This window comes from Nocardioides cremeus (assembly GCF_030518195.1).
Classification (GTDB): Bacteria; Actinomycetota; Actinomycetes; order Propionibacteriales; family Nocardioidaceae; genus Nocardioides; species Nocardioides cremeus.
This window is the reverse complement of sequence record NZ_JAULSC010000004.1, coordinates 57008-276707: the sequence shown is the minus strand read 5'-3', so window position 1 is coordinate 276707 and position 219700 is coordinate 57008. Positions and strand designations below refer to the sequence as shown.

207 protein-coding genes, 6 tRNA genes and 1 other RNA gene (1 of these 214 only partly in view) are annotated in these 219700 nt (G+C 73.0%); 133 read left to right on the top strand and 81 right to left on the bottom strand.

Annotated elements, in window-relative coordinates; genetic code table 11:
- Window positions 1-118 precede the first annotated feature (118 nt).
- The 4 genes from QWJ41_RS07020 to QWJ41_RS07005 form a co-directional block, all read right to left on the bottom strand.
- Window positions 119-1150: a hypothetical protein gene (locus tag QWJ41_RS07020; protein WP_302706782.1), complete on the bottom strand. Its 1032-nt coding sequence runs from the start codon at window positions 1148-1150 to the stop codon at window positions 119-121.
- Window positions 1147-2391 (bottom strand): hypothetical protein, encoded by a 1245-nt coding sequence (locus tag QWJ41_RS07015; RefSeq protein ID WP_302706780.1) that lies wholly within the window; start codon window positions 2389-2391, stop codon window positions 1147-1149. The genes QWJ41_RS07020 and QWJ41_RS07015 overlap by 4 nt, the downstream gene beginning before the upstream one ends.
- A gap of 143 nt (window positions 2392-2534) precedes the next feature.
- Window positions 2535-3251, bottom strand: coding sequence for a hypothetical protein (locus QWJ41_RS07010; RefSeq protein WP_302706778.1), 717 nt, complete (start codon window positions 3249-3251; stop codon window positions 2535-2537).
- A gap of 253 nt (window positions 3252-3504) precedes the next feature.
- Window positions 3505-3873 carry a hypothetical protein gene (locus QWJ41_RS07005; protein ID WP_302706776.1) on the bottom strand — a complete coding sequence of 123 codons (369 nt, stop codon included), beginning with the start codon at window positions 3871-3873 and terminating at the stop codon, window positions 3505-3507.
- Window positions 3874-4635: 762 nt separating this feature from the next.
- On the opposite strand from QWJ41_RS07005, the gene QWJ41_RS07000 reads away from it, so the two are divergent.
- Both QWJ41_RS07000 and QWJ41_RS06995 read left to right on the top strand, forming a co-directional pair.
- On the top strand, window positions 4636-5754 hold the full coding sequence (locus tag QWJ41_RS07000; RefSeq protein ID WP_302706774.1) for a hypothetical protein: 1119 nt from the start codon (window positions 4636-4638) through the stop codon (window positions 5752-5754).
- Between the two features lie 29 nt (window positions 5755-5783).
- Window positions 5784-6788, top strand: coding sequence for a hypothetical protein (locus QWJ41_RS06995; protein ID WP_302706773.1), 1005 nt, complete (start codon window positions 5784-5786; stop codon window positions 6786-6788).
- Between the two features lie 217 nt (window positions 6789-7005).
- On the opposite strand, the gene QWJ41_RS06990 is transcribed toward QWJ41_RS06995, so the two are convergent.
- Window positions 7006-7872, bottom strand: a complete 867-nt coding sequence (locus tag QWJ41_RS06990) for an Fpg/Nei family DNA glycosylase (RefSeq protein ID WP_302706771.1) — start codon at window positions 7870-7872, stop codon at window positions 7006-7008.
- A gap of 94 nt (window positions 7873-7966) precedes the next feature.
- Here QWJ41_RS06990 and QWJ41_RS06985 point away from each other — a divergent pair, with 94 nt between their 5' ends.
- The 4 genes from QWJ41_RS06985 to QWJ41_RS06970 all read left to right on the top strand — a co-directional run bounded on the left by QWJ41_RS06985 (window position 7967) and on the right by QWJ41_RS06970 (window position 11565).
- The gene (locus QWJ41_RS06985) at window positions 7967-9172 is read left to right on the top strand and encodes an ATP-binding protein (RefSeq protein WP_302706770.1); all 1206 of its coding nucleotides are present in this window, start codon (window positions 7967-7969) and stop codon (window positions 9170-9172) included.
- A 282-nt stretch (window positions 9173-9454) separates the two neighbouring features.
- Window positions 9455-9739: a hypothetical protein gene (locus QWJ41_RS06980; RefSeq protein WP_302706769.1), complete on the top strand. Its 285-nt coding sequence runs from the start codon at window positions 9455-9457 to the stop codon at window positions 9737-9739.
- Window positions 9740-9781: 42 nt separating this feature from the next.
- Complete coding sequence (locus QWJ41_RS06975) at window positions 9782-10573, top strand: glycerophosphodiester phosphodiesterase (RefSeq protein WP_302706767.1); 792 nt, start codon at window positions 9782-9784, stop codon at window positions 10571-10573.
- 29 nt (window positions 10574-10602) lie between these two features.
- Window positions 10603-11565 carry a DUF5926 family protein gene (locus QWJ41_RS06970; RefSeq protein WP_302706766.1) on the top strand — a complete coding sequence of 321 codons (963 nt, stop codon included), beginning with the start codon at window positions 10603-10605 and terminating at the stop codon, window positions 11563-11565.
- 4 nt (window positions 11566-11569) lie between these two features.
- Here the strand turns inward: QWJ41_RS06970 and QWJ41_RS06965 are convergent, their stop codons facing one another.
- The 6 genes from QWJ41_RS06965 to larB all read right to left on the bottom strand — a co-directional run bounded on the left by QWJ41_RS06965 (window position 11570) and on the right by larB (window position 17162).
- Window positions 11570-12715: an adenylate/guanylate cyclase domain-containing protein gene (locus QWJ41_RS06965; RefSeq protein ID WP_302706765.1), complete on the bottom strand. Its 1146-nt coding sequence runs from the start codon at window positions 12713-12715 to the stop codon at window positions 11570-11572.
- Between the two features lie 4 nt (window positions 12716-12719).
- Entirely contained in the window at window positions 12720-13109 is a 390-nt protein-coding gene (locus QWJ41_RS06960) for a cyclic nucleotide-binding domain-containing protein (protein ID WP_302706764.1), read from the bottom strand.
- A gap of 191 nt (window positions 13110-13300) precedes the next feature.
- Window positions 13301-14542: an arginine deiminase gene (locus QWJ41_RS06955; RefSeq protein ID WP_302706763.1), complete on the bottom strand. Its 1242-nt coding sequence runs from the start codon at window positions 14540-14542 to the stop codon at window positions 13301-13303.
- A gap of 34 nt (window positions 14543-14576) precedes the next feature.
- Complete coding sequence (locus tag QWJ41_RS06950; protein WP_302706762.1) at window positions 14577-15197, bottom strand: TMEM165/GDT1 family protein; 621 nt, start codon at window positions 15195-15197, stop codon at window positions 14577-14579.
- A 55-nt stretch (window positions 15198-15252) separates the two neighbouring features.
- A complete protein-coding gene (gene larC / locus QWJ41_RS06945) occupies window positions 15253-16449 on the bottom strand; it encodes a nickel pincer cofactor biosynthesis protein LarC (protein ID WP_302706761.1) in 1197 nt (398 codons plus the stop codon).
- Window positions 16446-17162 carry a nickel pincer cofactor biosynthesis protein LarB gene (gene larB, locus QWJ41_RS06940; RefSeq protein WP_302706760.1) on the bottom strand — a complete coding sequence of 239 codons (717 nt, stop codon included), beginning with the start codon at window positions 17160-17162 and terminating at the stop codon, window positions 16446-16448. Before larB ends, larC begins: the two co-directional genes overlap by 4 nt.
- A 135-nt stretch (window positions 17163-17297) precedes the next feature.
- Here larB and QWJ41_RS06935 point away from each other — a divergent pair, with 135 nt between their 5' ends.
- On the top strand, window positions 17298-17639 hold the full coding sequence (locus QWJ41_RS06935; protein WP_302706759.1) for a hypothetical protein: 342 nt from the start codon (window positions 17298-17300) through the stop codon (window positions 17637-17639).
- 18 nt (window positions 17640-17657) lie between these two features.
- Here the strand turns inward: QWJ41_RS06935 and QWJ41_RS06930 are convergent, their stop codons facing one another.
- The gene (locus QWJ41_RS06930) at window positions 17658-18500 is read right to left on the bottom strand and encodes a prephenate dehydratase (protein ID WP_302706758.1); all 843 of its coding nucleotides are present in this window, start codon (window positions 18498-18500) and stop codon (window positions 17658-17660) included.
- Window positions 18501-18523: 23 nt separating this feature from the next.
- On the opposite strand from QWJ41_RS06930, the gene QWJ41_RS06925 reads away from it, so the two are divergent.
- On the top strand, window positions 18524-18919 hold the full coding sequence (locus tag QWJ41_RS06925; protein WP_302706757.1) for a DUF4446 family protein: 396 nt from the start codon (window positions 18524-18526) through the stop codon (window positions 18917-18919).
- A 117-nt stretch (window positions 18920-19036) separates the two neighbouring features.
- Here QWJ41_RS06925 and QWJ41_RS06920 read toward each other — a convergent pair whose 3' ends face one another.
- Window positions 19037-20611, bottom strand: coding sequence for a bifunctional phosphatase PAP2/diacylglycerol kinase family protein (locus QWJ41_RS06920; protein ID WP_302706756.1), 1575 nt, complete (start codon window positions 20609-20611; stop codon window positions 19037-19039).
- Window positions 20612-20686: 75 nt separating this feature from the next.
- Here QWJ41_RS06920 and serS point away from each other — a divergent pair, with 75 nt between their 5' ends.
- The 5 genes from serS to QWJ41_RS06895 are packed head-to-tail and all read left to right on the top strand — an operon-like array spanning window position 20687 to window position 24795.
- A complete protein-coding gene (serS, locus tag QWJ41_RS06915; RefSeq protein WP_302706755.1) occupies window positions 20687-21976 on the top strand; it encodes a serine--tRNA ligase in 1290 nt (429 codons plus the stop codon).
- Between the two features lie 17 nt (window positions 21977-21993).
- Window positions 21994-22797, top strand: coding sequence for an HAD family hydrolase (locus tag QWJ41_RS06910; RefSeq protein ID WP_302706792.1), 804 nt, complete (start codon window positions 21994-21996; stop codon window positions 22795-22797).
- A complete protein-coding gene (locus tag QWJ41_RS06905) occupies window positions 22785-23312 on the top strand; it encodes a GNAT family N-acetyltransferase (RefSeq protein WP_302706754.1) in 528 nt (175 codons plus the stop codon). The genes QWJ41_RS06910 and QWJ41_RS06905 overlap by 13 nt, the downstream gene beginning before the upstream one ends.
- A complete protein-coding gene (locus QWJ41_RS06900) occupies window positions 23309-24115 on the top strand; it encodes an HAD family hydrolase (RefSeq protein WP_302706753.1) in 807 nt (268 codons plus the stop codon). Before QWJ41_RS06905 ends, QWJ41_RS06900 begins: the two co-directional genes overlap by 4 nt.
- A gap of 17 nt (window positions 24116-24132) precedes the next feature.
- Window positions 24133-24795: a hypothetical protein gene (locus QWJ41_RS06895; protein ID WP_302706752.1), complete on the top strand. Its 663-nt coding sequence runs from the start codon at window positions 24133-24135 to the stop codon at window positions 24793-24795.
- A 191-nt stretch (window positions 24796-24986) separates the two neighbouring features.
- Here QWJ41_RS06895 and QWJ41_RS06890 read toward each other — a convergent pair whose 3' ends face one another.
- The 4 genes from QWJ41_RS06890 to mobA form a co-directional block, all read right to left on the bottom strand.
- Window positions 24987-25649: a bacterial proteasome activator family protein gene (locus QWJ41_RS06890; protein ID WP_302706751.1), complete on the bottom strand. Its 663-nt coding sequence runs from the start codon at window positions 25647-25649 to the stop codon at window positions 24987-24989.
- A gap of 40 nt (window positions 25650-25689) precedes the next feature.
- Window positions 25690-26664, bottom strand: a complete 975-nt coding sequence (locus QWJ41_RS06885) for an NAD(P)H-quinone oxidoreductase (RefSeq protein WP_302706750.1) — start codon at window positions 26662-26664, stop codon at window positions 25690-25692.
- Between the two features lie 22 nt (window positions 26665-26686).
- Window positions 26687-27109, bottom strand: coding sequence for a DUF6457 domain-containing protein (locus QWJ41_RS06880; protein WP_302706749.1), 423 nt, complete (start codon window positions 27107-27109; stop codon window positions 26687-26689).
- Between the two features lie 218 nt (window positions 27110-27327).
- The gene (gene mobA / locus QWJ41_RS06875) at window positions 27328-27930 is read right to left on the bottom strand and encodes a molybdenum cofactor guanylyltransferase (RefSeq protein ID WP_302706748.1); all 603 of its coding nucleotides are present in this window, start codon (window positions 27928-27930) and stop codon (window positions 27328-27330) included.
- 44 nt (window positions 27931-27974) lie between these two features.
- Between mobA and QWJ41_RS06870 the strand changes: the two genes are divergently transcribed.
- The 3 genes from QWJ41_RS06870 to QWJ41_RS06860 all read left to right on the top strand — a co-directional run bounded on the left by QWJ41_RS06870 (window position 27975) and on the right by QWJ41_RS06860 (window position 30084).
- Window positions 27975-28739 (top strand): carbon-nitrogen hydrolase family protein, encoded by a 765-nt coding sequence (locus QWJ41_RS06870; RefSeq protein WP_302706747.1) that lies wholly within the window; start codon window positions 27975-27977, stop codon window positions 28737-28739.
- 11 nt (window positions 28740-28750) lie between these two features.
- Window positions 28751-29776, top strand: coding sequence for a hypothetical protein (locus QWJ41_RS06865; protein WP_302706746.1), 1026 nt, complete (start codon window positions 28751-28753; stop codon window positions 29774-29776).
- Between the two features lie 77 nt (window positions 29777-29853).
- Window positions 29854-30084 carry a biotin/lipoyl-binding carrier protein gene (locus tag QWJ41_RS06860; RefSeq protein ID WP_302706745.1) on the top strand — a complete coding sequence of 77 codons (231 nt, stop codon included), beginning with the start codon at window positions 29854-29856 and terminating at the stop codon, window positions 30082-30084.
- 25 nt (window positions 30085-30109) lie between these two features.
- Here the strand turns inward: QWJ41_RS06860 and QWJ41_RS06855 are convergent.
- Window positions 30110-30197: transfer RNA gene (locus tag QWJ41_RS06855), tRNA-Ser, on the bottom strand.
- A 98-nt stretch (window positions 30198-30295) separates the two neighbouring features.
- Between QWJ41_RS06855 and QWJ41_RS06850 the strand changes: the two genes are divergently transcribed.
- The 3 genes from QWJ41_RS06850 to QWJ41_RS06840 all read left to right on the top strand — a co-directional run bounded on the left by QWJ41_RS06850 (window position 30296) and on the right by QWJ41_RS06840 (window position 31286).
- Window positions 30296-30769, top strand: coding sequence for a hypothetical protein (locus tag QWJ41_RS06850; RefSeq protein ID WP_302706744.1), 474 nt, complete (start codon window positions 30296-30298; stop codon window positions 30767-30769).
- Between the two features lie 85 nt (window positions 30770-30854).
- Window positions 30855-30948: transfer RNA gene (locus QWJ41_RS06845), tRNA-Ser, on the top strand.
- Window positions 30949-31151: 203 nt separating this feature from the next.
- Complete coding sequence (locus QWJ41_RS06840; protein ID WP_302706743.1) at window positions 31152-31286, top strand: hypothetical protein; 135 nt, start codon at window positions 31152-31154, stop codon at window positions 31284-31286.
- Between the two features lie 129 nt (window positions 31287-31415).
- On the opposite strand, the gene QWJ41_RS06835 is transcribed toward QWJ41_RS06840, so the two are convergent.
- Together QWJ41_RS06835 and QWJ41_RS06830 are read right to left on the bottom strand one after the other, a co-directional pair.
- Entirely contained in the window at window positions 31416-32453 is a 1038-nt protein-coding gene (locus tag QWJ41_RS06835) for a phospholipase D-like domain-containing protein (RefSeq protein WP_302706742.1), read from the bottom strand.
- A 174-nt stretch (window positions 32454-32627) separates the two neighbouring features.
- Window positions 32628-34445: a phosphoenolpyruvate carboxykinase (GTP) gene (locus tag QWJ41_RS06830; RefSeq protein ID WP_302706741.1), complete on the bottom strand. Its 1818-nt coding sequence runs from the start codon at window positions 34443-34445 to the stop codon at window positions 32628-32630.
- Between the two features lie 284 nt (window positions 34446-34729).
- On the opposite strand from QWJ41_RS06830, the gene QWJ41_RS06825 reads away from it, so the two are divergent.
- From QWJ41_RS06825 to QWJ41_RS06795, 7 genes are all read left to right on the top strand, one after another.
- The gene (locus QWJ41_RS06825; RefSeq protein ID WP_302706740.1) at window positions 34730-35986 is read left to right on the top strand and encodes a cation:proton antiporter domain-containing protein; all 1257 of its coding nucleotides are present in this window, start codon (window positions 34730-34732) and stop codon (window positions 35984-35986) included.
- Window positions 35987-36065: 79 nt separating this feature from the next.
- A tRNA-Arg gene (locus QWJ41_RS06820) sits at window positions 36066-36138 on the top strand.
- 363 nt (window positions 36139-36501) lie between these two features.
- Complete coding sequence (locus QWJ41_RS06815) at window positions 36502-37002, top strand: hypothetical protein (protein ID WP_302706739.1); 501 nt, start codon at window positions 36502-36504, stop codon at window positions 37000-37002.
- A 259-nt stretch (window positions 37003-37261) separates the two neighbouring features.
- A complete protein-coding gene (locus QWJ41_RS06810; RefSeq protein WP_302706738.1) occupies window positions 37262-38350 on the top strand; it encodes an enoyl-CoA hydratase/isomerase family protein in 1089 nt (362 codons plus the stop codon).
- 58 nt (window positions 38351-38408) lie between these two features.
- A complete protein-coding gene (locus QWJ41_RS06805) occupies window positions 38409-39503 on the top strand; it encodes a CoA transferase (protein WP_302706736.1) in 1095 nt (364 codons plus the stop codon).
- Window positions 39500-40789, top strand: coding sequence for an amidohydrolase family protein (locus QWJ41_RS06800; protein ID WP_302706735.1), 1290 nt, complete (start codon window positions 39500-39502; stop codon window positions 40787-40789). Before QWJ41_RS06805 ends, QWJ41_RS06800 begins: the two co-directional genes overlap by 4 nt.
- A gap of 260 nt (window positions 40790-41049) precedes the next feature.
- Entirely contained in the window at window positions 41050-41508 is a 459-nt protein-coding gene (locus tag QWJ41_RS06795; RefSeq protein ID WP_336623279.1) for a nitroreductase/quinone reductase family protein, read from the top strand.
- On the opposite strand, the gene QWJ41_RS06790 is transcribed toward QWJ41_RS06795, so the two are convergent.
- The gene (locus tag QWJ41_RS06790; RefSeq protein ID WP_302706734.1) at window positions 41499-42353 is read right to left on the bottom strand and encodes an acyl-CoA thioesterase; all 855 of its coding nucleotides are present in this window, start codon (window positions 42351-42353) and stop codon (window positions 41499-41501) included. The genes QWJ41_RS06795 and QWJ41_RS06790 overlap by 10 nt on opposite strands.
- Before the next feature lie 75 nt (window positions 42354-42428).
- On the opposite strand from QWJ41_RS06790, the gene QWJ41_RS06785 reads away from it, so the two are divergent.
- From QWJ41_RS06785 to QWJ41_RS06770, 4 genes are all read left to right on the top strand, one after another.
- Window positions 42429-43208, top strand: coding sequence for an enoyl-CoA hydratase/isomerase family protein (locus tag QWJ41_RS06785; protein ID WP_302706732.1), 780 nt, complete (start codon window positions 42429-42431; stop codon window positions 43206-43208).
- Between the two features lie 273 nt (window positions 43209-43481).
- On the top strand, window positions 43482-44693 hold the full coding sequence (locus QWJ41_RS06780; RefSeq protein WP_302706730.1) for an ABC transporter substrate-binding protein: 1212 nt from the start codon (window positions 43482-43484) through the stop codon (window positions 44691-44693).
- Window positions 44694-44855: 162 nt separating this feature from the next.
- A complete protein-coding gene (locus tag QWJ41_RS06775) occupies window positions 44856-45554 on the top strand; it encodes an ABC transporter ATP-binding protein (protein WP_302706729.1) in 699 nt (232 codons plus the stop codon).
- On the top strand, window positions 45551-48247 hold the full coding sequence (locus QWJ41_RS06770; protein ID WP_302706728.1) for a branched-chain amino acid ABC transporter permease/ATP-binding protein: 2697 nt from the start codon (window positions 45551-45553) through the stop codon (window positions 48245-48247). The genes QWJ41_RS06775 and QWJ41_RS06770 overlap by 4 nt, the downstream gene beginning before the upstream one ends.
- A gap of 42 nt (window positions 48248-48289) precedes the next feature.
- On the opposite strand, the gene QWJ41_RS06765 is transcribed toward QWJ41_RS06770, so the two are convergent.
- The 5 genes from QWJ41_RS06765 to QWJ41_RS06745 form a co-directional block, all read right to left on the bottom strand.
- Window positions 48290-48907, bottom strand: a complete 618-nt coding sequence (locus QWJ41_RS06765) for a PaaI family thioesterase (protein WP_302706726.1) — start codon at window positions 48905-48907, stop codon at window positions 48290-48292.
- Window positions 48904-50073 (bottom strand): thiolase family protein, encoded by a 1170-nt coding sequence (locus QWJ41_RS06760; protein WP_302706724.1) that lies wholly within the window; start codon window positions 50071-50073, stop codon window positions 48904-48906. The genes QWJ41_RS06765 and QWJ41_RS06760 overlap by 4 nt, the downstream gene beginning before the upstream one ends.
- Window positions 50074-50168: 95 nt before the next feature.
- The gene (locus tag QWJ41_RS06755) at window positions 50169-50612 is read right to left on the bottom strand and encodes a nuclear transport factor 2 family protein (RefSeq protein WP_302706722.1); all 444 of its coding nucleotides are present in this window, start codon (window positions 50610-50612) and stop codon (window positions 50169-50171) included.
- Window positions 50609-51508, bottom strand: a complete 900-nt coding sequence (locus tag QWJ41_RS06750) for a TIGR03619 family F420-dependent LLM class oxidoreductase (protein WP_302706721.1) — start codon at window positions 51506-51508, stop codon at window positions 50609-50611. The genes QWJ41_RS06755 and QWJ41_RS06750 overlap by 4 nt, the downstream gene beginning before the upstream one ends.
- 73 nt (window positions 51509-51581) lie before the next feature.
- Window positions 51582-52757, bottom strand: a complete 1176-nt coding sequence (locus QWJ41_RS06745; protein ID WP_300402108.1) for an amidohydrolase family protein — start codon at window positions 52755-52757, stop codon at window positions 51582-51584.
- A gap of 123 nt (window positions 52758-52880) precedes the next feature.
- Between QWJ41_RS06745 and QWJ41_RS06740 the strand changes: the two genes are divergently transcribed.
- From QWJ41_RS06740 to QWJ41_RS06690, 11 genes are all read left to right on the top strand, one after another.
- On the top strand, window positions 52881-53165 hold the full coding sequence (locus QWJ41_RS06740) for a hypothetical protein (RefSeq protein WP_302706719.1): 285 nt from the start codon (window positions 52881-52883) through the stop codon (window positions 53163-53165).
- 5 nt (window positions 53166-53170) lie between these two features.
- The gene (locus tag QWJ41_RS06735) at window positions 53171-54298 is read left to right on the top strand and encodes an acyl-CoA dehydrogenase family protein (RefSeq protein ID WP_302706718.1); all 1128 of its coding nucleotides are present in this window, start codon (window positions 53171-53173) and stop codon (window positions 54296-54298) included.
- Window positions 54295-55239, top strand: a complete 945-nt coding sequence (locus tag QWJ41_RS06730) for an acyl-CoA dehydrogenase family protein (RefSeq protein WP_302706717.1) — start codon at window positions 54295-54297, stop codon at window positions 55237-55239. Before QWJ41_RS06735 ends, QWJ41_RS06730 begins: the two co-directional genes overlap by 4 nt.
- A complete protein-coding gene (locus QWJ41_RS06725; protein ID WP_302706715.1) occupies window positions 55236-55532 on the top strand; it encodes a hypothetical protein in 297 nt (98 codons plus the stop codon). The genes QWJ41_RS06730 and QWJ41_RS06725 overlap by 4 nt, the downstream gene beginning before the upstream one ends.
- A gap of 230 nt (window positions 55533-55762) precedes the next feature.
- Window positions 55763-56992 carry a CaiB/BaiF CoA transferase family protein gene (locus tag QWJ41_RS06720; RefSeq protein ID WP_302706713.1) on the top strand — a complete coding sequence of 410 codons (1230 nt, stop codon included), beginning with the start codon at window positions 55763-55765 and terminating at the stop codon, window positions 56990-56992.
- Window positions 56989-57930 (top strand): VOC family protein, encoded by a 942-nt coding sequence (locus QWJ41_RS06715; protein ID WP_302706712.1) that lies wholly within the window; start codon window positions 56989-56991, stop codon window positions 57928-57930. Before QWJ41_RS06720 ends, QWJ41_RS06715 begins: the two co-directional genes overlap by 4 nt.
- Window positions 57927-59051, top strand: coding sequence for an acyl-CoA dehydrogenase family protein (locus QWJ41_RS06710; protein WP_302706711.1), 1125 nt, complete (start codon window positions 57927-57929; stop codon window positions 59049-59051). The genes QWJ41_RS06715 and QWJ41_RS06710 overlap by 4 nt, the downstream gene beginning before the upstream one ends.
- Window positions 59051-59497: a Zn-ribbon domain-containing OB-fold protein gene (locus QWJ41_RS06705; protein ID WP_302706709.1), complete on the top strand. Its 447-nt coding sequence runs from the start codon at window positions 59051-59053 to the stop codon at window positions 59495-59497. Before QWJ41_RS06710 ends, QWJ41_RS06705 begins: the two co-directional genes overlap by 1 nt.
- Complete coding sequence (locus QWJ41_RS06700; RefSeq protein ID WP_302706708.1) at window positions 59497-60645, top strand: thiolase family protein; 1149 nt, start codon at window positions 59497-59499, stop codon at window positions 60643-60645. Before QWJ41_RS06705 ends, QWJ41_RS06700 begins: the two co-directional genes overlap by 1 nt.
- Window positions 60646-60652: 7 nt before the next feature.
- A complete protein-coding gene (locus QWJ41_RS06695; protein WP_302706706.1) occupies window positions 60653-61789 on the top strand; it encodes an acyl-CoA dehydrogenase family protein in 1137 nt (378 codons plus the stop codon).
- A 10-nt stretch (window positions 61790-61799) separates the two neighbouring features.
- Window positions 61800-62942, top strand: coding sequence for an acetyl-CoA hydrolase/transferase C-terminal domain-containing protein (locus QWJ41_RS06690; RefSeq protein ID WP_302706705.1), 1143 nt, complete (start codon window positions 61800-61802; stop codon window positions 62940-62942).
- A 6-nt stretch (window positions 62943-62948) separates the two neighbouring features.
- On the opposite strand, the gene QWJ41_RS06685 is transcribed toward QWJ41_RS06690, so the two are convergent.
- Genes QWJ41_RS06685 through QWJ41_RS06665 form a run of 5 tightly spaced genes read right to left on the bottom strand, consistent with a single transcriptional unit; the run spans window position 62949 to window position 68390 of the window.
- Window positions 62949-64082 (bottom strand): acyl-CoA dehydrogenase family protein, encoded by a 1134-nt coding sequence (locus tag QWJ41_RS06685; protein ID WP_302706704.1) that lies wholly within the window; start codon window positions 64080-64082, stop codon window positions 62949-62951.
- A 2-nt stretch (window positions 64083-64084) separates the two neighbouring features.
- Window positions 64085-65401 (bottom strand): acyl-CoA dehydrogenase family protein, encoded by a 1317-nt coding sequence (locus tag QWJ41_RS06680; RefSeq protein ID WP_302706703.1) that lies wholly within the window; start codon window positions 65399-65401, stop codon window positions 64085-64087.
- An 18-nt stretch (window positions 65402-65419) separates the two neighbouring features.
- Window positions 65420-66358, bottom strand: coding sequence for an acyl-CoA dehydrogenase family protein (locus QWJ41_RS06675; protein WP_302706702.1), 939 nt, complete (start codon window positions 66356-66358; stop codon window positions 65420-65422).
- Complete coding sequence (locus QWJ41_RS06670) at window positions 66355-67569, bottom strand: acyl-CoA dehydrogenase family protein (protein WP_302706701.1); 1215 nt, start codon at window positions 67567-67569, stop codon at window positions 66355-66357. The genes QWJ41_RS06675 and QWJ41_RS06670 overlap by 4 nt, the downstream gene beginning before the upstream one ends.
- The gene (locus tag QWJ41_RS06665) at window positions 67566-68390 is read right to left on the bottom strand and encodes an enoyl-CoA hydratase/isomerase family protein (RefSeq protein WP_302706700.1); all 825 of its coding nucleotides are present in this window, start codon (window positions 68388-68390) and stop codon (window positions 67566-67568) included. Before QWJ41_RS06665 ends, QWJ41_RS06670 begins: the two co-directional genes overlap by 4 nt.
- Window positions 68391-68500: 110 nt before the next feature.
- Here QWJ41_RS06665 and QWJ41_RS06660 point away from each other — a divergent pair, with 110 nt between their 5' ends.
- The 8 genes from QWJ41_RS06660 to QWJ41_RS06625 are packed head-to-tail and all read left to right on the top strand — an operon-like array spanning window position 68501 to window position 76391.
- Window positions 68501-69466 (top strand): SDR family NAD(P)-dependent oxidoreductase, encoded by a 966-nt coding sequence (locus tag QWJ41_RS06660; protein WP_302706698.1) that lies wholly within the window; start codon window positions 68501-68503, stop codon window positions 69464-69466.
- Complete coding sequence (locus QWJ41_RS06655) at window positions 69463-70665, top strand: Zn-ribbon domain-containing OB-fold protein (RefSeq protein WP_302706697.1); 1203 nt, start codon at window positions 69463-69465, stop codon at window positions 70663-70665. Before QWJ41_RS06660 ends, QWJ41_RS06655 begins: the two co-directional genes overlap by 4 nt.
- Window positions 70665-71825 carry a thiolase family protein gene (locus tag QWJ41_RS06650; protein ID WP_302706695.1) on the top strand — a complete coding sequence of 387 codons (1161 nt, stop codon included), beginning with the start codon at window positions 70665-70667 and terminating at the stop codon, window positions 71823-71825. The genes QWJ41_RS06655 and QWJ41_RS06650 overlap by 1 nt, the downstream gene beginning before the upstream one ends.
- Window positions 71825-72301, top strand: coding sequence for a Zn-ribbon domain-containing OB-fold protein (locus QWJ41_RS06645; protein ID WP_302706694.1), 477 nt, complete (start codon window positions 71825-71827; stop codon window positions 72299-72301). Before QWJ41_RS06650 ends, QWJ41_RS06645 begins: the two co-directional genes overlap by 1 nt.
- The gene (locus QWJ41_RS06640; RefSeq protein ID WP_302706692.1) at window positions 72298-73497 is read left to right on the top strand and encodes a thiolase family protein; all 1200 of its coding nucleotides are present in this window, start codon (window positions 72298-72300) and stop codon (window positions 73495-73497) included. The genes QWJ41_RS06645 and QWJ41_RS06640 overlap by 4 nt, the downstream gene beginning before the upstream one ends.
- Window positions 73490-74005, top strand: coding sequence for a MaoC family dehydratase (locus tag QWJ41_RS06635; RefSeq protein ID WP_302706690.1), 516 nt, complete (start codon window positions 73490-73492; stop codon window positions 74003-74005). The genes QWJ41_RS06640 and QWJ41_RS06635 overlap by 8 nt, the downstream gene beginning before the upstream one ends.
- Window positions 74002-75621: a class I adenylate-forming enzyme family protein gene (locus tag QWJ41_RS06630; protein WP_302706688.1), complete on the top strand. Its 1620-nt coding sequence runs from the start codon at window positions 74002-74004 to the stop codon at window positions 75619-75621. The genes QWJ41_RS06635 and QWJ41_RS06630 overlap by 4 nt, the downstream gene beginning before the upstream one ends.
- Window positions 75618-76391 carry an SDR family NAD(P)-dependent oxidoreductase gene (locus QWJ41_RS06625; RefSeq protein WP_302706686.1) on the top strand — a complete coding sequence of 258 codons (774 nt, stop codon included), beginning with the start codon at window positions 75618-75620 and terminating at the stop codon, window positions 76389-76391. The genes QWJ41_RS06630 and QWJ41_RS06625 overlap by 4 nt, the downstream gene beginning before the upstream one ends.
- Before the next feature lie 21 nt (window positions 76392-76412).
- On the opposite strand, the gene QWJ41_RS06620 is transcribed toward QWJ41_RS06625, so the two are convergent.
- Complete coding sequence (locus tag QWJ41_RS06620) at window positions 76413-77105, bottom strand: TetR/AcrR family transcriptional regulator (RefSeq protein WP_302706684.1); 693 nt, start codon at window positions 77103-77105, stop codon at window positions 76413-76415.
- A gap of 224 nt (window positions 77106-77329) precedes the next feature.
- Here QWJ41_RS06620 and QWJ41_RS06615 point away from each other — a divergent pair, with 224 nt between their 5' ends.
- From QWJ41_RS06615 to QWJ41_RS06580, 8 genes are all read left to right on the top strand, one after another.
- A complete protein-coding gene (locus QWJ41_RS06615; protein ID WP_300402157.1) occupies window positions 77330-78544 on the top strand; it encodes an amidohydrolase family protein in 1215 nt (404 codons plus the stop codon).
- The gene (locus QWJ41_RS06610) at window positions 78544-79698 is read left to right on the top strand and encodes an acyl-CoA dehydrogenase family protein (protein ID WP_302706682.1); all 1155 of its coding nucleotides are present in this window, start codon (window positions 78544-78546) and stop codon (window positions 79696-79698) included. Before QWJ41_RS06615 ends, QWJ41_RS06610 begins: the two co-directional genes overlap by 1 nt.
- The gene (locus QWJ41_RS06605; protein ID WP_300402161.1) at window positions 79698-80468 is read left to right on the top strand and encodes a crotonase/enoyl-CoA hydratase family protein; all 771 of its coding nucleotides are present in this window, start codon (window positions 79698-79700) and stop codon (window positions 80466-80468) included. Before QWJ41_RS06610 ends, QWJ41_RS06605 begins: the two co-directional genes overlap by 1 nt.
- Window positions 80469-80502: 34 nt before the next feature.
- Complete coding sequence (locus QWJ41_RS06600) at window positions 80503-80808, top strand: hypothetical protein (RefSeq protein WP_300402163.1); 306 nt, start codon at window positions 80503-80505, stop codon at window positions 80806-80808.
- Between the two features lie 15 nt (window positions 80809-80823).
- Window positions 80824-82284: a class I adenylate-forming enzyme family protein gene (locus QWJ41_RS06595; protein WP_302706679.1), complete on the top strand. Its 1461-nt coding sequence runs from the start codon at window positions 80824-80826 to the stop codon at window positions 82282-82284.
- Between the two features lie 37 nt (window positions 82285-82321).
- Window positions 82322-82978: an SDR family oxidoreductase gene (locus QWJ41_RS06590; protein WP_302706678.1), complete on the top strand. Its 657-nt coding sequence runs from the start codon at window positions 82322-82324 to the stop codon at window positions 82976-82978.
- Window positions 82979-83085: 107 nt separating this feature from the next.
- A complete protein-coding gene (locus tag QWJ41_RS06585) occupies window positions 83086-83238 on the top strand; it encodes a Rossmann-fold NAD(P)-binding domain-containing protein (RefSeq protein ID WP_302706677.1) in 153 nt (50 codons plus the stop codon).
- Between the two features lie 633 nt (window positions 83239-83871).
- Window positions 83872-85049 (top strand): IS3 family transposase gene (locus QWJ41_RS06580; protein ID WP_302706675.1). Its coding sequence is split into 2 segments (ribosomal slippage): window positions 83872-84156 and window positions 84159-85049, totalling 1176 coding nucleotides; the frame shifts between segments, so codons are not numbered across the junction.
- 220 nt (window positions 85050-85269) lie between these two features.
- Here the strand turns inward: QWJ41_RS06580 and QWJ41_RS06575 are convergent.
- The 3 genes from QWJ41_RS06575 to QWJ41_RS06565 are packed head-to-tail and all read right to left on the bottom strand — an operon-like array spanning window position 85270 to window position 87208.
- A complete protein-coding gene (locus QWJ41_RS06575) occupies window positions 85270-86040 on the bottom strand; it encodes a 2-keto-4-pentenoate hydratase (RefSeq protein WP_302706673.1) in 771 nt (256 codons plus the stop codon).
- Complete coding sequence (locus QWJ41_RS06570; RefSeq protein ID WP_302706672.1) at window positions 86037-86675, bottom strand: alpha/beta hydrolase; 639 nt, start codon at window positions 86673-86675, stop codon at window positions 86037-86039. Before QWJ41_RS06570 ends, QWJ41_RS06575 begins: the two co-directional genes overlap by 4 nt.
- 23 nt (window positions 86676-86698) lie before the next feature.
- Window positions 86699-87208: a VOC family protein gene (locus QWJ41_RS06565; RefSeq protein ID WP_302706670.1), complete on the bottom strand. Its 510-nt coding sequence runs from the start codon at window positions 87206-87208 to the stop codon at window positions 86699-86701.
- Window positions 87209-87290: 82 nt separating this feature from the next.
- Here QWJ41_RS06565 and QWJ41_RS06560 point away from each other — a divergent pair, with 82 nt between their 5' ends.
- Window positions 87291-87788, top strand: coding sequence for a MarR family winged helix-turn-helix transcriptional regulator (locus tag QWJ41_RS06560; protein WP_302706668.1), 498 nt, complete (start codon window positions 87291-87293; stop codon window positions 87786-87788).
- Between the two features lie 76 nt (window positions 87789-87864).
- Here the strand turns inward: QWJ41_RS06560 and QWJ41_RS06555 are convergent, their stop codons facing one another.
- A complete protein-coding gene (locus QWJ41_RS06555; RefSeq protein WP_302706666.1) occupies window positions 87865-88269 on the bottom strand; it encodes a PaaI family thioesterase in 405 nt (134 codons plus the stop codon).
- 111 nt (window positions 88270-88380) lie between these two features.
- Between QWJ41_RS06555 and QWJ41_RS06550 the strand changes: the two genes are divergently transcribed.
- From QWJ41_RS06550 to QWJ41_RS06530, 5 genes are all read left to right on the top strand, one after another.
- A complete protein-coding gene (locus QWJ41_RS06550; RefSeq protein WP_302706664.1) occupies window positions 88381-89175 on the top strand; it encodes a transporter substrate-binding domain-containing protein in 795 nt (264 codons plus the stop codon).
- Between the two features lie 47 nt (window positions 89176-89222).
- Window positions 89223-90008, top strand: a complete 786-nt coding sequence (locus tag QWJ41_RS06545; protein WP_302706663.1) for an amino acid ABC transporter permease — start codon at window positions 89223-89225, stop codon at window positions 90006-90008.
- A gap of 4 nt (window positions 90009-90012) precedes the next feature.
- Window positions 90013-90762, top strand: a complete 750-nt coding sequence (locus QWJ41_RS06540) for an amino acid ABC transporter ATP-binding protein (protein WP_302706661.1) — start codon at window positions 90013-90015, stop codon at window positions 90760-90762.
- Between the two features lie 54 nt (window positions 90763-90816).
- The gene (locus QWJ41_RS06535) at window positions 90817-91320 is read left to right on the top strand and encodes a mycothiol transferase (RefSeq protein WP_302706659.1); all 504 of its coding nucleotides are present in this window, start codon (window positions 90817-90819) and stop codon (window positions 91318-91320) included.
- 97 nt (window positions 91321-91417) lie between these two features.
- Window positions 91418-92779: a short-chain fatty acid transporter gene (locus tag QWJ41_RS06530; RefSeq protein ID WP_302706657.1), complete on the top strand. Its 1362-nt coding sequence runs from the start codon at window positions 91418-91420 to the stop codon at window positions 92777-92779.
- Between the two features lie 31 nt (window positions 92780-92810).
- Here the strand turns inward: QWJ41_RS06530 and QWJ41_RS06525 are convergent, their stop codons facing one another.
- The gene (locus QWJ41_RS06525) at window positions 92811-93221 is read right to left on the bottom strand and encodes a hypothetical protein (RefSeq protein ID WP_302706655.1); all 411 of its coding nucleotides are present in this window, start codon (window positions 93219-93221) and stop codon (window positions 92811-92813) included.
- A gap of 105 nt (window positions 93222-93326) precedes the next feature.
- On the opposite strand from QWJ41_RS06525, the gene QWJ41_RS06520 reads away from it, so the two are divergent.
- Complete coding sequence (locus tag QWJ41_RS06520; RefSeq protein WP_302706653.1) at window positions 93327-94649, top strand: NupC/NupG family nucleoside CNT transporter; 1323 nt, start codon at window positions 93327-93329, stop codon at window positions 94647-94649.
- Between the two features lie 39 nt (window positions 94650-94688).
- On the opposite strand, the gene QWJ41_RS06515 is transcribed toward QWJ41_RS06520, so the two are convergent.
- Window positions 94689-95243: a type 1 glutamine amidotransferase domain-containing protein gene (locus tag QWJ41_RS06515; RefSeq protein ID WP_302706651.1), complete on the bottom strand. Its 555-nt coding sequence runs from the start codon at window positions 95241-95243 to the stop codon at window positions 94689-94691.
- Between the two features lie 131 nt (window positions 95244-95374).
- Between QWJ41_RS06515 and QWJ41_RS06510 the strand changes: the two genes are divergently transcribed.
- Together QWJ41_RS06510 and QWJ41_RS06505 are read left to right on the top strand one after the other, a co-directional pair.
- Window positions 95375-96259, top strand: coding sequence for an aldo/keto reductase (locus tag QWJ41_RS06510; protein WP_302706649.1), 885 nt, complete (start codon window positions 95375-95377; stop codon window positions 96257-96259).
- Between the two features lie 60 nt (window positions 96260-96319).
- Window positions 96320-97363, top strand: a complete 1044-nt coding sequence (locus QWJ41_RS06505; RefSeq protein ID WP_302706648.1) for an alcohol dehydrogenase catalytic domain-containing protein — start codon at window positions 96320-96322, stop codon at window positions 97361-97363.
- 133 nt (window positions 97364-97496) lie between these two features.
- Here QWJ41_RS06505 and QWJ41_RS06500 read toward each other — a convergent pair whose 3' ends face one another.
- Genes QWJ41_RS06500 through QWJ41_RS06490 form a run of 3 tightly spaced genes read right to left on the bottom strand, consistent with a single transcriptional unit; the run spans window position 97497 to window position 100100 of the window.
- Complete coding sequence (locus QWJ41_RS06500; RefSeq protein ID WP_302706647.1) at window positions 97497-98768, bottom strand: patatin-like phospholipase family protein; 1272 nt, start codon at window positions 98766-98768, stop codon at window positions 97497-97499.
- Between the two features lie 13 nt (window positions 98769-98781).
- The gene (locus QWJ41_RS06495; protein ID WP_302706645.1) at window positions 98782-99588 is read right to left on the bottom strand and encodes a DUF2786 domain-containing protein; all 807 of its coding nucleotides are present in this window, start codon (window positions 99586-99588) and stop codon (window positions 98782-98784) included.
- Entirely contained in the window at window positions 99585-100100 is a 516-nt protein-coding gene (locus QWJ41_RS06490; RefSeq protein WP_302706643.1) for a TIGR04338 family metallohydrolase, read from the bottom strand. The genes QWJ41_RS06495 and QWJ41_RS06490 overlap by 4 nt, the downstream gene beginning before the upstream one ends.
- Before the next feature lie 140 nt (window positions 100101-100240).
- Here QWJ41_RS06490 and QWJ41_RS06485 point away from each other — a divergent pair, with 140 nt between their 5' ends.
- Window positions 100241-100636 carry a hypothetical protein gene (locus tag QWJ41_RS06485; protein ID WP_302706641.1) on the top strand — a complete coding sequence of 132 codons (396 nt, stop codon included), beginning with the start codon at window positions 100241-100243 and terminating at the stop codon, window positions 100634-100636.
- A gap of 67 nt (window positions 100637-100703) precedes the next feature.
- Here the strand turns inward: QWJ41_RS06485 and QWJ41_RS06480 are convergent, their stop codons facing one another.
- Window positions 100704-101651 (bottom strand): NAD(P)H-binding protein, encoded by a 948-nt coding sequence (locus tag QWJ41_RS06480; RefSeq protein ID WP_302706639.1) that lies wholly within the window; start codon window positions 101649-101651, stop codon window positions 100704-100706.
- Between the two features lie 164 nt (window positions 101652-101815).
- Here QWJ41_RS06480 and QWJ41_RS06475 point away from each other — a divergent pair, with 164 nt between their 5' ends.
- Window positions 101816-102772 carry an SDR family NAD(P)-dependent oxidoreductase gene (locus tag QWJ41_RS06475; protein ID WP_302706637.1) on the top strand — a complete coding sequence of 319 codons (957 nt, stop codon included), beginning with the start codon at window positions 101816-101818 and terminating at the stop codon, window positions 102770-102772.
- Complete coding sequence (locus QWJ41_RS06470) at window positions 102769-103665, top strand: SDR family NAD(P)-dependent oxidoreductase (protein WP_302706636.1); 897 nt, start codon at window positions 102769-102771, stop codon at window positions 103663-103665. Before QWJ41_RS06475 ends, QWJ41_RS06470 begins: the two co-directional genes overlap by 4 nt.
- Here QWJ41_RS06470 and QWJ41_RS06465 read toward each other — a convergent pair.
- Window positions 103662-104273 (bottom strand): cysteine hydrolase family protein, encoded by a 612-nt coding sequence (locus QWJ41_RS06465; RefSeq protein ID WP_302706634.1) that lies wholly within the window; start codon window positions 104271-104273, stop codon window positions 103662-103664. The two genes, QWJ41_RS06470 and QWJ41_RS06465, sit on opposite strands and share 4 nt — an antisense overlap.
- Before the next feature lie 117 nt (window positions 104274-104390).
- Entirely contained in the window at window positions 104391-107189 is a 2799-nt protein-coding gene (ppc, locus tag QWJ41_RS06460; protein WP_302706632.1) for a phosphoenolpyruvate carboxylase, read from the bottom strand.
- Window positions 107190-107298: 109 nt separating this feature from the next.
- Between ppc and QWJ41_RS06455 the strand changes: the two genes are divergently transcribed.
- Window positions 107299-108534 carry a cysteine desulfurase-like protein gene (locus QWJ41_RS06455; RefSeq protein WP_302706630.1) on the top strand — a complete coding sequence of 412 codons (1236 nt, stop codon included), beginning with the start codon at window positions 107299-107301 and terminating at the stop codon, window positions 108532-108534.
- Between the two features lie 49 nt (window positions 108535-108583).
- Here the strand turns inward: QWJ41_RS06455 and QWJ41_RS06450 are convergent, their stop codons facing one another.
- Genes QWJ41_RS06450 through egtB form a run of 3 tightly spaced genes read right to left on the bottom strand, consistent with a single transcriptional unit; the run spans window position 108584 to window position 111299 of the window.
- Entirely contained in the window at window positions 108584-108931 is a 348-nt protein-coding gene (locus tag QWJ41_RS06450; RefSeq protein WP_302706628.1) for an MmcQ/YjbR family DNA-binding protein, read from the bottom strand.
- A 14-nt stretch (window positions 108932-108945) separates the two neighbouring features.
- Entirely contained in the window at window positions 108946-109923 is a 978-nt protein-coding gene (gene egtD, locus QWJ41_RS06445) for an L-histidine N(alpha)-methyltransferase (protein WP_302706627.1), read from the bottom strand.
- Window positions 109920-111299, bottom strand: a complete 1380-nt coding sequence (gene egtB, locus QWJ41_RS06440; protein WP_302706626.1) for an ergothioneine biosynthesis protein EgtB — start codon at window positions 111297-111299, stop codon at window positions 109920-109922. The genes egtD and egtB overlap by 4 nt, the downstream gene beginning before the upstream one ends.
- A 158-nt stretch (window positions 111300-111457) precedes the next feature.
- Here egtB and QWJ41_RS06435 point away from each other — a divergent pair, with 158 nt between their 5' ends.
- A complete protein-coding gene (locus tag QWJ41_RS06435) occupies window positions 111458-112399 on the top strand; it encodes a phosphotransferase (RefSeq protein WP_302706625.1) in 942 nt (313 codons plus the stop codon).
- A 10-nt stretch (window positions 112400-112409) separates the two neighbouring features.
- On the opposite strand, the gene QWJ41_RS06430 is transcribed toward QWJ41_RS06435, so the two are convergent.
- Both QWJ41_RS06430 and QWJ41_RS06425 read right to left on the bottom strand, forming a co-directional pair.
- Window positions 112410-112991: a class F sortase gene (locus QWJ41_RS06430; RefSeq protein WP_302706623.1), complete on the bottom strand. Its 582-nt coding sequence runs from the start codon at window positions 112989-112991 to the stop codon at window positions 112410-112412.
- Window positions 112992-113003: 12 nt separating this feature from the next.
- Window positions 113004-114242 (bottom strand): hypothetical protein, encoded by a 1239-nt coding sequence (locus QWJ41_RS06425; protein ID WP_302706621.1) that lies wholly within the window; start codon window positions 114240-114242, stop codon window positions 113004-113006.
- A 178-nt stretch (window positions 114243-114420) separates the two neighbouring features.
- Between QWJ41_RS06425 and QWJ41_RS06420 the strand changes: the two genes are divergently transcribed.
- Window positions 114421-114636, top strand: coding sequence for a hypothetical protein (locus QWJ41_RS06420; protein ID WP_302706620.1), 216 nt, complete (start codon window positions 114421-114423; stop codon window positions 114634-114636).
- 14 nt (window positions 114637-114650) lie between these two features.
- On the opposite strand, the gene ilvA is transcribed toward QWJ41_RS06420, so the two are convergent.
- Together ilvA and QWJ41_RS06410 are read right to left on the bottom strand one after the other, a co-directional pair.
- Window positions 114651-115925, bottom strand: coding sequence for a threonine ammonia-lyase IlvA (gene ilvA, locus QWJ41_RS06415; RefSeq protein ID WP_302706618.1), 1275 nt, complete (start codon window positions 115923-115925; stop codon window positions 114651-114653).
- Between the two features lie 143 nt (window positions 115926-116068).
- The gene (locus QWJ41_RS06410) at window positions 116069-117235 is read right to left on the bottom strand and encodes an acyl-CoA dehydrogenase family protein (RefSeq protein ID WP_302706616.1); all 1167 of its coding nucleotides are present in this window, start codon (window positions 117233-117235) and stop codon (window positions 116069-116071) included.
- An 88-nt stretch (window positions 117236-117323) separates the two neighbouring features.
- On the opposite strand from QWJ41_RS06410, the gene QWJ41_RS06405 reads away from it, so the two are divergent.
- The 12 genes from QWJ41_RS06405 (at window position 117324) to QWJ41_RS06350 (ending at window position 134296) form a co-directional block, all read left to right on the top strand.
- Window positions 117324-117917, top strand: coding sequence for a TetR/AcrR family transcriptional regulator (locus QWJ41_RS06405; RefSeq protein ID WP_302706614.1), 594 nt, complete (start codon window positions 117324-117326; stop codon window positions 117915-117917).
- Window positions 117918-118068: 151 nt separating this feature from the next.
- Window positions 118069-119628 carry a hypothetical protein gene (locus tag QWJ41_RS06400; RefSeq protein WP_302706613.1) on the top strand — a complete coding sequence of 520 codons (1560 nt, stop codon included), beginning with the start codon at window positions 118069-118071 and terminating at the stop codon, window positions 119626-119628.
- A 161-nt stretch (window positions 119629-119789) separates the two neighbouring features.
- A complete protein-coding gene (locus QWJ41_RS06395) occupies window positions 119790-121322 on the top strand; it encodes a hypothetical protein (protein WP_302706611.1) in 1533 nt (510 codons plus the stop codon).
- 112 nt (window positions 121323-121434) lie between these two features.
- Window positions 121435-121893 carry a PGPGW domain-containing protein gene (locus QWJ41_RS06390; protein WP_302706610.1) on the top strand — a complete coding sequence of 153 codons (459 nt, stop codon included), beginning with the start codon at window positions 121435-121437 and terminating at the stop codon, window positions 121891-121893.
- A 4-nt stretch (window positions 121894-121897) separates the two neighbouring features.
- Window positions 121898-122383: a PGPGW domain-containing protein gene (locus tag QWJ41_RS06385; protein WP_302706608.1), complete on the top strand. Its 486-nt coding sequence runs from the start codon at window positions 121898-121900 to the stop codon at window positions 122381-122383.
- A 59-nt stretch (window positions 122384-122442) separates the two neighbouring features.
- Window positions 122443-125784: an exodeoxyribonuclease V subunit gamma gene (recC, locus tag QWJ41_RS06380; protein WP_302706606.1), complete on the top strand. Its 3342-nt coding sequence runs from the start codon at window positions 122443-122445 to the stop codon at window positions 125782-125784.
- Window positions 125781-129266: a UvrD-helicase domain-containing protein gene (locus QWJ41_RS06375; RefSeq protein WP_302706604.1), complete on the top strand. Its 3486-nt coding sequence runs from the start codon at window positions 125781-125783 to the stop codon at window positions 129264-129266. The genes recC and QWJ41_RS06375 overlap by 4 nt, the downstream gene beginning before the upstream one ends.
- Complete coding sequence (recD, locus tag QWJ41_RS06370; protein WP_302706602.1) at window positions 129263-131173, top strand: exodeoxyribonuclease V subunit alpha; 1911 nt, start codon at window positions 129263-129265, stop codon at window positions 131171-131173. The genes QWJ41_RS06375 and recD overlap by 4 nt, the downstream gene beginning before the upstream one ends.
- A 36-nt stretch (window positions 131174-131209) precedes the next feature.
- Complete coding sequence (locus QWJ41_RS06365) at window positions 131210-131824, top strand: ACT domain-containing protein (protein ID WP_302706600.1); 615 nt, start codon at window positions 131210-131212, stop codon at window positions 131822-131824.
- Between the two features lie 104 nt (window positions 131825-131928).
- Complete coding sequence (locus QWJ41_RS06360) at window positions 131929-132846, top strand: 1,4-dihydroxy-2-naphthoyl-CoA synthase (RefSeq protein WP_302706599.1); 918 nt, start codon at window positions 131929-131931, stop codon at window positions 132844-132846.
- 178 nt (window positions 132847-133024) lie between these two features.
- Entirely contained in the window at window positions 133025-133561 is a 537-nt protein-coding gene (locus QWJ41_RS06355) for a DUF4333 domain-containing protein (RefSeq protein ID WP_302706598.1), read from the top strand.
- 36 nt (window positions 133562-133597) lie between these two features.
- On the top strand, window positions 133598-134296 hold the full coding sequence (locus QWJ41_RS06350; protein WP_302706597.1) for an NAD-dependent deacylase: 699 nt from the start codon (window positions 133598-133600) through the stop codon (window positions 134294-134296).
- Window positions 134297-134323: 27 nt separating this feature from the next.
- Here the strand turns inward: QWJ41_RS06350 and QWJ41_RS06345 are convergent, their stop codons facing one another.
- Window positions 134324-135082: a WHG domain-containing protein gene (locus QWJ41_RS06345; RefSeq protein ID WP_302706595.1), complete on the bottom strand. Its 759-nt coding sequence runs from the start codon at window positions 135080-135082 to the stop codon at window positions 134324-134326.
- 150 nt (window positions 135083-135232) lie between these two features.
- Here QWJ41_RS06345 and QWJ41_RS06340 point away from each other — a divergent pair, with 150 nt between their 5' ends.
- Both QWJ41_RS06340 and QWJ41_RS06335 read left to right on the top strand, forming a co-directional pair.
- The gene (locus QWJ41_RS06340) at window positions 135233-137455 is read left to right on the top strand and encodes an MMPL family transporter (RefSeq protein ID WP_302706593.1); all 2223 of its coding nucleotides are present in this window, start codon (window positions 135233-135235) and stop codon (window positions 137453-137455) included.
- A gap of 36 nt (window positions 137456-137491) precedes the next feature.
- Complete coding sequence (locus QWJ41_RS06335) at window positions 137492-138247, top strand: hypothetical protein (protein WP_302706591.1); 756 nt, start codon at window positions 137492-137494, stop codon at window positions 138245-138247.
- 42 nt (window positions 138248-138289) lie between these two features.
- Here the strand turns inward: QWJ41_RS06335 and treZ are convergent, their stop codons facing one another.
- Genes treZ through glgX form a run of 3 tightly spaced genes read right to left on the bottom strand, consistent with a single transcriptional unit; the run spans window position 138290 to window position 144658 of the window.
- The gene (gene treZ / locus QWJ41_RS06330; protein ID WP_302706589.1) at window positions 138290-140065 is read right to left on the bottom strand and encodes a malto-oligosyltrehalose trehalohydrolase; all 1776 of its coding nucleotides are present in this window, start codon (window positions 140063-140065) and stop codon (window positions 138290-138292) included.
- Window positions 140065-142440 carry a malto-oligosyltrehalose synthase gene (gene treY, locus QWJ41_RS06325; RefSeq protein ID WP_302706587.1) on the bottom strand — a complete coding sequence of 792 codons (2376 nt, stop codon included), beginning with the start codon at window positions 142438-142440 and terminating at the stop codon, window positions 140065-140067. Before treY ends, treZ begins: the two co-directional genes overlap by 1 nt.
- Window position 142441: 1 nt before the next feature.
- Complete coding sequence (gene glgX, locus QWJ41_RS06320) at window positions 142442-144658, bottom strand: glycogen debranching protein GlgX (RefSeq protein WP_302706585.1); 2217 nt, start codon at window positions 144656-144658, stop codon at window positions 142442-142444.
- A gap of 197 nt (window positions 144659-144855) precedes the next feature.
- Here glgX and QWJ41_RS06315 point away from each other — a divergent pair, with 197 nt between their 5' ends.
- From QWJ41_RS06315 to QWJ41_RS06290, 6 genes are all read left to right on the top strand, one after another.
- Entirely contained in the window at window positions 144856-146001 is a 1146-nt protein-coding gene (locus QWJ41_RS06315; protein ID WP_302706583.1) for an acyl-CoA dehydrogenase family protein, read from the top strand.
- 87 nt (window positions 146002-146088) lie between these two features.
- Window positions 146089-146829 (top strand): VIT1/CCC1 transporter family protein, encoded by a 741-nt coding sequence (locus QWJ41_RS06310; RefSeq protein WP_302706581.1) that lies wholly within the window; start codon window positions 146089-146091, stop codon window positions 146827-146829.
- Between the two features lie 167 nt (window positions 146830-146996).
- Window positions 146997-147563, top strand: a complete 567-nt coding sequence (thpR, locus tag QWJ41_RS06305; protein WP_302706579.1) for an RNA 2',3'-cyclic phosphodiesterase — start codon at window positions 146997-146999, stop codon at window positions 147561-147563.
- 52 nt (window positions 147564-147615) lie between these two features.
- A complete protein-coding gene (locus QWJ41_RS06300) occupies window positions 147616-148740 on the top strand; it encodes an NAD(P) transhydrogenase subunit alpha (RefSeq protein ID WP_302706577.1) in 1125 nt (374 codons plus the stop codon).
- Window positions 148737-149051 (top strand): NAD(P) transhydrogenase subunit alpha part 2, encoded by a 315-nt coding sequence (locus tag QWJ41_RS06295; RefSeq protein WP_302706575.1) that lies wholly within the window; start codon window positions 148737-148739, stop codon window positions 149049-149051. Before QWJ41_RS06300 ends, QWJ41_RS06295 begins: the two co-directional genes overlap by 4 nt.
- On the top strand, window positions 149051-150421 hold the full coding sequence (locus QWJ41_RS06290; RefSeq protein ID WP_302706573.1) for an NAD(P)(+) transhydrogenase (Re/Si-specific) subunit beta: 1371 nt from the start codon (window positions 149051-149053) through the stop codon (window positions 150419-150421). The genes QWJ41_RS06295 and QWJ41_RS06290 overlap by 1 nt, the downstream gene beginning before the upstream one ends.
- 125 nt (window positions 150422-150546) lie before the next feature.
- Here QWJ41_RS06290 and upp read toward each other — a convergent pair whose 3' ends face one another.
- Window positions 150547-151188 (bottom strand): uracil phosphoribosyltransferase, encoded by a 642-nt coding sequence (gene upp / locus QWJ41_RS06285; RefSeq protein ID WP_302706571.1) that lies wholly within the window; start codon window positions 151186-151188, stop codon window positions 150547-150549.
- A gap of 138 nt (window positions 151189-151326) precedes the next feature.
- On the opposite strand from upp, the gene QWJ41_RS06280 reads away from it, so the two are divergent.
- From QWJ41_RS06280 to QWJ41_RS06250, 7 genes are all read left to right on the top strand, one after another.
- The gene (locus QWJ41_RS06280; RefSeq protein ID WP_302706570.1) at window positions 151327-151812 is read left to right on the top strand and encodes a tRNA adenosine deaminase-associated protein; all 486 of its coding nucleotides are present in this window, start codon (window positions 151327-151329) and stop codon (window positions 151810-151812) included.
- 38 nt (window positions 151813-151850) lie between these two features.
- Window positions 151851-152300 (top strand): nucleoside deaminase, encoded by a 450-nt coding sequence (locus tag QWJ41_RS06275; RefSeq protein WP_302706790.1) that lies wholly within the window; start codon window positions 151851-151853, stop codon window positions 152298-152300.
- Entirely contained in the window at window positions 152297-153565 is a 1269-nt protein-coding gene (locus tag QWJ41_RS06270) for a D-arabinono-1,4-lactone oxidase (protein WP_302706568.1), read from the top strand. The genes QWJ41_RS06275 and QWJ41_RS06270 overlap by 4 nt, the downstream gene beginning before the upstream one ends.
- A 58-nt stretch (window positions 153566-153623) precedes the next feature.
- Complete coding sequence (locus tag QWJ41_RS06265; RefSeq protein ID WP_302706566.1) at window positions 153624-154379, top strand: (Fe-S)-binding protein; 756 nt, start codon at window positions 153624-153626, stop codon at window positions 154377-154379.
- A complete protein-coding gene (locus QWJ41_RS06260) occupies window positions 154376-156709 on the top strand; it encodes an LUD domain-containing protein (protein ID WP_302706564.1) in 2334 nt (777 codons plus the stop codon). The genes QWJ41_RS06265 and QWJ41_RS06260 overlap by 4 nt, the downstream gene beginning before the upstream one ends.
- A 38-nt stretch (window positions 156710-156747) precedes the next feature.
- Window positions 156748-156835: transfer RNA gene (locus QWJ41_RS06255), tRNA-Ser, on the top strand.
- Between the two features lie 105 nt (window positions 156836-156940).
- Window positions 156941-157474, top strand: a complete 534-nt coding sequence (locus QWJ41_RS06250; RefSeq protein WP_302706562.1) for a gamma carbonic anhydrase family protein — start codon at window positions 156941-156943, stop codon at window positions 157472-157474.
- A 34-nt stretch (window positions 157475-157508) separates the two neighbouring features.
- On the opposite strand, the gene QWJ41_RS06245 is transcribed toward QWJ41_RS06250, so the two are convergent.
- Together QWJ41_RS06245 and QWJ41_RS06240 are read right to left on the bottom strand one after the other, a co-directional pair.
- On the bottom strand, window positions 157509-157868 hold the full coding sequence (locus QWJ41_RS06245) for a hypothetical protein (RefSeq protein ID WP_302706560.1): 360 nt from the start codon (window positions 157866-157868) through the stop codon (window positions 157509-157511).
- 69 nt (window positions 157869-157937) lie between these two features.
- Window positions 157938-158336: a hypothetical protein gene (locus QWJ41_RS06240; RefSeq protein WP_302706558.1), complete on the bottom strand. Its 399-nt coding sequence runs from the start codon at window positions 158334-158336 to the stop codon at window positions 157938-157940.
- Window positions 158337-158397: 61 nt separating this feature from the next.
- Here QWJ41_RS06240 and QWJ41_RS06235 point away from each other — a divergent pair, with 61 nt between their 5' ends.
- The 3 genes from QWJ41_RS06235 (at window position 158398) to QWJ41_RS06225 (ending at window position 162300) form a co-directional block, all read left to right on the top strand.
- Window positions 158398-159282, top strand: a complete 885-nt coding sequence (locus QWJ41_RS06235) for an AAA family ATPase (RefSeq protein ID WP_302706556.1) — start codon at window positions 158398-158400, stop codon at window positions 159280-159282.
- Between the two features lie 4 nt (window positions 159283-159286).
- On the top strand, window positions 159287-160759 hold the full coding sequence (locus QWJ41_RS06230) for a vWA domain-containing protein (RefSeq protein ID WP_302706555.1): 1473 nt from the start codon (window positions 159287-159289) through the stop codon (window positions 160757-160759).
- 158 nt (window positions 160760-160917) lie between these two features.
- Window positions 160918-162300: a YncE family protein gene (locus QWJ41_RS06225; RefSeq protein WP_302706553.1), complete on the top strand. Its 1383-nt coding sequence runs from the start codon at window positions 160918-160920 to the stop codon at window positions 162298-162300.
- Window positions 162301-162318: 18 nt separating this feature from the next.
- On the opposite strand, the gene QWJ41_RS06220 is transcribed toward QWJ41_RS06225, so the two are convergent.
- The 4 genes from QWJ41_RS06220 to QWJ41_RS06205 all read right to left on the bottom strand — a co-directional run bounded on the left by QWJ41_RS06220 (window position 162319) and on the right by QWJ41_RS06205 (window position 167235).
- Window positions 162319-163845 carry a hypothetical protein gene (locus tag QWJ41_RS06220; RefSeq protein ID WP_302706551.1) on the bottom strand — a complete coding sequence of 509 codons (1527 nt, stop codon included), beginning with the start codon at window positions 163843-163845 and terminating at the stop codon, window positions 162319-162321.
- Complete coding sequence (locus tag QWJ41_RS06215; RefSeq protein ID WP_302706550.1) at window positions 163842-164273, bottom strand: hypothetical protein; 432 nt, start codon at window positions 164271-164273, stop codon at window positions 163842-163844. The genes QWJ41_RS06220 and QWJ41_RS06215 overlap by 4 nt, the downstream gene beginning before the upstream one ends.
- A gap of 147 nt (window positions 164274-164420) precedes the next feature.
- Complete coding sequence (locus QWJ41_RS06210; RefSeq protein ID WP_302706549.1) at window positions 164421-165653, bottom strand: pyridoxal phosphate-dependent aminotransferase; 1233 nt, start codon at window positions 165651-165653, stop codon at window positions 164421-164423.
- Between the two features lie 94 nt (window positions 165654-165747).
- The gene (locus tag QWJ41_RS06205; RefSeq protein WP_302706547.1) at window positions 165748-167235 is read right to left on the bottom strand and encodes an FAD-binding protein; all 1488 of its coding nucleotides are present in this window, start codon (window positions 167233-167235) and stop codon (window positions 165748-165750) included.
- A 78-nt stretch (window positions 167236-167313) separates the two neighbouring features.
- Between QWJ41_RS06205 and QWJ41_RS06200 the strand changes: the two genes are divergently transcribed.
- A complete protein-coding gene (locus QWJ41_RS06200) occupies window positions 167314-168825 on the top strand; it encodes a potassium/proton antiporter (RefSeq protein WP_302706545.1) in 1512 nt (503 codons plus the stop codon).
- Window positions 168826-168868: 43 nt separating this feature from the next.
- On the opposite strand, the gene QWJ41_RS06195 is transcribed toward QWJ41_RS06200, so the two are convergent.
- Window positions 168869-169396 (bottom strand): LytR C-terminal domain-containing protein, encoded by a 528-nt coding sequence (locus tag QWJ41_RS06195; RefSeq protein WP_302706543.1) that lies wholly within the window; start codon window positions 169394-169396, stop codon window positions 168869-168871.
- 105 nt (window positions 169397-169501) lie between these two features.
- A complete protein-coding gene (locus tag QWJ41_RS06190) occupies window positions 169502-169753 on the bottom strand; it encodes a hypothetical protein (RefSeq protein ID WP_302706542.1) in 252 nt (83 codons plus the stop codon).
- Between the two features lie 151 nt (window positions 169754-169904).
- Between QWJ41_RS06190 and QWJ41_RS06185 the strand changes: the two genes are divergently transcribed.
- On the top strand, window positions 169905-170420 hold the full coding sequence (locus QWJ41_RS06185; RefSeq protein ID WP_302706540.1) for a nuclear transport factor 2 family protein: 516 nt from the start codon (window positions 169905-169907) through the stop codon (window positions 170418-170420).
- A gap of 7 nt (window positions 170421-170427) precedes the next feature.
- On the opposite strand, the gene eccCa is transcribed toward QWJ41_RS06185, so the two are convergent.
- Window positions 170428-174480, bottom strand: coding sequence for a type VII secretion protein EccCa (gene eccCa, locus QWJ41_RS06180; protein WP_302706538.1), 4053 nt, complete (start codon window positions 174478-174480; stop codon window positions 170428-170430).
- A gap of 121 nt (window positions 174481-174601) precedes the next feature.
- Here eccCa and QWJ41_RS06175 point away from each other — a divergent pair, with 121 nt between their 5' ends.
- The 6 genes from QWJ41_RS06175 (at window position 174602) to QWJ41_RS06150 (ending at window position 181156) form a co-directional block, all read left to right on the top strand.
- Window positions 174602-176014 carry a hypothetical protein gene (locus tag QWJ41_RS06175; RefSeq protein WP_302706536.1) on the top strand — a complete coding sequence of 471 codons (1413 nt, stop codon included), beginning with the start codon at window positions 174602-174604 and terminating at the stop codon, window positions 176012-176014.
- A gap of 150 nt (window positions 176015-176164) precedes the next feature.
- On the top strand, window positions 176165-176491 hold the full coding sequence (locus QWJ41_RS06170; RefSeq protein WP_302706534.1) for a WXG100 family type VII secretion target: 327 nt from the start codon (window positions 176165-176167) through the stop codon (window positions 176489-176491).
- A 42-nt stretch (window positions 176492-176533) separates the two neighbouring features.
- The gene (locus QWJ41_RS06165) at window positions 176534-176830 is read left to right on the top strand and encodes a WXG100 family type VII secretion target (protein ID WP_302706532.1); all 297 of its coding nucleotides are present in this window, start codon (window positions 176534-176536) and stop codon (window positions 176828-176830) included.
- A gap of 107 nt (window positions 176831-176937) precedes the next feature.
- On the top strand, window positions 176938-178353 hold the full coding sequence (gene eccD / locus QWJ41_RS06160; protein WP_302706530.1) for a type VII secretion integral membrane protein EccD: 1416 nt from the start codon (window positions 176938-176940) through the stop codon (window positions 178351-178353).
- A 2-nt stretch (window positions 178354-178355) separates the two neighbouring features.
- Window positions 178356-179819 (top strand): type VII secretion protein EccB, encoded by a 1464-nt coding sequence (locus tag QWJ41_RS06155; RefSeq protein WP_302706528.1) that lies wholly within the window; start codon window positions 178356-178358, stop codon window positions 179817-179819.
- Window positions 179816-181156, top strand: coding sequence for a S8 family serine peptidase (locus QWJ41_RS06150; RefSeq protein WP_302706527.1), 1341 nt, complete (start codon window positions 179816-179818; stop codon window positions 181154-181156). Before QWJ41_RS06155 ends, QWJ41_RS06150 begins: the two co-directional genes overlap by 4 nt.
- A gap of 212 nt (window positions 181157-181368) precedes the next feature.
- On the opposite strand, the gene QWJ41_RS06145 is transcribed toward QWJ41_RS06150, so the two are convergent.
- Window positions 181369-181456 (bottom strand) — tRNA-Ser (locus QWJ41_RS06145).
- 194 nt (window positions 181457-181650) lie between these two features.
- Between QWJ41_RS06145 and ffs the strand changes: the two genes are divergently transcribed.
- The 7 genes from ffs to QWJ41_RS06110 all read left to right on the top strand — a co-directional run bounded on the left by ffs (window position 181651) and on the right by QWJ41_RS06110 (window position 188351).
- An RNA gene (gene ffs / locus QWJ41_RS06140) (signal recognition particle sRNA small type) lies at window positions 181651-181741 on the top strand.
- A gap of 91 nt (window positions 181742-181832) precedes the next feature.
- Window positions 181833-184115 carry a DNA polymerase III subunit gamma and tau gene (locus tag QWJ41_RS06135; RefSeq protein ID WP_302706526.1) on the top strand — a complete coding sequence of 761 codons (2283 nt, stop codon included), beginning with the start codon at window positions 181833-181835 and terminating at the stop codon, window positions 184113-184115.
- A 139-nt stretch (window positions 184116-184254) separates the two neighbouring features.
- On the top strand, window positions 184255-184647 hold the full coding sequence (locus tag QWJ41_RS06130) for a YbaB/EbfC family nucleoid-associated protein (RefSeq protein WP_302706524.1): 393 nt from the start codon (window positions 184255-184257) through the stop codon (window positions 184645-184647).
- Window positions 184648-184656: 9 nt separating this feature from the next.
- Window positions 184657-185253: a recombination mediator RecR gene (gene recR, locus QWJ41_RS06125; protein WP_193669700.1), complete on the top strand. Its 597-nt coding sequence runs from the start codon at window positions 184657-184659 to the stop codon at window positions 185251-185253.
- Window positions 185250-185909, top strand: a complete 660-nt coding sequence (locus QWJ41_RS06120) for a DUF5063 domain-containing protein (protein WP_302706521.1) — start codon at window positions 185250-185252, stop codon at window positions 185907-185909. The genes recR and QWJ41_RS06120 overlap by 4 nt, the downstream gene beginning before the upstream one ends.
- Before the next feature lie 115 nt (window positions 185910-186024).
- Complete coding sequence (locus tag QWJ41_RS06115) at window positions 186025-187308, top strand: aspartate kinase (protein WP_302706519.1); 1284 nt, start codon at window positions 186025-186027, stop codon at window positions 187306-187308.
- A complete protein-coding gene (locus QWJ41_RS06110) occupies window positions 187305-188351 on the top strand; it encodes an aspartate-semialdehyde dehydrogenase (RefSeq protein ID WP_302706493.1) in 1047 nt (348 codons plus the stop codon). Before QWJ41_RS06115 ends, QWJ41_RS06110 begins: the two co-directional genes overlap by 4 nt.
- Window positions 188352-188401: 50 nt before the next feature.
- Here QWJ41_RS06110 and QWJ41_RS06105 read toward each other — a convergent pair whose 3' ends face one another.
- The 3 genes from QWJ41_RS06105 to QWJ41_RS06095 form a co-directional block, all read right to left on the bottom strand.
- On the bottom strand, window positions 188402-189238 hold the full coding sequence (locus QWJ41_RS06105) for a hypothetical protein (protein WP_302706491.1): 837 nt from the start codon (window positions 189236-189238) through the stop codon (window positions 188402-188404).
- A gap of 133 nt (window positions 189239-189371) precedes the next feature.
- Window positions 189372-189445: transfer RNA gene (locus QWJ41_RS06100), tRNA-Pro, on the bottom strand.
- Window positions 189446-189532: 87 nt separating this feature from the next.
- Window positions 189533-190471 carry a metallophosphoesterase gene (locus QWJ41_RS06095; protein WP_302706490.1) on the bottom strand — a complete coding sequence of 313 codons (939 nt, stop codon included), beginning with the start codon at window positions 190469-190471 and terminating at the stop codon, window positions 189533-189535.
- 26 nt (window positions 190472-190497) lie between these two features.
- On the opposite strand from QWJ41_RS06095, the gene QWJ41_RS06090 reads away from it, so the two are divergent.
- Entirely contained in the window at window positions 190498-190956 is a 459-nt protein-coding gene (locus QWJ41_RS06090) for a GatB/YqeY domain-containing protein (protein WP_302706488.1), read from the top strand.
- 79 nt (window positions 190957-191035) lie between these two features.
- Here the strand turns inward: QWJ41_RS06090 and QWJ41_RS06085 are convergent, their stop codons facing one another.
- Window positions 191036-193465, bottom strand: a complete 2430-nt coding sequence (locus QWJ41_RS06085) for a transglycosylase domain-containing protein (RefSeq protein WP_302706486.1) — start codon at window positions 193463-193465, stop codon at window positions 191036-191038.
- Window positions 193466-193764: 299 nt separating this feature from the next.
- Here QWJ41_RS06085 and QWJ41_RS06080 point away from each other — a divergent pair, with 299 nt between their 5' ends.
- Window positions 193765-194061, top strand: a complete 297-nt coding sequence (locus tag QWJ41_RS06080; RefSeq protein ID WP_302706484.1) for a WhiB family transcriptional regulator — start codon at window positions 193765-193767, stop codon at window positions 194059-194061.
- Window positions 194062-194122: 61 nt separating this feature from the next.
- On the opposite strand, the gene bagB is transcribed toward QWJ41_RS06080, so the two are convergent.
- Together bagB and bagA are read right to left on the bottom strand one after the other, a co-directional pair.
- Window positions 194123-195331, bottom strand: coding sequence for an ArsA family ATPase (bagB, locus tag QWJ41_RS06075; RefSeq protein WP_302706482.1), 1209 nt, complete (start codon window positions 195329-195331; stop codon window positions 194123-194125).
- Window positions 195328-196347: an ATPase BagA gene (bagA, locus tag QWJ41_RS06070; protein ID WP_302706480.1), complete on the bottom strand. Its 1020-nt coding sequence runs from the start codon at window positions 196345-196347 to the stop codon at window positions 195328-195330. The genes bagB and bagA overlap by 4 nt, the downstream gene beginning before the upstream one ends.
- Before the next feature lie 203 nt (window positions 196348-196550).
- On the opposite strand from bagA, the gene QWJ41_RS06065 reads away from it, so the two are divergent.
- From QWJ41_RS06065 to QWJ41_RS06045, 5 genes are all read left to right on the top strand, one after another.
- Window positions 196551-198275 (top strand): BCCT family transporter, encoded by a 1725-nt coding sequence (locus QWJ41_RS06065; RefSeq protein ID WP_302706478.1) that lies wholly within the window; start codon window positions 196551-196553, stop codon window positions 198273-198275.
- Window positions 198276-198414: 139 nt separating this feature from the next.
- Window positions 198415-198570, top strand: coding sequence for a Sp36 family protein (gene sp36 / locus QWJ41_RS06060; RefSeq protein WP_193669691.1), 156 nt, complete (start codon window positions 198415-198417; stop codon window positions 198568-198570).
- Window positions 198571-198580: 10 nt separating this feature from the next.
- Entirely contained in the window at window positions 198581-199048 is a 468-nt protein-coding gene (locus QWJ41_RS06055) for a RidA family protein (RefSeq protein ID WP_302706475.1), read from the top strand.
- Complete coding sequence (locus tag QWJ41_RS06050; RefSeq protein ID WP_302706474.1) at window positions 199048-199917, top strand: NUDIX hydrolase; 870 nt, start codon at window positions 199048-199050, stop codon at window positions 199915-199917. Before QWJ41_RS06055 ends, QWJ41_RS06050 begins: the two co-directional genes overlap by 1 nt.
- Complete coding sequence (locus tag QWJ41_RS06045) at window positions 199914-200747, top strand: MBL fold metallo-hydrolase (protein WP_336623278.1); 834 nt, start codon at window positions 199914-199916, stop codon at window positions 200745-200747. The genes QWJ41_RS06050 and QWJ41_RS06045 overlap by 4 nt, the downstream gene beginning before the upstream one ends.
- Here QWJ41_RS06045 and QWJ41_RS06040 read toward each other — a convergent pair.
- The 3 genes from QWJ41_RS06040 to QWJ41_RS06030 all read right to left on the bottom strand — a co-directional run bounded on the left by QWJ41_RS06040 (window position 200726) and on the right by QWJ41_RS06030 (window position 203390).
- A complete protein-coding gene (locus tag QWJ41_RS06040) occupies window positions 200726-202102 on the bottom strand; it encodes a WD40 repeat domain-containing protein (RefSeq protein ID WP_302706473.1) in 1377 nt (458 codons plus the stop codon). The genes QWJ41_RS06045 and QWJ41_RS06040 overlap by 22 nt on opposite strands.
- A complete protein-coding gene (locus QWJ41_RS06035; RefSeq protein WP_302706472.1) occupies window positions 202099-202626 on the bottom strand; it encodes a SigE family RNA polymerase sigma factor in 528 nt (175 codons plus the stop codon). Before QWJ41_RS06035 ends, QWJ41_RS06040 begins: the two co-directional genes overlap by 4 nt.
- A gap of 86 nt (window positions 202627-202712) precedes the next feature.
- Window positions 202713-203390 (bottom strand): Crp/Fnr family transcriptional regulator, encoded by a 678-nt coding sequence (locus QWJ41_RS06030; protein ID WP_179615120.1) that lies wholly within the window; start codon window positions 203388-203390, stop codon window positions 202713-202715.
- 164 nt (window positions 203391-203554) lie between these two features.
- Here QWJ41_RS06030 and nth point away from each other — a divergent pair, with 164 nt between their 5' ends.
- The 4 genes from nth to QWJ41_RS06010 are packed head-to-tail and all read left to right on the top strand — an operon-like array spanning window position 203555 to window position 206781.
- Complete coding sequence (gene nth / locus QWJ41_RS06025) at window positions 203555-204259, top strand: endonuclease III (protein ID WP_302706470.1); 705 nt, start codon at window positions 203555-203557, stop codon at window positions 204257-204259.
- Complete coding sequence (locus QWJ41_RS06020) at window positions 204256-204873, top strand: TlpA family protein disulfide reductase (protein WP_302706469.1); 618 nt, start codon at window positions 204256-204258, stop codon at window positions 204871-204873. Before nth ends, QWJ41_RS06020 begins: the two co-directional genes overlap by 4 nt.
- Window positions 204870-205607, top strand: a complete 738-nt coding sequence (locus QWJ41_RS06015; RefSeq protein ID WP_302706467.1) for an NUDIX hydrolase — start codon at window positions 204870-204872, stop codon at window positions 205605-205607. Before QWJ41_RS06020 ends, QWJ41_RS06015 begins: the two co-directional genes overlap by 4 nt.
- Window positions 205608-205611: 4 nt before the next feature.
- Window positions 205612-206781, top strand: a complete 1170-nt coding sequence (locus QWJ41_RS06010; RefSeq protein WP_302706465.1) for a MarP family serine protease — start codon at window positions 205612-205614, stop codon at window positions 206779-206781.
- Between the two features lie 46 nt (window positions 206782-206827).
- On the opposite strand, the gene QWJ41_RS06005 is transcribed toward QWJ41_RS06010, so the two are convergent.
- From QWJ41_RS06005 to QWJ41_RS05985, 5 genes are all read right to left on the bottom strand, one after another.
- The gene (locus QWJ41_RS06005; protein WP_302706463.1) at window positions 206828-207238 is read right to left on the bottom strand and encodes a phage holin family protein; all 411 of its coding nucleotides are present in this window, start codon (window positions 207236-207238) and stop codon (window positions 206828-206830) included.
- 86 nt (window positions 207239-207324) lie between these two features.
- Window positions 207325-208686 carry a Na+/H+ antiporter NhaA gene (gene nhaA, locus QWJ41_RS06000; protein WP_302706461.1) on the bottom strand — a complete coding sequence of 454 codons (1362 nt, stop codon included), beginning with the start codon at window positions 208684-208686 and terminating at the stop codon, window positions 207325-207327.
- A gap of 228 nt (window positions 208687-208914) precedes the next feature.
- A complete protein-coding gene (gene acs / locus QWJ41_RS05995; protein ID WP_302706459.1) occupies window positions 208915-210900 on the bottom strand; it encodes an acetate--CoA ligase in 1986 nt (661 codons plus the stop codon).
- 253 nt (window positions 210901-211153) lie between these two features.
- Window positions 211154-212827 carry a sodium:solute symporter family protein gene (locus tag QWJ41_RS05990; protein ID WP_302706458.1) on the bottom strand — a complete coding sequence of 558 codons (1674 nt, stop codon included), beginning with the start codon at window positions 212825-212827 and terminating at the stop codon, window positions 211154-211156.
- Window positions 212824-213102, bottom strand: a complete 279-nt coding sequence (locus tag QWJ41_RS05985) for a DUF4212 domain-containing protein (protein ID WP_179615128.1) — start codon at window positions 213100-213102, stop codon at window positions 212824-212826. Before QWJ41_RS05985 ends, QWJ41_RS05990 begins: the two co-directional genes overlap by 4 nt.
- Window positions 213103-213412: 310 nt before the next feature.
- On the opposite strand from QWJ41_RS05985, the gene QWJ41_RS05980 reads away from it, so the two are divergent.
- Window positions 213413-213847, top strand: a complete 435-nt coding sequence (locus QWJ41_RS05980; protein ID WP_302706456.1) for a hypothetical protein — start codon at window positions 213413-213415, stop codon at window positions 213845-213847.
- A gap of 18 nt (window positions 213848-213865) precedes the next feature.
- On the opposite strand, the gene QWJ41_RS05975 is transcribed toward QWJ41_RS05980, so the two are convergent.
- The gene (locus QWJ41_RS05975; protein ID WP_302706455.1) at window positions 213866-214381 is read right to left on the bottom strand and encodes a metallophosphoesterase family protein; all 516 of its coding nucleotides are present in this window, start codon (window positions 214379-214381) and stop codon (window positions 213866-213868) included.
- 159 nt (window positions 214382-214540) lie between these two features.
- On the opposite strand from QWJ41_RS05975, the gene QWJ41_RS05970 reads away from it, so the two are divergent.
- The 4 genes from QWJ41_RS05970 to nirB all read left to right on the top strand — a co-directional run.
- Window positions 214541-216052, top strand: a complete 1512-nt coding sequence (locus tag QWJ41_RS05970) for an MFS transporter (RefSeq protein ID WP_302706453.1) — start codon at window positions 214541-214543, stop codon at window positions 216050-216052.
- Window positions 216052-218148, top strand: a complete 2097-nt coding sequence (locus QWJ41_RS05965; protein WP_302706451.1) for a molybdopterin oxidoreductase family protein — start codon at window positions 216052-216054, stop codon at window positions 218146-218148. The genes QWJ41_RS05970 and QWJ41_RS05965 overlap by 1 nt, the downstream gene beginning before the upstream one ends.
- Window positions 218145-219584, top strand: a complete 1440-nt coding sequence (locus tag QWJ41_RS05960; RefSeq protein WP_302706450.1) for an FAD-dependent oxidoreductase — start codon at window positions 218145-218147, stop codon at window positions 219582-219584. The genes QWJ41_RS05965 and QWJ41_RS05960 overlap by 4 nt, the downstream gene beginning before the upstream one ends.
- A 113-nt stretch (window positions 219585-219697) precedes the next feature.
- Window positions 219698-219700, top strand: partial view of a nitrite reductase large subunit NirB gene (nirB, locus tag QWJ41_RS05955; protein WP_302706448.1) — the beginning only. Its footprint extends 2574 nt past the window's final position; only the first 3 of its 2577 coding nucleotides appear in the window; its start codon is at window positions 219698-219700; the stop codon falls past the right edge of the window.

The window sequence follows — 219700 nt, the reverse complement described above, 5'->3', positions numbered from 1 at the left end:
CCGCAGGCTCCATTCGACCCTGGGAAACATCCCGCCCGTCGAGTACGAGCAAGCCCACTACGCTGCTCTCAACCGAGAGCCGCACCCCGTATAGGAACGGCCGAGAACCTGGGGCGCTTCACCGGGCCTCCTCGGGCCAACCGGGCATCATCTGCTTGGGACGTCCGAGGTCGGTGATGGCGAAGGAGATGTCGATGTCCTTCTCGGCCTGCTCGACGACACGGACGGCGCACACCGACCACGAGTAGGCGTCGAGACCGACGATGAGGGAGCCGCGCACGGCGTCCTCGATGTCGGTGCCCTTGAGCAGCACATCGAGGTTGTTGGTGTCCATCCACACCAGTTGTCCCGGACGGGTGGGGACGTTGATGGAGAACCCCCCGTCGGGTGCACTGGTGGCGCTGGCGCGGGTGCGGGCCTTCCCGGTGAGTTGGCTGTCGGTGTAGCGGTCCCGGAGCCAGCGACGCCACGTGCTCTCGGAGGGGAGGTTCTCCTCGGTCCAGTCCTTGCCGAAGCGCAACCGGGCACGGCGCTGCACTTCGACCCACAGGGTGGACTTGGTGACGGTGGACTTGCCGCGCTGGTTCTCCACCACGTCCTCGGTGATTTCGGCGATGACCTCGGGCATGCGGTAGCGACCCGGTGAGCGGCGGTGCTTGCGACCGTCGACGGCACCTTCGAACGCGATGCCAAGTTCGATGCGGCGGGCAAGGCGGCGCATGGTGCCGACGCTCATCTTCTCGCCGAGCAAGGCGTACGCCTCGTGGTCAAGTTCCTCGGCCTTGGCCTTGTACCGGTCCTTGAGCCACCGGCTGGGGTCATACTGGGGCTTGGGTTCGCCGGGCAGCGCCATGTTGGGCTCTCCGGAGCGGTAGCCGGTGAGGACCTCGTTGACGTGTGCGATGCGGCGCAAGACCAGTGCCCGCTCGGTCTCGGGCAGGTACTTCACCAAGTCAACCGGGGCAGGGCGCTGGCCTCGGATGCTCAGGCCGGGGTGCTCAACGAGGTCTTCGAGGCTCATCTTGGTGAGCACGCCATCGGCGTCCACGATGGTGACGGAGCCTTCGATGATGTCGGCCTCGTGCATCTGGTGCCACTGGCCGTGCAGATAGAACTCCGCGCCCGGCGCGGGACGGAACCCGGCGGTCACGAGCGGACCTCCCGTCCGGGGAGCGCGACCAGCGAATGGTCTTCGAGGGGCACCGCGAGGTCGATGCTGACCTGCCGCTCCCAGATGAGCCGCTGCAGCACGGCGCGACCCATGATGGGTGAGGACAGGGCAGCGCACACGTCGGCGAAGGGCGTCGGTCCCCGGCGGTCGAGGAAGTCGAGGATGTCGTCGGTGTAACCGAGATGGTCGGGGGTGTCGCTGTGCGCGGAGATGGTGTCGATGATGGTGAACGCCGGGGTCGGGTAGCCGACGACCAGGGCGTGGTCCCAACCCCTGCTCATCGCCAGTTCCCCGACGGCGGTGCAGTCGTCGAGAAGCGGGTCCCGGACTAGGTGAGCGGGCCGCGTGTTGACGATGACGATGTTGCCGTCGGTGACGACGAGGAAGTCGGGGGTGTGGTTGCGTTCGCGGACGCCGTCGTGCCACGTCAGGGTGAATGGTTGGCTGTAGATGTTGCTGGCTCCGTGGAAGTCCAGCGCGCACAACAACTTGCGCTCGAAGAGCGACTCGTGGGCGTGCAACCGTCCGGTGGCTTCCATGAACCGAAGTCCGGCGCGGGCGGTCTTGTTCTTGTGCCACGAGTTCACCCGGATGGGGTCACCGGCGAACAGGTCAGCCTCGCCAACACTGGCGGCAGAGGCGGTGTAGTCGTTCTTGCCGTGGCGGTAAGTCACCAACCAGCGGTGGGTCCAGCCGGGCGTGAGCGCGGCTGCCAGTGCGGGTGAGGGTGGCGGCACGTCGCGGCGGATGGTGAGGTCGTGCCAGCCTGCGTCGGCGGACCAGACCGGCGGACCGGCGGGCGGGGCCTTGTAGCGGCTGAGCGGTGCGTGGCGGCGCGTCGTGTCGCGCAGGGCAGGGCTAGGGCTTGTGATGGACACCGGTGCTCCAACGGCAGGGACGGACAGGGTGCGCGTAACCCCGCCGTGAAGCAGGGTCAGGCGCGGGTTCTGTGGGTCCTGGTCGCTGTCGGTGTCGGCACTGTCATCACTCCGGTCTGGGTCGTCGGCCCGGCTCCTGTCGTCGAACTTGTGTTCGATTTCGGTCAGGGTAGCGTCCGGGCCGCTGGTGCTGTCAAGAGTGCTGTCATCGAGATTCCGCGCGGTCCACTCGATGGTCCCCCCGGCGGAGGAGTGGATGGTCGTGTGGCCGGTCGAGTCGGTCCTAGGGGGGATAGCGGCTGGGCGGCGCGGGCCGGTGAGGGCGGGGTGTTCGTTCGTCATGGTGGGTTCTCGTGAGCCGTTGGGACGCCGGTGGGCGTGGACGGCGGTGGCTTTCTGCGTGTGGCGGGCTGGGTGGCTGGCTGGCTGGAACTGGCTTAGTGGTCGAGCAGGTGCAGGAGGTCGCGTTCGAGGACGGACTCCCACTAGCCGTCCGGGGTGTAGAGCCGGGCGTTGGCGAGGTCATCGAGTGGGAGGTAGCGCACTCCCTCGAAGGTGTCGGGCCACAACCGTGCTCCATCGGCGAGGACGCTGGTGATGTCGCCGGTCAGATGCTCGTCACTGAGCCGGGCGTAGTGGACGAGGTCGAGGAAGACGCCGTGCTTGGTGCCCCAGCCGAGGACGGTCAGTTCGTCGCCGTCGGCGTTGAAGTAGTCGAGCGGGTCGAGTGCGAAGGCGTCCGTGGTCGGCAGCATGGCGAAGTAGACCGCCAACAGGTGGCCGAGCCGGAACCGAAGCCAACCGGCAGGGCCGGGCGTGGGGCAAGTGGCGATGAGTTGGGCGACATAGTCGCCGCGCTGAGCGTCATTGAGGTCGTGCACCTCGCCAGTGACGGCCCTCAGGACCTCGCACACTATGGCGTCGGTGATGAGATTTTCGACGAGGCCCCGGCTGAACGTCGGACGGAACAGTCGCAGTTCGGTCAGCATCTCGGCGTGCTGGCTCGCCGGACGGTCCGCGACGTGGGTCGCGACCTTGGCGTCTTCGGCGCTGATGTCAGCGGCGTACTGGTTAACCCAATAGGTCAGGGACTCGGCGGCATTGTTGTAGCCGTCGGTGTTGAAAACGGGTCCGGCGAACTGAATCGCGCAAGCGAGGTCAATGGGCGAGTCGGTGAATCGGGCGGCGGCAGGAATGTTCATGCCTCAAATCCTGAGGCTGTTTCCGTCCAGCTTCGATCCGCGAAATATGCCCTGTAGAGGCGCGCCGTGGCATTTGCTGCCCCGGCATATTTCGCCTATTGGCAGAACCGTTCCCCTGGTGCATGTGGCTGTAGACGCTCCGTCCAGCCGGACGGGTGAGAGCGGGTCGGGTTTCGCCGTGGCATGCGACGCCTCGGCATATTTTGCCGATTGACAGCGGAGCAAACCGGGAGGCGGGGTCCCCGGTGCCGGATCACGTGTCCGGCCATTCCCACCAGTCCGGTGCACTGATTCGCTTCTCGGCGACATCGAGAAACATTTGCACTTCGTGTTCCGGCGGAAGTGCGTCAGGAAGAATTCGCATCAACGTAGCGATGTCAGCGGTCGTGAGATTTGCTCGACCGCACAGCCGCGCGTTCCACCTCTTTTGCGTGTCCGGTCGAGGGTCCAGCGCCGCCAGTTGTTCTTGCGTCATCATCTTGTCGCCGTCCTCGCCGTACTGGGCGAGGTTCTTGGCGGTGCGAACGTAGACGCAGATGGCGTTTTGCCATACGGCGGCGCGGAACTTCGCCACCTCGACGCGGTCGTTGCCTCTCGGCGGCAGCCACTCGCGCTTCTTCACATTCAGTTGGCCGAAAGCGTCGGGCGGATTGCACCACTTCTGAGGCCCGGTGGGCTGCTTGGTTCGACGGGGCGCGCCTGTTGTCGTCACAGCCGCCGACCTTAGATGTTGACAGCACGTATGTGGCTGCTTATGGGCGTGTGGGTCGGCGCGCATTGACCAACTCCGGTTCGTAAAGCGCCAGCGCGCGGTTGGCTGCTCACCGACAGCACCTGCGACCACGACTTGCATCCGGGACCTAGGTACAGGTTTACGCTCGGGACATCACCGAACCACTGTCCGTCCTCGACGTCGGCGGCGTCGCGGTTGCACCTACCGCCAGCCCGGTGGGGTAGACAGCGCGGCCCCTGAGCCCGTGGCTAGACCCCGGAGCGCAAGCCGCACTGTGGCCCGAGCCGCCTGTCAGCACGGCTCGGGCCACCCCGGCCACCCGACCAGCCGGTGCGCCAGCCAACATCGCACCGACCGGACCAGCGTCGACAGCATCCGGCCATGCGATTCCAAGCGCAAGGGCCCATGGCCCGACCGGCACCAAAACGCGGCCATTCGGGAACCTGCCAAGCGTCCCGAGCCAAAACGCGTCCGAGTGCCGTGCCGATAGGAAACACGCAGCGCCGAGGCACCCCTGCGCGAACCGCTGCACCCGACGGCTACACCCCGCTAGGGTCGCCTGACCAGCATCAAGCGACCCACCCGAACCGTCGATAAGCCAGACGCGAGACCATACGAACAGCAAGCCCGACCGAGACGAGGGGCCATCAGATGACACGCGACGAGCAGGCGATGAGCCGCTTCGACGCGACCGTCTGGGATCTCGCCCAGACCGGCGACCTATCGCCGCTGGGTGACATCGTCCGGTCCGCCCAGGGCAAGCCTCAGGAGCACACCGTCTTCGAGACGCTCATCGTCGAAGACGCGAACCCCATCGAGGCGATCCGCCCGGCCAAGGACGGGCACTGCACCATCAAGTCCCTCGGTGCCGTCACCGTCATGCACGTCAACGACCACCGTGGCCCCTTCACCGTCAGCGCATGGCCCACCGCCTACGACGGCGTCTTCCACCTCGTCGGCGGCGTGCCCGCCGCCGACCCCCGCTGGAGCACCGTGGGCGGCTGGATCAGCAACGCGGCCCCCAACGTGGTCCGCTGCTTCCTCGACCACGACGACTTCACCGACATCGGCACCGCCCTGTCCGAACACGCCGAAGTCGAAGTCCAACGCCTCACCGGTCGGATGCGCACCGGGCACTCCTCCTACGGGCGGTCCTTCCCGGCACTCGCAGGCGACGACCTGCGCCCCGACCACCACGAAATCATCGGCGAGGCCGAACGGCACGGCGCAGCCGTCCGCACCATGCACCTTCACGTCGGCAACGTGGTCGACGTGGCAATCCGCCGCCAAGCCGGAGCCACCCTCGTCCACGGCGACTTCGACGTGTTCGAATCCAGCATCCTCAACCGGCTCGCCCTCGCCGCCCACAACCGACGCGAACTCATGTCGAACCGCCAGCGCGTGGTCAACCAGGCACCCAAGCGGCCCATCCAGATCCGGCTCGCCAGCCCCACCTTCCTCGACGCCCAGGCCACCGGCGAGGTCCTCAAAGAACTCGACATCGCCGCCAACCACGTCGCCTACGCCGTCATGCACCGCAACCCCTACCTGCACGTGGCACTGACCGACGAAACCGACGGCTCCAACTACGACCTGTTCATCACCCGGCCCGACACCATCGAACTTCACCCCGGCTTTCGTGCCAGCCTCGGCTCCCTCACTCGCCTCTCACAGGTCCTCGGCGACCGCTTCGAGGCCGTCGCGCTCGGCGAAGAGCCCGCCCCCGGACCCCTGTCCTTCTACGACCTCGTCGACTCCTACGCGGACTGACACAAGCGATCAGACGGGTCACACGGTCAATGTCGAAGAATCCGGAGGATCCGCGCGCCGCCGTGCAACGGCTCATGCGCGAGTACGAGACCTACGACCAAGCAGTCGACGTCGTCTCGGCCTTCGAGTTCCTCTTCACTCTTCCCAAAGACATGGCCGCCACCGTCCAACACTTCGAACGGTTCCCCAAGATCCCCACCGGTGCATCCGACCCGGACACACCCGACCTCACCGTCCTCTTCACCGACGGCACCGCCCTTGTCGGCGAAGTCGCCCGACTCTCATTGCAGCCGAAGAGCGTGGACTCCGCCTGCGACCAACTACTGCGCTACAACAACCTCACGAGGGTGCACGACGCCGCAGGGTTCGCCAACGTCACCGACGTCGACGTCGTGTTGTTCGTGCCGCTCGACATCGGCCCCGACGCCGTCGACCGCATCATCTACGAGCGCATGCTCGACTCGACCCACCCCTACAAGCCCTCGAAGGCACCCTGCATCGTCCAGTTCGCCCGTGACCCCGACCGGTACATGTTCCAGCGAATCAACGACGCCAAGAACGGCAGCATCGACGGCCACGGGCGCGAACCTCACTTGGGCGCTCGCATCCGCAAGATCAACGTCCCGGCCTCCGGCTTCACCGCCATCAAAGCCACATCAAAGTTCATGAACGACCCCATCAAGCCGCTCTACCTCGCCGTCATCCTCTACACGCAGGTCTGGCCCACCGAACAGAAGGGCAAGGTCGCAGAGACCCGCGTGACCCCCGCAGAAACTGCCCGGACCCTGCAGAAGTTGTACCGGGCAGGAACGGCCAACGATGTCCGCAGCACCATGGCGCTACTGATCTCCGCCGGGCTCGCCGTGGACAACAAGGACGGCACCTACACCGTCGCGAAGTCACCGCGCGCCAAGGGCGAACACGACCTTGCCCGGATCATCGCCCAACGCTCAGCCGACCGAGCAAAGCCACTCGTGCGACCCTCGCGTACCGCCGCCACTGCGCTCTCAAACCAACTCGCCCTCTTCGACTGACCGTGATACACAAGGGAGGACCGTTGCGCTGGTGGCGGACCCGCGAACCGACCGCTGCTCAACTGAAGTGACCAACACGGCCAAGCACTGCTCAACTAAAGTGACCAAGAAGCGCAGTGGTGCTCATGTGTGATGACAAGCCGCTGCGCACAGTGACCACCCGTCCGCTCATCGCGGCAGCCGCGCTGCTCAACTGAAGTGAAAGGTCACACCCGGCTCACTTGAGCAGCTTGCTCATCCGCCGGTCGGCCAGCGGCTTGCCGCCGGTCTGGCAGGTGGGGCAGTACTGCAGGCTCGAGTCGGCGAACGAGACCTCGCGCACCGTGTCTCCGCAGACGGGGCACGCCTGACCGGTGCGCCCGTGCACCGCGAGGTTCGTCTTCTTCTCGCTCTTCAGCTCGCTGGCCGCCAGCCCCCGGGAGCGGTCGACCGCGGCGCCGAGGGTCTCGCGCAGGGCGTCGTAGAGGACGGTGAGCTCGTCGTCGTCGAGCGAGGAGGCCGGCTTGTACGGCGACATCCGCGCCGCGTGCAGGATCTCGTCGGAGTAGGCGTTGCCGATGCCGGCGATGGTGCCCTGGTGGCGCAGCACCCCCTTGAGCTGCTTGCGGCCCTCGGCCTGCAGGATCTCGCCGAGCCGCTCGCGGGTGAAGTCCTCGCTGAGCGGGTCGGGGCCCAGGCTGGCGATGCCGGGCACCTCCTGCGGGTCGCGCACTACGTACATCGCCAGGCTCTTGCGGGTGCCGGCCTCGGTGACGTCGAGGCCGGTCTCGTCGTCGAGCACGATGCGGGCGGCGATCGTCGACTTCGGGCTGGGCTTCGGCGGGGTGGCCGGCACCTCGTCGCGCCAGCGCACCCAGCCGGCCCGGGCCAGGTGCATCACCAGGTGGGTGCCCGACAGGTCGATGTCGAGGAACTTGCCGTGGCGGGAGACGCCGTCGACCAGCACGCCCTCGAGCGCGCCCAGCGGCGGGTCGAAGGTCTTCAGCGCGCTGAACTGCGCGAGGTGGACCTTGGTGAACGCACGCCCGGCCAGCCGGCCCCCCAGGTCGAGGGCCAGCGCCTCCACCTCGGGCAGCTCCGGCACGCCCCCACTCTAGGACGCGGGCCGGAGGCAGGTGGGGCTACGACTCGCTAGCGATGTATGCCGCGAGGACTAGAGATCCCGATACCGTCCGATCGTGGACCCCGTGCGCAACCCCTACGCCCCCGGCGCCGGCCAGCGACCGCCCGAGCTGGCCGGCCGTGACGAGCAGCTGCGCGCCTTCGACGTCGTGCTCGAGCGGGTCGCCCGCGGGCGACCCGAGCGCTCGCTGGTGCTGACCGGGCTGCGCGGGGTCGGCAAGACGGTGCTGCTCAACGCGCTGCGTTCGGCCGCCGTACGCCGCGGCTGGGGCACCGGCAAGCTCGAGGCGCGCCCCGACCAGGGGCTGCGGCGTCCGCTGTCGAGCGCGCTGCACCAGGCGATCCGCGAGCTGGGCCACCCCGAGCAGGACCAGGTCGACCAGGTGCTCGCGGTGCTGCGCGCCTTCGCGCAGCGCGAGGCCGGCGCCGACGCCAAGCTCAAGGACCGGTGGAGCCCGGGCATCGACGTGCCCGCCGCCCGGGGCCGCGCCGACTCCGGCGACATCGAGATCGACCTCGTCGAGCTGCTCACCGACGTGGGCGGCCTGGCCTCCGACGTCGGCAAGGGCGTGGGTGTCTTCATCGACGAGATGCAGGACCTCGGGCCCGCCGACGTCTCGGCGCTCTGCGCGGCCTGCCACGAGATCAGCCAGTCGGGCCTGCCGTTGATCGTCGTCGGCGCGGGCCTGCCGCACCTGCCCGCGGTGCTCAGCGCCAGCAAGTCGTACTCCGAGCGGCTCTTCAGCTACCAGCGCATCGACCGGCTCTCCCGCGACGCCGCCGACCGGGCGCTGTGCGCGCCGGCCGCCGAGGAGGACGCCGAGTTCACCGACGACGGCCTGGCCGCGATGTACGCCGCCACCGGCGGCTACCCCTACTTCATCCAGGCCTACGGCAAGGCGGTCTGGGACCACGCGCCCCGCTCGCCGATCAGCGCCGACGACGTCGCCGTGGCCGCGCCCGAGGCCGAGCGCGAGCTGGCCGTCGGCTTCTTCGGCTCCCGCTACGAGCGCGCGACGCCGGGGGAGCGCGACTACCTCTGCGCGATGGCCGACGCCGCCGCCGACCTCGGCGAGGACCCGGTCGGCGCGGTCGCCACCGCCGACGTCGCCGCCGTGCTGGGCAAGAAGCCCCAGTCGCTCTCTCCGGCCCGCGACGCCCTGCTCAAGAAGGGGCTCATCTACTCCGGCGAACGCGGCCGGATTGCCTTCACCGTCCCCCACTTCGGCCGCTACCTGCGCGACCACGCCGACCCGGCCTGAATCTCCCATCCACCCGGCCCGTACTTCGCGCCCACCCGGCCCGTACTTCGCGCTGACCCGGCCCGGATCTCCCGCTGAGGGCACGGGGGTCGTGGTCCGGGTCGTGGTCCGGGTCGTGGGTCGAGTGGTGGTCCGTGGACGCGCCCTGACGCGTCCCTGGGCACACGACCCAAGCCACGACCCAAGCCACGACCCAAGCCACGACCCAGACCACGACCCGAGCCACGACCCGCACCCCTCCGGGGGAGTGGGCGCCGGAGGTGCCGTGGCAGCGTCGGGGACATGACCTCCCACGACCCCGCCGACCACTCCATGGGCCCCACCGACGACGCCCGGCGCCACGAGCCCGACCGGGGCGCGGGGCTGGCCGACCAGGAGGCCGAGCCGACCGTGGAGCTGCAGCGGGTGCTGCGCAGCGTCGGGGACGAGCTGTCCGGGCGGCCCGAGGACGAGGTGCTCGCCGAGCTGCACCGGCGCCTGCCCGAGGGGTCGCGACCGCCCGAGGCCAACCTGCGTGCCGCGGCCACCGCGATCAGCGAGGGGCGGCGCGAGGACGGCAGCCGCTGACTCGTGCTCGCCCCATCGGGCGAGGTGCGCCATGATCGCCGCATGAGGCCGCAGGTCCTTGCCCACCGTGGCGCCAGCCACGACCACGCCGAGCACACGCTGGGGGCCTACATCGCCGCGCTCGACGACGGCGCCCAGGGTCTCGAGTGCGACGTGCGGCTGACCGCCGACGGACACCTGGTCTGCGTGCACGACCGCGACCTGCGGCGTACGGCGGCCACGCGCGGCACCGTGTCGACGATGGACCTGGCCGACCTCTCCGAGCTCGACTTCGCCACCTGGAAGCACCCGTGGGCCGAGCTCGACGACGAGCGCCCCGACGTCGACGAGGAGCACGGCAAGGTCCTGACCCTGCGCAAGCTCTTCGAGGTCGCCGCCGACTACGACCGCCGCGTCGAGCTCGCGGTCGAGACCAAGCACCCCACCCGCTACGGCGGGCTCGTCGAGCAGCGGGTCGTCGAGCTGCTCGACGACTTCGGCTGGACCGCCCCCGGTGGGCCCGCACGGGTGATGAGCTTCTCGTGGCAGGCCCTGCGCCGCGTACGCCGCCGCGCCCCCGACGTGCGGGTGGTCCAGCTGGTCGACCAGATGGCCGCCTGGCCGCTGGTGCGCCGCAGCGTGGGCCGCGACTGGATCCTGGGCCCGGGCATCCAGGAGCTGCGCGAGCACCCGCGCACCGCGCGCCGCATCGCCGACAGCGGCCACGAGGTGCACGTGTGGACCGTCAACACCCGCAGCGACCTCGAGCTGTGCCTCGAGCTGGGCGTCAGCGCCGTGATCAGCGACCGGCCGGCCTACGTGTTGCAGCTGCTCGACGACCTCGGGGTCCACTAGCCGTCCGCGGGCCCGGTAGGTTCACGCCCATGGCGAAGAAGTCCCGCACCAAGGCCCGCGACCAGCGCTCGACCGAGTCCACCCCCGGCGAGGTCGGCCCCCGCCAGCCCTGCCCCTGCGGCTCGGGCAAGCGCTACAAGGCCTGCCACGGCGCGCCCGGCGGCGGCGCCGACGCGTTCGTGAACCGTCCTTTCGAGGGCCTGCCCTCCGAGTGCGACATCATCGCGCTGCGCGAGCTGGTGCCCGCCGGCACCGCCCCGCTGACCCTCGACCCCTCGGTGGAGGGCTCCGACCGCAAGGTCACCCTCTGCTCGCTGCTGCCGATGGCGGCGCCCGCGATGGTGCGCGAGAGCGGCGAGATCTGGCTGGGCCTGCAGGTCCAGCACTCCTTCGGCGACCCCGCCCGCGACCTGGGTGCCGTGCTGACGAAGGCGCTGGCCGCCGCGGAGGCCGGCGAGACCGGCGTGGTGGGCCTCACCGACGCCCCCGGCGCCGGTCCCCGGCTCCAGGACCTGGTGACCGGCGACGAGCTCGACGTCACCGTCCACGAGGGCTTCGACTACTGGATCGCCGACGTCGAGGACAAGGACTCGATGGCCGGCGCGCTCGACCAGGCCAACGAGGCGGCCTACCCGACGGCCCGGCTGACCCAGGTGGAGGCGGCGTACTGGACCAACGTCGGCACCAAGGAGCACCTGCGCTGGGTGATGCCCGAGCCCGAGGACCAGCTGCTCGACGCCCTGGCCCGCCTGCACGCCGCCGGCAAGGACGACATCGCCCCCGGCTCGCGGCTGGTCGGCATGTTCCGCGCCCACGGACTGCTGGCCCCGGTGTGGGACCTGCCGGTCGGCACCGGCCCCGAGGCGCTCGAGGACCCGGCCGCGCAGTTCGCCGCCGACCTGGCCGCCGCGCTGGCCGACGAGTCGCCGCTGAGCGCCGAGGAGCGCGCCGCGCGCTCCGGGCTGGCGAACCGCCAGGTCACCATCCGCTGACGGGTCAGGCCCGGCGCAGCACCCACGGCTGCAGCCGGGAGTAGCCCTTGACCGACGCCCGCTGCGGGCGCCGGAACGCGTACGACGCCCGGTCGCGCTCCGCGTCGAGCGCGACCAGGCGCTCGTGGGCGCGCTCGTCGACCAGCACCGTGCCGGGCCGGGCCAGCGAGGTCAGCCGGGCCGCGATGTTGACGGTGGGGCCCAGCACGTCGCCCAGGCGCAGCACCACGTCGCCGTAGGCGACCCCGGCGCGCACCGCGGGGAACCCATCGTCGGGGTCGTCGCCGCGGCGCAGCATCTCGAGGGCGATCTCGGCGGCGGTGGCGACGTCGTCGGCGACCAGGAGCACCTCGTCGCCGATGTTCTTGATGACCCGCCCGCCGCGCTCGACGACGACGCTGCTCGAGACGTGCTCGAACTCCTCGATCCAGGCCACCAGCTCGGCCTCGCGCAGCGACTTGGAGCGCGAGGTGAAGCCGACGATGTCGACGAAGCAGACCGCCTGCGGCAGCACCGTCTCACCGGGCGCGTCGGGGCCCGCGCTGGCCGCCTGGTCGCTGAGCGCCAGCAGCCGGCTCGACGCGCCGGCCAGGTGCCGCTTCCACGCGTAGGTCTGCAGTTGCTCGACGCGCGGCAGCACCTCGGCGACCAGCGCCGCCATCGCCTCCACCGTGCCAGCGGGGTCGGCAGGGTCACCGTCGGCACCGGCCTCACCGGCGGCGTGCTCGGCCGCGACCCGGGCCAGCAGCGTGGTCTGCCACTCGGCCAGGCGGGCGAAGGAGCGACCCCAGGTGCGCACCAGCGCGGCCTGCGAGTCCTGGCCCAGGACCCCCAGCCCGGTCAGCTCGGCGCTCAGGCGCAGCGCCTCGACGTCGGCCTCGGTGAACGCGACGTCGTCGTCGGCGGTCTCGGCGAAGCCCAGCAGCCGCCACAGCTCGCGGGCCAGCTCGAGGGGCACGCCGGCCCGCTCGCTGACCTCGATGCGGGTCAGGTGCGGGGCGTGGCCGAGCAGCAGCTGCTCGACGCGGTCGGCCGAGACCCCAGCCGAGACCCCCGTCGAGACCCCGGCCGGGGCTCCCGCCGGACCGTCGCCGGGCGGCGTACCGCCTCGCCCGGGCCCGGGCCCCTCGGGACCAGACGCCTCGGCCACCGGCTCAGGGGTGCTTCGCGCGGTCGGCCTCGAACCGCTCCTTGGCGACGTTGTCGAGCGCCTCGCCGAAGCTCGGCAGCTCGACGGCGAGCTTGTTGAGCGCCTCGGCGGTGAAGTGGATCAGCTCGAGCGGGCTGAGCGCCACGATGCTGGCGGTGCGCAGCGAGTGGTTGACGATCGCGGCCTCGCCCATGATGTCGCCGGGGCCGAGCTGGGCGATCTCCTCGCCGTGCTGGCGCACCGAGACGGTGCCCGACAAGATGATGTAGGCCTTGTCGGCGCCGGTGCGCTCCGAGATGGGCGCCCAGCCCTCGGGCAGGGTCACGCGGGTTCCTGCGGAGGAGATCTTGGCGATCTCCTCGGGGGTGAACGCACTGAAGAACGAGCCGGCCACGGGCACAACCTTTCGGGGTTCGGGGTCCCTCCCGCCGTGATCCTCGCGGACCCGTTGCGGGCTGGCAACCACCCGTCGCGAGCGTCACAGGGGCTCAGGTGGTGAAGGAACTGGCGCCGGCTCGCGCGGAACTGGCGCCGGCTCGCGCGGAACTGGCGCCGGCTCGCGCGGAACTGGCGCCGGCTCGGGGGTCAGAGCGGGTCGCGCACGATCGGGCAGCTCATGCACCGCGGGCCGCCCCGGCCCGAGCCGAGCTCGGAGCCGGCGATGCGGACCACCTCGATGCCGGCCTCCTCGAGCCGGTCGTTGGTCTCGTCGTTGCGCTCGTAGGCCACCGCCACCCGCGGCGCGAGGGCCAGGGTGTTGTTGCCGTCGTCCCACTGCTCGCGCTCGGCGGTGACCGGGTCGAGGCCGGTGTCGATGTGGTGCAGCTCGTCGATGCCCATCGCCTTGGCCGCGGCGACCAGGAACGGCTCGGCGCCCGAGACGTCGAGGCGCAGGGTGGACTCGTCGTCGGTGTCCTCGACCAGGGTGACGGTGTAGGCCTGCAGCGAGTCGGCGACGTTGGGGTACATCACGACCTTGTCGACGTCGACCAGCGTGCAGATCGTGTCGAGGTGCATGGTGGCCCGCTCCTGGGTGATCGGCACCGCCAGCACGGTGCGCGCGAGCCCCGCGTGGAAGACCTGGCGGGCGAAGCGCTCGACGCCGGCCGGGGTGGTGCGCTCGCCGACACCGACGGCGATGACGCCGGGGGCCAGCAGCAGCACGTCGCCGCCCTCGACGTGCTCGGAGTGCCAGCCGTGGATCTTGCGGGTGCCGCGGAAGCGCGGGTGCTCGGTGTAGATCAGCTCGGTCAGCTGGGTCTCGCGGGTGCGCGCGGGCATCGCCAGCGACGTCACCGCCACCCGGTCGCGCACCCACACGCTGGAGTCGCGGGTGAACAGCAGGTTGGGCAGCGGGTCGACCAGGAAGTCGTAGGGCGAGAGCAGCGAGGTGACCAGGCCGAAGCCGCCGCGCACCTCGTCGTTGCGGATGCCGGCCGTCAGGTACGACGTGAGCTCCTCGGGGCCGGCGTCCTTCAGGAACCGGCCCAGGTAGCTGCGCAGCGTGTCGCCGAGGTGCAGCCCCGACAGCGCGGCGGTGATGGCGTGGTTGCGCGCCATCTCGTCCTGCAGCGTCTCGGTCAGCAGCTCGGTCAGGTAGAGCACCTCGACGTCGCGGGCGCGCAGCGCGTCGGCGAAGGCGTCGTGCTCCTCCTGGGCGCGGGCCACCCACGGGATGCCGTCGAAGAGCAGGCGGTCGTTGTTGCGCGGGGTCAGCCGCTTCAGCTCGTTGCCGGGCCGGTGCAGCATGACGGTGCGCAGCCGGCCGACCTCGCTGTCGGCGCCGTGCGTGGGTCGGTCGGCGCTCGGGTGCGGGCTCGCAGTCATGGGCCACACCCTAGTGCCGTGGCCGGGCGGGGCGTCAGGCCAGGAGCTCGTACGTCGTCAGGGTGGCCAGCGCCAGGCAGACGCTCGCCCCGCCCCACATCAGCACGTGCACCGGCACCCGCCGGGTCAGCGCCCGGCCGACCAGCACCGCCAGGGCGCTGACCGTCAGCAGTGCGGCCAGGGCGCCCACGAAGACCGGCAGCACGGCGTCGAAGCGCGCGACCAGGGTGATGGTGAGCAGCTGGGACAGGTCGCCCCACTCGGCGGCGAAGAGCACCAGGAACGAGGCCAGCACCGCGCGCCAGCCGGTGGCCGGCGCGGCGCGCTCGAGGATCTCGGCGCCCTCGGACGCCTCGGCGTCGGCCTGACCGGTGTGGTCGGCACGGGCCTGGCGGGCCTCGCGCGCCAGCAGCGCGGCGCCGACCAGGAACATCACCGCGGCCAGCCCGCGCACCAGGTCGTCGGGCAGGAACGAGACCGCCCGGCCCAGCAGCACCGCCACGCCCGTCTGCACGGTGAAGGCCAGACCGACGCCGAGCCAGACCAGCAGCGGCCGGTAGCGGGTGCTGAGCACCAGCGTCGCCAGGAACGTCTTGTCGGGCAGCTCGACCAGGAAGATGGTGCCGAACGTGATGAGCAGGGCGCTCAGCTCCACCTGGGGTCCTCCTCGACCTGTCTCTCAGCGTGCGAACGGCCGATCTCCGGGCCGGTCACTCGCCCAGCGACCGGGCCGCGGCCTGCGCCTCGGCCAGCACGTCGCGCGCGGGGCGGCCCGTGGCCTGCGCCAGCGCCGCGACATCGTCCCACTCGGGCTGGGCGGTCACGACGTGGCCCCCGTGCCGCGAGACCTTGACCCGCACCTGCACCCCGTCGACCTCGACGGCCGCGACCTCGCGCTCGAGGGGCCGCTTGGTCACCGCGTGCTCGCGCAGCCCGATCGTGGAGGTCTGGGCGAAGACGACCGCCCGCACCCGCTCGGCCAGCCCCGGTCGCACCAGCACCGACAGGGTGTGGGCCGGGCGGCCCTTCTTCATCGTGATCGGGCTCAGCCACGCGTCGGCGGCACCCGCGGCCAGCAGCGCCTCCAGCACCCCGGGCCACAGCCGCGGGTCGAGGTCGTCGACGTTGGCCTCGACCACCAGCTCCTGCTCGGCGTCCTGGTGCTCGGCACCGCCCGGGGCAGCCCCGGCCAGCACCCGCACCACGTTGGCGTGCGTCCCGGGATCGCGCCCGCCCGCGCCGACCCCCACCGCGGCCACGGCCATGGCCGGCGGCGGGCCCCAGTCGTCGGCCAGGGCGACCAGCAGCGCCGCGCCGGTGGGCGTGCACAGCTCGGTCGGCGGCGCACCGGCCGGGCCCCCGTACGACGGGACCCCGCGCAGCAGCTCGACCACCGCCGGCACCGGAACCGGCAGCGAGCCGTGGGCGGCGTCGACGCGCCCCGAGCCGACGGCGACGGGGCTGACGACGACCGGGCCGCCGTGCAGGCCCAGCAGGTGGGTCAGGCCCGCGCAGACCCCGACGACGTCGGCGATCGAGTCGAGCGCGCCGACCTCGTGGAAGGCCACGTCGTCGGCCTCCTGGCCGTGCACGGCGGCCTCGGCCTCGGCCAGCCGGGCGAAGACGCCCAGCGCGGCGACGCGCACGCTCGCGTGCAGGTCGGCGGCGGCGAGCAGGCGGCGTACGTCGCGCCAGGTGCGGTGCGTGGAGCTGTCGGCGACCTCCACGTGGCAGCGGGTCGCGGCCAGGCCGGCGCGGTGGACGCCCTCGACCCGCAGCGTGACCGGCTCGGGCGAGACCGCGTCGACGGCGCCCTGCAGCACCTCCAGCGGCGCGCCGGCGCCGAGCAGGGCGCCCAGCAGCATGTCGCCGCTGGCGCCGGCGGTGGCGTCGACCCAGAGGCTCACGGCTGCTCCCGGGGCGGCTCGCCGGTGTCGCGTGGCCGGCTCTGGCGGGCGATCCGGGCGGCGAGCACGCCGGCGCCGTAGCCGTTGTCGATGTTGACCACCCCGATGCCGGGCGCGCAGCTGTTGAGCATGCCCAGCAGCGCCGAGACCCCGCCCAGCGAGGCGCCGTACCCGATGCTCGTCGGCACCGCGACCAGCGGCACGCCGACCAGCCCGCCGACGACCGACGGCAGCGCGCCCTCCATGCCGGCCACCACCACCAGCGCGTCGGCGGCCGCGAGCTCGTCGCGCACCGCGAGCAGGCGGTGCAGCCCCGCGACGCCGACGTCGTCGACGCGGCGGACACCCGCGCCGTGCGCGGCCACGCTCAGCGCGGCCTCAGCGGCGACCGGGGCGTCGGAGGTGCCGGCCGCCACGACCAGCACGAGCCCGTGCGGGGCGGGCAGCGGGCCCAGCGTGGCGGCCCGGGCGACCGGGTCGACCGTGGCCTCCGGCAGCTCTCGAGCCACCAGGTCGAGGGCCTCGGGGGCCAGCCTGGTCGCCAGCACCGCCCGGTCGGGGTGCTCGTGGTGCAGGGTGCGGAGCAGGGTGACCACCTGCTCGGGCCGCTTGCCCTGGCCGAGCACCACCTCGGGGTCGCCGGTGCGGGCGGCCCGGTCGACGTCGAGGCGGGCGAAGCCGAGGTCCTGGGTGCGGGGCTCGGTGGGGTCCACGGCGCCGAACCTACTCGTCTCGGCCTCGACTCGGTGTTGATGCAAGTTTCACGCTCCGGGGTTTCCGCTGACGGAGCCGGGGTATGGACCCCAGAACCGCCGTCGGCGGTCCACGGAGGACATGGGGGTCTGCTGGTGGAGCTCGACATCGCTCACGAGGTACGCCGCGTCTCGGCGAGCCTGCTCGCCTTCGACCGGTCGGCGCAGACGCTGACCTTCCGGCCCGTGGGCGCCACGCCCGTCGGCATCGCGGCCGACGAGCAGACGCTGCGCAACTGGCTGCAGTGCGCCCTGCTCAGCGTCGAGACGGTGCCGGGCAGCGCCCAGCCCCACGAGCGTGCCATCGAGGTGCTGCTGCGCCGGCTGCAGGAGCACCACGACCGCGGGCACGACCCGTTCGCCGACTACCGGGAGCGGCCGCGGGCGGCCCTGACGCCCTCGCTGCACGAGCCGGTCCGCCAGGTGCTGGTCTCCTAGCGCGGGCCGTGAGCCTGGCTACTCGGCGCGGAAGGCGTCGGCCGGGTAGGTGCCGATCAGCTTCACCTCGGTGGTGAAGAACGCCAGCTCCTCCAGCGCGCGGCGCAGCGGCGGGTCGTCGGGGTGGCCCTCGACCTCGGCCAGGAACTGGGTGGCGGTGAAGTGCCCGCCGACCATGTAGCTCTCGAGCTTGGTCATGTTGACGCCGTTGGTGGCGAACCCGCCGAGCGCCTTGTAGAGCGCGGCGGGCAGGTTGCGCACGTTGAAGACGAAGGTCGTGACCAGCGGCCCCGAGCCCTGCTCGGCGGGCTTCTCGTCGCGGGAGAGCACCACGAAGCGGGTGGTGTTGTGCTCCTCGTCCTCGACGTCCTCGGCGAGCACCTCGAGGCCGTAGATGCCTGCGGCGAGCGGCGGCGAGATCGCCGCCTGGGTCGGGTCGCCGGCCTCGGCGACCTCGCGGGCCGCCCCGGCGGTGTCGCCGGAGATCTGCGGCGACAGGCCGTGCTGGCGGATGATCCGGCGGCACTGGCCCAGGGCGTGCACGTGGCTGTGCACGGTGCGGATCGTGGTCAGGTCGGCGCCGGGCACCGCCATCAGGTGGAAGCGGATCCGCAGGAAGTGCTCGCCCACGATGTGCAGCGGCGAGGCCGGCAGGAAGTGGTGGATGTCGGCGACCCGGCCCGCGATCGAGTTGTCGATCGGGATCATCGCCAGGTCGGCCTCGCCGCCCTCGACGGCGGCGAACACGTCCTCGAAGGAGGCGCAGGCCATCGCCTCCCACTCGGGGTAGTGCTCCTGGCACACGATGTGGGAGTTCGCTCCTGGTTCGCCCTGGTAGGCGATGCGTCGCACGGTGGGCACGCGGTGAGTCTAGGGTCGGCCGGGTGCTCGCCCTCACCGTCGTCTCCCTGGTGGTCGCCCTGACCTCCCTCGCCCTCGCAGCCCACGCGCTGCGGCGTACGCCGCCCGGCTCCGCAGGAGGTGCCGACGCGCTGCCCGAGGACGTGGTCGGGCTGCGCCAGGAGGTCGCGGCGCTGCGCACCGAGGCCCGCGACGCGCTGCGCCACCTCGCGGTGGTGCGCTACGACGCCTTCGGCGACATGGGCGGGCACCTGTCGTGGTCGGTGGCGCTGCTCGACGACGCCGGCAACGGGATCGTGCTGACCTCGATCCACGGGCGCAGCGAGGCCCGCACCTACGCCAAGTCGGTCGCCGGCTGGACCTGCGACCAGCAGCTCTCCCCCGAGGAGGAGGAGGCGATCTCCGCCGCCCGGGGCTGAGGCCGTCGGCCCCGCCGGGTCGAGTGACCCCCCAGGCACCCCCTGGGCCGGCCTGGGCGTGCCTGGCGGGTCACTCGAACGGGTTCCCCGGGTACCCGGGGAAACCGCGCCCGGCGCTCAGCGCGGCACGCGCACCAGCAACCGCCCGTGGATGCACTCCATCCGCAGCTCGCGGCCCGGGCCGATCGAGTCGCCGTCGAGCTGGCGGGGGGTCTCCTCCTTGGTGCGCACCACCACGGTGGCGCCGGTCTTGCGGTCGACCAGCTCGTCGGTGTGCTTGCGCTTGAGCAGCACCCGCCAGGCCAGCGGGATCCAGGCGAAGAAGTTGCGCGGGTGCAGGATCACCACGTCGAGCTGGCCGTCGTCGATGGTCGCGTCGGGCAGCAGCGGCATCCCGGCCTGCAGGAAGCCGACGTTGCCGACGACCACGGTGCGCGCGCGGTGGGTGGTGAACTCAGCCCCGTCGACCGAGACCTCCACCTTCATGGCCGGGAACATCAGCGACTTCAGCCCGCTGATCACGTAGGCCAGCCAGCCGACCCGCTTCTTGATGTCCTCGTTGACGCCCTCCATGATCGCGGCGTCGAAGCCCATCCCGGCCATCACCATGAAGTGCGTGCCCTCGATGCCGTCGCCCTCGACGGCGACCATGTCGATGGCCCGGTCCTGCCCGGTCAGCGCCACGTCGATCGCGGCGCGCAGGTAGAGCGGGATGCCCAGGTTGCGGGCCAGCAGGTTGCCGGTGCCGGCCGGCACGATCCCCACCGGGATGCCGGTGCCGGCGAGCTCGGCGCACACCTCGCGCACGGTGCCGTCGCCGCCGCAGACCAGCACCATGTCGGCGCCCGCGACCGCCGCCTCGGCGGCCATCCCGGTGCCGGGGTCCTCGATGGTGGTCAGGTGCCACGTCGGCTCCGACCAGCCGGCCTCGCGCGCCATCGTCGAGACGGTGTGGCGGAAGGCGCCCTCGTCCTCGACCTTGATCGGGTTCAGCACCACCGCCAGGCAGCGCTGGGTCGGGAGCGCCTCGGGCAGCGGCTCGGACTTCACCGCGTGGCTGCGCGGCAGCGGCGAGTAGAGCGCCAGCACCAGCAGGCCGACACCGATGCCGAGCAGCACGCCTGCGACCACGTCGGTCGCGTAGTGGCGACCCAGCAGCACCCGGTGCAGCGCGCCCACGACGACCAGCGTCGCGGCGGCGGCGTACACGAGGCGGCGGGTGCCCAGGCGGCGTACGAGCATGATCGCCAGCACCACGCAGACCGTGGCGTAGGCGGCCGTCGACGAGGCGTGCCCGGACGGGAAGGCATAGCTGGTCAGCGAACCGGCGTCGATCTGGTAGTCGGGCCGCTCGCGCGCGATCAGCAGCTTCAGCCCGGTGGTGGCCAGCGCGGTCAGCCCCATCACCACGACGGCGTACGCCGCCGCACGACGGTGCCCGCGCGCGAACATCGCCACCGCCAGCACGATCGTCAGCACGGTCATCGCGATGGTGCCGAGCGCGGCCTCGACCACGCGCAGCGGGCCCTGGAGCCAGTCGGCGTCGACGGCGTCAGCGGCCAGCGGCTCACCGCTCTCGTCGAGGCCCGAGAGCGGGCCCCAGCCACCGGTCACGGCGAGGGCGAGCAGGGCGAAGACCACGAAGCAGGCAGCAGCCCAGCTCAGCAGCACGTATCGGGAGCGGTCCAGCACGCCGACCAGTATGGGTGACGTGGCTGTCCACAACGGGGGTGAGGCGCTGCGCGGCCCGGCGATAGCCTTCACCCCATGATCGATCCCCGCATCCTGCGCGACGACCCCGACCGCGTCCGAGCCTCGCTCGCCAAGCGCGGCCTGTCCGCCGAGGTGGTCGACCGCGCCCTGGCCGCCGACACCGCCCGCCGCGCCGCCATCGCGGCGTACGAGACGAAGCGGGCCGAGCAGAAGCAGCTCGGCAAGCAGATCCCGCAGGCCCAGGGCGAGGAGAAGCAGGCCCTGCTGGCGCAGACCAAGACCCTGGCCGCCGACGTGAAGGCCGCCGAGGCCGCCCAGGGCGAGGCCGAGGCGACCTGGCAGGAGGCGCTGTCCTCGATGCCGAACCTGACCTCCGAGGAGACCCCGCCAGGCGGCGAGGACGACTTCGTGGTGCTGGAGACCGTCGGCACGCCCCGCGACTTCGCCGCCGAGGGCTTCGAGCCGCGCGACCACGTCGAGCTGGGCCGGATGCTCGGCGCCATCGACATCGAGCGCGGCGCCAAGGTCTCGGGCAGCCGCTTCTACTTCCTCACCGGGGTCGGCGCCCAGCTCGAGCTGGCGCTGGTCAACCTGGCCATGGAGCAGGCCCGCGAGGCCGGCTTCACCCAGGTGGTGCCGCCGTCGCTGGTGCGTCCGCGGGCGATGGAGGGCACCGGCTTCCTGGGCCAGGCCGCCGACGACGTCTACCGCATCGAGGGCGAGGAGCTCTACCTCGTCGGCACCTCCGAGGTGCCGATGGCCGCCTACCACTCCGACGAGATCCTCGAGGGCGACGACCTGCCGCTGCGCTACGCCGCCTTCAGCCCCTGCTTCCGCAAGGAGGCCGGCTCGCACGGCAAGGACACCAAGGGCATCATCCGGGTGCACTGGTTCGACAAGGTCGAGATGTTCGTCTACACCACCCTCGAGGACGCCGAGGCCGAGCACCAGCGGCTGCTGGGCTGGGAGAAGGCGTTCCTCGACAAGCTCGAGCTGGCCTACCAGGTCATCGACGTGGCCGCCGGCGACCTGGGGCTCTCGGCGATCCGCAAGTTCGACTGCGAGGCCTGGATCCCCACCCAGGGCAAGTACCGCGAGCTGACCTCGACCTCGAACTGCACCGACTTCCAGACCCGTCGCCTCGACACCCGCGGGCGCTTCGCCACCGACAAGGGCACCGAGATGCGCCCCGTCGCCACCCTCAACGGCACCCTGTGCGCGATGACCCGCACGATCGTGGCGATCCTCGAGACCCACCAGCAGGCCGACGGCTCGGTGCGGGTGCCCGAGGCGCTGGTGAAGCACATGGGCGGCCTGAAGGTCCTCGAGCCGGTCGCCCGATGACCTCCTGGACCCCGGGGCTGGTCGCCCTCGACATCGACGGCACCCTGCTGCGCTGGATCGACGGCACCGGCACCTCCCACGAGGAGATCACCCCCGCGGTGCACGACGCCGTACGCCGCGCGCAGGAGGCCGGCGCGCACGTCGTGCTCGCCTCGGGCCGCTCGCCCGACGGGATGACCGGGGTCGCCGACCTGCTCGGCCTGGCCACCGAGGACTCCCCGGTGTGGGTGGTGGCCTCCAACGGGGCCGTGGTCTTCCGGTACCCGCCGATGCAGGTGGTGCACGAGGAGACCTTCGACGCCCGCGCCGCGGTCGCCGCGGTGCTGACCGAGCACCCGCAGGCGCTGGTCGCCGTCGAGGAGCGGGGCCGGGGCTACCGGGTCAACCGGCACTTCCCGATGGGCGAGCTGTCCGGCGAGATGATCCTCAGCGAGGTCGAGTCGATGGTCGCCGAGCCTGTCAGCCGCGTGATCATCCGCGACCCCGAGGCCACCGTCGAGGACTTCGTGGCGCTGGCCGGGCGGCTGGGCCTGCACGGCACCGACTACGTCGTGGGCTGGACCGCCTGGCTCGACCTGGCGCCGGTCGGGGTCTCGAAGGCCTCCGGCCTCCAGGTCGTGTGCCGCGAGCTGGGGGTCGCCGAGGGCGACGTGCTGGCCATCGGCGACGGGCGCAACGACATCGAGATGCTCACCTGGGCCGGGCGCGGCGTGGCCATGGGCCAGGCCGTCGAGGAGGTCCGCGAGGCCGCCGACGCGGTGACCGCGACCGTCGACGACGACGGCGCGGCGGTCGAGATGTCGCGCTGGTGGCCCGCGTGAGCGGCGCCGCGCCGCAACCGGCGGTGCTGCCGCTGGAGGTCCGCACCGAACGGCTGCTGCTCGTGGTGTGGAGCCCCGGCGAGGCCGCCGACATCGCCGCCGGGCGCCGGCGCCCCGAGTGGCACGCCGACTACCCGCAGCCCGATGACCGCGACGCCGCCACGCTCTACGAGCCGCACAGCCCGTGGAGCCCGCGCCACGTGGTCCGCGGTCGCACCGTGCTGGGCTCGATCGGCTGCTTCGGCGCGCCGACGGCCGCCGACGACGGGGTGCGCGAGGTCGAGGTCGGCTTCGGCCTGGTGCCCGAGGCGCGCGGCTGGGGCTTCGCCACCGAGGCGCTGGCCGGGCTGGTGGCGGCCCTCGAGGCCGTCGGCGTGCGGGTGCGCGCCGCGGCCGAGCCCGACAACCGGGCCAGCCTGCGGGTGCTCGCCCGCTGCGGCTTCACCGGCCTGCGCGGCTCCGACGAGGACGGGCGCCTGGTGATGGTGCGTCCGTTGCCGGTGGCCGCGCCGTGAGCGGCGCTGCCCGGCTGCCGCGGCTCGTGGCGACCGACCTCGACGGCACGCTGGTGCGCAGCGACGGCACCGTGTCGGCGTACACGCGCGAGGTGCTGCTCGAGCTCGACCGCCGCGACGTGCCCGTCGTCTTCGTCACCGGCCGCCCGCTGCGCTGGGCCGCCGACGTCTTCGAGCACGTCGGCGCCCACGGGCTGGCGATCATCTCCAACGGCGCGCTGGTCTGGGACGTCACCGGCGACCGCGCCGTGCTCGAGCGCCCGATCGAGCCGCGGCTGGGGCTGGAGGTCTGCGCGGCGCTGCGCGAGGCGGTGCCGGGCACGGCGTACGCCGTCGAGACGATGCGCGGCATCGAGCTCGAGCCCGGCTTCATGGAGCGCTACCAGGTGCCCGACGCCGCCCGGCGCGCCCCGATCGAGGAGCTCTTCGACGGGCCCGCCCTCAAGCTGCTCGCACGCCACGAGGAGCTGGCGCCCCAGGAGTTCTGGGACGTCGCCGAGGAGGTCACCGGCGGCCGGCTGGTGACCACCTGGTCGTCGTCGACCACGCTGCTGGAGATCAGCGGGCCGCAGGTCACCAAGGCCTCCACGCTCGAGCTGCTCTGCGACGAGCGAGGCATCGCCGCCGACGAGGTGATCGCCTTCGGCGACATGCCCAACGACCTGCCGATGCTCGGGTGGGCCGGCACGTCGTACGCCATGGCCGACGCGCACCCCACGGTCACCGAGGTCGCCGACCACGTCGCCCCAGGTCACGACGACGACGGCGTGGCGCGGGTCCTGGCTGGTGTGTTCGACCTGTGATCTGGTCTCATGTCACCGTGCCGAGCCCTCGACGACTGACCGCGCGCCCCGCTGGGCCGTTCGCGGTGGTGGGCAGCCTCGTGCTCGCCGTGCTCCTCGGCTCGGGCCTGCTGCTCGGCGCCGGCGCGCTCCTGGCGCCCGCCGGGGCCACCGGCGAGAAGTGCGACAGCGACAGCTCCGTGAGCTCGCAGGCCCGCCAGGCCCAGGCCGTCTTCTCCGGCTCGGTCGTCTCGAGCAGTGCCGAGCAGCGGGCCGGTGGCCAGCGCGGTGTCGAGCTGACCCACCAGGTCGCGGTCGACCTGGTCTACAAGGGCGCGAGCCGCATCGACGACATCGAGGTCGAGGTGGTGACCACCCGCAGCTCGGGCGGTTGCGACCTGGGGCGCCTGCAGGACGACACCTACATGTTTTTCGTCAGCGCCGACCCCGACACCGAGGGCCGGTTCATCGCCACCGGCGACAGCGGCACGGCCCTGCGCGACGCGTCCCTGGTGCGCGACGTCGAGCAGATCTTCCCCAACCCCGAGCCGCCGGTGGACGCCGAGCCCCCCATGGCCGAGTTCGACCGGCTCGACCTCGACGAGCCCACCCCGCTGCCCCGCGCCCTGGCCCCCGGCGCCGCGCTGGTCCTCATCGGCGCCCTGGGCCTGGTGCTGGCCCGCCGCCTCGCCCGCCCCTGACCCGGCCCAGACTTCCCGCCGACCCGGCGCAAACTTCCCGCCGACCCGGCCTGAACTTCCCGCCGACCCGGCCGGCGCGTACCGACTGCGGACCTGGGGCGACACCGTGGGAAGTACGGGCCGACTCAGGGTGAAGTTTGGGCCGACTCGGGGCGAAGCTCGGGCCGGGTCGCGGGGAGGTTCGGGCCGGGTCAGAGGTACATGCCGCCCGAGTCGCCGTGGTCGGCGCCCGGGGCCTGACCGGGCTGCCCGGGCTGACCCGGCTGGCCCGGGTGGGCGCCGGAGCCTGCGGGCAGGCTGCGCCGCATGTGCTCGAACTGCGCCTTGGCGGCCATCTGCTGGGCGTAGATCGCGGTCTGGATGCCGTGGAAGAGGCCCTCGAGCCACCCGACCAGCTGGGCCTGGGCGATGCGCAGCTCACCCTCGCTGGGCGTGCCGTCCTCGGTGAAGGGCAGGGAGAGCCGGTCGAGCTCCTCGACCAGCTCGGGCGCCAGGCCGTCCTCGAGCTCGGTGATGGACGCCTGGTGGATGCCCTTGAGGCGCTGGCGGCTCGCCTCGTCGAGCGGGGCCGCCTTCACCTCCTCCAGCAGCTGCTTGATCATGCTGCCGATGCGCATCACCTTGGCCGGCTGCTCGACCAGCTCGGTGATCGAGCGCTCGCCGGCGTCGTCGTCCTGCTGGGCCTGGGCGAGCGCCGAGGCCGGCAGGGTGCCGAGCGGCTGCCCGTCGGGGCCGACGATGACCACGTGCTGGTCCTGCTCCCCGGCGGGGGAGCCCTGGTCGCCGGACTGATCACCGGACGGTGCCTCGGACGGGGCGTCGGACTGGGGCTGCTCGTCGGGGTGCTGGCTCATGACCCCAGCCTAGGAGGCGGCGGCGTACGGCGCTGTGGCCCTACAGGGTGAGCAGGATCTTGCCGGTGTGCGCGCCCGAGCCCATCAGCTCGTGCGCCTCGCGCACCTGCTCCAGGGGCATCGTGCCGTGCACCACCGGGCGCACGGACCCGTCGGCGACCAGCGGCCACACGTGCTCCACGACGGCCGCGCAGATGGCGGACTTCTCGCTCACCGGCCGCGAGCGCAACGAGGTGGCGATGACGGCCGCCCGCTTGCGCAGCAGCACGCTCAGGTCGAGCTCGGCCTTCGTGCCGCCCTGCATCCCGATCACGACCAGCCGTCCCTCGGTGGCCAGGGCCGCGACGTTGCGTGCGAGGTACTTGGCGCCCATGTTGTCGAGCACGACGTCGACCCCGCCGTCGGTGCTCTCGCGCACCACCTCGACGAAGTCCTGCTCGCGGTAGTCGATGGCCACGTCGGCCCCGAGCGCGCGGCAGAACGCCAGCTTCTCGGGCGTGCCGCCCGTGGTCAGCACGCGGGCGCCCAGCGCGTGCGCCAGCTGGATCGCGAAGGTCCCGATCCCGCCGGCCCCGCCGTGCACCAGCAGCGTCTCGTCGGGACGCAGCCCGGCGACCATGAACACGTTCGACCACACCGTCGCCGCCACCTCGGGCAGCGCAGCGGCCGTGACGAGATCGACCCCGTCGGGCACCGGCATCACCTGCCCGGCCGGCACCACGACGTACGACGCGTAGCCCCCGCCGGCGAGCAGGCAGCAGACCGCGTCGCCCACCGCCCAGCCCTCGACGCCCTCGCCGAGCGCGGCGATGGTGCCCGAGCACTCCATGCCGATGACTTCGGAGGCGCCGGGCGGGGGCGGGTAGAAGCCCTGGCGCTGCAGCAGGTCGGCGCGGTTGAGCCCCGCCGCCGCCACCTCGACCAGCACCTCACCAGGCCCGGGGGAGGGGTCGGGCAGCTCGGCTACGGACAGGATCTCGGGTCCGCCGGACCCGTCGGCGACGACAGCACGCATGGCCTCACCCTAGGGGCCGCGCCTACTCCTCCTCGGAGGCCTCGAGGTCGCGCCCGGAGTCGGGTCCAGAGTCGGGCTCGGGGTCGCGGCCGAGGAGCTCGTCGAGGTCCTCGATCTCGGTCAGCGGGTCGGTCGCCCCGTCGAGGTCGTCCTGGGCCGCGTCGGTGCCGAGGTCGTCGGCCGCAGCCACCGGTTCGTCGGGCGTCGCCGGCTGGTCCCAGCCGTCGGCCAGCGAGCGGACCCGCTCGGCGAGCTCCTCGACCACGGCCGGGTCGCCACCCTTGGCGCCCGCGGCGAGCCCGAGGAGGTACGTCGACAGGGGCGCGGCCGGCCGCGCCACGGCGTGCGCCACGTCGCGGGCCAGGTCGAGCAGCAGCGTCTCGTCCACCTCCGCGTCGAGGTCGAGGATGTCGCAGAGCTCGTCGATCCAGTCGTGCAGGTTCACGGGCCCAGCCTCGCGACCCGGCCCGCCCGGCGCAACACCGCCGCCCGGGTCGTGGTCCCAATCGTGGCTTCAGTTGTGGCTCCAGTCGTGGTCTGCGTCGTGGCTCGGGTCGTGTGCCTGGGGACGCGCCATGACGCGCCAGGGGACCACGACCCGGACCACGACCCGGACCACGACCCGGACCACGACCCGGACCACGACCCGGACGGGCCGGAGGCTCAGTCGTCGGCGAGGTCGCGCAGGTCGGCCCAGGTGTCGACGTCGCGGTGCTCGCGGCCTACGGCGGGGACCTCGGCGAGGTCGAGGCGGGCCAGGAGGCGCCGCAGCGCCATGCCGTGCTGCCCCTCGCGCGTGGGACGCACGCCGTCGAGCCGGTCGGTGCGCAGCACCAGCGCGAGCGCGTGCCGGCCGTCGGGGGCCACCAGCACCGCCCCGTCGCGCCCGGCCGGCCCGTCCCCGACCGCCCGCCGCAGCCGGGCGAAGGTCTCGGGGCCCACGTGCGGCATGTCGACGGCGAGAACCCCGACCAGCCGCACGGGCCGCAGCAGCGCGTCGCGCCCCGTCAGCAGGGCCGCCACCGGGCCGCCGTGGCGCGGGTCCTCGCGGGTGAAGGTGACCGGCCGGTGGGTCGGCACCGGGTCGCCCACCACGACGACCTCCGCGGCGTCGAGGCAGGCGTCGAGGGCATGGGTCAGCAGGGTGCGTCCGTGCAGCTCGACGGAGGCCTTGTCGGCTCCGTCGAGTCGCACGGCGGTGCCCCCCGCCAGCACCACGGCGCTGAAGGAGGGGTCCGCGAGGTCGCTCAGGTCGTCGGGCTCCACGCCAGCAGGATGGCAGCAGCGCCCACGGCTGGCAGGCTGGGTCCATGACCACGCTGCGCGTCGCCCTGGTCCAGGAGGCCTCCGACACCGATCCCGCCGTCAACCGCGCCCGCCTGGCGCAGGTGGTGCCCGAGGGCCACGACCTGGTCGTGCTGCCCGAGGCGTTCGCCCGCGACTTCGGCCCGGCCGGCGCCGACGTCAGCGCCGACGCCGAGGCGGTCGACGGTCCCTTCGGGGTCGAGCTGGCCCGCGTGGCCGACGAGCGGCGTGCGACGGTCGTGGCCGGCATGTTCGAGACCGGCCCCGACCCGCAGCGGCCGTGGAACACGCTGCTGGTGCGCGGCGCCGCGCACGCCGAGTACCGCAAGATCCATCTCTACGACTCCTTCGGCTACCGCGAGTCCGACCGGCTCAGCGCCGGCGACCCGACCCCGGCGCTGGTCGAGGTCGGCGGGGTCCGCGTGGGCCTGATGACCTGCTACGACCTGCGCTTCCCCGAGCTGGCCCGGCTGCTGGTCGACCAGGGCGCCGAGCTGCTGCTGGTGCCGGCCGCCTGGGTGGCCGGCGAGCGCAAGGTCGAGCACTGGCGCACCCTGCTGCGCGCCCGCGCCATCGAGAACACCGTGTACGTCGCTGCCGCGGGGCAGCCCGCGCCGCGCTACAGCGGCCACTCCATGCTGGTCGACCCGCTGGGCGACGTGCTCGCCGAGGCCGGCCCCGACGCGGGGCTGGTGCACGGTGTGGTCGATCTCGCTCGGCTGGCCGAGGTGCGGCGCACCAACCCGTCGCTGGCCAACCGCCGGTTGTAGCCTTCGTCGACGTGTCGTCAGCCGTCTCCCTCCGCCTCGCGCAGGTCAGCACCTCGGTCGACCGCCTGGCCGTCTCGCGCTGGCCGCTGGTGGGCTGGGCGGTGGCCGTGGCCGCGGGGCTGGCGGTCCTGGTCCTGGGCGTGCTCGAGATCGGGCCGGGCTGGTTGCCGGGCGCCGGGTCGGTGGCCGTGGCCGGTGCCTTCACCTGGGCCCTCGCGGCCCGCACCGGCGGTCGCCCGGTGGTCTTCGGCACCCTCGCGGTCGCCATCGGCGTCGCGGTGCTGGTGCTCGACGACGACCGGCTGCGCACCGGGGCCGCGGCCTGGACCTGCGTGGTGGCCGCGGTGCTCGCGGTGATGGGCACGGTGCCGGCGCGTCGGCTGCGGCACGCGGCCCGCGAGGCGCTGCTGGCCACCCTGGTGGCCTCCGTCGGGGCGCTGGCCGTGGTCGGCTTCGAGCCGGTCAGCAGCGTGGTGAGCTTCGAGTACGCCACGCTCGGCCTGGCCCTGCTGGGCGTCTTCGGACTGGTCTTCCGGCTCGGCGCCGGCTTCCACGGCCTGGGCCGGCGCGGGCTGCTGATCGTGCTGGTTGGCGGCGCGCTGCTGCTGCTGACCCTGGCCTACGCCGAGCTGCTGCGCCGCTACGGCCCCGGCGCGATGGTCACCGACCTGCTCGACGTGGTGCGCTGGTCGCGGGAGAACCTGGGCGCCTTTCCGCGCCCGATCGCCACGGTGTTGGGTGTGCCCGCCATCGTGTGGGGCTGCCACATGCGGGCCCGGCGACGGCAGGGCTGGTGGGTCAGCGCCTTCGGCGTGGCCGCCACCGCCTCGGTCGCCAGCTCGATGATGAACCCCTCGGTCGCGCTGCTCGAGGTGGGCCTCTCCATCGCCTACGGCCTGGTCATCGGCGTGCTGATCGGCGCCGCGCTGATCCGCCTCGACCTGCGCTTGACCGGACCCCGCGGGCGCCGGGCGCGGCGCGCGGAGGAGAAGGCGGCCGGGCGGCCCGAGCCGGCCCGCGGCCAGGCCCTGCTCTGACCCGCTCCCGACACGTCGGCTGACACCGACGCGCGAGCGGATCCGGCGTACCTGCCGGTAACGGCTAGGTTCGAGACGTGGCTCGTGAACAGGTGCAGCAGATCGCGGCGGAGATGGTCGCCAACGTGCTCGAGGTGGCGGTCGCCGCCGGGGAGCACGTCGAGGTCGGCGACACGGTCGTGCTGCTGGAGTCGATGAAGATGGAGATCCCGGTGATCGCCGAGCGCGCCGGCACGGTCGTGGCGGTCAAGGTCGCCCCCGGCGACGTCGTCCAGGAGGGCGACCTGCTGCTCACCCTCACCCGCTGAGCACCAGCGTCAGCATCGGGAGGCCTGGCAGAGGGGGCGGGATTCGAACCCGCGGTAGGTCTCCCTACGACCGCTTTCAAGGCGGTTCCGATAGGCCACTCCGGCACCCCTCCGTGCCCGCGCCGAGCCCGGCGCGTGCCAGGTCACTCTAGAAGACCGCGCCCGGGCGCCCGGGTGGCGCCCCGCGAGAGCCGTGGTGTGGAATCGGGCCATGGCCGGAACGACGCTGCCCACGCCGCACGACTACCGCTTCGCGCCGGCCTTCGCGGTGCGTCTGGTCGGGCTCAGCCTCGTCGCGCTCGCGCTGGTGATGTTCGCCGGCACCGCCGTCGTGGCCCTGGCGAGCATCAACGCCGACGTGCTGGTCGTGCTGCTGGGCGTGGGCGTCGGGGCCGTCTTCTGGCTGGGTTGGTGGCTGCGCAACCGCGCCTACGTGCTGCGCGCCGAGGACGACGGGTACGTCGTCGGGCCGGTGCGCGGCGCCGGCGTGAAGCGGGCCCGCTGGAGCGAGGTGAGCCAGGCCGCGACCACGACCGTGCACGACATCGACTGCCTGGTGCTGCACCTGCAGGACGGGCGCAGCACCACGATCCCGGTCGAGGCGCTGGCGGTCGACCGCGAGCAGTTCGTGCGCGAGATGCAGCGCCGCCTACGGGCCGGCCAGGGCCACCGCCCCCTCGGCTGAGCCCCCTCGAACAGCCGGCGACCGACCGGCAGCCGCCCTGATTGGTGGCGGGCGGCTCCGGCCTTGTAGCCTGTCGGCGCTGCCGGGAGGCGTCGCCTAGTCCGGTCTATGGCGCCCGCCTGCTAAGCGGGTTTGGGGCTACAACCCCATCGAGGGTTCAAATCCCTCCGCCTCCGCCAGCGCACGACCCTCGCAGGTCCTCGACCTGCGGGGGTCGTGCCACGTCCGGACCAGTGCGCCTTGCAGCCGGCGTACGCGTTGCATGTTTGTGCATTGCACGAACATGGCCCGGCTGGGACGGCGTCGCCGGCCCCGACCTGGGGCACACTCGGATCTCACGGGCCACGACCTGGCCCGACCGGGAGCATGAGGAAGGTTCACCATGAAGATCGTCCGCAAGGCCGGGCTCGTCGTCGCCACCACCGCTGTCACCGTCGGGATGCTCGGCTTCGTGGCCCCCGCGCAGGCCATGGACACCAGCTGGGGTTGCGGCGGTTACTGCCGCAAGGCGCCCTGAGTCGTCCCGCTCGGTCGCGTCCCTGACTCTCCCCAGAGTCGTCCCTGCTGAACCGACCCCAGCGCCCCCGCTGCGGCGTCGCCGCGTGCCAGAGGCCCCATCCGTCCCGGTGGGGCCTCTGGTGCGTCCTCAGCCCTTGTCGGCGGCCTCGGCGCCGCCCGCGGGCCGGCTGCCGTCGGTCTCGGTGCCCGAGAGCCCCAGGCGCCCCATCGTGTAGCCGAGCTGGAAGCGGGTCTCGGCCTCGTACTCGTCCTTGAGGTCGGCCACGTAGCCGGCGTAGGTGCGCGGGCTGACCCCCAGCCGCTTGGCGCTGACCGGGTCGGCGTGGCCCTCCACGAGCATCCGGATGGTCATCTGCCGCTGCTCCGCGGCGATGTCCTTGAGCATGGAGCTGTCCTTGTTGCTGAAGGCCCGGCCCCGCTCCCAGGCCCGCTCGAAGACGTCGACCAGGTAGGCCACCACCGACGGTTCGCGCACCGCGATCGCCACGCGCAGGTCCTCGGCGCCGGGGATCACCGCGACGCGCCGGTCGACGACGATCATCCGGTTGAAGAACTCGTCGAGGGTGCGCACCTCCGCGCCCCGCTCGGTCACCGAGGTGACGTAGCGGTGCGTGACGGTGCTGCGCCGGGCCGAGTGCTGGTAGAGCGTGCGGATCCGCACGCCCCGCTCGAGGGCGGCGATGTCGCGGCGCGCCGCCTCGGCGAGGGTGGCGGCGTCGCGGCCGGCCTGCGGCTGCGCGGTGAGGATCTCCGTCTCGACCTCGGCCACCAGACCGTCGAGGTAGGTGCTGATCGCGTGGTCGCGCAGGTAGGTGAACGGTCCTCCGCGCTCGCTCTGCGGCGCCCGGCGCCAGGTCTGGGCCAGGCTCCCGAAGGCCCGGGCCCACTGCGAGGACTCCTCGAGCAGCCGGCCGGCGTCCTGGCTCAGCGGCGAGACGACCCGCGACTGCACGCTGGTCGGGTCCTCGGGCAGGTACGACGCCCCTTCGGGGTCCAGGTGCAGCAGCCCCAGCTCGACCAGCAGGTCGAACGCCGGGCGGGTCTCGGCGCCCTCGGCGAGGCGGGGGTCGTCGGTGCGCAGCCCGCCCTCGGCGACGGCGGCCTCGTACAGGGGCGCGGCCTGCGACTCCAGCAGCGCACGGTGCTCGGGTCCGTAGCTCGACACCTGTTCCTCCTGTGCTGGCGGGCCGCGCGGGCCGGGTGGGGGCGGACGGGGGCGGGACTCCGAGGGGGCGATCCTGTCACACGGCAGTACCCCGTGGAACGGACCAGAATGCACGGACCCCGCTCCCGGTGGGGGAGCGGGGTCCGGTGCTGGGCGCGGGTGGCGCCCCGGGGCTCAGACGCCCAGGCGGGCCTTGAGACCGTCGAGCTCGGTCCACAGCACGCCCGGCAGGTCGTCGCCGAACTTCTCGAACCACTCCTGGATCTGCGGGATCTCGGCCTTCCACTCCTCGGGGTCGACCTCGAGCGCGGAGACCAGCGCCTCCTCGCTCATGTCGAGTCCCTCCGTGTCGAGCGACTCCGGGGTCGGCACGTGGCCGATGGGGGTCTCCACGGCGGCGGCCTGGCCGTCGATGCGCTCCACGACCCACTTCAGCACGCGGCTGTTCTCGCCGAAGCCGGGCCACAGGAAGCCGCCCTCGTCGTCGCGGCGGAACCAGTTGACGTAGAAGATCCGCGGCAGCTTGGAGGCGTCGTTGTCCTTGCCGATGTTGATCCAGTGGCTGAAGTAGTCACCGGCGTTGTAGCCGATGAAGGGCAGCATCGCCATCGGGTCGCGGCGCACCACGCCGACCGCGCCGGTCGCGGCGGCGGTGGTCTCCGACGACAGGGTCGCGCCGAGGAAGGTGCCGTGGGTCCAGTCGCGGGCCTCGAAGACCAGCGGGACGGTGGTCTTGCGGCGACCACCGAAGAGGATGGCGTCGATCGGGACGCCGCGCGGGTCGTCGTACTCGGGCGCGAGGATGTCGCACTGCTTGATCGGGGTGCAGTAGCGGCTGTTGGGGTGGCTGGAGAGCTCGTCGGACTCGGGGGTCCAGGGCTCGCCCTTCCACGAGGTCGCCTTGGCCGGCGGGTTCTCCAGGCCCTCCCACCACACGTCGCCGTCCTCGGTGAGCGCGACGTTGGTGAAGACCGAGTTGCCCTTGTTGATGGTGCGCATGGCGTTGGGGTTGGTGTGCTCGTTGGTGCCCGGCGCCACGCCGAAGAAGCCGTACTCGGGGTTGACCGCCCACAGCCGGCCGTCCTCGCCGATGCGCATCCAGGCGATGTCGTCGCCGAGCGTCTCGACCTTCCAGCCCGGGATGGTGGGCTGCAGCATCGCCAGGTTGGTCTTGCCGCAGGCGCTGGGGAAGGCCGCGGCGACGTACTTGGTCACGCCCTGGGGGCTGGTGAGCTTGAGGATCAGCATGTGCTCGGCGAGCCAGCCCTCGTCGCGCGCCATCACCGAGGCGATGCGCAGCGCGTAGCACTTCTTGCCCAGCAGCGCGTTGCCGCCGTAGCCGGAGCCGAAGGACCAGATCGCGCGCTCCTCGGGGAACTGCACGATGTACTTGGTGTCGTTGCAGGGCCACTTCACGTCGGCCTGGCCCTCGGCGAGGGGGTGGCCCACGGAGTGCACGGCCTGCACGAAGTCGGCGTCGAGCTCGGTCATCCGGTCCAGGACCTTGGAGCCCATCCGGGCCATGACGCGCATCGAGGCGGTGACGTAGGCGGAGTCGGTGAGCTCGATGCCGAACATCGGCTTCTCGGCCTCGAGGTGACCCATCACGAAGGGGATGACGTACATGGTGCGACCGGTCATGCAGCCGTCGTAGAGACCGCGCATGATCGACTTCATCTCGTCGGGCGCCATCCAGTTGTTGGTGGGCCCGCAGTCCTTCTCGTCGACCGAGCAGATGTAGGTGCGGTCCTCGACGCGCGCCACGTCGATGGGGTCGGAGGCCGCGTAGTACGAGTTCGGCTTGATGCTCGGGTCGAGCTGGGTGAACGTGCCGGTGCCGACGAGCGCGTCGGTCAGCCGGGTCCACTCCTCGTCGGAGCCGGTGCACCAGTAGATCTCGTCGGGCTTGGTCATCGCCGCGACCTCCGCGACGAAGTCCAGGATTCCCTGGTGGGTCGTGGGAGCGTCGGTGAGTGCCTGGTCGGCGGTCATCTGCCTCTTACCTCTCGCGCATTCGCGGGGAACTGGCCTCGCGGATGCGGGGACGGCGCCCCGGCCGTCGAGCGTATCGACGGTGTGTCGTGGAGCTGGTGTGGATCGCGTGGCGTCGTTGCCGGCGACTTTTGTAGGGTCCTGGTGCGGTGCCGGTGAGGGTCCCCGCCTGGGACTTCGGCGAATGTACCGCCGCTCTTTAACCCCGCATATTGGAACGTTCAACGCCGTGTGTGCCCGGTCACACGGGCGATCTCGGGGACTGCGGAGCTACACACGGACGGGTGAGGCGCGGGTTCGCAGCCGTCGGGTCGGGTGGCGTCATGCACGTCGAGGTGGTCGTCGTCGTGGTGGCGGTGCTGGGTCTGGGTGTCGCCGCCCTGTCCTCGAGCCTCGACCGGCTGCCGGTCTCCGAGCCGCTGCTGGCGGTGGTGGCCGGGGTGCTGGTCGGGCCCCAGGCGCTCGGGTGGGTGGTGCTGCCCGAGCTGGGCGCGGGCCCCCACGAGCTCCGCGAGGTGGCGGTGGTCCTGCTCGCCGTCTCGATGATGGCGATCGCCCTGCGCTACCCGATCGGCGACGTACGCCGCCGCGCGGGCTCGGTGGGGCTCCTCCTGGGAGTGCTGATGCCGGTGATGGCGCTGGCGTCGGCCGGCGTCGCCTGGGCGGTGCTGGGGCCGACCGCCGGGCTGGGCGCCGCCGCGGCCCTGCTGCTCGGCGTCGCGGTCTGCCCCACCGACCCGGTGCTCAGCTCGAGCGTGGTGACCGGCGGGCCCGCCGAGCGCGACATCGCCGAGCGCACCCGGCAGCTGCTGTCGCTGGAGTCGGGCGCCAACGACGGCCTGGCCCTGCCGCTGGTCGTGGTGGCGGTGGCGGTCGCCGGACCGCTGACCGGCGGTGAGGCGGGGCTCGAGGTGCTGCGCAGCGTGCTGGGCGCCCTGGTGCTCGGCGTCGCCGCCGGGTGGGGCGCCGGCCGGGCGGTGCGGCTGGGTGAGCAGCACAGCGACACCAGCCCGGCGCAGGCGGTCCTGTTCACCCTGGTGCTCGCGCTCGGTGTGCTCTCCGCCGCGCACCTGCTCGACGTGGGGGCGGTGCTGGCCGTCTTCGTGGCCGGGCTGGCGCTCAACGCGACCTGGACGAGCGACGACCGGGTGCGCGCGCTGACCATCGACGAGGCGCTCAACAAGTACGCCGTGCTGCCGGTCTTCGTGCTGCTCGGCGTCGCCCTGCCGTGGTCGGCCTGGGCCGAGATCGGGTGGGCGCTGGTGCTGCTGGTCGTCGGGGTGCTGCTCCTGCGGCGGCTGCCCTGGCTGCTGGCGCTCTCCCCGGCCCTGCGGCTGGCTCGCCGCGACGCGCTGTTCCTCGGCTGGTTCGGCCCGATCGGGGTCTCGGCGATCTACTACCTGCTGGAGGTCGGCGAGCGAGTGCCCGGCAGCGACCTGGTGGTCACCGCCGGCACCGCGGTCGTGGTCGGCAGCACCCTCGTGCACGGCCTGACCGGCAGCCCCGGGCGAGCGGCGTACGCACGGGTGGAGGGTGGGTGAGCCCGCGACCCGGGCCCGATTTCGGCTCGCGCGACGTCTGCGCTAATCTCCTTGGGTCGCACGGCATGCCGCGCGACGGGCGCCTGTAGCTCAACGGATAGAGCATCTGACTACGGATCAGAAGGTTTGGGGTTCGAATCCCTACAGGCGCGCAAGACACGAACAGCCGCTGACCTGGCAAGACACGGGGCAGCGGCTGTTCTGCTTGTGCGACGCCCTGGCTTGGGGTCGGGTGCGGACACACCTGGGACACAGTCGTGAGCCCGGTCGGGCGAGTGTTGTCGCGCCAGCGACGCGCGCTGCCGCCGAGGGGGTCATCCGTAGCGGCGGTGGGGTCCCGGTAAAACTGATCGTTGTTGTGGCCGGGCTGGCACCACCTCAGTTCGCGCTGGCGGGGGTGCACCCCTCAACGCGCGCATCGCTCCGGAATGCTAGTCGTTAAAGTCGTGCTTACCTTCCGCTGAGCGGAAGTGACTGCTGTCGCAGGCTCGACGCCCCGGCCTAGGGTCCGATCCATGAGTCAGGTCACGCCACCGGTCGCGAGCTCCGACGCGGCCGCCACCTCCCAGGCCGAGGTCAGCGCCGAGATCGCCGCCCTTGCCGCCGACTACGAGGCTGACGGCGGGCTCGCAGGGCCGGGGGAGCAGCAACCGCGCCTCGACTACCCGCCGTACCGCTCGAGCCTGCTGCGCCATCCGACCAAGGACCTCACCCTGAGTTCACAGGTGTCGGTACCTCTCAAGAGCTTCGGCTCCCACCCGGCGATGTTGCTGTCGTCCATCGTCTTCTCCTGTCCGCTGGAGGTCGGTTCTACCCAGCATGATCTGCAGTCAGACGGAAGCTGCTTGAACCGTCCGTTCCCCATACCCGCTCGTCGGCCGTTCCGGACGGGCACCCACGCCGGTGGGCGGCGGAAAGACACGCACGCGGTCAGGAGACGCAGTTGCTTCTGTGGACGAATCAAAGGTGTCAGGGTCGACGGTTGCGAGTCTTTCACCGGACCGCGCAGGGCCTGAACTCGCGATTGATGGGTATTCCGCATCTGGTGCAGAGCGATCAGGAGGCAATCCCCGCCTTGGGGAGCGGGGTGAGGCCAAGGTATCCGCAGCCTCGCAGCCATCACGAACACCCATAGGCATCTAGGCACACGCCCCAGCAGGCCCAACCTCGGGCGACCGTCTCACCCGCAGACGCGCGGTGAGAGCGACAGCGGTCACGCGGAAGGCAGTGATCGTGCATCGGACCCGCCACGCAGTATCGCGTCGCCGTCGAACGGTGACCACCTTGAAGGCGAGCACGCGCTATCAGCGCGTGCCCTGCCATGCTGGCCTGGTGCAGCGTCTTGATGTGACCGACCTCGTTGACGGCGCCGCTCGTCTCGACCTGGGAGCCGACGGGACCGTCGATCGACCGGTTGCTGCGGTCGATCTGGACCGTGCCGACTGGTCGCTGGCCCCGCGCGCGGTGCAGGCGCTCGGCACGCAGCATCACAAGATCTTGGTCGGTGTCGCCAGCTCGCCGTTGCCGCCTGCGGCGCGCGGGCTGATGAAGGCGTTGGCGTTCACGGTTGCTCCAGGAGGTCCCGGACGGTCGTGGATCGATGCCGGCTCGACCGGCGACGCGGTCCTGGAGCAGGTCGGCTCCGTGGTCGCGAACGCGCCGCTGGCCGCGCTCACGCTGATCGACGTCCTCGACGTGACGTCGTCCTGCTCGGTCGAGCGCGGGCTGGTCGCTGAGTCGTTGGCCTACTCGACACTGCTGGCCGGGCCGGAGTTCGGACAGTGGCGTGCGACGACGCCTCGTCGCGAGGTCCCGACCGGCGATTCCCCGGTGGTGGTGACCCGCGAGGGGGCCGTCCTGCAGGTCGTGCTCAACCGGCCGGCGCGGCACAACGCCTTCGGCCACGAGGTCCGCAACGGATTGCTCGAGGCGCTCGAGGTGGCGCGCCTGGACGACAGCATCGCCCGAGTCGAGCTGTCGGGCGCGGGTCCCTCGTTCTGCAGCGGGGGTGACCTGGACGAGTTCGGCACGACCCCGGACGTCGCGACGGCTCACGTGGTGCGTCTGGCTGCGAGCGCAGGGCTCGCGGTGCACCGGCTGCGCGACGTGGTCCGGCCGGTTCTGCACGGTGCCTGCATCGGTGCCGGCATCGAGGTGCCGGCGTTTGCGTCGCGGGTGCGGGCCCGACCGGGTACGTCATTCGCCCTGCCGGAGACCGGTTTCGGGCTCGTGCCCGGAGCCGGTGGCACGGTCAGCGTGACCCGGCGGATCGGCCGCTGGCGCACGGCGTGGCTCGCCCTCACCGGTTACCGGCTCGGTCTCGATCGAGCCCTGGCGTGGGGGCTGGTCGATGAGCTCGTATGAGCGAACGGCGGACAGTGGCCCGGAGGGTGCCCTGCGGGACTGGGCCGCGTCGGGGGCGATGGCTCTGACCGGGTGGCCGGACGGTCCGCCCCGGGCGGCGCCGGGCCGCGCCGCGAGCCTGGTCCGTGACGCGGTGCAGCGAGTCGTCGGGTACGAGATCCCGGGGCTGCTCGGTGAGCGGGCGGCGTACGCCGGGCTGCGGCGCAACGCTCCGTGGTCGTGCGGCGGTGCGGCGCGGACGCTCCCGACCGCGGACGGGCACCTGGTGCTGTCGATGCCGCGCGCCAGCGACCGGTCGCTGGTGCCCGCGCTGGTCGAGGAGGACCTCGGGGACGACGTGGACCCCTGGGAAGCGGTTGCCGGCTGGGCTGCGGCACGCCCTGGCGCCGACGCCGAGGAGCGGCTGCGGCTGCTGGGGATGGCTGGGGGAGTGGTGCCCGCCCAGCCGCCGACGGACCGGCCGCCCGTGCTGACGTCGGTCCTGGGGCAGCGTCGTCCGGCGGAGCGGCCGTTGGTGGTCGACCTGACCAGTCTGTGGGCGGGCCCGCTGTGCGCCCACCTGCTGGGGCTGCGGGGGGTCGAGGTGGTCAAGGTGGAGAGCCGCTCGCGACCCGACGGGGCGAGGTCCGGGCCTCCTGTCTTCTTCGAGCTGCTGCACGCCGGGTCGCGGAGCCTGGTCCTCGACTTCGACACCGAGCTCGACACCCTGCGAGCCCTGGTGGCGCGGGCGGACCTCGTGCTCGAGGCCTCACGTCCCAGGGCGCTGAGGCAGCTCGGGCTGATCGCGGAGGAGGTCGTGGCCGCGGGGACCTCCTGGTTGTCGATCACCGCGCGCGGACGGGACTCCGACGCCGTGGGCTTCGGCGACGACGTGGCTGTCGCCGGTGGATTATGGCTGCGGGAAGGGGCGTGCCCCGTGCCGGTCGGTGACGCGGTCGCCGACCCCCTCGGTGGTGTGACGGCCGCGCTGCACGCGGTCGAGGCGATGGCCGCGGAGGAGGCTCGGCTGGTCGACGTCTCGATGCTCCACGTCGCCGCCGAGGCCGCGCCCGGAGCCGCGGCCGAGCACGCCGTACGTCAGCGGGACGACGCCTGGTGGGTCGAGTGTGCCGACGGTGAGTTCCCGGTCGCCGATCCGACGAGGCGCCGGTGAGGACCACGCTCCTGACGCGGGTCGAGGTCGCGGGGCAGCTGGTCGACGTACGGCTCCGCCGTGATCGCATCGTCAACCTCGAACCGAGACTGGCTGCCGAGGAGTCCGACGAGGTCGTCGACGGGGGCGAGGCAGCGCTGCTACCGGGGCTGCACGACCACCACCTGCACCTGTTGGCGCTCGCCGCGGCTCGTGCCTCGGTCGATTGCCGCGACGGGCTGACCGCGCTGGCTGCGGCGCCGGGCGACGGGTGGGTTCGCGGAGTCGGCCTCCCCTGGTCGCCCGACCGGCACGACCTCGATGCTGTGCAGGCCCGTCGTCCGGTGCGGGTGCAGCACCGCAGCGGCGCCCTGTGGGTCCTCAACTCGGCGGCCCTGGCGGCGGTCGACCACGTGCTCGACGACAGTCTCGACGTCGAGCGCGACCCGTCGGGTGCGCCGACTGGTCGGTTGTGGCGCTATGACGACCGGCTCCGGCCGGCCCTGCCGGAGACCGCACTCGACCTCGGTGCCCTGGGTCGCGAGCTTGCTGCGTTCGGCATCACCTCGGTCACCGACGCCACCCCTGGCCTCGAGGGCTTCGAGGGCCAGGACCTGCTGCCCCAGCGGGTCTGGTTCCTCGGGCGACGCAAGCTGCTGCTCCGCGACCACGACCTGCCCTCCTTCGATGAGCTGTGCGCGACGATCGCGGAGCGTCATGGCGCAGGGGAGCCTGTGGCCGTGCACTGCGTGACGCGGGAGTCGTTGCTGCTGACGCTCGCGGCTCTCGACGAGGTGGGCAGGCTGCCAGGTGACCGGATCGAGCACGCGGCGGTGGTGCCGCCCGGCGTGACCGAGCGCCTGCGGGGCCTGCGCGTGGTGACGCAGCCGGGCTTCCTCGCCGACCGGGGCGACGACTACCGCGCCCGGGTTCACCCCGACGACCTGCCGCACCTCTACCCCTTCGGCAGTCTTCTCGCGGCGGGGGTGGACGTCGCGGCCAGCAGCGACGCGCCCTACGGCCCGCTCGACCCCTGGGCCGTCATCGCCGCCGCGCGCGACCGGCGCACGGGCTCCGGGGTGGTGCTGGGTGAGGCCGAGCGGGTCGCCGCGCGGGTCGCCCTGGCCGGCTACCTGACCGACGAGCACGGTGGTCCCCGGCGGGTGCGGCCCGGAGAGCCTGCCGACCTGGTGCTGCTGTCGACGACCCTCGACGAGGCGCTGGCCGTTCCCCGTCACGAGGTCGTGAGAGCGGTCTGGTGTAGCGGGGTGCGATCGGGCGGGCCTGCCGGCACGGCGCTGACCTGAGGCGCGGGCAACCCACCCGCCGTCCAGGCGTTCTCCCGGCGCAGCCGGCTGCCGAGAGAGTCGCGCTGAGCTCGCCGGTGGCGGTCCGGGTGCCGCAACCGTGGCGTTCACTTGGCGATGGCGTCAGTAGGCGCATGGAACGCATGGCAGGGCTGAAACGCAGGAGACTAAGCCCGCTCACGAGGCAGACCCCGTTGTCGCCCGTCGGTTTCTGACGATATCGTCGGACGAAAGACAGCGAGCTCTTCGCACCGAAGGAGCTGCTGCACGGGTATGGGAGAGCCGCCATCGACATTCGTGAGATCAACCGCCGTGTCATCGCCCAGTTTCGCGCGGGGGAGGAGATCGAGGGCATGCGGCGCGACGACCTGTTGCTGCTGACCACGATCGGCGCTCGCTCGGGCGAGCCGAGGACGAGTCCGATGATGTTCCACCGCGAGGGTGAGCGCCTCTTCGTGATCGGCTCCGCCAACGGGGCTCGTCGCGACCCGAGCTGGTGCCACAACCTGCGAGCTCGACCGACAGTGACCGTGGAGATCGGACGGGGGACCTACCGGGCCTCGGCCGTCGTGCTCGAGGGGGCGGCGCGAGCAGGCGCCTGGTCGTCCATCACCGCGGCACACCCGTTCTTCCACGACCATGAGACCTCCGCGGCGCCTCGGGTGATTCCCGTCGTCGAGCTCGTCCCGCACGAGGAGTCGCGCGAGGATCAGCGGTAGCGGACCAGGCCCTCCTGCATCGTGGTGGCGCACAGCTTGCCGGCCTCGTCGTACATCTCCCCGTGGCACAGGGCGCGGCCGCGTCCGGCCCATCGTGACTCCTGGTCGTAGCGAAACCACTCGTCGACTCGTAGCGGCGCATGGAACCAGATCGTGTGGTTGATGGTCGCGAACGCGATCCGCTCGTCTTGCAGGGTCAGCCGGTGCGGACCCAGTGCAGTGGCCAGCAGCAGCATGTCGCTGAGGTAAGCCACTCCTGCATCCCGCAGGACAGGCTCGCTCCCGATTGTCTGGCGGGTCCTGGCCCAGACCTGCTGTCGAGCGGGCACCGCGACTCCCCGCATGGCGGGCACGCGGACCGGCGGGTAGGGGAAGCGCAGCTCGACGTCGAGGAAGTCCGCGAGATGGTCGGCCCACGCACGGTTGACAGAGTCCGCGGCGAACAGCTCTCCTGGTGCGGAGGAGTCGAGCGGAGCAGGTCCGTCGTGGAGCTCGGGCTGGTGCTCGGGTCCTGCGGCCGGTGCCTGGTAGGAAGCCGACATCGCGAAGATCGCGCGGTCCCCCTGCCGCGCCTCCACACGACGGGCGCTGAAGGAGCCCCCGTCGCGCACGTCCTCGACCTCGAAGTCGATCGGCAGGGTGGTGTCACCGGGCAGCAGGAAAATCATGTGGGCGGAGTGGAGGGAGCGATCATCCGGCACCGTGCCTCCGGCCGCGCAGATCGCCTGGGCGGCGACCTCACCGCCGTAGCTGCGCCGTGCCGGAGGGGGCTTCGTCTGGCCGCGGAAGGTCCGGGGCGCGACCTGCTCGAGAGCGAGTAGTTCGTTCAGGTCGGTGGGTGGCATGCGCATCAGTATCGGGGCGAGCCGGCCCGCGGCGTCCCTGGGCCCATGTGGTCGTCTCGTGGCAGTGTGACCGGCATGGGCCTCGTGGACTACTCCTTCGCCGATGACACCGCACGCATCACGCTGGTCGACCCCGAGCGCGGCAACCCGCTCCACCCAGCGTCGGTGCACGAGCTTCGTGGCGCCGTACGTCGTGCGGGCGCCGATCAGGCTCGGGTCATCGTGCTGGCCGCGACGGGTCGTTTCTTCTGCGTCGGTGGCGACCTGCCGGCCTTCGCCGGTGCTGCCGACATGGGTGAGCTCGTCGACGACCTCGCAGCGGAGCTGCACCAGGTGATCTCCGAGCTGGTGCGCTCGGAGGCGATCGTCGTCTCGGTGGTGCAGGGAGCGGCGGCGGGGGCCGGATTCCCACTGGCGATGGCGGCCGACCTCGTGGTGGCGGCCGACGCGGCTTCCTTCACCTGTGCCTACACGAAGGTCGGGTTGAGCGTCGACGGGAGCACCAGCCTGCTCGTGCACAGCATCGGACTCCACCGAGCACTGCGTCTGGCCCTCCTCAACGACACGATGACAGCAGAGGAGGCACACCTGGCCGGGCTCGTGGCGAGGGTGGTGCCTGCCGCCGAGCTGGACGCCGCAGTCGACGACGTCGTCGCGCGAGTGCTCACCAGCGCACCGGTGGCCCTCGCGCTCACTAAGCGGCTCCTGCGCGACGTGGCCGAGCCGGCGCCCGAAGGTGCGATGCGGCTCGAGGCCATCGGCATCCGCGCGGCGGCGACCACGTCGGACGCACGCGAGGGCGTCAGCGCGTTCGTGGAGAAGCGGGCGCCCCGCTTCGGACCTCAGCAGCACTGACCTCAGGCTAGGCGCTCGCGGCAGGCGCATCCCGCTTGACTTGACCGTCACTTGGTCTTCGGATGCGGACCAGAACCGGTGTCTCAGCACGCCTAATTGACGTCGCGAGCACGCCCGCATCTGCCTCTTTGGGCGGCATTACGACCCAATTGGGAGTATCGTTTGACGACAACGTCAAAAACGTGTGACTCTGCTCACGCTCGATCTCTCGGGCGAGTGATCCTTCGCCAGCACGTCACATGACTTTCCGTTGAGGAAGCAAGGGAGCCCCCGATGAAGAACCGCACGAGGCACGCAGCCGCAGTCGCCGCACTGACGCTGGCCGCCGGCTTGCTCACCGCCTGTGGAGACGACGGTGGTGCCGATGGCACCGACCCCGGTGACGGCAGCGCGAGCAGCGGCGAGCCCACGATCAAGATCATGAATATCGGGCCGACCGGCACGCCGGCCACGAACTTCGCCACCGACACCGTTGCCCAGGCCTACATCGACCAGCTCAACGCCGACGGCGGGATCAACGGCGCCGACGTCGAGATGGTCTACTGCAACGGCAAGTACGACCCCAACGAGGCCACCGCGTGCGCCCGCGAGGCCGTGCAGGAGGACGTCGTCGCCCTCGTCGGCGGTTTCGCCGGCTTCGAGGAGGAGGTCTTCAAGGTCATCGAGCCGGCCGGAATCCCGTGGATCGGCGCTCCGTCGTCCACGCCGGCGGCGCTGACGAGCGAGCTCTCGTTCCCGGTCTGGGCAGGCGCCCTGGGCTACGTCTACCTCGGCGGCGTGGCTGCTCAGACCTGCGAGTCGCCGACGCCGGTGATCCTCGACACCGCTGCCGCCGCAGGGGTGCTCACCTTCGGTGAGGGCGCGCTCGCGGCCGCGGGCAAGTCCTTCGCCGACCCGGTCAAGGTCGCCCAGACGACCGTCGACTTCACGCCGGTCGCCCAGGCCCTTGACGGCGCCGACTGCGCCTTCACTGCTCTGCCGACCTCCATGTACGCGCCGCTCGTGGCTGCCATGGACCAGCTCGGTGTCAGCTCGCGCATCCTGGCGCCGGCAGCGACCTTCGACAACGCCGTGGTCGACAGCTTCGGCGAGCAGCTCGAGGGATCGGTCATCTCGGGCAACTTCCCGACCCTGGACGACCCGGCCTGGGCCGATGCGGTGGCCGCGGTACCGAGCGACCTCGACTTCAGCGGTGAGGTCCTCCAGCTCACCTGGGTGGCGATGAAGGTGTTCAGCGAGGTGGTTGCGACCATCGACGGCGAGGTCACCGCCGAGTCCGTTGCCGAAGCCATGAGCGCGGCCTCGGCGGTCGACACCGGCGGCATCACCCCGCCCATCGACTTCACCACTCCGCTGCCCGTGCCGCCGCTAGCGCGCACCTTCAACACCACGGCGGTCCCGAAGACGGTCAGCGGCGGCGAGCTGGTCGCTCAAGGCGACCCCGTCGACCTGGGGCCCGCCATCGCGGCGGCTCTCGGCGGCTGAGGCCCGCGCCAGCACACCAAGGAGCTCCGACGACGGCGGGGTCACCTGACCCCGCCGTCGCCGGCACCATCCGCCCAGTCAGCAACAACCGTGGGAGTCGCAGTGGGACCGAGTCACGTCACGAACCCGCCCGAGGAGCTCAGCACACGTCGCCCGGCGCCCGTGGCGATCTCGACCGACCACCTCGTGGTGCGCTACGGCGCGGGGAATGCGGCCGTGCACGACGTGAGCCTCGAAGTACGCCGCGGCGAGGTCGTCGCGTTGCTCGGGGCGAACGGCGCCGGCAAGACCTCGACCATCCACGCGTTGGCCGGAGAGGTGCCGGCCGCCGGCGGCACGGTGCTGGTCAGTGGAGAGAAGACCTCGGCACCGCTCCACCGGCGCGTGCGGCAGGGCATCGGCTTGCTGACCGAGGAACGCTGCGTCTTCACCGGCCTCACGGTCCGCGACAACCTCCGCCTGGGACGTGGAAGTGTGTCGGATGCCCTCGACCTGTTCCCCGAGCTGCACGACCACGTCGACCGTCCGGCAGGTTTGCTGTCAGGTGGTCAACAGCAGATGCTCGCGCTCGGCCGGGTGCTGGCGGCACGGCCGTCGGTGCTGCTTGCCGACGAGCTGTCGCTGGGTCTGGCACCGGTGATCGTCCAGCGGTTGCTGAAAGCCGTGCGCGCTGCCGCTGACAGCGGGGTTGCCGTCCTGCTCGTCGAGCAGCACGTCCACCTGGCCATCGAGGCGGCCGACCACGTCTACGTCCTGCGCCGCGGCAAAGTCGTCCACGACGGGGCCGCCGCACCCTTGCGCGGTGCCCCCGACGCCATCGCCGAGCTCTACCTCGACCGCGCCGAGGAGCGTGCCTCATGAGTGACTTCGTCCAGTTCGCAGCCCTGGGACTGGGGTTGGGATCGGTCTACGCCCTGCTCGCCGTCGGGCTGGTGCTGATCTACCGCGGCTCGGGAACCATCAACCTCGCTCACGGGCACTTTGCCGTGCTCGCCGCCTTCCTTTTCGTGGAGCTGCGCGACAACCGGGGCCTGAGCACCGCCGTGACCCTGGTCTTGGTCGTCCTCCTCACCGCCGCGGTCGGCGGCTTGGTGCAACTCTGCGTGATGCGGCCCTTGCGCGGGGCCAGCCCGATATCGCGGGTGATCGCCACGCTGGGGGTCCTCACGGTCGTCAACGAGAGCCTGGCTCTCGCGTTCGGTGCCGAGCAGCAGGCGACCGAGCCGCTGCTGCCCACGGAGACCGTGCAGGTCGCGGGCGTCGTCCTCGGACGGCAGTCGCTCTACCTCGCGGTGATCGCCGTGCTCGTCGTCGCCGCACTCGTGGCGAGCTCCCGCACCCGCTTCGGCCTGGCACTCACCGCCTCCGCCGAGAACCCCCGGGCGGCCCGCGCCCTGGGGTGGTCACCCGAGGTCCTCGCGATGGCTACGTGGATCGTCGGCGGCGCGCTCGCCGGCCTCGCCGGGTCCCTGGTCTTCTCCACGACCTCCGGCTACTTCACGCTGGGGGGGCTCTCGCTGCTCATCGTCGGCGCGCTGGCAGCGGCTCTGTTCGCCCAGTTCAGGTCCTATCCGATGGCGCTGCTCGCCGGGTGGCTGCTCGCGATCGTGCAGAGCGAGGCCATGCAGTACACCGACATCACCGGCGTCTCTGACGCCATCCCGTTCATCGCGATCGTGGTGATGCTCGTGATCCGGGGGCGCGGTCTCCCGGTGCGCGGCACGACCGCCGACCGGCTCCCGAGCGTGGGCAACGGACGGGTGCGGGCGGTGCCGGCACTGGTCGCGACCGGGCTGCTGGTCCTCCTGATGCAGACCACCTGGAAGCTGGACTACGACCTGCTCCAAGCGATCGTGGTCTCGATGTCGGTGGGGATCGTGGCACTCTCCATCGTCGTCCTGACCGGGTACGCCGGGCAGCTGAGCCTGGCCCAGATGGCACTGGCGGGCGTCGGCGCCTACGCCGCGGGCCGGCTGGTCGACGCACAGGGCTGGACCTTCGGACCGGCGTTGGTGGCGGGTATCGTCGCGGCCGGACTGGTCGGTCTCCTGCTCGGCCTCCCGGCCCTGCGCACGCGCGGGGTCAACCTGACGGTGGTCACCTTCGGGCTGGGCTTCGCCGTCTACGCCGTCCTCTTCAGCAGCACCGAGCTCACCGGAGGAACCGACCAGACACAGATTCCCTTCCAGACCCTGTTCGGCCTCGAGATCGACCCCGTCCTCCACCTGCACACCTACGCCAGTGTGTGCGTGGTCGCTTTCGCGCTCGTCGCGCTGCTCATCGCGAACCTGCGTCGCGGTCGCGTCGGGCGCCGGCTGCTGGCTGTCCGCGTGAACGAGCGGGCGGCGGCCTCCATCGGGGTGAGTGTCTTCGCGGCCAAGCTCTATGCCTTCTCCCTCGCTGCCGCCATCGCAGGACTGGGTGGGGTGCTGCTGGCGTTCTCGTACTCCACGATCCTCTATGCCAACCTGTTCGGGCCCTTCTCCTCGATCAACGTGATGACGGTGGCCGTGGTCGGGGGCGTCGGATACGCCCTCGGGCCCGCACTCGGCGTTCCGCTGGTCACGGGCGGGGTCGGGACCATCATCGCCGCGCAACTCTCCGAGAGCATCGATGCTTACGTCCCGCTCGCCGGTGGCGTGATCCTGATCCTCTTGCTCATCGCCAGCCAGAACGGCGCTGCCGCAGCCATCAGCGCAGCGATTCCCGCCCGACTGCGCGCCTGGAGGTTGCCGCTCGGGGGCCGCCCGGTTCACGAGGTCGCGACACCTCGCCAGGTCGAACCGATCGAGTCGCACTCACTCACCGTCAGCGGCGTCGTCCAGCGATTCGGTGGGGTCACCGCCCTCTCGGAGGTGTCCCTGTTCGTGGAGCCCGGCAAGGTCCTGGGCCTCCTGGGACCCAATGGTGCCGGCAAGACCACCCTCGTCGACGTCGTCACGGGCTACGCCAGCCCGGCGCAGGGACGCGTGCTGCTCGGGAAAAGCGACATCACCTCGTGGTCTGCGACCAAGCGGGCGCGCGCCGGCCTCGGCCGTACCTTCCAGAGCCTCGAGCTCTTTGACGATCTCTCGGTGCGCGAGAACCTTCTCGCCGCCTCGGACCAGCGCGACGCGCTGGGCTACGTCACCGACCTGTTCTGGCCGGGTCGCGGTCGACTTACCACCACGGCCGCGGCTGCGGTGGAGGAGCTCGGTCTCGGCGACGTCCTCGACAAGCTCCCCACCGAGCTCTCCTACGGGCAACGCCGCCTGGTCGCCATCGCTCGGGCCGTGTCCACGCGGCCCTCGGTCCTCCTCCTCGACGAGCCGGGAGCGGGCCTCGACGAGTCCGAGACCGCTGAGCTGGGTCACCTGATCCGGCGTCTGGCCCACGAGTGGGGCATGGGAGTTCTGCTCATCGAGCATGACGTCGCGATGGTGCTGCGGACCTCCGACGACGTGGTGGTGCTCGACTTCGGACGCACGATCTTCACTGGTGCGCCCGGCCGGGTCAGCGACGATCCGACCGTGCGCACCGCCTACCTCGGCCTCCCGGCCACGGCAGACGTCTGACGGCCCCGACGAGGCCTCCGACGTGGGCTCCGCGTCAGCGGATCAGGAAGCTCGCACGGCGACGAACAACCCGTGGCTCTCGGCGCACACCACGTCACCGTGCCGGATCTCTCCGCGCATGACCCGCTTGCGGCCGTCCTCCGAGTCCAGCCACACGGCCAGGTCGAGGGGGACGTCGCCTGGCGTCGGGTTGCGGTAGTCCACGTGCAGGAACGCCGTGCGGGACCACGGCCGCCCCCCAGCGCTGCACAGGAGTCCGAGCACCTCGTCGAAGACCAGAGCCACGGCGCCGCCGTGCGCCACCTGCCCGCCGAGGTGGAAGTACTCGGTGAACGTCACCGTCGCCTCAACGCGGTCGGCGCTGACGCGATCGATCGTCAGGGGCGGCACGAGGGTCTGGCCACGGTCCGGCAACCCGAGCTGCCGTGCGAAGGGTGCCGGTCCCACGCCCGCCGAGGCTCGGAGCTGCTCGCTGATCGTGCTCAGGCTGTCGGTGAGCTCGAGCATCGTGGCGCGATCCGGCTCCGCGTCGACGATCGCGTCCTGGACGCTGCGCAGCGAGGCGAGCAGGTCGCCGTACGCCGTCACGTCGGAGGGGTCGGTGAGTGGCTCGGTGTCCGGGACCCAGCTGGAGTCGGCGAACGGTGCGGCGGCGGTCATGCCACCTCGATCACGACGGCGCCGGCCTGGCCCCCGCCCGCACACATCGCGGCAACCGCGATGCCGCCGCCACGGCGGCCGAGCTCGTGGGTAAGGGTGGTGAGCATCCGGGCGCCGCTGGCAGCGACCGGGTGGCCGAGGCTGCAGCCGCTGCCGAAGACGTTGACGCGGTCCTCGTCGATGCCATGGACGCGACATGCGGCGAGCGGGACGGAGGCGAAGGCCTCGTTGATCTCCCAGAGCTCGACGTCGGTCATCGTCAGGCCGGCGCGGTCGAGGATGAAGGGGATCACGTCGACGGCACCCATCCCGGTAAGTGACGGGTCGACACCGATGGCCCCCCAGGCACGGACGTGAGCCAGGGCCTCGAGCCCCTCACGACTGGCGACCTCGGCGCTCGTCAGGGTCAGTGCCGCCGCGGCGTCGTTGACGCCGCTGGCGTTGCCGGCGGTGACGCTGAAGCCATCGATCTCAGGGTGCAGCGGCTTCAGGGCGGCGAGCTTGTCCAGCGTGGTGGTGCGCCGCGGGCCCTCGTCGACTGCAAACTCGACCACGGACCCGTCGGCCTGAGGCACCTTGACCGTGACGATCTCGTCGTCGAATGTGCCGGCGTCGATCGCCGCGACGGCGCGCATGTGGGAGCGATAGGCCCAGGCGTCCACCTCGTCGCGACGGAGCCCCACCTCGATCGCGGGGGCCCAACCGGTCGTGATGGTGACGTCGTCGCCGGGACCCTCGGCGTACGGGTACGTCGGCGGGATGCCGACGCGCGGCTCAGTCGATCCAGGGACGCGCCAGTGCATGGTGGGCATCATCGAGGTCGACATCGCGCCGCCGGCGACCACGACACGGTCCATCCCGGCCCGGATGCTCGCCGCGGCGTTGCCCACCGCGGTCAGGCTGCCCGCGCAGTGCCGGTTGACGGCCTGCCCGGGCACCCGGGTCAGACCGAGACCGACCGCGGCGTGGCGAGCCAGGTCGCCACCGCCGTAGAGCGACTCGGCAAGGATCACGTCGTCGACCAGGTCCGCCGACAGTCCAGAGCGGGCGATCGCCTCGCCGACAGCCACCTGGGCGAGGTGCTCGGCGGAGGTGTCCCGCAGGGTTCCCTTGAAGGCCACCCCGATCGGAGTTCGTACGGCACTGACGATGACGGCCTCGGACATGCGAGCTACCTCTTCCTGGGGTGGGTGCGTGATCGCGCGGTGCGTCTTAACACCACGGGCACATCCAGCATCGCTTCAATTGACGATATCGTCAACTATGGCGCTTCCGCGACAATAGCAGCCACGATCTGTTGAGCCGTGGAGCCCGTGGTGAAACCGCTGAACCGCACCGATCTCTCGCGGAACTGCCACCGGCCCTCCGCGCGCTCCAGGTGGTCGCGGTAGGTGCCCCAGTGGTCGATGCCGTGCGGGGCGAAGAAGGCGAAGACGCTGCTGGCGGTGGCGTGGTCGTCCTCGACCTCGACCAGTCGGGAGCCCACGTGGTGGAAGCCCGGAAGGAGACGTCCTGCCTGTGCCATCTGGATTCCTTGCTCCGTGGCGAAGGCCATCACCCCGGCGGGCCCGACGAACGCCCGGCCGGCCACCCGTAGGACGCCGTCGTCGGCGAAGAGCGAGGCGAACTCCTCGACGCGACCGGCGTCGCCGTAGGCGGTGTAGCGCGCCAGCAGGTTCTCGATCTCGCAGCGGGGGTCGGTCATCGCAGTGTGACCAGGTGGGGGCCGAGGCGCTCCAGCTCCTGCAGGCAGTCAGCCATCGACCGCGATGCGCACTGCCAGGTCAGCCATCCGACGCCGGCGTCGCGAAGCGCCGGGGTGTGGCGCTCGAGGTAGGACACCAGCGCGTCCGCGGTCCCGACGCCGTACGGGGCGAAGCAGACCTCGACCTGCTCGTCGCGACCCAGCTCTCGGCGTTCGGCCTTGATCTCCGTCACGCCGCGGGCGAGCTCGTCCACCGAGGACAGCACGTCGGTGCCCGTCACTGCCGCGGAGGCTGCACCCTGCTCGAACGGCATCCACCCGTCGGCGAGCTCGGCGACGCGTCGTCGTGCGCGCTTGCTGTTCCCGCCGATCCAGATCGGAGGCCCTCCGGCCTGCGCCGGCCTCGGCAGCATGACGTGGGAGTCGGTCGAGCCCGTGGGTTGAAAAGGCTCACCCGACCACGCCGTGCGCAGGTTGGCGATGGCAGTGTCGAAGCGAGCGCCACGTCCGGCGAAGTCGGCCTCGAGGGCCGCGAACTCGGAATCCACGTAGCCGGCACCCATGCCGAGGACGACCCGACCGCCGGAGAGTAGGTCGAGGCTCGCAGCGGCCTTGGCCGTGACGTAGGGGCTGCGATAGCCGGCGATGGCGAGGTTGGTCAACAAGGTGGTTCGACGCGTGCTGGCGGCCATGAAGGCGAGCCCGACGAACGGGTCGAAGGAGTGGTGGCCGCCACGGGCCAGCCATGACTCGGCCGGAACGGGATGGTCGGTCGTCGACACGGCAGCGAACCCGGCCGCCTCGGCCGCGGCGGCGAGCTCGCCGAGACCTTCGGTCCCGGTCCACTCCGCGTAGTGCTTCACGGCGCGGGTCGGCATTTGGAAGTTGATCTGCATCGAGGCTCCTCATGGGTCACGACGAGCGCGACCGCCTCCACCGCAGTGGTGGAGGCGGTCGCGAAGGGTGAGGTCAGGACGTCCGCGGGAAGCGGAACAGCTCGCGGGCGTTGGTCTCGGCGATCTTGGTGACGACGTCGTCGGGCACGTCGGCCAGGACCTCGCCGGCGCGCTTGCGGCTGTTGGGCCAGTTGGAGTCGGAGTGGGGGTAGTCGATCTCGAGCATCACCTTGTCGTGACCGATGAGGTCGAGGTTCTTCACCCCGAACTCGTCGTCGATGAAGCAGCCCCACAGGTGCTTCTTGAACAGCTCCGAGGGTCGGCTGTCGAAGTCGATGTTCTTCATGTAGTGCCGGTGGCGCTCCCAGACGAAGTCGGACCGCTCGAGGATGTAGGGGATCCAGCCGATGCCACCCTCGGCAAGTGAGAACTTCAGATTGGGGTGCCGCTGCAGCGCACCGGAGAAGAGCAGGTCGACCGTCGTCCACATCAGGTTGCTGGAGAACAGTGTGATCGCGACGGCGAACGGCGCGTCCGGCATCCGCATCTGTCCGGGCACGGCCTGCATGCCGGAGAAGGAGAACCCGGGAACGTACCCGGAGGAGCCGAAGTGCAGGGAGAGCACCATGTCGGTCTCCTCGCAGGCCCGGAAGAAGGGGGTCCACTCCTCGCTGTGGAAGCTGGGGAGGCCGAGCGGGACAGGGCTGTCGGGGAACGAGATGGTTCGCGACCCCATGGCCGCGGTCCGGTAGACCTCGGCCGTGGCGAGCTCGATGTCCCAGATCGGGACGATGCTCATGGGGATGTAGCGGTCCGGGTAGGCCTGGCACCACTCCTCGGCGTAGTAGTCGTTCCATGCCTGCACCCCGAGGTGGGCGAGCTCCTTGTCCTCGGCGCGGAAGAAGACGCCACCGCCGAAGCCCGGGAACGACGGGAACAGCATCGCGGCCTGGACGCCGTCGAGGTCCATGTCCTTGACGCGGGCGGCCGGGTCGTAGCACCCGGGGATCATGTCCTCGTAGCGAACGGGGTCGAGCCCCCACTCCTCCGGCGGCTTGCCGGCGACCGCGTTCAGTCCGACGGTCGGGAAGACGTTGCCGTCGTAGACCCAGATGTGCTTGTCGTCCTTCTCGATGATCCGCGGGCCACGCTCCTTGAACTTCTCCGGCAGACGGTCCTGCCAGACGCGGGGGTGCTCGATGAGGTGGTCGTCGACCGACACGATCTGGTGGTGCTCCTGCAGCGGCATGGCGGATCCGTCTCCCTGGATTGATGGGTGGATGTGCTGGACATGTGGTGTGAGTCACGTCCACCATAGAGGCAGTTGACGATTTAGTCACATACCCGTCAGGATTCTCTCCAGGAGGCTGCGATGAGTGAACCGACCCCGGTCGAGCGCGAGGACGAGGACGACCACGACCTGCTCACCTACGGCGAGGCGGGCTTCCGCCTCTACGAAGCAGTACGTGACCAGCGAGCCCTGGTACAGCGGCTTCGCGAAGCCGGGTCGCCCGGGGTCGACGCAGCCGAGACGCGTTTGAGCGGCTTGCAGGAGGCGGCCGACCGCAACTCTCGCCAACCGATCAACGACGAAAACTTCGAGCGGTTCTTCGGGTACCCGGGGTTCGCCAAGCGCAATACGAAGGGCCAGGACTGACGACGGTGTCAACTTCGCTGGACGTCGCCCCGGGGCCGGTCTCGACGCTCGATGAGCTGCGCGGGGAGGTCCGGGCGTTCCTCGCCGGCCAGACGTTCACCCCGCGGTGCGACCCCTGGGTGCGCGGCTTCGACCCGGGCTTCTCCCGAGCCGTGGGGGAGCGGGGCTGGATCGGGATGACCTGGCCGACCGAGCGCGGAGGTGGAGGCTCCTCGAACGTCGAGCGGTGGGTGGTGGCTGAGGAGTTGCTGCGCGCGGGCGCCCCGGTGGCCGGCCACTGGACGGCCGACCGCCAGACCGGCCCCTCGTTGCTCCGCTTCGGCACGCCGGCCTTGCAGGCTGAGCTGCTCCCCGCAATCCGGCGTGGGGAGGTCGTCGTCGGGCTCGGGATCAGCGAGTCGGAGGCCGGCTCCGACCTGGCCGCCCTGCGCACCGGCGCGAAGCGTGTCGACGGAGGGTGGGAGATCAGCGGCACCAAGATCTGGTCGTCCTCGGCTCACCACGCCACGCATGTCTACGTCCTGGCTCGCACTGACTCCTCGGGCTCACGGCACGACGGGATGACCGAGTTCCTGATCGACGCCGGCGCTGCGGGCCTGGAAGTGCGCCCGATTCTGGACCTCACCGGCGAGCACCACTTCAACGAGATGCACTTCGACCGGGTCTTCGCGCCCGACGCCCGCGTCCTCGGCGAGGTCGGTGCCGGCTGGAAGCAGATCACCGACCAGCTTGCCTTCGAGCGCGGCGGGCCGGATCGCTACCTGAGCACCTACCCGCTGGTGCGCGCCATGCTGCGCCGGCTGCGACGTGCGCCGGACCGGGCGGCTACCGAGCGTCTGGGGGCTCTCACCGCTCGGCTGGTCGGGCTGAGGCGGCTCGGGCTGGAGTTGGCCCACGAGCTTGACTCTGGCCGGGCGCCGAGCCAGAAGGGGGCTCGGCTCAAGCTGCTCGGCACGCTCTTCGAGCAGGACGTAGTGGAGACGGCGCGCTACGTCCTCGATGTCTGCGGGGCCGAGCCTGAGGACCTCGCCCTGTTGCACGACGCCATCCAGGTGGCACCCGGAGCGACCATCCGCGGCGGCACCAGCGAGATCATGCGCACCGTGGTGGCGAGAGCAGAGGTCGGCCGATGACCTGGAGTGCTGACCTGGCGCCGGTGGTCGACGACGTCCTGTCCGCCACGCCCCCCGAACGGCTCTGGGAGACCGTCGTCGCCCTCGACTGGACCACCGTCGGCGTCGACGAGACCGCCGGAGGCGCCGGAGGCGACGTGCGCGACCAGGCGGAGCTCGCCGGGGGCGCCGGGCGCCACGCGATCGGGATCCCACTGTGGGAGACCGCTCACGCGGCGTGGGCGATGACTCGAGCAGGGCTCGAGCTGCCTGAGCGCGGTCAGCCTGCGGTCGTGGTGACCGACCCCTCCCGCGCGGTCGCGTGGGGCGATCACGACACCGTGGTGTTGCTGGTGCACGCCGACTCGCTCATGAGAGTCCCGGCGCGATGCAGGATCGCACCCGATTCCGCAACCCTGGCGGGGGAGCCCGCCGGTCTCCTGGACCGCGACGCCGCGGCCCCGGGCGACATCGGCGGCGTGTCCCTCGATACCGCTCTGGCCGAGGAGATCCGGGGCCGTGGGGCTCTGCTGCGGGCCGCAGCCCTTCACGGCGCGATGCACTCAGCCTGTGAGCTCACCCGCGAGCACGTGCAGAGCCGCGAACAATTCGGCCGTCCACTCGCCTCGCACCAGGCCGTCGCCCACGCCCTCGCGACCATGGTGCTCGAACGTGACCGTGTCCGGGCCGGCATCGACGAGGCACTGGACCGCGGCGGGCCGGGACCGGCTGAGGCGGCGCGCGCCGCGGCAGCAGCAGCGGCAGGTCAGGTCGCCTCGGCAGCCCACCAGCTCCTTGGCGCGATGGGAACCACCCGCGAGCACTCCTTGCACCACTTCACCCGACGGCTGTGGTCGTGGCGTGACGCCGACGGCAGCCAGCACACGTGGGAGCGGCGGGTTGGAGAGCTCGCGCTGGCCGGGGACGACGACGACGCCCTGTGGAGTCTGGTCACCGGTTGAGCCGGACCTGCCTCGAACGCTGCAGCGGACGCAGCGAGATCTTCGCGTCCTACTCCATCGACCAGCGCGAGACCGACGGCCCCGACGGCTACCGGCGCCGTCTCGACGAGGCCAAGGGCGCACTGCCCGACGACCTCGCGATCCGGAACCGCCAGGTCTTCGTCGACCCGCTCGCGCTCGCGACGTCGGAGGGTCGCGGGTTCCGCGCCATCCGGCGGTGGGCCGACCAGTTCTTCCCCGCCGATGCGGAGCACACGCTCACCCGCAGGTCAGCTGAGCACCGTGACGGCTGACTGGGCTGACCGACCTGTGCCCCCTCAAGATCGGCTCTGACCATGTCGTCAGCACTGCGGCAGGGCCTCCCGGGCCCCGACCTCACCGGCGCCTTGAGATTCACGTCACGAACTACTTGGCAGTTTCGTCAAGTTTGGCTAGTGTCCTGAGTCACAGGTGACCGAGACGCGTCGCCTCGGCCATTCGAACCCGGCGCAACGGTGCGTCGACCGACCCAGAGGTGCCTGACATGAACACAGAGCAGACCCCGTCCCCCGTCCTCGACGGAATCAAGGTGGTGGAAGTCGCCGCCTGGACGTTCGTGCCGACCGCCGGCGCCGTGCTGGCCGACTGGGGCGCCGACGTGATCAAGGTCGAGCACCCCGAGACCGGCGACCCGCAGCGTGCCCTGATCAGCTCCGGCGTCGTAGCCGGCGCGGGGTCGGTGAACCACTTCGTCGAGCAGCCCAACCGCGGCAAGCGCAGTGTTGGCATCGACATGCGGACCCCGGAGGGCCTCGAGGTCCTCATGCGCCTGGTCGAGACCGCCGACGTCTTCATCACCAACATGCTCCCGAGCTCGCGCAAGAAGCTCGGGATCGACGTCGACGCGGTCCAGGCCCGCAACCCGAAGATCATCTACGCCCGGGGGAGCGGTTACGGACCCCAGGGGGATGAGGCCGACCGGGGCGCCTACGACCTCGCCGCCTACTGGTCGCGCGGCGGCATCGCAGACGGCTACACGGGCATCGGCGCGGAGTACCCGCCTGCGCAGCGGCCTGCCTTCGGTGACCTGTTCGGCGGGTTCGCGATCGCCTCGGGCGTCGCCGCGGCTCTGTTCAAGCGGGAGCGCACCGGCGAGCCGTCGGTCGTCGACGTCTCCCTGCTGCACCTGGCGATGTGGCAGGTCTCGACCGACATCGTCGGCGCCGGGGTGACCGGCTCCGCCATCCCCAAGTTCGACCTGGCCGACATGCCCAACCCGGTAGCCAACATCTTCCGCACAGGTGACGATCGACACGTCTCGTTCGTGCTGCTCCAGGCGGACAGGTTCTGGGAGGGCTTCTGCACCCGGATCGGTCGACCCGACATGGTCGCCGACGAGCGGTTCAACGGGATGGGGCCGCGCTTCGTCAACCGGGCAGAGTGCATCGCCGAGATCCGCGGCGAGTTCGCCAAGCACCCGCTGGAGCACTGGGAGAAGGCCTTCGCCGACTTCGATGGAGTCTGGGACGTCGTCAAGACGCCGGTCGAGCTGCACTCGGACCCGGCTGCGATCGCCAACGGCTACCTGCCCCAGATCGACTCCGGCAACGGTGACACGTTCGCCTTGGTCGACAGCCCGGTCCAGTTCGACCTCCGACCCAACGCCAAGACTCGTGCCCCCGAGCACGGTGAGCACACCGAGCTGGCCCTGGTCGAGGCGGGCTACGACTGGGACGAGATCGCCGAGCTGAAGAAGACCGGCGCCATCCGATGACGGTCCCGTCGGAGGCGAGCGTCGAGGTCGACCCGCACGCGGCCGCCGTTCACGCGGTGCTGCACTGCAACTTGAACAGCCCCGACGCCGCTGGCGCAGCCGCCTTCTGGGAGCAGCTCGCCTTCACCCGGCGGATGCGCAACCAGAGCGACGACACCGATGCCCGGTTCCTCGGACTCGGGGAGCACACCGCCTCCGACACCTGGTTCATGTACGACGTCCGCGGACCGCGCGCGGCTCCGGCGATCGAGATCTGCGAGTGGACCGACCCGCCCGTCGAGCCGCGGACGCCCGGAGAGGCCGCCCGCGCGGTGGGCTTCACCGGACTCGGTGTCCGCGTCGCCTCGCTGGGCGAAGAGACCGGGGACTCGGCCTACGTCAGTGAGCAGCCGCGGCACGCGGCCTGGGTGCGTGGGCGGCTGCGCCAGGCCCAGCACGTCGCCGCACCCGACGGCGTGACGGTCGAGGTCGTCGAGATCGACCCGCCCGCGGGCGATCCGGAGGACCAGGGCGCGGCCTTCTCGCACGCGCGCCTGCGCTGCACCGATCTCGAGGCCACCGTCGCCTGGTATGAGCGATTGGGGTGGCGCGTGGTCGAGCCGAGCGAACCTCGCGTCGACGGGGTCTCGCTCGTGGTCGACGAGGACCCGACCTTCTCCTTGGAGCTTGAGGTCGACCCCGACGCGGTGCCCTCGACGATGCAGGCCAACACGCAAGGGGTCTTCCGCATCGCCCTCGGGTGCGAGGACGTGCCCGGGGCGGTGCAACTGCTGCGGGCCGCCGGCGTCGAGGCGCCCGACGCGGTTTTCACCGCGATGCCGGACGTGCCGACCGGCGGCTTCAGTGTCGCAGTCCTGCGTGACCCCGACGGCACCATGGTCGAGCTGGTCTCGCGCCCCCGCGCGGAGGTGCGACGACCGATGGAGCCTGCCGGATGAGCATCTCCGTCGCCGAGCGCGCCGAGCTGCGCGAGGTCGTGCGCCAGCTCGTCGAGAGGCGCTCCTCCGAGCCCGACGTACGCCGGGTCATGGCGTCGTCGACCGGCCACGACGTCGAGCTGTGGGCCACCATGGCCGGCGAGATCGGTCTGCAGGGACTGGCCGTTCCCGAGGAGCACGGCGGCGCCGGTGCCGGCTGGGCCGAGGTAGCAGTGGTAATGGAGGAGCTCGGCCGTGCACCGGCCTGCGTCCCCTTCCTGGCCACGGTCGGCTTGGCGCTCCCCGCACTAATCGCCGCCGGCGGCGAGGCCACGCGGTGGCTCCCCGGGATCGCTGACGGCACCCTCGTCGCGACCGCCGCGGTCCTGGGCGCACCCCGAACCGGACCCGACGACGTGCCGGTTACGGCCGAGCGGGTGGGGGGTCAGTGGTTCCTCAGCGGCACCGAGCGCTACGTCCTCGACGGCGCCGGCGCCGACCTGGTGCTGGTGCCCGCATGCAGCGGTGACCAGGTGGGGCTCTTCGCGCTCGAAGGTGGCCGAGGGCTCAGCGTGGAGACGGTGCGGACCTCCGACCAGACCCGCCGCTTCGCACACCTCACCTTCGACCACGCACCGGCCGCTGTGGTCGGCGCCGTCGACGACGGGCTGCAGCTGGTGGACCGCGCCCGCGAGATCGCCACCCTGTTGCTGGCCTGGGAGCAGGTCGGCGGTGCCAGTGCCACGCTCGACATGGCCGTCGCCCACGCCCGCACGCGCCACCAGTTCGGCCGTCCGATCGGTTCCTTCCAGGCCGTCAAGCACCTGTGCGCCGACATGCTCGTCGCCATCGAGACGGCCAGGGCCGCCGCCTGGGGCCTGCTGCGATCGGTCCAGGCCGAGACCGACGACCTGGGCCTGGTCACCGCGATCGCCCGCACGGTGTGCAGCGAGCGCTACGACTTCTGCGCCACCACCAACGTCCAGGTGCACGGGGGCATCGCCTTCACCTGGGAGCACCCCGCCCACCTGCACCTCAAGCGGTCCCGTGGCTCCGCCGTGCTGCTGGGCTCCGCGCTCGACAACCGTGAGCTCCTCACCGGCCTGGTGCCGGTGCTCACCACCACGAAAGGTTCCGGCTGATGACTCAAGTGCCCATCGCTCCCGATCTGTTCACCTGGCCCTCGGACGACCCCGCCCTGATCGCAGGTCGCTCGTCGGACGGCGTGCTCGTATTCCCCTACCGCAAGCAGAAGCTCGTCGAGGGGACTCGCGAGGAGCTGGAGAAGGTCGAGCTGCCCCGCCACGGCACCTTGTGGAGCTTCACCACCCAGCGCTTCCGGCCGCCCGCACCGCCGTACGCCGGCGCTGACGACGCCGAGAGCTTCGAGCCGTTTACGGTGGGTTACGTCGAGCTGCCCGACGCCCTGCTGATCGAGGCGCGGCTGACCGAGCCCGATCACGAGAAGCTCTCGATCGGCCAGAAGATGGAGCTGCGGATCGTGCCCTTCGGCACTGACGCCGACGGCAACGAAACGATGATCTACGCCTTCGCGCCGGTCGGCGCCGCGGATCGAGGAGCGAACTGATGAGCACCCCTGACGTCGCCATCATCGGCACCGGCCTGCACCCGTTCGGCCGCTACGAGGGAAAGTCCGCCCTCCAGATGGGGGAGGACGCGGTCATCGAGGCCCTCGCCGACGCCGGCGTGGCCTGGGAGCAGGTCCAGGCCCTGTGGGCCTCCAGCATGGAGGTCACCAACCCCGAGGCCATCCTCGGTCTCCTCGGTCGCACGGGCATCCCGGCACGTGCGACGTTCACCGGCTGCGCGTCCGGCGGCACCGTGCTCGCCCAGGCCGCCAACGCGATCCGCATGGGTGACGCCGACATCACCGTGGCGGTCGGGATGGACAAGCACCCTCGTGGGGCGTTCTCCGCCCACCCCTCGGTGGCCGGGCTTCCGGACTGGTACGGCGAGGCGGGGTTGTTCCTGACGACCCATTTCTTCGGCCTCAAGGCCAACCGCTACCTGCACGACCACGGCATCAGCCACGAGACGCTGGCCCGGGTGGCGGCGAAGGCGACGCGCAACGGCGAGCGCACCCCGCACGCGTGGCGCCGCAAGCCACTCTCGGTCGAGGAGATCATGGCCTCGCCGGTGCTGAACTATCCCCTGCGCCAGTACATGTACTGCAACCCCGACGAGGGCGGTGCCGCGGTCGTGCTGTGCCGCGCCGATCAGGCACACAGGTACACCGACACGCCGCTGTACCTGCGTGCCAGCACGCTGTTCAGCGGCCGGGACGGCGCCTTCGACCTCCTCAGCCCGTCCCTGCCACTGGCGGCCCAGCCGAGTCCCACCGTGTTCGCCTCCAAGGCCGCCTTCGAGCAGGCCGGCCTCGGGCCGAGCGACGTCGACGTCATTCAGCTCCAGGACACCGACGCCGGCTCGGAGATCATCCACATGGCCGAGAACGGCTTCTGCGCCGACGGCGACCAGGAGCGCCTGCTGGCCGACGGTGAGACAGAGATCGGCGGGTCGTTGCCGATCAACACCGACGGTGGCCTGATCGCCAACGGCGAGCCCGTCGGCGCCTCCGGGCTACGCCAGGTCTACGAGCTCGCCAACCAGCTGCGGGGCCGCTGCGGCGAGCGGCAGGTCAGCGACGCCAGGGTGGGGTACGCCCAGCTCTACGGATCGCCGGGCACCGCAGCCGTCACGATCGTCTCCACCTGAAGTGGATATGCAAACCGCCGAGTCGTTCCGCTCCGAGCTGCGCGAGTGGCTCTCGCAGGCGCCGCGGCCCGAGGGGCTGCACGACTACGGTCCCACCCCGCTGGACACCGAAATGGTGGCCGCCCGCGCATGGCATGCCCAGCTCGCTGCGGCGGGCTACGCCTGCCTGCGCTGGCCCGTGGAGCACGGTGGGCGGGGTGCCTCGGTGGCCGAGCAGGCGATCTTCGCCGAGGAGACGGCTTACGCCGACGTGCCACGCCAGCTCAACATCGTCGGGCCGGACCTGGTCGGTCCGGTGCTGATGCGCTACGGGCGCCCGGACCAGCAGGAGCGCTACCTGCCGCGGATCGTCAGCGGCGAGGACATGTGGTGCCAGCTGTTCAGCGAGCCCGACGCCGGCTCGGACCTGGCGGGCGTCCGCACCCGCGCTCGTCGCACCGACAGCGGCTGGGCGGTCGACGGTCAGAAGGTGTGGACCAGCGGGGGAGCCAGCGCAGAATTCGGCATCCTGCTCGCCCGCACCGGCGGTCCCGGGCACGGCGGGCTGTCGGCGTTCGTGGTTCCGATGCGTGCCGCCGGGGTCGAGGTGCGTCCGGTGGTGCAGATCGACGGGGAGAGCAAGTTCAACGAGGTCTACCTCACCGACGTGCGTCTCGACGACGACGCCCTCATCGGTGACGAGGGCCAGGGCTGGGCCGTGGCGATGATGACTCTGGGCAACGAGCGGCTGTCCTTGGGCGCGAACGCCGTCGGGATGTTCCGGGCGCTCGGCGACATGGCGGCCGCCGCGGGCGAGCGCGGCCGCCTGGGCGCGGCGCAACAGGCCTCGCTCACCGACCTGTGGGTCAGGACATGGATCCTGCGCACGACCTGGGAGCGCGCGATCGCCGAGGGGGCCGAGCCCGGGGACGCCTCGTTCTCGGTGCTCAAGGTGATGGCCTCGGAGACCTACCGCGACATCGGCAACGCCGGCGTGGAGATGCTCGGTCTCGACGCCCTGGTCAGCGAGGACCACGAGCCGCTCGTCCAGCGGATGCTCGTGGGGCACGCCCAGACCTTGCTCGGTGGCACCAGCGAGATCCAGCGCAACATCCTCGCCGAGCGCCTGCTCGGTCTGCCTCGCGAGCCCCAACTCACCCGATGATGGCGGAGCAGTGAGCCTGGCCGCACTCCTCACGCCGGGGTGCCGCGTCGCGGTGGCGGACGGCCTCGGCGCGCCGCGCTCAGCGTCGGCCGAGCTCAGCCGGGCGGCCGCCGGGGTCGGTGGTGTGCAGCTCGTGCTCGGGTGGCTCCCGACACCCGACCCCGACCTCGACCTGACGTCGTACCACGACGTAGCGGCCCTGATGGGCGGCTGGGGCATGCGGGACGCCATTCGCGCGGGCTCCGCGCGCGGCATCCCTGTGCGCTGGTCGCAGGTGCCCGGCTTGATGCAGGGCCGCCTGCGGCCCGACATCCTGCTCGCCGGAGTCGTCCCCGCCCGCGACGGTGGCCTGACCTTCGGCTCTGAGGTGTCGTGGATGCACGCCGCGGTCGCCGCAGGCGCGCAGGTCGCAGCGGTCGTCCACCATGGCGCACCCCGAGCGTACGACGGTCCGTCGCTGCCGGCCGAGCACGTCGTGGTCGTAGGGGAGTCGAGCGTGCCGCTGACCCCGTTGGGCTTCACTGCGCCCGACGACGTCCACCGCGAGGTCGCCGACCGGGTTGCCGGTCTGGTGCCGGCGGGCGCCCGGATCCAGGTCGGGCCAGGAGCGCTGGGCAGCGCGATCATGGCGGCGGTGACAGTGCCGGTGCGCGTGGACTCCGGGTTGCTCGTCGACGGGATCCTCGACCTCGAGCGGCGCGGTCTCCTGCTCGGGACCCCGATCGGCACCTACCTGGCCGGCGGCGAGGAGCTGCTCGCGTGGGCTGACGGCCGCGGCCTGCTCCACCCGGTCGAGCACACCCACGACCCGACCAGACTGAGCACCGGGGAGCCCTTCGTCTCGATCAACACCGCGCTCGAGATCGATACCCAGGGCAACGTCGGGATCGAGGGTCCCCCCGACAAGCCAGTGGCGAGCCCGGGCGGGCACCCCGACTACGCGGCAGCCGGAGCCCGATCCGCCGAGGGGCTGTCGATCATCGCCCTGCCGACCGCCCACCGGGGCCGGCCGGCGCTCGTCGACCGGCTCTCGGGGCCGGTGACGACGCCCGGTCACGACGTCGACGTCGTGGTCACCGAACGAGGCACGGCAGACCTCCGCGGTCTCGACCGAGTCGGCCGGTCGCGGGCGCTGACCACACTCTGGGAGTGACCCGCGTCAGACGCCCCAGCGCTCGAGCAGGCGCTCGTAGTAGACCGCCGGTCCGCCGAACATCAGCTGGGACACCTTGGCCCGCCGGAAGTAGAGGTGGGCCGGGTGCTCCCAGGTGAAGCCGATGCCACCGTGCACCTGGATGGTCTGCTGGGCGATGAACATGAACGCCTCGGAGCAGACGGCGTGTGCGACTGCTGCGGCCTCCCCCGCGGGGGGTGCGTCGGGCAGGCCGTCGACAGCGCGGGCGGCCTCGGTTGCAGCGGCTTCGGCGACCTCAAGCCGGGTGAACATGTCGGCGCACATGTGCTTGACCGCCTGGAAGGAGCCGATCGGTCGCCCGAACTGCACACGCTGGCGGGCGTAGGCCACGCTCATCTCGAGGCAGGCGCGGGCCGCTCCGACCTGCTCGGCAGCCAGGGCGGCGGTGGCGCGGTCGAGCAGGTGCTCGAGGGCCGCGGTGCCGTTACCCGGCCGACCGAGGGCGGCGGCCGGCGTCCCGGTCAGGGTCAGGCGGCCGACACGACGGGTCGGGTCCAAGGCCCTGAGGCCGGTGACCTCGAGGCCGGCCGCACCCGACTCGACCAGGAACAGTCCGGGTCCGTGCGGAGTATCGGCGGCGACGACGTAGAGGTCGGCCCCCACGGCGTCGAGCACAAGAGATTTCTCCCCGTCGAGCGTCCACGAAGCCTCCGCGTCCTCGCGGGCGCGGGTCGTGAACCCGTGGGTACGCCACTGGCCGTCGGTCTCGATGACCGCGAGCGTCGCGAGGGTGGTGCCTGCGGCGATTCCGGGAAGGTGCGCGGCCATCGCGGACTCGTCCTGGGCAGCGAGCAGCGCGCCAGCCCCCAGGACGACCGAGGAGAAGAACGGCCCTGGCACGAGGGCCCGGCCGAGCTCACGCAGCGCTACGCCGAGCTCCACCTGACCGAACCCGGCACCCCCGTGATGCTCGGGCACGGCCAGCGACTGCACCCCGACCTGATCGGCGAGCTGACGCCACACGCTCGCGTCGTAGCCCAGGTCGGACTCCATCACCTCGCGGACCCGCGACTCGTCGGACTTGTCGGCGAGCAGGGACCGCACGGAGAGCCGCAGGTCCTCCAGCTCCTCGGCGCCGGCGATAGCTGTGGTGGTCACGGTCATGACTGCTCTCCCGTCGGCGCGCGGAACGGCGCTTTGGTGTCGGTGCCGGGCTCCTTGGGAAGGCCCAGGACGCGTTCGCCGATGATGTTCTTCATGATCTCCTCGGTGCCGCCCAGGATGCGCAGGGCCGGCGTGCCGAGGAGCAGCTCGTTCCACGAGAAGGTTCCCCAGTCGCCGGTCTCGGCGATCATCCGCGGGCCCACCATCTCTGCGGCGAGGTGGGAGGCGGCGGCCAGGTTGTGGGAGAACATCAGCTTGCTGGCTGATGCCTCCGGTCCCGGCGCGCGCCCGTCGAGCAGGGTGCGCAGGGACTGCTGGTTGAGGTAGCCGGTCGCCGTCAGGTCGGCCAGCACCTCGGCGAGCCGGCGTCGCGCTGCGGCGTCCCGGGACAGCCCCATCGCCTCCAGCATCGCCGTCAGGTAGGAGCGTGAGACCGCCCGCTCGACCGGACCGGCACCTTCGCCGCCGACACTGGCCCGCTCGCTCATCAACGTGGTCATCGTGACCCGCCAGCCGTCGTCGACCTCGCCCAGGCGGTGGTCGTCGGGGACGCGGACGTCGGTCAGGAAGACCTCGTTGAACTCCGCGCCGCCGGTCATCTGGCGCAGCGGCCGCACCTCCACCCCCGGCAGCGACATGTCGACGAGGAAGGCGGTGATCCCCCGGTGCTTGGGCTGCGACGGGTCGCTGCGACAGACCGCCATCCCGAGCTCGGCGTGGTGCGCTACCGAGGTCCACACCTTCTGGCCGTTGAGCACCCATTCCTCGCCGTCGCGCACAGCCCTGGTCGCGACGTTGGCCAGGTCGGAGCCGGCACCGGGCTCGCTGAACAGCTGGCAGGCGATCGCGTCCCCGCGGAACATCGCAGGTAGGTAGCGCTGCTTGATCTCCTCGCGAGCGTGGGCCAGGATCGTGGGCCCGATCATGCCGAGCCCGATGAGGGAGATCACGCCGGTGTCCGGCACGTCGTACCCCGCCTCGAGCTGGTCGTACACCAGGTCGTGCAGGGGGCTGAGCGCGCGGCCGCCGTACTCCGTGGGGCCCGTGATCCAGCCGAATCCGTGCTCGTGGCGGGTTCGTTGCCACGCCCGCGCCGCGTCGACCTTCGCCCTGTCGACCTCGGGCGGTTCGTCGCCGAAGTAGGAGATCCGGTCCTCGCCCTCGCCCCAGACGACGCGGCCAGTACCGGTGGGCCGCCGGGTGGCGTGCTCGTCGAGGAACGCGCTGGCCTCCTCGACGAAGGCCTCGATCGACGACGACGAAGCGGTCGGGGAGGCCGGGGTGGCCGGTGTGGCAGGTGCGGATGCTGTCATGACGTGTCGCTCTCGCTCTCAGATGGTGACGACGGGGTGCAGGTCTGCGCCGGCGAGCGCGGCAGAACCGACCTCGTCGGCAAGTCGGAGGTGGCCGCCGAGGAGGGCGTCGAGCGCCGCGCCCCGGCTGACGTAGCGGTGCATGTCGCTCTCCAGCGTGATGCCCATCGCACCGAGCACCTGGACCGTGCGGCGCAGCACCGTGGACTGGGTCGCACCGGCGCGCAGCTTGGCGACCGTCGCTGCCCAGGCGGCAACGTCCTCGGCGGCACTCCACGCCACGTCCAGGGTGACCCGGGCCGCCTCGAGCGCGGCATGCGCCTCGGCGAGCTGGTGTCGCACCGATTGGAAGGACCCGAGCGGCCGGCCGTACTGGTGACGCACGCTGGTGTGTGTGACCGCGAGCTCGAGGGCTGCCGTGCACACGCCGATGATCTCGGCGGCCAGGGCGCGTCGACCAGTAGCGACGGCGCGTTCCCATGCGGCGCCGACCGGAACGCTGTCGGGCTGGAGCGCGGCGCCGAGGGTGACGAGCTGCCAGCCCGAGCCCGGGTCGAAGCCGCCGGCAGGACGGGTGACCAGCGAAGAACGCTCGATGGTTGCCAGCACGACGCCGTCGGGGGTCGCGCGAGGCACCACGACCACCTCGGCCGTCGAGGCGAGCAGAACACCCGTCGGACCTGGGTGCGCGCCGAGTCGGGGGTGGGGTAGCAGCAGGGTGTGTGTCCCCGGGGCGTAGCCCGGGAGCTCGGCCAGCATGGTGTCGGCCAGCAGGCCGCTGGAGGCCAGGGCTCGTCCTTGTTCGCCGAACAGCACGGTGGTGGCGATGGCCGGGTCTTCCTCGAGGACCTCGGCCCAGCCCAGCTCGTCGAGCGCTGGGGCCACCGGCCGTCCTGTGGCGAAGACTTCGCGCAGCGAGCCGCGCACGACCTCGACGGTGGCGTCGTCCAGGCTCATCGCGACGACTCCTGGGGCAGGCCGAGCACGTGGTCGGCGAGGATGGTGCGCTGGACCTCAGCGGAGCCGCCGAGGATCGTGGAGGACCGGCTGTACCACCACTCGGCTCGCCAGGCTGTGGAGTCGAGCGCGTGCGGGTCCTGGGGATCGGCCAGAAGGAAGTCGGCGCCGAGCGCGTCGCGGGCCAGGTCGTGCAGACCGGTCTCGACCGTGGCGAGCAGGATCTTGTCGACACTGGCCTCCGGCCCGACGGTGTCGCCTGCGGCGAGGCGGCGGATCGTGGCGGCCGAGCGCGAGCGGAGCGTGACGATGTCGGCGTACGTCGACCCAAGACGGCCCGTGGTCCCGTCCGGCAGCGGGGTGCCCGACGAAGCCAGTCGGCCGCGCAGGTCGCGCAGTCGCCGCAGGGCGATCCCGGCGCTCTGCCAGGCGAACATCGAGCGCTCGAACTGCAGGAGGTACATCGCCACGGCCCAGCCCTGGTCCTGTGCGCCGATCGCTCGCGAGAGGGGCACGCGGACATCGTCGAAGAAGACCTCGGAGACCTCCTCCTGGCCACTGGCCAACGCAACCGGACGTCGGGAGACACCGGGCGCGTCGGCGTCGATCATCAGCATGGTCAGCCCGCGGTGGCGCGCCTCCGGTGTCCCGGTGCGCACCAGGCACACGAAGCGGTGGGCCGTGGCTCCGAAGCTCATCCAGAGCTTCTGCCCGGACACGACGTAGTGGTCACCGTCGCGCCGTGCACGGCACCGCAGGGCGGCCAGGTCGCTTCCCGCCTCGGGCTCGGAGAAGCCCTGCCCCCACCACTGCGCGCCGGTGAAGAGTGCCGGCATCACCTCCGCGGCCAGGGAGGGGGCGAAGTGCACCACCGGGTTGCCCAGCGTCTCGAGCACTAGGCACTGGTCGGGCACCGGGAGTCCGGCGCTCGACAGCTCGTCGTAGAGCGCGGCGCGGTGGCGGGGGTCGCCGCCGAGTCCGGCCGGCTCGGGCCATCCGTACCGCGTCCAACCGCCGTCGTCGTGCAGGGCTCGCAGGAGGGCTGCGTGGTGGTCGTTGCGCTCCGCGACCGTCATCGGCTCGTGGCCGCGCCATCGGTCGTAGTCCGCTGAGTTGTCGGCCAGGTGCTCGCGCAGGGCCAGCGCGTAGGCAACGGGGTCGACAGCGAGCTCCGCGGCTCGGGGGCCGAGAGGTGCTGTCGAGGTGCTCACGCCGAGGCCGCGCTCTTCTGCTTGCTCCGCTCGAGGAACGAAGTGACCAGAGCCTGGTGCTCGGAGGTGTCGAAGGACTTGAACTCCTCCGACAGGGCGTACTCGATGACGCCGCTGATCGCCCGCTCCAGGTGCATGTTCAAGGCTCGCTTGGTGCTCTGGATCGCCTGCGGGGGTTGGGCCGCGAGCCGCTCGGCGACCTTCACGGCCTCGGCGAGCAGGTCGGCGTCGGGCACCATCCTCGTCGCGAGGCCCAGCTCCACCGCGGTGGCGGCTGGAATGCGCTTGCTGGTCAGCAGGTATTCCTTGGCGCGCAGCATGCCCATGAGGAGCGGCCACGTGGGCGCCCCGCCGTCGGCGGCGGTGAGCCCGACACCGACGTGCGGATCCTGCAGGAACGCCGACTCGGCGATGAGGACGACGTCGCTGCTGGCGGCGAGATTGCACCCCAGTCCGACGGCAGGCCCGTTGACCGCCGCGACCAGAGGCAACGGGAACGCGAGGATCTCGCGAAGCAGCTGGCCGGCGCCTTCGATCTCCTTCTGCCGGCTCGCCGGGTCGTTCCACAGCTCGACGAAGTGCTCCATGTCACCACCGGCGCTGAAGGCGCGGCCGGCTCCGGTCAGGACGACGGCGCGTGCGTCCGGGTCGGCTGCGAGATGCCTCCAGACCCCGATGAGCGCTCCGTGCAGGGCCTCGTTCGTGGCGTTCATCGCCTCGGGGCGGTTGAGTGTCACGAGGCGCACGGCGCCGATCTCCTCGATCAGCAGCTCGGGTGCGAAGGGGTGATCCATGAGTCCTCCAAAGGTGGCCGCGGTCACGGCGTGAGTCGCAGTCCAACGTCAATTGACGAATCTGTCAAGTGACGTTAGCGTCCGATCTGGAAGCACTCGACCGGGTGCGATCCGGTCGAGACGAGGGAGCCGAGCACGTGAGCGTTGGGGTGAAGGTCGAAGCGGTCGCCGATCCCGGGACGACGCACGGCCTGCTGGCCGGTCGGGTCGTCCTGGTGACGGGCGGTGGTCGCGGTATCGGGCGCTCTCATTGCCTCGAGCTGGCACGACACGGCGCCACGGTCGTGGTTAACGACCTCGGTGTCGGCCTTGGCGGGGAGGACTCAGAAGAGGATCCCGCGACCGAGGTCGTGTCCGAGATCGAGGCAGCCGGCGGCAGTGCCATCGCGGTCGGCGGCTCCGTCAGCGACTGGACGGCGATGGCAGACCTGGTCGGCCACGTCGTAGCGAACCACGGACAAATCGACGCTGTCGTCAACAATGCCGGGATCTTGCGCGACAAGACCATCACCTCGATGGACGAGCGCGACTGGGACGCCGTCGTCGACGTCCATCTCAAGGGCACTTTCACGCTGACCAAGCACCTGTGCGACCACTGGCGCGCCGAGTACCGGGCGGGGCGCCCGGTCGCTGCCCGGATCGTCAACACCACCTCCGGCACCGGGTTGGCCGGCAACGTCGGCCAGGCGGCGTACGGCGCCGCCAAGGCCGCTATCGCGAACCTCACCATCACGTCGGCCCTGGAGGGCACCCGCTACGGGATGACCGCCAACGCGATCTCGCCGGTCGCCGCGACGCGGATGACCGCGAGCGTAGGAATCGACGCCGGCGGCCGCGATGGCTTCGACCGGCTCGACCCTGCGAACTCGTCCCCGGTGGTCGCCTGGTTGTGCTCGGAGCAGTCGGGATGGCTCACCGGGCAGGTGCTCCGCATCGACGGTGGCACCGTCCACCCGGTGCGCGGATGGTCTGTCCAGGAGGGCTATCGGGCCCAGGGTGGGTCACGTCTGGAGGCGCAAGAGCTCGACGCCGGCCTCCGTCGCACGCTCGGCGTGCTTCCCCCGGGCCTCGCCGGCCTCGTCGCTCCGTGCGGTGCCCGATGAGTCACCTCGCCGCCCTCGGCACCTACCTCCCCACCTGGGGCGAGGAGCAGGATCGCCGACCCGGCCCCGACGAGGACGCGGTGACCCTGGCCGTTGCGGCGGGCCGCGCAGCCCTCGGCTGTCTCGACGAGCCGGACGTCGACCAGGTGGTGCTGGTCTCACGCGACCTGCCGCTGCTCGAGGGTGGCAACGCCGCGGCGCTGCTGGCGGGTCTGGGCCTACCGGCGGACCTCCCGGTGACCGAGCAGGTGGGCGGGTGCCCTGCCACGCTCGACGTGCTCACCGCCGCGGCACCGGGCACCCTCGTCCTGGCAGCCGATCTGGCACCCGCCGGGGCAGCGGCCGCCCTTGTGGGTTCCGATGGGCTCGAGGTGCTGCCGTGCGCCCGTCGGGTGGGCAGCTTGCCCGTCCAGAGTCGCGGCAGGGACGGTGTCGCGCGCGACTACGAGGACGCCCGGCTCGGCTGGGACCGTGGCGGCTTGGCTGCGGTGAGCGCCCTCGATCTTGCTGAGAAGCCGGTCGTGGTGGCCGGCGCCACTGCTCGCCAGGCCGGTGTCCTCACCCGGGGACCTGCCCCGGCGCTGCCGGTCACCGGTGCCAGCGCTGCACTGTTCGCGCTCGCCGCGCTCGACGACCTCGGGGAGACCGGTGTCGCAGTCGCCGTCGAGCAGGCCTCCGCCACCGCGGTACGCACCGGCCGCGGCACGACCAGCCTCTGCCTGGCCCGCGACGAGCCAGCCGCGCAGTCACCTGCCACGCTGCGTGAGACACCCGGCCCCGAGATCGCGATCTCGCTGGCGGCCTACGCCCGTGCCTTCGACGCCAAGCTGCGGTGGGAGGCCGGCGCGTGCGACGCCTGCGGCACCCTCGCGCTCCCGCCCCGGCTGCGCTGTCTCGAGTGCGGCTCCGAGGAGGGATGGTCGCTCGCCCCGCTGCCCCGCACCGGCTCGGTCTACACCGCAGTCACCGTGCACGTCCCCGTGCCCGGGCTGCCGACGCCCTACTCGTTGGCGATCGTCGAGCTCGACGGGGTCGACGTCCGCGCGCTGGTCAAGGTCACCGGTGCACCCGCCGGTGGCACCGCGATCGGCGACCGAGGCCGCCTGGTGCTGCGCCGGGTGGCGCTGCGATCGGGCATCCCCGACTACGGCTACGCGCTGCTGCCCACCGACACCGATCCGACGACGGAGGACATCTGATGAGGCGCGTAGCGATGGTCGGGGCTGGGATGACCAAGTTCAAGGAGCACTTCGACCTCGGCATCAAGGAGCTCGTACCGATGGCCGTCTCCGAGATGGCTGCCTCGGTCGACAAGGGCCTGGACCGCTCCGACATCGAGGCGGCGTGGTTCGGCGAGCTCACCACCAGCGACGGCTTCCCGGCCGGCATCCTGGCCGACAGCTGCGGACTGCTCGACATCCCCGTCACCCGGGTCGAGAACGCCTGCGCGACCGGCAACGACGCCGTGCGCAACGCGATGTACGCCGTGGCATCGGGCATCGTCGACGTCGCCCTGGTCGTGGGGGCCGACAAGGTGCGTGAGTCGTCCTCGCGCAGCACGTTCTGGGAGTGGGCGGCGCTCACGCGCGACGTGGCGTGGGACTATCCCCTCGGCCTGGTCGCGCCTGCCAACTTCGCCCTCCACGCCGCCCGCTACCTGCACGAGTCGGGCGCCACTCGTGAGCACATGGCGATGGTCGCAGTGAAGAACCACCGTCACGCGCTGACCAACCCCAAGGCGCAGCTTCGCTTCGAGATCACCGTTGAGCAGGTCCTGCGCGCGCCGACGGTGGTCGAACCGTTCGGCCTCTACGACTGCACGCCGCAGAGTGACGGCGCCGCCGCGGTCCTCCTCGTCTCCGAGGAGGTGGCCGACCGCTACACCGACCGGCCGGTGTGGGTGCGCGGCGTCGGGCTCGGCCTCGACCGGGTGATGCACCAGCACAAGCAGGACATGACCTCCTTCCCCCCGACCGTGAAAGCGGCCCGGGCCGCCTACGCGATGGCCGGGATCGGGCCCGCCGACATTGACGTGGCCGAGGTGCACGACTGCTTCAGCGCCGTCGAGCTGATCAGCTACGAGGACCTCGGGTTCTGTGACAGGTTCGGTGCGGCCGCGCTCGTCGAGAGCGGCGCCACGACGTTCGAGGGGAGTCGGCCGGTGAACCTCAGCGGTGGGTTGAAGGCCAAGGGGCACCCGCCGGGTGCCACGGGCGTCTCGCAGAACGTCGAGCTCTTCGAGCAGCTTCGTGGCGACGCGCACAACCAGCTCGACACACCGACGTACGCGCTCGCACATAACATCGGCGGGCCGACGGCCGTCTCCGCCGTGACGATCCTCAGCACGGAGAAGGACTGATGGCCCAGACCTACACCCGCCCCGACTTCCGGCTCACACCTACGCCCGAGGGCGATGACGTCGTCTTCTGGACCGGCGGCGAGGACGACCGGCTGATGATCCACCGGTGTCGCAGCTGTGAGCAGTACTTCCATCCGCCGGCGCCCGCGTGCTTCCGGTGCCGCAGCCGTGACGTCGCCTCGGAGCCGGTCAGCGGACGCGGCCGGGTCGCCACGTTCACGGTCAACCGCCAGCCGTGGTTGCCGACCCTTCCGCCCCCCTACGTGATCGTGCTGGTCGAGCTCGAGGAGCAGCCCGACGTCCGGATCTTCAGCCAGCTGGTCGACGTCGACCCCGCGGAGGTCCGGATCGGCGACGAGGTCGAGGTGTTCTTCGAGCACTGGGCCCCCGAGGGCGGCACCGAGGTGTGGCTGCCGCTCTTCCGCCCGGTGCCTCCCTCGGTCGACGCGGCGACGGTTTCGGGGGAGGACGCATGAGCGGCGGTCCCTTCGACGGCAAGGCCGTGATCACCGGCGCCGGCAAGTCCCAGGTCGGCCGCAGGCTGATGCGCGGCGGTCTCGACCTGACCCTCGAGGCATCTCTGCGGGCGATCGCCGACGCCGGGCTCACCCCCGACGACATCGACGGGGTCGCAAGCTACCCCGGCCCCGGGGCGCCGCAGCGGGGCTTCTCCGGCGCCGACGTGCACGAGGTCCGCAACGCCCTGGGCCTGCGGACGTCGTGGTACATGAGCGGGATCGAGACTGCCGGGCAGATCGGGCCCGTCATCGAGGCTTGCATGGCAGTCACCCTCGGCTTCGCCAACCACGTCCTGGTCTTCCGGTCGGTCTGGGAGTCGACTGCACAGGCGGACGGCGGCCGCGCCTCGGTGCTCTTCGACGGGGGGAAGCTGCCCCCGCACATGGCCTGGACCGCCCCCTTCGGTGCGCTCTCGCCGGCCAACTGGCTCGCCCTGCCCGCGCAGCGCTACATGCACGACCACGGCCTCACCCGGGAACACCTGGGCACGGTCGCGCTGACGGCGCGTCGCCACGCGGCACTCAACCCGGACGCGGTCTTCCGTGACCCGCTGAGCATGGAGGACTACCTCGGTGCGCGGATGATCTCCGAGCCGTTCGGCCTCTACGACTGCGACGTGCCCTGTGACGGGGCCACCGCGGTGATCGTGTCGAGGCGTGATGCTGCGGCCGGCTTGCCGCGGCATCCGCTCACCGTCGAGTCAGCTGGCACCGGCATGTTCGAGCGCGCCACGTGGGACCAGCGGATCGATCTGACCACGATGGCCGCGCACGACGCGGCCGCCACGCTGTGGGACCGGACGACGCTGACATCCGCCGACGTGGACGTGGCCCAGCTCTACGACGGGTTCACCTTCTTGACGGTGCAGTGGCTCGATGCGCTCGGCTTCGCCGCGCACGGCGAGGTCGGCGCACTCCTCGAGGACGGCGCACTCCTCGCTCTGGACGGGGACCTCCCGCTCAACACCTCCGGTGGGCAGCTCTCGGGTGGCCGGCTCCACGGGATGGGCTTACTCCACGAGGCGTGCGTGCAGCTCTGGGGCGAGGGCCAGGAGCGCCAGGTCGGGGGTGCGGTGGGGTCACGTCCCGACGTCGCGGTCGTCGCCGTCGGTGGAGGGCCTGTGGCCGGGGCGATGCTCCTAAGTCATGGCTGAGCCACGCATCGACCTCACCGACGTGAGCTCGGCCGGTGGCGCGCTCGTCGTCCCGGGCCTCGAGGGGCTCCGTAGGATCGTCGGGCGCGAGCTGGGCCCGACCGCGTGGCTGACGGTCGACCAAACGCGCATCGACGGCTTCGCCGACGACACCATGGACCACCAGTGGATCCACGTCGATCCGATCCGTGCGGCCGAGGGCCCGTTCGGGGCGCCGGTCGCCCACGGGCTGTTGACGCTGTCGCTGGTGCCGTACTTCGTCAACCAGCTGCGACGCTTCGACGGGGCATTGATGGGAGTCAACTACGGGCTCGACCGGGTCCGGTTCCCCAGCCCGGTCCTGGCCGGTAGTCGGGTGCGAGCCCGGATGACCGTGACCGGGCTGGACGAGCTGTCGTCGAGTTCGGCTCAGTTCGTGACCCGGGTCGTTGTCGAGGTCGAGGGCGGCGCGAAGCCTGCGTGCGTCGCCGACCTGGTGTCGCGCTATCACTTCGAGGAGAGTCGATGAGCGAGTCGACCACGGGTTCGTGGCCGTGGATGATCGAGGCCGACACGGTGCTTCAGCTGCTCGAGCGGCGGGCCGCGCTTACGCCGGACGCCCTGGCTCTCCTCGACGAGGAGGGCCGGAGGGTGACCTGTCGGCAGCTCCTCGGCCTGGTCGAGCAGTACGCGGCGCTGCTGACGGAGCTGGGGATCGAGTCCGGGACCCGCGTGGCGTGGCAGCTCCCGACCAGGATCAGCACGTACGCCGTCATGCTCGCGCTGCGTCGGCTGGGCGCCGTGCAGGCGCCCATCATCCCGCTCTACCGCGAGCGTGAGGTGACGGCCTGCCTCGTGGCGGTCGAGGCCGAGCACTTCCTCGTACCCGGCACCTGGAACGGACACGACTTCGTCGCCATGGCGGAGCGTCTGGACCTCCCGGAGAGCGTGCGCCCCCGAGTGATCGTCATCGATCTCGACCCGACCGGCGCCGATCACGAGGCAGCCACGGTGACGGCACCGGCGGCTGACCCCGACGACGTCCGGTGGATCTATTTCACCTCGGGCTCCTCGGGCATGCCTAAGGGAGTGCGTCACACCGACGACAGCCTGCTGACCGGCGGCCTCGGCTTCGCCGGGAGGGGGCGGCTCGGCGCCGAGCCCGACGAGCTCGCGGCTGCCGCGTTCCCCATCGCCCACGTCGGAGGAGTCCTCTACCTCATCGCAGCGCTCGGCGGTGGCTACCCGATCCTCCTCCAGGAGGCCTTCGTGCCGGGGCCGGCAGCGGAGGCGATGCACATGCACGGCGTCACCGTCACCGGAGGCGCTCCTCCCTTCTACCAGGCGCTCGTGGCCCTGGCGCAGGACGCTGATGTTCAGCCGTTCCTCCCGTCGCTACGCGTGCTCAAGGGAGGGGGCGCGCCCTGTTCGGTCGAGCTGTTCGAGCAGGTGCGTGACGTCCTCGGGACCGTCGTGGCCCACGACTACGGGATGACCGAGGTCCCGATGATCGCGGTAGGTGACCCGCACGACCCCGGTGATCTCCTTGCGCGGACCGATGGGGGCGTCGTGCCTGGGAACGAGGTGCGCGCAGTGGGTCCCTCCGGTGAGCCGCTGCCGCCTGGCGAGTCCGGTGAGCTGCAGGTCAGCGGACGGGGGGTCTGTCGGGGTTACCTGGATCACTCCGAGACCGAACGCGCTTTCACCGCCGACGGTTGGTTCCGCACCGGCGACCTGGGCATCGTCCACGACAGCGGTCACGTCGAGGTGGTCGGACGGTTGAAGGACGTGATCATCCGCAAGGGCGAGAACCTCGTCCCGTTCGAGATCGAGCTGGTTCTCGGCACCTTCCCCGGTGTGGCCGAGGTGGCAGTGGTGGGGCTGCCCGACGAGGAGCGCGGCGAGCTCGTGTGTGCCGTCGTCGCCGTCCGTCCGGGCCACCCCCGTCCGAGCCTGGTCGACCTCGCCGAACACCTTGCCGCCGCGGGACTCATGCGGCAGAAGTGGCCCGAGCGGCTCGAGGTCGTCGACGAGCTGCCGCGCACCGGTCTGGCGAAGGTCGCCAAGGCCGAGCTCAAGCGCCGGTTCGGCGCTCCTGAGACTCCTCCGGCGACCGTCGGAGCAACCGAGAGGAACCACGCATGAAGCTGAGCAACACGTCGACCATCGTGACCGGGGGTGCCGGCGGCCTCGGCGAGGCCGTGGTGCGTGCCGTCGTCGCGGCCGGCGGGCACGCGGTGATCGCCGACCTGGCCGACGCCAAGGGCGAGGCCCTCGCCGTCGAGCTCGGAGACGCCGTTCGCTACGTGCGCACCGACGTGCTCGACAACGACACCGTGCAGGGCGCCATCGCCGCCGCTGGCGAGCTGGCCCCGCTGCGATACGCCGTCACTGCGCACGGTGGGTGGGGGGTGGCGGAGAAGATCGTCCAGCGCGACGGCTCGCCCGCCGGGCTCGAGGGCTTCACCAAGACCCTCGATCTGTATCTCACCGGCACCTACAACGTCCTACGGCTCACGGCCGCTGCGATCGCGACGAGCGAGCCGGACACTGCGGACGGTCAGCGAGGCGCTGTCGTCACCACCGCCAGCATCGCAGCGTACGAGGGTCAGATGGGTCAGTCGGCGTACGCCGCTGCCAAGGCCGGGGTCGCCGGCCTCACCCTGGTCGCGGCTCGCGACCTCGCTGCGGTCGGCATCCGGGTCGTCTGTATCGCCCCCGGCACGATGCGGACCCCCATCATGGAGTCGGTCGGTGCGGAGATGCTCGAGAAGTTCGGTGCGGCAGTGCCGTTCCCGAAGCGGTTGGGCCGTCCTGGCGAGTTCGGCGACCTCGCCGTGCACGCCTTGACCAACACCTACCTCAACGGCGAGACCATCCGACTCGACGGGGCGCAACGCTTCCAGCCGCGTTGAGGGACCGGTCGGCCGACTGCATCATGACTGGTCGTGGTCGCGGCCGCCGAGGATGTCCATGATCGAGTGGGCGATGGTCAAGATCATGTCGTCGTCGCTGACCGGCAAGGCCTGGGCGCGCACGAAGAACCAGGAACGGTCGAGCATCGCGATCACCATCAGCCCTAGGGCCTCGGGTGCCGGGGTTGGAGAGGGTTGGCGCGAGCGAAGCGCCACCCCGAAGAGGAACGCGGCGCGCATCTGCATCCGGCGGGCCTGCTGCCGGTAATCGTCCTCCCCGTCCTTGGGAACGAATTGGCTGGCCGAGAACACGAATGCGCCGTGGCGGTCCATGTACCGGAAGTATTGGTGCACCCAGTCCACGATCTCGTCGAGCTGCGCCGGGCGGCTGATCCGGTCCCACTCGCCGAGCACCCCGAGGATGTCGGCGTAGGCCGACTCACCTAGGACATTCGCGATCGCGCGCTTGTCCTTGAAGTAGGTGTAGAAGCCAGCACGCGAGATCCCGCACGCGTCGGTGATGTTGTTGATGCGGGTGCCGGCATAACCGCGTTCGAGGAAGAGCTGCCGAGCCGCATCGATGATGGTCTGGCGTGTGCGCAGCGCCCGCAAGCCGAGGCCGCCGTCCTCGTCGTCCGATTCGACGGCGGGGGGGTCGGTCGCGTCGACGTCGGGATGGGGGGCAGCGTCCTCCGCAGTCTCGCTGGTGGTCATGGTCCTCGATCCGGTGCGCGCAGTGGCTGGTCGCCACGCCTGGTCATGTGTCGACCCCATGTTATGTGACGGGTTCGTTGACGCTCGTTCAGATCGTCGAACCGGCCCGTTGGCAGTCCTCCAGTGTGGTCACAAAAGTGGGCGGACCGGCTTTGTTGACGCTTTCGTCAAACACGTCTAGGTTGAGGACTCCAACGACTGCGCGACCGCGAGAGGAACGGGTCATGACCACGTTCACCGATGTGCCGATCTTCGATGCCGACACCCACATGTACGAGACCACCGAGGCGCTCACGAAGTTCCTCCCGGAGAAGTACAAGTCGGCCGTCCAGTTCATCCAGGTGGGTCGTCAGACCCGCATCTCGATCCTGGGCAAGATCCGCGACTACATCCCCAACCCGACGTTCGACAGGGTGGCAGCGCCGGGTGCCTGGGAGAAGTTCTTCGCCGGCCAGAACGAGGAGGGGCGCTCCCTGCGCGAGATGGCGGTGGAGAAGTCGATGGACTCGATCCCAGCCTTCCGGGAGCCGGGTCCACGCCTGGAGGCGATCGACGCCCAGGGCGTCGACGAGGCCATCGTCTACCCGACGCTGGCCAATCTCGTCGAGGCCTCGGCCAGCGAGGACCCCGAGCTCTGCTCGGCGATGATCCACGCTCTCAACCGCTGGATGCTCGAGACCTGGGGATTCACCCACGCCGACCGCCTCTTCATGACCCCGGTGATCAACCTGGGCCAGCTCGACGAGGGCCTGAAGGAGCTGGAGTACGTTCAGGAGAACGGTGCGAAGGTCATCTTGATCAAGCCGTCGCCGGTCAAGAACTGGAAGGGCTGGCGCTCGCCCGCACTGCCCGAGTTCGACCCGTTCTGGCGCGAGGTCGAGGCCAGCGGCATGCCCGTCGTCCTGCACGCAAGCCAGCCGCCGCTCGACTCCTACATCAACATGTGGGAGCCGCCCAACAGCCAGGTGTTCACCGAGATGAGCGCCTTCCGCTGGATCGCGCTCGGCCACCGCGAGATCACCGACATGTTGACCAGCCTCATCACCCACGGCACCCTGACGCGCTTCCCCAAGCTGCGTATCGCCAGCGTCGAGAACGGAAGCTCGTGGCTTCACCCGCTCTTCGACGACTTCGAGCTCTACTACAAGAAGATGCCGCAGGCATTCCCCGAGCACCCCATCGACGTCTTCCGTCGTAACGTGTGGATCAGCCCGTTCTGGGAGGGCTCGGTCGAGGACGTCGTGGAGACCGTCGGCTGGGACCGCGTCATGTTCGGCTCGGACTTCCCGCACCCGGAGGGCCTCGAGGAGCCCAAGGGGATCTTCCGTTACAACGAAGAGGACCTCAGCGAGAAGCGGATGTACGACTTCATGGGTGACAACGCCCGGCGGTTCCTGGGTCTGCCCGTGCGCAACCCCGCCGAGATGGTGCCCGCCTGATGAGCGCCGGACGCAGCATCTTCGAGACCGAGCACGACGACTTCCGAGCGCTGGTCCGTGAGTTCATCGCCCGCGAGGTCGCCCCCCACGCCGAGGAGTGGAACGACGCCGGCATGGTCGACAAGCAGGTCTACAAGGCGGCCGCGGCGGCTGGTGTCATGGGGTTCAACGTCCCCGAGGCCTACGGAGGCCTGGGCATCGACGACTTCCGCTACAACGCCATCGTTGCCGAGGAGATGAACATCGCCGGTTCGGGCGCCAACGGCTTGGCCCTGACACTCATCAACGACATCCTCGCGCCCTACCTGCTCCGCCTCACCACCGAGGAGCAGCGCGAGCGTTGGTTGGGTCCGATGGCCTCCGGCTCGCTGCTGTTCTCGATCGCGATGAGCGAGCCCGGTGCCGGCAGCGACCTGGCAGGGGCTCGCACCTCTGCGGTGCGCGACGGCGAGCACTGGGTGCTCAACGGCCAGAAGACCTTCATCTCCGGCGGCCTTCTCTGTGATGCCGTCGTGGTCTTCTGCCGCACCGACCCGGACGCCGGCCACAAGGGCTTCAGCCTGATCGTCGTCGAGGACGGCACCCCCGGTTTCGAGAAGGGCCGCAAGCTCGACAAGATCGGCCTCAAGAGCCAGGACACTGCAGAGCTCTTCTTCGCCGACTGCCGGGTGCCGGTCACCAACCTCCTCGGCACCGAGGGCATGGGCTTCCGACACCTGATGGAGAACCTCCCGTCCGAACGGCTCTCGATCGGCGTCGGGGCGGTCGCCGGCGCGCGCCGGACGTTTGACGACACCGTCAAGTATGCTCACGACCGACAGGCCTTCGGGCAGTCGATCGGGTCTTTCCAGGCCAACCGGTTCATGCTTGCCGAGATGGCGACCGAGCTCGACATCGCTCAGACCTACATCGACGACTGCATCCGACGAGTGCTGACCGACGACCTCTCCGCCGTCGACGCGGCCAAGGCCAAGTGGTGGTGCACCGAGCTGCACAAAAAAGTTGTGGACCAGTGCCTGCAGCTCCATGGAGGATGGGGCTACATGCTCGAGTATCCGGTGGCCCGCGACTACCAGGACGTCCGCATCTCCACGATCCTCGGTGGCACCACCGAGATCATGAAGGAGATCATCGGACGGGACCTGGGGTTCTGATGGGCTCGGAGGACGCCGTTCTGACCGAACGACACGGCTCGGTGCTGCTAGTCACCATCAACCGGCCCGACGCCCGCAACGCGCTCGATGGTGCGGTCGCCCTCGGAGTGGCGGCCGCGATCGACGAGCTCGACGCCGACGACTCGCTGTTCGTCGGGGTCCTCACTGGGGCCGGCGGGACCTTCAGCTCCGGGATGGACCTCAAGGCCTTCCTCGCGGGCGAGTCGCCGCTGGTGGGCGACAGGGGACTGTGCGGCATCACGATGGCCCCACCCCGCAAGCCGCTGATCGGGGCGGTCGAGGGGTGGGCGGTCGCCGGAGGCTTCGAGCTGCTCCTGGCTTGCGACATGGTCGTCGCCGCCGAGGATGCCCGCCTCGGGGTGCCGGAGGTCAAGCGCGCCCTGGTCGCAGGAGGTGGCGCCGCCCTGCACTTGTCGCGGCGACTGCCGCTGGCCATCGCCCTGGAGCTGTTGCTGACCGGCGACCCGATCACGGCCTCGCGGGCCGCCGAGCTCGGGCTTGTCAACCGGGTGGTGGCACCTGGCGAGGCCGTGGGCGCTGCCCTCGAGCTGGCCGGTGTGGTCGCGGCGAACGGACCACTTGCCGTCGCGGTGACCAAGCAGATCGCCCGTTCGGCACCCGACTGGAGCTTCGAGGAAGGCTGGAAGCAGCAGGAACCGCTCATGATGCCGGTGTTCTCCTCGGTCGACGCCCGCGAGGGTGCGGCTGCGTTCGCGGAGAAGCGGAGTCCCGTGTGGACCGGCGCGTAACAACTCAACGATGAGAACCGAAGGAAGTGCAACCATGAAGCTCAAGGTGGGCCAGGCCCTTGTCAGCGTCGTCGACGACACCGCGGTCATCGCGACCAAGGTGCCCGACGGCGACGTCGTACTTACGTGCGGCGGCGCGCCGTTGGTACCCAAGGGATCCGAGGTCACGCCGGCCGACGCCGATCCGGCGCACCTGCAGGGCAGCCTGCTGGGCAAGCGCTACGTGGACGCAGACGGCACCGTCGAGGTTCTCTGCACCAAGGCCGGACCTGCTTCCCTGGCCCTCGACGGTGTCCTCCTGGCCACGGCCGAAGCCAAGGCGCTGCCGTCCTCCGACTGAGACGGGAGTCTCTCGATGAACCTCACGATGTTGCTCGACATGGCCGCCGACGGATTCGGAGACCGTGTCATCGTCGGCACCAGGACTAGCGGGCTGACCGCCGTTGCGCTACGCGATGCCGCTCAGCGCGGGGCCCGTCTCGTTGCCGATCGGGGGGCGGACGCGATCGTCTACACCGACGTCAACGGTTTGGGCTTCCCGGTTGCGATGTTTGCCGCAGCCTACGCCGGTGTGCCGCTCGTGCCGCTCAACTACCGGCTCGGCGCCGAGCAGCTGGACGCACTGCGCGCCCGGCATCCCGGAGCGTTCGTCGTGGGCCCGGGGGCCGGTGCGCTGCCGGCGCAGGACTGGCTGGACGTCACCACCTCCACCGACCCGTTCGACGCCGTCGAGCCCGGCTACGAGGACATTCCGGCCGTGGTCATCTACACCAGCGGCACGACGAGCGAGCCGAAGGGCGTGCTGCTCAGGCACAGCAACCTGGTCTCGTACGTCTTCGGCTCGGTCGAGTTCGCCTCGGCGGGTGATGACGAGGCCGCCCTGATGAGCGTGCCGCCGTACCACATCGCCGCGGTGGCGAACGTGATCACCAGCCTGTACGCCGGGCGCCGGCTGATCACCCTGGAGCGGTTCGATCCCCAGGAGTGGCTCGCGCTGGTCCGCTCGGAGGGAGTCACCAACGCGCTGGTGGTGCCGACCATGCTCGCGCGACTGCTCGACGTTCGCGGCGACCGCTCGCTCGGACGGTTGCGGACGCTCGCCTACGGGGGCGCGCCTGCCCCATCGTCCGTCGTGCGCAAGGCGCTGGAGACCTGGCCCGACCTTGACTTCGTCAACGCCTACGGACTCACCGAGACCAGCTCGACGATCGCGGTGCTCACCCCGCAGGACCACCGCGACGTACTAGCGTCGCAGGACCCGTTCGTCCGGGCGCGGCTCGGCTCGGTGGGCCGTCCCCTGCCCGGCGTCCAGCTCGAGATCCGTGGGCCGGACGGCGTGCCGCTGGGTTCTGGTGTTCCGGGACGGATCTGGGTCGCGGGGGACCAGGTGTCGGCGGAGTACGCAGGCAAGGGCCGCCAGGTGGACGAGCGCGGCTTCTTCGACACCCGCGACGAGGGCTTCCTCGATGAGGACGGCTACCTCTTCATCGGCGGTCGGACCGACGACACGATCATCCGTGGGGCCGAGAACGTCGCACCGGCGGAGATCGAGGACGTGCTGATGCGGCACCCAGCGATCTCCGATGTCGCGGTGGTAGGACTGCCCGACGAGCAGTGGGGCCAGCGGATCGTTGCGGCCGTGGTGCTGCGAGAGGGCGAAGAGGTCGACCTCGAGCAGCTCCGCGACTTCGCCCGGTCCACACTGCGCGGCAGCAAGACCCCCGAGGAGATCGTGATCTGGTCCGACCTCCCCCGCACCGAGACCGGCAAGCTGGTGCGGCGTCACGTCGTCGATCGCTTCGGCGCTCCGGTGTGAACGCGTCCCCGTTCTACCCCGCCATCCAGGAGTCCTCGTGAACGCGCCGCTGATCGTCGTCGTCGGAGCCGGCCCCGGGGTCAGCGGGTCCCTGGCCCGCCGCTACGCCCGTGATGGGTACTCCGTCGCGCTGGTGGGCAACGAGGAGGCCCCGGTGCGGGCGCTGGCCGAGGAGCTCGAGGCGGGCGGCACCGCGGTGCAGTGGGCGGTGGCCGACGTCACCGACACCACGGCTGCGGCAAGCGCCATCACCGACCTCGCCGCCCAGGCCGGCCGGGTCGATGTACTGCACTTCAACCCCAGCGCCTTTCGGCACAAGAACCCCCTTGAGCTCCAGGTCGACGAGCTCCTTGCCGATGTGGCGCTCGGCGTGGGGGCTCTCCTCACCGCCGTGCAGGCCGTCCGGCCCTTCATGTCCGCAGGCGCGCGGGTGACGGTCACCGGCAGCATGGCCGCGGACGAGCCCTGGAGTGAGGCTGCTTCCTTGGGGGTGCAGAAGGCTGGCGTCCGCAATCTCGTGCACAGCCTCGACGCGACCCTGAAGGGGGACGGCGTCCGAGCGGTGTCGGTCACGGTGTGCGGCACGTTGTCGACCGAGGGTGCCTTCACGCCCGATCGCGTGGCAGACGCCCTTTTCGTGGCCGCCCGGCAGGACGAGGACGGATGGCGCGCCGAGATCACCTACGAGGGGTAGCGGCGCCACGGGTTCGCGACGTGGGGCCGAGTCGACAGGTCAGGCCACCTGACATGTGCCGTCCTCCCGGAGCCCACCGTCATCGCTGCCTCCCACACGTCTCAGTGGTGCTGCTGAAGGACCCCGATGTCACCTCCATCGACACCGACGCCTTCGTCCTGGGCGACGACCGGGACGCCACTGGCCTGGTCCAGGAAATCGCGGGCGCCATCCCTGGGGCGCGAGGGATCTCCGGTGGCCGGTTGCGCAATGCCCATTAGGTCGAGGCGCTGACCGCGAACCTGAGTAGCGCAAATCGGGGCTACAAGGCGCATGCAGGCATCCGGGTCACCGACGACTGAGGAAGCTGCCGCGATCGGTCGCCGACTACCGCGAGCAGACTACCGGTGCGTTCCGCCCGGCCGGTCAGCACCTGATTCGGTACTCGTCGAGCGCATGCCGCTGTCCGTCTGATGCGCCCGGCCAGGACCCTGGTAGCAGCTGTCAACGCCGGCCGAAAACTGACCCCCTGCTGCCGGGCGGGTTCCAGACCACGTCGCAACACCCCTGCTAGATGAAGGGGCATGACGATGGGAAGACGAGGACGTAAGCGGCGACTGGGACTCGAGGACGAGTACTGGCAGCTGATCCTGGCCGGGGTTGGCACGGTGGAGGCCTGCAAACTGGTTGGCGTCGGTCGAAAGACCGGGTATCGGTGGCGGGCCGAGCGCGGCGGCCTGCCACCTCTGCGACGAGTCGAGCGCGAGCACTCTGGCCGCTACCTGTCACTGCTGGAACGACAGCGGATTGCCACCCTGCGGCGACATGGCCTCCCGATACGCGAGGTGGGTCTGCTGCACGAATAGGTGACATCGGATCTGCGTCGATGTGTCGGCGCTGGAAGGATGTGCACCATGCCCAAGGCATTCCCCAAGGAGTTCCGCGAGGACGTGGTCCGGGTCTACCGCGACTCCGATGCCTCGATGGCCCAGGTCGCGAAAGACTTCGGGATCTCGGCGTCGTGCTTGAAACGATGGCTGGCCATCGATGAGAGGAACTCGACCCGGTCGTCTGGCTCATCCACGTCGGGCAGTGAGTCCGATGCGCTTCGTGAGGCGAACAAGCGGATCAAGCTGCTCGAGCAGGAAAACGAGGTGCTTCGCCGGGCGGCGGCCTATCTCTCGCAGGCGCACCTGCCGGGAAAATGATGTACCCGCTCGTCCGCGAGCTGGCCGCTGACGGGGTCCCCGTCGCGGTGACGTGCCGGGTCCTCAAGATCGCACGCCAGCCCTATTACCGCTGGCTGAAGTGCCCGGTCACTGACGCCGAACTCGTCGCCGCCTATCGCGCCAACGCATTGTTCGACGCCCACCGTGACGACCCCGAGTTCGGCTACCGGTTCCTGCTCGACGAAGCGCGTGAAGCAGGCGAGGAGATGGCTGAACGCACCGCGTGGAAGATCTGCTCCGACCTCGGCTGGTGGTCTGTATTCGGGAAGAAGCGCGGTCGCAACGGCAAGAAGCCAGGACCGCCGGTCCATGACGACCTGGTCGAGCGAGACTTCAGCGCCACGGCACCCAACACCCTGTGGCTGGCCGACATCACCGAGCACTGGACCCGTGAGGGCAAGCTCTACGTCTGCGCGATCAAGGACGTCTACTCCAACCGGATCGTCGGTTACTCCATCGATTCACGGATGAAATCCCGCATCGCCGTCGCCGCCCTCAACAACGCCGTAGCCCACCGAGCAGCCGAGGGCGCCGATGTGGCCGGCTGCGTGCTGCACACCGACCGCGGGTCGCAATTCAGGTCCAGGAAGCTGGTCCACCAGCTCAACCGCCACCAGATGGTCGGCTCGATGGGACGAGTCGGCGCCGCCGGCGACAACGCCGCGATGGAGTCGTTCTTCTCGTTGCTGCAGAAGAACGTCCTCGACCGCCGCGTCTGGAACACCCGCGAAGAGCTGCGAATCGCGATCGTCACCTGGATCGAAAGGACCTACCACCGCCGCCGTCGCCAAGCCGCTCTCGGCCGGTTGACCCCAGTCGAATACGAACTGATCATGACCACAACCGCCACCCAGGCGGCCTAACCCAACCTGTCACCAGTTCGTGCAGCAGACCCATCCGAGCGGTCAATAGTCTGACTACGGATCAGAAGGTTTGGGGTTCGAATCCCTACAGGCGCGCAAGACACGAACAGCCGCTGACCTGGCAAGACACGGGTCAGCGGCTGTTCTGCTTGTGCGACGCCCTGGCTTGGGGCCACTTCCGGCGACGCCGAGGGCTCTGCCGAGGGCGCCGGCTGACGGATCAGGCGTCGAGCGACAGCTCACCCAACGGGCCCATGCGGATGGTGTAGCGGCTGCCGGGGGTGAGGGGGACCGCGTCGGTCAGGGCGCCGGCCAGCACCACCGAGCCCGCGGGCAGGATCGCGCCTTGCCGCGCCATGTGCTCGGACAACCGCACGAGCGCCCGCAGGGGATGGCCGAGGATGGCCGCTCCGGTGGCCCGCTGCACGATCCGGTCGTCGACCTCGAGATGGCAGTCGAGGCCGACCAGCGCGTCGGGATCGTCGAGGTGGCGTGGCGGTCCGACGACGAAGCCGGCTGCGCTGGTGTTGTCGGCCAGCACGTCGGGCAGGCGGAACCGGAAGTCCGCGAACCTGGAGTCGATGACCTCTGCAGCCACGGCGACGCTCTCGACGGCTGCGTGCGCCCGATCGAGGTCGAGGGGCTCGGCCAGGTCGGTGGCGGTGATGAAGGCGATCTCGGGCTCGATGCGAGGCCGGGCCCAGCGTCGATGGTCCAGGGCACCGCGGCCGGGGTGGACCTGCATGGCGTCGGTGAGGAAGCCGACCACCGGCTGGGCGACGTTCATGCGGGTCTGCTTGGCCGTGCTGGTCAGGCCGAGCTTGGCCCCCACGACCCTCTCCCCGGATGCGAGGCGGTGCGCGCGGTCGAGTCCCTGCACGGTGTAGCCCCACGCCTCGTCGAGGTGGGGGTGGGTGTCGGTGAACGGGGCCAGGTGGCCCTGCGACTCACGAGCCGCTCGCAGGGCGGCCTCGGCGGCGGCGGGCTTCATCGTGTCGCTCCGCTCGACGCGCCGTCAGCGATCGAGAGGGTGCGCGAGATCCATCCGGCCAGCTCGCCGACGGTCTCGGGGGTCACCTGGTGCCCGCCGGCGACCCGGTGGGCCAGCACGTGCGCACCCGACTGGGTCAGGAGGTACTCCCAGGTCCGGTCGAGCAGGTCGCGGGGGATCACATGGTCCTCGTCGCTGTGCGCGAGGAAGACGGGCAGGCCGGCCAGTCGGCCGTCGTCGACGGGGAGACCCGCCTCGAACGGGAGGGTCCCGTGCAGCACGGCAGCCCCGGCGTACGCCGGACGGTCGTCGAGCACCAAGCCTCCGGCGAAGGCGGCGCCGCCGCTGAAGCCCACCAGCAGCACGGGGCGACCAGGTGGCGCGACCTCGTCGAGCCACGCCCGGAACCAGTCCATCGTGCTGCGCAGCGACTCGGCCACGGGGCGCCCGATGCCACGGTTGGCGAACCACGCGAACCCCCCGTTCTCGGCGATCGGTGCGCGCAGGGCGACGTACTGGGCTCCGTCAGGCAGGTGGTCGGCGAGCCGGACGATCTCGGACTCGTCCGCACCGCGGCCGTGCAGCAGGACGACCAGCGGCAGGGCCTGGTCGTCCCCCTTGCCGTGTGCGCACACGGGAGCGAGCAACGCTGCCGCACTCATCGCGCATCCAGGGGCACCAGCTCACCGGCGGTGCGCACGCCACCCCAGCGGCGTACCTCCCCGGCCAGGTCGAGGTGCTCGATGGGTGCGGCGTTGGCGTAGGCGCCCCACTCCGCCTTGGGCAGCATCCACATCACCTCGAACTCGTTGCCGTCGGGGTCGGCGGCGTAGACGCTCTTGGTCGCACCGTGGCTGGAGTCGCCGGTGAAGGCGCCGAGCTCGGCCAGGGTCAGTCGCGCCGCCTCCAGGTCCTCGATGGTGTCGACCTGCCAGGCCAGGTGGTAGAGCCCCAGCGCGCCGCGCGGTCGGGGCGGCTGCGCGCCGACCCCGAAGAGGCCGAGGTCGTGGTGGTTCCCGGACCGGGGCAGCCTCAAGAAGGCGGCGTTGGCCCGCGGCTCTCGGGCCACGACCTCCATGTCGAAGGCGGCCTTGTAGAAGTCGAGGCTGCGCTCGAGGTCGGCCACGAACAGCACGGCGTGGTTGAGGCGGACGGCACTGACGGTCATGGCGCACTCCTGAATGGTTGTAGTTTCAACCATCACCCTACAGTATTAAGTTGTTGTGACAACCAAACGTTACGATGGGCCCGTGGACGAGACCCAGTGGCTGAGCGCGGACGAGCGGGCGGCCTGGCTACGACTGGTGGCCGTGGTCGAGCTGCTGCCCGGGGTGCTGGACGGCCAGCTGCGCAGGACGTCGGGACTGACCCACTTCGAGTACCTGGTGATGGCCATGCTCTCGGAGGCCCCGGAGCGGGTGATGCGGATGACGGCGCTCGCGCAGTGCACCAACGCCACGCTGCCCCGGCTCTCTCACGTCGTACGCCGCCTGGAGGAGCGCGGGCTCGTCGAGAGGCGTCCGTGCCCGGACGACGGTCGAGCCACCGACGCGCACCTCACCGCAGATGGCTGGGAGACGGTGGTGGCCGCCGCCCCCGGACACGTCGAGACCGTCCGCCGCCACGTCCTCGACCCCCTGACGCCCACCCAGGTCCAACGACTGCACGAGATCGGCGATGCCTTGTTGCGGGAACTGGACCCCGGGGGCCGCTTGGCAGTCCTCTACGACCCGGACCCGCGCGCGTAGATCTTCGGGCCACATCCTCGTGGTCGCGGCACATCGGCCTCAGGCTGTCGACCGCACGGCGCCAGCCGTCGTCTCCTCAGACGACGGCCTTGACCACCTGTCCGGTCGCGACGACCTTGTCGCCCACCCTCAGCTCACCGGAGAGGAACGCGTGGGTGCGGCCGAGCCGGTCGACCCGGGCGGTGCAGCGCACGACCTCGCCGTCGCGGGCGGCGGCGATGACCGAGGCCGTCGAGCTCACGGTCACGGCGTGCGACCCCTCGGGCAGCGAGTCGAGCAGCCGCAGGAAGCAGGTCACGTCGAGGAGCAGCGGCACGAGCCCGCCGTGGAGCACGGCGGACGGGTTGGTCGTGGCCTCCGAGACCGCCATCTCGACACCGGCCGCGGGGTCGCCGTCGACGGCCAGGCGCAACCCGAGGGAACGGTGCAGCGGCAGGTCGAGGACGGTCTGGACGATGGCGGCGCGACGCTCGGGGTTCACGGGATCATTGTCGCCGGACACCGGGTGCGCTCCGGGAGAGGGGATGGTCCCCCCTGCCCGCGGCCGGTCCCGGGCGGCCTTCCGGGCTCGGTGCGGGGTTAGGATCGAGGAGTGAAGTCCCAGGCACTGAAGACCCTGTCCGTGGCCACCGCCCTCGCGCTGAGCCTGTCCGCCTGCGGGTCGGACGAGCCCGAGGCCGCCGAAGGTGAGCCGGAGCTGATCTCGGCCGGTCAGCTCACGGTGTGCACCGACGCGCCGTACAAGCCGTTCGAGTACCCCGACGACTCCTCGCCGACCGGATACACCGGCTTCGACATGGAGATCGTCGACGCGATCGCCGCCGGGATGGACCTCGAGGTCACCGTCAAGGACGCCGGCTTCGACGGCCTGCAGAGCGGTGCGTCCCTGGCCGCCGGGCAGTGCGACATGGTGGCCAGCGCGATGACGATCACCGAGGAGCGCGAGCAGAACCTCGACTTCTCCGACCCCTACTACGACTCCAAGCAGTCGCTGCTGGCCGAGGCCGGCGGCGACATCGCCTCCATCGACGACCTCGACGGCGAGAAGGTCGGCGTCCAGCAGGGCACCACCGGAGCGCAGTACGCCCAGGACAACGTGCCCGAAGGCGCCGAGCTGGTCTCCTTCCCCAGCGACGCCGAGCTCTACGCGGCCCTGAACTCCGGCGGCGTCGCGGCGGTCCTGCAGGACCTCCCGGTCAACCTCGACCACACCGAGGACGGCGCCTACGAGATCGTCGAGGAGTACGACACCGACGAGTCCTACGGCTTCGCGGTCAAGGAGGAGGGCAGCGAGGACCTCCTCGAGGCCATCAACGAGAACCTCCAGGAGCTCCGCGACAGCGGCGAGTACGACACCATCTACGAGAAGTACTTCTCCGACTCCTGACGCCGCGGCGTCCTCGTCCGTAGCAACGAACCGTTGAGGAGTCCCTCGTGAAGAGGACCACGAAGACCCGCCTGACCCGCGGGGTGATGTACGCGATCTTCGTGGCCGCCGTCGCCGCGCTGGTCCTGGCCGCCGACTGGCCGGCCATCCAGAAGGCCTTCTTCAACGTCGAGATCGCCCGGGAGCTCTTCCCCGACGTGGTCGTCATCGCGGCGAAGAACACGATCATCTACACCGCGATCGCCTTCGCCGGCGGCATGGTGCTGGGCCTCGTGCTGGCGCTGATGAAGCTCTCGCCGGTGGCGCCCTACCGGTGGGTCGCGACGGCCTACATCGAGTTCTTCCGCGGCCTGCCCGCCCTGCTGGTGATCTTCACGTTCGCCTTCGCGGTGCCGATCGCCTTCCAGTGGCGACCGCCCGGCGGCAGCGCGGGCGCCGGTCTGCTCGCGCTGATCATCGTCTCGGCCGCCTACATCGCCGAGACGATCCGCGCGGGCATCCAGGCGGTCCCGAAGGGGCAGGTCGAGGCGGCGCACTCCCTCGGCATGCCGGCCGGGTGGACGATGGTCTCGGTGGTGCTTCCCCAGGCCTTCCGGATCGTGATCCCCCCGCTGACCAACGAGCTGGTGGTGCTGATCAAGGACACCTCGCTGCTGTTCATCGCCGGCATGGCGCTGTCGCAGCAGGAGCTGACCACCTTCGCCCGCGACGGTGTCTCCTCGGTCGGCAACTCGACGCCGCTGACGATCGCGGCCCTGATGTACCTGGCCGTCACCCTGCCGCTGACCCGGCTGGTGGCCTACATGGAGCGCCGCGGCGCGAGAGGACGCTGAACCCGTGACGAGCACACCTGCCTACGAGCACGCGATCGACGTCCAGCAGCTGCACAAGTCGTTCGGCGACAACGAGGTGCTCAAGGGCATCGACTTCCACGTCGACGACGGCGAGGTGGTCTGCGTGATCGGCCCCTCCGGCTCGGGCAAGTCGACGCTGCTGCGCTGCGTCAACCAGCTCGAGGTGCCCACCAAGGGGCGGGTGCTGGTCGAGGGCGTCGACATGAGCGACCCCGAGACCGACCTCAACGACGTGCGCTCGCGGATCGGGATGGTCTTCCAGTCCTTCAACCTCTTCCCGCACCTGACCGTCACCGCCAACCTGACCCTGGCCCAGCGCCGGGTCAAGAAGCGCGGCAAGGCCGAGGCCGAGAAGTGCGCGCTGAAGAACCTGGCCAGGGTGGGGCTCGAGGACAAGGCCGACGCCTACCCCGCCCACCTCTCCGGCGGCCAGCAGCAGCGCGTCGCCATCGCCCGGGCGCTGTCGATGGACCCCGACCTGATGCTCTTCGACGAGCCGACCAGCGCCCTGGACCCCGAGCTCGTCGGCGACGTGCTCGCGGTGATGAAGTCGCTGGCCTCCGAGGGCATGACCATGATGGTGGTGACCCACGAGATGGGCTTCGCCCGTGAGGTCGGCGACAAGCTCGTCTTCATGGACGAGGGCGTGATCATGGAGGAGGGCGACCCCGCCGAGGTGCTCTCCAACCCGCAGCACGCGCGCACCCAGGAGTTCCTCTCCAAGGTGCTGTGACGTGCACTGACGAGGGGCCCTGACGACGGGCCGTGAGCGGCGTACGGTCGGGGCATGACGCCTGGTGAGCTGCTGGCCGACTCCCTCGACCGCGTCGCCGAGCACGTCGAGGCGGTCCTCGACGGTCTCGACGTCGACGCGCTGACGCACCGCCCCGGGCCGGGGGCCAACACCATCGGGTGGCTGGTCTGGCACCTGACCCGCATCTACGACGACCACGTCGCCGCGGCCGCCGGGCGCGAGCAGGTGCACGTCGCGTCGGGGTACGCCGAGCGGCTGGGGCTGCCGTTCGACGCCGCGGACACCGGCTACGGCCACGGCGACGACGACGTGGCCGCGGTGCGGGTGCCGGCCGACCTGCTGGGCGACTACTTCCGCGCGGTGCACCGCGAGATGCGCCCGTGGGTGCACGACCTGCGTGCCTCCGACCTCGACCGGGTGGTGGACGAGCGCTGGGACCCGCCGGTCACGCTCGGGGTCCGGCTGGTCTCGGTCGTCGACGACTGCGCCCAGCACGCCGGGCAGGCGGCGTACGTGCGGGGGCTGCTGGGGCGATGAGCCCGATCGGCGCACGCCGCGCTTGACGGCGGGGTGCGCGACACGGTGGGGTGAGCCACGCCACAGCCGTCTCGGGCGTGGCCTCTCGGGAGGATGCATGCTGCGCAAGATCGCCGGTCCGGCGAGCCGCCTCGTCGAACGCTGGATGCCGGGGGCCTTCGTGTTCGCGGTCGCCCTGACCCTGCTGGTGGCGGTGCTGTCGCTGGCCCTGACCGACACCGGTCCTCGAGAGCTGACGCTGGCCTGGGGCGCCGGGCTGACCGGCCTGCTGGCGTTCATGACCCAGGTCGCGCTGGTGCTGCTGCTGCTGGGCTACACGCTGGCCAACCTGCCGCCGGTGCACCGGCTGCTGACCCGGGTGGCGGGGCTGCCGCGCTCGCCGCGGGCGGCGTACGCGTTCGTCACCGTGGTGGCCGGGCTGGCCTCGCTGCTCAGCTTCGGCCTCGGGCTCATCGTCGGCGGCGTCGTCGCGGTCGAGGTGGCCCGCCGCTTCCGTGAGCGGGGCACCCCGCTGCACTACCCGCTGCTGGTGGCCTCGGCCTACACCGGCTTCGTGGTCTGGCACATGGGCTACTCGGGCTCCGGGCCGCTCAACGCCGCCACCGAGACCGGGGTCTACGCCACCACGCTCGGCATGGGGGTCGTGCCGGTCTCCGAGACGATCTTCGCCTGGTGGAACCTGCTGGCGATCGGTGTGACGCTGCTGGTGATCGCGGTGGCGATGCCGCTGATGGCGCCCGGCGACGGGGAGGCGGTGCGCGCCGCGCCCGACGCCGCGCTGGAGGAGTCCGCCGAGCCGGCCGGCACCGGCGGCGCCCAGGAGGAGGGCTCGCCCGCCGACCGGCTCGAGACCTCACGGCTGGTCACCTCGGTGATGGGCGTGGCGCTGGGCCTCTACCTGGTCCTGTACTTCCTCGACAACGGCTTCGACCTGACCCTCGACATCGTCAACTGGACCTTCCTGTGCCTGGTGCTGCTCGTGGTGGCCAACGCCCGCCAGCTCGCCGCGCTCGTGGCCCGCGGCGGCCGCACGGTCGTCGAGGTGCTGCTGCAGTACCCCCTGTACGCCGGCATCGCGGCGATGATGGCGGCCAGCGGGCTGGCCGAGATGCTGAGCAGCTGGGTGGTCGACGCGGCCACGCCCGGCACCCTCGGCGTCTTCGCGTTCCTCTCCGCGGGCCTGCTCAACCTCTTCGTGCCCTCCGGCGGCGGCCAGTTCGCCCTGCAGGCGCCGATCTTCGCCTCGGCGGCGGAGTCGCTCGACGTCACCCAGCCGGTCGTGATCATGGCCATCGCCTACGGCGACCAGTGGACCAACATGATCCAGCCGTTCTGGGCGGTGCCGCTGCTGGCCGTCGCCGGGCTGCGGGTGCGCGACATCATGGGCTACACCAGCGTGGTGCTGGTAATCACCGGCGTCGTGTTCATCTCCACGCTGCTGCTCGTCGGCGCCGGCTGAGCCGATCGCGGGCGACGTACGGGCGGGGGTCTCAGAAGGTGTCGCGCTGCCCGTCGAGCCAGCGCTTGGCGTCGGGCACGTCGAACCACAGCGAGACCGCGTCGACGACCAGCAGCACCACGAGGTACGCCGCGTACGCGGCGCCGATGTCGTCGCGCCCGAGCAGCAGGTAGACGACGACGCCGAGCAGCGGCACCCACAGCGCGACGTGGGGCAGCGCCATCGCCAGCGAGAAGCCCCGGTCGAGGACCATCACCACGCCGTTGATCGCCAACGCACCGACCGCGAGGGCGGCCACCAGCGGGCCGAGGGGCTGGCCCAGCGCCACGAGCGCCGCCAGGTTGACCGGCATCAGCACCAGGAACACCCACACCTGCACGCCCAGCGGCAGGCGCTGGGTGCTGGCCAGGACGTCGGCGACCAGGCTCGTGCGCTCGCTCATCGGGGTGGCTCCTCCGGCTCTCGGTGAACTCGTGGCGGGCTCGTGCCAGCATGACCCACGCGTCGGCCGGCCGGTCGACGGCCCACGGGTGCGAGAGGTGAACTGATGATCGACCTCCTCTGGGGAGCCGGCGGCATGCTGGTGCTGCTGGCCATCGCCTTCCTTGTCTCCAGCGACCGGCGAGCCGTCCGACCGCGCACCGTGCTGGGTGCGCTGGGCCTCCAGGTGACCTTCGGGGTCGTGGTCCTCTACTGGTCGGTGGGCCAGCGCGCGCTCGAGGCCGCCTCGAGGGCGGTGCAGACGATCATCGACTCCTCCCGCGAGGGCATCGGCTTCCTCTTCGGGCCGGTGCTGCCCGAGGAGGGCCAGGTCTTCGCCTTCCAGGTGCTGCCGGTCATCGTCTTCTTCGCCTCGCTCACCGCGGTGCTCTACCACCTCGGCATCCTGCAGCGCGTCGTGCGGGTGCTCGGTGGCGGACTGGGCTGGCTGCTGGGCACCGAGAAGGCCGAGTCGACCAACGCCGCGGCCAACATCTTCGTCGGCCAGACCGAGGCGCCGCTGGTGATCCGGCCGTACGTCGCCGGCCTGTCGCGCTCGGGCCTCTTCGCCGTGATGGTGGGCGGGCTCTCGACCGTCGCCGGATCGGTGCTGGTGGGCTACTCGCTGCTCGGGGCGCGGCTCGACTACCTCATCGCCGCCAGCTTCATGGCCGCGCCGGGGGCGCTGCTGATGGCCAAGATCATCCTGCCCGAGGAGCGCGTCGACGAGGACGAGGAGGGCTCCGACGACGACGGGTCGTCGGTCGCCGACCCGGACGGCGACCCGGACGGCGACTGGGCCAGCGCCGACGAGATCCTGCGCGCCGAGAAGGAGGCCGCCGAGAGCAAGGGGCCGGCCGACGACGGGATGCGCGCGCGCAACGTCATCGACGCCGCCGCCAACGGCGCGGCCGACGGGCTCAAGCTGGCCGCGACCATCGGCGCGATGCTGCTGGCCTTCATCTCGCTGATCGCCCTGGTCAACCTGGGGGTGAGTGGCGTCGGCGGCTGGTTCGGGGCCGACGACCTGACCATCGAGGAGATCCTCGGCTACGTCTTCGCGCCGCTGATGACAGCCATCGGGGTGCCGTGGAGCGAGGCGGTCGAGGCCGGCAGCTTCGTGGGCCAGAAGGTCGTGGTCAACGAGTTCGTCGCCTTCGCCAACCTCGGCGAGGTGATCGGCGGCTTCAGCGACAAGACCGCCGCCATCGTCACCTTCGCGCTGACCGGCTTCGCCAACCTGGGCTCGCTGGGCATCCTGCTCGGCGGCCTGGGCGGCATCGCCCCCGAGCGTCGTCCCGACATCGCCTCGCTGGGGTTGCGCGCGATCCTCGCCGCGACCCTGGCCAACCTGATGAGCGCCGCGATCGCCGGCATCCTGATCGGCTGACCGCGGCGCCCAGGGCTGCTCGGGGCTGCTCGGGGCCGCTCAGGCGAAGGCGGCGACCGCTGCCTCGCAGAACGCGTCGAGGTCGCCGGGGTTGCGGCTGGTCACCAGCGTCCACCCGTTGCTGGGGCAGGTGAAGGACTCCTCGTCGACCCAGGTCGCGCCCGCGTTGCGGATGTCGGTATGCAGGCTGGGGAAGCTGGTGAGGGTCTTGCCCTCGAGCCGGCCGGTCTCCACGAGGGTCCAGGGGCCGTGGCAGATCGAGGCCACCGGCTTGCTGGCATCGATGATCTCGCGCATGAAGGCCACGGCGTCCTCCTCGACGCGCAGCTGGTCGGCGTTGGTGGTGCCGCCGGGCAGCACCACGGCGTCGAAGGTCGCCGGGTCGGCGTCGGCCAGGCTCAGGGTCGCCTCGAAGGTGCCGGCCTCGTTGACGTCGCTCTCGAAGGCCTGCACCTTGCCGGTCTCGGGGGCGATCAGCACGGCCTCGGCGCCCGCGTCCTCGATCGCCTGCCAGGGCTGGGTGAGCTCGGGCTGCTCGACGCCCGACTGGGCGACGATGAATGCCACGCGCTTGCCGGTCAGGTCGGTGCTCACGATGTCCTCCTGGGGGTGGGGCCGTCGGGGCCCGCGTCGTTCGGTGCTTCCACTGCACCAGCCGTCGTGGGGCCGTTCGACACCCCCAGGGGTGACCGGGGCCGGTCGCCGGGTGCGGGTAGACAGGGGGCATGCAGACACGAGAGATCGGCAACGACACCGTCGGACGCGTCCAGGTCGGCGCCATCGGGCTGGGCCTGATGACCTTCGACCAGTCCGGGACCCAGCCGCGCGAGCAGCTGCTCGACACGATGCGGGCCGCTCTCGACGCGGGCGTCACGCTCTTCGACACCGCCGACGCCTACGGGCCCGGTGACGAGCTGGGCGCCGACGCCCAGGGCGCCAACGAGCGGCTCGTCGCGGACCTGCTCGACGAGCTGGGCGTGCGCGACCAGGTGCTGCTGGCCACCAAGGGCGGCCACGTGCGCGCCGGCGGCGGCGCCTGGGCCCTGGACAGCTCGGCCGGCCACCTGCGCTCGGCCGTCGACGCCAGCCTCGAGCGGCTCGGGGTCGAGCAGATCGCGCTCTGGCAGCACCACCGCCCCGACCCCGAGGTGCCCTACGAGGACGTCATGGGCACCCTCAAGGAGATCGCCGAGTCCGGCAAGGTCGCCCGCGTCGGTCTCTCCAACGCCGACCCGGCCCAGATCCGGCTCGCCCACTCGGTGCTGGGCGACGCGCTGGTCAGCGTGCAGAACCAGTTCTCGCCCGCCTTCCGCTCCAGCCAGCCCGAGATCGACGTCTGCGAGGAGCTGCGCCTGGCCTTCCTGCCCTGGAGCCCGCTGGGCGGGCTGTCCGACGCCAAGGAGCTCGCCGAGAAGCACCCGGCCTTCGCCCGCGTCGCCCAGGACCGCGGCGTCAGCGCCCAGCAGGTCGCCCTCGCCTGGGAGCTGGCCCAGTCGCCCGTCGTCATCCCGATCCCCGGCGCCAAGCGGCCGCAGTCGATCACCGACTCCGCCGCCGCGGCCGACATCGACCTGACCCCCGACGAGCTGGCCGCGCTCGACGCGTCCTGAGGGCTCCGGCCCGGTCGGCCGGCCCGGTCCTGTGCCCAGCCGGACCGTAGGCTCCGCGCCGTGAGAGCCGTCCTGATGGAGACCTTCGGCGGACCGCTGGCGGTCGCCGACCTGCCCGACCCGGCCTGCCCCGACGACGGGGTCGTGGTGCGGGTGGGCGCGACCGGGCTGTGCCGCAGCGACTGGCACGCCTGGCAGGGCCACGACGACGGCGTACGCCTGCCGCACGTGCCGGGCCACGAGCTCGCCGGCACGGTGGTCGAGGTGGGCCCGACGGTCACGTCGGTGCGGGTCGGGGAGCGGGTCACCACACCGTTCGTGCTGGCCTGCGGCACGTGCGCGACCTGCCGCCGCGGCGACCAGCAGGTCTGCGAGCGGCAGGAGCAGCCCGGCTTCACCGGCTGGGGCTCCTTCGCCGAGCTGGTCGCGCTGCCGCGCGCCGACACCAACCTGGTGCGCCTGCCCGACGAGGTGGCCGACGACGTCGCCGCCGGGCTCGGCTGCCGCGTCGCGACGGCGTACCGCGCGGTGGCCCAGGTCGGCGCCGTGCGCGCCGGTGAGCGGGTCGTGGTGCACGGCTGCGGCGGGGTGGGTCTCGCCGCGGTGATGGTGGCGCGGGCGCTGGGGGCCGAGGTGTACGCCGTCGACCCGGCGCCGGCCTCCCGCGACCTGGCGGAGCGCCTCGGGGCGGTGCCGGTCGACCCGACCGCCGCGCCGGTCGTCGACGCGCTGCTCGACCTGACCGGTGGTGGCGCCGACGTCTCGCTCGACGCCTTCGGGGCCGCCGCGGTGGCCAGGGCCTCCTTGCACTGCCTGCGCCCGCGTGGCCGGCACGTGCAGGTCGGCCTGCTCGGCGGCGCCGACGCCGCGGCGGGCGCGCCGTTGGGGCTGGTGGTCGCCCGCGAGCTGCAGGTGCTGGGCAGCCACGGCCTTTCGGCCGCCGGCTACCCCGACCTGCTCGACCTGGTCGCCGACGGCACCCTGCGCCCCGACCTGCTGCTGCGCGACCGGGTGGGGCTCGAGGAGGGCGCCCGCCGCCTGGCCGCGCTGGGCGAGCCCGGCGCCGGCGCGGGCGGCGCTACCGTCGTCCTGCCGCAGCGCTGACCCGGCCCAGATCTCACGCTGACCCGGCCCGAACTTCGCGCTGACCCGGCCCGAACTTCGCGCCGAGTCGGCCCGGACCCACACCCGCTCCGGAACTGGCGCCGGCTCGCGGGGAACTGGCGCCGGCTCGCGGTCAGGTCTGGGCGCCGCTGGGCGGGTCGAGGTGGCCGGTGCGCCACAGCCCGTCGTTGACCTCGAGCCAGCGCTGCGCGTCGCGGCGACCCAGCGCGGCGGCTTCGTCGAAGAAGTCGGGGTCGAACATCAGGTAGGACAGCAGCTCGCCCTGCAGCGGGCTGTCGCTGCCGAGCAGCCGGTGCATGACCTGCAGGTCGGGGTCGCCGATCGTGCGGCGCAGGGTGCCGTGGTTGCTGCGGAAGACGTCCATCGCCAGCTGCGCCAGCTCCTCGCCGTGCTCGGGGGCGACGGCGGCGTAGGGCAGCAGCCGCTGCGGGGAGCGGCCGCGCTCGCGGCGGTGCCGGTCGAGGTGCGGCGACAGGTCGGGGTCGCCGGCCAGCACGTTGGTGTCGGCGAGGCGGCGCAGGTCGTGGCGCAGCGGGTCGTCCATCACCGCACCCAGCAGGGTCGCGCCGCCGTCACCGAGGTCGACGGGCTGCCGGTCGCGCTCGGCGTCGGCCTCGGCGGGCCGGATCGCGCCGGTGCCGACGACGACCAGGCGGTCGGCGCCCAGCTCGACCGCGGGCGCGATCGGCACCCGGCGCCGGGTCGCCCCGTCGACGTACCAGCCGGCGGCCTCGGCCGGCTCGTCGACCTCCACCGAGGGGAAGAGCGCGGGGATGGCCGAGGAGGCCATCAGGTGCTCGACCCCGATGCGGGTGCGCACGTAGGCGCGGTGGTGCTGGGCCAGCGGCGCCGGCAGGTCGCCGTACGCCGCACTGGTCTCGGTGAAGAGCGTGACCCGCCCGGTGCGCACCGCCGTGGCGGTCAGCGCCAGCGCCTCGACCCGGCCGGCGTCGAGGTTGTCGTGCAGCGCGTCCCAGTCGATGGCCCGCTCGAGGGTCGCGGCCAGCGGCGCGGTGCCGAAGAGCCCGCGCAGCCGGAACCCGGTCAGGCCCAGGGTCTCGGAGGCGTAGCGGGCCAGCACCACCGGCGCCTGGCGCCACAGCGGCTGCATCACCTTCTTCTTGGTGGCCTGGGCCAGCACGTCATGCAGCCGCACCGCCTGCTCCTCGGGGTCGAGGTGCGCGGTGGAGGTCAGGGCGGCGCTGAGCAGCGCCCCGGCGCTGGTGCCCACCAGCAGCGTGGGCCGGCGCCCGTCGGCCTCGAGCGCGGGCAGCAGCACCCCCAGCGCCCCCACCTGGTACGCCGAGCGCGCACCGCCGGCGTCGAGCACCAGGCAGGTGCGGCCCGAGGGCTGCGGGGTCGGTGAGGAGTCGGTGGGAGTCATCGCTCCCAGGTTCTCACGCGATCTGGGTGCGCCCGCCCGGGAGCCGCTGGGCGGCGCTGAGCCGGGCCTCGGCGCCCGAGCGCGCCCCCGCCTCCCACGCCGCGACGCCGCCGTCGAGCCCGGTGCGGCGCCGGCCGGCCTGCCAGGAGCCCCGGGCGGTGGAGGTGCGGGTGTAGTAGTCGGCGACCTCGGCCTCCTTCTGGGCCAGCACCAGCGCGGTCGAGGCGCCCGGCTCGGGCTCCTGGCTCGCGAGCCGCTCGCGCTCGGCCCGCTGCTCGGCGTCGCGCCGGGCCGCCCACAGCCGGGTGCCGATCTGCTCGACGAACGCCTCGTAGAACGCCAGCCGGGCCGTCTTCTTGCTGGGCGGGGCGAAACTGCGGGTGCGCGGGTTCCACACCGCGCCGCCGACCAGGTGGGCGTCGCTGGCCAGGAACACCCCGGCGTCGTGGACCATCTGCAGCGCCAGGTGCACGTAGAGCGCCTCGACGACCTCGAGGTCGCTGGGGAAGCCGTAGGCGTAGACGGTGGTGGAGTTGCGCGCCACGTCGGCGCGCACGTCGTTGGGCAGCGCGCAGGCCAGGAACAGCGCGACCAGGCGCGAGTTGCCCATCGCCCGCGCCTCGCCGATCGTGATGGTGCGCTGCACCGGCTCGGCACGCTGCTCCTGGCGTGCGGTGTGCTGGCGCGCGGTGGCCAGGTCGATCGACCAGCGGGTCGAGAGGTACTGCGCCTTGGCCAGGAAGGCGTCGGCCTCCTCCGGGGTGGAGGCCGCCTCGGCCTGGGCCAGCACCTTGGCCAGCTTGTCGATGAACGTGCTCACAGGGGTGCTCCCGTCGTGACGCCGCGCTCGGCCAGGGCCACGCGCAGCAGGTGGGCGGCCTCGGGGCCGATGACGTGCTCGTAGAGGTGCAGCAGGTGGGCCAGGAACACCGGCCCGTGGGCGGGCCGGTCGGGGCCCAGGTGGTGGGCCAGCTCGTGGAGCACCGTGGTCTCGCTCAGCGCCCAGCCCCCGCCGGCGGCGTACGGCGGCACCGCGATCGTGGGCCCGGCCGCCCCCGCCGGCTCGTAGTGCGCCGCCCGCGCGCCGCGGCGCTCGCGCACCGCGACCGGCACCCCGGCGCGCGGCAGCGCGGCCACCGGTGGGTGGGCCAGGACCCGTCGCAGGTAGGCCGGCACGTCGGCCACGTCGCCGAACTTGCGCAGCCCCGGCAGCACCAGCGTCGAGCCGTAGTGCTCGATCGTGCCGCCCCGCTCGAGGACCCGGCCCACGGCGTCCTCGGCGTCGTACACCGTGGAGCGGTGCCGGTCGCGGGGCGCGGGGGTGGTGCTCACGGGACGTGTCCTCTCGTGGGGCGGTCGGGTGGGTCGATCGGTCGGGCGGTCGGGTCGCGGCTGCTGTGCGGGGTCCTTCCTACCCGGTCGCACCGACGCCCGTCGTGGTCCTCCACAGGCGCAGCAGCCATGATGGGGGTGTGCGCTTCACCGAGAACGAGATGACCCAGGCGATGGCGGGTGCGGCCAAGTCCGTGCTGGCCACGCGCAAGGACGTGCGCAAGCAGAAGCTCGACGTCGACGAGGTGTGGGAGCAGATGACCCGCTGGGAGCGCTTCCAGGTGCTCGACGCCCTGGGCGACCAGGTGCTGCCGGTGCTCGTCGCGCTGCCCGACGTCGAGGTCGAGCCGGGCACCCGGCCCACGTTCACCGACGAGCAGGTGCGCGAGACGGTCGAGGCCGGGGTCGGCGACGAGGTCGGCCGGCTGCAGCGCACGGTGCTGGTGCGCACCCGGATCGCGCTGGTCAAGGCCGCGCTGGCCGCCGTGCCCCCGCGCCAGGACCCCGACGCGCTCATCGTCCCCGACCACCTCTGAGCACGACCCGGCCGGTTCGAACCAGCCGGCTCGCGACCCGGCCGGTTCGGACCGGCCGGCTCGCGGGTCAGGCGGGGTCGGTGGGCGCCGCGGCCTGCACGTCGCCGACGCGCGAGGTGCCGCCGCTGGTGCCCAGGGAGCGGGCGATGGCCTCGTCGAGGCTGAGGAACTGGTGGCCGGGCACCAGGTCGCGGCGCACGTCGTCCTCGCCGCAGACCATGTCGTGCGACAGGCTCTCGGCCAGCGCGACGACGGTGCCGCGGGGCATCCCGGTCAGCAGCGCGCTGGCCCGGCCCACCACCCACATCGGCACCCCGGGCACCAGCGGGCGCCAGCGGCGCAACCCGGCGACCTTCGCGTAGCGGCCGAGCAGGTCGGGGTAGCTGAGGACCTCGTCGGCGCCCAGGTCGTAGGCCCGGTTGCGCGGCTCGCCCTCGAGCGCCGCGGCCAGCACGGTCACGACGTCCTCGACGGAGACCGGCTGCAGCTTGTTGCGCATCCAGGCCGGCACCGGCATGACGGGCAGCCGGTCGCTGAGGCGGCGCAGCAGCTCGAAGGAGGTCGACCCCGAGCCGACGACCATCGCGGCGCGCAGCACGGTCGCCGGCACCTCGCCGTCGAGGAAGACCTGCTCGACCTCGGCCCGCGAGCGCAGGTGGTCGGACAGCTCGCCGGGCGGGATCAGGCCCGAGAGGTAGACGACGCGGCCCACCCCGGCGGCCGCGGCGGCGCGGGCCACCCGCTCGGCGGCCTCGCGGTCCTTGCGCACGAACTCGCCCGAGGCCATGGAGTGCACCAGGTAGACGACGGCGTCGACGCCCTCGACGGCGCGCGCGACGAGGTCCTCGTCGGTGATGTCGAAGCGGCGGGCCTCGACCTGGGCGCCCCAGGGGTAGGCCTCGAGCGCCGACTCGTCGCGGGTGGCGGCGACCACCTCGTGGCCGGCCTCGAGGAGCACCGGCACCAGCCGGGAGCCGACGTACCCGGTCGACCCGGTGACCAGGACCCGGCTCATGCGCCGGCCCCCTGGGGTCGCAGGAGGGGGCGGCGCGGGCTGGGGGCGGCATACGTCGGGGGCACGCCAGCAACCTAGGCCCCTCGGCCCGTGCGCGGCACCCCCGTAGGTGGCGGCAGCCGGCTCACCCGGGGTGATGCCGCCCCGGGCGGGCCGTGCCTACCGTGGAGAGCGACCTCCCGACGCCGGGCGCCGGGCCCTGCACCCACGAGGACGCGACCGTGAACCTGCTCGACCCCTTCGGCCTGCTGACCAGCGCGCTGCCGCTGCCCGCCCAGCCGGTCGACGACCCCCGGGTCGTGCTCATCACCGGCGCCACCAGCGGCATCGGCCAGGCCACCGCGCTGCGCGCCGCCGCCGAGGGCCACGACGTGGTGCTCGTGGCCCGCCGCGAGGAGAAGCTGCGCGAGGTCGCCCGCGACTGCGACGAGGCCGGCGCCGCGTCGACCCTGGTGGTGCCCGCCGACCTCTCCGACGACGACGCCGTGGCCGCGATGGTCGCCACCGTGCTCGAGAGCCACGAGCGGATCGACACGGTGCTGCACTGCGCCGGCGTGGTGTCCTACGGACGCACCGAGGAGACCTCGGCCCAGGACTTCGCCGACGTGGTGTCGACCAACCTGCTCGGCACAGCCGCCGTCGCGCGCCACGTGCTGCCGGTGCTGCGTCGCCAGCGCCGGGGCGACCTCGTGGTGGTCGGCTCGCTGCTGGGCTACATCGCGGTGCCCGAGATGACGCCGTACGTCGTGAGCAAGTGGGGCGTGCGGGCGCTGGTGCGTCAGCTGCGCATCGAGAACGTCGACCTGCCGCAGGTGCGGATCAGCCACGTCTCGCCGGGCAGCGTCGACACCCCGATCTACGACAACGCCCTCGACTCCGCCGGGGCGGTCAACACCCCGCCGCCGCCGTCGATCAGCCCCGAGCGGGTGGCGCGGGTGGTGCTGGCCCAGGTGGGCTCGCGGCGCGCGACCCGGCAGACCGCGCTGAGCAACTACGGGCTGATGGCGGTCTTCACGCTGGCGCCGGCGGCGGCCTACGACCGGTTGGTCGGCCCGCTCTTCCAGCTCGCCTCGCGGCGCAAGTCGGGCGGCGACGACGCCGGCACCGAGGGCGCTGCATGAGCCGCGTCGTGATGCTGGTCGGCGGCACCTCGGGCATCGGCCTGGCCACCGCCCAGCGGGTCGTCGCCGAGGGCGGCACCGCCGTCGTGGTCGCCCGCGACGCCGACCGGGTCGGCGAGGTGGTGGCCGACCTGGCCCGCACCGGCCCCGGCACGGCCACCGGCAGCGCCGCCGACGTCACCGACGAGGCCAGCGTGCAGCGCGCCGTCGCCGACTGCCTCGCCGCGCACGGCCGCCTCGACGCGGTGGTGCTGACCGCCCAGGTGGTCGCCTACGGCACCGTCGAGGAGGTGCCGCCCGAGATCTTCGCGCGGATCCTCGACACCGGCGTGCTCGGCACCCAGCACGTCGCCCGCGCGGTGCTGCCCGCCCTGCGCGAGCACGGGGGCGCGCTGGTCGTGGTCAGCTCGCTGCTCGGCCAGATCGCGGTGCCCTCGATGGGTGCCTACTGCGCCGCCAAGTGGGGCCAGCTCGCGCTGGTGCGCGGCATGCAGGCCGAGCTGCGCCGCGACCGTCGGGTCAGCGTCTCGCTGGTGCTGCCCGGCGCCGTCGACACCCCCGTCTACCAGCAGTCCGCGACGTACGCCGGCCGCGCCGGGCACGCCCCACCGCCGGTGGTCGGCCCCGACCGGGTCGCGCGCGCCTGCCTGCGCGCCATTGACCACCCGCGCCGGCAGGTGCACGTCGGGCCCGCCAACCGGATCACCGTGCTCGGCTTCCGGCTGCTGCCCGGTGTCTACGACCGGCTGGCCCCGCTGCTGGTGCGGCGCGTCGCGCTGCGCGGACCGCGGGTCGAGGCGCACCCCGGCAACGTCGAGCGGCCCCGCCCCGAGCTCGAGGGGCTGCGCGGCGGCTGGTCTCCCTGGGGGGCGCGCCGCCGGCGGCGCAGCTAGCCCGCCGCCCGGTCGCCCTCGGCCCCAGCAGCCCCGTCCCGCCACCGCCGGACCACCGCGGCGCCGGTGACGACGTCCTGTCGGTGCTGGGTCCGCAGCATCGACAGGGTGTGGTCGTGCTCCGACCAGTCGACCGAGGCCGTGGCGTCGGAGACCAGGGTGGCGCCCAGGTCGAGGGCGAAGGCGTCGCGGGCGCTCGCCGCGATGCACGACTCGGTGGAGACCCCGCAGAGCACCACGTGGTCGATCCCGGCGCGCTGGAGCCGCTCGGCCAGGTCGGTGCCGAAGAACGCGCTGTCGCGGGTCTTCTCCACGACCTCGGCGCCGCCGGGCTCGAGCCCCTCGACCCGCTGGACGCCCTCGGTGCCGCGCTCGGCGACCCCCTGGCCGTCCTCGTGCATCGTCAGCGTCCAGGTGCTCCCGTCGCGCTCGTGGACCGTCTGCACCTCGACCACCGGCACCCCCACCTCGCGGGCCACCCGGACCAGCTCGTTGCAGGTCGCCACCAGGTCGCCTCGGCAGCGCTCCAGCTCGGGGTCGGCGAAGTAGTCGCGCTGCAGGTCGATGAGCAGCAGTGCCTCAGTGGGAGTCTGGGCGGGCTCGGACACGGTGGTCGCCTCCTGGGGGTCGCGGGACGGCCACCAATCTCGGACGCGCCGGCACGCGCCGTCTACACCCCCCAGGACGACGCTCCCGCGGCCGGGATCACCCGGGCTCGACCGGCCTCAGCCGGTGTTGCGCAGGCCTGCGGCGATCCCGTTGATGGTCAGCAGCAGCGCCCGCTGCAGCTCCGCCGGCGGCTCCTGGCCCTCGGGCACCTGCCGCACCCGGGCCAGCAGGGAGACCTGCAGGGCGTGCAGCGGCGCCAGGTAGGAGTCGCGCAGCTCGAGGGTCTGGCGCAGCACCGGCGCGCCCTCGAGGAGCCGCTCCTGGCCGGTGACCGCGAGCACCTCGGCGACGGTGCGCTCGTGCTCCTCGCGCACCTTCTCGAAGAGCGCCGCCGAGTCGTCGTCGACGAGGGTCCGCACGTAGCGCGCCGCGATGTCGAGGTCGGTCTTGGCCAGCGTCATCTGCACGTTGGACAGGAAGGTGCGGAAGAACGGCCACGAGGCGTACATCTCGCGCAGCACCTCCTCGCGGCCCGCCTCGCGCGCGGCCGCCAGCCCCGACCCGACGCCGTACCAGCCGGGCAGGATGATGCGTGACTGGGTCCAGCCGAAGACCCACGGGATCGCGCGCAGGTCGTCGAGCCCGCCGTCGCCGCCGGGGCGCTTGGCCGGGCGCGAGCCGATGTTCATCTTGCCGAGCTCGTCGACGGGGGTGGCAGCCACGAAGAAGCCCACCAACCCCGGGTCGCGCACCAGGGCGCGGTACGCCGTCTGCCCGCTGCCGGCGACGACGTCCATGGTGTCGTCCCAGCCGTCGAGCACCTCGCGGGGCAGCAGCCGGTCGCGGTGCAGCACCGAGGCCTCGACGACGGCGGCGAGGGCGTTCTCGAGGTTCCAGCGGCCCAGCTCGGGCAGCAGGTACTTGTCGGAGATGACCTCGCCCTGCTCGGTCACCTTGATCGGCCCGTCGAGGCTGCCGTTGGGCTGCGACAGGATCGCCTCGGCGGTCGGGCCGCCGCCGCGGCCCACCGAGCCGCCGCGGCCGTGGAAGAGCCGCAGCAGCACGCCGTGGCGCTGCGCCACGTCGCGCAGCGCTCGCTGGGCGCGGTGGATCTGCCACTGCGAGGCCGCGATGCCGGCGTCCTTGGAGGAGTCGGAGTAGCCCAGCATGATCTCCTGCACGTCGCCGCGCGCCGCGACCACCCGGCGGTACGACGGGTCGCCGAGCAGGGCGTCGAGCAGCGGGCCCGCGGTCTCGAGCTCGGCGACGGTCTCGAAGAGCGGCGCGAAGCCGATGCGGGCCGTCGCGGGCCCGTCGTCGGGGCCGAGGTCGACCAGGCCGGCCTCGCGGGCCAGCACCACCACCGCGAAGAGGTCGTCGACGTCGTGGGTCATCGAGACGATGTAGGTCTCGACCACGTCGGGGCCGTAGGTGTCCTGGGCGGTGCGCAGGGTGCGCAGCAGGCCCAGCGAGGCGGCCGCGGGACCGTCGGGCGGCACCTGCCCGGCGCCCACCAGCGGGCGGCGCCCGGCCATCTCGGCGCTGAGCACCTCGGTGCGCGCCGCGTGGTCGAGCTCGCCGTAGGGCCGCTCGAGCTCGCCGAGGCGGTCGTAGAGCTCGGCGAGCGCCTCGTGGTGCTTCTCGGAGTGCTCGCGCACGTCGAGGGTGGCCATGCCGGTGCCGATCGCGGTGGCGGTGCGCAGCAGCCGCAGCACCGAGCCGTCGGCGGTGAGCCGGTCGCCGTCGGCCAGCATCGAGTCGCGCACCAGGCACAGGTCGTCGACGAGCTCGCCCAGGTGCAGGTAGTCGCGGCCCGGCTCGTGGGCGGTGGCGTTGGCCAGCCGGTCGCGAGTGCGCAACAGCCGCACCCGCACGAACGACAGCTTGAGCCGGTAGGGCTCCTCGGCGTTGAGCCGCCGGATCGTCGAGTAGGTGATGGGCAGCGCCTGCGCGTCCTCCTCCAGGGAGGCCAGCAGCTCCGCGCTGGCGCTGACCACCCGGGTCGAGGCGGAGACCTCGGTGAGGATCTCCTCGACCTGGGCGACCAGCTCGCGCAGGCCGGTGTCGTGCTGCAGCGCCAGCACCTCGAGGGTGACCTGGGGCGTGACGTTGGGGTTGCCGTCGCGGTCGCCGCCGGCCCAGCTGCCGAAGCGCAGGGGGCGCGCCGTCGCCGGCAGCTCGACGCCGATCGAGGCCAGGCGCCGGTCGAGCTCCTGGAGCAGGTCGGGGACCACCCGCCGGGCGATCTGGCCCAGGTAGTAGAGCGAGGTGCGGGCCTCGTCCTTGGGGTCGGGCTTGGCGATGCGCAGCTCGTCGGTCTGCCACAGCAGGTCGACCAGCTCGGCCAGGCGACGCTCGTGGCGCTCGGCGTCACCGGGGCGGGCGCGCGGGTCCTCGGCGGCGTGCACCACGTCGGCGATCTTGCGCAGCAGCCGCAGCACCGTGCGCCGGCTGGCCTCGGTCGGGTGGGCGGTGAAGACCGGGCGGTACTCGACGCGGCGCAGCACGTCGGAGACCAGGTCGACGTCGACGCTGCCGTCGGCCAGGGCCTTGCCGATCCGCTCGACCGCCACCGCCAGGGGGCCCTCGTCCTCGGCGGTCACCTCCTGCCAGCGGTGCAGCTGCTCGGTGACGTTGACCAGCTGGAAGTAGCCGGTGAAGGCGCGCGCCAGCACCACCGCGGTGTCGTCGTCCACCCCGGCCAGCAGGTCGTGCAGGGCCCCGTCGTCGGGCTCGCGGGCCAGCGCCCGCACCTGCTCGACCAGCTCGAGGAGCTCGGGCCCCTCGTGCCGGGTCAGCGCCTCGCCCAGCAGGGCGGCCAGCTGGCGCACCGAGGCGCGCAGCGCCGCGTGGTGCTCGTCGGAGGAGACGCCGGTGGCGAAGCGCGTCACGTCGGGCTGGTCGGTGTCGGCCATGGCACCAGTCTGGCGGGTGCGGGCCCGGTGCGTCAGGGGGTGACCGGGCGGTGGGCACACCCGGGCGGTCACACCCGGGTGGCTGGGGACGGGTGGCAGCATGCGGAGCATGGCTGCCCTCGACCTCGACCGTGTCCGCACCTGGTTCCCCGCACTGTGGTCCGGCCCCGGTGCCGGGGAGGCCCGCTTCGACGGCCCCGGCGGCTCCCTGGTGCCGAGCCGCGTGGCCGACGCCGTGGCCGACGCGATGACCGCCGGCATGTGCCAGCGCGGTTCGCTGACCCCGCTGCAGCGGCGTACGGAGGAGACGGTGGGGGCGGCGCGCGCCGCGCTGGGCGACCTGCTCGGCACCGACCCGCGCGGCGTGGTGGTCGGGCGGTCGATGACCGCGCTGACCTTCGAGATGGCGCGCACGCTCGCGCAGGGCTGGGGCCCCGGCGACGAGGTGGTGGTCACCCGCCTCGACCACGACAGCAACATCCGGCCCTGGGTGCTCGCGGCCGAACGGGTGGGTGCGACGGTGCGCTGGCTCGACTTCGACCCGGTCACCGCCGAGCTCGACGACGTGCGCGGGGTGCTCTCGGAGCGCACCCGGCTGGTGGCCGTCACCGCCGCCTCCAACCTCTTCGGCACCCGCCCCGACGTGGCCGCGATCAGCGCGGCCGCCCACGAGGTGGGTGCGCTGGTCTACGTCGACGCCGTGCACCTGGCCGCGCACGCCCTGGTCGACCGCGCCGCGCTCGGCGCCGACCTGGTCGCCTGCTCGCCCTACAAGTTCTTCGGGCCCCACCTCGGCGCGGTCGCGGCCGACCCCGCCCTGCTCGAGACCCTGCAGCCCGACAAGCTGCTGCCCTCGACCGACGCGGTGCCCGAGCGCTTCGAGCTCGGCACCCTGCCCTACGAGCTGCTCGCCGGCGTGACCGCGAGCGTCGAGGCACTCGCCGACCTGCTCGAGCAGCCCACCCACGAGGGCGGCGAGCTGCCGCGCCGCGAGCGGCTGGCGGCCTCGATGGCGGCGGTCGAGGAGCACGAGGACGCGCTGCTGGCCCGCCTGCTCGACGGCCTCGACGCGCTGCCGGGCGTGCACGTGCACGGCAGCCCCGCGCGGCGTACGCCGACGGTGCTGCTCTCGGTCGAGGGCCACGACCCGGTCGCGGTGCAGGAGCACCTGGTCGGCCACGGCGTGCTCGCCCCCGCCGGCAGCTTCTACGCCCTCGAGGCCTCCCGCCACGCCGGCCTCGGCGACGCCGGAGGCGTGCGGGTCGGGCTCTCGCCCTACTCCACCCCGGAGGAGGTCGAGCGCCTCCTCACCGGCCTCGCCGCCCTCACGAGCAGTCAGGAATGACCCACCGACCGGTCACTCCTGCACCCTCGACCGGTCACCTGCTCGTGTCTCAGCGGGGCAGGACCTCGCCCCGCTGCTCCAGCAGGGCCGCGGGCGCGGTGAGGCGCCAGGCCTCGAAGACCAGCTCGGCCAGCTCGTCGCGCTCCACGTGCTCGAGGTGGGCCACCACCCAGCCGAACCCGCCGGCGGTGAACTGGACCTCGAAGACGTCAGGACGCATCGCGACCAGGGCCAGCTGCTCGGCGATGGTCTGCTTGAGCCCGACGGTGACGGTCGGCTCCCACACGTAGCCGAAGGTGCGCCCGGCCACGCTGAGCTTCACGTAGCGGCCGCGGTCGGACCGGGCGGTGCCGGGCAGCTGGTCGACCAGCTCGGCGACGTCGGCGGTCCCGCTCATCGCGGTCGCGCCACTCAGGTCAACCGGGCCAGGGTGACCGCGAAGTCGCCGGCCGGGTCGGTCCACGTCTCGCGCACCTCGAACCCGGCCGCGCCCAGCTCGCGCGCCACCTGCTCGCGGCGGAACTTCGTGGAGATCTCGACCTGCACCTCCTCGCCGGCCGCGATCTCGACGACCAGGTCGGCGCCCGGCACCCTGACCGTCTGGGGCGCGGTCGAGCGCAGCCGCAGGTCCATCCGGCCCATCCGGGAGTCCCACAGCGGCGCGTAGTCGAAGCGGTCGGGGTCGAAGTCGGCGCCGAGCTCGCGGTTGAGCACCACCAGGCAGTTGCGCACGAACGCCTCGGTCACGCCCTGCGCGTCGTCGTACGCCGCCACCAGCCGGTCGGCGTCCTTGACCAGGTCGGTGCCCAGCAGCAGCCAGTCACCCGGGTCGAGGGAGTCGGCCAGCGCGCCCAGGAAGGCGCCGCGCTCCTCGAGGTAGAGGTTGCCGATGGTGCTGCCCAGGAACGCCACCAGCCGGCGCTGCCCCTCGGGCAGGTGGCCCAGGTGCAGGGTGAAGTCGCCGACGATCGCCTCGACGGCCGTCTCGGGGTAGCGCTCGGTGAGCATCACGGCCGCGTCGCGCAGCGTCTGCTCCGAGACGTCGACCGGCACGAAGCGGTGCAGCGCGCCCGCGCCCGCGAAGGCGTCGAGGAGCAGCCGCGTCTTGTCGCTGGTGCCGCTGCCCAGCTCGACGACCGTCGTGGCGTCGCAGGCCGCGACGATGTCGGCGGCGTACGCCGCGAGGATCGAGCGCTCGGCCTCGGTCGGGTAGTACTCCGGCAGCCGGGTGATCTGGTCGAAGAGCCGCGAGCCCTCGTCGTCGTAGAGCCACTTCGGCGGCAGCCGCAGCGGGCGCGAGCCCAGCCCCTGGCGCACGTCGGCGACCAGCGACCCCGACGCCCAGTCGGAGTCGAGGAGCACCTGCACGACCGGCTCCGGAGCGCTCATGCGGGCGCCCCGCCGTCGGCGAGACGCACCCCGGACAGCGCCCAGCGGGCACCGTGCGGGAAGAAGTTGCGGTACGACGCCCGCGCGTGGCCGGCCGGGGTCAGGGCGCACCCGCCCCGCAGCACCATCTGGTTGGACATGAACTTGCCGTTGTACTCCCCGATCGCGCCCTCGGGCGGGTGGAACCCGGGGTAGGGGTGGTAGGCCGAGGAGGTCCACTCCCAGCAGTCGCCGTGCACCTGGCGCAGCCGGCTGCCGGCCGGCGCGGGCTGCGCGGGCCGGGGGTGGAACGACCCGCCGTCGGCGAGGTTGCCGACCACCTGCTCGTCGCGGCCGTGCTGGCTGCCCTGGCCGTCGGTGACGACAGCGTGCTCCCACTCGGCCTCGGTCGGCAGTCGCTTGCCCGCCCAGGTGGCGAACGCCTCGGCCTCGTAGAAGCTGACGTGGGCCACCGGCAGCCCGGGGTTGACCGGCCAGGTGCCGTGCAGCGTGTGCTCGAACCAGACGCCGTCGTGCTCGCTCCAGTAGAGCGGCGCCGACCAGCCCTCGCCGCGCACCTTGGCCCAGCCGTCGGAGAGCCACAGCTCGTGGCGCTCGTAGCCGCCGTCGGCCATGAAGGCCAGCCACTCGCCGTTGGTGACCAGCCGATCGGCCAGCCGGTAGGGCTCGAGCCACTGGCGGTGCCGGGGCAGCTCGTTGTCGAAGGAGAAGCCCGCGCCCTCGTGGCCGACCTCGACGAGACCGCCCTCCACCTCGACCCAGCCGAGCCGGTCCGGCTCGCAGCGCTCGACCGGGCTGCCGGCGTACACGGGCTGCAGCGGGTTGCGCGAGAGCACGTGCTTGATGTCCATCAGCAGCAGCTCCTGGTGCTGCTGTTCGTGGTGGAAGCCGAGCTCGATGATGGGGGTGAGCTTCTCGAGGCTGCCGCCGTCGAGGGTGTCGACGAGGTCGCGCACCCGGGCGTCGACGTTGGCGCGGTAGTCGCCGACCTCGTGCGCGCCGGGGCGGGTGACCAGGCCGCGGTCGGGGCGCGCGTAGCGGGGCCCCAGGGTCTCGTAGTAGGAGTTGAAGAGGAACCAGTACTTGTCCTGGAAGGGCGCGAAGCCCTGCTCGTTCTCGGCGAGCAGGAACGTCTCGAAGAACCAGGTCACGTGGGCGCGGTGCCACTTCGTCGGCGAGACGTCGGGCATCGACTGGACCGTCTGGTCCTCGGGCGAGAGGGGTGCGGCGAGGGCCTCGGTGTGGCCCCGGACCTCCTCGAAGCGCCGGCCGAGCGACTCGGCGTCCCACTCCCTGGTGCTGGGCCTGGTGCTGGCCCGGGTGCTGGCCCTGCTGGTGGCCTCGGTGGTGGCCTCGTTGGCGGTGGTCTGTGTCATCTGCCGGCAGTCCTTTCGGTTCCGGTGTGAGGGCACGCCCCGATGACGCGTCCGCCTCCACCTTGCCGCAGGACTGGTGACGGGTCGACCACCCCGAAGTGCACGGTGGGTGGCGGAAATGGGTGGCACCGTCAGCCCGGGCGGCGGAACCTGGGCCGGTGACGACGTACGACGACCCGGCCGAGCAGGTCGACCTGCTCGCGTGGGTGCACGCTCGGCTCGAGGTCTTCGGGCTGGGCGTGACGGGCGAGGTGACGCGCCCGCACGTGCGCCCCTGGGGGGTCGTGGTGCGGGTGCCGACGACGTGCGGGCCGGTGTGGGCCAAGGCGGTCGAGCCGTCGCTGCGCCACGAGGTCGCCGTCACCACGCTGCTGGCGCGGCGCCGGCCCGATGCCGTGGCACCCCTGCTGGGCGCCGACGCCGACCGGGGCTGGCTGCTGCTCGCCGACGCCGGCGAGACGCTGCGCGAGGTCGCTGCCCGACAGCGCACCCTGGCGCCGTGGCACGACGCGCTCGGGCTCTACGCCTCGGTGCAGCGCGACCTCGCCGACGAGGCCGCCGAGCTGCTCGCCGACGGGCTGCCCGACCTGCGCCTGCCGCGCCTGCCCGACCTGTACGCCGACCTCGTCGGCCGGCTCGCCCCCGACCTCGGCGACGTCGGCGCGGCCGCGCTGGGGGCCGTGCCGCTGCTGCGCGACCTGTGCGCCGAGCTGGCGGCCAGCGGGCTGCCCGACACGCTGCAGCACGACGACCTGCACGACGCCCAGGTCTTCGTGCGCGACGGGCGGGTGCGCCTGCTCGACTGGGGCGACGCCTGCCTGAGCCACCCGTTCCTGACCCTGGCGGTCACCCTCGACGGGGTGCTGGCCTGGGGCCTCGACGACGAGGAGGCCTCCGAGGACACCGCGCCCTACCTCGAGAGCTACCTCGCCGGCTGGGCGGGCACCGTGAGCCACGAGCAGCTCGTGGCCGCGAGCCGGGTGGCCCGGCGACTGGGCTGGGCCTGCCGCGCGGTCAACGGGCACGTGCCGCAGGACCCGGACTCGCTGCGCTCCACCCGCACCCGGCTGCGGATGTTCCTCGACGGCCGGGCCGGCTGACCTGCGCTGCTCAGGCGTCCTGGGTCGGGCTGCCCACGGGGTCGGCGAAGACGACGACGTTGCTGTCGTAGGCGGTGCCGTCCCAGTCGGCGCACGAGACCAGCACCAGCCGGCCGTCGCCGGCGTCCTGGCCGAACACCCTGACCGCGTTGCGGGCCAGCTGCTCCTTGTCGTAGACCTTCGTGCGGCGCACCTCGTAGCGCATCACGCCGTTGCGGGTCAGCACGTCGACGACCGCGCCGCGACGCACGTCGGCGAGACGGTCGAGGGACCCGCCGCCGGTGTTGACGGTGTGGCCGGCGATCACGGTGCTCCCGGTCGCCTGGCCCGGAAGCGCGCTGGCGTCCCACCAGCCGACGTCGAGCACGTCGGCCGGCGGGTCGAGCACGCGGTCGTCGCCGACCTCGATCGCGTTGACCGGCGCGCGGATGTCGAGCGAGGGCACCGAGAGGCGCACCGGGGCGGCCGGGTCGAGGGAGGTGTAGCCGTCGTCGTCACCGCTGGGGAGCACGACGCCGAGCAGCACCATCCCCAGCGCCAGCACGCCGAGCGCCGAGGTCAGCGCCCGCAGTCGTGCCTCCAGGACCTCCACGACCCGGGCCCGTCAGCCGCGCAGGCTGCGGCGCCAGCTGGCGACACCCGCGGCGCCGGCCAGCGCGAGCAGCGCGGCCAGGGACAGGTTGCCGGCGGCGCCCATGCCACCGTCGGCCGCGGCGGTCTCGACGCCGGCCGGCACCGAGGTCGGCACCGGGGCCGGCGGGTCGGGGGTCGCCTCCGGCTCGGCCGGGTCGCCGACGCGGCCGGTGGGCCCGCAGTGCGACTGGCCGATCTCGGCGCGCAGCAGGTCGACGTCGAACTCCTGGGCGGCCGGCAGCACCGACAGGTTCAGCGCGGTCACCTCGATCTCGTCGTCGGCGACCTGGACCTGCTCGTTGAGCAGGATGTCGATGACGTTGTCCTCGAGCGGGGCGAGCCCCTCGCCGACCTGGCCCAGGGCCTCGGCGAGCACCTCGGCGCCGTCGACGACGCCGGTCAGCGGGCCGAGCGCGCCGTCGATGGCGGTCTCGAGCTGGGTGCGCACGGCGTCGAGCACCTCCTGGGTCACCGCCCCGAGGTCGGTCACGACGTGGGTGTTGGGGGCAGGGTTCACCGGCAGCGCCACCAGGTCGACGCGGGTGCCGTCCACCTCGACGTACGCCGCCGCGTCGACGATCTGCGCGGAGCCCGCCGAGGTGCCGGGCCCGGCGGTGCACTGGCTCTGGATGACCCCGGCGTCGAGGAAGACGCCCAGGTCGCCGAGGCCGGTCAGGGCCTGCTCGAGGCCGTCGGAGAGCGCGGGGAGGAGCTCGTCGAGCACCGGGGCGAGCCCGTCCTGCAGCTGCTGGTCGAGCCCGGCGAGGAACTCGGCCTCGACGAACCGCAGGCCGGAGAGGTCGACGGTGGCGGCGTTGAGCCGCACGTTCTGGCCCGGGGTGAGGCAGCCGCCCTCGCCGACCCCGACCACGGTGGCGCCGTCGCCGGCCAGGCCCGCGCACGCCTCGGCGTACCCCAGCCGCTGCTCGACGCGGGTGCGGGCGTCCTGGGCGAGGGTGCCGGCCTGGGCGAAGGACTGGCCGGTGGCCGCCGAGAGCGCCGGCGCGTTCGAGCCGGAGGTGCTCTCCTTGTCGCCGTCGTGGGTGGAGGAGAAGGACCCGGAGTCGCTCGGCGTGCTCGCCACGGTCAGGGTCAGCGCGGTCGCGTCTGCCTGGGCGACCGGCGCGGCGGCGGTGGCGGGGGCGGCCGAGAGGGCGACGAGCGCGCCGGTGGCCAGCAGCGCCAGTCCGCGAGCGGGTTTGCGGGTCATGTCCGTGTCCTCCGAGGCGGGCGCAGTTGCGCCCTGGTGTCAAGGTCCGAGAAACCCGCGGCTGGGGGGCCGAAGGGTGGTCACTGGTCAAACTGCACACAGGCGCCCGGGGTTACGCACCGACCGGGTGGTGTCCGGCATCCGGTCGGGGTGGGTGCGACCGCGCTAGCGTCGAGCCATGGACGCCACCGACCAGACCCCCGAGCCCGGCTCCGATCCCGGCTCCCACCCGGACGCCGACGCCGTCGCCTCGCGCGCCGAGCTGCTGCCCGAGGAGAAGGAGGCCGGCAGTGCCGACCCGCAGGCCCAGGCCGAGGCGATCCTGGCCGACTCCCAGGAGCGCACCGAGGACCCGGAGGGCACTCGGCACGACTCCAACCAGACACCCGGCTAGGCGGTCGGTCGGGGCTACATCACCCAGCGGAAGAGCGGGCTCTCGGGCGGGACCTGCTCGACGCGCAGCGGCGAGGCGTCCATCCGGGCCAGCAGGCCCTCGAGGTCCCCGGCGGCGGCCAGCTCGACGCCGACCAGCGCCGGGCCGGTCTCGCGGTTGCTGCGCTTGACGTACTCGAAGAGCGTGATGTCGTCGTCGGGCCCGAGGACCTCGTCGAGGAAGCGGCGCAGCGCGCCCGGCTCCTGGGGGAACTCGACCAGGAAGTAGTGCTTGAGCCCCTCGTGCACCAGTGCGCGCTCGACGACCTCGGCGTAGCGGCTCACGTCGTTGTTGCCGCCCGAGACGATCGCCACGGCCAGCGACCCCGGCGCCAGCACCGGGCCGCCCGACTCCATCGGCAGGCGCAGCGCGGCGCTGGCCAGCGCCCCGGCGGGCTCGGCGATGATGCCGTCGGACTGGTAGAGGTCGAGCATCTCGACGCAGGCCAGCCCCTCGGGCACCGCGACCATCGGCGGCCGGTGCGCGGCGACCACGGCGTGCGTCCACGCGCCCACCCGGCGTACGGCGGCGCCGTCGACGAAGCTCTCGAGGTCGGCCAGCGTCACCGGCTCGCCGGCCTCGAGGGCGGCGGCCATGCTGGCTGCCCCCGCCGGCTCCGCGCCGACCACCCGCACCTGCGGTGCGCGCTCGGCGAGGAAGGTGAGCATGCCCGCGGCCAGGCCGCCTCCGCCGACCGGCACGACCACGGCGTCGGGGGCCCGCCCGACCTGCGCGTCGAGCTGGGCCAGCACCTCGCGCGCCACCGTGCCCTGGCCCGCGATCGTGCGCGGGTCGTCGAAGGCCGGCACCGGCGTCGCGCCGCTCTCGAGGGCGTACGCCGCGCTGGCCGCGGCCGCCTCGTCGTAGGTGTCGCCGACGATCACCACCTCGACCAGCCCGCCGCCGAGCACCGCGACCCGCTCGCGCTTCTGGCGCGGGGTGGTGCGGGGCAGGTGCACCCGCGCCCGGACCCCGGCCCGGGCGCACGCGAAGGCGACCCCCTGCGCGTGGTTGCCGGCGCTGGCGCAGGTCACCCCCCGCTCGCGCGCCTCGGGCGGGAGCTGGTCGATGAGGGTGAAGGCGCCGCGCAGCTTGTAGGAGCGCACCGGCTGCAGGTCCTCGCGCTTGAGCCAGACCTCGAGCCCGAGCAGGGTCGAGAGCCGGTCGCTGCGGTGCAGCGGCGTCGGGCTGACGATGTCGGAGAGCCGGTGCGCGGCGGCGTCGATGTCGGCGGCGGCGGGGAGGTCCACCGGCCCAGCCTCCCACCCGGCCGTCCCCCGACCCGACCCGGCGCCAGTTCCCCGCGACCCGGCGCCAGTTCCGGAAGTAGCGCCGGCTCGCGCGGAAGTAGCGCCGGCTCGGTGAGGAACTGGCGCCGGGTCGGCGAGGTGCGTCAGAGGTGGGTGATCGCGCCGGGATCGGACTTGTCGAGGGAGCGGGCGATGACCATCCGCTGGATCTGGTTGGTGCCCTCGAAGATCTGCATCACCTTGGCCTCGCGCATGTAGCGCTCGACCGGGAAGTCGCGGGTGTAGCCGTAGCCGCCCAGCACCTGCACCGCGTCGGTGGTGACCTTCATGGCGTTGTCGGTGGCCACCAGCTTGGCGATCGAGGCCTCGCGGCCGAAGGGCTGCCCTGCGTCCTTGAGCCGGGCGGCGTGCAGCACCGTGGCCCGGGCGCTCTGCACCGCGGCCTCCATGTCGGCCAGCACGAAGGCCAGGCCCTGGTGCTCGATGATCGGGCGCCCGAAGGTCTCCCGCTCGCGGGCGTAGGCCAGTGCGTGGTCCAGCGCCCCCTGCGCCAGGCCGGTGGCGGCGGCCGCGATGCCCAGGCGGCCGGCGTCGAGGCCGGCCAGGGCGATGCGCAGCCCCTCGCCCTCGGCGCCCAGGCGCCGCTCGACGGGCACCCGCACCCCGTCGAAGCGCATCGTGGCGGTCGCCGAGCCGGTCAGGCCCATCTTGCGCTCCGGCGGGTCGGCCTCGAGACCGGGCGTGTCGGCCGGCACCAGGAAGCAGGAGATGCCGCCGCGGTCCTCGGAGGTGCGCGCCATCACCTTGTAGAAGTCGGCGTGCCCGCCGTGGGTGGTCCAGGCCTTCGCGCCGTCGATGACGTAGTCGTCGCCGTCGCGACGCGCCGTGGTGCGCATCGCGGCGGGGTCGGAGCCCGCGTGCGCCTCGGAGAGGCAGTAGGCGCCGAGCAGGTCGCCGCCCAGCATGTCGGGCAGCCACTGCTCGCGCTGCTGGTCGGTGCCGAACTGCGCGAGCCCGAAACAGCTCAGTGCGTGCACCGAGACGCCCACGCCCACCGAGGACCACACGGCCGCGATCTCCTCGAGGACCTGCAGGTAGACCTCGTAGGACAGCCCGGCGCCGCCCTGCTCCTCCGGGTAGGGCAGCCCCAGCAGCCCGCTGCGACCCAGCAGCCGGAAGACGTCGCGGGGGAACTGCTCGTCGGCCTCGGCCTGGGCCACGCGGGGGGCCAGCTCGTCGGCCGCGATGCGGCGTACGAGCGCCAGCAGCTCGGCGGACTCGTCGGTGGCCAGGACACGGCGGGCGGGCATGGGTCCTCCTGAGGACGGGGAGACGGTCGGGTACCAGAGTACGGGATCCGGTACCCGACGAGCGGGCCGCGACCCTATGCTCCGGCACGTGGGCACCACCGACTCCCTCGAGCGAGCAGAGCGCCGGCGCGCCGAGCTGCTCGGCCGCCTCGCCGACCTGTTCCTGGCCGAGGGCTTCCTCGGCTTCGGGGTCGGCGACCTCGCGGCCCGGCTGCGCTGCTCCCGGTCCTCGCTCTACCTGGTCGCCGGGTCGAAGCAGGAGATCGTGCTCGTCACCCTGCGGGCGTGGTTCCGAGGGGCCGCCGAGCGCATCCAGCGACGGGTGCTGGCCGAGCCCGACCCGGCCACCCGGTTGCGCACCTACCTCCTCGCCGTCTCCGACGAGCTCGCGCCGGCCTCCCCGGCCTTCTACGCCGACCTCCTGGCGCACCCGCCGGCGGGCGAGGTCTACGAGGAGAACACCCGGTACGCCGCCCGGCGGGTCCGCGCGCTGGTCGACGCGGGCGTCGAGGCCGGCGCCCTGCGTCCGGTCGACGCGGTCTTCGTCGGGGCCGCGGTCGCCGAGGTGATGACCGGCATCCAGGCGGGACGGGTGGGGGCCGCGACCGGGCTCAGCGACGCCGAGGCCTACCGCTCGCTGGCCGACGTGGTCGTCGGCGGGCTGGTGCGCCCGCCGACCTGAGCCGGGCCCGCTCACCCCCGCGGATGGCCCCCGACGGGGGTTGGTCTTTACCCTTGTCCCCACAGCCGGCTCACAGTCGGCTCACAGACCGGTCACGGGCAGGTCACGACCCCCGGCGGGGGCTGGGGACATCAGCGGACATGGGGGCCGAGTGGGTACGGAGCAGTCGCGCGGCGCCCCGCTGAAGCCGCTCGACGACCCGACCCCGCTGACCGGGCCGACCATCGACGTGGGCGTGCGGATCGGCTGGCTGCTGCGGATGGCGCGGCTGACTGCGCCCGAGCGCCCCGCCCACCGTCTGGGCGACATGGTGACGCGGCTGGAGTGGCAGGGCCTGCGCACCAGCACCTCCTCGCTGCACCGCGTCGAGACCGGGGCGGTGCGCGACGACCGGGTGGTGGCGGCGTACGAGGAGGCGCTCGCGCTGGCGCCGCACTCGTTGCGCGCCAGCATCGACATCGTGTGCCGCACCTTCCCCTACAGCCCGGTCGACCGCGCTCCGGTGCACCGCGTCTCCTCGCCCGAGGAGATGTCGCGGCTGCACGAGCCGGTGCTCGCGGGCGTCGCCGTGGGTGGTCAGTGGCGCGAGTGGGCGCGCGCGATGGCGCAGCAGGGCAACGTGGGCCTTCCCGTCCAGACGGCGATGGAGAGGACCACTGCCCTGGCTCGAGAGCTCGTGCGGGTGGCCGGCACGGGCTACTTCACCCGGTACGACGCCCTCGCCACGCTGCGGCGCAGCTCGTGGGGCGGGGTGGTGCGCGAGGCGGCCGGCGCGATGCTGGCCGACCCCCACGTGCAGCTGGTCAACGACGTGATGAGCGCGGTGGGGGAGGCCTACGACGACGACACCAGGTCGTGGATGGTCGACCTCCTCGGGCACCCGCGTGAGCTCCTGGTCGAGGGCGCCGCGATCGGGCTGAGCGTGATGGCCGAGGCGCACGCCGCGCCCGGCTTCTGGGCGCCGGTCCTCGACCGCGTCGTGGCCCACTACAACGCCGCGGCCCCGCAGGAGGGGACGCGGTGGCGCTGGTTGTCGCACGTGCTGCGGCTGGTGCCCGCCGACGAGCTCGCGGTGGTGCGCGGCGACGTGCTGCACGCGCCCGCTCCCGTCGCCGAGTCGCTGCGCCCCGCCGGCCGCGAGGCGCTGGTGCGCGCCTGCCAGAGCCATGCGGAGGAGGGCTCCGCGGCCCTGGGCCTGCCCCACCAGCCGCTGCTGGCCCGCCTGCTCTTCGAGGTGGTCGGGGAGGGGCGCTCCAGCCGCTCGCACGCCAGCGCCCTGCTCCTCGGGGCGCTGCCGGGGCTGCGACGGGTCGCGGTGGACGCCGTCGTCTCGATCGCGGAGGACCACCCCGACCCCTGGCTGCGTGACCGGGCGACGATCCGCGCCGCCTCGTTGATCGCCGACTACCTGCCACCGGCGCTGCGTCGACGCCTGCGGGCCGCCGGCGAGCTGTCGACGCACGAGATGGTCTGGTTGGTGGCCGCCGGTGTGCACGTCGACGACGACGTGCTGCGCCGGGCGATGCACGCCGGCGACTGGCTCTTCGGGCCCGGCGGCGTGCTCAACCTGATCGGTCTCTCCGGCTCGCCGGTGCTGGGCGAGCTGCTCGAGGAGCCCGGGTGGTCCGAGGAGGTCCGCGGCGCCGCCGCCTGGTGGACCCGCACGGGCGCCCGCCTGGTCGACCCCCTGCCGAGTCCCACCGACTGCTAGCCGGTCCCACCCCTGCGGCTGGGTCCGCCCGCGGCGGTGTTCTCTTTACCCTTGTCCCACAGCTGGTTCGCGGTCGGCTCGCAGCCGGCCACAGACCGGTCCTGGCCGGGACCGCACGACTGGGACATGGGGGTCGAGTGGGTACGGAGCAGTCGCGGGGTGTGCCGCTGAAGCCGCTCGACGACCCGACCCCGCTGACCGGGCCGACCATCGACGTGGGCGTGCGGATCGGCTGGCTGCTGCGGATGGCGCGGCTGACTGCGCCCGAGCGCCCCGCCCACCGTCTGGGCGACATGGTGACGCGGCTGGAGTGGCAGGGCCTGCGCACCAGCACCTCCTCGCTGCACCGCGTCGAGACCGGGGCGGTGCGCGACGACCGGGTGGTGGCGGCGTACGAGGAGGCGCTCGCGCTGGCGCCGCACTCGTTGCGCGCCAGCATCGACATCGTGTGCCGCACCTTCCCCTACAGCCCGGTCGACCGCGCTCCGGTGCACCGCGTCTCCTCGCCCGAGGAGATGTCGCGGCTGCACGAGCCGGTGCTCGCGGGCGTCGCCGTGGGTGGTCAGTGGCGCGAGTGGGCGCGCGCGATGGCGCAGCAGGGCAACGTGGGCCTTCCCGTCCAGACGGCGATGGAGAGGACCACTGCCCTGGCTCGAGAGCTCGTGCGGGTGGCCGGCACGGGCTACTTCACCCGGTACGACGCCCTCGCCACGCTGCGGCGCAGCTCGTGGGGCTCGGTGGTGCGCGAGGCCGTGGCCGAGGAGCTCTGCGACCCACATGTGCAGATCGCGAACGACACGATGAGCGCGGTGGGGGAGGCCTACGACGACCCGACCCGGTCATGGATGGTGGGCCTGCTCGCCGACCCGCGAGACGTCGTCGCCCAGGGCGCGGCGATCGGGCTGGGTGCCATGGCCGAGGTGCACGGAGCAGCCGACTTCTGGCAGCCGGTGCTCCCCGAGCTCGTCCGGCTCTACAACGACGCCGGGCCCGAGGGAGAGCGGTGGCGATGGCTCTCCCACCTGATGCGCCTGCTGCCGCCGGCCGAGCTCGCCACCGTGCGGTCGTTGCTGGACCACGCCCCGGCCCCGGTGGGCGAGTCACTACGGGCCGAGGGGCGCGACGCGCTGGTGCACGAGTGCCAGCGCCAGGCCGAGGAGGCCGCCGCCGCCCTCCAGCTGCCCTACCAGCCGCTGCTGGCCCGCCTGCTCTTCGAGGTGGTCGGGGAAGGGCGCTCCAGCCGCTCCCACGCCAGCGTGGTGCTCCTGAGCGCCCTGCCGGCGGTGCGCGACGCCTGCGTCGACGCCATCATCCACATGGCAGAGAACCACCCCGATCCCGCGATGCGGCGGAGGGCTGCCTCCCGCGTCAACATGCTGGTCGTCGACCACCTGCCGCACGCCACCCGTGATCGGCTCGTGTCCGCCCACGAGCTGACCCCGGACGAGCTGCGGTGGGCGGCCCGGGCCGGGATCCGGCTGTCCTCCGACGTCCTGCAGCGGGCGCTCTCGGAGCAGGTCCCCCTCTTCGGCCCGCTCGGGGTACTGGTCGCGATGGGGCTGTCGGGCTCGCCGTTGCTCTCCGAGATCCTCGCGGACCCCGAGTGGTCCGACGAGGTCCGCGGCGCCGCCGCCTGGTGGGCCCGCACGGGGAGCCGCCTCGTCGACCCCCTGCCGAGCCCGACCGAGGACTGAGCGGGCTCCCGCGCTCGGTGCCGAGGGCGCTGCGACAGGAGTTCACCGCCCGGGCACCCGGCGGCCGCCCGGGGTGGGGATGCCCGTCGACCCGCCCGCGCAGGCTGCCCCGATGCGTCCCCGCCTGCTGCTCGTGCTCGGCTGGGGCCTGGTGCTGCTCGGGGTCGTGCTCTACCCGCTGCCCGGGCCGGGGCTGCTGGTGCTCGCGGGAGGCGTGCACGTGCTCGCGCGCGCCGACGAGCGGGTGGCCGCCCGGCTCGCGCCGTGGCGGGCCAGGGGCCTGCGCGCCGCGGCCCGCTCGGTGGCGACGTGGCCGCGCACGCTGGTCTCGCTGCTGAGCACCTCGGCGCTGGCCGCGGCCGGGGTGCTGTGGCTCGTCGACCCCGCCGCTCCGTCGTGGTGGGCGCTGCCCGCCTGGGCGTGGCTGCCCGGCGGCACCTGGGCCGGGGTGGCCCAGGTCGCGTCCGGGGCGGTGGCCGTCGCGCTCGTGGTCTGGTCGCGCCTGCGGCTGGCCGCGACCGCGTCGCGTGCACAAGGGTCTGGCGGTGCTTGGAGCACTCTGGGATCGTAGGGCCATGAAGTCCGCTGCCCGCCGGGTCACGCTCGAGGTCGTGGGCTGGACCCTCGTCGTGATGGGCATCGCAGCCCTGGTGCTGCCTGGCCCCGGCCTGCTGATGCTCTTCGCCGGCATGGCCGTGCTCTCGCAGCAGTACGACTGGGCGGCCAAGCGGCTGGCCCCGGTGAAGTACCGGGCCATGCGCGGCGCGGCCGACGGGGTCAAGACGTGGCCGCGCATCCTCGGCTCCGCGACCGCGGCCCTCGTCGTGGCCGGCATGGGCGTCGTGTGGATCGTCGGCCCGGAGGCGCCCAGCTGGTGGATCCTGGACGACTCGTGGTGGCTGCTCGGCGGCGCCGCCACCGGTGTCACCCAGGTGGTCTCGGCCGCCATCGCCCTGGGCCTGATCGTCTGGAGCTACCGACGCTTCCACGGCAAGCCCGAGGCGGTGGCCGACCTCGAGCGCGACATCAGCGTCAGCGACTCCCAGCGCGAGACGGTCTGACCCGACGCGCGCCGGCAGTGCCCGGCCGCAGTGTCGGCGGGTCGTGCGATGCTGCCGCCGTGCCGCTCCACCTCCACCGCGCCACGCGCACCGACCGGCTCGCCGACGGACTCGGCGAGCTGCTCGCCGCGCCGCTCGACGACCCGTTCGCCGAGGAGGTCGTGGTGGTGCCCGCCAAGGGCGTGGAGCGGTGGCTGACCCAGCGGCTCTCCCACACCCTGGGTGCCGGTCCCCGTGGCGGCGACGGCATCTGCGCCGGCGTCCGGTTCCTCACCCCGCACTCCCTGGTCTCGTTGCTGCTCGACCGCGACCGCGACGACCCGTGGCAACCCGACCGCCTGGTCTGGCCGCTGCTGGCCACCATCGACGACTCCCTCGACGAGCCGTGGTGCGCCACGCTGGCCCACCACCTGGGCCACGGCCTGCGCGGCGACGACGCCGAGCTGCGGCGCGACCGGCGCTGGTCGGTGGCGCGCCGCCTGGCCGGCCTGCTCTCGTCGTACGCCGTGCAGCGGCCCTCGCTGGCCGGTGACTGGCGCGAGGGGCGCGACACCGACGGCGCGGGACGGGGCCTGCCCGACGACCTGGCCTGGCAGCCCGAGCTGTGGCGCCGGCTGCTGGAGCGGGTCCCGGCCGACCCGCCCGACGTGCGGCTGGCCCGCACCGTGGCCGCCCTCGAGGCCGGCGGCGACGACCTCGAGCTGCCCGGGCGGCTCTCGCTCTTCGGCCACACCCGGCTGCCGGTGAGCGAGGTCGCGCTGCTCGGCGCCCTGGCCGGGCGCCGCGACGTGCACCTGTGGCTGCCCCAGCCCTCGGGCGCGCTGTGGCAGGCGCTCGGCGACGTCGAGGGCCCGGTGCGGCGCCGTGCCGACCGCTCGGCCGAGCAGGCCGGCCACCCGCTGCTGGCCTCGCTGGGCCGCGACACCCGCGAGCTGGCCCGCACCCTGGCGCCCCTCGCCCCGCTCGACGAGCCGCTGGCCGAGCCCGAGGTGGTCCCGTCCACGCTGCTGGCCCGGCTCCAGCACGACCTGCGTGCCAACCGCGCCCCGGGCGCCGACGAGCGGGCCGGCCGGCTGCACGACCCGGCCGACCGCAGCCTGCAGGTGCACGCCTGCCACGGCCCGGCCCGCCAGGTCGACGTGCTGCGCGAGGTGCTGGTCGGGCTCCTCGAGGACGACCCGAGCCTGCAGCCGCGCGACATCCTCGTGATGTGCCCCGACATCGAGACCTACGCGCCGCTGGTCTCCGCCGGCTTCGGCCTGGCCGAGGCCGTCGAGGACAGCCCCGGCGGTGGGCACCCCGCCCACCGGCTGCGGGTGCGCCTGGCCGACCGGGCGCTGAGCAGCACCAACCCGTTGCTCGCCCTGGCGGGGCGCCTGGTCGAGCTGGCGGGCGGGCGGGTCACCGCCTCCGACGTGCTCGACCTGGCCGGCTCCGAGCCCTGCCGCCTGCGCTTCGGCCTCGGCGACGACGACCTCGACCGGATCGCGCGCTGGGTCGGCCAGGCCGGCATCCGCTGGGGCCTCGACGCGCCGCACCGTGCCGCGTTCTCCATGGCCCGCTTCGAGCACAACACCTGGCGCGCCGGGCTCGACCGGGTGCTGCTGGGCGTGGCGATGAGCGGCGACGACCACCGCAGGGTCGGGCGCGGCCTCCCGGTCGACGACGTCGGCAGCTCCGACATCGACCTGGTGGGCCGGCTGGCCGAGCTCGTCGACCGCCTCGACGGCTGTGTCACGGCACTCTCGACGGCCGACGACGCGACGTCGTGGATGAGCGCCCTGACCGACGGCGTGCGCAGCCTCGGCGACGTCGCCCCCGACGACGCCTGGCAGCTGGCCCAGCTCGAGACCGAGCTCTCGCGGGCCGCTGCCGCGGCCGCCGACGGCCCTGGCGTGCGGCTGCGCCTGGCCGACGTGCGGGCGCTGCTCGTCTCACGGCTGGGCGGGCGACCCACGCGGGCCAACTTCCGCACCGGCACCCTGACCGTCTGCACGATGGTGCCGATGCGCTCGGTGCCGCACCGGGTGGTCTGCCTCGTCGGTCTCGACGACGGCGTGTTCCCGCGCAGCCTGGCCCCCGACGGCGACGACGTGCTGGCCCGCGACCCGCTCACCGGCGAGCGCGACGTGCGCAGCGAGGACCGCCAGCTGCTGCTCGACGCCCTGCTCTCGGCCACCGAGACCCTGGTGGTGACCTACACCGGCGCCAACGAGCACTCGGGGGCCTCCCGGCCCCCCGCGGTCCCGCTGGGCGAGGTCCTCGACGCGGCCGACCGCACCTGCGCGGCCCCCGTGCGCGAGCACGTCCTCACCCACCACCCCCTGCAGCCCTACGACGCCCGCAACCTGGCCCCCGGCGCGCTGCTGGCCCACGACCCGCGACCCTTCAGCTTCGACACCGCCGCGCTGGGCGGGGCCCGGGCCGCGGTCGCCGAACGGGTCCCGCCCCCGCCGCTGCTGGCCGGCGACCTGCCGGCCCTTGAGCCCGGCGACGTCACCCTGGCCGAGCTGCGCTCCTTCTTCCTGCACCCGGTGCGCAGCTTCCTGCGCCAGCGCCTCGACGTGTCGGCGCCGCTGCAGCCCGACGAGGTCGGCGACGCGATCCCGGTCTCCCTCGACGCGCTGGAGGCCTGGGCGGTCGGTGACCACCTGCTGCGCGAGGTGCTCGCGGGCCAGGACCCGGTGGCGGTGATGACCGCCGAGCAGCTGCGCGGCACCCTGCCGCCCGGCGTGCTGGGCGAGCAGGCCCTGCGCGGCGTGGTCGAGGAGTCGCAGAAGCTCTTCGAGCGCACCGCCGACCTGCGCCAGGGCGCGCCGCGCACCCTCGACGTCGACGTCGACCTGGGCGGCGGGCGGCGCCTGACCGGCACCGTCACCGGCGTCCACGGCTCCAAGGTCCTGTCGCTGGGCTACTCCCGGCTCAAGCCCAAGCAGCGCCTCTCCTCGTGGATCGACCTGCTCGCGCTGTCGGCCGCCCACCCCGACGAGGTCTTCACCGCCCACGCCGTGGGCCGCGAGCGCGCCGGTCCGCGGCGCGCCCTGGCCGGGCCGCTCGACCACCGGGCCGAGGAGTGGCTGCGCCGCCTCGTCGAGCTGCGCGACCTCGGGCTGCGCCGCCCGCTGCCGCTGCCGGTGGCCACGGCGGCGGCCTGGGCCGAGGGCCACGCGCGCAGCCTGATGGGCGACGACGTGTCGCCCGACGACCTGGCGCGCAAGGCGTGGGGGACCGACCCGCACCACCCCTACGGCATCGAGGGCGAGGACGCCGACCCCTACCACCGGCGCGCCTTCGGCGACGGCGCCGACCTCGACGTGCTGCTGGCCGCCGGCCTGGGCGAGCACGCCTGGGCCGTCTGGGAGCCGCTGCTGACCGGCGCCGAGAGGGTGGGACCGCTGTGAGCGCCCCCGGCTTCGACGTCTGCGCCCCCGACCTGCCCACGCCCGGCACCACCACGCTGCTCGAGGCCAGCGCCGGCACCGGCAAGACCTGGACCATCGGGGCCCTGGTGACCCGCTACGTCGTCGAGGGCACGGCCCGCCTCGACGACATGCTGGTGGTGACCTTCGGCCGCGCTGCCAGCCAGGAGCTGCGCGAGCGGGTGCGCACCCAGCTCGTCGAGGCCGAGCGGGCGCTGGCCGGCGACCCCGACGTGCCCGCCGACACCGACCTGCTGCGCCTGGTCGTGGGCGACGGCGCCGACCGCGAGCTGCGGCACCGCCGGGTGCTCGAGGCGCTCGCGGGCTTCGACGGCGCCACCATCGCCACCACCCACCAGTTCTGCGCCCTGGTCCTGGAGTCGCTCGGCACCGCCGGCGACACCGACACGCGCGCCCGGCTCGTGGAGGACCTCGACGACCTGCTGCGCGAGGTCGTCGACGACCTCTACCTGCGCGCCTTCGCCTACGCCGACGGCGACCCGGTCTTCAGCCACGCCGACGCGCTCGCCATCGCCCGGGCCGCGGTCGGCGACCCCCAGGCCCGCCTCGAGCCGGCCGACGCCGACCCGGCCACCCCCGCCGGTCGGCGGGTCGCCTTCGCCCAGGCGGTGCGCGACGAGCTCGACCTGCGCAAGCGCCGCCTCGGCGTGCTCTCCTACGACGACCTGCTGCTGCAGCTGGCCCGCGCCCTCGAGGCGCCCGGCTCCCCGGCCCGGGCCCGCATGCAGGAGCGCTGGCGGCTGGTGCTGGTCGACGAGTTCCAGGACACCGACCCGGTGCAGTGGCAGGTGCTCGACCGCGCCTTCACCGGGGTGGCCACGATGGTGCTGATCGGCGACCCCAAGCAGGCCATCTACGCCTTCCGCGGCGGCGACGTCACGACGTACCTGCAGGCCGCGCGCAGCGCCGACCGGCACGAGACCCTCGGGGTCAACTGGCGCAGCGACGCCGCCCTGCTCGAGGCCACCCAGGCGCTGCTGGCCGCCGCCGAGCTGGGCGACGAGCAGATCGTCGTGCACCCGGTCAGCGCCCACCACCAGGAGCGCCGGCTCGTCGGTGCCCCGGTCGCGGCGCCGCTGCGGCTGCGCGCGGTGCGCCGCGACAGCCTGGGCCGCGGTCCGGGCACCTCGCTCGCCGTCGGCCAGGTCCGCCCGCACGTGGCGCGCGACCTGGCCCTCGACGTACGCCGCCTGCTCGCCTCGGGCGCCACCTTCGAGGGCCGCGAGCTCGAGCCCCGCGACGTCGCGGTCATCTCCTACCGCCACGCCGACCTGGCCGCCGCCCAGCGGGCGCTGGTCGAGGAGGGCGTGCCGGCGGTGATCGCCGGCGGCGGCAGCGTCTTCGCCACCCCGGCGGCCGTCGAGTGGCTGAGCCTGCTCGAGGCCCTCGAGCAGCCGCACCGCAGCGCCCGGGTGCGCGCGGCCGCACTGACCTGCTTCGTCGGGCGCAGCGCCGCCGAGCTCGACGGCGACCCCGGCCCGGGGGGCCGCAGCCGCGACGACGTCACCGACGAGGTGGCCGACGTGCTGCGCCGCTGGGCCGACCTGGCCGCGCGCCGTGGCGTCGCGGCGGTGCTCGAGGCGGCCTCCGCGGCCGGCCTGCCCGCCCGGGTGCTGCGCGAGGTCGGGGGCGAGCGCCGCCTCACCGACCTGCGCCACATCGGCGAGGCGCTCCACGAGACCGCGCAGCGCGAGCACCTGGGTCTGGTCTCGCTGCTGGCCTGGCTGCGTGAGCAGGTCGCCGAGGGCCGCGCCGGCCGCGGCGCCGAGCGCACCCGCCGCCTCGACTCCGACGCGGCCGCGGTGCAGCTGGTCACCATCCACGCCAGCAAGGGCCTGCAGTACCCCGTGGTCTACCTGCCGGCCCTCGCCGACCGGTTCGTGCCCAAGCCGGTGCGCCCGCTCTTCCACGACGACGACGGCCACCGCTGCCTCGACGTCGGCGGACCCCGCGACGCCGCGGCCGACGGCTGGGGCGAGAGCGTGCGGCGCTGGAGCGACGAGGAGGCCGGTGAGTGGTTGCGGCTGCTCTACGTGGCGATGACCCGCGCGCAGGCGCAGGTCGTGTGCTGGTGGGCGCCGACCAAGAACGCGCTGGCCTCGCCTCTGCACCGGCTGCTGTGCCGGCCCGACGGCGACCCGGTGGTGCCGCGCACGCCGCCGGTGCCGGGTGACGACGAGGTCGTCGGGCTCTTCGGCGCCTGGGCGCGCCGCGGCGGGCCGGTGCCCGAGGCCGCCCTGTGGGGCGACCCGCCGCCGGCCCCCCGCAGGGCCGCACCCGACCGGCTGGAGGCGCGCCGCTTCGGGCGCGAGGTCGACACCGCCTGGCGGCGCACGTCGTACTCCGCACTCACCGCCACACCGAGCGTCGACGGCGGCGACACCGGCAGGGCCGGCACCACGGGTGCCACGCCGTCCGGCGGTGCTGCCGTGGACGGGGTGGGCAGCGAGCCCGAGGTCACCCCCAAGGACGACGAGCCCGCCACCCGGCCCGACGCCGTCCCGGCGACGATCGACGGGCCGGGCGAGGCTCCGGTGCCCGTGGAGCTCCAGGTGCCCTCGCCGATGGCCGACCTCCCGGTCGGGGCGACCTTCGGCTCGCTGGTGCACGCGGTGCTCGAGCACGCCGACCCGGGGGCCGCCGACCTGCGCGCCGAGCTGCTGTCCCACGTGCACGAGCAGCTCGTGTGGTGGCCCGTCGACGTCGACCCCGAGGCGCTCGCCGACGCACTGGTCACCGTCTGCGACTCCCCGCTGGGCGGCGCCGCGCCCGGTCTGCGGCTGCGCGACGTCGGGCTGCGCGACCGGCTGCGCGAGATGGACTTCGAGCTGCCGCTCTCCGGCGGCGACCTCGCCGCGCCGCTCGAGGCCGGACCGGCGGGCCACGAGGTGCGCCTGGTCGACCTGGCCCCGCTGCTGCGGCGGCACCTGCCCGAGACCGACCCCGTGCGCGGGTACGCCGCGGCGCTCGAGCAGCCCGCTCTCGGCGACCAGCCGCTGCGGGGCTACCTGACGGGCTCGGTCGACGTGGTGCTGCGCGTCGCCGGTGACTGTGGTGGTCCAAGTGCCACGGGCGGTGGCGCCGCGCGGCCCGCTCCGCGCTACCTGGTCGTCGACTACAAGACCAACTGGCTCGGCCCGCCCGACGAGCCGCTCACCGCCCACGCCTACCGCCCGGCGGCCCTCGACGCCGCCATGGTGCACTCCGACTACCCGCTGCAGGCGCTGCTCTACGCGGTGGTGCTGCACCGCTTCCTGCGCTGGCGACAGCCGGGCTACGACCCCGAGCTGCACCTGGGCGGGGTGCTCTACCTCTACCTTCGCGGCATGTGCGGCGCCGGCACGCCCCTCGTCGACGGCGAGCCGTGCGGGGTCTTCCGCTGGACCCCGCCGGTGCCGCTGCTCGAGGCGGTCTCGGACCTTCTGGACGGAGCCCGGCCATGACGACGACGCCCACCACCGCCACGACGGCCGCCGCGGGTGCCGTCGCGCCGGCGGAGCCGCTCGGCCCGCACGACCGGCGCCGGGCCCGCTCGGCGAGCGGGCTGCTGGCCGGGTTCAACGACACCGGTCTGCTCGAGGCCGCCGACGTGCACGTCGCCCGCCGGGTCGCCGCGCTGGCCGGTGAGGCCGACGAGCAGGTGCAGCTGGCGCTCGCGCTGGCCGTGCGCGGGGTCCGCTCCGGCTCGACCTGCGTCGACCTGGCCGCCGTCCCGGCGCTGCTCGACCACGACGGCTGGCCCGAGCCCGCCGCCTGGGTCGAGGCGGTGGCCGGCTCGCCGCTGGTGGCCGAGGGCGTGCTGCACCTCGAGGGCGGCACCGTCTACCTCGACCGCTACCACCGTCTCGAGAGCCAGGTCTGCGACGACCTGGTCGAGCGGGTCGCGGCTCCCGCGCCCCCGGTCGACGCCGCCGCCCTCGAGGCGGCCCGGGCCCGCATCCGCGGGCACCGCCTCAGCGAGCAGCAGGAGCGGGCCGCCGTCGGCGCGGTCGGGCGCTCGACCACGGTCCTGACCGGCGGGCCCGGCACCGGCAAGACCACCACGATCGCCCGGCTCCTGGTGCTGCTCGCCGACCAGGCCGCCGCCCGCGGCGAGCGGTTCTCGGTCGCCCTGACGGCGCCCACCGGCAAGGCCGCCACCCGGCTGCAGGAGGCCGTTCTCGCCGAGCTCGCCGACCTCGACCCCGCCGACCGCGAGCGGGTCGGGCGCCCCGAGACGATGACCCTGCACCGGCTGCTCGGCTGGCGACCCGACAACGCCACCCGCTTCCGCCACGACCGCGGGAACCGCCTCAAGCACGACCTCGTCGTGGTCGACGAGTCCTCGATGGTCGAGCTGACGATGATGGGCCGGCTGCTCGAGGCGGTGCGCCCGCAGGCCCGGCTGGTGCTGGTCGGCGACCCCCGTCAGCTCACCTCGGTGGGGGCCGGGGCGGTGCTGGCCGACGTGGTGCGCGGCTTCGCCGACCACTTCGGCGAGGACGCGCCGGAGTCGCCGGTGGCCTCCCTGACCGAGAACTTCCGCTCGACCGAGCACATCAAGCAGCTGGCCGAGGCGCTGCGCGCGGGCGACGCCGACGAGGTGCTGGCCACGCTGCGCCGGCCCAGCGACGAGGTCGAGCTGGTCGAGCTCCCGGCCGTCGACTCGTCCGCGGACGGACCCGGTGCCCAGGCGTCGGGCCAGGTGTCGGGCCAGGCGCTGGGGCACGCCGTGGGCGAGGCGCTGCGCGAGCGCTCCCTCGACCTCGCCCTGCGGGTGCGTCGCCACGCCGTCGCCGGCGAGCACGAGCAGGCCGTGGCCGCCCTCGACACCCACCGGCTGCTGTGCGCCCACCGCGACGGGCCGTTCGGCGTCCGCTCCTGGAACCGGCAGGTCGAGCGCTGGCTCGCCGAGGAGGTCGGGGAGCCGGTGCTGGGGGAGTGGTACGTCGGTCGCCCGCTGCTGGTGACGACCAACGACTACGCGCTCGAGGTCTACAACGGCGAGACCGGGGCCGTGGTGCGCGCACCCGACGGCCGCCTGCGCGCCTGGATCTCCGGCTCCGAGCGGCTGCGCGACTTCGCGCCCGCCCGGTTGGAGGCGGTCGAGACGATGCACGCGATGACGGTGCACAAGAGCCAGGGCAGCCAGGCCGCGCACGTCACCGTGCTGCTGCCCGAGGCCGACTCGCGGCTGCTGACCCGCGAGCTCTTCTACACTGCCATCACCCGCGCCCAGGAGCAGGTGCGGGTGGTGGCCTCGGAGGCCGCGGTGCGGGCCGCGGTCGCCCGGGAGGCGCAGCGCGCGTCGGGCCTGCGCGACCGGCTGGCCCAGCGGTTGTCCCAGCGATTGGATGCCGGGCGCGCGTGACACGCGCCCGCAACACGGGCGGGCTAGGGTCGATGTGTGTCCTTCCTGCTGCGTGTCGAGCTGCCCGACGTCCCCGGATCGCTGGGGCGCCTGGCGACCCGCATCGGTGAGGCCGGCGGTGACATCGAGGCCATCGAGATCGTCGAGAAGCGCGACGACGTGGCCGTCGACGACGTGCTGCTCGAGCTCGTGCCCGGCACCATGCCCGACACGATCGTCTCGGCCTGCCACGCGACACCGGGGGTCCGCGTGCTGTGGATCAGCCGGTACGCCGCCGGCGGCCAGCTCTTCCTCGACCTCGAGGCCGTCGAGGAGCTGACGGCCAACCCCAAGCAGGCCATCAACCGCCTGGTCGACCTGCTGCCGGTGACCTTCCGGGCCGACTGGGCCGCGCGGGTGCACCGCAGCGACGGCATCCTCCACGCCACCGACGCGGCGCCGGCGGACCTGCCGTTCGTCGAGGTCGTGCGCTCCCAGCGCGCTCAGCGCGCCGAGATCGACGGCGACGACAACAACGTCTACGCCGCCGTCGACCTCAGCGACGGCGAGGTCGTGCTGCTGGGCCGTCGCGGCGGTCCCGAGTTCCTCGACTCCGAGCTGGCCCGGGTCGGCCACCTGGCCGCACTCGCGGTCGGCATCGCCCGGCCCTGAGCAGGGCCGCCCACCCGGCCCGGATCTCGCGTCGACCCGGCCCGGATCTCGCGTCGACCCGGCCCGAACCGACAGCTCTGCGGCGCGCCGATACCCTGCTGGCCATGAGCGCCATCGACGGGGTGTCGGAGATCTTCGACGACGAGGCCTGGGACGTCGTGCCCGGCTTCGAGGACCTGACCGACCTGACCTACCACCGCGCGCACGCCCACGGCACCGTGCGGGTCGCCTTCGACCGGCCCGACGTGCTCAACGCCTTCCGTCCGCACACCGTCGACGAGCTGCTGCGGGTGCTCGAGCACGCCCGCACCACCAGCGACGTCGGATGCGTCCTGCTGACCGGCAACGGCCCGAGCGACAAGAACGGCAAGTGGGCCTTCTGCACCGGCGGCGACCAGCGCATCCGCGGCCGAGCCGGCTACCAGTACGCCGAGGGCGAGGGTGCCGAGACCGTCGACAAGGCCCGTCTCGGACGCCTGCACATCCTCGAGGTGCAGCGGCTGATCCGCTTCATGCCCAAGATCGTCATCTGCGTGGTTCCCGGTTGGACCGCCGGCGGCGGCCACTCGCTGCACGTGGTCTGCGACCTCACGCTGGCCAGCCTCGAGGAGGCCCGCTTCAAGCAGACCGACGCCGACGTGGGCTCCTTCGACGGCGGCTTCGGGTCGGCGTACCTGGCCCGCCAGGTGGGGCAGAAGAAGGCTCGCGAGATCTTCTTCCTCGGCCAGACCTACTCGGCCGAGGAGGGCGCCGCGATGGGCACGGTCAACAAGGCCGTGCCGCACGCCGAGCTCGAGGCCACTGCCCTGGAGTGGGGCCGACTGGTCAACGGCAAGAGCCCGACCGCGCAGCGGATGCTGAAGTACTCCTTCAACGCCATCGACGACGGCCTGGTCGGCCAGCAGCTCTTCGCCGGCGAGACCACCCGCCTGGCCTACATGACCGACGAGGCCGCCGAGGGGCGCGACCAGTTCCTCGAGAAGCGCGATCCCGACTGGTCGCCCTACCCCTGGTACTACTGACCCGGCCCAGACTTCCCGCCGACCCGGCCTGAACTTCGCGCCGACCCGGCCCGAACCTCCGGTCCTGGTCCAGACCGGGGCCCGGACGTGGCGGCGAAGAGCGTGCGGCCGCGCTGCCGGCGTTGGATGCTGAGGGGTCGGGCGCCGTCGTGCGCGCCCCGTCCCCCGCGAGGTCACCGTGCGTCTGTCCGTCCTGTCCCCGTCCGTGGTCGGCGCGCTGCTGGCGCCGGCGCTGCTGCTGAGCGCCTGCAGCGGAGAGGTCTCCGTCGGGGGCCCTGCCACCGTCGAGCGCGCCGACCTCGAGGCCGAGCTCTCGGCCAACATGAGCGGTCCCGACGCCGACCAGTTCGAGGTGGCCTGCGAGGGCGACCTCGAGGCCGAGGTGGAGGCCACCCAGGACTGCCTGATCACCTTCAGCGAGGACGGGTCGACGACGGGCGTGCGGCTCGTGGTCACCGCGGTGGAGGGCGACGAGGTCGAGTTCGACCAGATCCTCTTCATCCCCGCCGGGGAGGTCGCCGACGCCGTCGAGCGCACGTACGCCGACCCGGGGCTCACGATCGACGAGGTGACCTGCGCCGGTGAGCTGGTCGGCGAGGAGGGCGCGACCACGACCTGCGACATCGCCTCCAGCGAGGGCGACGTCACGGTCGAGGCGACCACCACGACGGTGGACGGGCTGGTCGTGAACTTCGATCTCACCGTGGTGTCCTGAGCCGCACCCGGCGCAGGCTCGGCCTACCCTGGGCCGGTGAGCGTCGTCGTCCTGACCGGAGCCGGCATCTCCGCCGAGAGCGGGGTGCCGACCTTCCGTGACGCCGACGGGCTCTGGGAGGGCCACCACGTCGAGGACGTCGCCACCCCCGAGGCCTACGAGCTGGCCCCGTCGCGGGTGCTGCGCTTCTACGACGAGAGACGCAGCGCGCTGGCCGGTGTCGAGCCCAACGCCGCCCACCTCGCCCTGGCGCGTCTCGAGGAGGCGCTGGGCGACGACCTGCTGCTGGTCACCCAGAACATCGACGACCTGCACGAGCGGGCCGGGTCGCGCCACGTCGTGCACATGCACGGCGAGCTGCTCTCGGCGCTGTGCCGCGCCTGCGAGGGCCGGGTGCGCTGGGAGCGCGAGCTGCTCGACCACCCGCCCTGCCCCGGCTGCGGGCACGCCGAGCTGCGCCCCGACGTGGTGTGGTTCGGCGAGATCCCCTACCAGATGGACCTCATCCTCGAGCGCCTCGGCCGCGCCGACACGTTCGTCTCGGTCGGCACCTCCGGCGCGGTCTACCCGGCCGCGGGCTTCGTGCAGCACGCCCGCCGCAACGGCGCGCGCACCCTCGAGCTCAACCTGGTGCCCTCCGAGGGCTCCATGTGGTTCCACGACTCCCGCCACGGCCTGGCCGGCGAGCTGGTGCCCGCCTGGGTCGACGAGGTCCTGGGCGCCCGCACGGGCTGATCGCCGGCGTACGCCGCGCGCCGCAGGTCAGCCGCGGGCGATCCGGGCACGCATCAGCGGCTCGAGCCGGTCCATCTCGTCGGTGATCCCGATGGTGGGCGCGAAGCGGCGCATCACGTCGACGAACATGTCGCCGCTCTCGATGAGCCGCGGGTCCATGTGGCCGAACACCTCGAGCGCCACGACGCCGTACAGCTGGGTCCAGCCCTGCATGTAGACCCACACCAGACCACGGTCGGCGGCGGCGATCGACTCGGTCTCAGCCGGGATAAGCGGGTCGAGGACCGCGGCCCGGGCGGTCGAGGGCAGGGACTCCACCGGCGGCACGGGGAAGCCGCGCCGCTCCCAGATGGCGCGCATCTGGTCGGTGAACAGGTGCCCCGAGGCCGACAGGGTCAGGGCCTCGCGGCGCGAGCAGGAGGTGTCGGCCACCGGGTTGGCGAAGACCAGCCCGAACTCGCGGGGGGCAGTCAGCGCCCACATCCGGAACTCCGTGGTCGACATGGCCAGCCGCCCCGCGACGTCGTCGACGGGCAGCGTGTCGGCTGCCGCGGCGAACGTCTCGGTGGCCGCCCGGTCGACCTCCAGCGCGACCAGGTCGACCAGGTCCTGGTAGCTGGCGACGTAGCGGTAGAGCGCCGGGGCGGTCATCCCCATGCCGGCCGCGACGGCGCGCAGGGAGAGCTCGGTGCCCTCGCCGAGGAGCGCGCGCGAGACCCGCACGATCTCGTCGTACGTCGCCTCGCGCTGCCGCTCGCGGCGGGTGCGCTGGTCCGTCGTGGTCATCCGAGCTCCTCCTGGGCGCTGGGCCCCTCGTCAGCGGCCGCTCCCGAGGACCGTTGACACCCGCAGTTTACACCGTTTACGGTTAACGCCGTTCACTTTCCTGATGCAGCATCACCGGCGCGCGGGCGCCGACCGGAGCAGGGGTACCCGATGATCGATCGCTGGGGCCGCGTCGTGGCCCACCACGCTGTGACCGTGCTGCTCCTCGGCTTGGTGCTGACCCTCGCTGCCGGCGCCTACGGCGCCGGGGTCTTCGACTCGCTGGAGCAGGGCGGTTTCGACGACGCGTCGTCCGAGACCGCGCGCGAGCTGGTGGCCGAGCGCGAGCTCTTCGGCAACCGCACCGTCGACGTCGTGGCGGTCTACTCCGACGAGGACCGCGTGGCCACCGACCGGGGCTTCCGCTCGGCGGTGCAGGACGTCGTCGAGGCCGTCCCGGCCGACCTGGTGACCCAGGTGGTGCCCTACTACGCGGCCGGGCCCGACAGCGGCCTGGTCAGCACCGACGGCCACCACGCCCAGGTGCTGGTCTCGCTGGCCGGCGAGAGCCAGGACGACTTCCTGTCCGCCTACGACGAGCTGGCCCCGCTGCTCGAGGCCGACGGGCTCGAGACCGGGCTGACGGGCTCCTACGCCGTCTACAGCGACGTCAACGAGATCACCTCCGACGACCTCAAGCGCGCCGAGCTGGTCTCGCTGCCCCTGGTGGTGCTCCTGGCGCTGCTGATCTTCGGCTCGGTCGTGGCCGCGCTGATGCCGGCGATGGTGGGCCTGGTGGCGATGCTCGGCGCCCTCGCGGTGGTGCGGGTGATCGCGGGGTTCACCGACGTGTCGGTCTTCTCGGTCAACATCATCTCGCTGCTCGGCATCGGTCTGGCCATCGACTACGCGCTCTTCGTGGTCAGCCGCTTCCGCGAGGAGCTCGCGACGCTGCCGCTCGACGACCCCGACGCCGTGCCCACCGCGATCCGCCGCACCATGGCCACCGCCGGTCGCACCGTGATGTTCTCGGGCCTGACCGTGGCCGCCGCGATGTCGAGCCTGCTGGTCTTCCCCCAGGGCTTCCTGCGCTCGATGGGGTACGGCGGCATCGCCGCCGTCGTCGTGGCGATGCTGGCCGCATTGACCGTGTTGCCGGCCGTGCTGCGGCTCCTGGGCCGGCGGGTCGACGCGGGCCGGATGCCGTGGCGCCGCGCCGGCGCCGAGGCCGCCGACGGTGGGCGGTGGGCGGCCCTGGCGCACGCGGTGATGCGGCGCCCGGTCGCGGTCATCGCGGTCACGGTCGTGGTGCTGCTCGCCATCGCGAGCCCCTTCCTCGGGGTGCGGTGGGGCAGCGTCGACCACCGGGTGCTGCCCGACGACGCCCCGGCCCACCAGACGGCCGAGCTGCTGATCGACGAGTTCGGCCCCGAGACCTCCAGCGCCACCCTGCTGCTGCGCGGCAGCGACGACGGCGACGTCGCGTCGTACGCCGCCGCGGTGCAGCAGGTCGACGGCGTGCTCGCGGTCGAGACCGTGGCCGGGCCCGACGAGGCGCGCGGCGGGGACGCGACGCTGCTGCGCGCGACCTGGGCCGGCAACAGCCAGACCGAGCGCTCGCAGGAGATCGTGCGCGAGCTGCGTGCGGTCGACCCGGCCACCGGGTCGGCACTCGTGGGCGGGCTCAGCGCCGACACCGTCGACCTGGTCGACTCGGTGGGCGCGCACCTGCCGTGGATGGGCCTGATCGTCGTGGTGGTGATGCTGGTGCTGCTCTTCGTCGCCTTCGGCTCGGTGGTGCTGCCGCTCAAGGCCGTGGTGATGAACCTGTTCTCCATCACCGCCGCCTTCGGCGTGGTCACCTGGATCTTCAGCGACGGCAACCTCGCCGACCTGCTCGGCTTCACCCCGCAGGGCTTCCTCGACGCCACCAACCCCATCCTGATGCTGGCGATCCTCTTCGGCCTCTCGATGGACTACGAGGTCTTCCTGCTCAGCCGGGTGCGCGAGGAGTGGGACCGCACCGGCGACAACGACCTCGCCGTCGCGGCCGGGGTGCAGAAGACCGGACGGATCATCACCAGCGCCGCGCTCCTGCTCGGGGTCGTCATCGGCGCCTTCGGGATGAGCGGCATCGTCTTCATGAAGATGCTCGGGGTGGGCATGCTGGTCGCGCTGCTGATCGACGCCACCGTCGTGCGCGCCCTGCTGGTGCCGGCCACGATGAAGCTGCTCGGACGGTGGAACTGGTACGCCCCCGCCCCGCTCGCCTCGTGGTGGCGCCGGCACGGCTTCCGGGACGAGCTGCCGCCCGTGCCGGGGGAGAGCCCGGGGGAGAGGCAGGGGGAGCCGCCTGTGCAGAGCCCTCGCGAGCCGGCGGCGCACGTGGTGTGATCTCCCCACGACCACGCGCGACGAGAGGACCACGACATGGCCGGCTGGGCACGACGTACGGCGGGGGCGGCGGCGCTGCTGGCAGCGAGCGCGGCCCTGGTCGGCTGTGGCGACGACGGGGACGACTCGTCGACCGGTGACGAGCAGACGGGCGACTCCGCCAGCTCGTCGGCCTTCGTCGAGCAGGAGGGCGCCGAGATCCGCGACGCGGCGGCCACGGCCATGGGCGACCTCGAGAGCCTGCGCGTCAGCGGCGAGGTGGCCGTCGACGGCGAGGAGGTCTCCATCGAGATCGCGACGAGCCGCGGGGGCGACTGCTCCGGCACGGTCGGCTTCGGGGGCGCCGACGCCGAGGTGCTCAGCGTCGACGGGCAGACCTGGTTCCGCCCCAGCGAGGAGTTCTGGCGCGCCTCGGCCGGCCCCCAGGCCGACCAGATCATCGAGGTCGTCGACGGCCGCTGGGTCGTGCTGGGCGAGGACGAGGGGTTCGCCGAGCTCTGCGACCTCGACCAGCTGCTCGAGGAGCTGCTCGAGGACACCGACGAGGCCACCACCTACGAGACCGGTGAGGTCACCGACGTCGACGGCACCGAGGCGGTGGCCGTGGTCTCGACCGACGAGGACGGCGAGTCCTCGACCGGCTACATCGCCGTCGAGGAGCCCCACCACCTGCTGCGCATCGAGCGGACCGAGGGCGACGAGCAGGGCAGCGTCACCTTCACCGACTTCGACGAGCCGGTGGAGGTCGAGGCCCCCGCCGACGACGAGACCGTCGACCTCGACTCGCTCTAGGTCCGGCAGCGGGCCGGCCGGCGAGCGCCGGCCGGCCCGGTCTCAGGCGTGGACGACCGCGCCGGCGTGCCCGGGCAGCACCAGCAGGCCCTGCTCGTCGAGCTCGGCGCCCGACGCGGTGGCGGCGAGCACCTGCCCGGACCCGGTGTGCACCTCGAGCGGCACCTCGCCCAGGTTGAGCACGACCTGCAGCCGACCCCGGTGCAGCACCACGAGCCTCGCGGTCTCGTCGACCTCGCACCGGGTGGCCGCGAACGACGGGTCGGTCAGCTCGGGCCACTCCCGGCGCAGCCTGCCCAGCGTGCGGTAGAGGTCGAGCAGCCGCGCGTGCCGGCCGTGCTCGCGCTCGCTCCAGTCGAGCTTGGAGCGCTCGAAGGTGGCCGGGTCCTGCGGGTCGGGCACCACGGCGGGGTCCCAGCCCATCTGCTCGAACTCCGCGATCCGGCCCTCGGCCGTGGCGGTGCCGAGGTCGGGCTCGGGGTGGCTGGTGAAGAACTGGAACGGCGTCGAGGCCGCCCACTCCTCGCCCTGGAAGAGCATGGGGGTGAAGGGCCCCAGCAGCGTCAGCATCGCCGCGCAGCCGAGCTGGTCGTCGTCGAGGTGGCCCGGCGCCGGGTCGCTGAGGCGGTCGCCGACGGCCCGGTTGCCGACCTGGTCGTGGTTCTGGTTGGCCACCACCAGCCGCCAGGTGGCGGTGTGGTCGGTGTCGATCGGCACCCCGTGGTCGCGCCCGCGGAAGGAGCTGTAGGTGCCGTCGTGGAAGAAGCCCTGCTCGACGACCTTCTTCAGCGCGGTCAGGGGCTCGAAGTCGGCGTAGTAGCCGGTCGTCTCGCCGCTCAGCGCGACGTGCACGGCGTGGTGGTAGTCGTCGCTCCACTGCGCGTCGAGCCCGCGGCCGCCGGCCTCGCGGGGCTTGATCATCACCGGGTCGTTGAGGTCGGACTCCGCGATGAGCGTCAGCGGGCGCCGCTGGTGGGCCGAGAGCGCCGCGACCTCGACGGCCATCTCCTCGAGAAGGTGCACCTCGGAGTCGTCGGAGAGCGCGTGCACCGCGTCGAGGCGCAGCCCGTCGACGTGGTAGTCGCGCAGCCACATCGCGACGTTGTCGAGGATGTAGCGGCGCACCTGCGCCGACCCGTCACCGTCGAGGTTGACCAGGTCGCCCCAGGTGTTGCGGCCGTCCTTGAGGTACGGCGCGTAGAGCGGCAGGTAGTTGCCCGAGGGGCCCAGGTGGTTGTGCACCACGTCCTGGATGACGCCCAGGCCCTTCGCGTGGCAGCCGTCGACGAAGCGCTGGTAGGCCTCCGGGCCGCCGTACGACTCGGCGACCGCGAACCAGGCGACGCCGTCGTAGCCCCAGTTGTGGGTGCCGTTGAAGGCGTTGACCGGCATCACCTCGACCAGGTCGACGCCGAGGTCGACTAGGTGGTCGAGCCGGCCGAGCGCGGCGTCGAGGGTGCCTTCGGGGGTGAAGGTGCCCACGTGCATCTCGTAGATGACCGAGCCGGCGAGCTGGCGTCCGGTCCAGGACTCGTCGGTCCAGGCGAAGGACGACGGGTCGTGGGTGCGCGAGAGCTCGTGGACGCCGCCCGGCTGGCGCCGCGAGCGCGGGTCGGGGCGCGGTGCCGGGTCGTCGTCGAGCAGGTAGCCGTAGTCGACCTCGCCGTCGGGCACCGGCGCGTCGGGGGTCCACCAGTCGTCGTCGCCCCGGCGCATCGGCACGGTCTCGCCGTCGACCAGCAGCCGCACCCGCTCGGGGCGCGGCGCCCAGACGTCGAAGCGGCCGCGGGCGTGGCTCGGTGGGGTGGTCGCGGTCATCAGTCCTCCTTCACGAGCAGGGCGACGGGGTAGGTCGCCAGCAGGGTCGCCAGGTCGCCGTCGCCCACCTCGCCGGTCAGCACGTCGCGCCAGCGTCCGGCGGGCAGGTCGAGGCGCGTCCGGCCCCAGCCGCCGCGGGTGGCGAGCCCCAGGGGCAGCCGGGTCGCGACGGTGAGCGCGCCGCCGCGGTCGAAGGCGACGACGTGGTCGGCGGCCTCGCCGGTCGCGGTGACCGGGGTGTAGCCGGTGAACAGCTCGGCCCGGTCGCGACGCAGCCGCAGCGCGGCCGCGGTGACCAGCAGCTTGGCGGCGCCGGGGTCGTCGACGCCCGACGGGGCGGCCGGGCGCTGGCCGGCGTCGATCTCGGCGAGCAGCCGGGCGCGCAGGTCGAGGTCGACCGGGCGCCGGTTGTCGGGGTCGACCAGCGACTGCTCCCACAGCTCGGAGCCCTGGTAGACGTCGGGCACCCCGGGCATCGTGATGGCCAGCAGCTTGGCGGCCAGCGCGTTCGACCAGCCCGCGTCGACGACCTCGGACACCAGGGCCTCGAGCACGTCGCGGACCTCACGGTCGTCGAAGGCCGCGTCGACGGCGGCGTGCACCGCCGCCTCGTAGGTCTCGTCGGGCTCGGTCCAGGTGGTGCGGTCGCCGGCCTCGCGCATCGCCTTCATCGCGTAGCCGTGCAGCCGCTCGCGCAGCACGTCGTCGGGGTCGGAGCCCCAGGCGCCCAGCACGGCCTGCCACAGCAGGGAGCCGAAGCCCGGGTCGGGCAGCGGCGCCAGCGCCAGCAGCCGGTCGAGCGCCTGCTCCCAGCGCTGCGGCACCTCGGCGAGCACGGTGATGCGGGCGCGCACGTCCTCGCCCCGCTTGGTGTCGTGGGTCGAGAGCGTCGTCATCGCGTGCGGCCAGTCGCGCTGGCGCGCCGCGAGGTGCTCGTGCAGCTCGTCGACGGGCAGCGAGAACTCGTGCGGGTCGCCGCCGACCTCGTTGAGCGAGGTCAGCCGCGAGTAGCGGTAGAAGGCGCAGTCCTCGACGCCCTTGGCCATCACCATCCCGCTGGTCTGCTGGAAGCGGCGGCAGGCGTCGAGCGACGGGTCGCGCAGCCACGGCTCGATGGTGTCGAAGGTGGCGGCCAGGTCGGGACGGCGCTCACGCGCGGCCGCGAACGCCTGGTCGACGTGCTCGGCGCCCTCGGGCAGGTAGGAGCGGTAGACGGGGAAGCAGGCCATCAGCTCGGCGACGGCGTCGGCGGTGCTGGAGGGCACCCGCTCGGGCACGTCGCGGCGCAGGTCGCGCACGATGCGCCGCACCTCGCTGTGCAGGATGCCGTCGGCCACCTCGCGCTTGAGGTCGTGCACCATCGCGGGGTAGTCGACGACCTCGCCGTCGGGCAGCCCGCGCAGCCGCGCCTCGAGCGCGTCGAGCGGCGCCTGCCCCGCGGGGTCGGTGAGCACCCGGTCGACCCAGGCCAGGGCGTCGTACCCGGTGGTGCCGTCGGTGGCCCAGCTGGTCGGCAGGTGCTCCCCGGGCTCGAGGATCTTCTCCACCAGCGTGTACGCCGACCCGGTGAGCTCGGCGAGGTCGTCGAGGTAGCCCTTCGGGTCGCGCAGGCCGTCGGGGTGGTCGACCCGCAGCCCGTCGACGAGCCCCTCGGTGAACCAGCGGCGGATCTCGACGTGGGTCTCGTCGAAGACCTCGGGCTCCTCCACCCGCACCGCGGCCAGGGTGTTGACGGCGAAGAAGCGGCGGTAGTTCAGCGCGTCGTCGGCGCGGTGCCAGTCGACGAGCTCGTAGTGCTGACGGGCGTGCACGGCCTGCGGGTCGTCGTCGACGCCCTCGGCGGTGCCGGCCGCGACCGGGAAGGCCTGGTCCCAGTAGTGCAGCTCGAGGCCACGCTCGCCTGCGACGAGGCGCAGGTGGTCGACCCGGCCGTCGGGCAGCAGGTCGTCGTCGCCGACGACGGGGATCCGCAGCCGCTGGCCGGCGGTGTCCCAGTCGATGTCGAAGGCGCCCGCGTGCTCGGCGTCGCGGCCGTCGCGCAGCACCTCCCACCACCACGGGTCCTCGCTCGGGGTGGCGACCCCGACGTGGTTGGGCACGATGTCGACGAGCACGCCCAGGCCGAGGCGACGGGCCTCGGCGCTGACGGCGTCCAGGCCCTCCTCGCCGCCGCGCGACTCGTCGAGGTGGTCGTGGGCGACCACGTCGTAGCCGTGGCTGCTGCCGGGCTCGGCGGCCAGCAGCGGCGAGAGGTAGACCCAGTCGACTCCCAGGTCGTGCACGTAGCCCAGCCGGCGCGCGACCTCCGGCAGGTCGAGGTCGGCGCTGACCTGGAAGCGGTAGGTCGACACCGGCCGGCGGGTGGGACCACCCACGTCAGGCCTCCTCGCCGGTCGCGGTCTGGGACTGCGCGGCCATCGAGGCGGCCACCGAGTGGTCCACGTCGGCCTCGGGAGCGGCGTACTCCTGGAGCACCAGCACGCTGCGCGAGGCCATCGTGACGACGCTGTCGGGGTCGATCGGCTCAGGCCGGTCGCCGTTGCCGGCGGTGTTGATGGCCACCTGCCAGCGCGCGGCGTACTCCTCGGGGGGCAGGGTCACCTCGACGTCGAAGTCGGCGGCGTTGAAGTAGAGCAGGAAGTGGTCGTCCTCGATGACCTGGCCGCGCGGGTCGCGCCCGGCGATGCCGTGGCCGTTGAGGTACATCCCCAGCACCCGGTCGTCGCCCTCCCAGTCCTCGTCCTCCATCGGACGCCCGGAGGGGTGCAGCCAGACGATGTCGTTGAGCCGCTCGGCGCCCTCCGGGCCGGTGCGCACGGTGTTGCCGGTGAAGAAGCGCTTGCGGCGGAAGGTCGGGTGCTCGGCCCGCAGCCGCGAGACCGCGGCGGTGAACTCCACGAGCGGGGTGTCGAGGCGGTCCCAGTGCATCCAGGCGATCTCGGAGTCCTGGGCGTAGGTGTTGTTGTTGCCGTCCTGGGTGCGCCCGGCCTCGTCGCCGTGCAGCAGCATCGGCACGCCCTGGCTCAGCAGCAGCGTGGTGATGAAGTTGCGCTGGGCGCGGGCACGCAGCTCGAGGACCTTCGCGTCGTCGGTGGGCCCCTCGACGCCGTGGTTCCACGAGCGGTTGTGGCTCTCGCCGTCGTTGTTGTCCTCGCCGTTGGCCTCGTTGTGCTTGTCGTTGTAGGACACGAGGTCGCGCAGCGTGAAGCCGTCGTGGGCGGTGACGAAGTTGATGCTGGCGAAGGGGCGGCGCCCCGACTGCTCGTAGAGGTCGGAGGAGCCCGACAGCCGGCTGGCGAACTCGCCCAGCGACGGCTCGCCGCGCCAGAAGTCGCGCACGGTGTCGCGGTAGGCGCCGTTCCACTCGGTCCACTGCGGCGGGAAGCCACCGACCTGGTAGCCGCCGGGGCCCACGTCCCACGGCTCGGCGATCAGCTTGACCTGGCTGACGACCGGGTCCTGCTGGACGAGCTCGAAGAACGTCGCGAGCCGGTCGACCTCGTAGAACTCGCGCGCCAGCGCGGAAGCCAGGTCGAAGCGGAAGCCGTCGACGTGCATCTCGGTGACCCAGTAGCGCAGCGAGTCCATGATCAGCTGCAGCGAGTGCGGGTGGCGCACGTTGAGCGTGTTGCCGGTGCCCGTGTAGTCCATGTAGTAGCGCGGGTCGTCCTCGACCAGGCGGTAGTAGGCCTGGTTGTCGATGCCCTTCATGCTCAGGGTCGGGCCCAGGTGGTTGCCCTCGGCGGTGTGGTTGTAGACCACGTCGAGGATCACCTCGATGCCCGCGGCGTGCAGCTCCTTGACCATCGCCTTGAACTCCTGGACCTGCTGGCCGCGGCCGATGCCGGCGTGCGCGGAGGCCGAGTAGTCGGCGTGCGGGGCGAAGAAGCCCAGGGTGTTGTAGCCCCAGTAGTTGCGCAGCCCCTTCTCGAGCAGCGTGTTGTCCTGGATGAACTGGTGCACCGGCATCAGCTCGACCGCGGTCACCCCGAGCTTCTTGAGGTGCTCCACGACCGAGGGGTGCGCGACGCCGGCGTACGTGCCGCGCAGCTCCTCGGGGACGTCGGGGTGCAGCTGGGTCAGGCCCTTGACGTGGGCCTCGTAGACGACCGTGTCGTTGTAGTCGACGCGCGGGCGGCGGTCGCCCTCCCAGTCGAAGAACGGGTTGATGACCACGCCGAGGGTCATGTGCGGCGCGGAGTCGTCGTCGTTGCGCGAGTCCTCCTCGCCGAAGGTGTAGGCGAAGAGGCTGGGGTCCCAGTCGATCTCGCGCCAGGTCGCCTTGGCGTAGGGGTCGAGCAGCAGCTTGTTGGCGTTGCAGCGCAGGCCCTGCTCAGGGTCCCAGGGGCCGTGCACGCGGTAGCCGTAGCGCTGCCCGGGCTGGATGGTCGGCAGGTAGCAGTGCCAGACGTGGGCGTCGACCTCCTGCAGCTCCACGCAGGTCTCGAGCAGCGGCCCGTCGGGGTTGGCGGGGTCGTCGTCGAAGAGGCACAGCACCACGCTGTCGGCCACCTCGCTGAAGAGCGCGAAGTTGGTGCCGCTCCCGTCGAACGTCGCGCCGAGCGGGTAGGCGGTGCCGGGCCAGGTCTCCATGGGGTGCTGCTCCCTCTGCCGCCGCGGCGGCTGGTGCGGTGTCGTGCTGCGGTGTCGTGCGGTGTGGTCGAGCGGGCTGCTCGAGCGGGTCTTGGAACGATCAAAGCACGGTCTGCGGCGGCGTCCCTCCACCCGCAAGGGGGCCTTCCCCGCTCGCTGCTGTGCCACACGCCCTACCCGCCGGTAGCATGTGTGACATGAAGCGGAGCATCTTTGACGAGGACCACGAGGCCTTCCGCGCGTCTGTGCGCGAGTTCCTGGAGCGTTCGGTGATCCCGAACGTCGAGCAGCACGCGGCCGACAAGGCCCTGCCGCGCGAGTTCTGGCTCGAGGCCGGCAAGCAGGGCTTCCTGGGCCTGGAGATCCCCGAGGAGTACGGCGGCGTCGGCGCCGGGGACTACCGGTTCAACGCGGTCGCGGCCGAGGAGCTCAACAAGGTCAACGCGGCGCTGGGCTCGTGCTGGGGCATCCACGCCGACATCACCGCGCCGTACATCGTCGAGCTCGGCACCGAGGAGCAGAAGCAGCGCTGGCTGCCCGGCGTCGCGGCCGGCGAGATCCTGCTGGCCATCGGCATGACCGAGCCCTCCGGCGGCTCCGACCTGGCCGCGCTGAAGACCACCGCCGTGCGCGACGGCGACCAGTGGGTCATCAACGGCTCCAAGACCTTCATCACCAACGGCTACTCCGCCGACCTGGTGATCACCGCGGTGCGCACCGACCCCGAGAAGGGCGCGCGCGGCATCACGCTGTTCGCCATCCCGTCCGACGCCCCGGGCTTCAGCCGTGGGCGCAAGCTCGACAAGGTCGGCCAGGACGAGTCCGACACCGCCGAGCTGTTCTTCGAGAACGTGCGCCTGGGCGACGACCACGTCATCGGCGAGCTCGGTGGCGGCTTCATCGCGATGATGCAGAAGCTGCCCCAGGAGCGCCTGGGCTGCGCGATCTCCAACGTGCACCACGCCAAGCAGATCCTGGTCGAGACGCTGCAGTACACCAAGGACCGCAAGGCCTTCGGCCAGTCGATCGGACAGTTCCAGCACAACAAGTTCCTGCTCGCCGAGCAGTTCACCGCCATCGAGGTCGCCGAGGCCTACGTCGACCAGTGCGTCGTGGCCCACGACAAGGGCGAGCTGACCCCGGTCGACGCGGCCAAGGCCAAGTGGTGGAGCAGCCAGGTGCAGAACGACGTGCTCGACCACTGCGTGCAGCTGCACGGCGGCTACGGCTTCATGAACGAGTACCGCGTGGCCCGCGCCTGGCGCGACGCCCGCGTCTCGAAGATCTGGGCCGGCTCCAACGAGATCATGAAGGAGCTCATCGGCCGCGATCTCGGCCTCTGAGCGGGGTGGCCCGGGGTGTGACCGGGGCCGCCCAGCAGAGCCTCACCTTCGTTGCGAGGGGGTCGTGGGCCCGTCGATGATGGGCCCATGACCTCCGACCTCGAGCACGCCCCGATCGATGTCGGCCCGCACGACGACGAGCCGCACGGCGGGGGCATCAGCTCGCGCCTGAACTGGCTGCGGGCCGCCGTGCTCGGCGCCAACGACGGGATCGTCTCGACCGCCGGCGTCGTGGTCGGCGTCGCGGGCGCCACCACCGAACGCAACGCGATCCTCGTCGCCGGTGTCGCCGCCGTGGTGGCCGGCGCGTTGAGCATGGGTGCGGGGGAGTACGTCTCGGTCAGCACCCAGAGCGACTCCGAGCGCGCGCTGCTGGAGAAGGAGCGGCGCGAGCTCGAGGAGGAGCCCGAGGAGGAGCTCGCCGAGCTGGCCGCCATCTACGTCGGCAAGGGCCTCGACGAGGACCTCGCCCTCCGGGTCGCGACCCAGCTCACCGCCCACGACGCGCTGGGCGCGCACGCCGAGGCCGAGCTCGGGATCGACCCCGACGAGCTGACCAGCGCCTGGCACGCGGCGTGGGCCTCGATGCTCTCCTTCACCCTGGGAGCGCTGCTCCCGCTGCTGACCATCCTCCTCGTCGTCGCCGACCTGCGCGTCGGCGTCACCATGGGCGCGGTCGCGCTGGCCCTGGCCCTCACCGGCTGGGCCAGCGCCAAGCTGGGCTACGGCCCCACCGGCCGTGCCGTGCTGCGCAACGTCGGCGGCGGCCTCTTCGCCATGGCCGTCACCTACCTGATCGGCACCCTCCTCGGCGCCCACGTCGTCTGACCCACCTCCGTCGGTCGAGCAGCGACGAGCGCCAGCGAGGAGCGTCGCCGAGACCCGGTGAGGTGCGCGCTCGCCGTACGCCGGGTGGTTGCGGGGTCTCGACGACGCTCGAGCCTTCGGCCCTCGCTGCTCGACCCACGGCGGGCGGTCGGGGCTAGGTTGGCGGGGTGCGTCTCTTCGCTGCACTGGTGCCACCGACCGAGGCGGTCGAGCACCTCGATGCGTTCCTGGAGGTGCGGCGCGGGGCCGCAGACTTCCGGTGGAGCCTGGCCGAGCACCTCCACGTCACCCTGGCCTTCTACGGCGACGTCGAGGAGTGGCGCCTCGACGAGGTGGTCGAGCGGCTGCGCTCCGCGGCCGCGCGGCGTACGCCGGTCGAGGCCCGCGTGGCCGGGGGCGGCGCGTTCCCGGACCCCGCCGCGGCGCGGGTGCTGTGGGCCGGTGTCGACGCCGAGCCCCACGAGGAGCTGGAACGCCTGGCCGCGGGCTGCCGCACCGCGGGCGCGGTCAGCGGTGCGCGGGTCGACGGCCAGCGCTTCCGCCCGCACGTGACGGTGGCCCGGCTGCGGCGCGCCGACCACGTCGACGACTGGGTGCGCCTGCTCGACGGCTACCGCGGGCCCGCCTGGCGGGCGACCAGCGTGGCGCTGGTGGCCTCGCACCTGGGCCAGGGCGCCCGGCGCCGACCCCGCCACGAGGTGCTCGAACACGTCGGGGTCGGCTCCGGCGAGTGACGCGCGGGCGTCGGCGATCTCCCCTAGGTTGACCAGGGTGAGAGTCGCAGTCGTGCGCGAGACACGGGAGTCCGAGGCCCGGGTGGCGCTGGTGCCCGAGCTCGTCGCCAAGCTGACCGCGCTGGGCCACGAGGTGCTGGTCGAGACCGGCGCCGGGCTGGGCGCGCTGGCCGACGACGCGGCGTACGCCGAGGCGGGCGCGAGCGTCGTCGACGACCCGCTGCCCGACGCCGGGCTGGTGCTCTCGGTGCAGCCGCTGACCCGCGAGGCCGCCCGGCGCCTGCCCAGCGGCGCCGTCACGGTCTCGTTCCTGCCGACGGCGCTCGAGCCCGACCTGGTGCGCGACCTGCGCGACCTGTCGGTGACCAGCCTGGCGATGGAGCTGGTGCCGCGCATCTCGCGCGCCCAGTCGATGGACGCGCTGTCGTCGCAGTCACTGGTGGCCGGCTACCGCTGCGCGATCGTCTGCGCCGGCCTGCTGCGCCGCTTCTTCCCGCTCAACATGACCGCCGCGGGCACCGTCCCGCCGGCCGAGGTCGTGGTGCTCGGCGCCGGCGTCGCGGGCCTGCAGGCGATCGCGACCGCCAAGCGCCTCGGCGCCGTCGTCAAGGCCTACGACGTGCGCGCGGCCGCCGCCGAGGAGATCCGCTCGATGGGCGCGCAGGCCATCGAGCTCGACCTGCCCACCCTCGAGGGCGCCGGCGGCTACGCCCGCGAGATGAGCGAGGAGCGCTCGCGGCTGCAGCGCGAGCTGCTGGCGCCGTACGTCGCCAACGCCGACGGGCTGATCACCACCGCGGCCGTGCCCGGGCGCACCGCCCCGGTGCTGGTGACGCGGGCGATGGTCGAGCAGATGCGAGCGGGCTCGGTCGTGGTCGACCTCGCGGCCGACTCGGGCGGCAACGTCGAGGGCGTCGTCGCCGGCGACGTGGTGCGCATCGGGCACGCCCAGGTGTGGGGCGGGCGCAACGTGCCGTCCCAGATGCCCGGCCCGGCCTCGCGGCTCTACGCCCAGAACGTCGTCAACCTGGTCACGCTGCTGGCGCCCGAGGGTGAGCTGGTGCTCGACCTCGACGACGAGATCCTGGCCGGCGCCTGCGTGACCCACGCCGGCGTGATCCGGCACGAGCCGACCCGGGTGCTCGTCGAGGGCCCGGCGGAAGGGGAGGTCCAGTGAGCGAGGGCGTGGTCTGGCTGACCATCTTCGTGCTCAGCGTCTTCGTGGGCACCGAGGTGATCTCGAAGGTCTCCTCGACGCTGCACACGCCGCTGATGTCGGGGGCCAACGCGATCCACGGGATCATCCTGCTCGGCGCGGTGATCGTCACCGGCACCACCGAGTCCACCGTGGCGCTGGTCGTCGGGCTCGTCGCGATCGTGCTGGCCGCGATCAACATGGTCGGCGGGTTCGTGGTCACCGACCGGATGCTGCAGATGTTCTCGCGCCGCAAGCCGCGCCCCGCGCCCGCCGAGCGGACGGAGCGCTGATGCCGACCTGGGTGCAGCTGGTCTACCTGGGCTGCGCGGTCTGCTTCGTGCTGGCCCTCAAGGGGCTCTCCGGCCCGCGCACCGCGCGGCTGGGCAACCTCGTCGGCGCGGGCGGCGCCGTGGTCGCGGTGACGGTGCCGTTCCTCTACCTCGAGCTCGACCACGTGCCGCAGATGCTGGCCGCGATCGCGGTGGGCTCCGGCGTCGGCGTCGTGGGCGCGCGCAAGGTCCAGATGACCCAGATGCCCCAGATGGTGGCGCTCTTCAACGGCGTCGGCGGTGGCGCGGCGGCCCTGGTGGCGCTGCTGGAGCTGCAGCACATGGGTGCGGGCACCCCCGCCTTCGACCTCGTCGCGACGGCGTTCACGATCGTGGTCGGCTCGGTCTCCTTCGCCGGCTCGGCGATCACCTTCGCCAAGCTGCAGGAGCTGATGACCTCGCGCCCGGTGGTCTTCCCCGGGCTCCCGGTCGCGTTCGCAGCCGCGCTGCTGGGCGGCGTCGGGCTCTCGGTGCTGGTGGTGCTCGAGGCGTCGCTGGCGCTCGGTGTCGTGCTGGCCCTGGTCGGCCTGGCGCTGGGCGTCCTGCTGGTGCTGCCGGTCGGCGGGGCCGACGTACCGATCGTGATCTCGCTGCTCAACGCCTTCACCGGCCTGACGGTCGCCGCGGGCGGCTACGTGCTCGGCAGCGTCGTGCTGCTGGTCGGCGGCACCCTGGTCGGCGCCGCCGGCACCTTCCTGACCCTGCTGATGGCGCGGGCGATGGGCCGCTCGGTGGCCAACATCCTCTTCGGGGCGCTGCGCGGCGGCTCGACGCTCGGCGCCGGCGAGGCCTCCGACCGCCCGGTGCGCTCCTCGGGTCCCGAGGACGTCGCGATCCTGCTGGCCTACGCCGACCGCGTCATCGTGGTGCCCGGCTACGGGCTCGCCGTGGCCCAGGCCCAGCACACGCTGCGCGAGCTCGTCGAGCTGCTGCTGGCCCGCGGGGCGAAGGTCGACTACGCCATCCACCCCGTCGCCGGGCGGATGCCCGGCCACATGAACGTGCTCCTCGCCGAGGCCCAGGTGCCCTACGAGCAGCTCGCCGAGATGGACGACATCAACGGCGAGTTCAAGCAGACCGACGTCGTGCTGGTCGTCGGCGCCAACGACGTGGTCAACCCGGCCGCGCGCACCACGCCCTCGGCGCCGATCTACGGGATGCCGATCCTCGACGTCGACCAGGCTCGGCAGGTGGTCTTCCTCAAGCGCTCGATGCGCCCGGGCTTCGCCGGCATCGAGAACGAGCTGCTCTTCGACCCCCGCACCACCCTGCTCTTCGGTGACGCCAAGGACTCGCTGGCCAAGCTGCTCGCCGCGGTCAAGTCGCTCTGAGGACCGCCCGGGGGAGTTTCATCGGCCGGCCGACGAAGCTCCTGGGTGGCCGATGAAATTTTATCGTCCACCCGCCAGTTCCATCGGCCGGCCGATGAAACCCACCGTGGGTGGGGCAGGGTGGCTCAGTGGGCCACGCCGTACAACCGGTCGCCGGCGTCGCCGAGCCCGGGCACGATGTAGCCCTTCTCGTTGAGCCGCTCATCCATGGCCGCGGTCACGACGGTGACCGGCACGTCGAGGTCCTCGAGGTCGGCGGCCAGGCGCTCGCAGCCCTCGGGGGCGGCGAGCAGGCAGATCGCGGTGATGTGGTCGGCGCCGCGGTCGGTGAGGAAGCGGATCGCCGCGGCCAGGGTGCCGCCGGTGGCCAGCATCGGGTCGAGCACGTAGCACTGGCGACCCGACAGGTCGTCGGGCAGCCGCTCGGCGTACGTCGACGCCTCGAGCGTGTCCTCGTTGCGCACCATGCCCAGGAACCCGACCTCCGCGGTCGGCAGCAGGCGCATCATCCCGTCGAGCATGCCCAGCCCGGCGCGCAGGATCGGCACCACCAGCGGCTTGGGGGAGTCGAGCCGCACGCCGGTGGCGGCCGAGACCGGGGTCTGGATCTCGACGGTGGTGACCCGCACGTCGCGGGTGGCCTCGTAGGCCAGCAGGGTGACCAGCTCGTCGGTCAGCGCCCGGAAGGTCGGCGAGTCGGTGCCCTGGTCCCGCAGCGTGGTGAGCTTGTGGGTGACGAGCGGGTGGTCCACGACGTGGGTGCGCATGGCGACACCCTAGTGCGCCTCCCCGGAGGGGTGGAGCGCGGGAAAGGGACTGGTCGCCGCACCCGGACGTCTGTCACTGTAGGAAGTGCCGCACGTCCGTGCAGCAGCGTGGTTCGTCCGTCCCCGGAGGGTGCCCCCATGGCCGAGCAGTTCGACGAGGTCGACTTCGCGCTGGCGGCCTACCGCACCGACGGCGAGTGGGTCGTCGCGGAGCTGACCCACGACCACCTCGAGGACGTCGACGTGCTCGCGAGCGCGCTGCGACGCTTCCCCGGCGACGCCGGCACCCTGGGGCTGGTCGCGATCGACGAGGACTTCTTCGTGCTGGTGCGCGTCTCGGGCGGCTCCACGCGGGTGCTGCTCTCCGACGTGACCGCCGCCGAGGAGTGGGAGCTGGCGGCCTCGGTGCTCGAGCACCTGCACCTGCCCGACCCCGAGGACGACGACGAGCCCGAGCCCGCCGGCGAGGTGGGGCTGCTCGCCGACCTGGGCGTCAGCGCCGCCACCATGGCCGAGCTCATCGACGACGAGGAGCTCTACCCCGACGAGCTGCTCTCCGAGGTCGCGCGCCGCCTGGGCTTCGGCGAGCTCTTCGACGACGTGGTCGGCCTGACCTCGGCGTGAGCACCACCGCCCGCCCCACCGGCTCCTGGGAGCCGGAGATGCGCGCTGCCCTCGACGAGGCGCGCGCCGCGCTGGCCACCGGCGACGTGCCGATCGGCGCCGTGGTCGTCGACGCGACCGGTGCCGTGCTGGGCCGCGGCCGCAACGTGCGCGAGGCCGAGGCCGATCCCACCGGGCACGCCGAGGTGGTCGCGCTGCGTGAGGCGGCGCGGGCCCGCGGCGAGTGGCGCCTGGAGGGGTGCACCCTCGTGGTGACGCTCGAGCCGTGCACGATGTGCGCCGGCGCGGCGGTGCTGAGCCGGGTCGAGCGCGTCGTCTTCGCGGCGTACGACGACAAGGCCGGGGCGGTGGGCAGCCTCTGGGACGTGGTGCGCGACCGCCGCCTCAACCACCGGCCCGAGGTGCTCGCGGGGGTGCTGGCCGACGAGTCGGCCGTGCTGCTGCAGGAGTTCTTCGCCGCCCAGCGCGGGGCCGGGACGCCGCCGTGAACGGCGCGGGCCCGGTCGGGCTGATCCGCAACTGGGCGGGCTCGCACACCTATCGTGCCGGCCGCTTCGTGGAGGCCCGCAGCGTCGCCGAGGTGCAGCGCGAGGTCGCGGCGGCCGCGAAGGTGCGCGTGCTGGGCACCCGGCACTCCTTCAACGACCTCTGCGACACCGACGGCACCCTGCTCAGCACGACCGGCTTCCCCGACCCGGTCGTCGTCGACGTGCCCGCGCGCACGGTCACCGTCCGCGGCGGCCAGCGGTACGCCGTCGTGGCCCGCGCCGTGCACGAAGCCGGCCTGGCGCTGCCCAACATGGGCTCGCTGCCGCACATCTCCACCGCGGGCGCCGTGGCCACCGGCACCCACGGCTCGGGCACCGGCAACCAGTCGCTCGGTGCCGCGGTCGCGGCGCTGGTGCTCGTGGGGCCCGACGGGGCGCTGCGCACGGTGCGCCGCGGCGAGCCCGACCACCTGGGCAGCGTGGTGGCACTGGGGGCGCTGGGCGTGGTCGTCGAGGTCGAGCTCGACCTGGTGGCGCCCTACGACCTGCGCCAGGAGCTGCACCTCGACCTGCGCTGGGACGACCTGCTGGCCGACCCCGTGGGGGTCCTGGACCTCGGGTTCAGCACCAGCGTCTTCACCCGCTGGGCCGGCGACCTCGTGGGGGAGGTGCTGGTCAAGGCCCGGGTGCCGGACCCCGGCCGCGACCTCGACCGCGCCGCCGAGCTGATGGGGGAGGCCGTCGCCGCGGGCGCCGGCTCCCCGCTGCTCGGCCTGGGCGACTCGATGACCCTGCGCGGCACCGACGGCCCCTGGATCGAGCGGCTCCCGCACTTCCGCCACGACCGCGAGCCCAGCCAGGGCGACGAGATCCAGAGCGAGTGGTTCGTGCCCCTCGAGCAGGCCGGCGCGGCGCTCGCCGCGCTGCGCCCCCTGGGCGAGGAGCTCGACCCGCTGCTGCACGCCAGCGAGCTGCGCACCGTCGCCGCCGACGACCTCTGGCTCTCGCCGGCCCAGGGCCGCGACTCGCTGGCGCTGCACTTCACCTGGCGCAACCGGCCGGCCGAGGTGGCCGCCGCGGTCGAGCGGGTCGAGTCGGCGCTGGCTCCCTTCGCCCCGCGCCCGCACTGGGGCAAGGTCTTCAAGCCCGGGTTCACCGCGGCGGCGGCGTACGAGCGGGCCGAGGACTTCCGGTCGCTGCGACGTCGCGTCGACCCCGACGGGGTGTTCGTCAACGAGTTCGTTCAGCGGGTGGGCCTCGCCTGAGGGTCCGTCCGGCGCGGCACTGGTGACACGCACCGCCCCCGCCCCGGAGAGTGGTCCCATGCGAGTCGCGTTGTCCGTCACCTGCGTCAACGACGCGATGTTCCCCGAGACCGGCAAGGCGGTCGTGCGGCTGCTGCGCCGGCTCGGCTGCGAGGTCGACTTCCCTGCCGCGCAGACCTGCTGCGCGCAGCCGATGGTCAACACCGGCTACCTCGACGAGGCGGTGCCGGTGGTGCGCACCTACGTCGACGCCTTCGCCGGGTACGACGCGATCGTCACCCCGAGCGGGTCGTGCGCCGGGTCGGCGCGCCACCAGCACGCGCTGGTGGCCGACCGCGGGGCTGTCAACGGGAGCGACCCGGAGCTGGTGGGGGCGGTGGCGGCCGCGCCGCCGACGTACGAGCTGAGCGAGTTCCTGGTCGACGTGCTGGGGGTGACCGACGTGGGTGCCTACTTCCCGCACACCGTGACCTACCACCCGACCTGCCACTCGCTGCGGATGCTGGGCGTGGGTGACCGGCCCCGGCAGCTGCTGGAGGCGGTGCAGGGGCTGCGGCTGGTCGACCTGCCGAAGGCCGAGGAGTGCTGCGGCTTCGGCGGGACGTTCGCGGTGAAGAACGCCGACACGTCGGTGGCGATGGGGGCCGACAAGGCCAGGCACGTGCGCTCGACCGGGGCGGAGGTGCTGGTGGCCGGCGACAACAGCTGCCTGATGCACGTGGGCGGGGTGCTGTCGCGGCAGCGCTCGGGGGTGCGGGTGGTGCACCTGGCCGAGGTGCTGGCGGCGACCGAGGGCACGGAGGGACAGTCGTGAGCGGCACGTTCGTGGGGATGCCGGCCTTCCCGGAGGCGGCGCGGGCGGCGCTGGGCGACACCCAGCTGCGCCACAACCTGGCGCACGCGACCGGGGTGATCCGCGCCAAGCGGGCCGCCGTGGTGGGCGAGCTCGAGGAGGCCGGGATCTGGGAGGACCTCCGCCTGGCCGGGGCGGCGGTCAAGCAGCGCGCCCTCGACGACCTGGCCACCCACCTGGAGACCCTCGAGCGCACCCTGACCGAGGCAGGCGCGACCGTGCACTGGGCCCGCGACGCCGCCGAGGCCAACGCAGTCGTCGCGCGCGTCGCCCGGGCCCACGGCGCCGACGAGGTGGTCAAGGTCAAGTCGATGGCCACCCAGGAGATCGGGCTCAACGAGGCGCTCGAGGCCGAGGGGATCGCCGCCTGGGAGACCGACCTGGCCGAGCTGATCGTGCAGCTCGGCGACGACCTGCCCTCCCACATCCTCGTGCCCGCGATCCACCGCAACCGCGCCGAGATCCGCGAGATCTTCCTGCGCCGGATGGCCGACGTCGGCCGCCCCGCGCCCGCCGACCTGAGCGACGACCCCGCCGTCCTCGCCGGGGCGGCCCGCGAGCACCTGCGCGAGAAGTTCCTGCGCGCGAAGGTCGGGGTCTCGGGCGCCAACTTCGCCGTCGCCGAGACCGGCACCCTCGTGGTGGTCGAGTCGGAGGGCAACGGGCGGATGTGCCTGACCCTGCCCGAGGTGCTGGTCTCGGTGGTGGGCATCGAGAAGGTGGTGCCCACCTGGGCCGAGCTCGACCCGCTGCTGCGGCTGCTGCCGCGCTCCTCGACCGGCGAGCGGATGAACCCCTACACCTCGACCTGGTCCGGGGTCACCGACCCGGACGGCGGGGACGGCGGCGCCGACGGCCCGCGGGAGGTGCACGTGGTGCTCCTCGACAACGGCCGCACCCGCGCGCTCGCCGACGACGTCGGGCGTCAGGCGCTGCGCTGCATCCGCTGCTCGGCCTGCCTCAACGTCTGCCCGGTCTACGAGCGCACCGGCGGGCACGCCTACGGCTCGGTCTACCCGGGCCCGATCGGCGCGATCCTCAACCCCCTGCTGCACGGCCAGGGCGACCCGCAGACCGACTCGCTGCCCTACGCCTCGTCGCTGTGCGGGGCCTGCTTCGAGGCCTGCCCGGTGCGCATCGACATCCCCGAGGTGCTGGTGCACCTGCGCTCCAAGGTGGTCGACTCGCACCGCGGCGACCGGGTCCCGAAGCCCGAGGCGCTGGCCATGAGGGCCGCGGCCTGGGCCTTCTCCGACGCGTCCCGGCTGGGCCTGGTCGAGAAGGCCTCCGGGCTGTCGGGGCGGGTCCTGGCTCGCCTGTCGCGTACGACGCTGCCGGGCGGTCGTCCCGCCGCAGGACGCCTGCCCGGGCCGGGCGCCGCGGCCTGGACCGGCGCCCGCGACCTGCCCGCCCCGCCCCGCGAGTCGTTCCGAGCGTGGTGGGCGCGCACCGACGGCGGCCGCACCGAGCCCGGCCCCGGGGTCGGCGGTGAGCAGGCAACCGACCTGCCCGGTCGTCCGGTTGCTGACGCACCGCCGCCCGAGCCGCCGGCCGCCCAGCCCGGGTCGGCGGTGGGCCGGCAACCGGTCCCGGAGCCGGAACGGTTGCCAGCCCACCGCTCCCCGAGCGCCCCCGCCGACCCGACCGGCGCCCGCGCCGAGGTGCTCGACCGGGTCCGCGCGGCGCTGGCCGGGGTCGTCCCCACACCCGAGCCGGTCCCGGCGCCGGTGGGCCCGGTGGGCACGCCCGCCCAGGTGCTCGACCTCTTCGCCGAGCGGGTCGCCGACTACCGCGCCGTCGTCGAGCGGGTGGCGGTCGCCGACCTGGCCGCCCACGTCGCGGGCCTGTTCGCGCCGACCGACCGGGTCGTCGTACCGGACGGGACCGCCGAGGCGCTGCTGGCGGCGCTGGGCGAGAGGGCCGTGCCCGACGATGCCCTGTCGTGGGCCGACCTCGACGGCGTCGACGCGGTGCTCACCAGCGCGAGCGTCGGGGTCGCCGAGACCGGCACGATCGTGCTCGACCACGGACCCGGCCAGGGCCGCCGGGCGCTGAGCCTGGTGCCCGACCGCCACGTCGTCGTGGTGCGCGCCGACCAGGTGGTGCCCGACGTGCCCGACGCCGTGGACCGGCTGGCCGCGGCGGTGCGCGCGGGACGGGCCCTGACCTGGATCAGCGGCCCCTCGGCCACCAGCGACATCGAGCTCGACCGCGTCGAGGGCGTGCACGGCCCGCGCCGCCTGCACGTGCTGCTGGTCGCCGATCCGGCGACCGCCGTCGACAGAGGCTGATTTCGCCCGAGCACGACGCCTCCGGTACATTCACCGGCGGTGGCGTGTCCGAGAGGCCGAAGGTGCATCACTCGAAATGATGTGTGGGGCAACCCACCGTGGGTTCAAATCCCACCGCCACCGCCAGCTGGACCGAACGCCCCGGAGCACCGCTCCGGGGCGTTCGTCGTGCTCGGGCCGTGCGCCGGACCCCGTGCGCAGGGGCCGGGCGTCGCGGGCAGGATGTGCCCCGTGAACCTCTTCGAGCTCGACGGCAAGCGACCCTCCGTGCACCCCGAGGCCTGGGTGGCCCCCACCGCGACCCTGATCGGCGACGTGGTCGTCGAGAAGGGCGCCAGCATCTGGTACGGCGTCGTGGTGCGCGCCGACGTCTGCTCGATCGTGGTGCGCGAGGGCACCAACGTGCAGGACAACTCGGTGCTGCACGCGGCCCCCGGGGAGCACCTGTCGATCGGCCCGAACGCCACCATCGGGCACGGCTGCGTCGTGCACTGCGCCGAGGTGGGCGAGCAGGCGCTGGTCGGCAACGGCTCGACGCTGCTCGACGGCGCCCGCATCGGCGGCGGCACGCTCGTGGCCGCCGGGTCGGTGGTGACCCCCGGCACCCAGATCCCCGCGGGCGTCGTCGCGGCCGGCGTGCCGTGCAAGGTGGTCAAGCCGATCGAGGGCACCAGCTCGCAGCAGTGGGTCGAGCACAACGCCGCCGGCTACCAGGAGCTGGCCCGGCACCACGCGAGCGGCGCGAAGCGGATCGAGACGAGCTAGCGCTGCCCGCTGGCCTCCGGCCGCTGGTCGTGCGTCAGTTCAGGGGTGCGGCGCAGACGGCGACCAGGGTGCCCGACCCGCTGCCGTCGTAGGCCGCCCAGCCGCGCTCGAAGGTGACCATCCGCAGCGCGCCGTCGGTGGAGCGCAGCACGGCCGAGCCCGGCACCACCCCGTCGTCGAGGCCGGTGGTGGAGCAGTCGTAGACCTCCATGAGCCGGGCGAGGCGGTCGCTGCTGGGGTCGACGGGCGAGCGCGAGGGCGTCGTCCCGCCCACGAGGGTGCCGGTGACGACCGCGATGATCGCCACCACGACACCGAGCTTCACGACTCCCAGCAGGCGACGTCGGCCCGCCAGTGGAGCGGGGTGGACGGGGCCGGGGGAGGAAGCAGTCATCGTCTTTACTTTACGAGCCCGGTGGTAGCCGTCCGCGGCTCAGTAACCGCTCGGGCCGCTCAGGGCCGCTCAGGGCCGCTCGGTGGCACGCGTGCCCAGGCACACGGCGACCAGGGTGCCGGGCAGCAGCCCTTCGTGGGCCTGCCAGCCGCGGGCGAAGCCCACCACGCGCAGCTGCCCGCGCTCGGTGCGCAGCAGGGCCGAGCCCGGCAACGAGCCGTCGGCGAAGCCGGTGGTGCTGCAACGGTGGTCGCTCATCAAGCGCTCGAGCTGCGCGGCACCGATCTCGCTCGGGGTCGGCGGCGTGGCGGTCTCGGCGCGCACGTGCGCCCCGACCGCGACGCTCACCACGGCCGCGAGCGCGCCCATCCGCAGCGCCCGCAGCGCCCGCAGCACGCCACGCGGCGCGGTCGGCGCGGCGAGACCGGCGGCGGGGCCGGCGGCGGGGCCGGTCGGGGAGGCGGGCACACGTGTCCAACGAGTCCGCGTGACCCGGGTCACGCCCGGTCTGGTCCGGGGGTGGGACAGGATGGGGCCCATGACCTGGTTCAGCTCGCCGTCCGACGCCGCCGACCGCCTGGGAGCGACCGGCTACCTCACCGACGCGGCGACCGCGACGACGACGTACCTCGCGGGGGCGCTGGAGAAGCCGCTGCTGATCGAGGGCCCGGCCGGCGTCGGCAAGACCGAGCTGGCCAAGGCGGTGGCTCGGGCGACGGGCGCCGACCTGGTGCGGCTGCAGTGCTACGAGGGCCTCGACGAGGCCCGCGCGCTCTACGAGTGGAACTACAAGAAGCAGCTGCTGCGCATCCAGGCCAACCAGGGCAACGACGCCACCTGGGACGAGACGCACGACGACATCTTCACCGACGAGTTCCTGCTGACGCGCCCGCTGCTGACCGCGATCCGGCGCGAGGAGCCCACGGTGCTGCTCATCGACGAGGTCGACAAGACCGACGTCGAGGTCGAGGGGCTGCTGCTCGAGGTGCTCTCCGACTTCCAGGTCACGATCCCCGAGATGGGCACCGTGACCGCGGTGCGGCGTCCCTTCGTGGTGCTGACCTCCAACGCGACCCGCGAGCTGTCCGAGGCGGTCAAGCGGCGCTGCCTCTACCTGCACCTGGAGTACCCCGACGCCGACCGCGAGCGCGAGATCGTCGTCTCCCAGGTGCCCGGCCTGGAGGAGGCGGTGGCCGCCCAGCTCGTGGCGATGGTGGCCCGGCTGCGCGAGCTGGAGCTCAAGAAGGCGCCCTCGATCGCGGAGTCCGTCGACTGGGCGCGCACCCTGATCGCCCTCGAGATCAAGGACCTCGACGACGACGCCGTCAACGCCACGCTGGGCGTGGTGCTCAAGCACGTCTCCGACCAGGAGCGGGCGGTCAAGGAGCTGCGCCTCGACCGCGCCGGGCGCTGAGCCGATGACCACCCCCGATCCCGCGTCCGAGCCTGGCGGTCAGGCCAGGTCCGGCCTGCTCGACCGCCACATCGCCTTCCTGGAGGCGCTGCGCGCGGCCGGCCTGCCGGTCTCGCTGGCCGAGGACCTCGACGCCGTGGCGGTGCTGACCGCCCTTCCGTGGGACGACCGGGCCGTGGTGCGTGAGGGGTACGCCGCCGCGGTGGTCAAGAAGCACGCCCAGCGCCCGACCTTCGACGCGCTCTTCGACCTCTACTTCCCGCCCCTGGTCGGCGACGGTGCCACGCGGCTCGGCGCCGACGACGACGGCGACGACGGCGACGAGGGCGGCGGGGCCGAGGGCTCGGAGGGGCAGGAGGGCGGTGACGTGCCGGGGTCGCGCGACAACGCCGAGGCGCTGCGCGACTTCCGCGAGCGGCTCGAGGCGGCGATGACCGCGGGTGACGAGCAGCAGCTGGCGCGCCTGGCCGCCGAGGCGGTCGGCCGCTTCGGTGCGATGCCCGGGCGCGGGCCGGGGCTGTCGTCCTGGTCGGCCTACACCGCGCTGCAGCGGGTCGCGCCCGGCGAGATCGTCGACCGGCTGGTGCAGGGCCTGCTGGCGCAGGGTCGTGGCGACGACGAGGCCCGCCGCGCCGTGGCGCAGCAGATCGGCGGCTTCACCCGCCGAGTCGAGGCCGACGCCCGCCGCCGGATCGGGGAGGAGAAGGGCGCAGAGCACGTGGCGCGCACCGCCCTGCGCCCCTCCATCGACCGGCTCGACTTCCTCGCGATGCGGCGCACCGACCTCGAGCAGATGCGCCGCGAGATCTACCCGCTGGCGCGTCGGCTCGCGACCCGGCTCACCCAGGAGCACCACGCGCAGCGCCGCGGTCCGCTGGACTTCCGGCGTACGGTGCGGGCCTCGGTGTCGACCGGCGGCGTGCCGCTGACCACGCACCACAAGCCCAAGCGGCCGCACCGCAGCGAGCTGGTGGTGCTGTGCGACGTCTCGGGCAGCGTCGCGAACTTCGCGCAGTTCACGCTGCTGCTGGTCTTCGCGCTGCGCGAGCAGTTCACCAAGGTGCGCGCCTTCACCTTCATCGACCACGTGCACGAGGTGACCCACCACTTCAAGCCGGGTGCCGACGTGGTCGACGTGATGGCCGACCTCGCCGCCAGCGCGTCGCACGCCGCGCTGTGGGGGCGCACCAACTACGGCCGCGCGATCGAGAAGTTCGCCGAGCAGCACTCCGATGCCATCGGCCCGCGCACCTCGCTGCTGGTGCTCGGCGACGCCCGCTCCAACTACTCCGACCTGGCCCTGACCACCCTCGCCGACCTGGCCGGGCAGTGCCGGCACGCCTGGTGGCTCAACCCCGAGCACCGGCGGCACTGGGACACCGGCGACTCCGCGGCGAGCAGGTACGCCGACGTGGTGCCGATGGTCGAGTGCCGCAACCTGACCCAGCTCTCCGAGCTGGTCCACGACCTGCTCTGAGGCGCGACGGTTTCCCCGGGTACCCGGGGAAGCCGTACGCGTTCGGGTGTTGCAACACCCCAACGCCTACAGGATCCCCGGGTACCCGGGGAAACCGCAGCGTGACCGTCGACCCCCCGCGGTCGTTGGAACCCCGACGTACCCGTGGAAGGACCCTCATGCCGCTGCTCGCCACCCGCCCGCCGACCTCCGCCCGCCGTCCGGGCGCACCCGCACGACGGGTCCTGACCGCGGCGCTCGGGCTGGCGCTGGCCGCCGGCCCGGGGGCGGCCGTCGCCGGCTCCGCCCCCGACCGGGCCCGTACGACGCCCGCCGCGGTCGCGCTCGCCGACGGGGCCGGACCCGCGGCCGGGCGTCCCGCGACGACCGGGCGCAGCTCGACCCAGGCGGTGCGGGTGGGGAGGAAAAAGCGGCGGGTGGTCTTCGTCGGCAACAACTGGGAGGGCACGGCCGACCTGCTGCGGCCCGGGTCCTTCAAGCGCATCGCCCGCATCGACGTGGTCCCCGACCGGGAGGAGCGGATGAGCGAGATCCTCTCCAACCCGGTGCGGCTGGCCTTCTACGCCGCGATCCAGCAGTTCATCGGCGAGGGCAACGACCAGCTGGTCGACGACATGTACTCCTCCAACGACGGGCGCCTGCTGGTGGTCTCGCGGCCCTCCTTCGCCGACGTCGTCGCCCTCGACCTGCGCACCCGCGAGATCGTGTGGCGCTTCGCCGTCGACGGCTACCGCTCCGACCACATGGCCCTCTCGCCCGACGGGCGCACCGTGGTCGTCTCGGCCTCCACCGGCAACGTCGTGCACGCCCTCGACGTGCGCACCGGCGAGGAGGTGGGCCGCTTCGAGTCCGGCGGCTCCCCCCACGAGAGCGTCTACATCGACGGCGGCCGGCGCATCCTGCACGCCAGCATCGGGATGGTCTACTCGCCCTTCGACCACCCCTCCCTCGACCCGACGAAGGACGAGCGGGTGCTGCAGGTCGTCGACGCGCGCACCTTCGAGATCGAGCGCCGCTACGACCTGCGCGCCGCCCTCGACGCCGCCGGGCTCGAGGACACCTCGACCGCGGTGCGCCCGCTGACCCTCTCGCCCGACGAGCAGCAGGTCTACTTCCAGCTCTCCTTCATGCACGGCTTCGTGCAGATGGACCGGCGCAGCGGCGAGATCACGCGGGTCAAGCGGCTGCCCGACCTGGTCCCCGAGACCCCGCGCGAGCTCTACCTGCTCGACTCCGCCCACCACGGCATCGCCATGGACCCGACCGGGCGCCGGATCTGCGTCGCCGGCACGATGTCCGACTACGTGACCGTCGTCGACGCGCGCTCGTTCAAGCGCACCCCGCTCTTGGTGCGCGAGGACGGCAAGCCCTACTGGGTGACGCCCAGCCACGACGGCAAGCACTGCTACATCTCCTGGAGCGGCACCGACGAGGTCTCCAAGGTCTCCTACCGCACCGGCGAGATCGTGCGCACCACCAGCGTCGGCGACCACCCCCAGCGGGTGCGCAACGGCGTGGTCCGCAAGAGCCACCTGCGCTGAGGCCCTCCCCGGGAGAGGTCACGGGTCGCGGGTGATCCGGTAGACGGTGTGCCGCACGCCGTCGGGCGGCTGCGCGCCCAGGAAGCCCGACTCGTGCAGGCTGCGCACCTGCTCCCGCACGCCCGGGTGCGGGCTCGCGTCGGCCGCGGCCGCGCCGGCGGCGTACGCCGCGAAGCCGTGGTGGCCGGGCACGTCACGGCCGGTGAGCGGGCCGGCCTCGAAGGTCAGCGTGACCTGCTCGGGCGAGTCGGGGTTGGCGGCGCCGTCGAGCAGCGGCACCACGTCGCCCTGCTGCTCCAGCGACAGCACGTGGCTGCCGTCCGGGAACGGACCCAGGTGGGCGGTGGGCGAGCCGGCGGTGACCACGTGGGTGATCCGGTAGCCGTGCTGCTCGTCGAGCAGCTGGGCCGCCTGCAGCCCGCCCTGGGAGTGCCCGGCCAGCAGCACCGGCTCGTCGGGGCCGATCCCGGCGGCGGCCATCGCGTCGAGCACGCCGGCGCCGTAGGCGGTCGGGAGGTCGCCGACCAGGGCCAGGTTGGTGCCCATGTCGCGCACGTCGTCGTCCTGGGTCCACGGCCAGGTGGTCATGTCGTCGGTGCCGGGCAGGTAGACCACGTGCCGCGCGACCCCGTCGTCGCCGGTGAAGCTCTGCACCTCGATGGTGCCGTTCATCTCCGGCCGGCCCGGCGCGGAGAGCTCGCTGAGCTGTGCGAGGTGCTCGACGAGGTCCTCGACGCTGCGGGGTGGAGCCGCCGAGGCCGGCACCGCGACGCCGGGCAGGGCCCGGGTGCGGGGCCGGCCGGGGTCGTAGGCGCCGGCGAGCAGCCGGGCGGCCGCGGCGGTGTCGCGGGTGGGCGGCAGCAGGCCCAGCAGCCCCAGCAGGCCGAGGGGCGGCAGCGGCGCCACCGGGCCCAGGGGGACCACGGGACTGCGCAGCCCGTCGACGAGGCCCCCGCCCCCGGCGGCCAACCGCTCGACCAGCCGCGGGTGGTCGGTCACCCACTCCTGCAGGTCGTCACCTTCATCACCTAGGCGCTCGACCAGGAGGTCGCGCCCGAGCTCCGGCAGCCGCGGCCAGAGCACGGTCGTGACGGCGAGGCCCCCGGCCAGCGCCGGCAGCCACAGCGGGGCGGCGGGGCCCAGGGACAGGGCGAGGCTCTGGCCGAGGGCGCGGCCCAAGGCGTGGTCGAGCGCGTCGAGGGCGTGCTCGGCCAGCTCGTCGGCCTCCTGCAGCAGCCGCACGGCCAGGCGCAGCGCCTCCGCGTCGAGCCACCAGCCGGCCGACTCGCCCAGCACCCCGTCGGAGCCGGTCGTCGCCGTCACCACCGCGACCTCGGCCTCGGCGAGGCTGAGCGGGGCGAGGAGCCCCGAGGCCAAGAGGTCGGAGTCGACCAGCACCGCCGCGCCGCGGGCCGCCCAGCCACGCATCCGCTCGGCGGCGGCCTCGAAGGTGACGGCCAGCGCGAGCAGCCGCTCGTACGTCGCCGCGACCCCGGTGACCCCGCCGGTCACCGAGACCACGACGGCGCCGTCCGACCCGGTCACGCCGCGCTCCCGGCCCACCCGTCCAGGGCCCGGGCCAGGGCGTCGACGTCGACGCCGAGCCAGCCCGGGTCGCCGGGCGGGGGCGGCACGAAGCGCTCGACGAGGTCGGGCAGCCCCCCGGCCAGGGCGCCCGCCGCGTCGAGCAGCTCGCCGACCCGGCGCTGCGTGGCGAGCAGCAGCGCCAGCCGCTCCTCCACGACGGCGGCGTGCCGGTCGAGCGCGACCGCGGCGTCGTCGTGCCGCGCGGCCGAGCGGCGCAGCGCCGCGCCCCGGTCACGCACCCGCGCCTGCAGCGCCTCGCCGGCCCGGCCCTGCCACCCGGCCGCCGCGGTCAGCGCGACCAGCCGGTCGGCCTCGGCGCGGATGTCGCCGGCCTGCTCGCGCAGCAGCTGGGCGAGGCGGCGTACGGCGGCGGGGTCGGCGGTCATCGGGCCTCCCGAGGTCGAGGACGGTGTCCCGATGCTGGCCCCGGCTCGCGCGCCGGTGGCGCCGCCGCCGCCCCGCCTGTGGACGGGCGTGCGGGAGGGCGGCCCTGTCGTGCCCGCCGGGCCGGGCCGACCGCCCCCGCGGCCTCGTCAGCGGGTCGTGAAGGCGGGCGCCAGCCGCGCCAGGCCCGTCTCCACGTCGCTGCGCGGCCCCGCGAAGGAGAAGCGCAGCGAGCGGTGCCCGTGCACCGTGTCGAAGTCGACGCCCGGGGCGAGCGCCACCCCCGTGGTGGCCAGCAGGTGGTGGGCGAAGGCCATCGAGTCGTCGGTCAGGTGCGAGACGTCGGCGTAGACGTAGAAGGCCCCGTCGGCCGGCGCCAGCCCCGTGACGCCGAGCCCGCGCAGGCCCTCGAGCAGCACGCGGCGGTTGTCGGCGTACCGCGCCACGTGCCCGTCGAGCTCGGCGTACGACGCCTCGGTGAACGCCGCGACGCCGGCCCGCTGGGCCAGCACGGGCGGGCAGATCGTGAAGTTGCCGGTCAGCACGTCGACGGCGCGGCGCAGCCGCTGCGGCACCAGCATCCAGCCGATCCGCCAGCCGGTCATCGAGAAGTACTTGCTGAAGCTGGAGAAGACGACCGCCTCGCGGCTGGTCTCCCACGCCGAGCGCGCCAGACGGGGACCGCCGTCGAGGACGGCGTGCTCGATGCCGTGGTAGATCTCGTCGGAGATCAGCTGCACGCCGTGCTCCTCGCACCAGCGCGCCAGGGCGGCGAGCTCCTCGGGCAGCAGCATCGTGCCGGTCGGGTTGGCCGGGCTGGCCACCACCAGTCCGCGCAGCCCGCGGCCGGTGCGTGCGGCGAGGTCGGCGTGCAGCGCGGCGACCTGCTCGACGGTGGGCTGGAAGCGGGTCCCGGGCCCGGTGTCGACCTCGACGACCTCGCAGCCCAGCGCGGCCAGCACGTTGCGGTAGCAGGGGTAGCCCGGCCGGGCCATGGCCACCGCGTCGCCGGCCTCGAACGCCGCCAGGAAGGCCAGCAGGAACCCGCCGCTGCTGCCGGTGGTGACCACCACCTCGTCGGGGTCGACGTCGATGCCGTGCGCGCGGGCGTGGTGGCCCGCGATCGCCTCGCGCAGCTCGAGCACCCCCGTCGCGGGGGTGTAGCCGAGCGGGTCGCCCGACCCGAGCAGCCGCACCGCCTCGGCGTTGACCGGCTCGGGCGCGCCGGTGCTGGGCTGCCCGGCCAGCAGGTTGACGACGTCGCCGTGGGTGCGCTGGCGGCGCGTCGAGGCCTCCAGCAGGTCCATCACGTGGAAGGGCGGCACGTTCGCCCGCGAGGCGACCTGCAGGCGTTGGGTGGGAGGCGGCTCCGGCTGGCTCACCCGCCCGAGGCTAGGCGAGGCACCCAGGAGTTTCATCGGCCGGCCGACGAAGCTCCTGGGTGGCCGATGAAGTTTCATCGGCCACCCGCCAGCTTCAGCGGCCGGCCGACAAAGCTCCCCGGGCCAGCTCGGCGGCGGCGACCCCGGCCCGGCGGCCGAAGAACGAGCCCTCCCCGAGCTGGGTGCCCGAGCAGTAGCCGTTGCCGTCCTGGGCCAGGTTGGAGGCACAGGCGCCGGCGGCGAAGAGGCCGGCGACGGGGGAGCCGTCGTCGCGCAGGGCCCGGCCGTCGACGTCGGTGGCGATGCCGCCGAGGGTGAAGCCGGCGTAGAGCGCCTTGCCCAGCCGCAGGTCGAAGACCGCCCAGGGACCGGTCGACTGCGGCGCCAGCCACTGCGGTGCCTTGTGGAGGTCGGGGTCCTCGCCGCGGGCGGCGTGCTCGTCGTAGCGGGCCAGGGTCGCGCGCACCGACCCGTCGGGCAGGCCCAGGGACGTCTCGAGCTCCTCGAGGGTCTCGTAGCCGTCGAGGAGCGGCGCCAGCGGGAAGGTGGGGTACTCCACGTGCTCGCTGTCGACGACGAGGTAGGCCTCGGAGCCGGGCTGGGCCATCACGTGCTGGCTGGTGCGGGAGTGGTAGCTGTCCTCGGCCACGAACCGCTCGCCGCGGTTGTTGATGATCACCCCGGTCAGCAGGGTCGCGGGCGGGTAGACCGGCGCGGTGATGAACGGCTCGTCCATGTGCTGCAGCGCCGCGCCGGCGGACTGGCCCAGGCGGATGCCCAGCCCGTCGTCGTACGTCGAGCCGAGGGTGAAGAGCTTCTCGCCGAGCGCGGGGGTGTGCTCGGCGACCATGTCGGGGTTCATCACGAAGCCGCCGGCCGCCAGCACCACGGCCCCGGCCAGCACCACGCCGGTGCGGTCGAAGCTGCGCCAGCCCACGCCGCGCACCACGCCGGCATCGTCGAGCACCAGCGCGGCGGCGCCGGTCTCGTAGCGCACCTCGACCCCGGCCTCCTCGACCCGCTCGCGCAGCAGGTCCATCACCAGCCGGGTGCCCTCGGTGTCGCCGGCCACGGGCACCTTGTGCCCGCGCGGTGCCGGCCGCGCGAGCTCCCGGAACGGCCAGACCTTCTCGTTGCCGGTGTACATCAGGCCCTCGGTGCCGGGCTGGATGACGGCCTTCTCGGGGTAGTAGGAGCGCTCGAACTCGAAGCCCAGCGCCTCCAGCCAGTCGAAGTGCGCCACCGAGCCCTCGCAGTAGGCGCGGATCTTCGTCTCGTCGGGGGCCTTCGACGAGGCGGTCAGGTAGGCGACCATGTCCTCGACCGTGTCGTCGTGGCCGGTCGCTCGCTGCACCGCGGTGCCGGCGCCGAGGTAGAAGTGCCCGCCCGACATCGACGACGTGCCGCCGTGCACGGCCGCGCGCTCCAGCAGCAGCACCCGGGCCCCGGCGCGCGCGGCCTCCAGCGCCGCGCAGCCACCGGCGATGCCGAAGCCGACCACCACGACGTCGTACGCCGGGGCGTCGGGCGGGGCGCTCGCGACCGGGAGGGTCGCGGGGATGGCGGTGCCGGGGCTGTCCATGGCCCAAATCTAGAACATGTTCCAGTCTGTGGCGACGGTAGGCTGCGACCTCGCGGCCCACCGTCCAGATCGGATGAGATGACCATCGACGTCCAGGCGCTCAACGAGTTCGTCCTCGTGGGCTCCGCGGTGCTGCTGCTCGCCATCCTGGCGGTGCGGCTCTCCAGCCGGGCCGGCCTGCCCAGTCTGCTGGTCTACCTGTTGATGGGCGTGCTGCTCGGCGAGTCCTTCATCGGAGTCCCCTTCGAGGACGCGATGCTCGCGCAGGTCCTCAGCTTCGCCGCCCTGGCGATCATCCTGGCCGAGGGTGGTCTGACCACGAGCTGGCGCGAGACCCGGCCGGTGCTGCGGCTGGGGCTGTCGCTGGCCACCATCGGCACGGTCGTCTCGATCACCGTGGTGGCCGTGGGTGCCCACTACCTGCTCGGGCTGCCCTGGGAGCTCGCGGTGCTCCTGGGCGCGGTCTGCTCGCCCACCGACGCCGCCGCGGTGTTCTCGGTGCTGCGGGTGGTGCCGCTGCCGCGCCGGGTCAGCAGCGCGCTGGAGGCCGAGTCGGGCTTCAACGACGCGCCCACCGTCGTGCTGGTCACCCTCATCTCCGTCGGCACCGTCGGCGACCACCATCCCGGCGTGGTGGCGCTGATCGTGCTTGGCCAGCTCGTGCTGGGCATCGCGGTCGGCCTGGCCGCCGGCTTCGGCGGCGCCTGGCTGATGCGTCGCGTCGCGCTGCCCACCGCCGGTCTGTACCCGCTGGCGGTGCTCTCGATCGCCCTGCTCGGCTACGGCTCCGCCGCGGTGCTCCAGGGCAGCGGCTTCGCCGCGGTGTACGTCGCCGGGCTGGTGCTGGGCAACTCCGAGCTGCCGCACCGCGCCGCCACCCGCTCCTTCGCCGAGGGCGTCGCCTGGTTGAGCCAGATCGGGCTGTTCGTGGTGCTCGGGCTGCTGCTCAGCCCGGGGCGGATCACGCTCGACACGGTCGGGCTCGCGCTGGCGGCCGGGCTGCTGCTGACCCTGGTCGCCCGCCCGGTCTCGGTGGCCGTGAGCGCCCTGGTGCAGCCGATGCCGCTGCGCGAGCTGTCCTTCATGAGCTGGGCGGGCCTGCGCGGCGCGGTGCCGATCGTGCTGACCACGATCCCGCTGTCGGAGGGGGTCGAGGGCGCCGAGCGCCTCTTCGACCTGGTCTTCGTGATGGTCGTCGTCTTCACGGTCGTCACCGCGCCGAGCCTGCCGCTGGTGGCGCGGGTGCTGCGCGTCGCGCGGCGCTCCGAGCCGCGTGACCTCGAGCTCGAGGCCGCGCCGCTGGAGCGGATCGCCGCCGACCTGCTGCAGATCACCATCAGTCCCGTCTCGCGCCTGCACGGCGTCGAGGTGGGCGAGCTGCGCCTGCCGCCGGGCGCGTCGGTCTCGCTGGTGATCCGGGAGGGCGCCACGCTGGTGCCGGAGCGGTCGACGTCGCTGCGCCACGGCGACGAGCTGCTGGTGGTCACCCCGCGCAAGGTCCGCGAGCGCACCGAGGCGCGGCTGCGCCAGGTCAGCCGCGGCGGGCGGCTGGCGCAGTGGCTGCACGAGGACGAGCAGCCCGAGCGCTGACGGCGCAGAGAGCGCCGGGGGCGCAGGGCGCCGAGGGTGCTGCTCAGCCGGCGGTCGGGGGCGGGGCCACGCAGACCTCGACCTCGTTCTTGACCTTGATACGCTTGCGTCCCTTGGCGACCTTGTCGAAGCGGTCGCCGACGACGACCACGATGCCGGGGGCGGTCACCTCACGGTCCACCACGGGCACCTTCTTGCCCAGCGTGGAGAGCACGAGCCGCACCTCGGGGGCATCGCGGTCGGGTGCCCAGACCTGCACCCGCTCGACGTCGGCGTCGCCGGGCGCGTTGCCGCTGGTGCCCTCGGCGAAGCCACGGGCGGAGAGCTGGGCCAGCACCCGGGCGGCGAAGCTGCCGCGGCTGCCGGCGTTGAGCACGCTCACCTCGACCTGGTCGGGGTAGAGCTTGTCGCCAGGGCTCAACGTCGTGGGCGTGCAGCCCTCGGAGGAGACGGTCGACTCGGGCAGCGGCTGGGTGACTGCCGACCAGCCCCACGCGACGCCCGCGACCAGCAGCAGGCCGAGGACGGCCAGGGTCAGGGTGGAGCGGGCCGCGGCCGGGATCTCGGTCATCGGCCCACGGGGTCCACGCGCTCGGAGGTCACACCAGGCAGTGTAACGAGCCAGCCGGGTGGGCCCCCGAGCGCGCGGTGGTGCGTCCGTGCGACGGCGGGAGGCTCAGACGGACCAGCGGATCGCGTCGTCGACGAGGTCGGCGAGGGCGTGCACGCCGCGCAGGTCGTCGCGCTCGCTCAGCAGCCGGGTCAGGCCCTCGGCGTGCCGGTCGCGCAGGGCGTGGGCCCGGGCCCGCTCGAGGGCCGGGTCGGGCAGGGCGGCCTCGGCGCGCCCGCCGTGGAGCAGCGTCAGCGCGGCCGGCGCGCGCCGGGTGCGGTCGGAGGTGTCAGGGCTGGTACGGAGCTGCTGGGTCATCAGTTCTCCTCGGGTCGGCCATCGCTGGCGGGGTGGGTGCGCCCAGCCTCGCCCCGCCACGTCGCCGGGGTGTTGACGGCAGGTGACGCGGGGGTTTCGGGTTCGCGGGAAGGCCGTGACCTGCGCCACGTCGGTGGCATAGGTTGCGGCCGTGACCGAAACTGATACGCGTTCTAGTTCTGCCGGCGCCCGGGACCTCGCGGCCGAGCTCGACCGGCTGCACGCCCTCGAGGACGTGCGCGCCCTCAAGCACCGCTACCTGCGCTGCCTGGACACCAAGCAGTGGCAGGAGTTCGAGGACTGCTTCGTGCCCGAGGCCACGGGTGACTACAACGGGCTGGTCTTCGGCGACCGTGCCGCGCTGGTCGACTACATGCGCACCCACATGGGCCCGGGCCTGATCTCGCTGCACCAGGCGCACCACCCCGAGGTCGAGGTCTACGGCGAGCGCGCCACCGGCCGCTGGTACCTGCAGGACAAGGTGATCGTCGCCGAGCACGGCTTCATGCTCGAGGGCGCCGCGATCTACGACGACCGCTACGTGCGCACGGCCCAGGGGTGGCGGATCGCGCACACCGGCTACCGCCGCACGTACGAGGCGACGTACCGGCTCGCCGACCTGCCCGGCATGCGGGTGCGCGGGCCCGGTGAGCACACCCACGTCTGACGGCCGGTCAGAGCGCCGGGTCGGTCCAGGCCGTCTGCACCACCTCGGTGCCCCGGTCACGGGTCAGCAGCCGGCCACGGCCGGGCACCGCCGGCGCCGGGCGCAGGTTCCCGATGAGCGGGCCCTCGTCGGGCGAGCCCGACAGCAGCAGACCCGGCATCGCGAGGTCGCGCAGCGACTGCACCACGGGCTCGTAGAGCGCCCGGGACGCGCCGCCGGAGCGCCGGGCCAGCACCACGTGCAGGCCGACGTCGTGCGCCTGGGCCATCAGCGGCGCCAGGACCTGCACCGGTGAGGACTGCTGGGTGGCGACGAGGTCGTAGTCGTCGATGAGCACGAAGACCTCGGCGCCCTGCCACCACGACCGGCTGCGCAGCTGCTCGGGCGTGACGTCGGGGCCCGGCAGCCGCTGCTGCAGGTAGGCGGCCAGGTCGGTGAGCGCCGGACCCGCCTGGGTGGCGGAGGTCAGGTAGCTGAGCAGGTACTCCTCCGGCACCTCGCCGAGCATCGAGCGGCGGTAGTCGACGACGACGAGCTGCGCCTGCTGGGGGCTGCGGGTGCGCATCACCTCGTGGGCGTAGGTGCGCAGCACGGCGCTCTTGCCCGAGCGCCCGTCGCCGAAGACCAGCAGGTGCGGCTCGGTGTCGGGGTCGAGCGCGACGGGGGCGAGCTCCTTCTCGTCGACGCCCAGCAGCAGCCGGCCGCCGGCCTTGCCGGCGTGGTCCGGCTGGCCCGGCTGGCCCGTGACAGGCTCGACCTGCGCCAGCTCGCGCACCCGGGACAGGTCGATGCGGGCGGGCAGCAGCCGCAGCTTGGGGCCGCGGGGCCCGCCCCAGGCCTCGCGCACACGCGCCACCAGGTCCTCGACACCCTCGCCGAGGGTGGCGCCGTCGTGGTGGCCGTCGAGGCGCGGGAGCGCGCCCAGGAAGTGCAGCTTCGCCTGCACCAGGCCGCGACCCGGGCGCCCGGTCGGCACCAGGGCGGCCAGCTTGCGGTCGACCTCGGAGTCGATGTGGTCGCCCAGGCGCAGCTCGAGGCGGGTGCCCAGCACGTCGCGCATCGCGGCGCGGAAGTCCGACCAGCGCGCCGCGGCGGCGACCACGTGCAGGCCGAAGGCCAGGCCGCGGCCGGCCAGCTGCTGCACGGCCAGCTCGAGGTCGTCGAAGTCGGCACGCAGGGTGCTCCAGCCGTCGACGACCAGGAACACGTCGCCGTAGCCGTCGTCGGCGCGGCCGGCGGCCCGGCGCGCCCGGTAGGTCTCGATGGAGTCGATGCCCTGGGCACGGAAGTAGGCCTCGCGGCGCTCGACGATGCCGTGCACCTCCGCGACGATGCGGCGTACGACGTCGGTCTCGGAGCGGGTGGCGACCCCGGCGACGTGCGGGAGGTCGACCAGCGGCGCGAAGGTGCCGCCGCCGAAGTCGAGCACGAAGAACTGCGACTCCTGCGGCGTGCTGACCAGCGAGGTGCTGGTCACGACGGTGCGCAGCAGGGTGCTCTTGCCGCTGCGGGGGCCGCCCACCACGGCGACGTGGCCGGCCGCGCCGGCGAGGTCGACGCTCAGGGTCTCGCGGCGCTGCTCGCGGGGCCGGTCGACGGTGCCGAGGGGGATCGTGAGCCCCCCGAGGCGGCGCCACGACGGCGAGACCAGGCCCAGGGAGGGGTCCTCGACCAGGTCGGGCAGCAGGTCGTCGAGCGTGTCGGGCACGTCGAGCGGCGCCAGCCAGACCTGGTGGGCGGCGGGCCCGTGGTCGCGCATCCGGGCCACGGCGACGTCGAGGAGGGAGGGCTGGTTGCCCTCCTGGTTCCTCTGCTGGTCGGGCACCTTCGCGGCGGGTGCCTGCTCCGGCTCCTCAGGCGGCTCGAGCTGCTGGACCTCTGAAATGGTGAAGGGCAGGATGCCGCGCACGTGGCCGCCCTCGTCGCGGCGCACCCGCACCCGTCCCGTCGGCGGCCCCGAGACGTAGGCGGCCTTGAAGCGCAGCATGCTGGTCGGGTCGGGCTTGAGGTAGCCCAGGCCGGGCACCGCCGGCAGCTCGTAGGCGTCGGGCACGCCCAGCACCGCCCGCGACTCCTGGGCGCTGAAGGTGCGCAGCCCGATCCGGTAGGACAGGTGCGACTCGAGCCCGCGCAACCGCCCCTCCTCGAGCCGCTGCGAGGCCAGCAGCAGGTGCAGCCCGAGCGAGCGGCCCAGGCGCCCGATGGCGACGAAGAGGTCGATGAACTCGGGCTTGGCCGCGAGCATCTCGGAGAACTCGTCGACGACGATGAGCAGCGAGGGCAACGGCGCCAGGTCCTCGCCCGCGGCGCGCGCCTTCTCGTAGTCGCGCACCGAGGCGAAGTTCCCGGCCTCGCGCAGCAGCTCCTGGCGGCGCACCATCTCGCCCGAGAGCGCGTCCTGCATGCGGTCGACGAGGGTCAGCTCCTGCGACAGGTTGGTGATGACGGCCGAGACGTGCGGCAGCTGCGCCATCCCGGCGAAGGTCGCACCCCCCTTGAAGTCCACCAGCACCAGGTTGAGCTGCTCGGGGGAGTGGGTCAGCGCCAGGCCCAGCACCAGGGTGCGCAGGAGCTCCGACTTGCCCGAGCCGGTGGCGCCGATGGCCAGTCCGTGCGGGCCCATGCCCTGCTGCGCCGACTCCTTGAGGTCGAGGTGCACCGGGGCGCCCGACTCGTCGAGGCCGATGGGCACCCGCAGCCGGTCGCGGGCCGGGCGGGGTCGCCAGGCCGCCTCCGGGTCGAGGGTGTGCACGTCGCCGAGGCCGAGCACCTCCATGAAGTCGGTGGGCCCGGCGATCTCGCCCGTGCCGGCGCCGGCCTCCACCGGCCCGCCCGACGTCCGGTGCAGCGGGGTCAGCCGGCGCGCCACTGCCTCCGCGGTGGCCAGGTCGCACTGGTCGGCGCTGGCCCGCACCGGCGCCTCGCGCAGCCGCAGCGCCAGCAGCGGCAGCCGGCCGGTGGCGTCGGGGCTCGCGGCCACCTCGAGCCGCAGTCGCGTGGCGTCCTCCAGCTCGTCCCAGCGGGCCGGAAGGTCGAGCACGGTCACGCCGTGCAGCCCGTCGGGCGGGACGACGTGGTTGCCGGGCGGCAGCGTGGCGCCGTCGGTGACCAGCAGGACGTGGGGGGTCGCGGGTCGCTCGTCGGTGCCGAAGCGGGGCCGGTCGCCGAGGTCGGGGGGCAGCAGGTCGGCCAGGTCGTCGAGCGAGGTGCTGACCATCCGCTGCGGCCCGGCGGCGTCGGAGCGCTGGGGCGACAGGCCGTGCGGCAGCCACTTCACCCAGTCCCAGTGGGCGAGGTTCTGCTCGGATGCCAGCACCGCGACCACCAGGTGCTCGGGGGACTGGAAGGTCGTGGCCGAGCAGAGCAGAGCCCGCGCCAGGGACCGGGTCGTCTCGGCGGGGCCGCAGACCTCGATCCGGTCGAAGGCGCGCAGGTCGATCGAGGCCGGCAGGTCGGGCTGGTTGCGGTGCACCACCAGGAGCCGGTGCAGGGCGGAGGCCGCCACCGGGTCGACCTGGTCGATCGGGGCGCTCTCGGGCGGCACCAGCGCCAGTGCCAGCTCCTGGCTGCAGCGGCCGTAGCGCACGTGCAGGAACTCCGGGTCGCCGACGCCGTGCTCCCAGACGCGGGTGCGCTCCTCGGCCAGCGCGGGCAGCGCGGTCGGGTCGGGGTGGCGCCAGGTCAGGGCCCGGCGCTGCTGGTCGGCGGCGTCGCGGGCCACCTCGCGGACGGTGGCCAGGTAGCGCAGGTACTCGGTGCGCGAGCCGGTGACGCTCTGCGCCCGCTGCTTCCGCTGCCGGTCGACCTGCACCACGATGAAGCCCAGGGTCGCGAAGAGGAACATGCCAGCGGCGATGAAGCTGCGCCCCCCGTTGCCCGACGACTGGCCCATGGTCGCGACCAGCACGATCGAGCCGAGGCTGCCCAGCATCGGAATGGCGTTCATCAGCACGCCGGCGGCGCCCTCGGAGCGGTCGAGGCCCGGCGGCGCTTGGAGCTGGATCTCCCCGGAGGGCATCCGGGGCTCCTCGAGTCGCGTGCCCCGCAAGGTGGTGGTCACGGCTCTCCTCGCTGCTCGGGGCCCGCGCTGGGGTGGCCCCGTCGCCCGCGGGAAGCACTACCCTTCCCCACCACGTGCCAAACCGTCCCGCACATGGGGCCGACGGGTAGTCGAGGTGGTCATGACGAGCGACGACGACTCCGGCCGCGTGGCCCTGACGGTGCACGGGGTCGCTGGGGCCGTCGACCTGGTCGTCCCGCTCGGCGCCAGCGCCGCCGACGTGGCGCGCGAGTACGCCGCGCAGGCCGGGCTGCGGGTCGTCCCCGCGCTGGGCACCGCCGCCGGCCGCCTCCTCGATCCCGGCGCCCTGCTGGCGGGGGAGGGGGTCCGCAGCGGTGCGCTGCTGGTGGCGCTCGACGAGCCCGTGACCCCGTCCGCGCGGCCCGCGCCGCCCGCGCCGCTCGACCCCGCCGGTCGGTCAGGCCCCGGTCCCGAGCCCGGTCCCGGGTCCGGTCCTGCGCCGGCGGCGAGCGCCTCCCAGGGTGCGGCCTCCTGGGTGGCTGTGGCCGCGGGGCTGGCCCTCCTCTCGGGCTGGGGCGCCGCCCGCGTCGACGGCGCCCTGCACCAGTTCAGCGTGGCTGTGCTCGTGCTCGCCGCGGTGGTGGGGGTGCTGCCGCTCGGGCGCCTGGCGGCGTACCGGCTGGCGGCGGCGCCGGCCTTTGCAGGGGCCGCCGCGTTCGCCGTGGCGTGGGAGCCCGCCGTCGTGCTGCGCCCCACCGCCGTGGGCGTGGCCGCGCTGGTCGCCGCCCTGGCCGCAGCCGTCGGGCGCGCCCTGTCGCGGGCGCAGGACGAGGCGCTGCGGGTGTGGGTGGTGGCGGGGGTCGTCGTCTTCGTGGTCACCGTCGCCGGCGCGCTGGTCGGTGCGCCGACCCCGCTGGTGTGGGGTCTGCTGCTCGTGCTCGCGGTGCTCGCGCCGCGCTTCGTGCCGGGGCTGGCGGTCGACGTCCCCGACCAGCTCCTGCTCGACCTCGAGCGGCTGGCGGTCACCGCCTGGTCGGCCCGCGAGCGCCCGGCGGGCCGGCGGGGGCGGACCCTGGTCGCGCCCGACGCCGTGGCCGCCGTGGCCGCCTCCGGTGCCCGCACGGTGACGGCGGCCTGCGCCGCCGTGCTGGTGGTGGCCGGGGTCGCCGCGACCGGCCTGCTCGGCTCCGTCACCGCTGAGGTCGACGTCGTCGGGGCGCGGCTGATGGTGCTCTTCGCGGGTGCAGCGATCGTCCTGGCGGCGCGCAGCTACCGGCACCGGGCCGCGCGGGTGCTGCTGCGCCTGGCCGGGCTGGGCTGCTGGGCCGTGCTGGCCGCGACGACCGCGCCGGCCCTGCAGGCGAGCGCCGGGATGGTGCTGGCCGTGGCCGCGGTGGTGGCGGCGGCGCTGGTCGTGGTGGTGGCGGTGGCCACCGGACGGGGCTGGCGCTCGCCCTGGTGGGCGCGCCGGGCCGAGGTGGCCGAGGGGCTCTCCACGGCGCTGGCGCTCGCGGCCCTGGTCGTGGCGTCCGGGTTCTTCCGCAGCCTGTGGGAAACCATCCCCGACGTTTAGCGGGTAAAGGCGGGGGTAGAGGACTGCCCACAGCTCCAGGACGGGTCCGCGATGACGACACGAATCGGCCCGCAGGCTGAGCGATCATCCAGCGCACCCGACACAGGCTCCGGAGGACGGCGCGGCCGCCCCCGGGGCGAAGGAGCACACATGAGCAACGAGTACGGACAGGGCGAGAAGACCCTCAGCCGCGCCGCCGGCATGGTCTCGCAGGCCCGCGGCGAGTTCGACGCCATCAGCAAGAACCTGATGGGCAACGTCGAGGCGATGCGCGCGCAGTGGGGCGGGCAGGGGTCGGTGGCGTTCCAGACGCTGGCGATGGCCTGGGGCGAGAAGCAGCAGAAGATCGTCAGCGCCCTCGACGAGTTCGAGTCGAACCTGGTCACCACCGAGAAGGACAACATGGCCACCGACGACTCCCAGTCCACCGCCATGACCTCGCTGCAGAACAGCCTGGGCCAGCTGCCCAACGGCTGAGCCGGCCCCCGACGATCCCCCACTGACCAGGAGAAGCAACCGATGATGAACGACGGCATCCGCGTCAACCACGCCGGCCTCGACACCGGCGCCGGCGACCTCGCCACCGGCGTCAAGCAGATCGAGGACCGCATGAACCGCCTCGAGGACGACCTCAAGGAGCTCAAGGGCGCCTGGGTCGGCGACGCGAAGGACTCCTACGCGATCGCCAAGGCCAAGTGGGACCAGGCGATCCTCGAGATGAAGGACCTGCTGCAGAAGACCAGCCTGGCCGTCTCCCAGGCCAACCAGGACTACCGTTCAGCCGACCAGCGGGGCGCCTCCCTCTTCAACGGCTGAGCCCGACGTCCTACGGCCAGGGGGCCGGTGCCGCGAGGCGCCGGCCCCCTGGTGACGCATCGCAGCACCAGCACACCGTCCGGCCCCACCCCCGAGAGGGAGACGAGATGAGCCCCCAGACGAGTCCCGCGCCCGCGAGCGCGACCGCCCTGGTGCGCGTGACCGTCGCCTCCGGCAGCCGACGCGTCGACCTGGTCCTGCCCGGAGCGGTGCCGTTGGCCGAGCTGGTCCCCGAGCTGGCCCGCAGCGTCGGGCTGCTCGACCCGATGACGGTGCACGGTGGCTACCGGGTGCTCACCGCCGAGGGCCGGCTGCTGGGCACCGACGCGGGTCTGGTGGGGCAGGGGGTCGAGGACGGGGCGCTGCTCACGGTGACCGCCGGGGTCGACGACCCCGCCCCGCGGGTCTACGACGACGTGGTCGAGGCGATGACCGACGTGGTCGAGCGCGACCTGCGTCCCTGGTCGCCGGCCTCGGGTCGGCGCACCGCGCTCGGAGCGGCCGGGCTGCTGATGGCGCTGGGCGCCGCAGCGCTGCTGGTGCAGGGCGACACGCTGCTGGCCGGCAGTGCCGCGGTCGTCGTGGCCACCGTGCTGGTGGCCGGCGCCGTCGTGCTCTCCCGCACCCAGGCCGAGCCCGAGGCCGCCGTCGCGGTCGCCTGGGCGTCCACGGCGTACGCCGCCGTCGCAGGGCTGCTGCTGGCCCTCGACCCCGGGTACTCCGGGCTCTCCGGGCTCCTCGGGGGCCCGGGCGGGCCGGGTGTCCTGGCGGGCGCGCCCGTCGCCGCGGCCGGCCTGGGCGCCGTGCTGGCCGGTCTGGTCGCGCTGCTCGGCCTCGGTGAGGGTCGCGCGCTCGTGCTGCCGCCGGTGGTCGTCGGCGCCGCGTTCGGCGTGGTCGGGCTGGTGCTGCAGGTCGCGGCGGGCGCGGACGTGGGTGTGCTGCTCTCGACCGTGCTCGTGCTGGTGGTGCTGATGGGCAGCCTCTTCCCGTGGCTCGCGCTCGGGATGACTGGGGCCCGGGTCGAGCAGGTCTACAGCACCGCCGACATCACCGCCGACCCCGACGAGATCGACCCCGAGCAGGTGGGCCGCGAGGCCCGGCTGGCCCACGAGATCCTGCTCGCCATCACCGCGACGGTCGGGCTGCTGCTGGTCCTGGTCGCCCCCGTCGCCGTGGCGCTGGGCCTCGCCGGCACCCTGCTGGCGCTGGTCTGCTGCGGGGTGGTGATGCTGCGCACCCGCCAGTACCGCACCGGCAGCGAGGTCCTCGTGGGCCTGGTCTCCGGCATCGCCGGGCTGGCCTCGATCGCCGTGGCGCTGCTGTGGCTGCAGCCGCAGTGGCGCCCCACCACCGCGCTCGTGCTGGCGGTCGCCGGTGCGGTGCTGCTGGCCGTCACGCTGCTGCCGGGCGAGACCTCGGTGCGCCGCGGCCGGCTGGGCGACGTCGCCGAGAGCGTCTGCCTGCTCGCGCTGGTGCCGCTGGCCCTGGTCGCCACCGGCGTCTTCTCGGCGATCGCGGGCTGAGCGTGGCCACCAAGCGCGACCTCGTCGAGGCGCACGCCTTCAGCAGGAGGCGCCTGGTGACGGCGTTCGTCTCCGGCGCCCCCGGTGGCCGGGAGGTCGAGCCGGCCCGGCCGGGCCGCACCATCGTCGGCGGCATGGCGCTCGGCGTCCTGCTGGTGGCCGGTGCTGCGATCACGGGGGTCTTCACCGACAACCCCGCCACCGACTGGGACGAGCCGGGGCTGGTGATCAGCAAGGAGCAGGGCGCGGCGTACGTGATCCTCGACGAGGGGGCCGCGGGCGAGAACGACATGATCGACGGCCCCGGCAGCTCTGAGGGGCCCCTGCTGCGCCCGGTCCTCAACATCACCTCCGCTCACCTGATCCTCGGCGCCGAGGGCCTCCAGCCGCGGATCGTGTCGCAGGAGACCATCGAGACGCGCCCGCTGGGCGAGGACATCGGCATCCTCGACGCGCCGGCCCGTCTCGCCGGGGTCGGGTCCCTGGTCGAGACCGGCTGGAGCGCCTGCACCGGCGACGGGCTGGGCATCCGCACGCGGCTGGGCGAGAGCCCCGGGGTCACCGCCGCTCCCGGCACGGCCTTCCTGGTCAAGGTCGCGACCCGCAGCACCAGCGACCCGGCGTACTGGGTCGTGGCCACCGCCGAGCGCACCGGCCAGGAGACCGAGGCCTACCGCTACGCGCTCACGATGCCCGGCCGGTCGCAGCGCAACGCCTTCCTCGCCGCCCTCGACCTGCCGCTGCTCGACTCGGCGGCCAAGGTGCCCGGCGAGTGGCTGGCGCTCCTGCCGCGCGGCGCCGACCTCGACGCCGGCGGCTTCGACGTGCCCGACCTGGGCGACCCGCTGCCCGGCGGCGGGGGGCGCGTCGGCGACTACGTGGTCGACGAGGGCGGGGGCGGCTACCTGGTCACCGTCGACGGCGCCGAGCTGCTCGACGAGTTCGCCCTGCAGGTGCTGGCCGCCTCCGAGCTGCCCGGCGGCCGGCTGCCGCGCGAGCTGGCCGAGCTGCCCTCCGGCAGCGACGGCTCCTCCCTGGTCGCCGCCAACCGGTGGCCCGAGGACGTGCTCGACGACGAGCCGGGGGAGCACTGCGTCCTGCTGGAGGCCACGCCGGGGGAGGCCCCGCGGGCCCAGGTCGCGGTCGACCCCGTCGACGGCGCCGCGGCCGCGGGTCTCGACGCCGACGAGCGCGAGGTCGAGGTCGAGCCCGGCGGCGGCGCCTACGTGATGAGCGGCGGGTGGAGCGACGTCGAGAGCGACAGCCGCTGGGCCGTCGACCAGAAGGGCCGCGCCAACGCGCTGGTCGGCGCCGAGACGCCGACCCTGCTCGGTTACGGCGGGTACGCGCCGGTCCTGGTGCCCGACGCCTGGCTCGAGCTCTTCGAGACCGGCGTCGCGCTGTCGCAGGAGGCGGCGCTCTGCCCGCCCGACCGGGACCCGGGCTCCGGCGAGGGCTGCGCGTGAGCCGCCCGGCTGGTCCGTCGGCCCGCCGTCGGGCCGGTTGCCGGACCGCCGCGGCGGCAGCGTGCTGGGGCCTGGCCCTGCTCGCCCCGGCCGTGGGTGCGGTCGGCCCGGCCTCGGCGCTGCGCGCCGCCCCCGAGACCCGGTCGTGCACCGAGGTGGCCGCCGAGGACCCCGAGGTGGGGCCGTACGCCGCCCCGAGCCGGGCGCTGGAGGCGATGGGGGTCCCCGCGGCGCACGAGCTGCTGCGCCGCCGCGGCGTGGTCCCCGGCGAGGGCGTGACCGTCGCCGTGGTCGACAGCGGCATCGCGGCACGCGCCCGGCTGCCCGAGTCGCCCGGGGTGGCGGCGTACGGGCCGCGCAGCGCGCCGGTCGACCCGCACGGCACCATCGTCGCCGGGCTGGTCGCCGCGCCGCCGCGCCCCGACGGCGAGGCGGTGGGCGTGGCCCCGGGTGCTCGCCTCGTCGACGTGCGGGTGCTCGACGCGTTCGCCCCGCAGGAGGGGCAGGCCGGTCCGCTGTCGGTGCGGGTGGCCGAGGGGCTCGAGCACGTGCTCGACGAGGTGCGCCGGGCCGGCGGGTCCCGCCCCGTCGTCGACATCGTCAACGTCTCCGTCGCGGTGCCGCCCGAGCCGCGCATCGACGCGGCGGTCGAGGCGCTGTGGCGTGCGGGCGTGGTCGTCGTCGCCGAGTCCGGCGACCGGCCCGTCGACGAGGCCGACCCGCTGCCCGACGAGCTCGCAGCGGCCACTCCCGGCCAGGACGCCGCGGCGCGGGTGCACCCCGCGGGAGCAGGTGACGGTCGGGGCGAGCACGTGCTCGCGGTCAGCGCGGTCGCCGATGCCGGCTCGTCGACCGACGCCGTGCTGCCCAGCAGCGCCGTCGACGTCGCCGCCCCCACGACCAGCGGGGTGTCGGTGGGGCTCAACGGCGGCACCTGCGGCGTCGACCAGCTCTCCACCTCCTGGGCGGCCGCGCAGGTCACCGGTGTCGTCGCACTGCTGATGTCGGCCTACCCCGACGACACCCCCGAGGAGGTCCTCGACCGGCTGGTGCCCGCCGCCGACGGCCGCGCCGACGTCCGCTCGCCCACCCGCGGCGCCGGGGTGGTGCGCGCCGACGAGGCTCTCGCCCGGGGCCTGGGCGGTGCCGATCCCGGCGCCCCGAGGTCGGCGGGCACCGCCGAGCCCGCGACCGCCCCGACGCCCGAGCCCGACCTGCTCGCGACCGTGCGCGACGACGCCGTGTGGTGGGGCGTGCTCGGCGGTGGCGCGCTGCTGCTGGCGCTGGTGCTGCGCCCCGTCCTCGCCCGCCGCGACCCGGCCCGAACTTCGCGCTGACCCGGCCCGATCTGCGCGCTGACCCGGCCCGGACTTCGCGTCGACCCGGCCCGGATCGCCCCTGGACCGTGGAGCCAGCAGCCCGGGAGATCCAGGCCAGGCGGGCGAGAGACGGGCCGGGTCAGCGCGAGATACCGGCCGGGTGGGCGCGAGATAGGGGCCGGGTCGGCAATGCGAACGGCGCCGTCCCGGAGGGGGCGGCGCCGTTCGAGTGGCGGAGGATAGGGGATTCGAACCCCTGAGGGCGTTAACCCAACCCGCTTTCCAAGCGAGCGCCATAGGCCACTAGGCGAATCCTCCGCCGAGGAGCGTACCGGTGCCCCCGGGAGGCGGCGAAATCGCCCCGCCCGCCGTACGCCGCCGTCTCGCCCGGCCCGCGACCCCGGGGCGTCCGGAGGCCCGTCGCCCGGCTGCCGGGGCCGTCCCCGGGGTCCACCGGGCGCGGCGGGGCCCTCGTGTTGGAGGCCCCCGGCACCCTCGCCTACACTCGGGCCAACCCCCCGTGTGGCGACATCTTGCCCAACTCCCCCAGGGCCGAGAGGCAGCAAGGGTCAGCGAGCTCTGTCGGGTGCGCGGGGGGCCTTTTCATGCCCGGGTGGCGGTGGCCGGAGCGGCGTCCTCCCCAGGCCCCCTCCTGGCGATGGCCAGTGTCGGACCCGCTGGTTAGGGTCGTGGTGTGGAGTCCCCCCTCGCCCTGTACCGCCGCTACCGGCCCGAGACGTTCTCGGAGGTCATCGGGCAGGACCACGTCACCGAGCCGCTGCGTGCCGCGCTCGCCAACAACCGGGTCAACCACGCCTATCTCTTCTCCGGGCCTCGTGGTTGTGGCAAGACCACCTCGGCGCGGGTCCTGGCGCGCGCACTGAACTGCGAGCAGGCGCCGGTCGCCGACCCCTGCGGCGAGTGCGACAGCTGCCGCGACCTTGCCCGCGGCGGGCCGGGCTCGATCGACGTGATCGAGATCGACGCGGCCAGCCACGGTGGCGTCGACGACGCCCGTGACCTGCGCGAGAAGGCGTTCTTCGCGCCGGTGCGCAGCCGCTACAAGGTCTACATCATCGACGAGGCCCACATGGTCACGACGCAGGGCTTCAACGCCCTGCTCAAGCTCGTCGAGGAGCCGCCGCCCCACCTGCGGTTCATCTTCGCGACCACCGAGCCCGACAAGGTGCTGCCGACCATCCGCTCGCGCACCCACCACTACCCGTTCCGGCTGATCCCGCCGCGGCTGCTGTCGTCGTACCTCTCCGAGCTCTGCGAGCTCGAGGGCGTGCCGATCGAGCAGGCCGCGCTGCCGCTGGTGGTGCGCGCCGGGGCCGGCTCGGCGCGCGACACCCTGTCGGTGCTCGACCAGCTGCTCGGCGGCGCCGGGGGAGACGGCGTCACCCACGCCCTGGCGACGGGGCTGCTGGGCTACACGCCCGACTCGCTGCTCGACGAGGTCGTCGACGCGTTCGCCGCCGGTGACGGCGCCGCGGTGTTCGGGGTGGTCGACAAGGTCATCGAGACCGGCCAGGACCCGCGCCGCTTCACCGAGGACCTGCTGCGCCGGCTGCGTGACCTGGTCATCGTGGCCGCCGTGCCCGACGCCCCGGCCACGGGTCTGATCGACGTCAGCGAGGACGCCGGCGAGCGACTGGTGGCCCAGGCCGCGCGCTTCGGCGCGGCCGAGCTGACCCGCGCCGCCGACCACGTCGCCGCCGGCCTGACCGAGATGCGGGGCGCGACGGCGCCCCGGCTGCTGCTCGAGCTGATCTGCGCGCGGGTGCTGCTGCCGGGCGCGGACCACTCCACCGACGGGCTGACCGCCCGCCTCGACCGCATCGAGAAGCGGATGTCGGTCTCGGGGCTGCCGGCCACCGCGCCCGCACGCCCGCAGACCCACGTGCCGGCGCAGGACCGTCCGGCACCGGCCTCGTCGACCCGGGCGCCCGACCAGGTCGCCGAGGCGCCCGCCGGCGCCGCGGTCGCGCCGTCCGCGACGGCCCCGCACGCCGAGCCCGCGCCCGAGCCGGTCCCCGCCCCCCACCAGCCCGCTCCCCAGCCGCCGGCCCAGCACGAGCAGGCCCCGCGCCAGCAGGCCCCGCAGCAGGCTCCCCAACAGCCGGCCCAGCCGGCCCAGTCGGCCCAGCGTGCCCCGGAGCCGTCGCAGCAGCAGCAGTCGCCGCCACCGGCTGCACCCGCGACGCCCGAGCCCGCCGCCGGCGCGTTGAGCCTGGTCGAGGTACGCCGGCTGTGGCCCGACATCGTCGAGGCCACCAAGGTGCGGCGCCGGGTGACCTGGATCCACCTGACCCAGAACGCGCAGGTGGTCGCGGTCGACGCCAAGACGCTCACGCTCGGCTTCGCCAACGCCGGTGCCCGCGACTCCTTCGACGGCAACGGCAGCGCCGAGGTCGTGCGCCAGGCCGCGATCGACGTGGTGGGCTCCGACTGGCGCATCGAGACGATCGTCGACCCGGGCGCCTCGCCCGACTCGGCGCCGGTGCTCCGTCAGCCTGCCGCACCGTCCGCGCCCCTGGAGCAGCCCGCCCCGCCCGCCCAGCCTGTGCAGTCCACCTCCCAGCAGGACGCACCGCCGGTCCGGTCCGAGCAGCCCCCGGCCACGCCCGAGGCACCGACGCCGCAGGCACCCGCGCCGGAGCGACCGCCGGCCTGGATCGACGAGCCGCCCCCCGACGACGACCCGGGCGAGCCCGGACCGCCCCCGACCGACGAGCAGCCGGCTGCCGCGTCCCAGCGGCCCCAGGCCGGGCCCGGGTCGATCGCCGCGGCCCGCGGCGCGATCCAGCAGACCCGGGTGGGAGGCGTCGACGTCTCGCGCTCCGACGACCTGCGCGCCGCCGACGCCGACGCCCACCCCGACGACCTCGACGCCGACGACGACGCCCTCGGCGGCGCCGCGCTGCTCGAGCGCGAGCTCGGGGCGCGGGTCATCGAGGAGATCCGGCACCAGTGAGCACGGCACCGGCCGGGCGCACCCGCCGGGTGAGCGAGCAGACGTCACACTGAGCACGTCCCCGCACCACCTGTTCCAGCACCACTCCCAGTTCCACTCCAGCAACACTCCAGCTCCACGACACCCAGAGGTGACCCCCATGAGCCAGAACCCCTTCGAGTCGCTCGGCGGCGCAGGCGGCGGTCTCGACATGAACGCGCTGCTGCAGCAGGCCCAGCAGATGCAGGAGCAGCTCCAGCAGGCCCAGGAGCGCCTCGCCGAGGCCGAGGTCGAGGGCACCGTCGCCGGCGGCGCGGTGACCGTGCGCGTCAACGGCGTCGGCGAGCTCGTCGGTGTCGACATCAAGGCCGGCGGCTTCGACGGCAGCGACGCCGACGACCTCGACGACCTCGGCGACATGATCGTCGCGGCCTACCGCGACGCCAAGGCGCAGGCCGACACGATGGCGGGCGAGGCCCTGGGCCCGCTGGCCGGTGGCGGCATGCCCGGCGGCGGCGCTCCGGGCGGCCTGCCCGGGCAGCTCGGCTTCTAGGGCGCGACCTTGTACGAAGGCGTCGTCCAGGACCTCATCGACGAGCTCGGGCGGCTGCCCGGGGTCGGGCCGAAGAGCGCCCAGCGCATCGCGTTCCACCTGCTGCAGGCCGACCCGGTCGACGTACGCCGCCTGGCCGACGTGCTGCTCGAGGTCAAGGCGAAGGTGAAGTTCTGCTCGGTGTGCTTCAACGTCTCCGAGGACGAGCAGTGCCGCATCTGTCGTGACCCGCGCCGCGACCCGGCGGTGCTGTGCGTGGTCGAGGAGTACAAGGACGTCGTGGCCATCGAGCGCACCCGCGAGTACCGAGGTCGCTACCACGTCCTCGGGGGTGCGATCAGCCCGATCGACGGCATCGGCCCCGACCAGCTGCGCATCCGCGAGCTGATGACCCGCCTGGCCGACGGCGTGGTCACCGAGGTCATCCTGGCCACCGACCCCAACCTCGAGGGCGAGGCCACCGCGACCTACCTCACCCGGATGCTGAAGGTGATGGACTTGCGCGTGACCCGGTTGGCGAGTGGACTGCCGGTGGGCGGGGACCTCGAGTACGCCGACGAGGTGACCCTCGGACGGGCGTTCGCGGGAAGGCGGGCAGCGGAATGACCAGCACCAGCAGCGGCACGGACGACGTGCACGAGACGACCGGCGAGCCCGACGGCGGACTCGCCGAGGCCCTGGTCGAGGCGTTGGCGCTCGACGCCGAGACCGAGGAGTTCGCCCAGCAGATCGCCGACCAGGTGGCCAGCTTCCTGCTCGCGCTGCGCGCGATCGCCAAGGAGGCCGACGGCGGCCGGGCGATCTCGCTGCTGCTCCTGGAGATCAGCCAGGTGCTGCTGGCCGGCGCCCGGCTGGGCGCCCAGCAGGACTTCACGCCGCACTCGCGCTACCAGCCCGACGTGGGGCCCGAGCCCGATCTCGACGAGCTGCGGATGCGTCTGGCGCAGATGCTCGACAACATCGACACCTACAGCTTCGTCTTCGACCCCTACGTGCCCGAGGTCGTCGAGAGCCAGCTCTCCGACGACCTGGCCGCGATCGCGACCGACCTCGACACGGGGCTGCGCCACTTCCGCGACGGCAACGTCGGCGAGGCGCTGTGGTGGTGGCAGTTCTCCTACGTCTCCTCGTGGGGCAACCTCGCCGGCGCAGCCCTCAACGCGCTGCTCTCGGTGGTGGCCCACGACCGGCTCGACGTCGACGTCGACCTCGACGCCGACCAGGTCGCGGCCGCCGACGCGCTGCTCACCGACCAGCCCTGAGACGTCGGTGCGGTGAGATGGGGCCGGGGTCGCTGCACCGGCCCCGGTAGACTCCGACCCCGGTCATCGTGGGCCCGCGGCCCACGCCCCTCGCATCCGGAACGGGAAGTTTGTCGTGGGCATTGTCGTCCAGAAGTACGGCGGTTCGTCGGTCGCCGACGCCGCCGCGGTCAAGCGGGTCGCGCGCCGCATCGTCGAGGCCAAGAAGGCCGGCAACGACGTCGTCGTGGCCGTCTCGGCGATGGGTGACACGACCGACGACCTGCTCGAGAAGGCGCAGGCGGTCAGCCCGCTACCGCCGGCGCGTGAGCTCGACATGCTGCTCACCGCGGGGGAGCGGATCTCCATGGCGCTGGTGGCGATGGCCATCAGCGACCTCGGCTACAGCGCCCGCTCCTTCACCGGCTCCCAGGCCGGCGTGATCACCGACTCGGTGCACGGCAAGGCCAAGATCATCGACGTCACCCCGGGCCGCATCCGCACCGCCATCGACGAGGGCCACATCGTCATCGTCGCCGGCTTCCAGGGCGTCTCGCAGGACACCAAGGAGATCACCACCCTGGGGCGCGGCGGCACCGACACCACCGCGGTCGCGCTGGCGGCGGCCCTCGAGGCCGACGTCTGCGAGATCTACACCGACGTCGACGGCGTCTTCACCGCCGACCCGCGCATCGTCCCCAGCGCCCGCAAGCTCGACCGCGTCACCTACGAGGAGATGCTCGAGCTTGCCGCCAGCGGCGCCAAGATCCTGCACCTGCGCTGCGTGGAGTACGCGCGCCGCTTCGACATCCCGATCCACGTCCGTTCCTCGTTCAGCCAGCTCGACGGCACCATCGTGTCGGGCAGCATCGAGGACCCCGCGCCCGAGGAGGGCACCATGGAGCAAGCCATCATCGCCGGCGTCGCGCACGACCGCAGCGAGGCCAAGATCACCGTCACCGGTGTGCCCGACAAGGTCGGCGAGGCGGCGCGCATCTTCGCCGCGCTCGCCGAGGCCCAGATCAACCTCGACATGATCGTGCAGAACGTGTCGGCGGCCTCGACCAACCTCACCGACATCTCCTTCACCCTGCCGCGCACCGACGGCCAGACCGCGATGACGACGCTGGCCGGGCTGCAGCAGCAGATCGGCTTCGAGTCGCTGCTCTACGACGACAAGGTCGGCAAGGTCTCGCTGATCGGCGCGGGCATGCGCAGCCACCCGGGCGTGACGGCCAAGTTCTTCTCGGCCATCGCCCAGGCCGGGGTCAACCTCGGCATGATCTCCACCTCCGAGATCCGCATCAGCGTCGTGGTCGCCGACGAGGACGTCGACGCCGCGGTGGCTGCGACCCACACGGCGTTCGACCTCGACGCCGACGAGGTCGAGGCGGTCGTGTACGGCGGGACCGGCCGATGAGCGGGCTGCGCATCGGCGTGGTCGGCGCCACCGGACAGGTGGGCGTCGCCATGCGCCAGATCCTGGCCGAGCGCGACTTCCCGGTCGAGGAGATCCGCTTCTTCGCCTCGGCGCGGTCGGCCGGCAAGGTGCTCGACTTCCGCGGCACCGAGGTCGTGGTGGAGGACTCCGAGACCGCCGACCCCGCCGGTCTCGACATCGCGCTGTTCTCCGCCGGGGCCACCGCGTCGCGTGCGCTGGTGCCCCGCTTCGTCGAGGCCGGCGTCATCGTGGTCGACAACTCCAGCGCCTTCCGCAAGGACCCCGAGATCCCGCTCGTGGTCGCCGAGGTGAACCCCGAGGCGGCCGCCGCGGTGATCGAGGCGGGCCGCGGCATCATCGCGAACCCCAACTGCACCACGATGGCCGCGATGCCGGTGCTCAAGCCGCTGCACGACGAGGCCGGGCTGGTGCGGATGATCGCGTCGACCTACCAGGCCGTCTCGGGCTCCGGCGTCGCCGGCGTCGAGGAGCTCGCCGGGCAGGTCGAGGCGGCGGGCGAGAAGGCCCGCGAGCTGGCCTACGACGGCGAGGCCGTCGACTTCGGCGAGCCGGGCGTCTACCGGCGCACCATCGCCCACAACGTGCTGCCCTTCGCCGGCAACCTGGTCGACGACGGCCTCGGTGAGACCGACGAGGAGCAGAAGCTGCGCAACGAGTCGCGCAAGATCCTGGGGCTGCCCGAGCTGGCCGTCTCGGGCATCTGCGTGCGGGTGCCGGTCTTCACCGGGCACTCGTTGGCCCTCAACATCGAGTTCGCCTCGCCCCTGGGCGTCGAGCGCGCCACAGAGCTGCTGGAGGCTGCGCCGGGCGTCGAGCTCAGCGAGATCCCCACGCCGCTGCAGGCCGCCGGCAAGGACCCGTCGTACGTCGGTCGCATCCGCGCCGACGAGGGCGTGCCCGGCGGTCGCGGGCTCGCGCTCTTCATCTCGAACGACAACCTGCGCAAGGGTGCCGCGCTGAACACCGTGCAGATCGCCGAGCTGGTCGCCGCGGCCCGCTGAGGGCCGGGCCGCGACCCCGGTCGCGACCCCGCCCGAGCCCGGTCGACGTGTCAGTCGCGGGCGGGCTCGACCACCGCAGTGGTGACCCAGTGCGAGAGCACGAACGCGCCGATGCTGACCAGCGGGATGACGACCGCCATCCACGGTGACATCAGCGCGTCGATCAGGAACAGCAGCGCCACCACGCACAGCAGGCCGACCGCCAGGAAGGCCGTGCTGGTGGGGTCGGGCGCTCCGGCCGCGCGCAGCATCGCGCCGCCCAGGACCACCATGGCCACCATGATGGCCAGCAGCAGGAAGAAACCGGGGTTGCCGCAGGAGGGAGTGCCCTGCAGCACCTCGCACAGGCGCAGCGAGAGCCAGGTCAGCGCGACGACCAGCACCCCGACGACGGCGCCGGTGGCGGCGGCTGCGCTGCGTCCGTGCAGCCCGAGGAGGCTCGAGAACGGCGAGCGGCTGCGGGCAGCCGGCTGGTCGGGCTGGGCGTCGTGCTCGACGGCGGGCGGCTCGTCCGCGGCCACCTCGTCGACGAAGAGGGGTGCGCCCGCGGTCTCGGCCGTCCGCGTCGTCTCGACTGGCTGTGCGGCTGGCTGTGCTGCCGGCTGTGCGGCCGGGGTGGGGCGGCGTACGGGCTCGCGGGAGGCCGGCGGGGGAGGCGGTGCGGGAGCCGGCGTGGGCTCGGGGACCGGGTCGGGCTCGGGCTCCGGTGTGGGCTCGACGTCGGGCAGCGGCTCCGGCTCGACGACCGGCACGGTCGCGGTGGCGTCGTCGGTGTCGTCGGTGGTCGTCTCGTCAGCGCCCTGCTGCTTCTTGCGGCGCCACCGGCCGAGCCCGAGCGAGGGCGCCTCCAGGGACGGGCTGTCCGCGGAGCGGTCGTCGTCTGCCATGCGCGCATTCTGTCACGCGCACCCCGGCGGGCGGCCCGTGCGCGGCGCGGACGCCTCGGTGCGGCCCCGACATGACAACAGCCGGGCCCACTCTCGTGGGCCCGGCTGCTCGATGCCGGGAACATCGGATCTGTCGGGCTGACAGGATTTGAACCTGCGGCCTCCTCGTCCCGAACGAGGCGCGCTACCAAGCTGCGCCACAGCCCGATCCATGGGTCCAGCCGAGGCTGACCCCACAAGCACCGGAGCATACCGGAGCGCCGAGGAGCACCCCAATCGGGCCCCCGGACCCCGTCACCGCCCGCGCGGCACCAGGGTGAGCAGGGTGGCCTCGGGCCGGCAGGCCGTGCGCACCTGGGCGTAGGGGCTGGTGCCGAGGCCGGCGCTGACGTGCAGCCACGCCGATCCGGGGTCGCCGGGGGCGGACGCGGCGGGGTGGCGGTGCAGACCCCGGGCCCGTGCCGGGTCGAGGTCGCAGTTGGTGGTCAGCGCCCGCCCGCCCGGCAGGCACACCTGGCCGCCGTGGGTGTGCCCGGCGAGGATCGCGTCGTGCCCGTCGGCGGCGAACTGGTCGAGCACCCGCAGGTAGGGCGCGTGCGCGACGGCCAGGCGTACGTCGGCGGACGGGTCGGCCGGTCCGGCGACCGCGCCCAGGTCGTCGTACTCCAGGTGCGGGTCGTCGACGCCGACGAAGGCCAGGTCGAGCCCGCCGACCTGCAGCCGGCCGCGGGTGTTGGTCAGGTCGAGCCAGCCGTGCTCGGTGAAGGTCGCGCTCAGGTCGCGCCAGGGCAGCTGCGGCACGTCGGTGTGGCGGGTGCCGTCGTCGGGCAGCACGTAGCGGAACGGGTTGCGCAGCCGCGGCTCGAAGTAGTCGTTGGAGCCGTGCACGAACACGCCGGGCACGTCGAGCAGCGGCCCGAACGAGTCGGTGACGAAGGGGACCGCGCCCTGGTGGGCGAGGTTGTCGCCGGTGTCGACCACCAGGTCGGGGCGCAGCGTGGCGAGCCCCGCCAGCCACTCCTGCTTGCGGCGCTGTCGCGGGGTCATGTGCACGTCGCTGAGGTGCAGCACCCGCAGCGGGTCGGCGCCGGGCGGCAGCAGCGGCACCTCGACGCGCCGCAGCACGAACTGCCGGGTCTCGCGCACGGCGTACGCCGTCACGGCGGCGCCGCCGAGCGTCGCGGCCCCGAGGAGGGCAGCGCTGCCACGGGCCAGAAGCGGGGGGAGGCTCACCAGCACAGGCTGTCACAATGTCGGTCATGAGCACCCTCAAGGACCAGCTGCGCGCCGACCTGACCACCGCCATGAAGGCCCGCGACCAGGTCCGCTCCTCGACCCTGCGGATGGTGCTCGCCGCGGTCGCGAACGCCGAGGTCGCCGGCAAGACCGCCCGCGAGCTCTCCGACGACGAGGTCGTCACCGTCCTGGGTGCCGAGGCGAAGAAGCGCCGCGAGGCCGCGGCCGCCTTCGACGAGGGCGGGCGCGAGGAGAGCGCCGCCAAGGAGCGGGCCGAGGCCGAGGTGATCGCGGTCTACCTGCCCGAGCAGCTCGACGACGCCGAGATCGAGCGGATCGTCGCTGCCGCCGTCGAGTCGACCGGGGCGGCCGGCGAGGGCATGAAGGCCATGGGCAAGGTGATGGGCGTGGTGCAGCCCCAGGTCAAGGGGCGCGCCGACGGCGCGGCCGTGGCCGCCGAGGTGCGTCGACAGCTGGGCTGAGGCCCCCGCCCGCCCGGCCGGAGATCCTGGCCGGGTCGGGGCGAAGTTGGGGCCGGGTCAGCGGGAAGTTGGGGCCGGGTCAGCGGCGGCCGTTGCCGCCGCCGCCTGCGTTGCCACCGCCGTTGTTGCCGCCGCCACCGCCGTTGCCACCGCCGCCGTTGTTGCCGCCGCCACCACCGTTGCCGCCGCCACCACCGTTGCCGCCGCCGCCGTTGCCACCGCCGCCGTTGTTGCTGGGCGGGGGAGGCGGCGGGGGTGCGGGGGTGCCGTTGGAGAGGTAGAGCGTGATCTGCGAGCCCGAGGGCGCGGTGCCGCTGGGCGAGGAGTAGGCGACGGTGCCCGAGGAGTACGACGAGTTCACGTAGCCGCCGTTGCTGACGCCGAAGCCGGCGTCCTCGAGGACCTGGGTGGCCCCGCCGAGGGTCATCCCGCTCACCGACGGCACCGAGACCGTGACGCCGTTGACGACGGTGGCGTCCGGTGAGGTGAACGCGGTGTTCGGCAGCTGGTCGTCGACCGCCTTCATCGCGTCGCCCCAGATCGGGCCGGCGTAGCCGGAGCCGGAGGCCGCGGAGATGAAGCGACCACCGACGGTCTGGCCGGTCAGGGTGATCGGCGTGCCCGCCTGGTTGGCGCCGGCGATCATCGCTGCGGCGGCCATCTCGGGGGTGTAGCCCACGAACCAGACCGAGCGGCCGTTCTGGGTGGTGCCGGTCTTGCCGGCGGCCGGGCTGTCGAGCGCCTCGGCCTGGGCGAAGCCGCCCGGCTCGATGACGCCGCGCAGGATGTCGCTGACGGCGTCGGCCGTCGAGGTCTTCAGCACCTGGCGGCACTTGGCGGGGTACTGCTTGAGCACGTTGCCGTTGGCGTCCTCGATCGAGGTCACCGGCCGCGAGGCGCAGTGCGTGCCGCGGGCGGCGAACGTCGCGTACGCCTCGGCCATCTCGAGCGGGCTCACGCTGGCCACGCCGAGCGGGAACGAGGGCACCATCTCGTTGTTCTTGTCGGTCAGCCGCACACCCATCTTCTTGGCCAGCCGGTAGGGCTGGCACAGACCGGTGCGCTGCGCGAGCTGGATGAAGAAGGTGTTCACCGACAGCTGGGTGCCCTGGTAGAGGTCGAAGGTGCCCGAGCTGGTGGAGTTGCTGACCGGGTAGGTGTCGGTCGACTGGTAGTTCTTGCCGCCACAGACCCCGAACGAGCTCTGGGCGACCTCGATCTCCTCGGGGCTGTTGATCTGGGTGTTGAGCGGGATGCCCTGCTCGATCGCCGCGGCCAGCACGAACGTCTTGAACGTCGAGCCGGGCTGGAAGCCGCCGGAGTCGCCGTACTTCCGGGGCACCACGTAGTTGAGGTAGGTCTGGCCCGGGCCGTCGCCGACGGGGCGCGACTGCGCGATCGCGCGCACCTGGCCGGTGCCGGGCTCGACCATCGCGAGGCCGCCGATGGCCTGGTCGGTGGGGTTCACGGCGTTGCGGACCGCGGCGTCGGCGGCGTCCTGGAAGTCCTGGTCGAGGGTGGTGCGGATGGTCAGGCCGCCCGACTCGAGCAGCGCGCGGCGCTCCTTCTTGTTCTGGCCCAGCGCCGGGTCGGTGACCAGGTAGCGCAGCACGTAGTCGCAGAAGAACGGGGCGGCGGTGAAGACGCACCCGTCGGAGGTCTTCTGGACCTTCAGGCCCAGGGGCTTGTCCTTGAGCCGCTCGGCGCGCTTCTCCTTGAGCACCCCGAGCTCGGAGAGCCGCTGCAGCACCACGTTGCGCCGCTCGGTGGCCCGCTCGGGGTTGTCGACCGGGTCGTAGCCCACGGGGTTGCGCACCAGGCCGGCCAGCAGCGCCGACTGCTGCATGTCGAGCTGGTTGGCGTTGACGCTGAAGAAGTGCTGGGCGGCGGCCTGGATGCCGTAGGCACCGTCGCCGAAGTAGGCGATGTTGAGGTAGCGCTCGAGGATCCAGTCCTTGGAGTGGCGCTGCTCCATGGCCACCGCGTAGCGCAGCTCCTTGAGCTTGCGGGCGTACGTCGGCGCGGTCGCGGCCTCGCGCTCCTCGTCGGTCTTGGCCTGGATCACCAGCGTCTGCTTGACCAGCTGCTGGGTGATCGAGGAGCCGCCCTGCACGTCGTCACCCTGCGCCTGGTTGGTCACGAAGGCGCGCAGGGTGCCCCGCACGTCGAGCGCGCCGTGCTCGTAGTAGCGGGCGTCCTCGATGCCGACGATGGCCTTGACCATCTTGCGCGAGACCTGGGCCAGCGGGACCTCGACCCGGTTCTGGTCGTAGAGCGTGGCCAGGGTGTTGCCGTCGACGTCGAGGATGGTGGTCTTCTGCGCCAGCGCCTCGGTCTCGAGCTCGGCGGGCAGCTGGTCCATGGTGTCGGCGAGGTTGCGTGCGCCGATGCCCACGACGCCCGCGAAAGGGATCGCGAGGCCCGCGACGACCACGCCCAGCACTGCTGAGATCGCGACCATCACGGCGAGGTGGGAAGCGACACGGCTGGCAGGACGAGACGCGGGCATGGCGCCCAGCGTACGGGAGCACGGCACACCGATCTCATCGTCGAGGGGCGAACCGTACCGCTCGCGGGCCGTCGAGGGGCGAGAACACCACGTCGTCCGGTGGCGCACCCCAGTGAGCCTGACCACATCGGTCTAGTCATTTCGGGCCATGTCCTTTGGGTCGAAATGACCTGTCCCCCGGGGTGTCGTGGCCCTTTACTGAGAGGCAGGGACATGAGAGCGACGTCGGTGTCGGCCCCCAGGGGACGCAACGGGGCCCACCGGCGCACGCTCTCGCGACAAGGATGTGGGGACTCGTCATGTGGGTTGAAGACTGGACACCGCGCGCTGCCTGCCGGGCTGCGCAGCCGGATCAGCTGTTCGTGCGCGGAGCGGAGCAGAACAAGGCCAAGCAGGTCTGCCAGGGCTGCCCGGTGCGCACCGAGTGCCTCGCCGAGGCGCTCGACAACCAGATCGAGTGGGGCGTGTGGGGTGGGATGACCGAGCGCGAGCGTCGGGCGCTGCTGCGCCGCCGCCCGGCCGCGTCGTGGCGCTCGGTGCTCGAGAACGCGCGCACCCGCGGCGCGGTCGAGGCCGAGCCGGTCCGCGCTCGCTGACCAGCTGCTGACCTGCTGCTGAGCCCTTGCCGGGCGCGGTGGCGGGGCGACCCGCCACCGCTCAGCCGGTGGCGGGGGCGCTGCCCAGCAGGTCGCCGATGCGGCGCAGCCCGTCGAGGTCGTGCACGTCGCCGGCCAGTGCCGGCACGGTCGTGGTCGGCACGTCGGGGTGCGCGGCCGCGAAGCGCGCCCGCAGCCCGGCCTCGCGCTGCACCAGTCGCACCCGGTCGGCGTGCAGCCGCAGCAGCCCGGCCCCCAGCTCGTGGTCGCCACGGGTGCGCAGCCGCTGCGCCGCGGCCATCGCCTCGTCGGCGTCGAGGTCGTCGTACGCCGCCGGGCTGGCGCGGTTGACCACGAGCCCGGCCAGCGGCATCCGGTCACCGCGCAGCCGCTCCACGAAGTAGGCCGCCTCGCGCAGCGCGTCGGGCTCGGGGGCGGCGACCACCACGAACGCGGTGCCCTCGGCCTGCAGCAGGGCGTAGGTGCGCTGCGCCCGCTGCCGGAAGCCGCCGAAGACGGTGTCGAGCGCGGCCACGAAGGTCTGCAGGTCGGTGAGGACCTGTGCGCCCAGGATCTTGATCAGCGCCCCGGTCACCAGCCCCAGCCCCGCCGTGACCAGGCGCGCCGGACCGCGGGCCGGCGCCAGCATCAGCCGGATGAACCGCCCGTCGAGGAAGCTGGAGAGCCGCTCGGGCGCGTCGAGGAAGTCCAGCGCCGAGCGGGAGGGCGGGGTGTCCACGACGATCAGGTCGTAGGTGCCGTCGCGGCGCGCGGCGGCGTCGATCTGGCCCAGCTTCTCCATCGCCATGTACTCCTGGGTGCCGGCGAACGAGCTCGACAGGGCGATGTAGAAGGGGTTCTCCAGGATCTGGCGGGCCTTCTCGGGGGTGGCCTGGCTCTCCACCACCTCGTCGAAGGTGCGCTTCATGTCGAGCATCATCGCGTCGAGGCCGCCCGGGCCCTCGACGCCGGCCACCGGCCGGGGCGTGTTGTCGAGCTCCTCGATGCCCATCGACTGCGCGAGCCGGCGGGCCGGGTCGATGGTCAGCACCACCACGGAGCGGCCCCGCTCGGCGGCGCGCAGCGCCAGTGCCGCCGAGGTGGTGGTCTTGCCCACGCCGCCGGAGCCGGTGCAGACGATGATCCGCGTCGCCGGGTCGTCGATGAGGGCGTCGACGTCGAGGTCGGGCGCCGGCGACGGGTGGGCGGCGAGCGGTCCGACGCGCGGTCGGGAGCGGTCGCCGCGGCGGGTGCTGGTGCCCTGGGTCATCGGAGCCCCTGTTCGTCGAGGGTGGCGGCGAGGTCGTAGAGCCCTCCGAGGTCGACACCGCCGGCCAGCCGCGGCAGCTCGACGACGGGCACGTCGAAGTCGGCGACCAACCGGCGCTGCGCGTCCTCCAGGGCCCGCCGCTCGGCGTGGTCGCGGGCCTCGGCCACCAGCCCGTCGAGCAGGGCGTCGGTGACCTCGATGCCGGCAGACTCCAGGTCGGCGCCCAGCCGGCTCCGGTCGAGCCGGCCGGCGAGCGCGTCGGCCAGGTCGTCGGGCGCCACGTCCTGGGGGCGCACCTGGTTGACCACGACCGCCCCGACCGGCAGTCCCGCCTCGCGCAGCTGGGCGATCCCGTCGGCCGTCTCCTGCACCGGCATCTCCTCGAGCACCGTGACCAGGTGCACGGCGGTGCGCGGGGAGCGGAAGAGCGTCATCATCGTGTCGGACTGGGCCCGGATCGGGCCGACCTTGGCCAGCCCGGCGAGCTCGTCGCTGACGTTGAGGAACTGGGTGATCCGCCCGGTGGGCGGGGCGTCGAGCACCACGGCGTCGTACTGCACGGCGCCCTTGTTGCGGCTGTTGCGCTGCACGGCCTCGTAGACCTTGCCCGTGAGCAGGACGTCGCGCACGCCGGGGGCGATGGTGGTGGCGAACTCGATGACCCCGAAGCGGTCGAGGGCTCGCCCGGCCCGGCCGAGCTTGTAGTAGAGCGCCAGGTACTCCAGCAGCGCCGCCTCGGGGTCGATGTGCAGCGCGTGCACCGTGCCAGGCCTGCCCTGGGTGCTGCCGGCGCCGGGACCGGCCAGACCGGTGGCGATGCGGCGCTCGGCGTAGGGCAGCGGGTCGACGTCGAACATCCGGGCGATGCCCTGGCGGCCCTCGACCTCGCAGAGCAGCACCTGGCGGCCCTCGGCGGCCAGCGCCAGGGCCAGGGAGGCGGCGACGGTGGACTTGCCGGTACCGCCCTTGCCCGTCACCACGTGCAGCTGCACCTCGGACCAGTCGGTACGTCTCACGGCCCCGAGCCTAGTGCGCCCCCTCGCACCCCGCCGGGTGGTCGCGCACCACCCGCAGGTGTGACGAGAAGGGCGGACGGCCGGTAACGTAGTCGGTTGCTCCCGCGCCGACCTCGGGGTCCGGCAGGCCCCCCCAGGGCCCCGCGGTGGGTACGCCCGACCGAGCACGACCGACTCAGAGTGATCCCGACCGAGAGGCAGTCATGACGTCCAGCCCGCCCACAGACCGACCCGCTCATCCGGACGAGCCGGCACCCGACGCGCCCAACCGCGCCGAGGCGGCCACGCGACGCCGGTTCCCGATGGCCGCTCCCCGCGTCTTCATCCCCGCCGCCGTGATCCTGGTGGTCTTCTCCACGATCGCCGCGATCTTCCCCGACCGGATGGGCGAGCTGCTGCAGAAGGCCAACAGCACCGTCGTCATCGACCTCGGCTGGTGGTACGTGCTCGTGGTGACGTCGTTCGTCGCCTTCTCCTTCTGGATGGCGCTCTCGCCGATGGGCTCGATCGTCCTCGGCAAGGACGACGAGGACCCCGAGTTCGGGCTCAAGTCGTGGTTCGCGATGCTCTTCGCGGCCGGCATGGGCATCGGCCTGGTCTTCTGGGGCGTCGCCGAGCCGCTGAACCACCTGGCCACCCCGCCGCCGGGCACCGACGTCGCCGGCGGGCCCGACCAGGTCGCGCGCACCGCGATGGACACCACCTTCCTGCACTGGGGCCTGCACGCCTGGGCCATCTACGTGGTCGTGGGCCTCGCGATCGCCTACGCCGTGCACCGCAAGGGCCGCCCGATCTCGATCCGCTGGGCCCTCGAGCCGCTGCTCGGCAAGCGCATCCTCGGCTTCTGGGGTGACGTCGTCGACGTCGTCGCCATCGTCGGCACCCTCTTCGGTGTCGCCACCTCGCTCGGCTTCGGTGTCAAGCAGGTCGGCGCCGGCCTGAGCTTCCTCGGCGTCGTCGACGAGGCCAGCACCCCGCTGCTGGTCCTGCTGATCGCCATCATCACCGGCATCGCGCTGGTCTCCGTCGTGACCGGCGTCGACAAGGGCATCCGCTACCTGTCGAACATCAACATGGGCGTCGCCGCCGGCCTGCTGGCCGCCGTGCTGCTGCTGGGCCCGACGGTCTTCCTGCTCAGCGACTTCGTGACCCAGATCGGGTCCTACCTGCAGAACTTCCTCAAGCTCTCCTTCGACGTGCGCCCCTTCCAGGGCGAGGCCGGGCAGAGCTGGCTCTCGGGCTGGACCACCTACTACTGGGGCTGGTGGATGAGCTGGGCGCCGTTCGTCGGCGTCTTCATCGCGCGCATCTCGCGCGGTCGCACCGTGCGCGAGTTCGTGCTCGGCGTGCTGCTGGTGCCGACCATGGTCACCTTCCTGTGGTTCTCGGTGCTCGGTGGCACGGCCATCTGGACCGAGATGTTCGGTGGCGGCGGACTGATCGGCGAGGAGGGCGTGAGCACCGACCTGGCGCTCTTCCAGATGCTCGACACCCTGCCCCTGGGCACCCTGCTCAGCGTGGTCGCGATCTTCCTGATCGTGGTCTTCTTCGTGACCAGCTCCGACTCGGGCTCGTTCGTGGTCGACATGCTCGCCGAGGGCGGCGACCCGAACCCGCCGGTGTGGAGCCGTGCGTTCTGGGCCGGCATGGAGGGCGTCGTCGCCGCCGTGCTGCTGATGGCCGGCGCGGGCGGGCTCGCGGCGCTGCAGACCAGCGCCATCCTGGTCGCGGCACCCTTCAGCATCATCATGGTGCTGCTGATGATCGCCACCGCGAGGGCGCTGCTGGCCGAGAACCGGGTCATCCAGCGCAAGAAGCGCAAGTGGCTGGCCACGCAGATCGCCGACGAGGTGACCGAGGGCCTGCAGGACAGCGGCACCATCCCGGCGGTCGAGGACTCCTCGACCACCACGAAGCGCCGCCGCTGACCCCAGCACGACCCAGCACCACCCAGCACCACCAGACACGGCCCCCGGCCGCGCACCTCGCGCGGTCGGGGCCGTGTCGTCGTACGACGCCTCCTCGGGGGGCGGTGGGGGCGCTGTCGCGGCGAGTAGGGTGCGGCCCATGACGACGTGGGAATACCAGGTGGCGCCGATTCCGCTCCACAACGAGGCCCTGATGCTCAACAACTTCGGCCAGGACGGCTGGGAGCTGGTGACCATCCAGACCAACGCGCAGGGCGGCCTCGTGGCCTTCCTCAAGCGCCCGGCCCAGGGCTGAGGAGCGGGCTGTGAGCACTCCCGAGGAGCGCCTCGCCGAGCTCGGCCACTCGGTGCCCGAGGTGGCCGCCCCCGTGGCGGCGTACGTGCCGGCTGTCCGCTCGGGCGCGCACGTCTTCACCTCCGGGCAGCTGCCGATGCGCAGCGGCGAGCTGATGTGCACCGGCAAGGTCGGTGGCGAGGTCACCGCCGAGGAGGCCTACGAGTGCGCCGTGCAGTGCGCGCTCAACGCCATCGCGGCGGTGCGCGCCGAGATCGGCGAGCTCTCGCGGGTCGCGCGGATCGTGAAGGTCGTGTGCTTCGTGGCCTCCACCCCCGACTTCACCGGCCAGCCCGGGGTCGCCAACGGTGTCTCCGAGCTGCTCGGCAAGGTCTTCGGCGAGGCCGGGGTGCACGCCCGCTCGGCCGTCGGGGTGCCGGTGCTCCCGCTCGACTCGCCCGTCGAGGTCGAGCTGGTGGTCGAGGTGGCCGACGCCTGATGCGGATCCCGCTGCCGCCCGTGCCGCTGCCCGACAAGGTCGTGGCGCTCGCCGCGGAGTACGCCGACGGCACCCGCGAGCCGGTCGAGCCGCGCAACGCGGCCACCGTGATCGTGCTGCGTCGCGGTGAGACCGGGCCGGAGGCCTACTACCTGCGCCGCCAGGTCTCGATGGACTTCGCGGCCGGGATGGCGGTCTTCCCCGGCGGCGGCGTCGACCCGCGCGACTTCGACGCCCAGGTGGGCTGGGCCGGGCCCGACCCCGCGGCCTGGGCCGACCGGCTCGGCTGCGACGAGGAGACCGCTCGCGCGCTGGTCTGCGCGGCGGTGCGCGAGACCTTCGAGGAGTCGGGGGTGCTGCTGGCCGGGGTCTCCGACGGCGACGTGGTCGCCGACACCACCGGCGAGGACTGGGAGGCCGACCGGGTCGCCCTCGAGACGCGCGAGCTGGCGATGACCGACTTCCTCAACCGGCGCGGGCTGGTGCTGCGCACCGACCTCCTCGGCGTCTGGGACGCCTGGCTGACCCCGGTCTTCGAGCCGAAGCGCTACCGCACATGGTTCTTCGTCGCCGAGCTGCCCGCGGGGCAGGTGACCCGCGACGTCTCGAGCGAGTCGTCGTCGGTGACCTGGCTGCCGGCGCGGGTCGCGGCCGACCAGGCCGACGCCGGCGAGCTGGCGATGATGCCGCCGACCTACCTGACCTCGATGGAGGTCGGCACCTACGCCGACCCGGCCGCGGTGCTGGAAGCGGCCCGGGAGCGCTCGGTGCAGATGTTCACCCCGACGGTGGAGCCGCTGGGGGACGGCTGGACCCTGTCGATGCCCGACCGGCTGCGACCGCTGGTCGCCGAGCGCAGGCAGCCGTGAGCACGCCCGTCGTGGGGCCCTCCGGCTGGGCCGGCGGGTCGTTCGGCGAGCGGGCCCGCTGCGTGCTGGCGCCCAACGCCGACCACATGACCCTCGACGGCACCAACACCTGGGTGCTGCGCGAGCCGGGCGCGCGCCGCTCGGTCGTGGTCGACCCGGGTCCCTCGATCCTGGCCCACCTCGACGCGGTGGCCGAGGTGGCCGGCGAGGTCGCAGCGGTGCTGCTGACCCACCACCACCACGACCACTCCGAGGCCGCGAAGGAGTTCGCCGAGCGGATGGGCTGCGGCGTGAGGGCCCTCGACCCGCGTCACCAGCTGGGTTCCGAGGGGCTCGAGGACGGCGACGTCGTCGAGGTCGACGGGCTCGAGGTGCGCGTCGTGGGCACCCCCGGCCACACCGCCGACTCGCTGTCCTTCGTGCTGCCCGCCGAGCGCGCGGTGCTGACCGGCGACACCGTGCTGGGCCGGGGCACCACCGTGGTCGCGCACCCCGACGGCGAGCTCGGCGCCTACCTCGGCTCCCTGGGCCGCCTGCACGCGCTGGCCGAGGCCCAGGAGGTCGCCGCCATCTGGCCCGGCCACGGCCCGGTGATCGACGACGCGCTGGGCGCGATCGGCTACTACCAGGACCACCGCCGCGAGCGGCTCGAGCAGGTGCAGGCCGCGGTCGAGACGCTGCGCGCCGCCCCGCACCCCGAGGGCATCGCCGTCGACGAGCTGCCGCGGCGCGTCGTCGAGATCGTGTACGCCGACGTCGACCCGGTGCTGTGGGGCGCCGCCGAGCTGTCGGTGCGGGCCCAGCTGGCCTACCTGGCCGAGCGGCGCTGAGCGCGGCGGCGTACGAGCCAGGCGAGCCCGCCGGCCACGAGCAGACCCAGGCCGCCCAGGCCCACGGTGAGCACCCACCGCTCCTCGGACCAGGGCCAGTCGGGCGCGGGCCGGGACACGGTCGGCCGCTGCTCGGTGACCAGGTCGGTGGCCACGCTCAGCGGGCCGACGCCGCCGTCGAGCGCAGCGACGTCGCGCACCGGTCGGTCTCCGTCGACGGGGACCAGGCTGAGCCGGCCTTCGTCGCCGCTGGCCGGCGGGGTGCGCTGCACCAGGACTGCGTCGTCCACCCAGCCGAGCGGGCGCACCGACCACGAGCCGTCGCCCGGTCCCTCGCCCGATCGCGTCGACACCTCGTCACGGTCCAGGCGCACCGTGACCAGGTCGTAGCCCTCCTGGGCGCCCAGGGCCAGGCGGCTCCCGTCGGGGGCGAGCGAGGCGGCCTCGGTCGCCTCGAGGATGTCGATCGGGCGGCGCGCCGATCGGGCGCCGTCCGGGCGGTGCACCCGGACCTGCCCGCCCGTCAACACGGCGGTGGTGCCGTCGTCGTCGACGACGGTGCTGCCCCCGGCAGGGAGCCGCCGCCTGGTCCCGTCCGGCGCGACGGTCTCCGTCACCGCCTTGCTGCCGTTGAGGCCGGACGTGGTCCAGTACGACGTCTCGAAGCCGGACCAGGCGAGCCAGGAACCGGCGGGGGACCAGGACACCTGGGTGACGAGCACCCCGGCGCCGCCCTCCAGCGGCAGGTCCCGGGTCACCTCGCCGGTCGCGAGGTCGACCACCCGGATGCCCGAGGGCACGGCGGTGCCGTCGTCGGTGGCGGGCCATGCGTAGGCGTAGGCCAAGTGGTCGCCGTCGGGGGAGAGGGCCAGCGGCGGTGCGTCGCCGGGGAACCAGCTGATGGTCAGGCCGCTGGTCAGCAGGAAGTCGGGCAGGTCGAGCAGGTGGTACGTGCCGTCGGTGGCGTCGACGAGCACCGGCAGCCCGGCCCGGGTGACCCAGGCGGCGGCCACCGTCCCCGTGGCCAGATCGTCACTCACCACGTCGTCGGCCCACCGCTCCCGCTCCCCACCGGAGCCCAGGTAGGAGGGCACCTCGTGCAGGCGGTCGGGGAGGCCCAGCGACGACGACCCGTCCCCGGCGGGCTGCGGCAGCGAGCGGTCGGTGGCCCGGTCCACCAAGCCGGGGGTGACAGCGACGAGCGCGACGACACCGACGACCGCGGCCGCCCGCAGCGCCAGCGAGCGGTGGTGCCGCCGGCGTCCGCGCCGCCAGGTGTCGCGCGGCACCTCGGCGGGCGGCACGGTCTCGGCCGCCTGCTCGAGCAGGTCCTTCAGCTGCGGGTGGGTGCTCATGCGGGGTCCTCCACGAGGTCGGCCAGGTCGGGGGCGAGGACCCGCAGGCGCGCGAGCGCGTGGTGGGTGGTCGACTTGACCGTGCCGCGGCTGACCCCGAGGACGTCGGCCACCTGCGGCTCGGTCAGGTCCTCGAAGAAGCGCAGCACCAGCACGGTGCGCTGCCGGGTGGTCAGCCGCCGCAGCGCCTCGACCAGGCTCAGCCGCAGGTCGGGGTCGTGGGCGCCACTGCTCGCGGCCGGGGCGTCGTACGAGCCGAGGGCGTGCTCGCGCACCCCGCGACGGCGTCGCCAGATCGAGACCTGCTGGGTGTAGAGCGTGCGCCGCACGTAGGCCTCGGGGGAGGTCTCGATGCGGTGCCAGTGCTCGGCGGCCTTGAGTAGCGCGCTCTGGACGAGGTCCTCGGCCAGGTGCGCGTCGCCGGTCAGCAGGTACGCCGTGCGGGTCAGCGCCGGGGTGCGGGCACGCACGAACGCCTCGAAGGCGTCGTGCTGCTCCTCGCGCCGCTCGTGGCGTGACCCCATGGCTGTCTCCTCGTCCTCACCTGCTCAGACGCGGTGCAGGTCGGAAAAGGGGGCAGCCGTCGTGGACTTTTCTCGAGCAGGTGCGCTCAGCGGGCGCGGCGCGACATCCGCTCGAGGTCCATGATGACCACCGAGCGGGGCTCCAGGCGCAGCCAGCCGCGCGAGGCGAAGTCGGCCAGCGCCTTGTTGACCGTCTCGCGGGAGGCGCCGACGAGCTGGGCCAGCTCCTCCTGGGTGAGGTCGTGGTGCACGTGCACGCCGTCGTCGGCGGTGCGCCCGAAGCGGTCGGCGAGGTCGAGCAGCGCCTTGGCGACGCGGCCGGGCACGTCGGAGAAGACCAGGTCGGCCACGACGTCGTTGGCCTTGCGCAATCGCCCGGCGAGCTGGGTGAGCAGGCCGCGGGCCACGACCGGGCGGCCCTCGAGCCAGCGCAGGAGGTCCTCGTGGGACAGCGAGGCGAAGGAGGCGTCGGTGACGGCGGTGACGGTCGCCGAGCGCGGGCCGGGGTCGAAGAGCGACAGCTCGCCGAACATCTGGCCGGGGCCGAGGATGGCCAGCAGGTTCTCGCGGCCGTCGGAGGAGGTGCGGCCGAGCTTCACCTTGCCCTCGAGCACGATGTAGAGCTTGTCGCCGGAGTCGCCCTCGCGGAACAGGACGTCACCGCGGCGCAGCCGGCTCTCGGTCATGGACGTGCGCAGCGCGGAGGCCGCCTCGTCGTCCAGGGCGCTGAAGAGTGGTGCCTGACGCAGTACGTCGTTGTCCACCGGACCTCCTGTAGTGCGTGCGGGTGCTCGAGACTCGGCCGCGCAGGGCGCACGGATGTGGGCAATGCTATCCAGTGGACTTGGTCACAGGCACCATCGCCCCTGCCCGGCGCGGCGGCGCCCGCCGCGTCAGGGGTGTCGGTGCCGTCTCGTAGGCTGGCCCGGTGCCCGCCGCCGAGACCCCCACCGCCCTCGTGCGTCGTGCCCGCAAGACCCACCGGGTCCTCGCCGAGACCTACCCCGAGGCTCGCTGCGAGCTCGACTTCGACGACCCCTTCCAGCTGCTCGTCGTGACCGTGCTGTCCGCGCAGACCACCGACCGGCGGGTCAACGCGGTGCGGCCCACGCTCTTCGCGGCCTACCCCGACGCCCGCGCGATGGCCGCCGCCGACCGCGCCGTGCTCGAGGAGATCGTCGGCCCGCTCGGCTTCTTCCGGGCCAAGACCGAGTCGCTGCTCAAGCTCTCGGCCCACCTGGTCGAGCACCACGACGGGCAGGTCCCGCCCCGGCTGGTCGACCTGGTCGAGCTGCCCGGCGTCGGGCGCAAGACCGCCAACGTGGTGCTCGGCAACGCCTTCGACGTGCCCGGCATCACCGTCGACACCCACTTCGGCCGGCTGGCGCGCCGCCTGGGCTGGACCGACGAGACCGACCCGGTCAAGGTCGAGCACGCCGTGGGCGCGCTGTTCCCCAAGAAGGACTGGACGATGCTGAGCCACCGGCTGATCTGGCACGGTCGCCGGCGCTGCCACGCCCAGCGCCCCGCCTGCGGTGCCTGCCCGGTGGCGCGCTGGTGCCCGTCGTACGGCGAGGGGCCCACCGACCCCGAGACCGCGGCCGCGCTCGTCAAGACCGAGGCGCGCCGGTGACCCGACGCCGGATCGCCCCCGTCCTGGCGGCGGCGGCCCTCGTGCTCAGCGCCTGCTCGGGCGAGGACGGCTCGTTCGTCCCCGCGCCCGGCCCGGCGCAGATCGACGTCGACACCCCCTCCCTGCGCGAGGCCAAGGCCGAGGCCGGGATCGAGGACTGTCGTCCCGGTGACGGCGAGCCGGTCGAGGGCGGGCTGCCCGAGCTCGAGCTCGCGTGCTTCGGCGGAGGCCCGGCGGTCGACCTGTCGTCGCTGCGGGGGCCGCTGGTCCTCAACGCCTGGTTCGCCACCTGTGCGCCGTGCAAGCGCGAGCTGCCGGTGCTCCAGGACTTCTACGAGCAGCACGGTGACCGCGTCGACGTCCTGGGCGTCGACTTCGCCGACCCGATCACGGAGGGCGCCATGGAGCTGCTCGTCGACAGCGGCGTGACCTACCCCCAGGTCGCCGACACCGAGGGCGAGCTGGGTCTCGACCCGGTGGTGCGCGCCGTCGCGTTCCCCACCACCGTGCTGGTCGGGGCCGACGGCGAGGTCGAGGCGGTGCTGCCGATGGAGATCCGCAGCGTCGAGCAGCTCGAGGACCTGGTGGCCCAGCACCTGGGGGTCGAGCTGTGAGCGGACCCAGCGGCTCGTTGGCCCCGCTGCCCGCGTGGCTGCTGCCGGTGCAGGAGGGCGCCCGAGCGATCACCGCCGACCACCTGACCCGCTTCACCCCGCCGAGCGACGGCAGCGCCCGGCCCGGCGCGGTGCTGATGCTCTTCGCCGAGGGACCGCAGGGCCCCGAGCTGCTGCTGACCGAGCGCGCCCACGACATGCGCTCGCACCCCGGCCAGGTCTCCTTCCCCGGCGGCGGCGTCGACCCCGGCGAGAGCGCGGTGCAGGCGGCCCTGCGCGAGGCGGAGGAGGAGGTGGGCCTCGAGCCCGCCGAGGTCCGGGTCTTCGCGACCCTGCCCGACCTGTGGCTGCCGCCGAGCAACTTCGCGGTCACGCCGGTGCTCGGCTGGTGGGCCCACCCCACGGGCGTGCACATCGCGAGCAGCGCCGAGGTGCACGCCATCCACCACGTGCCGATCAGCGAGCTGCTCGACCCCGAGCACCGCGTCACCGTGCGCCACCCGCGCGGCTACCAGAGCCCGGGCTTCATGATCGGGCCCGACAACGACGTGATCCTGTGGGGTTTCACGGGCGGCATCATCGCCAAGCTCTTCGACTTCCTGGGCTGGACCCAGCCGTGGGACGAGACGCGGGTGCGCGACCTGCCGGCGCACATGCTGGCCGCCGACCCCCGCCCCACGCCGGGCCTCCTCGACATCGAGGACGAGCCCGACCGACCCCACGAGGACATCTGACGACATGAACCTGCTCGACTGGCTGCTGGTCCTCCTCGTCGTCGCCTACGCCCTGTCGGGCTACTGGCAGGGCTTCATCACCGGTGCCTTCGCCACCGCGGGCCTGCTGGCCGGCGGCCTCTTCGGCATCTGGCTCGCCCCGATCGCCCTGGGTGATGCCAACCCCTCGCTGCTGGTGACCCTCGGTGCGCTCTTCATCGTGATCCTGGCCGCCTCGCTGGGCCAGGCCACCCTGCAGTACGTCGGCGCCCGGCTGCGCTCGCGGATCACCTGGCAGCCGGTGCGCGCCCTCGACGCGGTGGGCGGCGCGGCTCTCAGCGCCGTCGCGGTGCTGCTGGTGGCCTGGGCGCTGGGCGTGGCCGTGTCGGGCTCGCGGATCGCGGGCGTGACCCCGATGGTGCGGGCCTCGACGGTGCTGGAGAAGGTCGACTCCGTCCTGCCGCAGTCGGCCGGCGGGCTGCTGCAGACCTTCAACACCGTGGTCGGCACCAGCTTCTTCCCGCGCTACCTCGAGCCCTTCGCCCCCGAGCGCATCGTCGAGGTCGGCCCCGGCTCGGAGAAGATGCTGCAGCGCCCTGCGGTGCAGCGCGCCGCCCCCAGCGTGCTGAAGATCCGGGGCGCCAACTCGTGCGGCAGCGGTGTCGAGGGCAGCGGGTTCGTCTACGCCCCCGACCGGCTGATGACCAACGCCCACGTCGTCGCCGGGGTCGACTCCCCGCAGGTGCAGACCGCCGACGGGCCGGTCGACGGCCAGGTCGTCTACTACAACCCCGACATCGACGTCGCGGTCGTCTCCTTCGACTCCGGCGGGCTCCCGGCGCTGGAGTTCGCCGACGCCGCACCCCGCGACGCCGTCGCGGTGCTGGGCTACCCCCTCGACGGCCCCTACGACGTGCGCGCCGCCCGCATCCGCGCCGAGCAGCGGCTGCGCTCGCCCAACATCTACGGCGACGGCACCGTGATCCGCGAGGTGTTCTCGCTGCGCGGGCTGGTGCGCCCGGGCAACTCCGGCGGGCCGATCGTCTCGACCTCGGGCGACGTCGTGGGAGTCATCTTCGCGGCCTCGGTCACCGACGGCGACACCGGCTACGCGCTGACCACCGACCAGGTGGAACAGGCCGCCGACCAGGGCCGGTCGGCCACCGGTGCGGTGTCGACCGGGGCGTGTGCTTAGCCCGCTGCTTGGCCCGGGTCAGGGCGGGTCGAGGCCCAGGTGAGGCTCAGGCGCTGTGCTTGCCCTTGAGCGCCGAGGGGATCTGCTTGCCCTGGGAGATGGCCTTCTCGGGCGCCCGCACCTGCTTGACCTTCTTCACGCCGACGAGCACGAGCAGCCCGGCGAGGGCGGCGTACGCGCCGAAGACGATCAGGAACGCCCAGTGCAGGGAGAGCCCCGAGCCGTTCCAGTGGATGAAGTAGGCGATCGCCACCGAGAGCATGATGACGGCCAGCACGCCGAGGAAGCCGGCCGCGGCGAAGAGCCCCGCGCCGATGCCGCCGGCCTTGACGCTCACCTTCAGCTCGGACTTGGCGAGCTGGATCTCCTTCGAGATCAGGGTGGAGATGTCGCGGCTGGCGTCGGTGACCAGACGCCCGATGGTGGGATCGGTGTCCTTGACCGGCTCGATGGCCATGCGGTTGCTCCCATGCGGTGAGTGCGGTGTCGGGCTCCGACCCTACAAGCCCGGCCCCCCACCCGCGCCGCCAGTGGGGGTGAGGCTCAGGCCGGCGGCGTCGCCGGGTCGTGGTCGCCGGTCTGGTAGACGTCGGGGATGTCGTCGTGGTCCTTGTCGACCTGCTCGGCCTCCCACAGCGACTTGTAGACGCGGTTGCGGGCGCGCAGCACGATCGAGGCGAGCAGCACGGCGAGCAGCGAGCCGACCAGGACGCCGACCTTGACGTGCTCGTCGCGCTCGGAGGAGCTGCCGAAGGCGAGCTCGCCGATCAGCAGCGAGACGGTGAAGCCGATGCCGGCCAGCAGCGAGAGCCCCACCACGTCGATCCACGACAGCTCGTCGTCGAGGTCGGCCTTGGTGAACTTCGCCAGCAGCCAGGTCGAGCCGGTGATGCCCACCGCCTTGCCGACGACCAGTCCGGTCACGATGCCGATGGCGACGGGGTCCTGCAGCGACTCGACGAGCCCGCTGAGGCCGCCCACGGTCACGCCGGCGGCGAAGAAGGCGAAGACCGGCACCGCGAAGCCGGCCGAGATCGGGCGCACGAGGTGCTCGAGGTGCTCGGCCAGGCCGGGCTTGTCGCTGTCCTCGTCGCGGCGCAGCACCGGGACGGTGAAGCCCAGCAGCACGCCGGCGACGGTGGCGTGCACACCGGACTCGTGCACCAGCACCCAGGCGATCAGGGCGAGCGGGATCAGCAGCATCCCGCGGAAGATGCGCTTCTGCACCAGCAGGGCGAAGAGCAGGATCGGCAGCAGGCCCAGGCCGAGGAAGGCCAGGTCGAGCTCCTCGGTGTAGAAGAGCGCGATGATCGTGATCGCCAGCAGGTCGTCGACGACGGCCAGGGTGAGCAGGAAGGTGCGCAGCCCTGCGGGCAGGTGGGTGCTGAGGACCGCCAGGATCGCCACCGCGAAGGCGATGTCGGTGGCCGTCGGGATCGCCCAGCCGCTGGGCCCGCCGTTGGCGGCGGTGACGTTCCAGGCCAGGTAGATCAGGGCGGGGGCGACCATGCCGCCGACGGCCGCGGCCATCGGCAGCGCCGCCCGCCGGGGGTCGCGCAGGTCGCCCGCGACGAACTCGCGCTTGAGCTCGAGGCCGACCACGAAGAAGAAGATCGCCAGCAGGCCGTCGGCGGCCCAGGTGCCGAGGCTCAGGTCGAGGTGCAGGCTGAACAGGCCGAGGTCGAGGGGCTCGGAGATCGGCTTGAAGTCGCGGATCGCCTCGTAGGTGCCCGACCAGGGGGTGTTGGCCCACACGATCGCGATGAGCGCGCCGGCGATCAGCAGCAGCCCGCCGGTGGTCTCGGCCCGCAGCACGCCCGCGATGCGCGAGTCCTCGAGGAAGCTGCCGCGCGAGAAGAGCCGCGACGAGCCGGAGGTGGAGGGCGGGGTGCTGCTGGAGTTCACGGGGGCTCCTCGGAGCGGTGGTCGGTCATGGACCAGGCCGTCGACAGGGGTCGACGGCCTCGTTGCCGACCAGACTTCCCGGCGCACCAGCCACTCATCGTAGCGGCGTACGAGCTCACCCCTCACCGCCGACCCGGCGCCAGTTCCTCGCGAGCCGGCGCCAGTTCCTCAGCATTCGAGGAAGTAGCGCCGGCTCGACAGGAAGTAGCGCCGGCTCGCGGGCAGGTGCTACTCGTCGCCCTTGTCGCTGGAGATGCCCGAGGAGATCAGGTCCATCACCGAGGAGTCGGCCAGCGTCGTGACGTCGCCGATCTCGCGGTGCTCCGCGACGTCGCGCAGCAGCCGGCGCATGATCTTGCCCGAGCGGGTCTTGGGCAGCTCGGCGACGATCATCACCTGGCGCGGCTTTGCGATCGGGCCGATCTCCTTGCGCACGTGGGCGCGCAGCTCCTCGACGATGTCCTCGCCGCCGTCACCCGCCTCGTCGCGCAGGATCACGAAGGCGCAGACGGCCTGGCCGGTGTCCTCGTCCTGGGCGCCGACGACCGCGGCCTCGGCGACCTTCGGGTGCGAGACCAGCGCCGACTCGATCTCGGTGGTCGAGAGGCGGTGGCCCGAGACGTTCATGACGTCGTCGACGCGGCCCAGCACCCACAGGTCGCCGTCGTCGTCGAGCTTGGCGCCGTCGCCGGCGAAGTAGTAGCCGAGCTTCTCGAAGCGCGACCAGTAGGTCTCCTTGAACCGCTCGTCGTCGCCCCAGATGGTGCGCAGCATCGCCGGCCAGGGCTTGGTCAGCACCAGGTAGCCGCCCGCGCCGTTGCCGACCGAGCGGCCCTCCTCGTCGACGACGTCGGCCCTGATGCCGGGGATCGGGATCATCGCCGAGCCGGGCTTGCCGTGGGTGACGCCGGGCAGCGGGCTGATCATGATCTGGCCGGTCTCGGTCTGCCACCAGGTGTCGACGACCGGGGTCCGGTCGCCGCCGATGACGTGGCGGTACCAGACGTAGGCCTCGGGGTTGATCGGCTCGCCGACCGAGCCCAGGACCCGCAGGCTCGACAGGTCGTGGCCGTCGGGGATCTCGCGACCCTGCTTCATGAAGGAGCGGATCGCGGTGGGGGCGGTGTAGAAGATCGAGACCTTCTTCTCCTCGATGATCCGCCACCAGCGGCCCTTCTCGGGCGAGTCGGGGGTGCCCTCGTAGAGCACCTGGGTCGCGCCGTTGGCCAGCGGCCCGTAGACGATGTAGGAGTGCCCGGTGACCCAGCCGATGTCGGCGGTGCACCAGTAGACGTCGTCGGGCTTGAGGTCGAAGACCGCCCAGTGCGTGTACGCCGCCCCTGTCAGGTAGCCGCCCGTCGTGTGCAGGATGCCCTTGGGCTTGCCGGTCGTGCCCGAGGTGTACATGACGTAGAGCGGGTGCTCGGCGTCGAAGGCCTCGGGGGTGTGCTCGGTGGAGGCCACGTCGACGCTCTCGTGCCACCACACGTCGACGGCGTCGTCCCAGCCGTCGGCGCCGAGGTCCTGCCCGGTGCGGCGCACCACGAGCACCTTCTCGACCGTGTGGCCGAGCTCGGCGGCCTTGGTGCGGGCCTCGTCGACGGCGGGCTTGAGCGCCGAGGCGCTGCCGCGGCGGTAGCCGCCGTCGGCGGTGACGACCACCTTGGCCTGGCAGTCCTCGAGGCGCGAGGCCAGGGCGTCGGAGGAGAAGCCGCCGAAGACCACGGTGTGCGGGGCGCCGATGCGGGCGCAGGCCAGCATCGCGACGACCGCCTCGGGGATCATCGGCATGTAGATCGCGACCCGGTCGCCGGTCTGCACGCCCAGGTCGACCAGGGCGTTGGCGGCCTGGCTGACCAGGTCCTTCAGCTCGGCGTAGGTGATGTCCCTGGTGTCGTCGACCGGCTCGCCGACGAAGTGGAAGGCCACCTTGTCGCCGCGCCCGGCCTCGACGTGCCGGTCCACGCAGTTGTACGCCGCGTTGAGGCGCCCGCCCTCGAACCACTTCGCGAACGGCGGGTCGTCCCAGTTGAGCACCCGCTCCCACGGGGTGGCCCAGTCGAGGCGCCCGGCCTGCTCGGCCCAGAACCCCTCCGGGTCGCGCTCCGCGGCGGCGTACGCCTCGGCGGTGACGTTCGCGTGGGCCGCCAGCTCGGCGGGCGGCTCGAAGCGGCGGTCCTCCTTGAGCAGGTTCGACAGGGTCTCGTCGCTCACGTCTCTTCGTCTCCTCGATCGTCGGCGTGCGGTGCGGCCGTCGTCACACTAGGACGCCGGCGGCCGGCGTGGGAACGCCCCCGAGGGCGAACGCCGCAGCGCCGGCGGGACGGGGGGGGGGGGGGGGGGGGGGCCCCCCCCCCCCCCGGGGGGGGGGGGGCGGGGGGGGGCCCCCCCCCGGGGGGGCGGGGGGGGGGGGGGGGGGGGGGGGGGGGGGGGGGGGCGCCCCCCCCCCCCCGACCGTGGGTGCTGCTCAGAGCTCGATCTCGCCCGCCTGGTGCTGGGCGACGAGCTTGGTCTTGCCGGGGTAGCGGATCTCCTCGACCAGCTCCTGCATGATCGGCGAGGGCTTCGTGGTGAACTGCGAGACCACGATGGTGACGGTGAAGTTGATCAGCATGCCGACGGTGCCGAACCCGGTCTCGGGGATGCCGAACAGGCCGTCGGAGTTCCCGTAGATGTCGATGGTCCAGATCATGTAGGCCAACGTCACCGTGAGTCCGGTGACCATGCCCGCCACGGCGCCCTTCGCGGTGCAGTTCTTCCAGAAGATGCCGAGCACCAGGATCGGGAAGAAGCTGGCCGCGGCGAGGCCGAAGGCGAGCGCGACCACCTGGGCCACGAAGCCGGGTGGGTTGATGCCGAAGTAGCCGGCCACGACGATCGCGCCGGCCATGGCGATGCGCCCGACCATCAGCTGCTTGGCCTCGGTGGCCGCCGGGTTGATCTTCTTGTAGTAGACGTCGTTGGCCACCGCCGAGGAGATCACCAGCAGCAGGCCCGAGGCCGTCGAGAGCGCCGCGGCGAGGGCACCGGCGGCGACCAGGCCGACGATCGGCGCGGGCAGGCCGCCGATCTCGGGGCTGGCCAGCACGATGATGTCGTTGTTGATGACGGTCTCGGTGGCGAAGTCGATGACGCCGTTGCCGTTGGCGTCGGTCGCCGAGACCAGCCCGACCTCCGACCAGGTGCTGAACCAGCCCGGCTCCGAGCCGATCGCGGTGCCGTCGAGGTCCTGCAGGATCTGCAGCTTGGTGAAGGCGGCCACCGACGGTGCGGTCGTGTAGAGCAGCGCGATGAAGAAGATCGCCCACAGGGCGCTGTAGCGGGCCGCGCGCACGCTCTTGGCGGTGTAGAACCGCACGATCACGTGCGGCAGCCCGGCGGTGCCGAACATCAGCGCCGCGGTGATCAGCACCATGTTGGGCATCGAGGTCTGCGTGAACGCCTCGGTGTACGCCGCCAGGCCCAGGTCCTGCTGCAGTCCGTCGAGCTCGGCCAGGATGTCGCCGAAGCCGATCTGCGGGACCGGGATGCCGGTGACCTTCGCGGAGACCGCGAACGCCGGGATCATGTAGGCCACGATCAGCACGGAGTACTGCGCGACCTGGGTCCAGGTGATGCCCTTCATGCCGCCGAGGACGGCGTAGAAGAAGACCACCGTCATGCCGATGACGACACCGGTGGTGGTGCCGACGCCGAGGAACCGGGTGAAGACCAGGCCCGCGCCGGCCATCTGGCCCGCGACGTAGACGAACGAGACGACGATCGCGGCGATGACCGCGACGAGCCGGGCGGTCTCGGAGTACCGGTCGCCGACGAAGTCGGGCAGCGTGTACTTGCCGAACTTGCGCAGGTACGGCGCCAGCAGCAGCGCCAGCAGCACGTAGCCGCCGGTCCAGCCGAGCAGGAAGACGCTGCCGGCGTAGCCGTTGTAGGCGAAGGCCACGATGCCGGCCAGGGAGATGAACGACGCGGCGCTCATCCAGTCGGCCGCGATCGCGGCGCCGTTGGCCACGGCGGGGATGCCGCCGCCGGCGACGTAGAAGCCCGAGGTGGTGCTGACCCGGCTGGCGTAGGCGATGTAGATGTAGACGCTGAAGGTGATGACCGTGAAGATCAGGGTCCAGAGCTGGATGTCGCTCACGAGTGGTGCACCTCCTGCTCGTACTCCTCCACGCCGAACTCCGCGTCGAGCTTGTCCATGCGCCACACGTAGACCGCGATGATCGCGACGAACGTGATGATCGCGCCCTGCTGGGAGAACCAGAAGCCGAGCGGGAACCCGGCGACCACGATCTCGTTGAGCGGCTCCACGAACAGGATCCCGGCGCCGAACGACACCAGGGCCCAGATCGTCAGCAGCACGGCCATCAGCCGCACGTTGCGGCGCCAGTACTCCCGGCGCTGTGCGTCATCCATCGCTTCCTCCTCGTCTCGACGGCGCGTGAGGTGGACCACACGTCAGGTCGTCGGAACGGGATGCAATCGCCGTCGCGGGGGTCGTCGCAAGAGCAAAGAGTGACTGCGGTCACACTTTGCGACGAGCGGGACGACGGCTGCGACGAGCGGCGGCCGAGCGGTGCCGGGACCCCCGTCGAGCGGCTGGTGAGGGTCGGGGTGGACCGCTCGTCGCGTCGCGGTGACCGTTCGCCGCGCGGCGTACGACGCTCGGCCGGCGCGCGCGGTGCACCCCTGCCGTGACGTGGGTCACCCGTCGTAGCCTCCCGACATGGCCACCACCAGCAGCCCTGCCACCACGACTCCCGCCGGCCGCACGCGCACGCGGGGGCGTCGGGGCGGCGAGCCGGGGCGCCGCAGCCTGCTGGGAGCCAGCTTCCTGGTGCTCTTCGGTTCGTTCATGCCCTGGGTCGACACCCCGATCGGCACCGTGCTCGGCGGGCAGGGCGCCGGACTGTGGACGTTCTACGCGTGCATGCTCGGCTTCGCCGGGGTGATGGTGCCGATGCGCGCGCTCGCGGTGGCGCAGGCGGCGCTGCTCGGCGTGGTGGCGCTCGCGCTGCCGCTGTGGCAGGTCGGGCACCTGCTGAGCCTGGTCGGCACCGCCGGCTGGATGCCCGGTCCGGGCCTGGTGCTGGTGCTCGGCGGCGGGGTGCTGGCCTGCGTGAGCGCGGTGCGGCTGCACCGCGGCCCGGTCAGCGCCTGAGCGCTCGGCGCCTGAAGGTCAGCGAGCGGTGCGGGGCGGGAGCCGGTGCAGGGTGACGTCGTGCAGCCCGCCGTCGGCGGCGAGCGCCGTCAGGTAGGTGCAGTGCGGCTGGCGGCGCCGGTCGGTGGGTGAACCCGGGTTGAGCAGCCGCAGGCCCCCGGGGGTCGTGGTGTCCCACGGGATGTGGCTGTGGCCGAAGACCAGCACGTCGAGGTGCGGGTAGTCCGCGTCGCAGCGCCTCTCGCGGCCCTGCTTGTCGCCGGTCTCGTGCACCACGCCCAGCCGCAGCCCCTCGACCTCGGCCTCGGCCACCAGCGGCAGCCGCTCGCGCAGCACCCCGTGGTCGTTGTTGCCGTGCACCGCGACCAGCCGTCGGCTGCGCTGCTCGAGCTCGTCGAGCAGCGCCACGTCGACCCAGTCACCGGCGTGCACCACGACGTCGGCCTCCTCGACCGCCGCCCACACCTCGTCGGGCAGCGCCTTGGCGCGCTTGGGAAGGTGGGTGTCGGCGATGATCAACAGACGGGTCGGCACCGGGCCAGTGTGCCGACCGGGCGGCGGGGTGAGGTCGTGAGGGGCGTGAGGCCGTGAGCGGAAGTTGACGGGAGCGACGCGGCGGGCGCACGCGGGGTGAAACCTGCGCTCGGGAGGCTGGCGCAGACATCCGCCCGTGCTCCCCCGAGGAGAACCGCCATGACCACCTTGCAGCCCGCACCCGGCGCCGCAGCACCGGCAGCCAGCCCGCCCTCCGCCCCGCCTCGTCGTCGTACCCGGCGCTGGATCGACGACTGGCGGCCCGAGGAGCCCGACTTCTGGGAGGGTGGCGGCAAGCAGGTGGCGCGCCGCAACCTGGCCTGGTCGATCTTCGCCGAGCACCTGGGCTTCTCGGTGTGGCTCATCTGGAGCGTCTCGGCAGCGATGCTGGGCAGCCGCTTCGGCTACAGCCCCCAGCAGCTGTTCTTCCTGGTCGCGGCCCCCAACCTGGTGGGTGCGCTGATCCGGGTGCCGTACACGTTCGCGGTGCCGCGCTTCGGCGGCCGCAACTGGACGGTGGCCAGCGCACTGCTGCTCCTGGTGCCCACGCTCCTCTTCGTGGTCGCGGTGCAGCGCACGGGCACGCCGTACTGGGTGATGGTGCTGATCGCTGCCACCGCCGGCCTCGGCGGTGGCAACTTCGCCTCGTCGATGGCCAACATCAACGCCTTCTACCCCTCCGCCAAGAAGGGCGCGGCGCTGGGCCTCAACGCTGCCGGCGGCAACATCGGCGTCGCGGTGATCCAGTTCTTCCTGCCCGTCATCGTGGGTGCGGCCGGGGTCTTCGGGCTGGTCAAGGCCGCGGAGGGCGGGATCCACCTCGAGCGGGCCGGCTGGGTGTACGTCGCCCTGGCCCTGGTCGCCGCGCTGGGCGCCTACCTCTACATGGACAACCTCGGCACCGCCACCGGCTCGAGCAGGGAGAGCGCCGCGGTGCTGCGCCGCCCCCAGACGTGGGTGATGAGCTTCCTCTACATCGGCACCTTCGGCTCCTTCATCGGCTACTCGGCGGCGATGCCGCTGCTGATCAAGGTCAACTTCTCGGTCGTCGACCCGGCCAGCGGTGCGGTCACCGGTGGCATCAACTTCGTCTTCTACGCCTTCCTCGGCGCCCTGGTCGGCTCCTTCACCCGGCCCTTCGGCGGCTGGCTGGCCGACCGGTTCGGCGGCGCCCGGGTGACGCTGGCGGCCTTCGTGGCGATGATCGTCTCGACCTGCGCGGTGCTGTGGACGCTGGGCCAGGTGGTGGCCAACCCCGGTGGCGACCTCACCGTGGCCGACGCGAACTCCTCGTGGTTCCCGCTGTTCCTGGCCTTCTTCCTGTGCGTCTTCGCCGCCACCGGGGTCGGCAACGGCTCGGCGTACCGGATGATCCCGACGATCTGGCGCTTCCAGCACAGCGCCGGCACCGTCGAGGGCACGCCGGAGCACCGCGGTGCGCTGCTGCGGGCCACCAAGGAGTCGTCCGCGGCCGTGGGGATCATCGGGGCCGCCGGCGCCGTCGGTGGCTTCCTGATCCCGATGATGTTCGGCGCCCCGTGGATCACAGATCCGCTGGCGGCGGTCAAGACGGCCTTCGTCCTCTTCATCTCCTACTACGTGCTCTGCGCGCTGGTGACCTGGGCGACCTACATCCGCCGCACCGCGCCGCTGGCGCAGGCCCGGGCCTGATGGCCGGCGCGGCGACCCCGCAGGAGACCCGGACGCACTGCCCTTACTGCTCCCTCCAGTGCGGCATGACCCTGACCGGCTCGGGCCGTGGTGGCCGGGATCTCGAGGTGCAGCCCTGGGCGGAGTTCCCGGTCAACGAGGGGGCGCTGTGCCGCAAGGGCTGGACGGCCGGTGGCCTTCGCGGCAGTCGCGATCGGCTGACCACGCCGCTGCTGCGCGACCGCGGCACCGGCGAGCTGCGGGCGGCGTCCTGGGACGAGGCGCTCGACCTGGTCGCCGAGCGGCTGACCGGCCTGCGTGAGCAGCACGGCCCCGACTCGATCGGGGTCTTCGGCGGCGGCGGGCTGACCAACGAGAAGGCCTACCAGCTCGGCAAGCTCGCCCGGGTCGCGATCGGTACCAGCCAGATCGACTACAACGGGCGGTGGTGCATGAGCTCGGCCGCCTCGGCCGCCACCCGCACGTTCGGCATCGACCGGGGACTGCCCTTCCCGCTCGCCGACGTCGAGGAGGCCGACGTCGTGGTCCTGGTCGGCTCCAACCTCGCCGAGACCATGCCGCCCGCGGCGCGCCACCTCGACCGGCTGCGTGAGCGGGGCGGCCGCGTCGTGGTGGTCGACCCGCGCCGCACCCCCACCGCGGCGCACGCCGACGTGCTGGTGCAGCCGGTGCCGGGGGGTGACCTGGCGCTGGCCCTGGGGGTGCTGCACCTGCTCCTCGCGGGCGGCCACGTCGACACGGCCTACGTCGAGGAGCGAACGCGGGGCTGGGACGTCGTCGCCGACTCGGTCGCGGGCTGGTGGCCCGAGCGGGTCGAGCGGGTCAGCGGGGTGGCAGTCGCCGAGCAGCAGGCGCTCGTCGGGCTGCTCGCCGGGGCGGGCCGGGTCGTGGTGCTCACCGCCCGCGGCGCCGAGCAGCACGCCCAGGGCTCCGACACGGTGCTGGCCTGGATCAACGTCGCGCTGGCGCTCGGGATGCCCGGTCGGCCCCATGCCGGCTACGGGTGCTTGACCGGCCAGGGCAACGGCCAGGGCGGGCGCGAGCACGGCCAGAAGGCCGACCAGCTGCCCGGCTACCGGATGATCGACGACCCCGGAGCCCGGGCCCACGTGGCCCGGGTGTGGGGCGTCGACCCCGACTCGCTGCCCGGCCGCGGCCGCTCGGCCTACGAGATGCTCGACGCACTCGGCAGCACGACCGGCCCCCGCGCCCTGCTGGTGATGGGCTCCAACATCGTGGTCTCGGCGCCCCGGGCCACGCACGTGGCCGAGCGGCTCGCCGCGCTCGACCTGCTGGTCGTCTGCGACCTGGTGCTCTCGGAGACCGCGGCCCTGGCCGACGTGGTGCTGCCGGTGACCCAGTGGGCCGAGGAGACCGGCACCATGACCAACCTCGAGGGCCGGGTCGTGCTGCGCCGCCAGGCGGTGCCGGCGCCCGAGGGGGTGCGCTCCGACCTCGACGTGATGGCCGGGCTGGCGCGACGGCTGGGCTCCCCGGTCGACTTCGCGACCGACCCCGAGGAGGTCTTCGACGAGCTGGGGCGCGCCTCGGCGGGCGGGGTCGCCGACTACAGCGGCATCACCTACGCCCGCATCGAGGCCGAGCACGGCGTCTTCTGGCCGTGCCCGGTGACCGGGGACGGACAGCCGGTCCACCCGGGCACCCCCCGCCTGTTCGCCGAGCGCTTCGCCACTCCCGACGGCCGGGCGCACTTCCACGCCGTCGACCACCGCGGGCCGGCCGAGGCGCCGGACGCGGACTACCCGCTGCACCTGACCACCGGGAGGGTGCTGGCGCAGTACCAGTCCGGGGCGCAGACCAGGCGGATCGCTGCGCTGCCCGACCCCGGCCCGTTCGTCGAGATGCACCCGCAGCTCGCCGCCCGGCTGGGTGTCGCCGACCGGATGCTCGTCGAGGTCGGGACCCGGCGCGGCACCCTGCGTGCCCCTGCGCGCGTGGTCGACACGATCCGCCCCGACACCGTGTTCGTGCCGTTCCACTGGCTCGGCGTCAACCGGCTGACCAACGACGCCCTCGACCCGGCCAGCCGGATGCCGGAGTTCAAGGTCTGTGCGGCCCGCGTGGCGGCGGCGTGAGCCGCGAGCGCCTCGTGGTGGTGGGCCACGGGATGGCCGCGACCCGGCTGGTCGAGCAGCTGGTCGCCGGTGGGTACGCCGGGCACGTCACGGTGCTGGGCGACGAGGCGGTGCCGGCGTACAACCGCATCCTGCTCTCGGCGGTGCTCGAGGGCACCCACGTCGACAGCGCGATCACGCTGCGCCGGCCCGAGTGGTACGCCGAGCGCGGCATCGACCTGCGCCTGGGCAGCAGGGTGCTGGCGATCGACCGCGGGCACCGCGACGTGATGCTCGTGGACGGCACCGTCGTGCCCTTCGACCGCCTGGTGCTGGCCACCGGCTCACTGCCCACGCTGCCGCCCGTGCGGGGGCTGGTCACCGCCGAGGGCCGGCTGCACCCCGCGGTGCACGCCTTCCGCTCGCTGGCAGACTGCCGACGACTGCTCGACGCCGTGCCCGACGCCCGGCGCGCCGTCGTCGTGGGCGGCGGGCTGCTGGGGCTGCAGGTCGCTCGCGCGCTGTCGGTGCGCGGGGTGGCCACCGAGGTCGTGGAGGGCGCCGAGCACCTGCTGTCACGGCAGGTGGGTGCGGGCGCCGGGGCGGTGCTGGCACGCAGCCTGCGCCGGCTCGGCACCACGGTCTACACCGGCGCCCGCGCGGTGCGGTTGGTCGAGCCGACCTCGGGCGAGGGGGTCACCGGGGTGCGCCTCGACAACGGCGCCGTGCTCGACACCGACCTCGTCGTCCTCACTGCGGGAGGACGCCCGGCGACGTCGCTGGCCCGCGCGGCCGGCCTGGCGGTGCGCCGTGGGGTCGTGGTCGACGACCACCTGACCTCGCCGACCGACCCGACCGTGCACGCGATCGGCGACTGCGCCGAGCACCGCGGGGTCACCACCGGGTTCGTGCCCCCGGCCTGGGACCAGGCAGGGGTGCTGGCCCGGCGCCTCTGCGGCCACGACGTCGAGCACACCGGCTCACGGGGGGTCGCCCGGCTGCGCGCCACGGGTCTCGACGTGGCGGTGCTCGGCGACCCGGTCGGCGCCGAGGGCGAGGTCGTCGAGGTGACCAACCCCGTGGTGGGCAAGCACTCTCGGCTGGTGGTGCGCGACGGCGTCGTGGTGGCCGCCGCGCTGGTCGGCGACCTGTCGCGTGTCGGCCTGATCACCCAGCACTACGACCGCGGCACCGTGCTCGGCCCGCACGAGCCCGGCCAGCTGCTGCTGCCGGAGCAGGGCGCCGCGGCGCCGACGGCCGACGCACTGCCGGACGACGTGGAGGTCTGCGCCTGCGCCGGTGTGAGCGCCGGGCGGCTGCGGGCGTGCGCCGACCTCCAGCAGGCGCGCGAGCAGACCCGGGCCACCACCGGCTGCGGGTCGTGCGCCGCGACCTGCGCGCAGCTGGTCGGCACCGCCGCGGCCGACCCGACCTGTGAGGTCGTGCGGACAAAGTGACACGACGTCATCGACGAGGTCATCGCGGGGCAACTTCGCCGGTCCAGCCTGGTCAGGCAGTCCCCGCACCACCCGAGCCCCGCCCCGGGCACCGCACCCGTGAGGGAGAACCGATG

Bases quoted from the DNA above. Each gene is read 5' to 3' on its own strand.
- QWJ41_RS06195 (WP_302706543.1), bottom strand. From the start codon at position 169,396: ATGACCGAGATCCCGGCCGCGGCCCGCTCCACCCTGACCCTGGCCGTC.
- QWJ41_RS06995 (WP_302706773.1), top strand. From the start codon at position 5,784: ATGTCGAAGAATCCGGAGGATCCGCGCGCCGCCGTGCAACGGCTCATG.
- QWJ41_RS06455 (WP_302706630.1), top strand. From the start codon at position 107,299: ATGGCTGCCCTCGACCTCGACCGTGTCCGCACCTGGTTCCCCGCACTG.
- QWJ41_RS05970 (WP_302706453.1), top strand. From the start codon at position 214,541: ATGACCACCTTGCAGCCCGCACCCGGCGCCGCAGCACCGGCAGCCAGC.
- QWJ41_RS06635 (WP_302706690.1), top strand. From the start codon at position 73,490: ATGGCTGAGCCACGCATCGACCTCACCGACGTGAGCTCGGCCGGTGGC.
- QWJ41_RS06890 (WP_302706751.1), bottom strand. From the start codon at position 25,649: ATGAGCCAGCACCCCGACGAGCAGCCCCAGTCCGACGCCCCGTCCGAG.
- QWJ41_RS06090 (WP_302706488.1), top strand. From the start codon at position 190,498: ATGAGCACCCTCAAGGACCAGCTGCGCGCCGACCTGACCACCGCCATG.
- QWJ41_RS06130 (WP_302706524.1), top strand. From the start codon at position 184,255: ATGAGCCAGAACCCCTTCGAGTCGCTCGGCGGCGCAGGCGGCGGTCTC.
- QWJ41_RS06230 (WP_302706555.1), top strand. From the start codon at position 159,287: ATGACCACCCCCGATCCCGCGTCCGAGCCTGGCGGTCAGGCCAGGTCC.
- QWJ41_RS06785 (WP_302706732.1), top strand. From the start codon at position 42,429: ATGGGCCTCGTGGACTACTCCTTCGCCGATGACACCGCACGCATCACG.
- QWJ41_RS06080 (WP_302706484.1), top strand. From the start codon at position 193,765: ATGTGGGTTGAAGACTGGACACCGCGCGCTGCCTGCCGGGCTGCGCAG.
- QWJ41_RS06335 (WP_302706591.1), top strand. From the start codon at position 137,492: ATGGCCGGCTGGGCACGACGTACGGCGGGGGCGGCGGCGCTGCTGGCA.
- QWJ41_RS06450 (WP_302706628.1), bottom strand. From the start codon at position 108,931: ATGAGCGGGACCGCCGACGTCGCCGAGCTGGTCGACCAGCTGCCCGGC.
- QWJ41_RS06760 (WP_302706724.1), bottom strand. From the start codon at position 50,073: ATGTCCGAGGCCGTCATCGTCAGTGCCGTACGAACTCCGATCGGGGTG.
- QWJ41_RS06205 (WP_302706547.1), bottom strand. From the start codon at position 167,235: ATGGACAGCCCCGGCACCGCCATCCCCGCGACCCTCCCGGTCGCGAGC.
- QWJ41_RS06470 (WP_302706636.1), top strand. From the start codon at position 102,769: ATGAGCCGCGTCGTGATGCTGGTCGGCGGCACCTCGGGCATCGGCCTG.
- ppc (WP_302706632.1), bottom strand. From the start codon at position 107,189: ATGGCCGACACCGACCAGCCCGACGTGACGCGCTTCGCCACCGGCGTC.
- egtB (WP_302706626.1), bottom strand. From the start codon at position 111,299: ATGACACAGACCACCGCCAACGAGGCCACCACCGAGGCCACCAGCAGG.
- QWJ41_RS06520 (WP_302706653.1), top strand. From the start codon at position 93,327: ATGATCGACCTCCTCTGGGGAGCCGGCGGCATGCTGGTGCTGCTGGCC.
- QWJ41_RS06340 (WP_302706593.1), top strand. From the start codon at position 135,233: ATGATCGATCGCTGGGGCCGCGTCGTGGCCCACCACGCTGTGACCGTG.
- QWJ41_RS06595 (WP_302706679.1), top strand. From the start codon at position 80,824: ATGAACCTCACGATGTTGCTCGACATGGCCGCCGACGGATTCGGAGAC.
- QWJ41_RS06765 (WP_302706726.1), bottom strand. From the start codon at position 48,907: ATGACCGCCGCCGCACCGTTCGCCGACTCCAGCTGGGTCCCGGACACC.
- sp36 (WP_193669691.1), top strand. From the start codon at position 198,415: ATGACGACGTGGGAATACCAGGTGGCGCCGATTCCGCTCCACAACGAG.
- QWJ41_RS06680 (WP_302706703.1), bottom strand. From the start codon at position 65,401: ATGACAGCATCCGCACCTGCCACACCGGCCACCCCGGCCTCCCCGACC.
- upp (WP_302706571.1), bottom strand. From the start codon at position 151,188: ATGCGCACCCACGTCGTGGACCACCCGCTCGTCACCCACAAGCTCACC.
- serS (WP_302706755.1), top strand. From the start codon at position 20,687: ATGATCGATCCCCGCATCCTGCGCGACGACCCCGACCGCGTCCGAGCC.
- QWJ41_RS06695 (WP_302706706.1), top strand. From the start codon at position 60,653: ATGCAAACCGCCGAGTCGTTCCGCTCCGAGCTGCGCGAGTGGCTCTCG.
- QWJ41_RS06620 (WP_302706684.1), bottom strand. From the start codon at position 77,105: ATGACCACCAGCGAGACTGCGGAGGACGCTGCCCCCCATCCCGACGTC.
- QWJ41_RS06265 (WP_302706566.1), top strand. From the start codon at position 153,624: ATGCGAGTCGCGTTGTCCGTCACCTGCGTCAACGACGCGATGTTCCCC.
- bagB (WP_302706482.1), bottom strand. From the start codon at position 195,331: ATGACCCAGGGCACCAGCACCCGCCGCGGCGACCGCTCCCGACCGCGC.
- QWJ41_RS06850 (WP_302706744.1), top strand. From the start codon at position 30,296: ATGGCCGGAACGACGCTGCCCACGCCGCACGACTACCGCTTCGCGCCG.
- QWJ41_RS06720 (WP_302706713.1), top strand. From the start codon at position 55,763: ATGAACACAGAGCAGACCCCGTCCCCCGTCCTCGACGGAATCAAGGTG.
- QWJ41_RS06745 (WP_300402108.1), bottom strand. From the start codon at position 52,757: ATGCCGCTGCAGGAGCACCACCAGATCGTGTCGGTCGACGACCACCTC.
- QWJ41_RS06565 (WP_302706670.1), bottom strand. From the start codon at position 87,208: ATGACCGTCAGTGCCGTCCGCCTCAACCACGCCGTGCTGTTCGTGGCC.
- QWJ41_RS06200 (WP_302706545.1), top strand. From the start codon at position 167,314: ATGACCATCGACGTCCAGGCGCTCAACGAGTTCGTCCTCGTGGGCTCC.
- QWJ41_RS06655 (WP_302706697.1), top strand. From the start codon at position 69,463: ATGAGTCACCTCGCCGCCCTCGGCACCTACCTCCCCACCTGGGGCGAG.
- QWJ41_RS06050 (WP_302706474.1), top strand. From the start codon at position 199,048: ATGCGGATCCCGCTGCCGCCCGTGCCGCTGCCCGACAAGGTCGTGGCG.
- QWJ41_RS06390 (WP_302706610.1), top strand. From the start codon at position 121,435: ATGCGTCCCCGCCTGCTGCTCGTGCTCGGCTGGGGCCTGGTGCTGCTC.
- QWJ41_RS06345 (WP_302706595.1), bottom strand. From the start codon at position 135,082: ATGACCACGACGGACCAGCGCACCCGCCGCGAGCGGCAGCGCGAGGCG.
- QWJ41_RS06830 (WP_302706741.1), bottom strand. From the start codon at position 34,445: ATGACCGCCGACCAGGCACTCACCGACGCTCCCACGACCCACCAGGGA.
- QWJ41_RS06675 (WP_302706702.1), bottom strand. From the start codon at position 66,358: ATGAGCCTGGACGACGCCACCGTCGAGGTCGTGCGCGGCTCGCTGCGC.
- QWJ41_RS06245 (WP_302706560.1), bottom strand. From the start codon at position 157,868: ATGACTGCTTCCTCCCCCGGCCCCGTCCACCCCGCTCCACTGGCGGGC.
- QWJ41_RS06975 (WP_302706767.1), top strand. From the start codon at position 9,782: ATGAGGCCGCAGGTCCTTGCCCACCGTGGCGCCAGCCACGACCACGCC.
- QWJ41_RS06525 (WP_302706655.1), bottom strand. From the start codon at position 93,221: ATGAGCGAGCGCACGAGCCTGGTCGCCGACGTCCTGGCCAGCACCCAG.
- QWJ41_RS06215 (WP_302706550.1), bottom strand. From the start codon at position 164,273: ATGACCGCCGACCCCGCCGCCGTACGCCGCCTCGCCCAGCTGCTGCGC.
- QWJ41_RS06715 (WP_302706712.1), top strand. From the start codon at position 56,989: ATGACGGTCCCGTCGGAGGCGAGCGTCGAGGTCGACCCGCACGCGGCC.
- glgX (WP_302706585.1), bottom strand. From the start codon at position 144,658: ATGGAGACCTGGCCCGGCACCGCCTACCCGCTCGGCGCGACGTTCGAC.
- QWJ41_RS06755 (WP_302706722.1), bottom strand. From the start codon at position 50,612: ATGACCGACCCCCGCTGCGAGATCGAGAACCTGCTGGCGCGCTACACC.
- QWJ41_RS06310 (WP_302706581.1), top strand. From the start codon at position 146,089: ATGACCTCCGACCTCGAGCACGCCCCGATCGATGTCGGCCCGCACGAC.
- QWJ41_RS06315 (WP_302706583.1), top strand. From the start codon at position 144,856: ATGAAGCGGAGCATCTTTGACGAGGACCACGAGGCCTTCCGCGCGTCT.
- QWJ41_RS06605 (WP_300402161.1), top strand. From the start codon at position 79,698: ATGGGCTCGGAGGACGCCGTTCTGACCGAACGACACGGCTCGGTGCTG.
- QWJ41_RS06630 (WP_302706688.1), top strand. From the start codon at position 74,002: ATGAGCGAGTCGACCACGGGTTCGTGGCCGTGGATGATCGAGGCCGAC.
- QWJ41_RS06480 (WP_302706639.1), bottom strand. From the start codon at position 101,651: ATGAGCCGGGTCCTGGTCACCGGGTCGACCGGGTACGTCGGCTCCCGG.
- QWJ41_RS06530 (WP_302706657.1), top strand. From the start codon at position 91,418: ATGCTGCGCAAGATCGCCGGTCCGGCGAGCCGCCTCGTCGAACGCTGG.
- QWJ41_RS06360 (WP_302706599.1), top strand. From the start codon at position 131,929: ATGAGCGCCATCGACGGGGTGTCGGAGATCTTCGACGACGAGGCCTGG.
- QWJ41_RS06700 (WP_302706708.1), top strand. From the start codon at position 59,497: ATGAGCACCCCTGACGTCGCCATCATCGGCACCGGCCTGCACCCGTTC.
- QWJ41_RS06500 (WP_302706647.1), bottom strand. From the start codon at position 98,768: ATGACTCCCACCGACTCCTCACCGACCCCGCAGCCCTCGGGCCGCACC.
- QWJ41_RS07000 (WP_302706774.1), top strand. From the start codon at position 4,636: ATGACACGCGACGAGCAGGCGATGAGCCGCTTCGACGCGACCGTCTGG.
- QWJ41_RS06600 (WP_300402163.1), top strand. From the start codon at position 80,503: ATGAAGCTCAAGGTGGGCCAGGCCCTTGTCAGCGTCGTCGACGACACC.
- QWJ41_RS06885 (WP_302706750.1), bottom strand. From the start codon at position 26,664: ATGCGTGCTGTCGTCGCCGACGGGTCCGGCGGACCCGAGATCCTGTCC.
- QWJ41_RS06410 (WP_302706616.1), bottom strand. From the start codon at position 117,235: ATGCCCGCCCGCCGTGTCCTGGCCACCGACGAGTCCGCCGAGCTGCTG.
- QWJ41_RS06805 (WP_302706736.1), top strand. From the start codon at position 38,409: ATGGCTCTGACCGGGTGGCCGGACGGTCCGCCCCGGGCGGCGCCGGGC.
- QWJ41_RS06085 (WP_302706486.1), bottom strand. From the start codon at position 193,465: ATGCCCGCGTCTCGTCCTGCCAGCCGTGTCGCTTCCCACCTCGCCGTG.
- QWJ41_RS06790 (WP_302706734.1), bottom strand. From the start codon at position 42,353: ATGCCACCCACCGACCTGAACGAACTACTCGCTCTCGAGCAGGTCGCG.
- QWJ41_RS06120 (WP_302706521.1), top strand. From the start codon at position 185,250: ATGACCAGCACCAGCAGCGGCACGGACGACGTGCACGAGACGACCGGC.
- QWJ41_RS06610 (WP_302706682.1), top strand. From the start codon at position 78,544: ATGAGCGCCGGACGCAGCATCTTCGAGACCGAGCACGACGACTTCCGA.
- QWJ41_RS06955 (WP_302706763.1), bottom strand. From the start codon at position 14,542: ATGACTGCGAGCCCGCACCCGAGCGCCGACCGACCCACGCACGGCGCC.
- treZ (WP_302706589.1), bottom strand. From the start codon at position 140,065: ATGACCGCGACCACCCCACCGAGCCACGCCCGCGGCCGCTTCGACGTC.
- QWJ41_RS07015 (WP_302706780.1), bottom strand. From the start codon at position 2,391: ATGACGAACGAACACCCCGCCCTCACCGGCCCGCGCCGCCCAGCCGCT.
- QWJ41_RS06005 (WP_302706463.1), bottom strand. From the start codon at position 207,238: ATGGCCATCGAGCCGGTCAAGGACACCGATCCCACCATCGGGCGTCTG.
- QWJ41_RS06750 (WP_302706721.1), bottom strand. From the start codon at position 51,508: ATGCAGATCAACTTCCAAATGCCGACCCGCGCCGTGAAGCACTACGCG.
- QWJ41_RS05980 (WP_302706456.1), top strand. From the start codon at position 213,413: ATGGCCACCACCAGCAGCCCTGCCACCACGACTCCCGCCGGCCGCACG.
- QWJ41_RS06225 (WP_302706553.1), top strand. From the start codon at position 160,918: ATGCCGCTGCTCGCCACCCGCCCGCCGACCTCCGCCCGCCGTCCGGGC.
- egtD (WP_302706627.1), bottom strand. From the start codon at position 109,923: ATGAGCGCTCCGGAGCCGGTCGTGCAGGTGCTCCTCGACTCCGACTGG.
- QWJ41_RS06420 (WP_302706620.1), top strand. From the start codon at position 114,421: ATGGACGCCACCGACCAGACCCCCGAGCCCGGCTCCGATCCCGGCTCC.
- QWJ41_RS06645 (WP_302706694.1), top strand. From the start codon at position 71,825: ATGGCCCAGACCTACACCCGCCCCGACTTCCGGCTCACACCTACGCCC.
- QWJ41_RS06870 (WP_302706747.1), top strand. From the start codon at position 27,975: ATGACCACGCTGCGCGTCGCCCTGGTCCAGGAGGCCTCCGACACCGAT.
- eccD (WP_302706530.1), top strand. From the start codon at position 176,938: ATGAGCCCCCAGACGAGTCCCGCGCCCGCGAGCGCGACCGCCCTGGTG.
- QWJ41_RS06980 (WP_302706769.1), top strand. From the start codon at position 9,455: ATGACCTCCCACGACCCCGCCGACCACTCCATGGGCCCCACCGACGAC.
- QWJ41_RS06625 (WP_302706686.1), top strand. From the start codon at position 75,618: ATGAAGCTGAGCAACACGTCGACCATCGTGACCGGGGGTGCCGGCGGC.
- QWJ41_RS06165 (WP_302706532.1), top strand. From the start codon at position 176,534: ATGATGAACGACGGCATCCGCGTCAACCACGCCGGCCTCGACACCGGC.
- QWJ41_RS06385 (WP_302706608.1), top strand. From the start codon at position 121,898: ATGAAGTCCGCTGCCCGCCGGGTCACGCTCGAGGTCGTGGGCTGGACC.
- QWJ41_RS05985 (WP_179615128.1), bottom strand. From the start codon at position 213,102: ATGGATGACGCACAGCGCCGGGAGTACTGGCGCCGCAACGTGCGGCTG.
- QWJ41_RS06575 (WP_302706673.1), bottom strand. From the start codon at position 86,040: ATGAAGCCCGCCGCCGCCGAGGCCGCCCTGCGAGCGGCTCGTGAGTCG.
- QWJ41_RS07010 (WP_302706778.1), bottom strand. From the start codon at position 3,251: ATGAACATTCCTGCCGCCGCCCGATTCACCGACTCGCCCATTGACCTC.
- QWJ41_RS06065 (WP_302706478.1), top strand. From the start codon at position 196,551: ATGACGTCCAGCCCGCCCACAGACCGACCCGCTCATCCGGACGAGCCG.
- QWJ41_RS06040 (WP_302706473.1), bottom strand. From the start codon at position 202,102: ATGAGCACCCACCCGCAGCTGAAGGACCTGCTCGAGCAGGCGGCCGAG.
- QWJ41_RS06170 (WP_302706534.1), top strand. From the start codon at position 176,165: ATGAGCAACGAGTACGGACAGGGCGAGAAGACCCTCAGCCGCGCCGCC.
- QWJ41_RS06650 (WP_302706695.1), top strand. From the start codon at position 70,665: ATGAGGCGCGTAGCGATGGTCGGGGCTGGGATGACCAAGTTCAAGGAG.
- QWJ41_RS06780 (WP_302706730.1), top strand. From the start codon at position 43,482: ATGAAGAACCGCACGAGGCACGCAGCCGCAGTCGCCGCACTGACGCTG.
- QWJ41_RS06615 (WP_300402157.1), top strand. From the start codon at position 77,330: ATGACCACGTTCACCGATGTGCCGATCTTCGATGCCGACACCCACATG.
- QWJ41_RS05965 (WP_302706451.1), top strand. From the start codon at position 216,052: ATGGCCGGCGCGGCGACCCCGCAGGAGACCCGGACGCACTGCCCTTAC.
- QWJ41_RS06010 (WP_302706465.1), top strand. From the start codon at position 205,612: ATGAACCTGCTCGACTGGCTGCTGGTCCTCCTCGTCGTCGCCTACGCC.
- QWJ41_RS06640 (WP_302706692.1), top strand. From the start codon at position 72,298: ATGAGCGGCGGTCCCTTCGACGGCAAGGCCGTGATCACCGGCGCCGGC.
- QWJ41_RS06175 (WP_302706536.1), top strand. From the start codon at position 174,602: ATGACGAGCGACGACGACTCCGGCCGCGTGGCCCTGACGGTGCACGGG.
- QWJ41_RS06510 (WP_302706649.1), top strand. From the start codon at position 95,375: ATGCAGACACGAGAGATCGGCAACGACACCGTCGGACGCGTCCAGGTC.
- QWJ41_RS06105 (WP_302706491.1), bottom strand. From the start codon at position 189,238: ATGGCAGACGACGACCGCTCCGCGGACAGCCCGTCCCTGGAGGCGCCC.
- QWJ41_RS06815 (WP_302706739.1), top strand. From the start codon at position 36,502: ATGAGTCAGGTCACGCCACCGGTCGCGAGCTCCGACGCGGCCGCCACC.
- QWJ41_RS06190 (WP_302706542.1), bottom strand. From the start codon at position 169,753: ATGACCCAGCAGCTCCGTACCAGCCCTGACACCTCCGACCGCACCCGG.
- QWJ41_RS06535 (WP_302706659.1), top strand. From the start codon at position 90,817: ATGACGCCTGGTGAGCTGCTGGCCGACTCCCTCGACCGCGTCGCCGAG.
- QWJ41_RS06235 (WP_302706556.1), top strand. From the start codon at position 158,398: ATGGGGCCCATGACCTGGTTCAGCTCGCCGTCCGACGCCGCCGACCGC.
- QWJ41_RS06840 (WP_302706743.1), top strand. From the start codon at position 31,152: ATGAAGATCGTCCGCAAGGCCGGGCTCGTCGTCGCCACCACCGCTGTC.
- QWJ41_RS06035 (WP_302706472.1), bottom strand. From the start codon at position 202,626: ATGGGGTCACGCCACGAGCGGCGCGAGGAGCAGCACGACGCCTTCGAG.
- QWJ41_RS06280 (WP_302706570.1), top strand. From the start codon at position 151,327: ATGGCCGAGCAGTTCGACGAGGTCGACTTCGCGCTGGCGGCCTACCGC.
- QWJ41_RS06110 (WP_302706493.1), top strand. From the start codon at position 187,305: ATGAGCGGGCTGCGCATCGGCGTGGTCGGCGCCACCGGACAGGTGGGC.
- QWJ41_RS06770 (WP_302706728.1), top strand. From the start codon at position 45,551: ATGAGTGACTTCGTCCAGTTCGCAGCCCTGGGACTGGGGTTGGGATCG.
- QWJ41_RS06705 (WP_302706709.1), top strand. From the start codon at position 59,051: ATGACTCAAGTGCCCATCGCTCCCGATCTGTTCACCTGGCCCTCGGAC.
- recD (WP_302706602.1), top strand. From the start codon at position 129,263: ATGACGACGACGCCCACCACCGCCACGACGGCCGCCGCGGGTGCCGTC.
- QWJ41_RS06710 (WP_302706711.1), top strand. From the start codon at position 57,927: ATGAGCATCTCCGTCGCCGAGCGCGCCGAGCTGCGCGAGGTCGTGCGC.
- QWJ41_RS06425 (WP_302706621.1), bottom strand. From the start codon at position 114,242: ATGACCCGCAAACCCGCTCGCGGACTGGCGCTGCTGGCCACCGGCGCG.
- QWJ41_RS06970 (WP_302706766.1), top strand. From the start codon at position 10,603: ATGGCGAAGAAGTCCCGCACCAAGGCCCGCGACCAGCGCTCGACCGAG.
- QWJ41_RS06275 (WP_302706790.1), top strand. From the start codon at position 151,851: ATGCGCGCTGCCCTCGACGAGGCGCGCGCCGCGCTGGCCACCGGCGAC.
- QWJ41_RS06740 (WP_302706719.1), top strand. From the start codon at position 52,881: ATGAGTGAACCGACCCCGGTCGAGCGCGAGGACGAGGACGACCACGAC.
- QWJ41_RS06290 (WP_302706573.1), top strand. From the start codon at position 149,051: ATGCCGACCTGGGTGCAGCTGGTCTACCTGGGCTGCGCGGTCTGCTTC.
- QWJ41_RS06730 (WP_302706717.1), top strand. From the start codon at position 54,295: ATGACCTGGAGTGCTGACCTGGCGCCGGTGGTCGACGACGTCCTGTCC.